Origin of the sequence: Sulfitobacter sediminilitoris (assembly GCF_010667575.1) — a bacterium.
GTDB lineage: Bacteria > Pseudomonadota > Alphaproteobacteria > Rhodobacterales > Rhodobacteraceae > Sulfitobacter > Sulfitobacter sediminilitoris.
In genome coordinates, this window is sequence record NZ_JAABNT010000002.1 from 343,774 (window position 1) to 543,376 (window position 199,603).

General features: G+C 58.5%; 189 protein-coding genes, 2 tRNA genes, 2 pseudogenes and 2 riboswitches (1 of these 195 cut by a window edge). Of the genes and pseudogenes, 107 read left to right on the forward strand and 86 right to left on the reverse strand.

Annotated features, from left to right (window positions below):
* From urtD to GV827_RS04535, 4 genes are all read left to right on the forward strand, one after another.
* On the forward strand, positions 1-568 hold the 3' portion of the coding sequence (gene urtD / locus GV827_RS04520; protein WP_164352508.1) for an urea ABC transporter ATP-binding protein UrtD. 173 nt of this gene lie to the left of the window's left edge; the window shows 568 of its 741 coding nt (coding positions 174-741); its start codon lies beyond the left edge, outside the window; it ends in the stop codon at positions 566-568.
* Complete coding sequence (gene urtE, locus GV827_RS04525) at positions 558-1,265, forward strand: urea ABC transporter ATP-binding subunit UrtE (protein ID WP_164352509.1); 708 nt, start codon at positions 558-560, stop codon at positions 1,263-1,265. The genes urtD and urtE overlap by 11 nt, the downstream gene beginning before the upstream one ends.
* Before the next feature lie 143 nt (positions 1,266-1,408).
* Positions 1,409-3,178, forward strand: coding sequence for a carboxyl transferase domain-containing protein (locus GV827_RS04530; RefSeq protein WP_164352510.1), 1,770 nt, complete (start codon positions 1,409-1,411; stop codon positions 3,176-3,178).
* A gap of 115 nt (positions 3,179-3,293) precedes the next feature.
* Positions 3,294-4,187, forward strand: a complete 894-nt coding sequence (locus GV827_RS04535) for a DMT family transporter (RefSeq protein WP_164352511.1) — start codon at positions 3,294-3,296, stop codon at positions 4,185-4,187.
* Between the two features lie 29 nt (positions 4,188-4,216).
* On the opposite strand, the gene GV827_RS04540 is transcribed toward GV827_RS04535, so the two are convergent.
* The 8 genes from GV827_RS04540 to GV827_RS04575 all read right to left on the reverse strand — a co-directional run bounded on the left by GV827_RS04540 (position 4,217) and on the right by GV827_RS04575 (position 12,514).
* Positions 4,217-5,086 (reverse strand): NAD(P)-dependent oxidoreductase, encoded by an 870-nt coding sequence (locus GV827_RS04540; protein WP_164352512.1) that lies wholly within the window; start codon positions 5,084-5,086, stop codon positions 4,217-4,219.
* Positions 5,087-5,107: 21 nt separating this feature from the next.
* Positions 5,108-6,067: a 2-hydroxyacid dehydrogenase gene (locus GV827_RS04545; protein ID WP_164352513.1), complete on the reverse strand. Its 960-nt coding sequence runs from the start codon at positions 6,065-6,067 to the stop codon at positions 5,108-5,110.
* Positions 6,064-6,258, reverse strand: a complete 195-nt coding sequence (locus GV827_RS04550) for a hypothetical protein (RefSeq protein WP_164352514.1) — start codon at positions 6,256-6,258, stop codon at positions 6,064-6,066. The genes GV827_RS04545 and GV827_RS04550 overlap by 4 nt, the downstream gene beginning before the upstream one ends.
* A 15-nt stretch (positions 6,259-6,273) precedes the next feature.
* Complete coding sequence (locus GV827_RS04555) at positions 6,274-7,593, reverse strand: amidase (protein WP_235930233.1); 1,320 nt, start codon at positions 7,591-7,593, stop codon at positions 6,274-6,276.
* 17 nt (positions 7,594-7,610) lie between these two features.
* A complete protein-coding gene (locus tag GV827_RS04560) occupies positions 7,611-8,978 on the reverse strand; it encodes a TRAP transporter large permease (RefSeq protein WP_164352516.1) in 1,368 nt (455 codons plus the stop codon).
* Between the two features lie 30 nt (positions 8,979-9,008).
* Positions 9,009-9,599 (reverse strand): TRAP transporter small permease subunit, encoded by a 591-nt coding sequence (locus tag GV827_RS04565; protein ID WP_164352517.1) that lies wholly within the window; start codon positions 9,597-9,599, stop codon positions 9,009-9,011.
* Positions 9,600-9,705: 106 nt separating this feature from the next.
* Entirely contained in the window at positions 9,706-10,800 is a 1,095-nt protein-coding gene (locus GV827_RS04570; RefSeq protein WP_164352518.1) for a TRAP transporter substrate-binding protein, read from the reverse strand.
* Between the two features lie 712 nt (positions 10,801-11,512).
* Positions 11,513-12,514 (reverse strand): aldo/keto reductase, encoded by a 1,002-nt coding sequence (locus GV827_RS04575; protein WP_164352519.1) that lies wholly within the window; start codon positions 12,512-12,514, stop codon positions 11,513-11,515.
* Between the two features lie 175 nt (positions 12,515-12,689).
* Here GV827_RS04575 and GV827_RS04580 point away from each other — a divergent pair, with 175 nt between their 5' ends.
* Complete coding sequence (locus GV827_RS04580) at positions 12,690-13,244, forward strand: hemerythrin domain-containing protein (RefSeq protein WP_164352700.1); 555 nt, start codon at positions 12,690-12,692, stop codon at positions 13,242-13,244.
* Between the two features lie 100 nt (positions 13,245-13,344).
* Here GV827_RS04580 and GV827_RS04585 read toward each other — a convergent pair whose 3' ends face one another.
* Positions 13,345-13,632 carry a hypothetical protein gene (locus tag GV827_RS04585; protein ID WP_164352520.1) on the reverse strand — a complete coding sequence of 96 codons (288 nt, stop codon included), beginning with the start codon at positions 13,630-13,632 and terminating at the stop codon, positions 13,345-13,347.
* Positions 13,633-13,755: 123 nt separating this feature from the next.
* On the opposite strand from GV827_RS04585, the pseudogene GV827_RS04590 reads away from it, so the two are divergent.
* Both GV827_RS04590 and GV827_RS04595 read left to right on the forward strand, forming a co-directional pair.
* Positions 13,756-14,344 (forward strand): annotated as a pseudogene (locus tag GV827_RS04590) (TRAP transporter large permease subunit).
* Between the two features lie 41 nt (positions 14,345-14,385).
* Positions 14,386-15,234 (forward strand): fumarylacetoacetate hydrolase family protein, encoded by an 849-nt coding sequence (locus tag GV827_RS04595; protein WP_164352521.1) that lies wholly within the window; start codon positions 14,386-14,388, stop codon positions 15,232-15,234.
* A 27-nt stretch (positions 15,235-15,261) separates the two neighbouring features.
* Here the strand turns inward: GV827_RS04595 and GV827_RS04600 are convergent, their stop codons facing one another.
* Positions 15,262-16,248 carry a quinone oxidoreductase family protein gene (locus GV827_RS04600; protein WP_164352522.1) on the reverse strand — a complete coding sequence of 329 codons (987 nt, stop codon included), beginning with the start codon at positions 16,246-16,248 and terminating at the stop codon, positions 15,262-15,264.
* 120 nt (positions 16,249-16,368) lie between these two features.
* Positions 16,369-16,444, reverse strand: a tRNA-Lys gene (locus tag GV827_RS04605).
* Between the two features lie 96 nt (positions 16,445-16,540).
* Between GV827_RS04605 and dapF the strand changes: the two genes are divergently transcribed.
* The 3 genes from dapF (at position 16,541) to GV827_RS04620 (ending at position 19,056) form a co-directional block, all read left to right on the forward strand.
* On the forward strand, positions 16,541-17,383 hold the full coding sequence (gene dapF, locus GV827_RS04610) for a diaminopimelate epimerase (RefSeq protein ID WP_164352702.1): 843 nt from the start codon (positions 16,541-16,543) through the stop codon (positions 17,381-17,383).
* On the forward strand, positions 17,380-18,633 hold the full coding sequence (mtaB, locus tag GV827_RS04615; protein ID WP_164352523.1) for a tRNA (N(6)-L-threonylcarbamoyladenosine(37)-C(2))-methylthiotransferase MtaB: 1,254 nt from the start codon (positions 17,380-17,382) through the stop codon (positions 18,631-18,633). Before dapF ends, mtaB begins: the two co-directional genes overlap by 4 nt.
* A gap of 63 nt (positions 18,634-18,696) precedes the next feature.
* The gene (locus GV827_RS04620) at positions 18,697-19,056 is read left to right on the forward strand and encodes a putative quinol monooxygenase (RefSeq protein WP_164352524.1); all 360 of its coding nucleotides are present in this window, start codon (positions 18,697-18,699) and stop codon (positions 19,054-19,056) included.
* Positions 19,057-19,124: 68 nt separating this feature from the next.
* Here GV827_RS04620 and GV827_RS04625 read toward each other — a convergent pair whose 3' ends face one another.
* From GV827_RS04625 to GV827_RS04645, 5 genes are all read right to left on the reverse strand, one after another.
* The gene (locus GV827_RS04625) at positions 19,125-19,922 is read right to left on the reverse strand and encodes a cytochrome c1 (RefSeq protein ID WP_164352704.1); all 798 of its coding nucleotides are present in this window, start codon (positions 19,920-19,922) and stop codon (positions 19,125-19,127) included.
* Between the two features lie 11 nt (positions 19,923-19,933).
* Complete coding sequence (gene petB, locus GV827_RS04630; protein WP_164352525.1) at positions 19,934-21,277, reverse strand: cytochrome b; 1,344 nt, start codon at positions 21,275-21,277, stop codon at positions 19,934-19,936.
* Positions 21,278-21,288: 11 nt separating this feature from the next.
* Positions 21,289-21,849: a ubiquinol-cytochrome c reductase iron-sulfur subunit gene (gene petA / locus GV827_RS04635; RefSeq protein WP_164352526.1), complete on the reverse strand. Its 561-nt coding sequence runs from the start codon at positions 21,847-21,849 to the stop codon at positions 21,289-21,291.
* 176 nt (positions 21,850-22,025) lie between these two features.
* Entirely contained in the window at positions 22,026-22,637 is a 612-nt protein-coding gene (locus tag GV827_RS04640) for a glutathione S-transferase (RefSeq protein ID WP_164352527.1), read from the reverse strand.
* A gap of 83 nt (positions 22,638-22,720) precedes the next feature.
* Entirely contained in the window at positions 22,721-23,347 is a 627-nt protein-coding gene (locus tag GV827_RS04645) for an FMN-binding negative transcriptional regulator (RefSeq protein ID WP_164352528.1), read from the reverse strand.
* A gap of 61 nt (positions 23,348-23,408) precedes the next feature.
* Positions 23,409-23,563, forward strand: a riboswitch (FMN riboswitch).
* 84 nt (positions 23,564-23,647) lie between these two features.
* Between GV827_RS04645 and GV827_RS04650 the strand changes: the two genes are divergently transcribed.
* Positions 23,648-24,097, forward strand: a complete 450-nt coding sequence (locus GV827_RS04650) for a 6,7-dimethyl-8-ribityllumazine synthase (protein ID WP_164352529.1) — start codon at positions 23,648-23,650, stop codon at positions 24,095-24,097.
* 126 nt (positions 24,098-24,223) lie between these two features.
* On the opposite strand, the gene GV827_RS04655 is transcribed toward GV827_RS04650, so the two are convergent.
* From GV827_RS04655 to GV827_RS04670, 4 genes are all read right to left on the reverse strand, one after another.
* A complete protein-coding gene (locus tag GV827_RS04655) occupies positions 24,224-24,916 on the reverse strand; it encodes a thiamine ABC transporter ATP-binding protein (protein ID WP_164352530.1) in 693 nt (230 codons plus the stop codon).
* The gene (locus GV827_RS04660; RefSeq protein ID WP_164352531.1) at positions 24,903-26,459 is read right to left on the reverse strand and encodes a thiamine/thiamine pyrophosphate ABC transporter permease ThiP; all 1,557 of its coding nucleotides are present in this window, start codon (positions 26,457-26,459) and stop codon (positions 24,903-24,905) included. Before GV827_RS04660 ends, GV827_RS04655 begins: the two co-directional genes overlap by 14 nt.
* Positions 26,435-27,415 (reverse strand): thiamine ABC transporter substrate binding subunit, encoded by a 981-nt coding sequence (gene thiB, locus GV827_RS04665; RefSeq protein WP_164352532.1) that lies wholly within the window; start codon positions 27,413-27,415, stop codon positions 26,435-26,437. The genes GV827_RS04660 and thiB overlap by 25 nt, the downstream gene beginning before the upstream one ends.
* 34 nt (positions 27,416-27,449) lie before the next feature.
* Positions 27,450-27,550, reverse strand: a riboswitch (TPP riboswitch).
* Positions 27,551-27,726: 176 nt separating this feature from the next.
* Complete coding sequence (locus GV827_RS04670; protein ID WP_164352706.1) at positions 27,727-29,280, reverse strand: phytoene desaturase family protein; 1,554 nt, start codon at positions 29,278-29,280, stop codon at positions 27,727-27,729.
* Between the two features lie 318 nt (positions 29,281-29,598).
* On the opposite strand from GV827_RS04670, the gene aroC reads away from it, so the two are divergent.
* From aroC to GV827_RS23560, 9 genes are all read left to right on the forward strand, one after another.
* Entirely contained in the window at positions 29,599-30,702 is a 1,104-nt protein-coding gene (gene aroC, locus GV827_RS04675; RefSeq protein ID WP_164352533.1) for a chorismate synthase, read from the forward strand.
* A 213-nt stretch (positions 30,703-30,915) separates the two neighbouring features.
* The gene (locus tag GV827_RS04680; RefSeq protein WP_164352534.1) at positions 30,916-31,404 is read left to right on the forward strand and encodes a peptidase associated/transthyretin-like domain-containing protein; all 489 of its coding nucleotides are present in this window, start codon (positions 30,916-30,918) and stop codon (positions 31,402-31,404) included.
* Between the two features lie 125 nt (positions 31,405-31,529).
* Positions 31,530-32,039: a ferric reductase-like transmembrane domain-containing protein gene (locus GV827_RS04685; protein WP_328823113.1), complete on the forward strand. Its 510-nt coding sequence runs from the start codon at positions 31,530-31,532 to the stop codon at positions 32,037-32,039.
* 107 nt (positions 32,040-32,146) lie between these two features.
* Positions 32,147-33,004: an alpha/beta fold hydrolase gene (locus GV827_RS04690; RefSeq protein ID WP_164352536.1), complete on the forward strand. Its 858-nt coding sequence runs from the start codon at positions 32,147-32,149 to the stop codon at positions 33,002-33,004.
* A gap of 51 nt (positions 33,005-33,055) precedes the next feature.
* Positions 33,056-34,030 (forward strand): DMT family transporter, encoded by a 975-nt coding sequence (locus tag GV827_RS04695; RefSeq protein WP_164352537.1) that lies wholly within the window; start codon positions 33,056-33,058, stop codon positions 34,028-34,030.
* Positions 34,031-34,039: 9 nt separating this feature from the next.
* On the forward strand, positions 34,040-34,633 hold the full coding sequence (cobO, locus tag GV827_RS04700; protein WP_164352538.1) for a cob(I)yrinic acid a,c-diamide adenosyltransferase: 594 nt from the start codon (positions 34,040-34,042) through the stop codon (positions 34,631-34,633).
* Positions 34,633-35,400 carry an SDR family NAD(P)-dependent oxidoreductase gene (locus tag GV827_RS04705; RefSeq protein WP_164352539.1) on the forward strand — a complete coding sequence of 256 codons (768 nt, stop codon included), beginning with the start codon at positions 34,633-34,635 and terminating at the stop codon, positions 35,398-35,400. Before cobO ends, GV827_RS04705 begins: the two co-directional genes overlap by 1 nt.
* Positions 35,401-35,713: 313 nt before the next feature.
* Positions 35,714-36,058, forward strand: coding sequence for a hypothetical protein (locus GV827_RS23555; protein WP_235930234.1), 345 nt, complete (start codon positions 35,714-35,716; stop codon positions 36,056-36,058).
* Positions 36,059-36,070: 12 nt separating this feature from the next.
* The gene (locus GV827_RS23560; protein ID WP_268895719.1) at positions 36,071-36,661 is read left to right on the forward strand and encodes a cyclase family protein; all 591 of its coding nucleotides are present in this window, start codon (positions 36,071-36,073) and stop codon (positions 36,659-36,661) included.
* A 47-nt stretch (positions 36,662-36,708) separates the two neighbouring features.
* Here GV827_RS23560 and GV827_RS04715 read toward each other — a convergent pair whose 3' ends face one another.
* The gene (locus GV827_RS04715) at positions 36,709-37,155 is read right to left on the reverse strand and encodes a hypothetical protein (RefSeq protein ID WP_204325711.1); all 447 of its coding nucleotides are present in this window, start codon (positions 37,153-37,155) and stop codon (positions 36,709-36,711) included.
* A gap of 104 nt (positions 37,156-37,259) precedes the next feature.
* Entirely contained in the window at positions 37,260-38,126 is an 867-nt protein-coding gene (locus GV827_RS04720; protein ID WP_164352540.1) for a branched-chain amino acid aminotransferase, read from the reverse strand.
* A gap of 160 nt (positions 38,127-38,286) precedes the next feature.
* Here GV827_RS04720 and GV827_RS04725 point away from each other — a divergent pair, with 160 nt between their 5' ends.
* The 5 genes from GV827_RS04725 (at position 38,287) to dxs (ending at position 42,678) form a co-directional block, all read left to right on the forward strand.
* Positions 38,287-38,799 carry a MarR family winged helix-turn-helix transcriptional regulator gene (locus tag GV827_RS04725; RefSeq protein WP_164352541.1) on the forward strand — a complete coding sequence of 171 codons (513 nt, stop codon included), beginning with the start codon at positions 38,287-38,289 and terminating at the stop codon, positions 38,797-38,799.
* Positions 38,796-39,497 carry a response regulator gene (locus tag GV827_RS04730; protein ID WP_164352542.1) on the forward strand — a complete coding sequence of 234 codons (702 nt, stop codon included), beginning with the start codon at positions 38,796-38,798 and terminating at the stop codon, positions 39,495-39,497. The genes GV827_RS04725 and GV827_RS04730 overlap by 4 nt, the downstream gene beginning before the upstream one ends.
* A 127-nt stretch (positions 39,498-39,624) precedes the next feature.
* Positions 39,625-39,867, forward strand: coding sequence for an exodeoxyribonuclease VII small subunit (locus GV827_RS04735; protein ID WP_164352543.1), 243 nt, complete (start codon positions 39,625-39,627; stop codon positions 39,865-39,867).
* A 5-nt stretch (positions 39,868-39,872) separates the two neighbouring features.
* Positions 39,873-40,739, forward strand: coding sequence for a polyprenyl synthetase family protein (locus GV827_RS04740; RefSeq protein WP_235930236.1), 867 nt, complete (start codon positions 39,873-39,875; stop codon positions 40,737-40,739).
* Positions 40,740-40,749: 10 nt separating this feature from the next.
* Complete coding sequence (gene dxs / locus GV827_RS04745; protein ID WP_164352544.1) at positions 40,750-42,678, forward strand: 1-deoxy-D-xylulose-5-phosphate synthase; 1,929 nt, start codon at positions 40,750-40,752, stop codon at positions 42,676-42,678.
* A gap of 24 nt (positions 42,679-42,702) precedes the next feature.
* On the opposite strand, the gene GV827_RS04750 is transcribed toward dxs, so the two are convergent.
* The 9 genes from GV827_RS04750 to GV827_RS04790 form a co-directional block, all read right to left on the reverse strand.
* Positions 42,703-43,434: an ion transporter gene (locus GV827_RS04750; RefSeq protein WP_164352712.1), complete on the reverse strand. Its 732-nt coding sequence runs from the start codon at positions 43,432-43,434 to the stop codon at positions 42,703-42,705.
* A gap of 123 nt (positions 43,435-43,557) precedes the next feature.
* Complete coding sequence (locus GV827_RS04755; protein WP_164352545.1) at positions 43,558-44,142, reverse strand: exopolysaccharide biosynthesis protein; 585 nt, start codon at positions 44,140-44,142, stop codon at positions 43,558-43,560.
* Positions 44,143-44,149: 7 nt separating this feature from the next.
* Entirely contained in the window at positions 44,150-45,010 is an 861-nt protein-coding gene (locus tag GV827_RS04760; protein WP_164352546.1) for an SDR family oxidoreductase, read from the reverse strand.
* Positions 45,011-45,052: 42 nt separating this feature from the next.
* Positions 45,053-46,303: a glycosyltransferase family 4 protein gene (locus GV827_RS04765; RefSeq protein WP_164352547.1), complete on the reverse strand. Its 1,251-nt coding sequence runs from the start codon at positions 46,301-46,303 to the stop codon at positions 45,053-45,055.
* 66 nt (positions 46,304-46,369) lie between these two features.
* The gene (locus GV827_RS04770; RefSeq protein ID WP_164352548.1) at positions 46,370-47,341 is read right to left on the reverse strand and encodes a sterol desaturase family protein; all 972 of its coding nucleotides are present in this window, start codon (positions 47,339-47,341) and stop codon (positions 46,370-46,372) included.
* A complete protein-coding gene (locus GV827_RS04775) occupies positions 47,338-47,769 on the reverse strand; it encodes a DUF1810 domain-containing protein (protein ID WP_164352549.1) in 432 nt (143 codons plus the stop codon). The genes GV827_RS04770 and GV827_RS04775 overlap by 4 nt, the downstream gene beginning before the upstream one ends.
* 5 nt (positions 47,770-47,774) lie before the next feature.
* Positions 47,775-48,530: a class II aldolase and adducin N-terminal domain-containing protein gene (locus tag GV827_RS04780; RefSeq protein ID WP_164352550.1), complete on the reverse strand. Its 756-nt coding sequence runs from the start codon at positions 48,528-48,530 to the stop codon at positions 47,775-47,777.
* A gap of 132 nt (positions 48,531-48,662) precedes the next feature.
* On the reverse strand, positions 48,663-49,004 hold the full coding sequence (locus GV827_RS04785; RefSeq protein ID WP_204325712.1) for a DUF2306 domain-containing protein: 342 nt from the start codon (positions 49,002-49,004) through the stop codon (positions 48,663-48,665).
* Positions 49,001-49,429 carry a VOC family protein gene (locus GV827_RS04790; RefSeq protein ID WP_164352551.1) on the reverse strand — a complete coding sequence of 143 codons (429 nt, stop codon included), beginning with the start codon at positions 49,427-49,429 and terminating at the stop codon, positions 49,001-49,003. The genes GV827_RS04785 and GV827_RS04790 overlap by 4 nt, the downstream gene beginning before the upstream one ends.
* Positions 49,430-49,477: 48 nt before the next feature.
* On the opposite strand from GV827_RS04790, the gene ade reads away from it, so the two are divergent.
* The 6 genes from ade to GV827_RS04820 all read left to right on the forward strand — a co-directional run bounded on the left by ade (position 49,478) and on the right by GV827_RS04820 (position 56,488).
* Complete coding sequence (gene ade / locus GV827_RS04795; protein WP_164352552.1) at positions 49,478-51,280, forward strand: adenine deaminase; 1,803 nt, start codon at positions 49,478-49,480, stop codon at positions 51,278-51,280.
* Positions 51,277-52,740, forward strand: coding sequence for an AMP nucleosidase (locus tag GV827_RS04800; protein ID WP_164352553.1), 1,464 nt, complete (start codon positions 51,277-51,279; stop codon positions 52,738-52,740). The genes ade and GV827_RS04800 overlap by 4 nt, the downstream gene beginning before the upstream one ends.
* Before the next feature lie 139 nt (positions 52,741-52,879).
* Entirely contained in the window at positions 52,880-53,170 is a 291-nt protein-coding gene (locus GV827_RS04805; RefSeq protein ID WP_164352554.1) for an HU family DNA-binding protein, read from the forward strand.
* A 134-nt stretch (positions 53,171-53,304) separates the two neighbouring features.
* Positions 53,305-54,447 carry a histidine kinase dimerization/phosphoacceptor domain -containing protein gene (locus GV827_RS04810; protein ID WP_164352555.1) on the forward strand — a complete coding sequence of 381 codons (1,143 nt, stop codon included), beginning with the start codon at positions 53,305-53,307 and terminating at the stop codon, positions 54,445-54,447.
* Between the two features lie 108 nt (positions 54,448-54,555).
* The gene (locus GV827_RS04815) at positions 54,556-55,428 is read left to right on the forward strand and encodes a DMT family transporter (protein WP_164352556.1); all 873 of its coding nucleotides are present in this window, start codon (positions 54,556-54,558) and stop codon (positions 55,426-55,428) included.
* Positions 55,429-55,492: 64 nt separating this feature from the next.
* On the forward strand, positions 55,493-56,488 hold the full coding sequence (locus tag GV827_RS04820; protein WP_164352557.1) for a GlxA family transcriptional regulator: 996 nt from the start codon (positions 55,493-55,495) through the stop codon (positions 56,486-56,488).
* Between the two features lie 116 nt (positions 56,489-56,604).
* On the opposite strand, the gene GV827_RS04825 is transcribed toward GV827_RS04820, so the two are convergent.
* From GV827_RS04825 to GV827_RS04845, 5 genes are all read right to left on the reverse strand, one after another.
* A complete protein-coding gene (locus GV827_RS04825; protein ID WP_164352558.1) occupies positions 56,605-57,909 on the reverse strand; it encodes a ferredoxin reductase family protein in 1,305 nt (434 codons plus the stop codon).
* A gap of 57 nt (positions 57,910-57,966) precedes the next feature.
* Complete coding sequence (locus GV827_RS04830) at positions 57,967-58,824, reverse strand: DMT family transporter (RefSeq protein WP_164352559.1); 858 nt, start codon at positions 58,822-58,824, stop codon at positions 57,967-57,969.
* A gap of 61 nt (positions 58,825-58,885) precedes the next feature.
* Positions 58,886-59,191 (reverse strand): DUF3775 domain-containing protein, encoded by a 306-nt coding sequence (locus GV827_RS04835; protein WP_164352560.1) that lies wholly within the window; start codon positions 59,189-59,191, stop codon positions 58,886-58,888.
* A gap of 99 nt (positions 59,192-59,290) precedes the next feature.
* The gene (locus GV827_RS04840) at positions 59,291-59,923 is read right to left on the reverse strand and encodes a class I SAM-dependent DNA methyltransferase (protein ID WP_164352561.1); all 633 of its coding nucleotides are present in this window, start codon (positions 59,921-59,923) and stop codon (positions 59,291-59,293) included.
* A 38-nt stretch (positions 59,924-59,961) separates the two neighbouring features.
* Positions 59,962-60,483, reverse strand: a complete 522-nt coding sequence (locus GV827_RS04845; protein WP_164352562.1) for a glutathione peroxidase — start codon at positions 60,481-60,483, stop codon at positions 59,962-59,964.
* A 133-nt stretch (positions 60,484-60,616) separates the two neighbouring features.
* Here GV827_RS04845 and msrB point away from each other — a divergent pair, with 133 nt between their 5' ends.
* The gene (gene msrB / locus GV827_RS04850) at positions 60,617-61,060 is read left to right on the forward strand and encodes a peptide-methionine (R)-S-oxide reductase MsrB (RefSeq protein WP_164352563.1); all 444 of its coding nucleotides are present in this window, start codon (positions 60,617-60,619) and stop codon (positions 61,058-61,060) included.
* Entirely contained in the window at positions 61,057-61,566 is a 510-nt protein-coding gene (gene msrA, locus GV827_RS04855) for a peptide-methionine (S)-S-oxide reductase MsrA (RefSeq protein WP_164352564.1), read from the forward strand. Before msrB ends, msrA begins: the two co-directional genes overlap by 4 nt.
* 104 nt (positions 61,567-61,670) lie before the next feature.
* On the opposite strand, the gene GV827_RS04860 is transcribed toward msrA, so the two are convergent.
* The 10 genes from GV827_RS04860 to GV827_RS04905 form a co-directional block, all read right to left on the reverse strand.
* The gene (locus GV827_RS04860; protein WP_164352565.1) at positions 61,671-63,677 is read right to left on the reverse strand and encodes a hydantoinase/oxoprolinase N-terminal domain-containing protein; all 2,007 of its coding nucleotides are present in this window, start codon (positions 63,675-63,677) and stop codon (positions 61,671-61,673) included.
* Positions 63,678-63,744: 67 nt separating this feature from the next.
* On the reverse strand, positions 63,745-64,773 hold the full coding sequence (queG, locus tag GV827_RS04865) for a tRNA epoxyqueuosine(34) reductase QueG (RefSeq protein WP_164352566.1): 1,029 nt from the start codon (positions 64,771-64,773) through the stop codon (positions 63,745-63,747).
* Between the two features lie 72 nt (positions 64,774-64,845).
* A complete protein-coding gene (gene fzlA, locus GV827_RS04870) occupies positions 64,846-65,511 on the reverse strand; it encodes an FtsZ-binding protein FzlA (RefSeq protein WP_164352567.1) in 666 nt (221 codons plus the stop codon).
* Between the two features lie 58 nt (positions 65,512-65,569).
* Positions 65,570-66,310 carry a monofunctional biosynthetic peptidoglycan transglycosylase gene (gene mtgA / locus GV827_RS04875; RefSeq protein WP_164352568.1) on the reverse strand — a complete coding sequence of 247 codons (741 nt, stop codon included), beginning with the start codon at positions 66,308-66,310 and terminating at the stop codon, positions 65,570-65,572.
* A 54-nt stretch (positions 66,311-66,364) separates the two neighbouring features.
* Positions 66,365-70,897 (reverse strand): glutamate synthase large subunit, encoded by a 4,533-nt coding sequence (gltB, locus tag GV827_RS04880; RefSeq protein ID WP_164352569.1) that lies wholly within the window; start codon positions 70,895-70,897, stop codon positions 66,365-66,367.
* Positions 70,894-71,322 carry a GFA family protein gene (locus GV827_RS04885; protein WP_164352570.1) on the reverse strand — a complete coding sequence of 143 codons (429 nt, stop codon included), beginning with the start codon at positions 71,320-71,322 and terminating at the stop codon, positions 70,894-70,896. Before GV827_RS04885 ends, gltB begins: the two co-directional genes overlap by 4 nt.
* Positions 71,309-71,755: a GFA family protein gene (locus tag GV827_RS04890; RefSeq protein ID WP_164352571.1), complete on the reverse strand. Its 447-nt coding sequence runs from the start codon at positions 71,753-71,755 to the stop codon at positions 71,309-71,311. Before GV827_RS04890 ends, GV827_RS04885 begins: the two co-directional genes overlap by 14 nt.
* A 125-nt stretch (positions 71,756-71,880) precedes the next feature.
* Positions 71,881-73,314 (reverse strand): NAD(P)-dependent oxidoreductase, encoded by a 1,434-nt coding sequence (locus GV827_RS04895; protein ID WP_164352572.1) that lies wholly within the window; start codon positions 73,312-73,314, stop codon positions 71,881-71,883.
* Between the two features lie 158 nt (positions 73,315-73,472).
* Positions 73,473-74,279: an undecaprenyl-diphosphate phosphatase gene (locus tag GV827_RS04900; RefSeq protein WP_164352573.1), complete on the reverse strand. Its 807-nt coding sequence runs from the start codon at positions 74,277-74,279 to the stop codon at positions 73,473-73,475.
* Positions 74,279-75,265 (reverse strand): complex I NDUFA9 subunit family protein, encoded by a 987-nt coding sequence (locus GV827_RS04905; RefSeq protein WP_164352574.1) that lies wholly within the window; start codon positions 75,263-75,265, stop codon positions 74,279-74,281. The genes GV827_RS04900 and GV827_RS04905 overlap by 1 nt, the downstream gene beginning before the upstream one ends.
* Positions 75,266-75,436: 171 nt before the next feature.
* Here GV827_RS04905 and GV827_RS04910 point away from each other — a divergent pair.
* Both GV827_RS04910 and GV827_RS24075 read left to right on the forward strand, forming a co-directional pair.
* Positions 75,437-75,522, forward strand: a tRNA-Leu gene (locus GV827_RS04910).
* A 586-nt stretch (positions 75,523-76,108) separates the two neighbouring features.
* Positions 76,109-76,255: pseudogene (locus GV827_RS24075) on the forward strand (phage integrase central domain-containing protein); the annotation flags it as partial.
* A 221-nt stretch (positions 76,256-76,476) separates the two neighbouring features.
* Here GV827_RS24075 and glpK read toward each other — a convergent pair.
* From glpK to leuC, 7 genes are all read right to left on the reverse strand, one after another.
* Entirely contained in the window at positions 76,477-77,964 is a 1,488-nt protein-coding gene (gene glpK / locus GV827_RS04915; protein WP_164352575.1) for a glycerol kinase GlpK, read from the reverse strand.
* Positions 77,965-78,016: 52 nt separating this feature from the next.
* Positions 78,017-79,588, reverse strand: a complete 1,572-nt coding sequence (glpD, locus tag GV827_RS04920) for a glycerol-3-phosphate dehydrogenase (protein WP_328823108.1) — start codon at positions 79,586-79,588, stop codon at positions 78,017-78,019.
* Positions 79,589-79,717: 129 nt separating this feature from the next.
* Positions 79,718-80,824 (reverse strand): 3-isopropylmalate dehydrogenase, encoded by a 1,107-nt coding sequence (gene leuB / locus GV827_RS04925; RefSeq protein WP_164352577.1) that lies wholly within the window; start codon positions 80,822-80,824, stop codon positions 79,718-79,720.
* Between the two features lie 66 nt (positions 80,825-80,890).
* Positions 80,891-81,880 (reverse strand): endonuclease/exonuclease/phosphatase family protein, encoded by a 990-nt coding sequence (locus GV827_RS04930; RefSeq protein ID WP_328823114.1) that lies wholly within the window; start codon positions 81,878-81,880, stop codon positions 80,891-80,893.
* On the reverse strand, positions 81,877-82,713 hold the full coding sequence (locus GV827_RS04935) for a hypothetical protein (RefSeq protein ID WP_235930237.1): 837 nt from the start codon (positions 82,711-82,713) through the stop codon (positions 81,877-81,879). Before GV827_RS04935 ends, GV827_RS04930 begins: the two co-directional genes overlap by 4 nt.
* A 319-nt stretch (positions 82,714-83,032) precedes the next feature.
* On the reverse strand, positions 83,033-83,638 hold the full coding sequence (gene leuD / locus GV827_RS04940) for a 3-isopropylmalate dehydratase small subunit (RefSeq protein WP_164352579.1): 606 nt from the start codon (positions 83,636-83,638) through the stop codon (positions 83,033-83,035).
* Positions 83,639-83,704: 66 nt separating this feature from the next.
* A complete protein-coding gene (leuC, locus tag GV827_RS04945; RefSeq protein ID WP_164352580.1) occupies positions 83,705-85,108 on the reverse strand; it encodes a 3-isopropylmalate dehydratase large subunit in 1,404 nt (467 codons plus the stop codon).
* A gap of 252 nt (positions 85,109-85,360) precedes the next feature.
* Between leuC and GV827_RS04950 the strand changes: the two genes are divergently transcribed.
* The 6 genes from GV827_RS04950 to GV827_RS04975 all read left to right on the forward strand — a co-directional run bounded on the left by GV827_RS04950 (position 85,361) and on the right by GV827_RS04975 (position 90,241).
* Positions 85,361-86,707, forward strand: a complete 1,347-nt coding sequence (locus GV827_RS04950; protein ID WP_164352581.1) for a mechanosensitive ion channel family protein — start codon at positions 85,361-85,363, stop codon at positions 86,705-86,707.
* Between the two features lie 56 nt (positions 86,708-86,763).
* The gene (locus tag GV827_RS04955; RefSeq protein WP_164352582.1) at positions 86,764-87,528 is read left to right on the forward strand and encodes a hypothetical protein; all 765 of its coding nucleotides are present in this window, start codon (positions 86,764-86,766) and stop codon (positions 87,526-87,528) included.
* Positions 87,529-87,546: 18 nt separating this feature from the next.
* Positions 87,547-88,218, forward strand: a complete 672-nt coding sequence (locus tag GV827_RS04960; protein WP_164352583.1) for an FAD-binding oxidoreductase — start codon at positions 87,547-87,549, stop codon at positions 88,216-88,218.
* A 156-nt stretch (positions 88,219-88,374) separates the two neighbouring features.
* Positions 88,375-88,743 (forward strand): ribosome silencing factor, encoded by a 369-nt coding sequence (rsfS, locus tag GV827_RS04965; protein WP_164352714.1) that lies wholly within the window; start codon positions 88,375-88,377, stop codon positions 88,741-88,743.
* Positions 88,744-88,763: 20 nt separating this feature from the next.
* Complete coding sequence (gene rlmH / locus GV827_RS04970) at positions 88,764-89,234, forward strand: 23S rRNA (pseudouridine(1915)-N(3))-methyltransferase RlmH (protein ID WP_164352584.1); 471 nt, start codon at positions 88,764-88,766, stop codon at positions 89,232-89,234.
* Positions 89,235-89,437: 203 nt separating this feature from the next.
* Positions 89,438-90,241, forward strand: coding sequence for a lysophospholipid acyltransferase family protein (locus GV827_RS04975; protein ID WP_204325714.1), 804 nt, complete (start codon positions 89,438-89,440; stop codon positions 90,239-90,241).
* 2 nt (positions 90,242-90,243) lie between these two features.
* Here GV827_RS04975 and GV827_RS04980 read toward each other — a convergent pair whose 3' ends face one another.
* Both GV827_RS04980 and GV827_RS04985 read right to left on the reverse strand, forming a co-directional pair.
* Complete coding sequence (locus GV827_RS04980; RefSeq protein WP_164352586.1) at positions 90,244-90,597, reverse strand: hypothetical protein; 354 nt, start codon at positions 90,595-90,597, stop codon at positions 90,244-90,246.
* A gap of 59 nt (positions 90,598-90,656) precedes the next feature.
* Positions 90,657-91,349 carry a DUF599 domain-containing protein gene (locus GV827_RS04985; RefSeq protein WP_164352587.1) on the reverse strand — a complete coding sequence of 231 codons (693 nt, stop codon included), beginning with the start codon at positions 91,347-91,349 and terminating at the stop codon, positions 90,657-90,659.
* Between the two features lie 90 nt (positions 91,350-91,439).
* Here GV827_RS04985 and GV827_RS04990 point away from each other — a divergent pair, with 90 nt between their 5' ends.
* The 7 genes from GV827_RS04990 to GV827_RS05020 all read left to right on the forward strand — a co-directional run bounded on the left by GV827_RS04990 (position 91,440) and on the right by GV827_RS05020 (position 98,713).
* On the forward strand, positions 91,440-92,888 hold the full coding sequence (locus GV827_RS04990) for an FAD-linked oxidase C-terminal domain-containing protein (RefSeq protein WP_164352588.1): 1,449 nt from the start codon (positions 91,440-91,442) through the stop codon (positions 92,886-92,888).
* A 75-nt stretch (positions 92,889-92,963) separates the two neighbouring features.
* The gene (locus GV827_RS04995) at positions 92,964-94,082 is read left to right on the forward strand and encodes an FAD-binding protein (RefSeq protein WP_164352589.1); all 1,119 of its coding nucleotides are present in this window, start codon (positions 92,964-92,966) and stop codon (positions 94,080-94,082) included.
* 197 nt (positions 94,083-94,279) lie between these two features.
* On the forward strand, positions 94,280-95,671 hold the full coding sequence (gene glcF, locus GV827_RS05000) for a glycolate oxidase subunit GlcF (RefSeq protein ID WP_164352590.1): 1,392 nt from the start codon (positions 94,280-94,282) through the stop codon (positions 95,669-95,671).
* A 96-nt stretch (positions 95,672-95,767) separates the two neighbouring features.
* The gene (locus GV827_RS05005) at positions 95,768-96,556 is read left to right on the forward strand and encodes a trypsin-like serine peptidase (protein WP_164352591.1); all 789 of its coding nucleotides are present in this window, start codon (positions 95,768-95,770) and stop codon (positions 96,554-96,556) included.
* 26 nt (positions 96,557-96,582) lie between these two features.
* Complete coding sequence (locus tag GV827_RS05010) at positions 96,583-97,383, forward strand: trypsin-like serine peptidase (protein ID WP_204325715.1); 801 nt, start codon at positions 96,583-96,585, stop codon at positions 97,381-97,383.
* A 129-nt stretch (positions 97,384-97,512) separates the two neighbouring features.
* A complete protein-coding gene (locus tag GV827_RS05015) occupies positions 97,513-97,983 on the forward strand; it encodes an Hsp20 family protein (protein WP_164352593.1) in 471 nt (156 codons plus the stop codon).
* A gap of 169 nt (positions 97,984-98,152) precedes the next feature.
* On the forward strand, positions 98,153-98,713 hold the full coding sequence (locus GV827_RS05020; RefSeq protein WP_235930238.1) for a hypothetical protein: 561 nt from the start codon (positions 98,153-98,155) through the stop codon (positions 98,711-98,713).
* Positions 98,714-98,748: 35 nt separating this feature from the next.
* Here GV827_RS05020 and GV827_RS05025 read toward each other — a convergent pair whose 3' ends face one another.
* Positions 98,749-100,674, reverse strand: coding sequence for a vWA domain-containing protein (locus tag GV827_RS05025; RefSeq protein ID WP_164352594.1), 1,926 nt, complete (start codon positions 100,672-100,674; stop codon positions 98,749-98,751).
* Complete coding sequence (locus GV827_RS05030; RefSeq protein WP_164352595.1) at positions 100,671-101,207, reverse strand: RNA polymerase sigma factor; 537 nt, start codon at positions 101,205-101,207, stop codon at positions 100,671-100,673. The genes GV827_RS05025 and GV827_RS05030 overlap by 4 nt, the downstream gene beginning before the upstream one ends.
* A 448-nt stretch (positions 101,208-101,655) precedes the next feature.
* On the opposite strand from GV827_RS05030, the gene GV827_RS23325 reads away from it, so the two are divergent.
* The gene (locus GV827_RS23325) at positions 101,656-102,309 is read left to right on the forward strand and encodes a hypothetical protein (protein WP_204325716.1); all 654 of its coding nucleotides are present in this window, start codon (positions 101,656-101,658) and stop codon (positions 102,307-102,309) included.
* 121 nt (positions 102,310-102,430) lie between these two features.
* Here GV827_RS23325 and GV827_RS05040 read toward each other — a convergent pair whose 3' ends face one another.
* The gene (locus tag GV827_RS05040; protein WP_164352596.1) at positions 102,431-103,903 is read right to left on the reverse strand and encodes an NAD-dependent succinate-semialdehyde dehydrogenase; all 1,473 of its coding nucleotides are present in this window, start codon (positions 103,901-103,903) and stop codon (positions 102,431-102,433) included.
* A 137-nt stretch (positions 103,904-104,040) separates the two neighbouring features.
* Between GV827_RS05040 and GV827_RS05045 the strand changes: the two genes are divergently transcribed.
* From GV827_RS05045 to GV827_RS05090, 9 genes are all read left to right on the forward strand, one after another.
* A complete protein-coding gene (locus GV827_RS05045; RefSeq protein WP_164352717.1) occupies positions 104,041-105,297 on the forward strand; it encodes an MFS transporter in 1,257 nt (418 codons plus the stop codon).
* A gap of 106 nt (positions 105,298-105,403) precedes the next feature.
* Positions 105,404-106,480: a coiled-coil domain-containing protein gene (locus tag GV827_RS05050; RefSeq protein ID WP_328823109.1), complete on the forward strand. Its 1,077-nt coding sequence runs from the start codon at positions 105,404-105,406 to the stop codon at positions 106,478-106,480.
* Positions 106,481-106,732, forward strand: a complete 252-nt coding sequence (locus tag GV827_RS05055) for a hypothetical protein (protein WP_164352597.1) — start codon at positions 106,481-106,483, stop codon at positions 106,730-106,732. It begins immediately after the preceding gene.
* Positions 106,733-107,000: 268 nt separating this feature from the next.
* On the forward strand, positions 107,001-108,125 hold the full coding sequence (locus GV827_RS05065) for a hypothetical protein (protein WP_164352599.1): 1,125 nt from the start codon (positions 107,001-107,003) through the stop codon (positions 108,123-108,125).
* 57 nt (positions 108,126-108,182) lie between these two features.
* Positions 108,183-110,120 carry an AAA family ATPase gene (locus GV827_RS05070; RefSeq protein ID WP_164352600.1) on the forward strand — a complete coding sequence of 646 codons (1,938 nt, stop codon included), beginning with the start codon at positions 108,183-108,185 and terminating at the stop codon, positions 110,118-110,120.
* 64 nt (positions 110,121-110,184) lie between these two features.
* Positions 110,185-110,928 carry a hypothetical protein gene (locus GV827_RS05075; RefSeq protein ID WP_164352601.1) on the forward strand — a complete coding sequence of 248 codons (744 nt, stop codon included), beginning with the start codon at positions 110,185-110,187 and terminating at the stop codon, positions 110,926-110,928.
* Between the two features lie 295 nt (positions 110,929-111,223).
* Positions 111,224-112,579: a DUF6638 family protein gene (locus GV827_RS05080; protein WP_164352602.1), complete on the forward strand. Its 1,356-nt coding sequence runs from the start codon at positions 111,224-111,226 to the stop codon at positions 112,577-112,579.
* Positions 112,580-112,846, forward strand: coding sequence for a hypothetical protein (locus GV827_RS05085; protein WP_164352603.1), 267 nt, complete (start codon positions 112,580-112,582; stop codon positions 112,844-112,846). It abuts the gene before it with no gap.
* Positions 112,847-112,855: 9 nt separating this feature from the next.
* Complete coding sequence (locus GV827_RS05090; RefSeq protein WP_164352604.1) at positions 112,856-113,488, forward strand: DUF1523 family protein; 633 nt, start codon at positions 112,856-112,858, stop codon at positions 113,486-113,488.
* Positions 113,489-113,518: 30 nt separating this feature from the next.
* Here the strand turns inward: GV827_RS05090 and GV827_RS05095 are convergent, their stop codons facing one another.
* A complete protein-coding gene (locus GV827_RS05095; RefSeq protein ID WP_164352605.1) occupies positions 113,519-115,096 on the reverse strand; it encodes a DUF5928 domain-containing protein in 1,578 nt (525 codons plus the stop codon).
* Between the two features lie 142 nt (positions 115,097-115,238).
* Between GV827_RS05095 and GV827_RS05100 the strand changes: the two genes are divergently transcribed.
* The 6 genes from GV827_RS05100 (at position 115,239) to GV827_RS05125 (ending at position 120,670) form a co-directional block, all read left to right on the forward strand.
* Positions 115,239-116,057: a sulfotransferase family protein gene (locus GV827_RS05100; protein ID WP_164352606.1), complete on the forward strand. Its 819-nt coding sequence runs from the start codon at positions 115,239-115,241 to the stop codon at positions 116,055-116,057.
* Positions 116,058-116,111: 54 nt separating this feature from the next.
* Positions 116,112-116,600, forward strand: coding sequence for an SsrA-binding protein SmpB (gene smpB / locus GV827_RS05105; protein ID WP_164352607.1), 489 nt, complete (start codon positions 116,112-116,114; stop codon positions 116,598-116,600).
* Positions 116,593-117,240 (forward strand): glutathione S-transferase family protein, encoded by a 648-nt coding sequence (locus GV827_RS05110; RefSeq protein ID WP_164352608.1) that lies wholly within the window; start codon positions 116,593-116,595, stop codon positions 117,238-117,240. Before smpB ends, GV827_RS05110 begins: the two co-directional genes overlap by 8 nt.
* Positions 117,241-117,322: 82 nt before the next feature.
* Entirely contained in the window at positions 117,323-118,177 is an 855-nt protein-coding gene (gene sseA, locus GV827_RS05115) for a 3-mercaptopyruvate sulfurtransferase (protein ID WP_164352609.1), read from the forward strand.
* Positions 118,177-119,361, forward strand: coding sequence for an amino acid aminotransferase (locus tag GV827_RS05120; protein WP_164352610.1), 1,185 nt, complete (start codon positions 118,177-118,179; stop codon positions 119,359-119,361). The genes sseA and GV827_RS05120 overlap by 1 nt, the downstream gene beginning before the upstream one ends.
* Before the next feature lie 127 nt (positions 119,362-119,488).
* Positions 119,489-120,670, forward strand: a complete 1,182-nt coding sequence (locus tag GV827_RS05125) for a saccharopine dehydrogenase family protein (protein WP_164352611.1) — start codon at positions 119,489-119,491, stop codon at positions 120,668-120,670.
* A gap of 149 nt (positions 120,671-120,819) precedes the next feature.
* Here GV827_RS05125 and GV827_RS05130 read toward each other — a convergent pair whose 3' ends face one another.
* On the reverse strand, positions 120,820-122,148 hold the full coding sequence (locus tag GV827_RS05130) for an ammonium transporter (protein ID WP_164352612.1): 1,329 nt from the start codon (positions 122,146-122,148) through the stop codon (positions 120,820-120,822).
* A gap of 15 nt (positions 122,149-122,163) precedes the next feature.
* On the reverse strand, positions 122,164-122,502 hold the full coding sequence (locus tag GV827_RS05135) for a P-II family nitrogen regulator (protein WP_164352613.1): 339 nt from the start codon (positions 122,500-122,502) through the stop codon (positions 122,164-122,166).
* A gap of 255 nt (positions 122,503-122,757) precedes the next feature.
* Between GV827_RS05135 and GV827_RS05140 the strand changes: the two genes are divergently transcribed.
* The 9 genes from GV827_RS05140 (at position 122,758) to GV827_RS05180 (ending at position 132,751) form a co-directional block, all read left to right on the forward strand.
* Entirely contained in the window at positions 122,758-124,977 is a 2,220-nt protein-coding gene (locus GV827_RS05140; protein ID WP_204325717.1) for a transglycosylase domain-containing protein, read from the forward strand.
* A 98-nt stretch (positions 124,978-125,075) separates the two neighbouring features.
* A complete protein-coding gene (locus GV827_RS05145; protein WP_164352614.1) occupies positions 125,076-125,912 on the forward strand; it encodes a PhzF family phenazine biosynthesis protein in 837 nt (278 codons plus the stop codon).
* Between the two features lie 99 nt (positions 125,913-126,011).
* Positions 126,012-127,748 (forward strand): type I secretion system permease/ATPase, encoded by a 1,737-nt coding sequence (locus tag GV827_RS05150; protein WP_164352615.1) that lies wholly within the window; start codon positions 126,012-126,014, stop codon positions 127,746-127,748.
* A 5-nt stretch (positions 127,749-127,753) separates the two neighbouring features.
* Positions 127,754-129,055, forward strand: coding sequence for an HlyD family type I secretion periplasmic adaptor subunit (locus tag GV827_RS05155; RefSeq protein WP_164352616.1), 1,302 nt, complete (start codon positions 127,754-127,756; stop codon positions 129,053-129,055).
* A gap of 71 nt (positions 129,056-129,126) precedes the next feature.
* Entirely contained in the window at positions 129,127-129,585 is a 459-nt protein-coding gene (locus GV827_RS05160) for a RidA family protein (protein ID WP_164352617.1), read from the forward strand.
* Positions 129,582-130,325, forward strand: a complete 744-nt coding sequence (locus GV827_RS05165; RefSeq protein WP_164352618.1) for a glycerophosphodiester phosphodiesterase family protein — start codon at positions 129,582-129,584, stop codon at positions 130,323-130,325. The genes GV827_RS05160 and GV827_RS05165 overlap by 4 nt, the downstream gene beginning before the upstream one ends.
* 67 nt (positions 130,326-130,392) lie before the next feature.
* The gene (locus GV827_RS05170; protein WP_164352721.1) at positions 130,393-131,580 is read left to right on the forward strand and encodes a GNAT family N-acetyltransferase; all 1,188 of its coding nucleotides are present in this window, start codon (positions 130,393-130,395) and stop codon (positions 131,578-131,580) included.
* Positions 131,577-131,885: a 4a-hydroxytetrahydrobiopterin dehydratase gene (locus GV827_RS05175; RefSeq protein WP_164352619.1), complete on the forward strand. Its 309-nt coding sequence runs from the start codon at positions 131,577-131,579 to the stop codon at positions 131,883-131,885. The genes GV827_RS05170 and GV827_RS05175 overlap by 4 nt, the downstream gene beginning before the upstream one ends.
* 32 nt (positions 131,886-131,917) lie before the next feature.
* Positions 131,918-132,751, forward strand: coding sequence for a mechanosensitive ion channel family protein (locus GV827_RS05180; protein ID WP_235930239.1), 834 nt, complete (start codon positions 131,918-131,920; stop codon positions 132,749-132,751).
* A gap of 92 nt (positions 132,752-132,843) precedes the next feature.
* On the opposite strand, the gene GV827_RS05185 is transcribed toward GV827_RS05180, so the two are convergent.
* Positions 132,844-133,332: a peroxiredoxin gene (locus tag GV827_RS05185; protein ID WP_164352621.1), complete on the reverse strand. Its 489-nt coding sequence runs from the start codon at positions 133,330-133,332 to the stop codon at positions 132,844-132,846.
* Positions 133,333-133,421: 89 nt separating this feature from the next.
* Here GV827_RS05185 and GV827_RS05190 point away from each other — a divergent pair, with 89 nt between their 5' ends.
* Both GV827_RS05190 and rsmD read left to right on the forward strand, forming a co-directional pair.
* Entirely contained in the window at positions 133,422-134,630 is a 1,209-nt protein-coding gene (locus GV827_RS05190) for an NAD(P)/FAD-dependent oxidoreductase (protein ID WP_164352622.1), read from the forward strand.
* Entirely contained in the window at positions 134,627-135,181 is a 555-nt protein-coding gene (gene rsmD / locus GV827_RS05195; protein ID WP_164352623.1) for a 16S rRNA (guanine(966)-N(2))-methyltransferase RsmD, read from the forward strand. The genes GV827_RS05190 and rsmD overlap by 4 nt, the downstream gene beginning before the upstream one ends.
* Before the next feature lies 1 nt (position 135,182).
* Here the strand turns inward: rsmD and GV827_RS05200 are convergent, their stop codons facing one another.
* Positions 135,183-136,394, reverse strand: coding sequence for an aminotransferase-like domain-containing protein (locus GV827_RS05200; protein WP_164352624.1), 1,212 nt, complete (start codon positions 136,392-136,394; stop codon positions 135,183-135,185).
* Positions 136,395-136,539: 145 nt separating this feature from the next.
* On the opposite strand from GV827_RS05200, the gene GV827_RS05205 reads away from it, so the two are divergent.
* Positions 136,540-136,743: a hypothetical protein gene (locus GV827_RS05205; protein ID WP_164352625.1), complete on the forward strand. Its 204-nt coding sequence runs from the start codon at positions 136,540-136,542 to the stop codon at positions 136,741-136,743.
* 19 nt (positions 136,744-136,762) lie between these two features.
* Here GV827_RS05205 and map read toward each other — a convergent pair whose 3' ends face one another.
* Entirely contained in the window at positions 136,763-137,578 is an 816-nt protein-coding gene (gene map, locus GV827_RS05210; protein WP_328823110.1) for a type I methionyl aminopeptidase, read from the reverse strand.
* Positions 137,579-137,610: 32 nt separating this feature from the next.
* Positions 137,611-138,324 (reverse strand): DNA/RNA nuclease SfsA, encoded by a 714-nt coding sequence (gene sfsA / locus GV827_RS05215; RefSeq protein ID WP_164352627.1) that lies wholly within the window; start codon positions 138,322-138,324, stop codon positions 137,611-137,613.
* Positions 138,325-138,370: 46 nt separating this feature from the next.
* Between sfsA and GV827_RS05220 the strand changes: the two genes are divergently transcribed.
* From GV827_RS05220 to GV827_RS05235, 4 genes are read left to right on the forward strand one after another with little or no spacing between them, the layout of a single operon-like run.
* Positions 138,371-139,090, forward strand: a complete 720-nt coding sequence (locus GV827_RS05220) for a competence/damage-inducible protein A (RefSeq protein WP_164352628.1) — start codon at positions 138,371-138,373, stop codon at positions 139,088-139,090.
* Positions 139,090-139,815 carry a GNAT family N-acetyltransferase gene (locus GV827_RS05225; RefSeq protein WP_164352629.1) on the forward strand — a complete coding sequence of 242 codons (726 nt, stop codon included), beginning with the start codon at positions 139,090-139,092 and terminating at the stop codon, positions 139,813-139,815. Before GV827_RS05220 ends, GV827_RS05225 begins: the two co-directional genes overlap by 1 nt.
* A gap of 26 nt (positions 139,816-139,841) precedes the next feature.
* A complete protein-coding gene (locus tag GV827_RS05230; protein WP_164352630.1) occupies positions 139,842-140,411 on the forward strand; it encodes a peroxidase-related enzyme in 570 nt (189 codons plus the stop codon).
* On the forward strand, positions 140,408-141,343 hold the full coding sequence (locus tag GV827_RS05235) for an OmpA family protein (RefSeq protein ID WP_164352631.1): 936 nt from the start codon (positions 140,408-140,410) through the stop codon (positions 141,341-141,343). The genes GV827_RS05230 and GV827_RS05235 overlap by 4 nt, the downstream gene beginning before the upstream one ends.
* 84 nt (positions 141,344-141,427) lie before the next feature.
* Here the strand turns inward: GV827_RS05235 and GV827_RS05240 are convergent, their stop codons facing one another.
* The 3 genes from GV827_RS05240 to GV827_RS05250 form a co-directional block, all read right to left on the reverse strand.
* Complete coding sequence (locus GV827_RS05240) at positions 141,428-142,333, reverse strand: LysR family transcriptional regulator (RefSeq protein ID WP_164352632.1); 906 nt, start codon at positions 142,331-142,333, stop codon at positions 141,428-141,430.
* 139 nt (positions 142,334-142,472) lie between these two features.
* Positions 142,473-143,414 carry a zinc transporter ZntB gene (locus GV827_RS05245; RefSeq protein ID WP_164352633.1) on the reverse strand — a complete coding sequence of 314 codons (942 nt, stop codon included), beginning with the start codon at positions 143,412-143,414 and terminating at the stop codon, positions 142,473-142,475.
* 44 nt (positions 143,415-143,458) lie between these two features.
* On the reverse strand, positions 143,459-145,486 hold the full coding sequence (locus GV827_RS05250; RefSeq protein ID WP_164352634.1) for an NADPH-dependent 2,4-dienoyl-CoA reductase: 2,028 nt from the start codon (positions 145,484-145,486) through the stop codon (positions 143,459-143,461).
* Positions 145,487-145,689: 203 nt separating this feature from the next.
* Between GV827_RS05250 and GV827_RS05255 the strand changes: the two genes are divergently transcribed.
* Positions 145,690-146,172 carry an RNA pyrophosphohydrolase gene (locus GV827_RS05255; RefSeq protein ID WP_164352635.1) on the forward strand — a complete coding sequence of 161 codons (483 nt, stop codon included), beginning with the start codon at positions 145,690-145,692 and terminating at the stop codon, positions 146,170-146,172.
* Entirely contained in the window at positions 146,172-146,648 is a 477-nt protein-coding gene (locus tag GV827_RS05260) for a hypothetical protein (RefSeq protein WP_164352636.1), read from the forward strand. Before GV827_RS05255 ends, GV827_RS05260 begins: the two co-directional genes overlap by 1 nt.
* Here GV827_RS05260 and GV827_RS05265 read toward each other — a convergent pair.
* From GV827_RS05265 to nth, 3 genes are read right to left on the reverse strand one after another with little or no spacing between them, the layout of a single operon-like run.
* Positions 146,645-147,235, reverse strand: a complete 591-nt coding sequence (locus GV827_RS05265) for a GNAT family N-acetyltransferase (RefSeq protein WP_164352637.1) — start codon at positions 147,233-147,235, stop codon at positions 146,645-146,647. The genes GV827_RS05260 and GV827_RS05265 overlap by 4 nt on opposite strands.
* A 3-nt stretch (positions 147,236-147,238) precedes the next feature.
* Positions 147,239-148,228 carry an adenosine kinase gene (locus GV827_RS05270; protein WP_164352638.1) on the reverse strand — a complete coding sequence of 330 codons (990 nt, stop codon included), beginning with the start codon at positions 148,226-148,228 and terminating at the stop codon, positions 147,239-147,241.
* A 24-nt stretch (positions 148,229-148,252) separates the two neighbouring features.
* Positions 148,253-148,900 carry an endonuclease III gene (gene nth, locus GV827_RS05275; protein ID WP_164352639.1) on the reverse strand — a complete coding sequence of 216 codons (648 nt, stop codon included), beginning with the start codon at positions 148,898-148,900 and terminating at the stop codon, positions 148,253-148,255.
* Between the two features lie 91 nt (positions 148,901-148,991).
* Here nth and GV827_RS05280 point away from each other — a divergent pair, with 91 nt between their 5' ends.
* The 3 genes from GV827_RS05280 (at position 148,992) to GV827_RS05290 (ending at position 151,297) form a co-directional block, all read left to right on the forward strand.
* The gene (locus GV827_RS05280) at positions 148,992-149,855 is read left to right on the forward strand and encodes a bifunctional helix-turn-helix domain-containing protein/methylated-DNA--[protein]-cysteine S-methyltransferase (protein ID WP_164352640.1); all 864 of its coding nucleotides are present in this window, start codon (positions 148,992-148,994) and stop codon (positions 149,853-149,855) included.
* A 122-nt stretch (positions 149,856-149,977) separates the two neighbouring features.
* Positions 149,978-150,649 (forward strand): OmpA family protein, encoded by a 672-nt coding sequence (locus tag GV827_RS05285; RefSeq protein ID WP_164352641.1) that lies wholly within the window; start codon positions 149,978-149,980, stop codon positions 150,647-150,649.
* 111 nt (positions 150,650-150,760) lie between these two features.
* Positions 150,761-151,297: an NADPH-dependent FMN reductase gene (locus tag GV827_RS05290; protein ID WP_164352642.1), complete on the forward strand. Its 537-nt coding sequence runs from the start codon at positions 150,761-150,763 to the stop codon at positions 151,295-151,297.
* Here the strand turns inward: GV827_RS05290 and GV827_RS05295 are convergent.
* A complete protein-coding gene (locus tag GV827_RS05295) occupies positions 151,294-151,695 on the reverse strand; it encodes a VOC family protein (RefSeq protein WP_164352643.1) in 402 nt (133 codons plus the stop codon). The genes GV827_RS05290 and GV827_RS05295 overlap by 4 nt on opposite strands.
* A gap of 68 nt (positions 151,696-151,763) precedes the next feature.
* On the opposite strand from GV827_RS05295, the gene GV827_RS05300 reads away from it, so the two are divergent.
* Positions 151,764-152,519 carry an FAS1-like dehydratase domain-containing protein gene (locus GV827_RS05300; protein WP_235930240.1) on the forward strand — a complete coding sequence of 252 codons (756 nt, stop codon included), beginning with the start codon at positions 151,764-151,766 and terminating at the stop codon, positions 152,517-152,519.
* Here GV827_RS05300 and GV827_RS05305 read toward each other — a convergent pair.
* Complete coding sequence (locus tag GV827_RS05305) at positions 152,516-153,553, reverse strand: NAD(P)/FAD-dependent oxidoreductase (RefSeq protein WP_164352645.1); 1,038 nt, start codon at positions 153,551-153,553, stop codon at positions 152,516-152,518. The two genes, GV827_RS05300 and GV827_RS05305, sit on opposite strands and share 4 nt — an antisense overlap.
* Positions 153,554-153,606: 53 nt before the next feature.
* Here GV827_RS05305 and mnmD point away from each other — a divergent pair, with 53 nt between their 5' ends.
* Both mnmD and GV827_RS05315 read left to right on the forward strand, forming a co-directional pair.
* Entirely contained in the window at positions 153,607-154,281 is a 675-nt protein-coding gene (gene mnmD / locus GV827_RS05310; RefSeq protein ID WP_164352646.1) for a tRNA (5-methylaminomethyl-2-thiouridine)(34)-methyltransferase MnmD, read from the forward strand.
* A complete protein-coding gene (locus GV827_RS05315; RefSeq protein WP_164352647.1) occupies positions 154,278-155,156 on the forward strand; it encodes a DMT family transporter in 879 nt (292 codons plus the stop codon). Before mnmD ends, GV827_RS05315 begins: the two co-directional genes overlap by 4 nt.
* Here the strand turns inward: GV827_RS05315 and GV827_RS05320 are convergent.
* Complete coding sequence (locus GV827_RS05320) at positions 155,112-157,076, reverse strand: lytic transglycosylase domain-containing protein (RefSeq protein ID WP_164352648.1); 1,965 nt, start codon at positions 157,074-157,076, stop codon at positions 155,112-155,114. The two genes, GV827_RS05315 and GV827_RS05320, sit on opposite strands and share 45 nt — an antisense overlap.
* A 135-nt stretch (positions 157,077-157,211) precedes the next feature.
* On the opposite strand from GV827_RS05320, the gene dapA reads away from it, so the two are divergent.
* Positions 157,212-158,087: a 4-hydroxy-tetrahydrodipicolinate synthase gene (dapA, locus tag GV827_RS05325; protein ID WP_164352649.1), complete on the forward strand. Its 876-nt coding sequence runs from the start codon at positions 157,212-157,214 to the stop codon at positions 158,085-158,087.
* 77 nt (positions 158,088-158,164) lie between these two features.
* On the opposite strand, the gene GV827_RS05330 is transcribed toward dapA, so the two are convergent.
* From GV827_RS05330 to pdxR, 7 genes are all read right to left on the reverse strand, one after another.
* Entirely contained in the window at positions 158,165-159,040 is an 876-nt protein-coding gene (locus GV827_RS05330; RefSeq protein WP_164352650.1) for a dimethyl sulfoxide reductase anchor subunit family protein, read from the reverse strand.
* A complete protein-coding gene (locus GV827_RS05335) occupies positions 159,040-159,789 on the reverse strand; it encodes a 4Fe-4S dicluster domain-containing protein (protein ID WP_164352651.1) in 750 nt (249 codons plus the stop codon). Before GV827_RS05335 ends, GV827_RS05330 begins: the two co-directional genes overlap by 1 nt.
* Positions 159,790-159,865: 76 nt before the next feature.
* Positions 159,866-162,679 carry a molybdopterin oxidoreductase family protein gene (locus tag GV827_RS05340; RefSeq protein ID WP_164352652.1) on the reverse strand — a complete coding sequence of 938 codons (2,814 nt, stop codon included), beginning with the start codon at positions 162,677-162,679 and terminating at the stop codon, positions 159,866-159,868.
* A gap of 21 nt (positions 162,680-162,700) precedes the next feature.
* Positions 162,701-163,459 carry a sulfite exporter TauE/SafE family protein gene (locus tag GV827_RS05345; RefSeq protein ID WP_164352653.1) on the reverse strand — a complete coding sequence of 253 codons (759 nt, stop codon included), beginning with the start codon at positions 163,457-163,459 and terminating at the stop codon, positions 162,701-162,703.
* Positions 163,452-164,459, reverse strand: a complete 1,008-nt coding sequence (gene pta, locus GV827_RS05350; protein WP_164352654.1) for a phosphate acetyltransferase — start codon at positions 164,457-164,459, stop codon at positions 163,452-163,454. Before pta ends, GV827_RS05345 begins: the two co-directional genes overlap by 8 nt.
* A gap of 38 nt (positions 164,460-164,497) precedes the next feature.
* Positions 164,498-166,279: a sulfoacetaldehyde acetyltransferase gene (gene xsc / locus GV827_RS05355; protein ID WP_164352655.1), complete on the reverse strand. Its 1,782-nt coding sequence runs from the start codon at positions 166,277-166,279 to the stop codon at positions 164,498-164,500.
* 104 nt (positions 166,280-166,383) lie between these two features.
* On the reverse strand, positions 166,384-167,847 hold the full coding sequence (pdxR, locus tag GV827_RS05360) for a MocR-like pyridoxine biosynthesis transcription factor PdxR (RefSeq protein WP_164352656.1): 1,464 nt from the start codon (positions 167,845-167,847) through the stop codon (positions 166,384-166,386).
* 469 nt (positions 167,848-168,316) lie between these two features.
* Here pdxR and GV827_RS05365 point away from each other — a divergent pair, with 469 nt between their 5' ends.
* Complete coding sequence (locus GV827_RS05365) at positions 168,317-168,619, forward strand: hypothetical protein (RefSeq protein WP_164352657.1); 303 nt, start codon at positions 168,317-168,319, stop codon at positions 168,617-168,619.
* Positions 168,620-168,656: 37 nt separating this feature from the next.
* On the opposite strand, the gene GV827_RS05370 is transcribed toward GV827_RS05365, so the two are convergent.
* A complete protein-coding gene (locus tag GV827_RS05370) occupies positions 168,657-168,920 on the reverse strand; it encodes a glycine zipper 2TM domain-containing protein (protein ID WP_164352658.1) in 264 nt (87 codons plus the stop codon).
* A gap of 157 nt (positions 168,921-169,077) precedes the next feature.
* Positions 169,078-170,469, reverse strand: a complete 1,392-nt coding sequence (locus tag GV827_RS05375) for an aminotransferase family protein (protein ID WP_164352659.1) — start codon at positions 170,467-170,469, stop codon at positions 169,078-169,080.
* A gap of 363 nt (positions 170,470-170,832) precedes the next feature.
* Here GV827_RS05375 and GV827_RS05380 point away from each other — a divergent pair, with 363 nt between their 5' ends.
* The 6 genes from GV827_RS05380 (at position 170,833) to GV827_RS05405 (ending at position 179,788) form a co-directional block, all read left to right on the forward strand.
* Positions 170,833-173,004, forward strand: coding sequence for a peptidoglycan-binding domain-containing protein (locus GV827_RS05380; protein WP_164352660.1), 2,172 nt, complete (start codon positions 170,833-170,835; stop codon positions 173,002-173,004).
* Positions 173,005-173,060: 56 nt separating this feature from the next.
* A complete protein-coding gene (locus GV827_RS05385) occupies positions 173,061-174,347 on the forward strand; it encodes an NAD(P)/FAD-dependent oxidoreductase (protein ID WP_164352661.1) in 1,287 nt (428 codons plus the stop codon).
* A gap of 108 nt (positions 174,348-174,455) precedes the next feature.
* On the forward strand, positions 174,456-176,228 hold the full coding sequence (locus GV827_RS05390) for a DUF4214 domain-containing protein (RefSeq protein ID WP_164352662.1): 1,773 nt from the start codon (positions 174,456-174,458) through the stop codon (positions 176,226-176,228).
* Between the two features lie 364 nt (positions 176,229-176,592).
* Entirely contained in the window at positions 176,593-177,594 is a 1,002-nt protein-coding gene (locus GV827_RS05395) for a taurine ABC transporter substrate-binding protein (protein ID WP_164352663.1), read from the forward strand.
* Positions 177,595-177,710: 116 nt separating this feature from the next.
* Positions 177,711-178,517 (forward strand): taurine ABC transporter ATP-binding protein, encoded by an 807-nt coding sequence (locus GV827_RS05400; RefSeq protein ID WP_164352664.1) that lies wholly within the window; start codon positions 177,711-177,713, stop codon positions 178,515-178,517.
* A 5-nt stretch (positions 178,518-178,522) separates the two neighbouring features.
* Positions 178,523-179,788 carry an ABC transporter permease gene (locus tag GV827_RS05405; protein ID WP_164352723.1) on the forward strand — a complete coding sequence of 422 codons (1,266 nt, stop codon included), beginning with the start codon at positions 178,523-178,525 and terminating at the stop codon, positions 179,786-179,788.
* A 147-nt stretch (positions 179,789-179,935) separates the two neighbouring features.
* Here GV827_RS05405 and GV827_RS05410 read toward each other — a convergent pair whose 3' ends face one another.
* Positions 179,936-182,026 carry a DEAD/DEAH box helicase gene (locus GV827_RS05410; RefSeq protein ID WP_164352724.1) on the reverse strand — a complete coding sequence of 697 codons (2,091 nt, stop codon included), beginning with the start codon at positions 182,024-182,026 and terminating at the stop codon, positions 179,936-179,938.
* A gap of 229 nt (positions 182,027-182,255) precedes the next feature.
* On the opposite strand from GV827_RS05410, the gene GV827_RS05415 reads away from it, so the two are divergent.
* The 5 genes from GV827_RS05415 (at position 182,256) to selD (ending at position 190,929) form a co-directional block, all read left to right on the forward strand.
* The gene (locus tag GV827_RS05415; RefSeq protein WP_164352665.1) at positions 182,256-182,780 is read left to right on the forward strand and encodes a MarR family winged helix-turn-helix transcriptional regulator; all 525 of its coding nucleotides are present in this window, start codon (positions 182,256-182,258) and stop codon (positions 182,778-182,780) included.
* 125 nt (positions 182,781-182,905) lie between these two features.
* Positions 182,906-183,628 carry an ImuA family protein gene (locus tag GV827_RS05420; RefSeq protein WP_164352666.1) on the forward strand — a complete coding sequence of 241 codons (723 nt, stop codon included), beginning with the start codon at positions 182,906-182,908 and terminating at the stop codon, positions 183,626-183,628.
* Positions 183,519-185,063: a Y-family DNA polymerase gene (locus tag GV827_RS05425; protein WP_235930242.1), complete on the forward strand. Its 1,545-nt coding sequence runs from the start codon at positions 183,519-183,521 to the stop codon at positions 185,061-185,063. The genes GV827_RS05420 and GV827_RS05425 overlap by 110 nt, the downstream gene beginning before the upstream one ends.
* 264 nt (positions 185,064-185,327) lie before the next feature.
* A complete protein-coding gene (locus tag GV827_RS05430) occupies positions 185,328-188,648 on the forward strand; it encodes an error-prone DNA polymerase (RefSeq protein WP_164352667.1) in 3,321 nt (1,106 codons plus the stop codon).
* A 127-nt stretch (positions 188,649-188,775) separates the two neighbouring features.
* On the forward strand, positions 188,776-190,929 hold the full coding sequence (selD, locus tag GV827_RS05435; protein WP_328823111.1) for a selenide, water dikinase SelD: 2,154 nt from the start codon (positions 188,776-188,778) through the stop codon (positions 190,927-190,929).
* Here the strand turns inward: selD and mnmH are convergent.
* Positions 190,883-191,968 carry a tRNA 2-selenouridine(34) synthase MnmH gene (gene mnmH / locus GV827_RS05440; protein ID WP_164352668.1) on the reverse strand — a complete coding sequence of 362 codons (1,086 nt, stop codon included), beginning with the start codon at positions 191,966-191,968 and terminating at the stop codon, positions 190,883-190,885. The genes selD and mnmH overlap by 47 nt on opposite strands.
* A gap of 299 nt (positions 191,969-192,267) precedes the next feature.
* Here mnmH and GV827_RS05445 point away from each other — a divergent pair, with 299 nt between their 5' ends.
* The 6 genes from GV827_RS05445 to GV827_RS05470 all read left to right on the forward strand — a co-directional run bounded on the left by GV827_RS05445 (position 192,268) and on the right by GV827_RS05470 (position 197,792).
* Positions 192,268-192,537 (forward strand): hypothetical protein, encoded by a 270-nt coding sequence (locus tag GV827_RS05445; protein ID WP_204325721.1) that lies wholly within the window; start codon positions 192,268-192,270, stop codon positions 192,535-192,537.
* Positions 192,538-192,561: 24 nt separating this feature from the next.
* Positions 192,562-193,665 carry a c-type cytochrome gene (locus GV827_RS23980; protein ID WP_408056265.1) on the forward strand — a complete coding sequence of 368 codons (1,104 nt, stop codon included), beginning with the start codon at positions 192,562-192,564 and terminating at the stop codon, positions 193,663-193,665.
* A gap of 388 nt (positions 193,666-194,053) precedes the next feature.
* The gene (locus tag GV827_RS05455; protein WP_164352671.1) at positions 194,054-195,226 is read left to right on the forward strand and encodes a tyrosine-type recombinase/integrase; all 1,173 of its coding nucleotides are present in this window, start codon (positions 194,054-194,056) and stop codon (positions 195,224-195,226) included.
* On the forward strand, positions 195,223-195,786 hold the full coding sequence (locus GV827_RS05460) for a hypothetical protein (protein ID WP_164352672.1): 564 nt from the start codon (positions 195,223-195,225) through the stop codon (positions 195,784-195,786). The genes GV827_RS05455 and GV827_RS05460 overlap by 4 nt, the downstream gene beginning before the upstream one ends.
* Before the next feature lie 114 nt (positions 195,787-195,900).
* A complete protein-coding gene (locus GV827_RS05465; RefSeq protein ID WP_204325722.1) occupies positions 195,901-196,203 on the forward strand; it encodes a helix-turn-helix domain-containing protein in 303 nt (100 codons plus the stop codon).
* A gap of 101 nt (positions 196,204-196,304) precedes the next feature.
* On the forward strand, positions 196,305-197,792 hold the full coding sequence (locus GV827_RS05470; RefSeq protein ID WP_164352673.1) for a DUF3631 domain-containing protein: 1,488 nt from the start codon (positions 196,305-196,307) through the stop codon (positions 197,790-197,792).
* A 258-nt stretch (positions 197,793-198,050) separates the two neighbouring features.
* On the opposite strand, the gene GV827_RS05475 is transcribed toward GV827_RS05470, so the two are convergent.
* Positions 198,051-199,055, reverse strand: a complete 1,005-nt coding sequence (locus GV827_RS05475) for an ornithine cyclodeaminase family protein (protein WP_164352674.1) — start codon at positions 199,053-199,055, stop codon at positions 198,051-198,053.
* Positions 199,056-199,603 lie beyond the last annotated feature (548 nt).

Consider the following 199,603-nt stretch of genomic DNA (forward strand, 5'->3'; position numbering starts at 1 on the left):
CGGGAGCGTGCTGTGGGGAGAGAAATCCGTGTCACTTCTTTCCATGTCCGAAAGCCGGATCGCGCAGGAAGGCATCGGTCGCAAGTTTCAGCGCCCCACGGTTTTCGAGGATCAGAGCGTTGCAGACAACCTCATGCTGGCGCTGAAAAAGGAGCGGGGTCCGCTTTCGGTGCTGGGCTTCCGTCCGTCCACGACAGACGGCGAGAAGGTCGTCGATCTGGCAGAGCAGATTGGTCTGGCCACAGCGCTGCACCGCAAATCGGGGGAGCTTTCGCACGGGCAGAAGCAATGGCTTGAGATCGGCATGTTGCTGGCGCAGGAACCGCGTCTGTTGCTGGTGGACGAACCGGCGGCGGGCATGACCCCGGCAGAGCGCGAACACACGACCGAACTGCTGGTCGAGGCGGCCAAGACCCGGGCGGTTGTTGTCGTTGAGCACGACATGGAATTCGTGCGCCGGCTGGGCTGCAAGGTCACAGTGCTGCACGAGGGGTCGGTGCTGGCCGAAGGCAGCCTTGACCATGTGACATCGGATGAAAAAGTGATCGAGGTATACCTTGGCCGATAACCTTCTCGATATCCGCGATCTGACGCTGCACTATGGCAGCAGTCAGATCCTCAATGGGATCAGCGTCACCGCGCAAACAGGCGAGGTGACCTGCGTGATGGGGACCAATGGCGTGGGCAAGACAAGCCTGCTCAAAGCGATTTCGGGCACGCATCCGATCAGCGGCGGGGACTACCTTTTGGATGCCCAGCCGATCACCCGTGCGCAGGCCCACACGCTGGCACAAAAAGGCGTGGCCTATGTGCCGCAAGGCCGCGAGATATTCCCGTTTCTGACCGTCAGGGAAAACCTTGAAACCGGATATGCCTGCCTGCCGCGGGATCAGCACTATCTGCCGGATGAGATCTTTGAGCTGTTTCCGATCCTTAAGGAATTCCTGTCCCGGCGCGGGGGCGACCTGTCAGGCGGTCAGCAACAGCAGCTTGCCATCGCACGCGCGCTGATCACCCGGCCCAAGTTGTTGCTGTTGGACGAACCCACCGAAGGCATTCAGCCGAACATCATCAAGCACATCGGCGAGGTCATCAAACGACTGCGCGACCGTGGCGATATGGCGATTGTCTTGGTGGAGCAGTTTTTGGATTTCGCCTATGGCCTGGGGGATCAGTTTGTCGTGCTTGAACGGGGCAGCTGTATCCTGCGCGGTGCGAAATCCGAAGTGTCCTTCGACAGGCTTCAACAAGCGGTCTCCTTGTAGCGGGTGACCCCTGTTTAGGATCGTGTCCGGTCAACCGTTTTGCGCGCCGGTCATCGCCAAATGTCTTCTCTGGATTGGCTGAGTTGCCTTCCTGACCGTCCCATGATCAGCATGTGCGAGCCGCGCTGCAAATGGGGGACCACGTGACAATCATCAAAGCTGAAAACGCGGCCATCGTGTCTCAGGTTCATGTCGAAGTCGGCGCGAGGGTTTCTGCCGGGACTGTCCTGATCGTGACTGAACTGATGAAAATGCATCACGATATCTGCGCCAAGGAAAGCGGTATCATCACGGCGATTCATGTGGCGCCCGGCGATGAATTGCGCGGCGACGAGCCCCTGCTGACGTTTGAACCTGCTGAAGTCGATGTGGCGGTGCTACAAGACGCCCACGACGTTCGGGCCGATTTTACCGAGTTCGAGGCACGCATGGCTTTGCTGTCGGACGAGGCGCGGCCCGAAGCGGTGGAAAAGCGCCACGCGCAGGGGATGCGCACAGCCCGCGAGAATATCGACGACCTGTTCGACACGGGATCGTTCACGGAATACGGCGCGCTGGCAGTTGCCGCGAAGCGGTCCAAGCGCGCGCTGCCCGAGCTACAAGAACGAACGCAGGGCGATGGCATCATCTGTGGCGTTGGCACAGTAGGCGGGCGTCCGGTTGCAGCGATGGCGGTGGATTACATGGTCCTTGCCGGCACGCAGGGTTTCAATCACCACCGTAAAATGGACCGGCTGATCGAAGTCGCGGGGCGCGACAACATGCCGATTGTGCTGTTTGCCGAAGGCGGCGGTGGCCGACCCAACGACTACGACGTCGGGCTGGTCATGGCTGCCTGGCTGAATGTCACTTCGTTTCAACATTTCGCGGCCCACAAGGGACCGAAGATCGGAATTGTCGCGGGTTACTGTTTTGCCGGAAACGCGGCCCTGTTCGGGGTCTGCGACGTGCGGATCGCCACGCGGCAAAGCTGGATTGGCATGGGTGGCCCCGCAATGATCGAAGGCGGTGGTCTGGGAGTTTTCGGCGCAAAGGACATCGGCCCGTCCGAGGTACAGGCAAGGAACGGTGTCATTGACCTGCTGACCGATGACGAGGCCAGCGCCGTTGCATCGGCAAAGACATTGCTGGCGCTTAACGCGCCTTGCGAAAAGATAGAGCCGGAAACCGATGCGCTGCGGTCCATCGTGCCGGTCGACCGTACACGCGCCTATGACATGCGTGAAGCGGTTGAGGCTGTGACGGACCCGGCGAGTTTTCTTGAGATGCGCCGCGATTTTGGCGTTGGCATGATCGCCGGTTTTGCCCGGATCAAGGGCCGCACCGTTGGCATTCTTGCCAATAATCCCCTGCATCTGGGCGGCGCGATCGATGCGGAAGCGGGAGACAAGAGCGCGCGCTTCCTCCAACTTTGCGATGCCTGGGGGGTGCCGGTGGTGACCCTGTGCGACACGCCGGGCTTTATGGTGGGTCCAAAGATCGAGGAAACCGGACAAGTAGCCCATGTCTCAAGGCTGTTTCTGGCCGGAGCGCATTTTGGCCAGCCGCTGGTGACCGTCATCCTGCGCAAGGCCTACGGTCTGGGCGCGATGGCGATGGCTGGCGGCGGGTTCAACAGGCCGCACTATTGCTGTGCATGGCCTACCGGAGAGGTCGGGGCGATGGGGTTGGAAGGGGCAGTAAAGCTGGGCTACCGCGACCGGCTTGCCGCCATCGCGGACCCCGCCGAACGGGAACGCGAGTACAACCGCCTCGTCGGTGAACTTTATGACCGTGGCAAGGCGCTGAACGCGGCGAGCATGCTGGAATTTGACGCGGTCATCGACCCGGCCAACACCCGCGAAGAAATCGACCGGGCACTATCGACTGCCGGACCAGCGGTGCCTTCTTTGCGCTACGTCGACGCCTGGTAACTGTGCCACGCCTTGGCGCCGACCCATTCTTGTCAGCCGTCAAATCTGGACCTACTACTGAGCCCTGTAAACCTCGGCATTCCTCTTCTGTTTGCCTTTATGAAGTGAAGCGCAAATGGCCGATACCCCCACCTCTCAGATCACGGGCTTCGCGGCGGCGTGGACGATTGTCTTTGTCTGGGCGTTCTGGCTGATCGTCAGCCGCATCGCCAGCGGCAGCGGGCTAACAATCTTTGACCTTGCCGCCTTGCGCTATGGTTTGGCCGCCTTGGTCGGCATTCCGCTTTCGCTTTACTACAAGCCGTGGCGGGGACTGCGATTGTCACAAATCGCGATCCTGTCGTTCATACTTGGACCAATCTACATCCTCTGCGTTTTCGCGGGCTTCCTGTTCGCGCCTGCGGCCCATGGCGGCATTTTCATGAACGGTGTGTTGCCACTGGTCAGCATCGTGATCGGCGTGTCGCTGTTTCGTGCGGAACCCACGTCGAGGCAAGTCTTTGGCTCGGTGCTCATCCTGATTTCGGCGGTGATACTGGCGTGGGACGGCAACACCTTCGGCAGCGAAGCGGCGTGGATCGGTGACCTGCTCTTTTTGGTCGGCGCGGTCTTCTTTTCGTTCTACATCATCCTGTCCGAACGCTGGCAACTTGGCGCCATGCAGATCATCTTTTGCGGGACGGTCGTGAACGCCGCGCTCTACCTGCCGATCTGGGCGCTATGGCTGCCTTCGGGACTTGCCGACGCGCCGCTTGGCCCGCTTATGCTGCAAGCGATCTACCAAGGCTTTGTGCCGAACCTGATGGGGCTTCTTTTCATCGCCCATGCCTCCCGCAAGATCGGCAACGCCAACACGTCAACCATTCTTGCCGCCGTGCCGGGCATGGGCGGCATTCTCGGGGCGCTGATCCTTGGCGAAAACCTGAGCCTGATCAGCATTCTGGCGCTGATCGCCCTGACCATCGGGTTGCTGATCGCTGTGCGCAAACGGCGCGTGTTACCAGCTTGATTTGCCCTCGTAGCAGGTAAGCGCGATGATCAGTAGGTTTCCAGGCGCTTGAACAGAGACGACGTATCCCACCGTCCGCCGCCCATCTTCTGCACGTCCTTATAGAACTGGTCCACCAGCGCCGTCACTGGCAGGCTGGCACCGTTCTCATTCGCCGTTTCCAGACAGATACCGAGGTCCTTGCGCATCCAGTCCACGGCAAAGCCATGTTCGAAATGATCGTCCAGCATCGTCTCATACCGGTTGGCCATCTGCCAGCTGCCTGCCGCACCCTGACTGATCACCTCAACCACGTCCCGGCCGTCAAGGCCCGCCTTGGTCGCGAAATGCAGCGCCTCTGACAGTCCCTGCACCAGTCCCGCAATCGCGATCTGGTTTGCCATCTTGGTCAGTTGGCCCGCCCCGCTTGCCCCGATCCGGCGCACCAGCTTAGCGTAGACGTTCATCACGGGCTCTGCGCGGTCATAATCGGTCTGATCGCCGCCACACATGATCGACAGTTGCCCGTTCTCGGCCCCTGCCTGACCACCAGATACCGGTGCATCGACAAAGCTGAGACCCTTGGCCTTGGAGGCCTCAAAAAGCTCCCGCGTCACCTTGGCCGAAACCGTAGTATGATCCACGAAAAGCGCCCCTTTGGACATGCCGGCGAAGGCACCGGTATCCCCCAGACAGACGGCGCGCAGATCGTCGTCGTTGCCCACGCAGGCCATGACCAGTTCCGCGCCCTTTGCGGCATCGGCCGGGGTCGCCGCACTTTGGCCGCCGTGCTCTTTTGCCCAGGCTTCCGCCTTGGCGGCGGTACGGTTGTAGACGGTGACCTCGTGCCCAGCGGCCTGCAGATGCCCCGCCATCGGGTAGCCCATGACACCCAGACCCAGAAATGCAACTTTTGTCATCGTGATCGTCCTTTCGGAAATTTACAGCAAATCGCCCGGCGTCTGCCCGGCAAAAAATGCGTCAAGATTATCGAGTGCGCGAAAGCCCATCGCATCGCGCGTCTTGCGCGTGGCGCTGCCGATGTGAGGCAGCATGAAGATATTCTCATGCGCGGCGAAGGCGGGATTGCCCCCCGGCTCAACCTGAAAACAATCCAACCCGGCAGCGGCCACGCGGCCCGTGGCCATCGCATCCAGCAAGGCGGCCTCATCCACCAGCGCACCGCGTGCGGTGTTCACCACGACCGCCCCTTCGGGCAGCAGGGCAAAGCGGTCAGCGTTCATCAGGTTGATCGTGTCCGGCGTGGCCGGGCAATGCAGCGAGAGGAAGTCCGCCACGCCCAGCAGGCTTTCGACACTGTCATGATAGATCGCCCCCTGCGCCTGATCTGCAGGCAATGCTGAGCGGTTATAGTAGTGAATTTCCATATCGAAGCCGCGCGCCTTTGCAGCAAAGGCACGACCCACCCGGCCCATCCCGATGATGCCAAGCCGTGCGCCCGTCACCTGTTTGCCGACCATGAACGCCGGTGACCAGCTGTCCCATGCGCCCGTTCGCACGATCCGGTCGCCCGCGACGGCGTGGCGTGCCGTCCCCAGCATCAGCAGCATGGCCAGTTCGGCGGTTGCGTCGGACAGAACATCAGGCGTGTTTGTCACAGCGATGCCACGCGCCTTGAGCGCAGGCAGATCGCAGTGATCCACGCCGACGGAATGATTTGCGACAATCTTCAGACGGTCAGAGAATTGCGCGACGACATCCGCGCTGAAGTGTTCAGAATGACACGGTATGATCGCGTCAAATTCGGCGCTTGCTGCAATCAGCTCTTCTGCGGTGCCGGGGGTGTCTTCGTGATTGATCACAACGTCATAATCGCGGGCCGCGCGTTCAAGCGTGGCGTCCGACAGGCGACGGGTAATCCAGAGGCGCGGCTTGGTCATTTCTTGCGGACGCATTCGTCCCAGAAATCATAGACCGCCATGCCGCAAACGATGATCGCGATGATCATGAAGGGAAAACCGCCCCAGAACCCGGCAAACCCGCTTGAGATACTTTGCGACAGGCCGCCAATAAAAACGCACAGGATCAAGGTCCCTATCAGACCGACGATCAGTTTCACTCCGTAAGACATTTCTTGTCCTTTCCTTTATTCTGACGCCTGAGCGAGCCGGGTTTGAAGCCAGCGCGCTGTGCGCAGCAGGCGGTCGTCCTTTTCCACGGGGCCGATCAGTTGGACACCAATCGGCAGATCGTTCTCGCCCACGAGCAAGGGCAGTGACACGCAGGGCAATCCGGCCAGTGTCCACAGTGTACAGAAAATTGGATCGCCCGTCCCATTGCCAAAGACCGGTGCCTCCCCCGCGGCGGAAGGGGCGATGATCGCATCGAATTCGACAAAGAAATCGGCGAAGAAGGCTTCAGCCGAGGCTTTGACCGCCAAGGCGTCTTCGTATTCTTCCAAACTGATCTGGCGGCCTCGTTCGATGACCGGTTTCAGCGTATCGCTGATCTGATCCCAATGGGTGTCGAACACTTCTGCCTGATGCTGGCAAATCTCGTATTCATGGATGCGGGCTTGCACAGCCACCAGGTTGGACAGCGTGTCGGCGGCAGGCAGGCGCGTCACCTGATCGCCCAGAATGTCTATCACCGCGTCCAGACCTTCACGCGCATCATCCGAAAGACGATCGTTAAACGGCAGGTCGAACAATGCCAGATCGGGGGTGACCGGTGCATCGGCCATCGCTCCGGCAGACATGTCAGGCCGGGGGCGCGCAAAGCTGACCGGGTCGCGCTGGTCATAGCCGCTGATGGCATCGGTCAGCAGGGCCACATCTGCCAAGGTGCGCCCAAAGCACCCGACCTGATCCAGAGACACAGATGTCTGCAACAGCCCCTTGCGAGAGATCACGCCACGGGTCGGCTTGAACCCGAAAGTGCCGCAGAATGAGGCCGGACGAATGACTGACCCGTTGGTCTGCGTGCCAATAGCCAGCGGCACATGGTGGGCAGCAACCGCAGCGGCGGACCCGCTGGATGACCCACCGGGGCTGTGCTCAGGGTTATGCGGATTGCGGGTTTCATTCGCGTGGACAAAGGCCAGTTCAGTCGTGACTGTCTTGCCCATGATCACAGCACCCGCTTCACGCAGGTGTTCCACCAGCCGCGCAACATGCTCTGTCTGGCGACCGGCAAAGATCGGTGTGCCCCGTTGCGTTGGCATTTTGGCGGTGTCGATGATGTCTTTCAGACCAACGGGGATGCCGTGCAATGATCCGATGGGCATGCCCGCCTTGCGGATACGGTCACATTCAGCGGCTTGCGCAAGCGCCGCTTCGGGGTCCAGAAACGCCCACGCCTCGATCGCTCCGTCAGTCTCTTCGATACGTGCCAGACAGGATTTCGTCAGTTCGACCGACGTCAACCGTCCCGAGGCCATGGCTGTCAGGGCCTCGGTCGCTGTCAAAGTGTAGGCGTCCTTGATCACGGGATGTAGGGCCCGAACAGGTAGTCAGGGAACCACAGCGCGATGCCTGGGAACTGGTACATCAACGCCATCGTCAGGATCACGATGCCGAGGTAGGGCATGATGCCCCGGAAAATCTGCATCAGTTCGATCTGATTTTTTAGAACACCCTTTAGATAATAGGCCGACATCGCCATTGGCGGCGTCAGGAAGGACGTCTGCAGGTTCAGGGCGACGAGCATCGCAAAGAAGTATGGGTTCACGCCGAACACATCGAGCAGGGGCAAGAAGATCGGCACAAAGATGATCAGGATTTCAGACCACTCCAGCGGCCAGCCCAGCAGGAAGATGATGATCTGTGCGAGGACCAGGAACTCCCACGGCTCAAGGTCCATGCCGCCAACCCAGTCCGCGATGATATCGTGACCACCGAGGTAGGAGAAGACAGAGGCAAAGGTCCATGAACCCACGAAGAGCCAGCAGACCATCGCGGTGGCCTTGGCGGTCAGGAACACGCTTTCCTTCAGCTTGGTCCATGTCATTGATCGGTAGAGCACGGCCAGAACCATGCCGCCCAGCGCACCCATTGCGGCCGCTTCGGCAGGTGTCGCAAGACCACCGAGGATGGAACCCAGAACAAGAGCAATCAGCACCGTCAGCGGTACAAAGCTGACCAAGAGGTCAAGATAGATCTCCTTGGGCGGAGGAACATCTTCCATCATCGGCTTTGGTGCCAGCGACGGGTTCGACCAAACGCGCAGGATCACGTAGACGATGTAGAGACCCGCCAGAAGCAAGCCGGGGAACACCGCCGCCGCGTAAAGGCGTAGGGGCGACAGATCAGCAATTGCCGCATAAACGATCAGCATGATTGACGGGGGGATCAGGATACCCAAGGTGCCGCCTGCGCAGATCACGCCCGACGCGAAACTCTTGTTATAGTTGGCATTGGCCATGGCCGGAAAGGCGAGCAGACCCATCAGGGTCACAACCGCGCCCACGATACCGGAGGCGGTTGAGAAAACAGCGCAGGTCAGCAGTGCTGCGATGGCAAGGCTGCCCGGCAGGTTGCGCGCCGCCATGTAGAGAGAGAAGAACAGCTTGTCCACGATATTGGCGCGTTCAACCACGTACCCCATGAACAGGAATAGCGGGATGGCGACCAGCGTTGGGTTCTCCATCACCGAATAGGTATTCTGGTTCAGCAGGTAGAAAATATTGTTGTTGAAGATATCGCTGAACTGCTCAATCGGGTGTCCTTGGTGGTAGGCGTAGTAGCCAAAGGCGACACCCATGGCGAGCAGGGTAAAGGCAATTGGAAAGCCCAGCAGAACCAGGACAATAAACAACCCAAGCATGACGAGGGCGACTTCAGGATTTGTCATCTTTTTATCTTTCGTGAAGCGCTGAGCGGCTTATTTCTTGGCAGGGGTGACGGCGCGGATCGCGTCAAGGTCTGCCTCGGTCAACAGGTCTTCGGTTTCTTTCACATCGGCAAGCCGTTCTGGCCAAACGCCGGTTCGGAAGGCGAACACACAACGGACAAGCTCCGCGATCCCTTGAATCACCAGCAGTGCGCCAGAGAGAGGGATGAGTGTTTTGAAGAAATAGATCTGGATGCTGGCCGGGCTATTAAAGCTGACTTCCTTGTAGCGCCAGCTGTCTGAGGCGATTTCCCACCCGTACCAGACTAGGGCAATAATGCCGGGGAAAAAGAACAGGAAGTAGAGCAGGAAGTCCAAGCTTGCCTGCACCTTGACCGGTAGCAGGCGATAGACGACGTCCGCGCGCACGTGCGTATCCTGGGCAAGGGCGTATGCGCCGCACATCAGGAACAATGCACCGTACATCTGGATCATCATGTCGAAGGCCCAGACGGTTGGTGAATTCAGTACGTAACGGACAAAGACCTCGTATGACACCGACAGTGTCAGGATCAGAATGCACCAGCCGAAGGCGCGCCCGACCCACAGGCTTAACCCTTCAATGGCGTGAACGAATTTCATATGACACTGGCCCCCCATGAAATATCACCGGGAGGTTTTGCCACTCCCTGATGCGTCAAATGTCCGGGCCCCGAAAGGCCCGGACATCTTTTTTAGTACTCTGAGATCAACCGAAGTAGTGGTTGTAGGCCAGCTTGTAGTCAGGCTGGTTCAGGTTGAGGTAGTTCATCACATCCTTGGCGTAGGCCTTCTGCGATTCCATCACCTTGGCAAAGAATGGATCGTCCTCTGCGATTCGGTTTGCCACGGCATCCCATGCAACCAGCTGTGCCTCCATCACGGAATCCGGGGTCCGGTGAACCGCAACGCCGTCCGCTTCCTGCAGTTTGATCAGGTCATCGGAATAACGCTTTGTGTTGCCCCAGTAGAAGCCAGAGTTTTCCGCCATGGACGCGTTCTTGATGATCGCCTGATGCTCAGGTGACAGGCTGTTGAACTTGTCTTTGTTGATCGTGACTTCAAAGAACTCCTGCGACTGGTGGTAGGATGCCAGCATGTAGTTCTTGGCCACATCCTGCATACCAAAGTCACGGTCGGATGTTGGGTTGTTGAATTCAGCCGCGTCGATCAGACCGGATTTCATTGCTGGCTGGATTTCACCGCCCGGCAGCTGAACAACTGACATGCCCATTTCCAGCATGACGTCAGCAGCCAGACCCACTGTCCGGTACTTCAGGCCCTTCATCTGGGATGCGTCTGTGATCTGCTCTTTGAACCAGCCCAGTGGCTGTGCAGGCATGGGCGAGTTGAAGAAGGACACAACGTTCAGACGCAGGCTGTCCATCAGTTCATTGAACAGTTCCATGCCGCCGCCGGCGTAAACCCAACCCAGCACTTCCTGGCTTGACCAGCCAAAGCAAGGACCGGTGCCGAAAAGCGAAGCGGCCTTGGATTTACCATACCAGTAGGCAGGCACGTAGTGAGCCGCGTCCAGAACACCGCGGTGAACCGCATCTTGCATCTGGCTTGTTTTGACAACCGCGTCCACCGACAGAACTTCGATGGTCAGCGAGCCGCCGGACATTTCATTGACGCGTGCCGCGAAGGACTGGGCGTTCTCCAAAAAGATACCGCCGCCCCAGGCCGCTTGCATCTTGAGCGTAACACCGTGGCTGTCCGCGAGCGCGGGTGTGGCCAGTGCTGCGGCACCGGCAACAGCCGAGCCGCGCAGAAATTTTCTGCGGTTAATAGAGTCTTTCATGTTTCCTCCCAAGGACTTCTATGCGGCCGATGCTTGTGATCGATCCACTTTTAAGTTTGGTGCTAAGGTGTGAACTTTTGTGCCGCGCATCACGAATATCGATCCAGCCAGCAGCGACTTGCCGTCACCCAACACGCGCCACAATTAGGTTCTACAGGGCTAGAGACAAGGACTTCTTTGACGTAAGGGCCTGCGCTGAGTGGCGCGACAGAAAGAGATACACGTTTTGCGTGTGGTCACGCGTCTGACGCTGCCTCTATTCTCTCACAAGATTGTGATAGGCATGTCTTTGTTTAATATAATGGTAGCGGTAACAGCTTTGGGCAACGGATTGTTTGCAATGCTCACCGAAACCTTCAGGCCCAACCTGTCGCCACCCGGTAAAAAAATTTTACCAAAGAGCGCCTCAAGGCCGAATATAGACACTTCGAAGCAGGGATTTCGCAAGATTCGATAACCTCGTCCGAATCACTTTTGAGAAGAGGAAACCGGATGGGATCCGGGTTGCGAAATCCGGGGTACCTTGCCGAACTCCTGCCCGGAAGACTTACGGCGATGCAATCATAGATGAGGAGTCTGCCCGCGCCAAAGCACTGAGCCGCGAGCTTGCGCGACTGCCGCTGATCGCATCGCAATCGGGGGCGATGCACCTGCGGATGTCTAGATCAGGCAGGTACACCAAAGCGGCCACGTGACTCAGGCCATCAGGGTTTTAGCAATACTTCTCCGGCCCGTTCCACTGTACGGCTGAGTAACGGTCACCATGTGCCCAACCGATTGGAAGAACGTCTTCGATTGCCTGCAGTTCGTCAGCAGTGAGCGTTCGATCCGCCGCTTCAAGCAGCTGCGCGAAGTGTGCGACAGACCGTGTGCCGGGGATCGGGATCACATGTTCGCCCTGCGCCATGACCCACGCGATCGCCAGCCCCGCCGTTGACATGCCCATGTCCGCAGCCAAGGCCTGAAACGGCGCAACGGCTGCGATGTTGGCGCTGTAGTTCGGTTCCATAAAGCGGGGGTTGTTCACCAGAAACGGCAAATCCTGCACTGCCGCATGGCTTAACGGGCTGTCCGTCAGCAAGGAGCGGCCGACCGGGGAAAAGGCCACCAGTGCTGTGCCCAGTTCTTCGCAGGTTTGCACCAGCCCCATTTCTGGCGACCGGGTAGAAAGGGAGTATTCAGATTGCACCGCGGCGACGGGATGGATCGCATGCGCGCACCTCAGCGATGTTGGTGCGATCTCGGAGAACCCGATCGTCTTGGTCTTGCCCGCCTTGACCAGACCGGCAAGGGTTTCGGTGACCTCTTCGATTGGCAGTGAGGGGTCACGGCGATGAACATAGTAAAGATCGACCGCCTCAACGCCCAAACGCCTTAGACTTCCTTCCAGCTCTGCCTGCAGATGTTCCTTGGAGTTATCAAAGATATTGCCGGGCCCATCTGGATTGCGTTTGATCGACCCCTTCGTGGCAATTTTGAATGCGTCTTTGGCCGCTGGGTTCGCTTTGAGATAGGTACCGATCACCGTTTCTGATGTGCCCATGCCGTAGACGTTCGCCGTGTCGATGTGCGTCACACCGGCATCCATCGCTGCATCCAGTATCGCATGGCTGTTTGCCTCGTTCGTGGGGCCGTAAAAATTGGAGAAGGACATCGCACCGATACCGATGGGATGCACAAGCGGGCCGTTCTGACCAAGGCGTCGGGTTTGCATACTTTAAATCCTGCGTGTTCTTTCATTACGTCTGGTCTGGCCCGCAGCATGGGCCGACCTATATGACTAGGCGAACATCTCAATCTAAGCACGGTTTGTCCACGCGGGTTTTGGGCAGGCACCGTCCAGCTTGTGAAAGCGTAGGGAACAAATGCCGCAAGAAACCTCTGGCGAAATGCTTAATCTTGATTTGCGCACAGGCTTGCCCGACGCCCTAACCGTTCTGCTGAAAGAATATCCGAGGGCAGGGTGGGAGGCGCACCCCGGCTTTGACGGGCTGATCCGTTTCTGGCTGGACCGCCACATGATGTTCCGTCGCATCCTAGAGCGTCTGACACTTCAAACGCAGGAAACCCTCGACAAACGGATGGACCTGGGCCAATTCCGGCAGCAGACAGGGCGGCTTGGATCTGCTTTCGTGCAGGAATTGCATGGTCATCACAGCATCGAGGACGCCCATTATTTCCCGGTTCTAAGTCAAAAGGACGCCCGGATCTCGCAGGCGTTTGAACTGCTTGACCACGATCACCATGCATTGGACGGACATCTGAACAATTTCGTGGAAACGGCGAATGCAGCCCTGCGCGCGGATGGTCACAAGGACAGCGCAATCGGTGCGTTCCATGAAAATCTTGCGGACCTCAACGCCATGCTGGACCGGCATCTGATCGATGAAGAGGAAATCATCGTGCCCGTCATCCTGAAATACGGCGCGGCAGGGTTGAGCTGAGGCAGTGCCAAGGCTCAAGCCCCTGTTTTCGAGGTTGCGGATGTCACTTCAGGTGCAAGGGCTGAAGTGACTTAGTCCCACTGTCACCACTGCTCCGCCCTCATGCCTCGTGCTCTGCACGCACAATCGCTGCACCTGCGGCCATGGATTGCATCTTGCCGAAGGCGACGTCGCGGCGCAGGTACTTCAAACCGCAGTCTGGCGCCACGACCACCTTGTCCGCATCGACATGTGGCAAGGCGCGGCGTATCCGCTGTGTAATCACGGATCTAAACTCTGCTGAATTCATCGGTGTGAACCGTATCGCAACTTTGCCCACCTGGCCGTTCCGCGCCTTGATCCTCGCGGGCTTTGCTGTCGCCGCGATTGAATTTGCGGCGCGTGTCATCTCTGCCCTGCGTCAAGCTGCCCGAGGTCGCCCATGAGCCCGGTTGAATTCGGCTCTATTGCGATTGTGGCCCTCGTTCTGCCGATCCTGATCGGACTGCCCATCGGCATCTGCATGCTGGCCATGTCTTTTGTTGGCGTGTCCTTTATCCGCAATGACACTGTGGCCACACGGATGATGACCCAAGTCGCGAACGACAGTCTTGAGGAATACCTTTTCGCCGTTGTGCCGCTGTATATCTTGATGGGGCTACAGGTCACGGTGTCAGGCGTTGGTCGCGACACATTTGACGTCTTTCAGAGACTTCTCAGGCGTGTGATGGTCGGACTTGGGGTTTCGATGGTCTTTGCGAATGCCGTCTTCGCCTCGATCACCGGCATCTCAATCGCCTCGGCAACGGTATTCAGCCGTATCGCTGTGCCTGAGATGCGCCGACATGGCTACACACGGCGCTTTGCGACAGGCGTTGTGGCCGCTGATCCCTCCATCGCTTTTGATGATTGTCTATGCTGTGCTGGCCGAACAATCGGTTGGCCGGATGTTCCTTGCGTGCGTCGGGCCGGGGTTGTTGCTGTCCCTTGTGTTCTCACTGACAATCCTGCTTCTGGCGCTCACGCGGCGCAGCTTCGTATTTGATACAGAGAAGGACGACGCGGATATCCTCGCTTTTGCCATGGCAGAGCTTGAGCGTTTCCTTTCCAGTCTGGGCTAGGTACCGATCCACATAAAACAAAGAAATGCGGAGACCCACAGATGCGACTAGTGACATTTCAACGTGCGGATAAGAGCCAATCCTACGGCACGGTCGAAGGCGACCTGATCCGCGATGCAGGGGCGGTTCTGGGCGGTACCTATCCCGATCTCCGCAGCGTCTTGGATGCGGGTGCGACGGCTGATTTGGACGGCAAAGGCGATACAATCAAGATGTCTGACGTGACTCTGCTGCCGCCAGTACCGAACCCCGAAAAAATTCTGTGCATCGGCCTGAACTACCTGCCGCATATTCTGGAGTCCGGGCGCGCGAAACCAGAATACCCGTCAATTTTCACGCGGTATCCGGCATCCGTTGTCGGACATGGCACGCCGATTGAGCGCCCCTTGGCAAGCCGTGAATTTGACTATGAGGGCGAATTGGCCCTCGTGATCGGGAAGGCCGGTCGTCACATCTCAGAAGACGATGCATGGGATCATATTCTGGGATATTCGTGTTTCAACGAAGGGTCGGTGCGCGACTACCAGAATCACACGACGCAATTCTGGCCGGGCAAAAGCTTTGAGCGTTCGGGTGCGATGGGGCCGTGGATTGTGACCTCAGACGAAGTCGGCGACATCACCGCACAGACCCTCACCACGCGGGTAAATGGAAACGTCGAACAGCACGCGCCAATCTCGGACCTCGCCATCGGCATCCCGGAGATCATCGCCTATGCATCGACGGTCCTGACGCTGAAGCCGGGAGATATCATTGTCACCGGAACGCCCGGTGGCGTTGGACGGTATCGCAAGCCGCAGCTGTTCCTTGAACCCGGCATGTCGGTTGAGGTTGAGATCAGCGGCGTCGGAACGCTGGTCAATGGTGTGATCGACGAACCCAGTGCCTGACCCCACAAGCACCGGGCCGGTCCCTCGTCAGAGCGTCAGAACCGTCGATCCGATCGTCTCGCGCGCTTCCAGCGCACGGTGGGCGTCTGCGACCTGCTCCAGCGGAAACCGCTGACCGATTTTGACTTTGACGTCACCGGAGACGACCTTGCCCAGGACATGGCGCGCCATGTCTTGGCAACGCTCCGGGTCAGCCGTGTAGGTAAAGAGCGTTGTCCGCGCGACCTTGAGCGATCCCTTTGCCGCCAGCGTCAGTAGACTGACAGGCGGTACCGGGCCAGAGGCGTTACCAAAAGACATCATGATGCCCAGCGGTTTGAGACAATCGAGCGAGGCATCAAACGTGTCCTTACCCACGCCGTCCATGACCACGTCTACACCCTTGCCGTTGGTGATCTCTGAAACGCGCTCCACAAAGTTTTCCGTCCGGTAATTGATCACATGCGCGGCCCCATGGGCGCGTGCCAGTTCGCATTTTTCATCGGTACTCGCAGTACCGATCAATTCGATCCCTTCGGATTTGGCCCACTGGCACGCCAAGAGGCCCACACCCCCTGCCGCTGCGTGGAACAGAACCTTTTCCCCCTTCGCAATCGGATAGGTTCGATGAAACAAGTATTCTACGGTCATGCCCTGCAGCATGATCGCCGCCCCTTCCTCGAAAGACAGCGCATCGGGCAGCGGACAGACCTGCGCGGCCGGCATCACACGAACATCGCAATATGCACCGGGTGGCATCGCGGCGTAGGCAACGCGGTCACCCACTGCCAGATGTGTGACGCCATCACCCACCGCCTCGACCGTGCCGGAAGCCTCCATGCCAAGAGCATGAGGCATCTCAAGCGGATACAGCCCGGTTCTTTGATAAACATCGATATAGTTCAGCCCGCAAACCGCATGCCGCACACGGACTTCTCCTGCGCCCGGTTCGCCAACTTCCTGCTGCCTGAGTTCAAGAACCTCGGGCCCACCGGGTTTCGAAATCACAACGGCGCGTGATGTTTGACTTGTCATGGCAGATGCTCCTGATCAGTGGATTTCCCTCAATCCTTTGTGGCAGGTGCTCGCAAAACGTCAAGCGCGTGCTCTGACGAACGATGAATGGTTCAGGACTAACCGGAGAGGAGGTTTCAGTGGTGAGCCGTGCAGGATTCGAACCTGCGACCCACTGATTAAAAGTCAGTTGCTCTACCAACTGAGCTAACGGCCCACGCTGGCTGTACTTAGAAAGGTGCGCCCAAGGGGTCAAGCCCATAAAACGTTAAATGATGGACGCATGCTGGATATGTCGCATGGGCCGGGTTATATGCCCGGAATGACCGGAGATTCCGCAGATAGCTTGCCCTTTATGAAGATGCATGGGCTGGGAAACGACTTTGTCGTGGTGGACGCACGTGTGCAGGATTGGGCAATCACACCAAAGGTGGCGAAGGGAATCGGTCATCGGCACTTTGGTGTGGGATTTGATCAGCTTGCCGTCATCTCAAATGGGACGGGCGATGCGCATCTGACGTTTTTCAACGCTGACGGTTCCACGTCAGCGGCCTGCGGAAATGCAACCCGCTGTATTGCGCGATTTCTGATGCAGGAAAGCGGCAAGACCAAGCTGCATCTTACGACAGATCGAGGCACCCTGCTGGCTGAGGATGTGGGCGACGGGCTAACGGCGGTCAACATGGGTCAGCCGCAGCTTGATTGGCAAGAGATCCCGCTTTCCCATGAGCTTGATACGCTTGAGTTGCCGATTGATGGTACGCCCACCGCGACCGGTATGGGAAATCCACATTGCACCTTCTTTGTTGAGAACGTTGGCGACGTCGATCTTGCGCAGTTTGGACCAGGGATTGAGCATCATGCCCTTTTTCCAGAGCGTACCAATGTGCAGATCGCCCAGATCATCGGACCTGACCATATCCGTATGCGTGTCTGGGAACGCGGTGTGGGGATTACCCTCGCATCTGGTTCTTCTTCCTGTGCAACGGCGGTTGCGGCGGTGCGGCGGGGGCTGACCAGCCACAAGGTCCAGATTGATCTGCACGGCGGCACCCTGCACGTGGACTGGCGCGATGACGGCGTTTGGATGATCGGGCCGACCGCGCATGTCTTTAGCGGGACGCTTACACCAGATTTCCTAGAGAGCATCTCATGAGCGCTCCAGTATTCTCAAACCACGGTTGCCGTCTGAATGCCTATGAGGTTGAGGCCATGAAAGACCTTGCGGGGCAAGCGGGTCTGGAGAATGCGGTCATCGTCAATACCTGTGCCGTGACAGCCGAAGCCGTGCGCAAGGCGCGGCAGGATATCCGCAAGCTGCGCAAGGCAAATCCGGATGCGCGGTTGATCGTAACAGGCTGTGCTGCACAAACGGAGCCGGATACCTTTGCCAAGATGGGTGAAGTGGACGCCGTCATTGGCAATACAGAGAAGATGCAGCCCGACACGTGGCGCGGTCTGGCCGCCGATTTCATCGGTGAGACAGAGGCCCTGCAGGTCGATGACATCATGTCGGTCACTGAAACTGCAGGACACCTGATTGACGGGTTCGGCACACGCAGCCGTGCGTATGTGCAGGTGCAGAACGGTTGCGATCATCGCTGCACGTTTTGCATCATTCCGTTCGGTCGCGGCAATTCACGGTCGGTTCCGGCAGGGGTTGTGGTCGACCAAATCAAACGGCTGGTGGACAAGGGGTTCAACGAGGTGGTGTTGACCGGCGTAGATCTTACCTCGTGGGGTGCGGACCTTCCCGCCGCCCCCAAGTTGGGCGATCTGGTCATGCGCATTCTCAGACTCGTACCGGACCTGCCGCGCCTGCGGATCAGTTCCATAGACAGCATCGAGGTTGATGAGAACCTAATGCAGGCAATCGCGACAGAGCCGCGGTTGATGCCGCATCTTCATCTGTCTCTGCAACACGGCGATGATATGATCCTCAAAAGGATGAAGCGACGTCATCTGCGTGATGATGCGATTGCTTTCTGTCACGAAGCCCGCCAGCTGCGGCCGGAAATGACCTTTGGTGCAGATATCATCGCGGGCTTCCCGACCGAGACGGAAGAGATGTTCGAGAATTCGCTAAAACTGGTGACGGATTGCGATCTTACGTGGCTGCACGTTTTCCCCTATTCGGCCCGTCCCGGGACGCCCGCCGCGCGCATGCCCGCCGTGAATGGCCGCTACATTAAGGAACGTGCCAGCTTATTGCGCGCTGCGGGTGAAGCTCAGGTGTCAAAGCATCTGGCAGCGCAGCTGGGCAAAGAACATCGTATCCTGATGGAAAACCCAACGATGGGACGGACAGAGCAATTTACCGAGACCGTATTCAGCTCTCCACAGATTGAGGGGCAGATCGTGACTGCCACCATTCGACACGTCCAAGGCGCGCAACTGGCTGCTTGACAGACATAGTTTGCGATCACAGCGATCTGAACTAGGCTATCCTTTTTGCCGGGAGGGCGGGATATGAGTGACGTGATTGAATGGGTGCTTGAGATGCGGGTGCAGGACGGACAGGCAGATAGCGTTCAGCCCTTGCTGGACGAAATGGTTGCCGCCACGCAGGCAGATGAACCGGGCGCATTGCACTACGAATACTTCATGCCCGAAGACCGCAGCACTTGCACGGTTCTGGAGCGCTATTCGGACAACGCTGCTGTGATGACCCATCTGGGCAATTTTGGCGCAAAATTTGCGGACAGGTTTCTCACTGCCTTCGCGCCGATACGTTTTACGGTCTACGGGCCGGCCAATGATGAAGTTCGGGCAGCGCTTGCCGGTTTCGGGGCCACGCATCAAGAGCGCGTGGCAGGCTTTCATCGTTAGAACCGCGCTACAAAAAAGCCCCCGCAGCGGAACTGCGGGGGCTAGAATGGTCTAGGAAGTGTAAGAGATCAGTTCTCTTCTTTCATCCGCCGCTTAACCGGCGCCCAGATACGTTTGTTCGTCAGGTACAGCAGCACCGCGAGGACGGTCAGGAAGATCACCCCGGCAAAACCGGCCTGCTTGCGCGCCATCATTTTGGGTTCAGCGGTCCACATCAGGAAGGCAGATACGTCTTCAGACAAGTGGTGCAGGTCGGTTGAGTGACCGTCAGCATACTCGACATCGTCGCCATACAACGGTGGTGCCATCGCGATCCAACCGCCCGGAAACGCCGTATTTTCATAGAACACAACGCCGGCCTGTTCTTTCTCTTCGCCGGTATATCCAACCAGCAAGGATGCGATGTACTCAGGGCCGCCGATACCTTTGAAAAACTGGTTGATACCCAGCCCGTACGGACCGTTGAAACCAGCGCGCTTTTTCGCCATCAAAGACAGGTCAGGCGCAGTTTCGAGGTTTGATTCAGGGAAGTGGTCGGTCGGAACCGCTTCGCGGAAATCATCCAGCTCGGCGTCATACACTTCGTACTGCTTGGAGTATTCGATGACTTGCTCTTCGGGCAGCATTGGTCCGCCCTCATCACCGAGGGTCCGAAGCGGGACGAACTTCAGGCCGTGACAGGCTGAACAAATCTCGGTGTAGACTTGAAGACCACGCTGAAGCTGGTTCACATCGTAGGTGCCAAAAGGACCCTCGAACGAGAAATCGAAATCTTCAATGTGGGTGTCCGTTGCCCCGGCAGCCAGAGCACCGGAGGTGCTCAGGCCAAACACCACAAGTGCGGAGGCGGTCAGTTTCTTGATCATGCTCATTTTCATTACTCCGCAGGCTCCACGATGGTTTTCGTGCCACCGACATTTTTGGCATAATGCGCTTTGTAGTCTTCCTCGATCGTCGCAGGCTGCGGAAGGGGCTTTTCAATCACTCCAAGCAGCGGCAGGATGACAAGGAAATACGCAAACCAGTAGGCCGACGCGATCAGCGAGAAGGTCGCATAGGGCTCTTCCGCAGGCATCGCACCCAGCCACATCAGGGCAAAGAAGTCGACGACCAGCAGTGCAAACCACCATTTGAACATCGGACGGTAGCGGCCCGAACGCACGTTTGAGGTATCCAGCCATGGCACAGCAGCCATGACCGCAATCGCACCGAACATCGCCAGAACACCAAAGAACTTAGCGTCGATGATGCCACCTGTCAGCGTCTCCGCGATGATCACCACCCACACATCAGATGTGAAGGCACGCAGGATTGCGTAGAACGGCAAGAAGTACCATTCGGGCACGATGTGCGCAGGCGTCGCTAGTGGGTTTGCTTCGATGTAGTTGTCAGGGTGACCCAGGTAGTTCGGCATAAAGCCGACAACCGCAAAGAACACAGCCAGAATAACCGCCAGCGCAAACAGATCTTTGATCACGAAATAGGGCCAGAAGGGCAGCGTGTCTTTTTCCGCTTCTTCCTTGGACCCGCGACGGACCTCAACACCTGTTGGGTTGTTGTTGCCTGTCGTGTGGAAGGCCCAGATGTGCAGGATCACAAGACCCGCAATCAGGAATGGGAACAGATAGTGCAGGCTGAAGAAGCGCGTCAGTGTGGCATTGTCCACCGCTGGTCCGCCCAACAGGAACGTCTGCAGCGTGTCACCGACAAACGGGATCGCGCCGAACAGGCCGGTGATCACGGTCGCACCCCAGAAGGACATCTGGCCCCATGGCAGCACGTAGCCCATAAAGGCCGTCGCCATCATCAGCAGGTAGATCAGCATTCCGATGATCCACGTGACCTCGCGCGGTGCCTTGTAGGAGCCGTAGTACAGACCACGGAAAATGTGCGCATATACCGCGATAAAGAACAGCGATGCCCCGTTTGCGTGCATGTAGCGCAGCATGTGGCCGCCGTTCACGTTCCGCATGATATGCTCAACAGAAGAGAACGCGAGGTCCACGTCAGGCGTGTAGTGCATCACCAGAACGATGCCGGTGATGATCTGCAGCGCCAGACAGAAAGTCAGAACGATACCCCAGATCCACATCCAGTTCAGGTTCTTGGGCGTGGGGATCATCAATGTGTCATACAACAGGCCAACAACGGGCAGGCGGCGGTGCAGCCACTTTTCTCCGTTTGAGGTTGGCTCGTAATGGTCGTGAGGAATTCCAGACATATCTTTCTCCCTTAACCCAGTTTGATCGTGGTTTCGTCCACGAATTCAGCGACAGGCACTGGCAGGTTGGTGGGCGCAGGCCCTTTGCGAATGCGGCCCGCCGTGTCGTAGTGCGAACCGTGGCAGGGGCAGAACCAGCCGCCGAAATCACCCGCGTCGCCCAAAGGAACGCAGCCAAGGTGCGTACATACGCCCATCATCACCAGCCATTCACCCGCCTCATCCAGCGTGCGGTTAGCGTCCAGCGCAGGCTCGGACCCGTTAATGTTTTCGTTCTGCGCGATAGGATCTGGCAGATCCGCCATATCGACGGCGCGCGCAGCTTCAATTTCTTCTTCGGTCCGACGGCGGATAAAAACAGGCTTACCCAACCATTTAACTGTCAGTTGAGAGCCCACTTCGAGGCTGCTGACGTCAACCCGGATCGACGACAGCGCAAGCACGTCTGCGGATGGGTTCATCTGATTGACGAGGGGCCAAACCGCAGCACCTACAGCCACTGCGCCAGTCCCAGCCGTCGCATAGTACAGGAAATCCCTACGGGTGCCTGCGTGATCTTCTGCGTTGGACACGTGTTTTCTCCAATCTTTAAGGACCCGACGGGCCACTGGAAATTTGGGCAGCGCAAATGCACAACCCGGTTAGGGGGCTATCTAGCTTGCCGACCCCGGTGCGTCTAGATGCCAAAGACGCGCAAACCGTCGCACTGTGGGGTTAAGATCATGGAAATCGGGGTAAACTGACGCAATTAGCCTGCCGGAGGCCGGGTAGCCTGCATGGATGGACGCGAATCGAAGTTTTCGAACCAAGCGGCCAGTGCATCGTTCCCTGCACGCCAACCGCGTGCATCATGGCGGAAATCAACGTATCCCAACGCGCAGGCCACAGCGATCTGGCCCATGTCGAGAGGACCGGACAGATGGCTCATCCAGCGAGTATTCAGAGCCGCACAGGCGCGGGCGATCTTGTCCCACTGCGCATCGGCCCATGCGTCCATGCGCTTGTCTTCCGGGCGCAAACGCGATTCGTAGGTAATCAGCAGGGCGGCATCCAGAATACCGTCTGCTGTAGCTTCAAGCGTCAGAATATCCCAATGCCCCGCGCCTTTGCCATAAAGGCTGCCGCCGGCACGGTCGTTCAGATAGGCGCAAATTACCCGACTATCATAAAGCGCCGGTCCCTCTGACCGCTCCAATGCGGGCACTTTCCCCAAAGGATTGCTGGGCAGCAGCCCCTCGGCCGGATCAAATGGCGTGGTGGCAAGGTTCTCCAGTGCGACATCGTCCAGCTGTCCGGTTTCATGCAGCAACACCATGACCTTGCGGACATAGGGCGAGGTCGGGGAGTAGGCGAGTTTCATGAGATTTCTCCAACTTATGTTCGGACAAAGTATCGCCTGCGTGCGGCACGGGCGCAATCACGGCTTTGTACCATTGCTCTTTATCAGTCGCGAGGGGATACGCCCTGCATCAACGCAGCCAGGATATCTGCCTCTGCGCCAAATCCATATGCCTTGGCGTGCTCTGCTGCACTTGCGCGCACGGCATCCGGCTTGTTCTGTCCCAGTTTCCACGTTCCATCGACGTCAGTGATCTGCATCCGGCAAGGCACGATCATCCGCATCATCTTGTCCATGACGCAATCAGACATCTTTGCGGTTTTCCAAGGCACCTTTGGCAGCAGCCGATCTTCATAGACAGCCGACTGCCGGTCCAGCAAATCGTGCAGTTCTTCGTGCGGACGCAACTCCAGCACACCGGTCAGATGCACGGCAATGTAATTCCATGTCGGCACCTGATCGATCACGCCATACCAGTCAGGAGAGATGTAACTGTCAGGCCCCGAAACCGCGATCTTGGCCTGCAGAGGTTCTTTCAATGCACGGGCAATGGGGTTGGAGCGGACCAGATGCAGTTCAGCGACCTGACCATCCTCGCTTAGCAAGAAGGGCACATGGCTCAGCATCGGGGCGTCAGGTCCATTGACCGACAACACGCCAAAGCCACGCTCTCTGGCAAAGCCAAGATTCTGCGCCGTCTCGGCATCATGATAGATCGGGTTGGGATGCATGAGCAGACTTCCTGTGACGATACGTCTGACTTGCACAGACCACATCTTCCCGGCAGGGTGCAAGCATTCTCAGGGCGGGGTGGAATTCCCCACCGGCGGTGGGAGGGCGCACCCTCAAGCCCGCGAGCGCAACGTGCCCCGTTTCGGGGCGCTTGGTCAGCAGACCCGGTCAAAGTCCGGGGCCGACGGTTAAAGTCCGGATGAAAGAGAATGCGCGCATTTTGCTGACGCCTTCGGTGCGTCGGTAGCTGCGTGTGATCGCCTTGGGTGGAGACGTGTCTGAACCTGAAGGAGATCAACATGACACATGGCAATTCAGCCCCCGCCCGTTTCGCATTCATAAAGGCACAGTGGCATGCAGATATCGTGGACCGCAGTCTGGATGGATTTCTGGAAACCATTCCTGCCAGCACTGTCGATGTATTTGACGTACCCGGCGCATTTGAACTGCCGCTTATGGCGCAGAAACTTGCAGCTACCGGTCGCTATGACGCGATTGTTTGCGCTGCCTTTGTCGTTGATGGCGGCATATACCGTCATGACTTTGTCGCCAGCGCTGTCGTTGATGGGCTGATGCGCGTGGGTCTTGATACAGGGATACCGGTCCTGTCTGTATCGCTGACCCCTCACCAGTATCAGGAGACCGATCATCACAACGCCATCTATCGGGACCATTTCGTGGTTAAGGGACGCGAAGCGGCCTTTGCTGCGCTCAAAATGGTTGAAACGCGCGCATTGATCGCCGCGTAAAACAGTTGCTTAGACAGAACAGGCCCAGCGGGTTCGAAAACGCTGGGCCACATCGACAGACGTGCCGCCCTTCTCAGGGCCGCTTCGGCATTGGCAATCTCAAGTGTCCGAAGCCCGTGGCAGGCCCTAGCCAAGGTACGCCTTTAGTTCCGGCGGTGGATTTTGCATCAAGGCCGCCGCTGGTTGTGGTGCCTCTGCGCGGCCTGATCCCACAAAGATCACCTCATCCGCAATGCGCCGCACATCTTCAGGCGCGTGGGTGACCATGATCAGCCCTGCGCCTGTCTCGGCCACCAGCTGCTGCACCAGTTGCAGCATCTCATTGCGCAGGGCTGGACCCAATGCCGCGAAGGGTTCATCCAGCAAAACCCAAGGGCGTGCTTGCACCAACACCCGCGCCAGCGCCGCACGGCTTTGCTGGCCACCGGACAAGGCATTCGGTTTCTTGGTCATCTGATCCCCAAGTCCGACACGAACCAGCGCCGCCTCCACTCGCGCCTTTTCCTCGCTGGTCAGTCGCAGATCGGGCTTGATGCCCAGCCCGACATTTTGCAGCACCGTCAGATGTGGAAAAAGATTATTGTCCTGAAAGAGCATCGTCATGGGCCGTGCGCCCGGATCTGCGTTGGTGATCTCCGTCTCACCACAGAACAACCGGCCGGCCGCCAGCGGCACGAACCCACAAAGAGCACCCAGCAGCGTTGATTTCCCGGCACCGGATGGCCCGATCACTGCGTACTTCCGACCATGTTTAAGAGTCATATCCGCAGCAAGGCGGAAATCGCCCTGCGTAATTTCAAGCCCCTCAAGCCTCAGCATGCCAGCGCCCACCCCTGTCACAAACCCAGAAGATGCCCAGCGCCATCACCAACAGCAAGAGCGCCGCACCCGCCGCCGCCTCCATCTGATATGCCCCCATCAGGCGGTACATCTGCAAAGGCAGCGTGGCCCGTTCCTGATCAGCAAAAAGAGTGATGACACCCAAATCCCCAACCGACAGCGCCCCGGTCAAGCCAGCAGCGAATCCGATCTGCGGTGCGAGGCGGGGCAAGATCACCCAGCGCCATAATGGCCAGCCCTTCAGGCGCAACGTTACACTTAGGCGGCCAAAATCCTGCAACGTGTCCCGCAGCCGCGGCACCATGATCCGCAAGCAGAAGGGCAGGGCCATCAGCGCATTGACCAGCGCCGTGACCGGCAGCGCCAGATCGGCAGGGTTCATCAGCGGATTGATCAGGATGAACCACCCCGTCCCGATCATCAGCGGCGATGCCGACAGTCCCAACAGGCCGATGGCCTCCGTCCCGCCTGTGCGCCCCGAAGCGATCCAACCCGCCATCGGCAAAGCCAGCGCAAGCAAGACCAGTACGCTTATTATGGCAACATATAATGACAGCCCCGCCGCCGCCCAGACCTGCGGTGGCATCACAGCCAGCCCCGCCATTCCGCGCAGCACAACAGCGCACAGCGGTAGCAACAGGAACGCAGCGGCAAGCGTGATTACAACGGTATCCTGCACCCGCTGCGCACCGCCCAGCGCATCCCAGCGTCGCAAGGGCCGATCCTGACCACCGCCCATCGATATCGATGGAATGATCGACAGCGCCAGCACCGCCGCAGCGCCTGCCAACACCAGCTGCGTCACTGACAAAAGCGCGGCACGACCCAGATCAAAGTCGAAACGGAACGCCTGATAAATAGCGAGCTCCACCGTTGTCGCCTTTGGCCCGCCACCCAGCGTCAGCGCAACCGCAAAGCTGGTCAGGCAGATCACGAAAATCAAAGCTGTTACTCCCGGCACAACCTGCCGCAATAGCGGCCATTCAAGGGTCCGGAACATGGCCCAAGGCGTAAGTCTGAGTTGAGCTGCCAGACGGAAGCGTTCAGCGGGCAGGGTTTGCCAGCCCTGCAGCAACAACCGCGTCGCAAGTGGCAGGTTGAAAAATACATGCGCCAGCACGACACCATGCAGGCCATATATCGATACGGGGGGCAGACCGACGGCCTCGAAAACCACGTTTAGCCAACCGCTCCTGCCAAACACCGTCAGCAATCCCAGCACGGCCACGATCACTGGGAGGATAAACGGAGCGCCCAGAAGCGTGACCAGTATTGCCCTGCCCCGAAACCGGCGCCGGGCAAAGGCGCGCGCGACCGGAACGGCCAGCACAACCGAAAACAGTGCCGACAGGACTGCTTGCCAGACAGTGAACCGGATCGCGGCCCAGTCAGAGCTCAGGAAACCTGCGCCCACCTCTGCCCGCGAGACCACTGCCAGCAACGCAGCAACGATCAGTGCCACGACCAAGGCCGCAGCGCCGATGCCAGACTTTACGCTTACTGAGAGAGCGCGCCGAGCCACTCGGCCAATGCCTCATCCCGGAGCGCCGGTACCTTGTCCGCGTCGATCAGGCGGGCGTTTTCAGGCTTCACCAGCGCCTCGAACCCTTGGGGCAGACCGCCCGAGGGCATCACCGCCGGATACATCCAGTTGGTCGTCGGCAGGATCGACTGCGCCGCATCAGACACCATGAAATGCATGAACTTTTCCGCAAGTTCCGGCTGGTCCGATCCCGCCAGGCGCCCCACCACTTCGATTTGCATGTAGTGGCCTTCGTCGAATATCGCCGCTGCCTTGCTTTCATCTTCTTCGGCGATGATGTGATACGCGGGCGAGGTCGTATAGCTCAGCACCATATCCGCTTCTCCTTCGAGGAAGAGACCGTAAGCCTCGGACCAACCCTTGGTGACGGTCACGACGTTATCTGCCAAGCCTTCCCAGATCGCCGTTGCCTCTGCCCCGTAAGCATCTTTGACCCACATCAGCAGGCCCAGCCCGGGCGTGGAAGAGCGCGGGTCCTGAATAACGATCTTCAGATCACTCTTGCCCAGCGCCTTGAAGTTCGCAGGCGGGGTCAGATCCGTATTATGAACAAAGGCGAAATAGCCCCAGTCGTAAGGCGCGAAGGTATTGTCGGTCCAGTCAATCGGCAGCGCATAGTCTGCGGTGACTGCGGTCTCGGTAAACAGATCCGTTTCCTTGGCTGCCGCGATCAGGCTGGTATCCAGACCAAGCACCAGATCAGCGTCAGACCGCGTGCCTTCCAGCTTTAATCGCGCCAGCAGCGCAGCGCCATCGCCGTTGCCGACGAATTTCAGGTCGCAGGCGCAGGTTTCCTCAAACGCCTTTTCGATCTGCGGACCGGGACCCCAGTCCGAGACGAAGCTGTCATAGGTGTAAACAACAAGTTCAGGTGTATCGGCCGCGGCTGCTGTCGCGGCGAGTGTGGTGGTAGCAGCAAGTGCAAGATACTTCATGGTATCCTCCAATTTGCGGCGTCGAGAGGTGTTGGAAGTATGCCCAGACCTTCCCTCCGCCGGTGTTAACCGGTTCAGGTTCAACGGGTCAGCTTGCGCAATCTCAGCCAGTGGATGGCCCCCCGAGGTGACGGAACAGGTAGTTCGGACGGTGCTGTAAGGCAAGGCAAAAGACGGCCCAAAGAGCAAAGTGGATCTCTCTGGCCCTATCTGCCGTTTCAAACGCGTCTGTGCCTTTACCCGAAATGGGTCCCATTTCACGGCAGAGGCCCATGCGATGCTCAGACGTTACTGCGCAGCAAGCAGCCTGATTATCCTCGAAATTGGCGCATGACCTTTGGATCAATGGTGCCTGCGCAAAGGAGCCCACCCCAAAGCGCGCCGGGGATTCCCGGACTTGCGACATCCTGACCCGCAAGGAAAAGACCCGGAACCGGTGTCCGGGCACGCAGGGCATCCGACACGACGCGTTCTGGAGTTACATCAAGCCCATAGAACGCGCCTTTGCGGTGGCCTGTAAAGCTGACGGTGGAAAGTGGTGTCGACAGTTCCCGATAGACCACCAGCTTTGCAAGATCGGGAAAATGTTTCTCGTATTCTGCCATCAGGGTTTTCTCCGTCCGACGCTTGAATTCGGCATAATCGTCGCCCCGTGCGCCTGCGGGCAGGTCGGCCCATTTTTCCACTGTCTTCCAATCAGCCCACACAAGGAACTGGCCCATATGCTTTTGCCGCTCTCCGGGGTCATGTGCCGGGTTCTTGAGGGAACCAAAGGACGCAACCATACATGGCGGGGGTCCGTCGGGCGCGTCTGTCCAGACGGCATCAACCTTGCCTTCGGGATAAATCCAATGGTTTGCTTTGGTGGCCCCAGCGGCTTCAACATCACCTTCAAAGCCAAGAAACAGGGTAAAGTGCGCGATGCTTGGGGGCAGAGCGCGGATTTCTTCAATCCAGTCGTCGTGGCCACAGTTTTCAGGCAAGAGCGTGTCAATCGTTTCCCGCGCACCGATATCCGACACGACAGCCTTCGTGTGGAATTCCGTTCCATCGTCAGTCCGGACGCCGACAACTGTGTCGCCTTCAAAGACCAGACCAGTCACACGGACACCAGCGCGGGCCTCGCCGCCATTTTTGGTGATCGTCGGAATGATGTGGTCCGCAAAGGCGGCGCTGCCTCCTACCGGATACCATGATCCGCTCGGCAGATAGGCCCCGGCAATCAAGGCATGTATCGCAAAGCTGGCTTTGCTTGGCCGCCCTCCGTGATCGCCCCATTGCGCAGCGAGCACAGCCGCAAGCGCCGGGTTGTCCGTGATGTCGTCAATGACCTCCCGCGTGGTGCGGGCGCACCACTTTTCAATCGCATGGCGGTTCCACCAGTCAAGCATGTCGCCTGCGATTTCAGGCATTGCCCGAGTTGGAAACACCTTGAGCATGGCATCCTGACCGTCGCGCAGCGCCTGGGTCCAGGCCTCGATAGCCTCGGCGTCATCTGGAAAACGGTCTTTGAGATCTCTCTCCTGCGCTTCAAAGGGCCGGGAAAGGGACAGCGGTTCAGCAGATCCGATATGCAAGTAATCGTAGACCGACCCCAAGGGTACAAATTCGATCGGCGTGTCGGACAGCCAGTCTATCAACCGGCGCACGCGGTCTTCAGGGGCCATTTCGCTGAGGTAATGTATCCCGACATCCCAAGAAAAACCCTCGCGGGAAAAGCTGTGCGTCAATCCGCCTAGCGTTTGGTGCTGCTCAAGCAGAAGCACCTTATGTCCGACTCTGCTTAACGCTGAAGCGGCTGCCATCCCCCCCATGCCTGAGCCGATGACTATGACGTCCCAACGATCTTTCTCTGAATCGGTCATTTCGTGACCCCCATTTGTACTTGCGGTTGCCAGCGCCACCTCTACCGACAGGATGTCTTGGCAGGCCTGCAAACTGGCACGGGGCGTTGTCTTGTGCCCTAAGGCTACAGTCACGGTCAGATCGAAAGTTGACTTAACTCAATCGGCACGCAGCCCGCCAAAACCTTGATCGCGCGGCAACGATGCGTGGTGCTTCGTTGTCTGAAAGGCCACCTATCCGACCGTCTCTGTCAAAGTGGCGTCGCTGGACCGGGACACTCTACACCTTGAGGCCCAGCGTTCACCTCGCTAATGCTCTCCCTTAACAGGAGCACGCCCATGTCCATGAACTCTTTCGGTCATCTTTTCCGCGTCACCACCTGGGGTGAAAGCCACGGGCCTGCCCTTGGGGCTACGGTCGATGGCTGCCCTCCGGGTGTGCCGATTGACGAGGGCATGATCCAGCACTGGCTCGACAAGCGCAAACCCGGGCAGAACAAATACACCACTCAGCGCCGCGAGCCCGATCAGGTGAAAATCCTGTCCGGCACCTTTGAGGGGGTGACCACAGGCACCCCCGTGCAGCTGATGATCGAAAACACCGATCAACGGTCCAAGGACTATGGCGATATCAAGGACAAGTTCCGTCCCGGTCACGCCGACATTACCTATTTCCAGAAATATGGCATCCGCGATTATCGTGGCGGCGGGCGGTCCTCGGCGCGGGAAACCGCTGCCCGCGTCGCCGCCGGTGGCCTTGCCCGCGAGGCGATCAAGGCCCTTGCGCCCAATCTTCAGATCACCGGCTATATGGTCCAGATGGGACCGCACCAGATCAACCGTGATGCCTTTGACTGGGACCAGATCAACGAAAACCCCTTCTGGGTGCCTGACGCGAAGGCTGCGACAGACTGGGCGGATTATCTGGATGGTCTGCGCAAATCCGGCTCCTCGGTTGGCGCAATTATCGAAGTCACCGCGCGCGGCGTACCCGCAGGCCTTGGCGCACCGGTCTATGGCAAGCTTGATACCGATTTGGCCGCCGCCATGATGAGCATCAATGCCGTCAAAGGTGTCGAGATCGGCGAAGGCATGTCAGCCGCCATGCTGACGGGCGAATTGAACGCTGACGAAATCTATATGGGTAACGATGGACAGCCTCGGTATTCGTCCAACCATGCGGGCGGTATTCTGGGTGGGATCAGCACAGGGCAGGATGTGGTCGTGCGTTTTGCCGTGAAACCGACCTCAAGCATCCTGACCACCCGCAAGACCATCACGAAATCGGGCGAAGAAACCGAGATCATCACCAAGGGCCGTCACGATCCCTGCGTGGGCATCCGTGCCGTCCCTGTCGGCGAGGCGATGATGGCCTGTGTGCTGCTGGACCATCTGCTGTTACACCGTGGTCAAGTGGGCGAAAACCAAGGCCGTATCGGTTAACCCGATCAGCCTGATCGATGCGAAGTCAAAAGGTTCTCAGGCCGGTTCTTATGCACGGTTTAGACCAGTCCATCACGCAGGCGTGAAGAGAAAATCGTCGCACATCGCGACTGCATCCCTCAATTCCTCAGGCAAAGCTGCTATGTTTCACGGACAGATCGAAATGTCTGCGGAACCCGGCAGGCTGATCGCAAGACGACCGGAGGATTTCAAATGACCCTTAAGTCAAAGACACGCCGCACCCTTCTTGCAACCGCTGGTGCATTTCTGGCGACAAGCGCCACGGGCCTATTCGTTCCGGCCCGCGCCAAGGGCCTTGCGCCAACGCCAACCATGCGGGGTGGGGCCAACAATTATCGTCCCGGCGCGCCCATCGTTGACCGCATCGGCGGCGGCGGTTTCTGGATGACGGGCACCGTGCGCCGCGCCGGCGATGGCGCACCACTTGCCGGGCAGCGTATCCAGATCTGGGCGCATACAACCGAGGGGCACGAACGCGATCCGCAAAGCCATGGTGCCACGCTGACCGACGCGAACGGCATTTTCCGCCTTGAGATGCCCCAGATCGTCCCTGCCTTTGGTCAGGCGCATGGGCATCTTGCCTACGAAGGGGAGGGGTTTCAGACGGTGTTCCTGCGCCCCGTCATGTCAAGCGCCAAAGATACCACCCTGAATGCGGATTTCGTCCTTCAGCCGGTCTGATATCTGTGGCCTCGCCAGCAAAGCGTCCTGTCAGCCAGCTTTTCATATGGGCTGCCCTGTGCATTACGGTTGTTCTGCCGATTGCGGCAGCAGCAACAAGTCCTCTGCTGGCGTGGCGCGATCCAGTGTATATCCTTGCGGGATTTGCAGGTGTCATTGCAATGACCCTTATCCTGCTCCAGCCATTGCTGGCTGGTGGGTATCTTCCTGGCCTTTCCGTTCCCCGTGGGCGGCGTGTGCATCGCTGGATTGGCACAAGTTTGGTTGTCGCGATTTTGGTCCATGTCTTGGGCCTGTGGATCACCAGCCCGCCGGACGTGATTGATGTCCTTCTCTTCAGATCCCCCACACCGTTTTCCGTTTGGGGCAACATTGCCATGTGGGCGGTATTCGCTGCCGCCTTTATGGCGGTGTTCCGCAAACGGTTACGCGTCAAACCACCGATATGGCGTGTTGGTCACACGATCCTGGCCGCATTGACCGTGGGGGGAAGTGTGGTGCATGCGATGTTGATCGAAGGGACAATGGAGACTGTATCGAAGGCAGCTCTTTGTCTTCTTGTCGTGTTAGCAACCGCGAAAGTGATCGTTGATCTGCGCGTTTGGGCTAGCTTCAAGCGCAGACGTGAAGGATAGAACGGCTATCCCCGGCCTTCGCGATCGCACCGCGCGAAACACCCCCGATCCACTTGAGATTTGTCTCTTATCTGCCAGACTCAACCTGTCAGGAAGGGGCAGCAGGCATGTACACGCACGTCAACGGAGCAAGATTGTACTTTGATGTGGACGGTGAAAGCCTAACACCCGATGGCCCGCAGATGCGCGAGAAACCGACGGTGATCATGGTCCACGGCGGACCGGGTGCAGATCACACCGTCTCAAAACCCTATTTCAGCCAACTGACAGATATCGCTCAGGTCATCTATTACGATCATCGCGGTAACGGACGCAGCGATTTCAGCGACGAAAGCAAATGGAACCTTGAGCAATGGGGCGCCGACCTCAAGGCATTATGCGATGCACTGGGCGTAGGAAAACCCATCGTGATCGGCACATCCTTCGGTGGTTTCGTCACCCTGTCCTACGCCACGCAGTTCCCGGACCATGCGGGTGGTCTGGTCTTGATCAGCACGGCGGCGAAGGTCGATTTCCCGACCGTTTTCCAAGCGTTCGAAAGACGTGGAGGCAAGGCCATCGGCGATATTGCCAAAACCTATTGGACAAACCCAACTGATGAAGGGCGCGCCTTGTACAGGGAGATGTGTGTGCCGTTCTACAGCTACAAAAAGAAAGAGTCTCAAGACTGGCTCTCGCGGATCCTGTGGCGCAACGAGACGGCCCTTCATTTCAACGGGCCGAACAATGAACATGGGCGCATGGATTTCCGTGCAGACCTTGGCAAGATAACCTGCCCGGCCTTGGTGATGGTGGGCGAGGAAGACCCGATCACGCTACCTGAATTCAGCGAGGTCATCGCAGAGGGATTAGGGTCAGATGATCTGGAATTCATCCGGTTTCAGAACTGTGGGCATGGGGTCGTTGGCGACAAACCAGACGAGGCGTTGGCCGCAATTCGGCGCTTTGTGAGCGGCGCACCCTAGGAACCAAGTCACACGCTTGCACTTTGCCGGACAGGGGCGCATGAAGCTTTCATGTCGAAATCCCTGACCCAGAACCGACCCGGACGCGCCATCGCATTAAAGATTGGCGCGGTCTTTTTGTTCATGGTGATGGCGGCGCTGATCAAGGCAGCATCGGGTCAGGTGCCCCCCGGCCAAGCGGTGTTTTTTCGTTCGCTCTTTGCGATTCCGATCATCATGGGCTGGCTCTGGCAACAGGGGCACCTGCATGACGGGCTGAAAGCGAACAATATCCTTGGCCATGTCTGGCGCGGCCTGTTTGGTACCTGTGCCATGGGATTGACCTTTGCAGGACTTGCGCTTTTGCCCCTGCCGGAGGTCACCGCCATCGGATACGCCACGCCGATGTTCACCGTGATCTTTGCGGCGATCTTTCTTGGCGAACGTGTGCGGCTCATTCGCCTTTCTGCTGTCGCACTTGGGCTGATCGGGGTGATGATCGTCATCGCGCCGCGCCTTTCGCTCGATGACAGCTACACACGCGCGGCCGCATTGGGTGCGCTGATGGTTCTGGTCGCGTCAATCCTGCGCGCCCTGGTCCAAATTCATGTCCGACGCCTTGTCCAGACCGACACAACCAGCGCCATCGTCTTCTATTTCTCGCTGACCGCGACAGTCGTTTCCCTGCTGACGCTCCCCCTCGGATGGCTCATTCCCCATGCGTCACTGGCCTGGACCAATCCCGGCCTCAACGTCATTGGCCTTGTCATCTGCGCGGGCCTTATCGGTGGCGTGGCGCAGATCATGGTGACATCGTCCTATCGTTTTGGCACCGCCTCGATGCTCGCGCCTTTCGACTATGCCTCGATGATTTTCGCCACGCTGATTGGCTGGCTTGTCTTCAGCGAAGTGCCGACACTGACCATTCTTGTCGGTGCAGCCCTTGTCATTGCTGGCGGTGTGCTCATTATCTGGCGCGAACGCCAGCTGGGGCTTGACCGCAGCAAATCGAAACCCAGCACTGCGCCTTCCGGCACGCCAAACTAAGGACGACCCATGTCAGACGATCACAAGCAAAAGATGCAGGAGCGCCAAGCCAAGCAGCGCGCCAAGGTGGCAGAGCTGCAGGACCCGGAAAAGGGCCTCGTGCTGATCCACACCGGCGCAGGTAAAGGTAAATCCTCAAGCGCGTTTGGCGTGATCGTCCGGGCACTTGGCTGGAAACAGAAGGTTGGCGTTGTCCAGTTTATCAAGGGCAAATGGAAAACCGGTGAGCGCCAGTTTTTCGACCGTCTGGGCGAGGTGACCTGGCATACAATGGGCGAGGGGTTCACTTGGGATACGCAGGACAAGGAACGCGATATCGCGGCCGCGCAGGCCGCCTTTGCCAAGGGCCGCGAGATGATGGAAAGCGGCGACTATGATCTGATCGTCATGGACGAGATCAACATCGCCATGCGCTATGACTACCTGTCGGTCGAAGATGTCATTGCCGGACTCGACGCACGTGACAAGCGCACCGCCGTCATCCTGACCGGACGCGATGCAAAGCCTGAGCTATGTGACTACGCCGATCTGGTGACCGAAATGACCGAGGTCAAGCATCCGTTCAAGGCGGGCATCAAGGCCCAGCGTGGGGTGGACTACTGATGGCCGATACACCAGCGAAAGTCGCCCTGATCACAGGCGCGGCACGGGGCATCGGCCTTGCGACTGCACATCTGATGGCCGCCGACGGCTGGCGGGTTGCGCTGCTGGACCGGGATGAGGATGCTCTGAAAGAGGCTGCAGCGCAATTTGATGGCGCCGCGCTTAGCCTGCTGCATGATGTTTCCGACCCGCAGGCCGCGCCGCAGGCCATCCGTGAATGCGTGACTCATTTCGGGCGGCTGGACGCGCTGGTCAACAACGCTGGCGTGGCTGATTTCGGACCCATCGAAGAAACTGACTTTGCCCGCTGGCGCCGCGTGATGGAAACCAATCTTGATGGCGTGTTCCTGATGTCTCAGGCCGCGATCCCGGCGCTCAAGGAAACCAAGGGGGCCATCGTCAACATCGCGTCGATCTCTGGCCTGCGGGCATCCACCCTGCGCGTGGCCTATGGCACGTCCAAGTCTGCCGTCATCCAGTTGACACAGCAACAAGCGGCAGAACTGGGCGAATATGGCATCCGCGCGAATGCGGTTTGCCCCGGTCCTGTGCGGACGAAACTGGCAATGGCCGTACATACCCAAGACATCATCGACGCATACCATGACGCCATCCCGCTGAACCGCTATGGATCAGAGCGAGAAATAGGTGAAGTCATCGCGTTTCTGTGCAGTCCAAAAGCCAGCTATGTCACGGGACAGATCATCGCCGCTGACGGCGGTTTCCAAAGCACTGGTGTCGGCCTTCCTGCACTTCGAACGCTCTAGGGCAATTCATTCAGGATCTGTGATCGAACTTTTTGTCATGTAAGCCCTCCGGGACATGGCCATTGTTACGGGTTCCAATTCACTACAACCGCGCCAAGATAGATCACCTGGGCGATGCGGTTTGCCGGAACAATTCTGTAAAAGCCTCGCTCAAATCATTTCATAGGAAACGCAAAATCTGCGTTCCAGCGGATGCAAATCACTCCGCTGACGGCGGGCTGGCCCTCTTTGGCGACAATGCACCGCCTGCATACTCAAGACTCGCGCAACACGAGAATCGTGGTAGCCTGACCTTCTTCAAGGGAGGATAACCATGAACAAGAACCACATTTTCGCTGCTGCCGTTGCGCTTGGCTTTGGCGCGAGTGCCGCCATGGCAGAGGATTGCGCACCGTCTAAATGGGGTGCGGAAGACACGATCGGCTCGGCCAATTTGGTGACGCCAGAACGCACGCTTGAGGCCGCTAAACTGATCAAACAGGGCAAATCCATGCCTCTGGGCATCACCATCGGGCCGGACACACCTGCCTTCCCGCCCCGATCACTCAGCCTGCAGGTGGTTCAGCCAAACCAGCAGGGCGGTCAGAAGCTGACGGGGTTCGGCTACGAGGGGAATTACAACGACGACGTCCTGCAAACCTGGATCGGCATCGGCTAGCAGCTTGACGGTCTGGGACATCTTGGTGAGCACGGGATGTATTACAACTGCCTGGACGAGAAAGAAATCAGCGTCATCACAGGTTTGACCAAGCTTGGAACCCACGACGTGCCGCCACTGGTGGGCCGGGGTGTGATCCTCGACATGGCTGCGCAGGCGGGCGTGGATGTGATGGAGGCCGGCCAAAGTTTTGGCTCGGCAGAGATCAAGGCAGCGGCAGAGGCGCAGGGCGTGGAGCTGCGCGAGGGTGACATCATCCTGTTCTACACCGGCTGGACCGATGTCACCTTCGTTGAGAATCCCGCGCTTTGGGGTCAGGCCGAACCCGGTCTCGACAATGAAGGCGCGGAATATCTGGCCTCGCTCAATCCTATGGCAGTCGGGGCCGATACCTGGGGACTTGAGGCCGTCCCGCCCAAGGAGGGCGACAAGGTGTTCTACGGCCATGTGACGTTCCTTAAGAAAAACGGCATCTACATCCTTGAGACGATGAACGTGGGTCCGCTGCTTGATGAAGGCGTAAACGAGTTCATGTTCGTGCTGGGCCAGAACCGTATCCAAGGCGCGGTTCAAGCGATGATCAATCCGGTGGCGTTGTACTAAACGCTGCCTCGATGCTCCCGATGCGAAACCGGGAGCATCACCCCGTCTTAAGGCGCCGTCTTCCAGTCACCGTTATTGTTCCACCAGCGGTGGGGGTTGTCGCTGTAATCCAATCCCCTACACAGGCTGCGTAACACCTCCTGCACGATGATGACTGGCTCATAATAGCTGTGCACTTCGTAGATCGCTTCGATCACCGCATCCAGAACGTTCTCATCCCGCGGCAGGAAGAACCGCATCTCGTTTACACCGGGCCTTCGCCGCAGCTCATCCTCAGCCCCGGCAGGCGTCCCCTCACGCGGGCGATAGTATTCCTGCCCACCCGGTGTGCGGTATCCGTTGCGATCAGTATTTCCCTGCACAAGCGGCGTGATGGCACAGATGGCGTCGAACACGCGGTCAATGTCTTCGGCCGGGGCCTGATAAGTGATCAGCCACATCGGCTGCATTTCGATGGGTCGGGTGTCGAAACCGGTCTGGATGATCTGTAACAAGGGGGGACTCCTCAATTCAATCTGAGGAGGAGATAACAAAAGCCTGCTGACAGCAGGGTGTCAGCAGGCTTGTTGATTATTCGATTTCTGAGAAGGGATGCGGGTTATGCCCGCACCAGCTTCTCGTAGCTTTCCGCGATATCCCGCGTCAGTGCGCCAACCTCAAAGTTGTAATCCCCGATTTGGCCCACCGGGGTCACTTCGGCGGCAGTGCCGGTCAGCCAGCATTGCTCAAAGCCTTCCAGTTCTTCGGGCATGATATGCCGCTCGTGTACTTTGACCTGCTTGTCATTCAGCATGCCAATCACCGTTTGCCGCGTGATCCCGTTCAGAAAGCAATCAGGATCGGGCGTGTGCACTTCGCCGTCTTTGACGAAAAAGATGTTCGCGCCAGTCGCTTCTGCCACGTAGCCGCGATAGTCGAACATCATCGCGTCGGAGCAGCCCTTGGCCTCTGCCGCGTGCTTGGACATGGTGCAGATCATGTAAAGACCCGCTGCCTTGGCATGGCTGGGAATTGTCTCGGGCGAGGGGCGCTTCCACTTGGAGATGTCCAGTTTCGCGCCCTTCATCTTGGCGTCACCGTAATACGCGCCCCATTCCCATGCGGCGATGGCCAAGCGCACAGGATTGCGGGCGGATGCCACGCCCATGTCCTCACCAGCCCCGCGCCAGGCGATGGCGCGGACATAGGCATCCTGCAAACCCGACGCGGCGAGCGTTGCGACCTTGGCTGCCTCAATCTCGTCCACGGTCCAAGGGATTTCGAAATCGATCATCTGCGCAGAGCGCTTGAGACGCTCGGAATGCTCGCGGCTTTTGAAGATCTTGCCGTTGTAGGCCCGCTCGCCCTCGAACACCGATGACGCGTAGTGCATCGCATGGGTCAGGATATGGACATTGGCGTCACGCCAGTCCACCAGCTTGCCATCCAGCCAGATCTGGCCATCCCGATCATCATATCCCGCCATCGTACACCCCTTTCGAGTACCAACTATTTTAAGAATGTTGCGCCGCTAGGTCCGGTTCGGACATTTCCTGTCGCAAAAGCTGCGATTCCCTAGCCTTTCACCCTTGGAGTGTCAACAAGGCTGACATAAACTGACGCTGAACGAGATGAAGAGGCACGCAATGTCTGACGGACGACAGACTTCCGCTGTCAGGGGCGATACGCTGCTCTTTCTGACGGATGAACAGCTGCGGCAAGGCAGCGAGGCGATGTTCTTTGCCTATCGGGGCTTTACCGCCGATCCTGACCGCATTCTTGCCGATCTGACCTATGGTCGGGCCCACCACCGGGCGATCCATTTCATCGGGCGCGCGCCGGGCACGACTGTGAACAACCTGCTGAATATTCTCGGTGTTACGAAACAGTCCCTCAATCGTGTGTTGCGCACTTTGATCTCTGATGGTCTGGTCGAAAGCAGGGTAGGGCGGAACGATAAAAGGGAGCGGCACTTGCATTTGACGGACGAAGGCCGTGCCTTGGAACAGAAACTGTCCGATGCCCAGCGCGCGCGCCTGCGTGCCGCGTTTCGCGAGGCCGGACCCGAAGCCGTCGCAGGTTTCCGCACCGTTCTTGAGGCGATGATGGATCCCGAAATGCGCGCCAGCTATGCAAAGCTCAGGGAGACCGGCCAGTGAGCGAGATGGACTCACACCTGCTGATCGTCGACGATGATGAGCGGATCCGCACCCTCTTGCAAAAATTCCTGATCCGCAACGGTTTCCTTGTCACAGCCGCACGCGATGCTGCCCACGCAAGGCGCATTCTGTCAGGCCTCGACTTTGACCTGATCGTGCTGGACGTGATGATGCCGGGCGAAGACGGGTTGGCCCTGACCGCGAGCTTGCGCGAGACCATGCAGACGCCAATCCTCTTGCTGACCGCCAAGGGCGAAACAGACAACCGGATCGAAGGGTTGGAAGCGGGGGCGGATGATTACCTCGCCAAACCGTTTGAACCCAAGGAGCTGCTTCTGAGGATCAATGCAATCCTGCGGCGGATGCCCGATACGAGTGCGGAAGACACCGCGCCCAAGGTCCTGTCGCTGGGTGCCATCCGGTACGACATGGAGCGGGGAGAGATGTGGCAGGGCGACGATCTGGTGCGCCTGACGGCCACAGAAATTCAACTTATGAAAATATTCGCTGCCCAAGTTGGAGAGCCGCTGAGCCGTGCGAAACTGGTCGAGGAGTTGGGCCGGGATCGGGGACAGGCGCAGGAACGCGCGGTGGACGTGCAGATCACCCGGCTGCGGCGCAAGATCGAGGAAAACCCGAAACAGCCACGCTACCTTCAGACTGTTCGCGGCGCTGGCTATATGTTGGAAACGGATTAGCAACAGCCGACCCGGGTCAGAGGCACGAAAGGTAAAGAGAGCCGGAAAAGAGATACAGCCGCACATCTGGAAGCCAGTGGCGATCCCCGTTATGGGTGGACAGTGAGTTTTGATGTGAGGCGCTGTGATGGCTGATACACCGATTGAAGAGATGAACTTTGAAACTGCCATGGCGGAGCTTGAAAAGGTTCTGGGCCAGTTGGAACGCGGCGATGTAGCACTGGATGAAAGCATCGCGCTTTATGAACGTGGTGCCGCGCTGAAGGCGCGCTGTGAGACCAAGCTGAAAGAAGCCGAAGAGAAGGTCGCCGCAATCACGCTGGACGGTGATGGCAACCCCGTTGGCACCAAACCTGTCGAAGGGTTGTAAGCACCTTGTTTCGCGAACGGCTGGAGAAAGCGCAGGCAGCGGTTGCTGCCCAGTTTGACCATGTGCTGGCGCAGATGGACGATGTCCCTGTCGTTCGGGCTATGGCTCATGCGACCCATGGGGGCAAACGTCTGCGGGGGTTTCTGGCGCTGGAAACCGCCCGGTTGCACGGAATAGAACCCGCTGCCGCGATCTGGCCTGCCACCGCGATCGAGACGCTGCACGCCTATTCACTGGTGCACGATGACATGCCTTGCATGGACGACGATGACCTCAGACGCGGGCTTCCCACCGTGCACCGCAAATGGGACGAGGCAACAGCCGTGCTTGCCGGTGATGCCCTGCAATCCCTCGCATTCGAGATGGTCACAGCACCGGAAGTGGGTCCGGGTGATGTGCGCGCGAAATTGGCCCGTACCCTTGCGATCGCCGCTGGCGCGCAGGGAATGGTTCTGGGCCAAGCGCTTGATATCGCAGCTGAAACAGCGACGGTGCCACTGACGCTTGAGGAAATCACCGCGCTACAGCAGGGCAAGACCGGTGCATTGATTGGGTGGTCTGCGATGGTGGGCCCCCGCATGGCGGGCGATGATACCGCACCTCTCGCGGCCTATGCCACGGCACTTGGCCTCGCCTTCCAGATTGCCGACGACATCCTTGATGTCGAAGGTGATGCGGACACCGTTGGCAAGGCCACCGGTAAGGACGCGGACGCAGGCAAGGCGACCTTCGTCTCCCTGCTTGGCCTCGACGGTGCCAAAAGCCGCGCGGCGGACCTCGTGCAATCTGCCTGCGATGCACTAAGTATTTACGGTAAAGATGGAGAAACACTTCGGGATGCCGCGCGTTTCGTCGTTGCACGAAAAAGCTGAGAGACTGAAAATGACCGACCGACCCAATACACCATTGCTGGACCGTGTGGCGCGTCCTGCCGACCTCAAGCAGTTTTCAGATGCAGAACTGATTAGGCTGGCACATGAGGTGCGCAACGAAACAGTATCGGCAGTTTCGGTCACCGGTGGGCATCTGGGCGCGGGTCTGGGCGTGGTCGAATTGACCGTGGCGCTGCACGCGGTATTTGACACGCCGCGTGACAAGATCATCTGGGATGTGGGCCACCAGTGCTACCCGCATAAAATCCTGACCGAACGTCGAGACCGTATTCGCACGCTGCGGCAAAAGGATGGTTTGTCTGGTTTCACCAAACGATCCGAATCTCCGTACGATCCCTTTGGCGCGGCGCATTCTTCTACTTCGATCTCGGCTGCATTGGGATTTGCCGTGGCCCGGGATCTGGGCGGCGTGCCCCCCGAGGGCGCGGGGGATGCGATTGCCGTCATCGGCGACGGTTCCATGTCGGCTGGCATGGCCTATGAGGCGATGAACAATGCAGGTCACCTTGGCAAGCGTCTGATCGTGATCCTGAATGACAATGAGATGTCGATCGCCCCGCCAGTGGGCGCGATGTCGAGCTATCTTAGCCGTCTATACGCAGAGGAGCCGTTTCAGGAGTTGAAAGCTGCCGCCAAGGGGGCTGTCAGCCTGTTGCCAGAACCCTTTCGCGAAGGGGCCAAGCGCGCCAAGGATATGCTGAAAGGGATGGCCGTTGGCGGAACCCTGTTTGAACAACTTGGGTTTTCCTATCTTGGTCCGATTGATGGCCATGACATGGATCAGCTTTTGCCGGTTCTGCGCACTGTGAAACAGCGCGCCACGGGACCAATCCTGATCCATGTTCTGACCAAAAAGGGCAAAGGCTATGGCCCCGCCGAGAAGGCGCGCGACAAGGGGCATGGTGTATCCAAGTTCAACGTGGTGACAGGCGAGCAAAAGAAAGCGCCGTCAAACGCGCCAAGCTATACGTCTGTCTTTGCGCAGAGCCTGCTTGAAGAGGCTGCAAGAGACGACAAGATATGCGCCATCACGGCCGCCATGCCAGATGGAACGGGCCTTAACCTCTTTGCCGAACGCTACCCGTCTCGCTGCTTTGATGTCGGCATCGCGGAACAGCATGGCGTCACCTTTAGTGCCGCCCTTGCCGCGGGCGGTATGAAACCGTTCTGCGCGATGTATTCGACCTTCTTGCAGCGCGGCTATGACCAAGTTGTGCATGACGTTGCAATTCAACGCTTGCCTGTGCGTTTCGCCATTGACCGTGCCGGTCTGGTGGGCGCTGACGGTGCCACCCACGCAGGTGCATTTGACGTGGCCTATCTGGCGAACCTGCCCGGTTTCGTCGTAATGGCCGCCGCTGACGAGGCAGAGTTAAAGCATATGGTTGCCACAGCCGCAGCTCATGACGATGGTCCCATCGCCTTTCGTTTTCCACGTGGCGAGGGCAAGGGCGTTGACATGCCCGAACGCGGCACACCGCTTGAGATTGGCAAGGGGCGCATCATTGCTGAAGGCTCACGCGTTGCAATCCTGTCCTTCGGCACCCGCCTGGCGGAGGTTGAAGCGGCGGCAGAAGCGCTCAGCGCAAAAGGCATCACGCCAACGATTGCAGACGCCCGGTTTGCCAAGCCGCTGGACCGGGATATGATCCTTGATCTGGCTGCAAATCATGAAGCGCTGATCACGATCGAAGAAGGGGCCGTGGGCGGCTTCGGCTCGCATGTGGCGCAGTTGCTGTCTGATGAAGGCGTATTCGATCATGGACTCAAGTATCGGTCCATGGTGCTGCCCGACATCTTTATTGATCAGGCATCACCGGCCGACATGTACGCCGTCGCTGGCATGAATGCTGAGCATATCGAGGCAAAGGTACTGGATGTTCTGGGCATCGCGCAGATCGGTCAGCAGACGGCGTAATCCGGCAGGATGTTCTGTCCGTTTTCAGCTTTCCTCGCGCTGCTCCAATAGGCGATCCAGACGCGCCTCAATCGCAGCCAGCCGTGTCGCGACGTCCTCACGGTAAGCGTCTGTGTCCGCATTGCTTTCTTCTGCATGCGCATCCTGCATTGAGTTCACGATCAGACCGACCAGCAGGTTCACGACAGCAAACGTCGTCACGATGATGAAGGGTACGAAAAACATCCACGCGTAGGGATGAATCTCCATCACCGGGCGAACGATGCCCATCGACCAGCTTTCCAGCGTCATGATCTGAAACAGGGAATAAAGTGAGCTGCCAAGCGTGCCAAACCAGTTGGGAAAGGTCTCTGCAAACAGCTTTGTCGCGATCACCGCCCCGATGTAGAACACCAATGCCATCAGCAAAAAGACCGAGGCCATGCCCGGTATCGCGGTCACAAACCCTTCGACCACGCGCCGTAAACGCGGTGCCGTGGACACAAGCCGCAAGACCCGCAAGATGCGCAGCGCACGCAGGGCGGACAGACCTTGTGTCGCGGGAACCAAAGATATCGCCACGATCACGAAATCGAAAATGTTCCAACCGTCGCGAAAGAACCGCAAACGGTAGACAAACATTTTCGCCAGCAATTCCAGAACAAAGATGCCCAGACAAATCGTGTCCAATGCAACCAGAACCGGCCCGATGGCACCCATAAGTGTTTTCGATGTCTCCATCCCCAGCAGGATCGCGTTGACCACGATAACGGTCATGATGAAATCGCTAAAGCGGGCCGTCTCGATAAGGGTCTTCAGTTTCTGCTGCACGGGTGTGATCCGGTTTGTGACTTTTGCGCCTATATGATCGCAGTCCTTCGGCGGCACAAGCGCAGCTGTTTAGATCAGAAAAACGAAGGTCGCGGCCATGCTGGCCCCGACAACGCCATATCCCGCAAGCACATAAATGCCGTCCCGCGTGATCAGGCCAAGCGACATCAAGGAAATCGTCCCCGCGCCAAATGACGTAAAGAAGGGCAGTATTTCCAGCAATGGCCAGGTCAGCGGAATGACAACGCAAATCAGCAGGGTAATCCATCGCATGGGCCCTGCGGTCAGGAACCGCAACCGTGCGTGCGAATGACGGTCCACCCACGCGCAGGGCTTTCGCATCCAGCCCACCGCCCCAAGAACCCGTTTCGACGATAGCTGAAACTGCAAAAGCTTTTGTGGCAGCCAAAGACGCCTGCGACCAAAGAGGGCCTGCATAGACAAGGTCACAATAAGAAGCGCCGCGATGGTCGGCGTTCCGGGAATGCCCGACAACGGGGATACCAGCAGCAAAGCGATCAGCAGGATAAACGGGGTGATCGCCCGGTCGCCAAACTCCTCTATGATGTCCGCGATAGACACGGTTTCCGCACGGGCGGCATGTGCCACGCCGTCCAGCAGATGGGTCAGTGTCTTGTCGTTCTCATCTGACATGGTTGCCTTAAGTTGTGGTATCTTTGTCCAGTATCGCGGCAAGCCCGGCCCGATAAGTGGCGTATTTGGGTTCCCAGCCCAACGCTTGCTTGATCCGGTCGTTCCGTACCTTCTTGCTTTCAGCATAGAAGCTGCGCGCCATCGGTGACATTTCGGCGCTCTCGAAATCGACCTTTTCCGGCAGTGGGGCGCCAAGCAGCTCCGCTGCATGGGTGATGACATCCTGCGGCGGCGCCGGGTCATCGTCACACAGATTATATATGGCACCGGGTGTCGGCTGCGCCATCGACAGATCAAGCGCCTGCGCAATATCTTCCACGTGTATCCTGCTAAAGAACTGTCCTTTCTTGATGATCCGCCGTGCGCTGCCATCGCGAACCTTGGCAAACGGACCACGGCCCGGACCGTAGATACCCGCCAATCTGAAGATGTGCAGTGGCAGGTCAGGAATAGCCTGCCAAGCAGCCTCAGCATCGATCCTTTTCTGCCCACGTTTGGTTGTGGCAGTCAGCGGCGTGTCTTCGTCCACCCAATCCCCCTGATGGTCGCCGTAAACTCCGGTTGTTGAAAGATATCCAACCCATTCCAGTCTGGGCGCAATCTGACTGACCTGATCCTTCAACGCGTTCAGAGCCGGATCACCTTCCGGCCCCGGCCCCGCAGAGATCAACAGGTGGGATGCCTGCTGCAGCTGCTCCGACACGTCTGTACCCGGCCAAAGCATCGGCTCAACCCCGGTTTCCGAGATGCCTTCCAGCTTTTCAGGGCTGCGGGTGGTTCCGATGATGCGCCAACCCTTGACGATCAACCTTTCGGCCAGCGCACGCGCACTGTACCCGTGTCCAAAAGAAAATAGCACCTTATCCATCTGCCTAAAGTGGACCTGCGCGTCCGATCCCACAAGAGGGTATCATGGCATCTTGATATGCTTTTCGGCAGAAACCAGCGCGTTGATCTGGGCGATGTGTTCAGGCAAGCACTTCGTCAGAAAGTCATACTCCTGAACGACATGCGCCCTTGCTGCCTGTCCCAGATCCGAGAAATCGTCAGGCTTCGCCAGGACATCTATAACCTGACGGGCCAGCGCCTCGCGATCGAAGAAATCCACCAACAGACCTGTTTGCCCATGAGTCACCGCCTCGCGCACCGGGGCGACGTCAGAGGCAACAATAGTTGCACCCATCGACATTGATTCAAGCAAGGACCACGACAGAACGAACGGCATCGTCAGATAAACGTGACAACGGCTGAGTTGGATAAGCTTCTGGTAGTCAGGATAGGGAATCCGGCCAAGGAAATGCAGACGGCTCCAGTCCAGTTGATCACCGACTTCCGCTTCCATTTCACCACGCAGCCCCCGCGGATCAGTGCTCTTGCCCCCGTAAGACACCTCGTTCCCACCAACAATCAGCACACGCGCATTGGGCCTTTCGCGCATGATCTGCGGTAGCGCCCGCATAAAGACATGGAAACCGCGCGCGCGTTCAAGGTTACGGGCTACATATGTCAGCACCTCATCATCGCGGGTCAGCGGATGGTCAAGCCGTCCCAGCTTGAGCTCCACATCAGGGTTGGGCCGCAGCTTGTCTGTACGAATGCCATCGTGGCAAACATACATCCGGTCATGAAAACTGGCTGGAAAGCGGTCGCGCTGCCAGATGGTCGGGCAATGACCCTGATCAACGGTTTCGATGTTCGCCAGTGGCACCGCATTCCGTGCATGCATCAAAAACGGTGCATGATCCGACACTGTTTCTTCGGGGTCGAACCCGACCAAACCACCTTCGATGTTATAATAATACTCAAAAAATCCGATGATCGGGACGTCGGGCCAGACTTGCTTGAAAAAGGTCAATTCGCCCCAGCCGATATGGCCGATCACGATATCGGGTTTGAACCCTTCTTCGCTTTCCATGCGCCGTGCCGCCATCGCCGCGCCAAAGCCGGCACCGGTCGCCTCTTCCCAGACCTTTGACAGACCATAGGCATCCTTGGCCGGCTTGCGGTGCGCCTTGTAAATCCGCGTTTCAACGCCTGCGAAATTGGGCGCGTCCTTTCTCTGGGTCAGGAAATAGATCCGATGCCCGCCTTGCGCAGCCAGCCATTGCACCAGCTCACGATACTGGCCGGGCATATTTTGATGCACAAACAGGATATTCATTAACAGAACCTTAGCTGACTGGTGTTAACGATTGGTTAACCAATCCGACAAACCCGGCGCGACGCGTCAACTGCGTTTACGTGCGGCCAGCCGCTCTCGCATGCGCGCCTTGCCCTCCGGGGTGCCATCGTGAAACGATCCAAACAGCTTGTCCCATGGGACATCAAGGTTGCCGTAATTCACCTCGAAATACCTGTGATGCAGCTGATGATGAAAATTTCCCAGATGCAGGCGCTTTGCGTTGCGAAACCACAGCCCTTCGAAACCCGTATGACTGGTGACGGCAAGGATACCGTAGAACATCAGATGGAAGATCAGGTGTACCGGATGGGTTGGCAGTATCAGATGGATCATCACGGTCCCAAAGTAGAACAGATGCTCTACCGGATGCATCGACAGGCCCGACCACGGCCCGATATCGGTATTGCGGTGGTGCAGCGCGTGAAAGCGGTAGAACATATTGGTGTGAAGCAACCGGTGTATCCAGTAGAAATAGAAACTCTCCCACACCGGGATCAGAAAAAAGAATGCCACGAACCAAATGGGTGTCGCATCAAATGTCGTCGACGGCGCATAACCATTGGCTAGCATCCACCAGAACAACGCCTCAAAGCCCGACCAGATTGTCACGCCGCTGGCCAGTGTCCAGAACATGTTGTCCTTTACCTGATCATCGAAACTGAACATCCGCCCTTTGCGCGGGAAAGGGCGCGGATCGTATTTCATCTGTGATCCCTGCAGGCGGTACTTGTGAAACCAAAGATGCAATCCGCCAGCGATCACAATCACAAGGACAAGATTGCGCAAGAGGATCAGGGAGACCCACGAAAACCCCCATTTCAGGGTCTGTTCCAGTGTCGGGCTAAAGACCGTGTAGCTTAGCCAGGCCAGCGCCAAAATGCCCATGTTGATCGTCAGAAAGAACCACCCGTCAGCATACCACCGAAGCGTTGCCAAGGGTCGGGGTGGCCACTGCCACAGCGGAGAAACCGCTATGGGAAGTTCAGGAACGTGATGCCACTCTGCGCGTCCTGTCATTTCGCCCCATCCAGTTCCTCTTCTGTCAACGCACAACGTTGGCCGTCAAAAAACGTCTCTAACAAATGGGTAAACACCTCAGGCTCTTTCGCTGCCCGCTCGAACAACGTAGCGCAAGAGCGCAGCTTCAGCGCATCAATCTTTCCCATGATGTCCTCAATAGCCTCGTCTGGATGCTCCAAAACCAAGGTGGCGCAATGCTTCAGCCGTCGGCCCAGCACCTCGTGCGCGTCATAATCGCGGGCCGCATCCAGATCCCGCAATCCATAGAACCGAGCCGTCTCGGACCGCCCCAAGCCGCGCAGCTGAGGGAAAATGAACCACATCCAGTGCGTTGTTTTCCGTCCCGCCGCCAACTCTGCACAGACTTGTTCATAAACACCCGCCTGCGCCGTTACGAAACGTGCCAGCCCTTCCGGTTCAGGCATAGCACCTACCGCGCATAATCGGACCCTTCTTCATCAAGGATCGCCTTGAGTTCCGCGAGGTGTCGCGCATCCTGTTCGGGATACTCCTCAAGCTCTCGTGCGGTTTTCTCTGCGATCTCATCCGAAATACGGCGTAAGGGCATGCCGGTTTGCAGCGCCTTGATGTAGGTTTCGGCCGCGCGTTCAAAGTAATAGAGCCGGTTAAAGGTATCCGCGACCGTATCGCCGATCACCATCACGCCATGGGATCCCATGACCATGACCTTCTGTTTCGGATCCGTCAGCAGTGCCGCACACCGATCTCCCTCATCCTCAAAAGCCAACCCGCCATAATCCTCGTCAATGACAACCCGGTTGAAGAACGTGCAGCAGTTCTGATCAATCGGCGGCAGACGACTGTCCTGCAGACAGGCCAGCACTGTGGCGTGGATCGAATGCACGTGCATCACGCAACGCGCATGTTTGCAGGCACGGTGAACGCCGCCGTGCAATCCCCATGCCGTGGGGTCAGGTGCGTTCGGGCCTTGCAGAGTTTCGGCATCATTTGCGTCGATAAGCAGCAGATCAGATGCCTTGATCCGGCTAAAGTGCGCCTGATTGGGGTTCATCAGGAACTGCGTGCCATCGTCATTCACCGCAAGGCTGAAATGGTTCGCGACCCCTTCGTGCATGTTCAGCCGTGCTGTCCAGCGAAACGCGGCTGCCAGATCGACACGTTCCTCCCAATGATCCATGTTCGGTTTCATCTGTGTGACGGTCATGTGCGGCTCCTTTTACTTCTTGCCAAGTCGACCACGGGCGACTTTTCCAGTCCAGTCTTATTGCGACACTGCGGTGGGACTGATCAGCCAAAAACCACCTGATGTATCGCCCGCCCGGGCAGCAGGGTAAACTCACCGGTCAGGACAAGCGCAAACCAAAAGAGGTTCAACATGATCTGCCTTTGCCGTTTTACGTTGCACCGCCGCACGGATCGCAATCCAGAGCGTCACAAGTGCAAAAATCGACACCATATGAATCGGGCTGAAGCGTCCCCAGACCTGCAGTTCGGAAATGTAAAAACTACTGATTGCAACATATCCAATGGCAGCGACCCAGATGCGACCAAGCCAAACGTGCATGGCGGTCCCCTTGGGCAGAACCAACTGCAGAATGCCAAGCGCCAAGGCGACCAGCGCGGTTATCGCGTGACTGGGGATTGGTGTCGCCTCTCGCCAAAGGAGCGGAAAATTCATGACGTGTCTTTCACACGGCTTGGCACCCAAGCAAACCCATTTTCACACAAGATATAGGCCTCGTGCAGCCCGTGGGGCTTGTCCGTCGGCTTCTGCAATATCGTCCCGCCCGCTGCTTCGGCCTTTGCGCAGGCCGCGGCCGGGTCAGTATCATACAACCTGATCTCGATCCCCGCCCCACGCGGTGGGGTCTCTGGCAGCAAACCCAGCAAGGGGTTGGAATGATACGTCCCGTCCGAGTGCAGCTGAAACACCTGATCACCGTAGGTCATGATCGCAAAATCTGCTGTCGGTTGAAAGGCTTTCATCCCGAAAACAGTCTCTAAAAAGGCAATCTGCCGTTCAACATCCCGGACCAGCAGGTTCAGTCCGATACCGCGCAGGGATGCGCCGAAATCCTCAGCCCCGACTGTGTCGTAATTCATCGTATCACTCTCGCTTGAACCTGTCTGAACCCTGTGCCACCTTTGGCCATGACGCAAGAACCTTTCCCCACATGGGCCGATCTGGCCCCGCAATTGGTCAATGTCGCTGCCGGGCGTGTACCTGCCGATATGATCATCACCGGCGGCATCTGGGTCAATGTGCACACCCGCGAAACCCTGCCAGATCACGACATCGCCATCGCCTCGGGCCGGATCGCTTTTGTCGGTCCGGATGCCAGCCATTGCAAAGGGCCGGACACGCAGATCATCGAGGCACGGGGCCGATACATGATCCCCGGTCTGTGTGACGGGCACATGCATATCGAAAGCGGCATGCTGACCCCCGCAGAGTTCGCTCGCGCCGTGATCCCGCATGGTACCACCTCCATGTTCACGGACCCGCATGAGATTGCCAATGTGCTGGGTCTCGAAGGCGTGCGGATGATGCATGACGAGGCGCTGATGCAGCCCATCAACATCTTCACACAGATGCCCTCCTGCGCGCCGTCTGCGCCGGGGATGGAGACCACCGGGTTCGAGATCACAGCCGAGGATGTGGCCGAGGCGATGACATGGCCCGGCATCATCGGTCTGGGCGAGATGATGAACTTTCCCGGTGTGTCGAACGCCGATCCGCAAATGCTGGCCGAGATTGCCGCCACCCAACGCGCGGGCAAAACGGTTGGTGGGCATTATGCCTCGCCTGACCTTGGTCCGGCCTTCGCGGCCTATGTGGCGGGTGGTCCTGCGGACGATCACGAAGGCACCTGCGAGGCGGATGCGATTGCCCGAATGCGGCAGGGGATGCGGTCGATGATCCGGCTTGGGTCAGCATGGTACGATGTCGAAAGCCAGATAACCGCGATTACCGAACGCGGCCTTGATCCGCGCAACATGATCCTATGCACCGATGATTGTCATTCCGGGACGCTGGTGAACGATGGCCATATGAACCGCGTCGTGCGTCATGCCATCGACTGTGGCTGCGACCCGTTGATCGCCCTCCAGATGGCGACAATCAACACCGCCACCCACTTTGGGCTTGAGAGGGACATCGGATCCCTGACGCCGGGACGCCGTGCAGATGTGATCCTGACCTCTGACCTCAAAACCCTGCCGATAGAGATTGTTATTGGGCGGGGCAAAATCATCGCCGAAGACGGAAAATGCGTGGTCGACTGCCCCCATTACGACTGGCCCGTCTCCGCGCGGCAGACCGTGAACATGGGCAAGGAACTGACTGGCGCTGACTTTCATATCGCAGCACCGCAAGGGGCGAATGCTGTCACCGCCAACGTCATTGGCGTGGTCGAAAATCAGGCCCCCACACGGGCGCTGAAATTCGAACTGCCGGTCACCGATGGCCGGGTGCAACCCACGGGTGATGTCGCGCACATTGCCCTTGTCGAACGGCACCGCGCCACTGGCGGGGTGGTCAACGCCTTTGTATCCGGTTTCGGTTACGAGGGTCCGATGGCGATGGCGTCGACCGTTGCCCATGACAGCCACCACATGATCGTGGTTGGGACCGACCCGGACCAGATGGCCCTTGCCGCAAACCGCCTGCGCGAGGTCGGCGGTGGCATCACGATCTTCCGGGACGGCGCAGAACTGGCACTTGTCGAACTTCCCATCGCCGGTCTGATGTCGGACAGTCCAGCAGCAGAGGTGGCCGCAAAGGCAGACCAGATGATGCAGGCGATGCGCGACTGCGGCTGCACTCTGAACAACGCTTATATGCAGCATTCCTTGCTGGCCCTTGTGGTCATCCCCGAATTGCGTATTTCGGACCTGGGCCTTGTCGATGTCCGCACATTTGAATTTATCCCCATATTAGAGCCTCATACATGACCAAGATCCTCACCCCGGACGCCCCGCCGCCCGAAGCGTTCACCGACGCGACTGCCGCTGTTGATCGGCTGACCTACCTTTACATGCAGGCGACGGGCTTCTTGCGGGATCAGTTTCAGACAGTGCTGGAGACGCCACCGCAAGCCACGCGCATCCGCGCGTTTTATCCTGAGGTCAGCTTTCGCACGTCCTCTTATGCCCAGGTCGACAGCCGTCTCAGCTTTGGACATGTTTCTTCTCCAGGCACGTTCTCGGCAACCATCACCCGGCCGGACCTGTTCCGGAACTACCTGATCCAGCAAATCGGCCTGCTGCTTGAGAACCATGACCAGCCCGTGATCATCGGCCCTTCAGATACGCCGATCCCCGTCCATTTCGCTGTCACCGGCGACAACGCTGCAAGCATTCCACAGGATGGCGCCGCCGATTTCACTCTGCGCGATATCTTTGACGTGCCGGACCTGTCGACAACCAATGACGACATTGTAAACGGCACCTATTCACCCCCGGATGGGGTCCGTCCGCTCGCACCTTTCACCGCCCAGCGCGTTGATTATTCGCTTGCCCGGCTGTCGCATTACACGGCAACGGATGCAGAGCACTTTCAGTGCCATGTGCTTTTTACCAACTATCAGTTCTACGTTACCGAATTCGAGGATTACGCCCGTACGCAGCTGGCCGACCCGGACAGCGGCTACACCTCGTTTGTGTCAACCGGCAACGTCGAGATCACGGATGGCCACACGCCGATCCCTCAGACGATAAAGATGCCGCAGATGCCGACGTATCACCTCAAGCGCGAGGACGGCTCGGGCATCACGTTGGTTAACATCGGTGTCGGTCCTTCAAATGCCAAGACGGCGACAGACCACATCGCCGTGCTGCGACCGCATGCTTGGATCATGGTGGGTCACTGCGCGGGCCTGCGCAATACGCAGCAATTGGGTGATTTTGTTCTGGCGCACGCCTACCTGCGGGAAGACCACGTGTTGGACGATGATCTGCCCGTCTGGACCCCAATCCCGGCGCTCGCAGAAATTCAGATCGCCCTTGAACGATCGGTCGCGCAGGTCACCCAGCTTGAAGGGTACGAGCTGAAGCGGATCATGCGAACCGGCACTGTCGCGACCATCGACAACCGCAACTGGGAACTGCGCGACCAATCCGGTCCGGTGCAGCGCCTTAGCCAGTCCCGGTCTATCGCACTTGATATGGAAAGCGCCACGATTGCCGCAAATGGCTACCGCTTCCGGGTGCCTTATGGCACGCTTTTATGTGTCTCTGACAAGCCGCTGCACGGCGAACTCAAGCTGCCCGGTATGGCCTCGGACTTCTATAAAACACAGGTTTCGAGGCATTTGATGATCGGAATTCGTGCAATGGAACTGTTGCGCAGCACGCCGCTGGAACGCATCCACAGCCGGAAATTGCGGTCATTTGACGAAACTGCCTTCCTCTGACGCCCCCAGAACTGCGAAAAATAGCGAAAAAACGCTGTTTTCTTGGTTTTTCGGCTCAATATTCGTTGTGTTCTTACACAACATACCGTTACTTTCTTGCCAGGAGGCCCAACATCGGGCGGTCTAAGGAGAAAAAACAATGGCCAACAAACCAATGACAAAGACTCAGCTCGTTGCAGCACTTGCAGAAGAGATGGGCTCTGACAAGAAATCCGCAGGCGCAGCTCTCGAAGCTGTCTGTAATCTGATTACACGCGAAGTGTCTGGCGGCGGTGCCGTGACGCTTCCTGGCGTCGGCAAAATCTACTGCCGCGAGCGTCCCGAGCGTATGGTTCGCAACCCCGCGACAGGCGAGCAGTTCAAGAAAGAGGCGGACAAGGTTGTGAAAATGACCATCGCCAAAGCACTGAAAGACAGCGTGAACGGCTAAGGCGAGAACCGGTCACAGACCTATAATGGGGCCGCCTTCGGGCGGTCCTTTTTTGTTTGAATGTGGTGGACATCATCAAGCAAAGAGTTATCTCTGGCTCAGGGACGCGATTTGGATTCTTTGGGGACGACAAAATGCGCGCTGATCTGCATCCTTTGAATGCCGAACGTCTGGATACACTTCATGGTTTCGATATTCTCGACACACCAGAAGAAGCGGAATTCAACGAGATTGTAGAACTTGCTTCGCAGATTTGCGGAACACCGATTTCTTTGATCAGTCTGGTGGACGAGGATCGTCAATGGTTCAAAGCGAGTGTCGGGTTTGAACGACCAGAAACGTCACTTGAAGAGTCCATCTGTTCTCACGCAATCCTGGACAACGACATTTTAGAGATCAACGATCTCAAGACAGACGACCGGACGGCTGACAATCCGTTGTGTGTCGGTGAGGAACAAGTGAGGTTCTACGCTGGCGCCCCTTTGATTGCATCCAACGGTTTGCCGATGGGTACTCTTTGCGTATTGGATACCAAGCCTCTCGAACTGAATGACTTCCAGCGTCAGGCGCTTAGGGTTTTGTCACGTCAGGTTATGAAACAGCTGGAGTTGCGCATCGCGCTCCGCAATCAGTCGATATTGCAGGCCGAAGCGGATCACCGGGTCAAGAATTCGCTTCAATCAATGTCTGCTATTGTCCGCATCTACACCCGCAAAATCACTGATCCGACAGCGCTTGAGGCTCTTGGTGCGATCCAACGGCGGATCGATGCGGTTGCGGAATTGCATCAGGAACTGCAGGGGACCGACGGGCGCGACACGATCGATGCAGCAACCTACCTTGAACGCGTGCTGAACCTACTGCAGGAAACCGCGCCAGAGAATGTCTCGTTCCGGTCGGATTTTGCTGCCATCGTCATGCGTTCAGATCAGGCGGCGAACCTTGCAATGATCATCAGCGAATTTGTTGCCAATTCGATCAAACATGCCTTTCCGAATGGTATGCCCGGCGAAATTTCCATTCGCCTCAGCGTGGTTGATCCCGGTCAATACAGATTGGAGTGTGGCGATAATGGCATCGGTCAGCAAACGACCAAAGAACCGACGACCCGAACCGAGGGTATCGGGCTGAGCCTTGTAAACGCCGCCGTTTCCAGCCTTGGCGGCAACAGTGAAGCCAGCCTTACCGGTGATGGCAGCAGTTTGATTCTTGATTTCGGAGAATCCTCTGTGGCTGAGCAGGACTTGAAATCCATGCCCCAGATGGTTGAAGGCTGATATTCTTCCACGCAAAGCATCCAGAATAACTCGCGCACCCGGAACACACTCTTGCCCTTCGACCTGATCTGATGAAAGGTCGCGCTGATCAAGGGTAAAGGTCAGACGATGGACATACGCGCAATTCTGATGGGCCTCGTCTTTGCCCTGATGTGGTCCTCCGCCTTCACTTCTGCCCGGATCATCGTGGCGGATATGTCGCCGCTCTTTGCGCTGTCGATCCGCTATCTGATTTCCGGTCTGCTGGGTGTCGGCATCGCCCTCGCACTGGGCCAAACGATGTGCCTGACGGCTGCACAGTGGCGCGCGACAGTCATTTTTGGGATCTTGCAAAACGCTGTTTATCTGGGTCTGAATTTTGTCGCGATGCAGACGGTGCAGGCATCGCTTGCCGCTATCATCGCTTCCACAATGCCCTTGCTGGTGGGATTTGCAGCTTGGGTGGTGCTGAGCGAAAAGCTGAAACCACTGGGGATCGCGGGGCTGGTCGCAGGGGTTATGGGCGTCGCCCTTATCATGGGCGCGCGGCTGGGCGGCAGCGGTGTCGACATGGTAGGTGTCGGGCTTTGCGTGATCGGAGTTATTGCCCTGACAGCGGCGACATTGCTGGTACGCGGCGCCACATCAGGTGGCAATTTCCTGATGATTGTGGGGCTGCAGATGCTGGTGGGCTGCGTAGCCCTTGCGCTTGCTACCCTCGCATTTGAGACACCACGCCTGAACCCAAGCTGGCCATTGCTTTTTGCATTTACCTACACATGCCTTGTTCCCGGCCTTGCCGCGACAATCATCTGGTTCTGGCTGGTCAACCGGATCGGCGCGACACGGGCAGCCACGTTCCATTTTCTTAATCCTTTCTTTGGCGTCGCAATTGCAGCGCTTCTTCTGTCTGAAGCGCTTGGTGGCCGCGACATTCTTGGCGTTGCCATCATCACCGCGGGCATCCTTGCTGTTCAGATCTCTCGCCAGTCCAAGGCCTGATCCCGACATTTGATGCCGCAGATCAACGGCCCAAGCATTACAGATCCGTGTCTAAACTGGCCACATGACGACGGACGAAACCACATCGACAAAGGCCTATGCATTTCTGCTGATCCCCGGCTTTTCAACGCTGGGTTTCTCCTGCGCGCTGGATTGCCTGTCCCTTGCCAATCATCATCCATCGGGCAGAAAATTCTACTCCTGGCGGCTGATTTCCGAGGATGGCGCACCTGTCACTGCCTATAATGGTGTGCGCGTCGAAGTAGATGCCGCGTTGCCGGAACTGGCCCGCAACGAAACGCTGGTGGTTTGCGCAGGCGAAAAGGCAGGCGCTGGAAGCACCAAGACCATTCTGAACTGGCTGCGCCGCGAAACACGCAAGGGTATGGACTACGGTGCGCTTTCATCGGGTACCTACACGCTCGCTCTGGCCGGTCTGATCGGGGGCAAACGGGTCACCACCCACTGGGAATACAAAACAGCGCTGGGTGAAATGCTTCCCGATGTGATCATGGAAGACACGATATATTCTATCGACGGACGTGTTTTTACGACCGCAGGTGGTGCCGCTTCGATGGATCTGATGCTTTACCGTGTCCGAGAGGATTACGGCACCGACATCGCCACATGGGTCGCCGACCAGATGGTGTATACCGTACCCCGTGCGCATTCGCAGGGCCAGCGCATGTCGCTACAATCCCGGCCAGAGGTGCGAAATGCCAAGCTGTTGCTGGCGATGCAGATTATGGAAAATAACCTTGAAGACCCGTTGCGACCGGATGAGATTTCAAGCGTTGTGAACCTGTCAACGCGACAGCTGGAGCGGCTGTTTGCCAAGTATCTCGCCACCTCGCCAAAACGGTACTACCTGCACCTGCGTCTTGAGAAAGCCCGCAATCTTCTGCGCCAGACAGACCTCAGCGTGACGGATGTCTGCGTTGCCTGCGGCTTTCAGTCCCTGTCGCATTTCTCAAAAAGCTACCGCGCCGCCTTTGGAAATCCGCCGGGGATGGAGGCGTCGGATGGCAAGGTACTGTGGTCAGATACGGGGAAACGCTAGCGCCTCACACCATTCCTCAGCGCAGTGCGAACGCCAGTAGCAACAGAACCAGAACCGCGTTCAAAGTCCAGATTGCGAGGGTAAAACGCTTTCGCAAACTCATCTGCTGAAGTCGACTAGCCATAATCAAAACGCTCCGACAAGATGTGGTCTGCCGGTGTGCCGCGATCAAGCAAATGATCCTCAACGATGTCCATCATGATGGCAGGGCCACACAGCACGAAGATCCAGTCGCGGCATTCTTCGTCCGAAAACACACGGTCTATCAGCGGTCCGTCAATAAAACCCGTCTCGCCGCACCAGTCTGCAGGCGGTTCAGATAGCACATAGGTCACGTCTTCGGCGTCCAGTTCGGCCCGATATGCGATCTGCTTGTCGGTTCGGTTGCCATAGATGACCTTTACCGCCCGTGGGTCACTCGTCAGGCGCAACTGCCGTAGAATGCCGAGCAGCGGCGCAAGGCCAACCCCACCGGCGATCAGGGCGACTCCCGGTTCGGTGCGGCCATCAACACACAAATGGCCATAAGGACCATCAAGATAGGCACGGGTGCCCGGTTTGATCTGGTCAAGGGTGCGCGTAAAATCACCAAGTTCCTTGATCATAAAAGACATCTGGGGTCCGGCCGCCGGGGCAGAAGAGATGGAAAAAGGGTTTTCCCTGATCGAGAAAGAACTGTGGCCAAGATTGAGCCAGACAAATTGCCCGGCTTTGTACGAAAGACCTGCGTGACCATCTGGCACTACCGTTACTTCCCATTGCTTTGGCGTCAATCGGGTGATGGTTTTGACCCGCCACGGCCGCGCTTTGTCCAGAATGGGTACCAGAAGGTAGACATACAGCAGCGATCCAACCGCGACGCCTGTCATGGCCAGCCAGAACCACATCATCACGGCTTGCCCACCGTACCGCCCTGCGTAAATGGTATGATGCAGCAAAAGCAGCGCAATCATCAGAGCGCCCACACCATGTATCAATCGCCAGGTCTCGTATTTGTAATCCAGTTGAGTGCGCCCAATCGCCAGCAAAACAAGACTGGGTAAAAGCAAATATGCCGCAATGCCGGTTACAAGATCGGAAAAGTCAGTCGTGATCGTAAGCTGGCGGGAAATATCCCACGGACGTTGACCACCGACTGGCGTTGCCTGGTAGAGCAACGGATGCAGCAAGGCAAAGACCAGCGCCGCCCGAGCCATGAACTGGTGAAACCGCATGGTAACATCCATGCCGATCCCGTTTGAAACGCTCTTGAACCTGCCAGACAAAACAAACTCGATCAGGATCATGGAAAACGCCAGAATGCCAAGCCCCGATGCAAATTCTTGCCAAAAGGACCGCGGCGGCCCGCCGACAATCCAGGACAGGATCAGCGGCAGTGTAACGGCGACCAAGTATACGGCAATGAAAACAAACTGCTTCATATGCACAGCCTGATCGACTTTGCCAAAGGGCGCAATTTTGGATTTCTTTTCATGTTGCTATCCTAGCACCAACAAAATCATGCCGACCAAAGCAATCGACGCCCAGCCCAGCCGCTCATACAAATCGCCCTCTCTCAGCAGGATGCTGCCTGCCAGTACGGTCAGGATCACGCTGACCTCTCGGGCGGGGGCGACATAGGCGACGGGCGTGAACGTCAGCGCATAAAGCACCAGGATATACGCCAGCGGGCTGAACATCGCGATTACGATCACTCCGGTCCGGTGATGCGCCCAATGTTGCCACATCAACGCCCGCCTGCGATGCGCCACCGGGGCCAGAACCACGACCCGCCCCAGATTTGATGCGTAATCCATCAGCAATGGCGGCACCAAAAGGACAGACACCGCGTAGGCGTCCCATACTGTATAGCTGGCAATGAACATGCCCGCGCCGACGCCGAACATCAGAGACGCCGACAGGTTGCGAACGCCCATTTTGAAACCGCCTGTCAGCATCAAGACGGCGAAGATGATGATCCCTGCGCCCAGCGCCATCTGAAAGGTCACGATCTCTCCGAGCACGAGCACGGCAAAGGTGGTGGACAAAAGCGGCCCCGTCGCCCGTGCCGTGGGATAGACCAGCGACAGGTCGTCTTTGCGGTACCCGGTTTGCAGCAGCAGAAAATACCCCAGATGCAGCGCGACCGTTCCCAACATGAACCCAATTTGCCAAGGTCCAAACACTGGCCGCTGCACCACGATGATCCATATGGCCAACGGCAGATAGATCAGCACCGAAATCACGGAAAACATCCAGATCAGTTCGGCCCCGCCGTTGATCCGTTTGACAAAGACATTCCATGTTGCGTGGCAAACCGCAGCCAAAAGGACAAGCGTCAGACCGGCAATCGACATCATCGGGCCTCAATATTGGTCCTCGGAACCGTCGCACCAGCTGCGGACACTCACAAGTCCTTCAATCCGCTTCTTCTTCGGCCATACCCAACAATTCAAGCCCGGCCTCCAGATGGTCCGGGAAGTGCGGCGTGCCGATCAGGTAGTCTGCCGTGGGCGTCATCGCCTCAGACCGCGCAGTCGCCAGCGCCTCTTGGACCTCTTCCGGAGCAAAGCTTTCCCGCCCGATCCACATGATCGCGATCAGGCTATAGCATTCTTCTTCGTTCAAGGTTTCCATAAACCCGCGCAACTCGTTCTCGGCCCGCTCAATCTCGTGGCCGTATTCAATGATTTGCCTGACCTTTCGGTTGGAAATATCCAGCATTGGCGCACCTCTCAGTTTGATATTCGACGTGCCACTGTCTCAGGGCAACGCGACCAAGGCCATGATCTGGATCAACGCGACCGAAATGAGGTTACTACGTTACCGCTTGGTGAAAACAGCGATGTGGGCCTTGTCGTCCTTATGCGCATCATCCGCGCCAGCCCCGTAGATATCCACGATCCGGTGTTCAAGATCTGCAATATTAGAGTCTAACGCGGCAAATTTGTCGGCAAAACCGCGTGCCTCGAAATGTGTTGCATTGATTGACAGCACGAATGTCGCGCCGGGTTGTGCGATCCGCAGCAACTCGTCCAGCGCCTGCGGCCCGACATGTCCGTGCGTGAATGTGCCCGAACTGACGATAGCCCCATAGGTTTCATCCGGAATATCCAGTTTTGCGGTAAGGTCGCCTTCGATCAGGTTGCGGTACAGCCCTTTGTCCCCCGCAACCGCAAGCATCTCTGGTGAGATGTCAAGCGCATCGATCTTGAGCAGGCCGCGCATCAGCATGTTCTGCGCAACCAAACCCGTCCCTGCCCCCACATCAAGCACGGGCCCCGGCCCCTGAAATATTTCCGAGAGCACAAGCGCCACAAGCTGCGGCAAGCGGTAATCCATGTCGCTGGCAAAGCTGTCGTCATAGCTTTGCGCCCAATCCGCATAGAGGCGCCGATTGTCTTCCGGCGTCTTTAACGCATAGGCCGCATCAAGGTCAGGCGCTTTTTCAGTCATGCACAGGCTCCTTCGAAACAGAGCCTATCCAGCGCTGCCTAGTCCAGCAATGCCTCGATGGCCTTGGTGATGCTGCGCGAGGTCGGCTTGGTCGTAGCACCCCATGTTCCAGCCACAGATCCATCTGGCCCTATCAGCACCTTGTTAAAATTCCACTTGGGCGAAAAACCTGTTTCAGCCTTCACAGCCTGATAAAAGGGGTGTGCATCAGACCCGCGCACCGGCGTGATATCTGTCATGGGCAAATCCAGACCGAAGGTAATCTCACAGAAATCCTTGACCGCCTCGGCGCTTTCCAGTTCTTGATTGAAATCGTCAGACGGCACGGCCAGCACGACCAAGCCGCGCGCACGATAGGTGTCGTACAGCTTTTGCAAACCGTCATACTGCCGCGTAAATCCGCATTGCGATGCGGTGTTCACAACCAGTACCGGTTTCCCGGCCCATTCGCTGAAATCCAGTGTGCCGCCATCGATGTTTGAAAAAGTGACGTTCTTCGGTGCCGCCATTGCGGTACTCCCCAAAATCAAAGTCAGTGCAACGACAATCCAACGCATCATCATTCTCCTCATATAGGTACTGTACGCACGAGATACGAGTTCAGTTCACATTCCCTTGCACACTCCGGACAAACCCTTTGAATTTCTGTCCGCTGCCCCATCTAATGTCAGAACCCAAACCACGGAGGATTCCATGGCCAAATACGAGAAAAGCGCAGAGGCGATTGCGGCCCTTTCGCCCGAAGAATATCACGTCACGCAGCAAAGCGGTACGGAGCGCCCCGGCACCGGCAAACTGCTGAGCAATAAAGAGCCCGGCATCTACGTCGATATCGTAAGCGGCGAGCCGCTGTTTGCCTCGGCTGACAAGTACGAATCCGGCTGCGGCTGGCCCAGTTTTACCAAGCCAATCGACAATGTCACCGAACACCATGACGCGTCCCTGGGTATGGTCCGCACCGAGGTCCGCAGCAAGCATGGCGACAGCCACCTTGGCCACGTCTTTCCGGACGGCCCGCCCGACCGCGGGGGACTACGCTATTGCATCAACTCAGCCTCGCTTCGTTTCGTACACCGCGACGACATGCAAGCCGAAGGATATGGCGATTACATTGACCAAGTGGAGGACGTCGCATGAACACGGAACGCGCAGTACTGGCAGGGGGATGTTTCTGGGGGATGCAGGATTTGATCCGCAAACGCCCCGGCGTGGTTTCAACCCGCGTAGGATATACCGGCGGGGACGTGCCCAATGCGACATATCGCAATCATGGCACCCATGCCGAAGGGATCGAGGTCATTTATGATCCCGCAAAAACCTCCTACCGCGAGATTCTGGAATTCTTCTTTCAGATCCATGACCCCACGACCCTGAACCGTCAGGGCAACGACCGGGGGATGAGCTATCGCTCTGCGATCTACTATGTGGGCGAGGATCAGAAAGCTGTCGCCGAGGACACCATTGCGGACGTTGAAGCCTCCGGCCTCTGGCCCGGCAAGGTGGTGACCGAAGTGGAACCCGTTGGTGATTTCTGGGAGGCAGAGCCCGAACATCAGGATTACCTCGAACGTATTCCCCACGGCTATACCTGCCACTTCGCGCGGCCTGACTGGGTCCTGCCGAAACGCGCCGCAGCGGAATAACAATTAGGGCGGGGGGCACCCCGCCTTATCTCTCAGGTGATTCAGGCCACCCTCAGCGCGTCTTCAGGATATTTTTGCGGGGCAAATCAGAACCGCAGCCAGCCCTATCCATGAGCTACCCGTGGTCGCCCTGCGGCTTCCACCGTGAGTGTCGCTTCAACAAATACCTTGCGGCCCTCAACTCCTGCCGTACGCAAATTCCGCTTTACCGAAATCTGAATGTCCTCTGCTCCTGCCGCCTGTGCGTCAGATAAGGCGGCATCATGCAAAACGGTCTCTAACAAGGACAATGCGCTCTCCTGATTTGCAAAATCCTGCGGCCCGTCGATCAGATGCACACGGTATTTCCCCTCGGACGGTGATGTGACTGTCCCGCTTTGGCGCATGGTCACGCGACCGACGACCGCACCGATCGCGTTCGCGACGCCGGCATATTCAGGCAATATCATCTCGCAGCCAAGCCGCTCTCCAACTGCCGGATAATAACTTGGCGCAGACGCGCCCAAGCCCACGACAGGCACGTTCAAACCAGTCTCTAACTTGACCAATCCACGATGACCCAGCATGCCACGGCGCATCAGTTCATGGCGTGCCAATACCTCCGGTTCCGTCTCAAATCCGCGTTCCTCTTCCGCAAAAGCAGTCTCTAACATGGCCAATGATGTCTGATGCGTGAGGCGATCAACAATCATTTGCGCTACGTCTTCCTCGGTGTTGGAGAGTACCGTTCCTGATCCGGTCCGCCGCCGTCCGAACAGCTGCAGCGCCTTGCGTGCGGCCCCTGCGTCCCATTCCATCACCCGGCCCAACACGTGGGATGCGTCAGACGGCGTTACACCTGCTACCTGAACCAATCCACGGTCTACCAGCCGCTTCAGCGCCCCGTGTTCCACCCGCGCCCGCAGCACATTGCCCATAGGATGGACTGCGGTGCCAATACGCTCCAGCAACGCCTCTTCCCGTGCTCCGATGCCTTCCCGGCCAAGATTGGGAACAGCACGCACAAACCGCCCGTCATGCTCACCCGGCGTGACCGACCGCAGTTGCGCATCAAGCGCGGCATGAACAACCTCTGGTGCCTCCACCGCGATCAATGACACGGGCAACAGACGCCTTGGTCCAAGTGTCACGCCACCCTGCAAGCCTTCAGAGACGAAATGCACCTCGCTGTCACCACCCAGACCAGTGGTGCGCATGGCAACAGCTTCGACCATCGTCCGATACGGCCCCACCCGCGCACCTGCGGGATCAATCGTCGGTTTGCCCGCCTTTAAGAGCGCCACGTCCGTCGTCGTGCCTCCGATGTCACTGACCAAAGCCAGATCCGCGCCGGTCATCCAGCGCGCGCCAACGATAGAAGCCGCAGGTCCGCTCAGGATCGTTTCAATGGGTCGCTCGCGTGCCTGAGCGGATGAGATAAGCGCCCCATCCCCGCGCACCACCATCAGCGGCGCCTCGATCCCCAGATCAAGCAGCGTATCCTCTGCCCGTCCGATTAATCTGTCGATCATTCCGATCAGCCGTGCGTTCAGTACAGCCGTCAGGGCCCGCTTGGGACCATTCAGCTTGGCCGAAAGCTGGTGAGAGGCTGAAACGGGACGGCCAGTTATCTCCGCGACCATCTGCGCGGCCCGCAGCTCGTGTGCGGGGTTCCGCGTTGCAAACTGGCTTGCGACAGTAAAGCCGCTTACCGCGTCCTTATGTGTCTCTAAAAAGGTCAATAAGGCTGTTTCATCCAGCGGGTTCGCCTCGGCCCCGGCATGGTTATGCCCGCCTTGCAGCACGATTGACGGGTCGCCTTTCAGCGCCTCCGCCAGCCCATGGGCCTCAAGATCCTTTTCGCGAAAACCAATATAGATCAGCCCGACCCGCCCGCCTTGACCTTCAACCAAGGCATTCGTGGCAAGCGTCGTTGAGAGCGACGCCATTGAAATTTCTGACGGATCGACACCTGCGTCTGCAAGCACTGCACGCACCGCGTTGCCAACACCAATCGCCAGATCATGCCGGGTGGTCAGCGACTTGGCCGACGCAATCACCGCTTCCTCATCCCTGAGCAACACCGCATCGGTGTATGTGCCGCCCGTATCGACGCCCAAAAGAACCGTCATCCCGGTCTCCCTCGATTTCTTTCAATCCGGTGTAAGCGGAAATCGGCGACGGTCCAGCCCGTTTGCGTCAGCCCGCGTCCAGCCGCGCCAACGCCCAGCGTGCGGCGTCTGCGACTGTTGGGTCCGGATCTTCAACCAATTCCTGTGCAACTTTGCGCAGTTTCGGCAATCCTGAATTGCCAATAGCGTAAAGCACATTCCTGACAAACCGGTCTCGTCCAATCCGCTTGATCGGGGATCCCGAGAAACGCGCTCGAAACGCCCTGTCATCCAAACCCGCAAGAACCGCCAGATCAGGGGCTTCCGCCTTTGCCCCGTGATACCGCATGTCGCTTGCCTGCACCGCGAACTTGTTCCAGGGGCATATCGCAAGGCAATCGTCACAGCCGTAAATCCGGTTGCCCATTTGCGCTCTCAGGTCAATGTCCACCGGCCCTTTATGCTCGATCGTCAGATAGGAAATGCACCGTCGCGCATCCAGTCTGTATGGCTGTGGGAAAGCGTCCGTCGGACAGATGTCCTGGCAGGCGGTACAAGACCCGCAATGGTCAACTTCGGCCGCATCCGGTTCAAGCTCCAGTGTCGTGAAAACAGACCCTAAAAAGGCCCAATTGCCCCAATCACGGCTGAGCAGGTTGGTATGCTTGCCCTGCCAGCCCAAGCCCGCCGCCTGACCAAGGGCTTTTTCGGGCACGGGCGCGGTATCGACAAATACCTTCACCTCGCAAGGTTCCTGCGCGATCAACCACCGTGCCAACCGCTTGAGCCGTTTCTTGACGATATCATGGTAGTCACGCCCCTGTGCATAGACCGAGATGGCCGCCTTCTCAGGGTCTTGCAGCACCGCCAGGGGATCGTGCTCAGGCGCATAGCTTTCCGCCAGCATGATCACCGAACGCGCCTCTGGCCAAAGCGCGGCAGGGTTTCCGCGCCACGTCATCCGGTCGGCCATCCAGCTCATTTGTCCGTGAAAACCGTCCCTGACAAAGGCCTCTAATCGTGCTGGCACGTCCGGCACGTCCCAAGGGCGACACACGCGGCATGCCACGAACCCCTCTGCCAAAGCCTCATCAACCAGCCTTGCTTTCAGATCCATGCTCTTTTGGGCCTTAAATAACACTGCACAGACGCGTTCCTGCGCACTTCGGCGCAGAGCATATGCAGCCGCTTAGAAATCCAGATCATTATAATGGCGGGGCGGCGGAAATCCCGGCACCTGATCAGCCAGCAACGCCCGGAAGGCGGGCCGCGATTTGATCTTGGCGTACCAATCCTTGACCACTTCGGACCGGTTCCAATCTACGTCAGAAATATAGTCCAACGACGACAAATGCGCGGCAGCAGCGAAATCTGCCAGCGTCATCTTGTCTCCGGCAAGCCAGCGCCGATGATCCAAGAGCCAGGCCATGTAATCCAGATGATACTTGATCGCCTTGGCACCTGCCTTGACATTGGTACTGTCGGGATAGCCCTGTTTCATCACCTTCTTGTTGACCCGTTCATAAAGAAGTTTTGACGTCACTTCGGAATGAAACTTGTCGTCAAACCAGTTCACCAGTCGCCGTACCTCAAGCCGCTCGGTAGGGTCAGAGGGCAGCAGAGACGGCTCCGGCCGCGTTTCCTCGATGTATTCGCAGATCGCCGCGCTTTCGGACATCATGATCCCGTCAAGCCGCAATACCGGCACCTTGCCCGCAGGGTTGCGGCGCATGAAATCGGCGTCCTGCTCCCAATATCGCTCTTCAACCAGCTCAACCTCAATCTTCTTCTCGGCAAGGCTCAACCGGACCTTGCGGCAGAATGGGGACAGGGGGACGTGAAACAGACGCGCCATCACTTGAGCCTTGATTGATTGAACATTTGTCCCTCAATGCCCGCTTACATCGCGCATTTCAACTCTCGAAACAGGCTGCCCGCCCGTCCTTGCTGATTGTCGCCGCCCCGTCGCGCACCTGTCGCGCACGCTTGCGCACATAATCGCTGGGCTGCGACGCCGAACGTTCCTTCGGCGCCGGAAGGATCGCTGCCAGCCGCGCGGCTTGGGTCGCCGTCAGGTCACTGGCCGGGACGCCGAAGTAGTGTTGTGCCGCCGCCTGAACCCCGAACACGCCGTCGTCGAATTCTGCGATATTCAGATAGACCTCTATGATCCGCCGCTTGGACCAAATCGCTTCGACCAATGGTGTCATTAGTGCCTCCATTGCTTTGCGCACCCAGACACGTCCGTGCCACAGATAGACGTTCTTGACCGTTTGCTGGCTGATCGTTGACGCACCACGCGTCCCGCCATCCTCGATCGCCAGCCGGATCGCGGCCATGTCGAACCCCCAATGCTGACAGAAATTCGCATCTTCGGCCGCCACCGCCGACCGCGCCATCACGGGTGCCACGTCTTCCAGATCAATCCAGGTTTGATCAACGCCGCCCAGACGGCGCCCTTCTGAAAACATATAAATTGTCGTGGGCGGATTAACCAATGCGCCCAATACAACGAGCGACACCATCACAAGAAAAACGATCGCAATGCTGCGCCAGAACCACCAGCGCAGCCAAAGCAACAGACCAACTCCCGGCAAGGTGCCAGGCTTGCGTGCCTTATCTTTCGTTTTCGTCTTTTTCGCTGCCCGCGCCATGCATCAGCTATAGGGCGCGGGCGTCCGTTTGTGAACGCCCGCGTTCATCGCAGGTTACTCAGCGGGCATCGCCGCCTCATCATGCGTCAGGGGCGCTGGAATATGTGGCAGCATTTCCTTGGGGCAGATTTGCAGGAAATTGTGCTTTTCCGTATCCCAATGCTGCAAGATTTCAGCTGCCTTGCGGCTGTTGGTTTCCGCCAAATGCCGTTCAAGCAGTTCTTCCAACTGACTCATCCAGTGATCGACAGTGACCGGGCAGGTAACCAGCGTCTCATGGTTCATCAACGCATGTGCCGCGCCATCCGGATCATAGAGGTAGGCCATGCCACCGGTCATACCCGCGCCAAAGTTTGCGCCGATCTCACCCAGGATCACGGCAACGCCGCCGGTCATATATTCACACCCGTTAGACCCGCAGCCTTCGATGACAACCTTGGCCCCCGAATTGCGAACGGCAAAGCGTTCCCCTGCACGGCCTGCCGCAAAGAGATAGCCATCCGTTGCGCCATATAGCACGGTGTTGCCGATGATCGTATTCTCCGCCGCAACGATCGGGCTTGCCATCGGAGGCCGCACCACGATCATGCCACCCGACAGGCCTTTGCCGACATAGTCGTTGGCATCGCCTGACACCTCAAGCTTTAGACCCGGCGCCGCGAACGCGCCCAAGGACTGACCCGCCGACCCGGTCAGCTTTACCGTCAGGTGATCCGGCTGCAACGAATTTCGCATGCCGAACTTCTTGACGATATGGCTACTGACGCGAGTACCCACGGTCCGGTGCGTGTTCTGGACCGCGTAAGACAGCTGCATCTTCTCGCCATCCTCAAGGAACCGCGCCGCATCGCGGACAATCTGCGCATCCAGTGTGTCAGGTACGACATTGCGAGGTTTGTCGCGGTCGTAGACATTATCATGCGCACCATCGACGGTGATCAGCAGTGGATTCAGGTCGAGATCGTCCAGATGAGCAGAACCACGGCTGACCTGCGTCAACAGATCGGCCCGGCCAATCACATCATCCAAAGACCGCGCGCCGATGGAGGCGAGGATTTCACGCACCTCGGTGGCGTAGAACGTGATCAGGTTCACGACCTTGTCCGCTGTCCCGGTAAACTTCGCCCGCAGGCTTTCATCCTGCGTACAAACGCCCACGGGGCAGGTGTTCGACTGGCACTGACGCACCATGATGCAACCCATTGCGATCAGGGCGGCGGTGCCAATGCCGTATTCCTCGGCACCCAGCATCGCGGCCATAACAATGTCACGGCCTGTGCGCAGACCACCGTCGGTGCGCAGTGTCACCCGGTCGCGCAGGTTGTTCATCGACAAAACCTGATGCGCTTCGGTCAGGCCCATCTCCCACGGCAGGCCAGCGTATTTGATGCTGGTCGCGGGCGATGCCCCGGTGCCACCGTTATGGCCCGAAATCAGGATCACATCCGCCTTGGCCTTGGCCACCCCAGCAGCAATCGTGCCGACGCCAGAAGACGCCACCAGCTTCACCGTCACCTTGCAACGCGGGTTGATCTGCTTGAGATCATAAATCAGCTGCGCAAGGTCCTCGATGGAGTAGATATCGTGGTGCGGTGGAGGTGAAATCAGCGTCACGCCCTTGGTCGAATGCCGCAGACGGGCGATCAGGTCGGTGACCTTCATACCTGGCAGCTGACCACCTTCACCAGGCTTGGCACCCTGTGCCACCTTGATCTCAAGCTCTTCGCACTGGTTCAGGTATTCGGCTGTCACACCAAAGCGCCCCGATGCCACCTGCTTGATCTTGGCCGACGGGTTGTCGCCATTCGGCTCCGGCACGAAATGCGCCGGATCTTCGCCGCCCTCGCCGCTGTCCGACTTTGCACCAATCCGGTTCATCGCAACATTCAAGGTCTTGTGCGCCTCGGGCGACAACGCGCCCAGCGACATCCCCGGTGTCACGAACCGCTTGCGGATCGACGTGATGCTTTCCACCTCTTCCAGCCCGATGGGCTCACCCAGCGGCTTGATGTCCAGCAGGTCGCGCAGATGAATCGGTGGGTTCGACTGCATCTTCTTTGAATACTGTTGCCACATCTTGTATGAGGCTCTGTTGCAGGCCATTTGCATCAAATGCATGCTTGATGCTTCCCAGGCGTGCGTCTCGCCCGATGTCCGCGCTTTGTAGAAACCGCCGATAGGCAGCACCACGCCATCACCCTGCCAACCCTTGGCATGAACTTCCTCAGCCTTGCGCTGAATGCCATGGATACCGATCCCGGAAATCCGCGACGTCATACCGGGGAAATATTCCGCGCACATTGCGCGCGACAGACCGACAGCCTCGAAGTTCAGTCCACCACGGTAGGAGGACACGACACTGATCCCCATCTTCGCCATGATTTTGAGCAGACCCTGATCAATCGCCTCGCGATAGCGCTGAACTGCCTGTGTTAAAGACATATCCAGCAAACCACGGTCGATCCGATCACTGAGTGAATCTTCGGCCAGATAGGCATTGACCACGGTCGCGCCACAGCCAATCAGAACCGCGAAATAATGCGGATCAACGCATTCCGCAGAACGCACGTTGAGCGATGTAAATGTGCGCAGACCCTTGCGTATCAGGTGGCTGTGCACCGCACTGGTGGCAAGGATCATCGGCATTGCCACTTTTTCGGCGTCGCTCAGGTGATCGGTCAGGATGATATGGCCCGCTCCCGAACGGACAGCATCCTCAGCTTCCGCCCGGATACGCTTCAGCCCTGCGCTCAGATTGCCCTCACCGGGTGCAAAGGTGCAGTCGATGGTGACCATATCGGCGTTGAAATGGTTGAACAGCGCCTCGAACTGCGCGTTTCCAACGAAAGGGCTGTCGAGCACAAGGATTTCCGTCTGCGACGAATCCTCATCCAGCACGTTCTTGAGGTTCCCGAACCGGGTCTTCAGGCTCATCACGCGATACTCACGAAGCGAGTCGATCGGTGGGTTTGTTACCTGAGAGAAGTTCTGCCGGAAAAAATGGCTCAGCGGACGGTATTGCTTGGACAGCACGGCAGACGGTGTGTCGTCACCCATCGACGCCAAAGTTTCCTTGGCGTCCTCGGCCATCGGTGCCAGAATCTGCTCAAGGTCCTCAATCGAATAACCAGCGGCTACCTGACGGCGGCGCAATTCGTTGCCGCTGAAGACCGGCTTTTCGGTGACTTCGTTCAGCGGCTCGTCCAGTTCCACGATTTTACCGACCCAGTCGCCAAACGGCAGTGCAGCAGCCAGCTTGTCTTTTATCTTGCGGTCGTGGAACAGCTTGCCCTTCTTCATATCGACCGCGATCATCTGGCCGGGGCCCAGCGCGCCCTTCTCAATGACGTTCGCCTCATCCAGTGGCACCATGCCAGTTTCGGATCCCGCAATCAGCATCCCGTCGCCGGTCACAACATAGCGCATCGGGCGCAAACCGTTCCGGTCCAGACCAGCACAGACCCAGCGCCCATCGGTCATCGCCAGAGCAGCGGGGCCATCCCAAGGCTCCATCACGGAGTTGCAGTAGGAATACATGTCGCGCCACGCCTGCGGCAGTTCTACCGCCTGCTTGGACCAGGATTCTGGCACCAGCATAGTCTTGGCCATCGGGGCTGAACGGCCCGCGCGCACCAGGACCTCGAAAACAGAGTCTAATGCAGCGGAATCCGACGAACCGGACGCCACGATAGGTTTGATATCCTCGGCCATATCGCCAAAGGCGCTGGATGCCATGCGGATCTCATGGGACTTCATCCAGTTCAGGTTGCCCTTGAGCGTGTTGATCTCACCGTTATGGGCCAGCATGCGGAATGGCTGGGCCAGCCACCACTGGGGGAAGGTGTTAGTCGAATAGCGCTGGTGGTAGATCGCAAAGCCGCTGACGAACCGTTCGTCCAGCAGGTCAGGATAGAACTCCGCCACTTGTTCGGCCAGCATCATACCCTTGTAGATGATTGACCGGCAGGACATCGACGCGATGTACATCTGCGGTACCTGGGCCGCGATGGCCGCCTTTTCGATACGGCGGCGGATCACGTAAAGCTCGCGCTCAAAGACATCCTCGTCCACACCCTTGGAGTTGGAAATCAGGATCTGCTCGATCTCGGGGCGTGTCGCGTTGGCCTTTTCACCCAGGCATTCAATATTCACCGGCACATGCCGCCAGCCGTAGATGTAATAGCCCATGCGCAAGACCTCGGTCTCTACGATTGTGCGGCAGGTTTCCTGTGCGGCAAAGTTGGTGCGGGGCAGGAATACCTGACCGACGGCAATCAGTTCGTCCTCGCGGGGGGTATGACCGGTGCGACGCACCTGATCATAGAAGAAGGGGACTGGAATTTGGACGTGAATACCAGCGCCATCGCCGGTCTTGCCATCGGCGTCCACAGCGCCGCGGTGCCATATCGCCTTGAGCGCTTTGATCCCGTTCTCTACCACAGCACGGCTGCGCGACCCGTCGATGTTGACCACAAGGCCCACGCCGCAAGAGGAATGCTCTTCCTGCGGATCATAAAGGCCCTTTTCAGCCATCATCGCCCGCTTGGCTTCTTCCCGTGCTACCCATGCGTCATCGTACTTGGTCATTGGGCTTCTCCCTCTCCCGGCGCAAAAAGCGCATATGTTTCTTCTCGCGTAAGCCGCTTGTGGTCCCCGGCAAATGCGTAGCCCTGTGGGCATTGGTCAGAAAAGTATTCCTCGACCAGCGTGCCGCCAGCGGCATTGTCAAATAGTCCCGCGGCCAAGTGGCGCGACCCGTCGTGCACCAGCCCGTACCAAAGCGTGGATCCGCAGGTTTCACAAAAGGCGCGCTGCGCCCATTCGGACGACCGGAACACCTTCACCGGTCCTTCGATCTTGATACTGTCCTGATCGACTTCCACCGTAACGAATGCCGCAGAGTTGTGCCGTCGGCACATCACGCAATTGCAGGCCCGAAGCTTGGGCTCATCCGCGGCGGTTGCAGTGACCTTGACCGCCCCGCAAAGGCATTGGCCCTCAAGATACTGCATTGGTCTTTTCCTCCACGAAGGGGTGCTTGGCCTCGTACTCAGCCTTGCTCACCCGTTGCACATCTCCTGCCAGCGCATAACCGTCAGGATGACGGTCGGCGTAAACGATCCGCACCAGCTTGGCCCCGCCGGCGTTGTCGAACAAACCCGGCGCCAGCTCAAAATATCCCGCATCCGGCCCTTCGGGATACCGGAACCAGACGGCCGAGCCGCAGGTATCGCACCAAGCGCGCTTGCCGATGGGCGACGACCGGTGCGTCTTGACCGGCCCCGTGATCTCGACCCGCTCCTGCGGCACCTCGATACCCATCTGAACCGACCCGCTCCACCGCGTGCACAAATCGCAGTGGCAGGCAGAGATATCGCCCAAGGGTCCGGTCACGGTGATCTTCACCGCGCCGCACAGGCAATGTCCCTTGATCTCTTCAGACATCTCTCACTTCCATTCGTTTGGGTCAGCATTGCTGACCAAGATCGAAGATCGCCTTTGACACAGGTATGCACGCTCTGTGTACGTGCGGTGTACCTTGTGTGACAATTTACGCTTCGTTCAGGATTTCACTCCGCCGCCATCATGCTTTCGCTGTCGAACCGCTCCAAAATCGCTTCGGCGCAGTCGCGTCCATCCTTGATCGCCCAAACCACCAAGGACGCGCCGCGCACGATGTCGCCCACGGCGTACACCCCGTCGAGCTCGGTTGCCCCGGTGACATAATCCGCCTTGATCGTGCCCCAGCGGTTCACGGGCAGATCAGCTTCACCCCAAAGGGTGGGCAGGTCCTCAGGCTCAAAGCCCAGCGCCATGATGACCAGATCGGCGTCCTCGACATAGTCGGCACCTTCAATCACCTCCGGTGCCTGACGGCCTGTCGCATCGGGCGCGCCAAGGCGCATCTTTTGCACCATCACACCGGTGACGGGATCGCCGACGAAACCTTTGGGCGCGGTCAGCCATTCAAACTGCACGCCTTCTTCTTCGGCGTTGGCCACTTCGCGCTGGCTCCCGGGCATGTTCGCCCGGTCACGGCGGTACAAACATTTCACGCTTTCCGCGCCCTGCCGGATTGAGGTGCGCACGCAGTCCATCGCGGTGTCACCACCGCCAATGACAACAACCCGTTTGCCTTCGGCATTCAGTCGCCCGCTGTCGAACTCTTCGACTGTGTCGCCAAAGCTCTTGCGATTGCTCGCTTTCAGGAAATCAATCGCGCGCTCCAGCCCGGGCACGCCAACGCCGGGAGCCTGAATTTCGCGGGATTTATAAACCCCCGTTGCGATGATCACAGCCTCATGTTTTGCACGGATATCGGCAAAACTGATGTCTTCACCAACGTTGCAGTTCAATTCGAACTTCACGCCACCTTGCTCAAGCTGTTCGTTGCGGCGCATGACCACATCCTTTTCCAGCTTGAAGCCCGGAATGCCGTAGGTCAGCAACCCGCCCGCGCGATCATAGCGGTCATAGATTGTCACCTGCACCCCCTGACGCCGCAGCACATCCGCCGCCGCTAGACCGCCGGGGCCCGCCCCGATGATGCCGACACTCTCGGTCCGTTCCTCGCGTGGCTTGATGGGCAGGACCCAGCCTTCTTCCCACGCGGTGTCTGTGATGTATTTTTCGACTGATCCGATGGTAACAGTCCCATGGCCCGACTGTTCAATCACGCAGTTGCCTTCACACAGACGGTCCTGCGGACAGATCCGGCCGCAGATTTCGGGGAAGGTGTTCGTCGCCTGGCTGATCTCGTACGCTTCTTGCAAGCGGCCCTCTGCGGTCAGACGCAGCCAGTCAGGAATGTTATTGTGCAGCGGACAATGGCTTTGGCAGTAGGGCACGCCACATTGGCTGCAGCGGCTTGCCTGTTCTTTAGCCTTGGCATCCGCATACTCGGCGTAAATCTCTTTGAAATCCGTCCGGCGCAAATCAGGCGGACGCTTCTCCGGCATGTCCCGGTCGATATTTACAAATTTAAGCATCGGCTGCTCTGCCATGGCGTCATCCTCCGGTCACACTTTCCAGATGCACCGAGTATATGAGGCTGAAGCGGAATAAAAGACAGCAATGATGACCTATATTGCGAATAGATACCGCGGAAAGGTCAAAGAGGCAGGGACTCTGACCATTTTTAAGTCCGAATCGGACCTATGTGTTAAAATCCAGCCAACAAAGCAATCAGCGCCACGCCGCCTACGACGATTCGCCACCAGCCAAACAGGGCATATCCATGTTTGCTGACATACCCCAGCAACCACTTGACGACGAGCACGGCCGAGATGAACGCCATTCCAAAGCCTATGGCGATCTCATTCAATGCAGTCGCGTCCAGGACGTCCCTGTTCTTGTATAGATCATAGGCGAACGCACCGGCCATCGTGGGCATCGACAGAAAGAACGAGAACTCAGCTGCAGCCCGTTTGCTGGACCCCAGCATCAGTGCGCCAACAATCGTCGCCCCTGAACGAGAGACCCCCGGGATCATCGCAAGACACTGAATGAAGCCAATCTTGAGCGCCATCGGCAAAGGGAATCGCATCGCATCGTCATGGCGCGGCTCAGGCGCGATCCTGTCGACTACCAAAAGAATGAAACCGCCCAAGATCAGCATCACGGCAATCAACATTGGCGTTTCGAAAAGCACCGTCTTGATAAAGTCATGCGCCAACACGCCGATCACGACAGCAGGCAAGAATGCAACCAGTACAGACAGAATAAATCGCCGCGCTACAGGATCATGCGGTGCTGCCCGGAAAACAGCCAGCAACCGTCCGGCATAAATCGTAAGAATTGCTAGAACCGCACCCAGCTGGATCACCACCTCGAACGTGCGGCCGGCGCTTTGGAATCCAAGGAAATGACCAGCCAGCAACAAATGCCCGGTGGACGACACCGGAATAAACTCCGTCAGACCTTCCAGGAGGCCCAGAAAGGCAGCAACCAAGGTTGTGGAGCCGTCCATCAGCCGTTGCGCAGGTTCTGTGCCGATTCCTTGATGGCGTCATACTGGCCAGACGGGCGGAAGCGCCACAGATAATCCGGCAGGACAGATTCCATGGCCACGGGGTGAATGCCCAGATCATCGAACCCCTTTGCGCCCTCAGACACCACATTGTCCTTGGCCAGGTTCTTGACCTGATCGCGGGTCAGCATGCCATTGGAGATCAGGCCAAAGGTCACGGCCTGCAGCATGTCAAAGCCAAACGCCATGATCCGTGCAATCCACATCGGCATGTTCAGGATCAACCGGCGTCGGTGAATGATGTGCAACATCCGCTGCATCAGACCACGGAAGGTATCCGTCTCAGGCCCGCCAAGCTCGTAAATCCCGGCGGGTGCAGCGCCCGTCACGCCCATCTCAGCCGCGCGGGCCACGTCATCCACATAGACAGGCTGAAACTTCGTATCGCCACCAACCACGGGCAGGACGGGGCTCATCCGGGTCATGCCCGCAAAGCGGTTAAAGAAATCATCTTCTGGGCCGAACACGATCGAGGGTCGCAGGATGACCGCGTCAGGCATGTACTTGAGCACACCCGCCTCGCCCTCACCCTTGGTGGCGGCATAGTCGCTTTCTGCATCCATATCCGCACCGATGGCAGAAATCTGAACCATCCGCTTTACGCCGTTCTCAGCCGCAAGCCGCGCGATCCGCGCCGGTCCTTCAGCCTGCACCGTGTCGAACTTGTTCTTGCCGCTCTCAATCAGGATACCCACGCAGTTCACAACCGCATCCGCACCCATCAGCGCGGACCGTACGGAATCATCATCACGAATGTTACACAGGATAGGTTCAACCTGTCCCACAGCGCCGTAGGGCTTTACGAACAGGGCTTCGTTCGGACGCCGCACCGCCACACGTACGCGCCAGCCCGCCTTGGCCATTCGCCGTGCAATGTAGCGCCCGACAAACCCGGATCCGCCGTAGATCGTAACAAGCTTGGACATGGTGAGGCTCCCGATAAGCATGAAGACAACGCGGGTGTACCGTTCCGCCCTGCATCGGACAAGCGACAAATCCGACGCGGCCGTCGTACGCCCCCAAAGAACTGGAGTTTTCCGCCAAATTGCAATTGACAGCGGCGCGTGTCCCGCTTAGATCACCGCCTCACGTGACCTGCCCAGGTGGCGGAATGGTAGACGCGCTAGCTTCAGGTGCTAGTACTGGCAACGGTGTGGAGGTTCGAGTCCTCTCCTGGGCACCAATTTTCCGGAACATAGATGATCATAAGAGCTCAAAATCATTGAGTTTTTTGTCGTTTTAGTGTATCAATCTGAACATTGAAGAACACTCGATACCCCCGAAAACCAGACCATTTGGGGTATCAAACGGGGGTCAATACCCCCAGCGCGAGGTTGATACCCCCAATGGCTCTGACAGACCTGAAGATCAAGAATACAGCGAGTCGCGATAAGTCATACAAGCTGGCTGGCGGCGGATTGATCCTGTTGGTGAAGCCGAACGGTTCAAAACGATGGCAATAGAAGTGTCGTCACTTCGGCAAGGAGCGCTTGCTCTCACACTGGGCGTACCCGGCTGTGACGCTGCAACACGCGCGGAGGAAGCGCGATGAAGCCGGGGAGTTGGTTGCGAAGGTGGTGATCCTGCCGTCGAGAAACGTCTGGCGCAGATCGAAGCTGAGACCCAAGCACGCAACACTTTCTTGCTTGTTGGCGAAGAGTTCATTCAACAGGCCTATGACCGAGAGCTGGCAGATGCGAGCGTTCGGAAGAAAATTCTGGCATTTGCATACACTAGCGGAAGCGCTTCACCACCGGTGAATCAATGAGATCACCTCGGCTAAAATTCTGCATCTCCTGAAGAAGGTTGAGCACAGCGGACGGCGCGAGACGGCAAAGAAGTTTCGTGGAACACTTTCAGCGGTCATTCGATTGGCGATTGTCACCTTGCGGGCGGAGAACGGTCCGACGCAAGCTGTGAAAGGCGCTTTGCTTCCTGAAAAAGTGACCAACCGCCCCGCCATCACAGACAAGAAGGTGTTCGGGCAATTTCTGCGCGATCTCGACGCTTACACGGGTGCAGGTGTGATCAAAGACGCGCTCTTGTTCCAAATCGTGACGATGACCCGACCTGGTGAGGTCCGAGGTGCAAAACAGGATGGGTTCGACTTGTATAACGCCACATGGACCACCTCCGACTACACCGACAAGGTCGCCTCCACCGCCCGCTTCCATACCGCATACCGCTTACTGCGTGTCTTATCGTCCATGTCGGGTGTAAAAGTCCGGTCCACTGCCCAGCTTTTCGCAAAACCAGCCATGTCCGGGTAAAGCCCCACGCGCTGTCCGGCGAGCCAGGCGGCGCCCATGACGGTGGTCTCCAATACTTCGGGGCGGTCTACTGGCGCGTCGATGATGTCTGACAGGAACTGCATGGTCCAGTCGCTGGCGCTCATCCCGCCATCGACACGCAAAGTGGCGTCTGCGCCATGGCCTTGCCAGTCTGCGCGCATGGCCTCCAGCAGGTCGCGGGTTTGGAAACCGACACTTTCAAGGGCGGCGCGTGCAAATTCGGCGGGGCCGGAACTGCGGGTGAGGCCGTAGACAGCACCACGACACTCCGCGTTCCAATAGGGGGCGCCAAGGCCAGTGAAGGCGGGAACGATGATGACGTCCTGCTGCGGGTCTGCCTTTTCAGCCAGATCAGCGGTTTCGGCGGCGTTCTGAATGATGCGCAGCCCGTCCCGCAGCCATTGTACGACGGCCCCGGCGACAAAGATTGACCCTTCCAGCGCATAAGTGGTCTTGCCGTCCATCTGATAGGCGATGGTCGTCAGCAGGCGGTTATGGGAGGTCACAGGCGTATCGCCGGTATTGAGAAGGGCAAAGCAACCGGTGCCATAGGTTGATTTCAACATGCCGGGTTCAAAACAGGCCTGCCCGATAGTCGCCGCCTGCTGGTCTCCGGCGACGCCCATGATCGGCAGGCTTGCGCCAAGGTGTTCCTGTGCCGTCATGCCAAAGTCCGCCGCGCAGTCCTTGACCTCTGGCAGCATCGCCATTGGAATATCGAAAAGATCGCAGATCGTGCTGCTCCAGCGGCCCTCGTGAATATCATAGAGCAGGGTGCGTGCAGCGTTGGTCGCGTCGGTGACATGGGCCGCGCCATTTGTCAGCTTCCAGATCAGGAAGCTGTCGACCGTGCCAAAAAGCAGTTCTCCCTTGGCGGCGCGGTCCCTCGCGCCCTCGACGTGATCGAGGATCCATTTCAACTTGGTGCCGGAAAAATACGGATCGGCCAGCAGGCCGGTTTTTGCGGTGATCATCTTGTCATGGCCGTCCTCGCGCAAGCTGCGGCAATAGTCTGCGGTGCGGCGGTCTTGCCAGACGATGGCGCGGTGGATGGCTTTGCCTGTCTTTGCGTCCCAAACGACGGTGGTTTCGCGCTGGTTCGTGATGCCGATGGCGGCGATATCGCCTGCGGTCAGACCTGCCTGCGCAATTGCGTCCCGGCAGGTGTCGATGGTGGTCTGCCAGAGGTCATCGGGATCATGTTCAACCCAGCCGCTTTTGGGGAAGTGCTGCTGAAACTCCTGCTGCGCGTTTGCTGTCACCTTGATGTCCCTGTCGAACACCAGCGCGCGCGAGGACGTGGTGCCCTGATCGATGGCAAGGATATGGCTCATGTCAGACCTTTCTTTTCTTAGGCGCAGTGGCCACTGCCGCGGGGCAGAAGTGTTAGGCCGCTGCCATCCAGTCGTCCAGCGTTTTTGCCTGATCCGGGGTCAGGCGCAGGCCCAGCTTGCTGCGCCGCCAAAGGACGTCATCCGCGGTGCGGGCATATTCACGTGCCATGAGCCAACGGACTTCGGCTTCGGTCAGGGTTGCGCCAAAGTCGATTCCAAGATCTTCCCTTGATTTGGCGTCGCCCAACACATCCCAGCTTTCCGTACCGTAGGCGCGGATCAGGCGTTTGGCCCATTTTGGATCAAGAAAGCCAAAGTCAGCCTGAAGTTTGGCGATCAGGGCATCGACCTCACTCACGCCGAAATCGCCGCCGGGCAGGGGGACTTCTGCTGTCCAGTGGCCCGGCATGTCGGGAAAGAAAGGCGCGACCTTGTCCATCGTGTCTTCGGCCAGCTTGCGGTAGGTCGTGATCTTGCCGCCAAAAATATTCAGGATGGGCGCACCACCGGCTGCCTCGACCTTCAGCGTGTAATCCCGTGTTGCTGCGGCAGCGGAGCTTGCGCCATCGTCATACAGCGGACGCACGCCGGAATAGGTCCAGACAACATCGGCATCCGTGAGTTGCCGCTTGAAGTAGGTATTGGCGAAGTTAAGCAAATAGCTCTGCTCTTCAGGAGTGCAGACAGGCTTCTGGTCAGGGTCTTCGTGATCTGCGTCGGTGGTGCCGATCAGGGTAAAGTCCGTCTCGTAGGGGATCGCGAATATGATCCGGCCGTCGGTGCCCTGAAAGAAGTAACATTTATCATGGTCATAAAGGCGGGGTGTCACGATGTGGCTGCCGCGAACCAGCCGCACGCCTTCGGTCGAATTCACGCGTACCTTACTCTGAATGATGTTGCCGACCCAAGGGCCACCAGCGTTGATCAGCATCTTGGCGTGGTGCGTTTGGGTTTCGCCTGAGGCCGTCTCAGTGACGATTTCCCACAGATCGCCTTCGCGTGCGGCTGACACAACCTTGGTGCGCAGCATGATGTCGGCGCCGCGCTCTTCGGCATCGCGGGCGTTCAGCACGACAAGGCGCGAATCCTCGACCCAGCAGTCGGAATATTCGAACGCTTTTTGGTATTGTGGTTGCAGTGGCGCGCCTTCGGCTGTGCCGTTGAGCGAGATCGTTTTGGCCCCGGGCAGGATCTTGCGGCCCCCGAGGTTGTCATACAGGAACAGGCCAAGCCGGATGAGCCACGCTGGTCGGCGGCCGCGTGTCCATGGCATTACGATGTTCAGAATGCGCGATGTCGGGGTGCCGCCCTCGAACCGCATCTCCTTGTGGTAAGGCAGAACAAAGCGCATGGGCCACGAGATATGCGGCATCGCCTTCAGCAGCGTTTCGCGTTCTTCCAGCGCGTGGCGCACAAGATTAATCTCGAAGTACTCCAGATACCGCAGACCACCGTGAAACAGCTTGGTCGAGGCTGAAGAGGTTGCCGAGGCAAGATCGTTCATTTCGGCCAGAGCGACGGACATGCCACGCCCTGCGGCATCCCGCGCGATGCCGCATCCGTTGATGCCACCCCCGATGATGAAAAGGTCATAGGGGTCTTGTCTCGTCGGTGCCTCTGCCACCTCGTCGCATCCTTGTGAAAAAGTATCTGTCCGAGACATAGGCCGTCATATGCAGACTGGCAAATAAGGTTATGGAATGAAAAAAGGCAGCCTGCAAAGGCTGCCTTTCTGTGTGCCGTTTGAAAAGGCTCAGAGGCTCGCGTCGAGTGCCGCCAGAATTGCATCACCCATTTCGGAGGTGCTGATCGGTGTGCCATCCTCTGGACCCATCAGATCAGCCGTGCGTGCGCCATCCGCCAACACCTTTTCTACCGCTTGCTCCAGTCGCGTCGCCTCATCCCCTTGATCGAACGAATAGCGCAGGGCCATCGCGAAGCTGAGGATGCAGGCAATCGGATTGGCCTTGCCCTGACCGGTAATGTCAGGGGCCGAACCATGCACGGGCTCATAGAGTGCCTTTGGCCGACCTTCGGCATTGGGTGCACCCAGCGACGCAGACGGCAGCATGCCCAGCGACCCGGTCAGCATTGCGGCGCAGTCAGACAGGATGTCGCCGAACAGGTTGTCGGTGAGAATAACGTCAAACTGCTTGGGCGCGCGGACAAGCTGCATGGCGCCGTTGTCGGCGTACATGTGGCTCAGCTCGACATCCGGGTAATCCTCGTCGTGTACCTTCTGGACGACCTCGCGCCACAGGATACCGCTTTCCATCACGTTGGCCTTTTCCATTGAACAGACCTTGTTGTTACGGCGGCGGGCCAGTTCGAAGGCGGAGCGTGCCACGCGGTCGATCTCGCTTTCGGTGTAGCGCTGGGTATTGATGCCCACACGTTCGTTGCCTTCTTCGAAGATGCCACGCGGCTCACCGAAATAGACGCCGGAGGTCAGTTCGCGCACGATCATGATGTCGAGGCCCGCGACGATGTCTTTTTTCAGCGATGAGAAATCGGCCAGTGCATCAAAGCACTGCGCCGGACGCAGGTTCGAAAACAGGTCCATCTCCTTGCGCAGGCGCAGCAGGCCGCGCTCTGGCTTTACCGAGAAGTCCAGATCATCGTACTTGGGCCCGCCCACAGCACCCAGCAGAACGGCATCCGCCTCAAGCGCTTTTGCCATCGTGTCATCATGCAATGGTGTGCCGTGGGCATCATAGGCTGCGCCGCCCACAAGGTCTTCTTCCACGTCGAACGCCAATCCGCGTTTTTCACCGAACCAGTCGATGACGCGCGTGACCTGGCCCATTACCTCGGGGCCAATGCCGTCACCGGGAAGGATAAGAAGGGTCGGGTTGGACATGGGTCGCTCCTTGAGATCAGATGTTTTGAGGGGCCTAGCGTGACGATGGGGAAGGGTCAAGAACGGCTAGCGCGTCACATCCACCCAAACCAGCGCATGGCGGCTGGCGGCAGGGTTGATCGGCATCACGCCTGCGTCGATGACCTTCCAGTCCGAAGACGGCAGGACATAGTCCACCCGCAACGGACCGGTCTGCTGCCACATGACTGTTTCAAGATCCGGCAGGGGGTCCTGAAGCATGGGGTGCGAGAGCAGCGTTGCCATGATCTGACCGCGCCCATCCCCGCCCTGTGGGTCAAGGTTTGCATCCCCTACTAACAAGAATTGCCCGTCAGGAGGGCCGCCAAAGCTGCCGTTCAGATAGTGTACCCAAAAGGCTGTTTCATCGTGATTGCGCTTGCCATTGCGGTCTTCGGCTCTGTCAAACACAGGTGGGGTCGCATGATAGGTCAGGATGCTGACCCGTCCAAAAACCGGATGCAGGATGGGGACAATCCAATGGCCATGAGACGAGAGACGTTGAACCTCAAGCGCCTCTTCGCTTGGAAACGGCTTGCCGGCCATTTCCGGCAGAAGGGCATTGGGCAGTTTGCGCCACAGCAGCTGTGAATGATCCTCAACCTCTGCCGTCAGAACGGGATACCGGGACATAATCGCCATGCTGCCCTGCCCAAAGAAGCGGCCATAGCCTTGCGCATCTCCGGGTCCGCCAAGTTGGTTGTCACCGTCCAGATCCAGGTCTGTTTGCAATCCGGCGTTAGGGGGAGCAGCAAAGAAATAGGGATAAGATTGGCCTTGCGCCTCCAGTGCAACTGCAAAGGCCTCAAGTGCGGTGTTTTCAAGATCAAAGTCGAAACCTTGCAAGGCGATCACATCCGGACCGGCCTTGCGGATTTCGGCGATCACCGCATTGATCTGGGGATCATTTGCGCGCGCGATATCCCGGAGCAGGAGGCCGGGACCTTTGCGGGACAGTTCTGTGTTGAAGGTTGCGACCCGGAGGGTTTCAGCGGCGCAGATCGTCCCGGCCAGAAGACTGATGCAAAAGGCGATCAGGCCGTTTGCATACTGCCTTCGGCTTCGGCCTCGGCGTTTGCATAGGTCCGGCGGCGCTTGTCTTCGATCATCTCTGCCACCCGTGCCATGGCGATGCCGCGCATGATCATGCTTGCGGGAAGAAAGGCCCATGCGGTTAGCGTCCAGATGATGGTTTGCAGGTTCTCAGTTGAAATCGGGTCTATCAGATCCGACCCTGCCTTGACCACCGCAGGGATGATGAAGGGCAACAGGAAGCCAAGGGTGATGTTAACGCGCGCGTCCCGCTGAAGGCGTTCAAGGACGTCACCACCGGCGGTAGGGTCGAAAAGTGGCAGGTTGACCCAGACGTTGAAAGCACCGCGCCGCGCAGGCCAACCCATCACACGCACAAGCACGAAAAACGCGACCATCGCAGCAAGTGATGACAGATAGGCGATACCAGCCGACGTGCGCACAATCGACACAATTTGACTGTCTGTATCAGCAGGAAGCATCACCACGACAAGGCGCACGGGGGAATAGGGGAAATCAACAGCGTTGCCGAGGATCGTCCCGATGGACGTCAGGGCGGTGGTTACAGTCGAGGGTTCCGTCAGCCCGCGCAGGATCGCACTCAGGCTGAGGACCGTAAGGAACAATGATGTAAAGCGGAGCCGATTGAAGGGCGGCGCATCGCGAAATTCCACGATGCTGGGGAAGTTCGAATTGTATTCGGTAAAGGTCAGAAACCCCGCAAGCAGGGCAACAAGGACGGTGATCTGGCTGGAGTCCGCAGCAATGCCGGGCAGCAAAAGTGCCGGCGTGGCTATCGATAGGGCCACCAGCAGACCACGCACGGCGGCGCCTGTCATCCGTCCAATCACATTTCTACCCTTCCAAACTGGCCAGCCGCGATACGTTGCCGCGAGCTTGTTCCAACTTGTTGCCCCCATGGGAAGTGGGAGCCTGCCTCATTCTTGCCCAATTTGTGCCTTCTTTCGCCTCAGTGCTCAAGTCACTGGTTAACGATCCTCAAAAGCTTGGGCGATTTCAGGGAAAGGGTGGTGCGTTCTTGCATCTATTTCTGGGCAGGAAAGAGGCAGATCGCAACATCTTGTGGGCACCGCGCGGGTGCCCACTAATCTTCAAGTGATATTCTCTTTGCGCTGGCGCGCTTTCGTTAACCAGTGCTTAAACCCAAGGGCGGCTCTGGCTGGCCTTTGCCTCGTAACTATCGATGGAGGCAGCCTTTTCCATTGTAAGACCGATGTCATCAAGACCGTTCATCAGGCAGTGCTTTTTGAACGGATCAACGTCGAAAGAGAACACTTCACCATCGGATGAGGTCACGGTCTGGGCCTCAAGGTCGATTGTCATACGGGCGTTGGCACCCTTTTCAGCGTCTTTCATCAGCACATCGACTTGCTCTTGTGGCAGCGCGATGGGCAGGATCCCGTTTTTGAAGCAGTTGTTGAAGAAGATATCCGCGAAGGACGGTGCAATGACGCAGCGAATACCAAAATCCTTGATGGCCCAAGGCGCATGTTCGCGCGACGAGCCGCAGCCGAAATTGTCGCCTGCGACAAGAATTTCAGCGTCGCGGTACTGCGGTTTGTTCAGCACGAAATCGGGGATCTCCTTGCCATCGTCGTCATAGCGCATCTCGTCAAAGAGGTTCACGCCGAGGCCAGACCGCTTGATGGTCTTAAGGAACTGCTTGGGGATGATCATATCGGTGTCGATATTGATCAGCGGCATGGGTGCCGCGATCCCGGTGAGTGTTTCGAATTTGTCCATTATTATGAACTCCTGAATTCGGGGCACCACGTGGTGTGGTGCTGGGTTGGTTGTTTGACGCGCGCCTTACATCAGCTCTCTGACGTCGGTCAGCTTGCCAGTGATTGCCGCTGCCGCTGCCATCGCAGGGGACATCAAGTGCGTGCGGCCACCGCGGCCCTGACGGCCCTCGAAGTTGCGGTTTGAGGTCGCGGCACAGCGCTCACCCGGCTGCAACTGGTCTGGGTTCATTGCCAGACACATGGAGCATCCTGCCAGACGCCATTCGAAACCGGCTTCCTTGAAGATGTCGGCAAGGCCTTCCTCTTCGGCCTGTGCGCGGACAAGACCCGAACCGGGAACGACCATGGCGCGTTTCACGGCGATCTTCTTGCCCTTGAGGATTTCTGCAGCGGCGCGCAGATCCTCGATCCGGCCATTGGTGCAGGAGCCGATAAATACGGTGTCGATCTCGACTTCCTTCAGCGGGGTGCCGGCGGTAAGGCCCATGTAATCAAGCGAGCGCTGGGCGGCGTCGACCTTGCCGCCCTTAAAGTCGGAGGCCGCAGGAACGGAAGCGGTGATCGGCAGCACATCTTCGGGCGAGGTGCCCCATGTGACGACCGGTGCAATGTCTTCGCCCTTGATCGTCAGCACTTTGTCCCAATGCGCGTCATCGTCTGAATAGAGTGTCTTCCACCATGCAAGCGCGGCTTCCCATTGTGCACCTTTCGGCGCGTGGGGGCGGCCCATGCAGTATTCGAACGTTTTTTCATCCGGCGCGATCAGGCCGGCGCGCGCGCCGCCTTCGATCGCCATGTTGCAGACGGTCATGCGGCCTTCCATCGACAGATCGCGGATCGCTTCGCCGCAGTATTCGATGACATAGCCGGTGCCGCCCGCTGTGCCGGTGGTCCCGATGACGCTGAGTGTGATGTCCTTGGCTGTGACACCGGGACGCAGCTTGCCCGTGATCTCGACCTTCATGTTCTTGGATTTCTTCTGGATCAGCGTTTGTGTGGCCAGAACGTGTTCAACCTCGGACGTGCCGATGCCGTGGGCCAGCGCGCCGAAGGCGCCGTGTGTGGCGGTATGTGAGTCGCCACAGACGACGGTCATGCCCGGCAGGGTCCAGCCCTGTTCGGGGCCGACGATGTGCACGATGCCCTGACGAACGTCTGACACAGGGTAGTAGTGGATGCCGAAATCCTTGGCGTTCTTGTCGAGTGCTTCGACCTGAATGCGGCTGTCTTCGGTCATGGTCGCGGCATTGGCGCGGTCCAGCGTGGTGGGCACGTTATGGTCCGGCACCGCAATCGTCTTGTCCGGCGCACGCACGGTGCGGTTTGTCATGCGCAAACCTTCAAAGGCCTGTGGCGAGGTGACTTCGTGCACCAGATGGCGGTCGATATAGAGAAGGCAGGTGCCATCGTCGGCCTCGTGCGCGACATGGGCATCCCAGATTTTATCATAGAGCGTTTTGGGGGACATGGGTCCTCTCCCGTATGTTGAATGGTCTAGAGAAAAGCATCAGAGGCCGCAGGTTGTGCGGCAGGCAGATTATAGGCGTGCCAGCACGGTGTGCGTGGCGCCAAAAAAGCGTTCGCGCAGACGCGCGCGGTCACTTGAGTCGAAAACCTTTTTCATGGGGGATGAGATAGCCGTCAAAGACCTGTCCCGCAAGGGTCAGAGGGTTGCGGGTCCAATTCAATCATGCGACGATTCTAAAAAACAGGAGCCGCGATGGACGAAGCCACGGACCCTTTTGCCGATTTTCTGGTCACCCTTGAGGGTTTCTGGGTCTCTGCTCTTTCCTTTATTTCAGGCGTTATCACTCCCGGCTGGCGACAGAACCAGGTCTTGATCCTGATCGTGTTGGCCATTGTGGCTTGGCTTTTGCACGGAAGCACCGGAAACCTGTTGCAGCGGTGGGTGCGGTCCCGCGATGGTTGGGAGAAATGGCAACTGCGCATGATCGTCCAGATCAAGCGGCAGCTGGGCCTGATCTGGTTCGCGGCGCTGGCCTGGGGCGTTTATTCCGTGATGCAGAACATCACCTGGCCGTCGCGGTCCTATCTGATCGGTTTGGCGGCGACGTTGGCGGCGGTCTGGGTTGGTATCGCATTTGCTACACGGCTGGTGCGCAATCGTCCGCTTAGGCGCATCGTGACATGGGCGCTTTGGATCTATGCCACGCTTTATTTGCTGAATGTGTCAGACGATGTAGCGGCTTTCCTTGATCGCATCGCCTTGGCGGTGGGCGATTTCCGCCTGTCGCTGTTGACGCTGATCACAGCGCTGGTGGTGATCGGCGTGCTGATGACCTTGGCACGGCTGGCAAGTCAGGCCACGGCCAGTACGATCCGCCGCAACGACGAGATCAGTCCCTCGATGCAGGTGCTTGCGGTCAAGGGCGTGCAACTGGCGCTGTATGGCTTTGCCTTCTTCATGGGGGTCAAGGCGGTCGGTATCGATTTGACGGGGCTTGCGGTGCTGTCGGGTGCCATCGGTGTTGGCCTTGGTTTCGGTTTGCAAAAGGTGGTGTCCAACCTTGTGTCGGGGGTGATCATCCTTTTGGACAAGTCGATCAAGCCGGGCGACGTGATCAGCCTTGGGGATACCTTTGGCTGGATACAGACGCTGGGCGCGCGCTATGCCTCTGTGGTGACGCGGGACGGTAAGGAATACCTGATCCCGAACGAGGACCTGATCACCGGGCAGGTGGTGAATTGGTCGCATTCCAACGATTTCGTCCGGCTTGATATCTATTTTGGCACTGCCTACAGCGATGACCCGCATCAGGTACGCAAACTGGCAATCGAGGCCGCGTCTGGCGTGGACCGCGTGCTGAGTTTCAAGCCGCCGGTGTGTCATATCGTGGGCTTTGGCGACAGCAGCGTGGATTATATTCTGCGGTTCTGGATCAAGGACCCAACCGGTGGACTGACCAATATTCGGGGGCATGTGTACCTTGCCCTGTGGGATGCGTTTCAGGAGCATAATATTTCCATTCCGTTCCCACAGCGCGAGGTTCTCATGTTGGAGGACAGCAAGCTGTCAGTGTCAAACAAAGGCGCGCAGGCAGAGTGACTTGCCTCGGCAGGGTGTCGGTCTAGGTCACGCCCAACAAGTTGGGGGCGCATGATGTGACTAATGAGGGACCGGCACTATTGATTCTTGGCAGCGGTCCGAATGTCCGGGCGGCCGAAGAGTGGCCGCGCGAATGGTTTGATCAGATCATCGTGATGAACAACGCGTGGCGTGTACGGCCCGATTGGGATGTACTGGTATATCCAGAGGATTTTCCGCCTAAAAAAAGACCGCCGGAATTGAATGAAACCCAGAGAATTGTCGAGGCGGATGAGTTTGTACCGGCGCAGAACCTGTATGGCGGTTTCGTCCATGCGGGTGCGACCATGGCCTATACCACGGCCTATTGGGCGCTGGCCGCGCTTAAGCCACGAGTGATGGCATTCATGGGGTGCGACATGGTCTATCCCAAAACCGGAAACACGCATTTCTACGGCACCGGCGCGCCCGATCCGTTGAGAGAGGATATTTCGCTGCGGGATTTGGGGGCAAAATCCGCACGGCTGGCGCTGATTGCCGCAGAACAAGGGTGCGCTTGCCTGAACCTGTCGCAGGACGATTCCTCATTGCTGTTTACAAGGGCTGCGCCAGAGAATGTCCTGAACTGGAATAGGATCCCTTTCCTAGACCATGAGCGATATCAGGCTTTGCGGGCAGTGGAGGATGCGCTTGGCTACGATACGCCCGACGGGCGGTATCAGAACAGCGCGGATGCCGTGGACATCAGCGCGCTGGACCGGATTGATGCCGGATGGCGTGCGCTCTTGTCGCAAGCGGACAAAGCAGACCAAGGGGAACCGGTGCCTTTGCGACGGCGTTAGACCGCCAAAGGAGACATCATGACCGATTCAATCGTACTCAAGGACGTCAAACCGCTGACGCATGATACCAACCGATATATCTTCAGCCGACCGGAAGGCCTGGAATTCACCCCTGGACAGGCGGCTGAGCTTGCAATCGACGCAGAAGGTTGGCGCGACGAAGGCCGTCCGTTCACGTTTACCTCGCAACCTGATGACAATGATCTTGAGTTCGTCATCAAAAGCTATCCGGATCATGACGGCGTGACCGAGCAGTTGGCAGAGCTCAAAGCCGGGGCAACGGCCAAGCTGGATGGGCCATTTGGTGCCATTAAGGACGAAGGGCCGGGCGTGTTTCTGGCTGCTGGGGCAGGCATCACGCCCTTTATTCCGATTCTGCGAACTCGTGCCCGTGAAGGCGATATCAAAGGTTGCACGCTGATCTTCTCGAACAAGACTGAGCATGACATCATTATGCGTGGCGAGTGGGAGGCGACCCAAGGTCTGAAAACCGTCTTTACCGTCACGGACGAAGAAAGTGACACGCTCGAAACAGGCAAGGTCGACAAATCATTTCTGCAAAAGCATGTGAGCAACTTTGATCAGAAGTTCTATCTGTGCGGTCCCGGTGGGTTCGTCGATGATGTCCGGGATGCGCTGAAAGAGCTTGGTGCACAAAAAGACAACATTATCACAGAAGACGGCTGGTAATAGCCGCACGCGCCGCCTTGTCATTGAAATGTCATACCGGGATGGTTATTCTGAGGTCATCCCGGCGCCGGGGCAAGGCGGCGCGCTGCATAGGAGGACATTGTCCTGGCAATCCAAACTGACGCACGTGAAACTGCGAAACCTGAGACAGCGCTGATAGCGGCTGCTTCGGACACAGCCACAAGTGACGCACTACTGGCAAGTATCCTGAAATCCCTGACAGACGACAAAGCCGAAGACATCGTGCAGATTGATCTGCGCGGCAAGACCGAGATTGGTGACTATATGGTCATTTGCTCTGGTCGGTCGACGCGGCAGGTGTCTTCGATCTCGGAAAAGCTGGCGCAGAACATCAAGGATGAATTTGGCCGGACGCCAAAGATCGAAGGCAAAGACATCGGCGATTGGGTCCTGATCGACACGGGCGACGTGATCGTTCACGTCTTCCGGCCTGAGGTGCGCGAGTTCTATCAGTTGGAGAAGATGTGGATGGACGGGGGCGAAACCTCTCAATCCACGAACTGACCCGGCTCTGACGACGCTTTATGCGCGTACATATCTGTGCGGTTGGCCGATTGCGGGCCAGCCCCGAAAAAGACCTTATCGACGATTATCTGACCCGGTTTGACCGGACAGGGCGGGCGCTGGGCCTTGGCCCCGTTCAAGTAATCGAGGTCGAAGACAAGAAGGGTGGCGGCATGGCGGCAGAGGCCGCTTTGCTGGAGAAAGCGCTCCCATCGGGGGCGCTTTTGTGCGTTCTGGATGAACGGGGGAAGGTTGAAACCTCACCAGATTTCGCATCACGCTTGGGGGGCTGGCGCGAGATGGGGCGCAGCGATATCGCCTTTGTCATCGGTGGGGCGGACGGGATCGACAAGTCTTTGCGCGGCCGTGCCGATCACGCGCTTTCCTTTGGCAAGATGGTCTGGCCGCATATGCTGGTGCGGGTGATGCTGGCCGAACAATTATACCGTGCGGCGTCTATTCTTGCGGGTGGTCCCTATCACCGAACCTGAGGACTATTTACCGTCTTTCCCCTGCGTCATCGTTTTTCGTTGATGTTAACCTTCAAAGCATAGATAGAAGCCGAATCGCGTGGGGCACCTATCCCAGTCGACCAGTTTGGCGCATGTCATGAAGCTGAATTGAGACCGTTCCCGCGACTGTTTTTCATGGCTCAATGCCTCTCGATAGGGGCAGCAGTAAATGTAAGGCTTCCATGTTAAACGGTCCGCGCATCAGCGCTCAGGGGAGCCATGCGCTTGACCCGCTTCCGATCCGATTGGTTAAACGCAGCGTATTGTTGTTGTTCGGTCCGATCTATTTCCTCTTCGTGGCCTTTGTACCGCTGTTGTGCGCGCGCCGTCCGGGCTTTCGGGGTTGGTACTGGCGACTGGTCAAAAGGGCCTGTTCGCGGCTTTTGTGGTTGTTGAGCATCCGTGTCGATATGTCAGAGGCCGCCAAGCAAGAGCTGAGCGATGATACGGGCAGTGTTATCGTCATCAATCACCGCAGCCATCTGGATGGGTTCACGTTGATGGATGCGGTGCCGGATCAGAAATGGTTCACCTTCGCGGCAAAGAAGGAACTGTGTGACGCCAAATTGCTCAGCACCGGTTTCAAAGGCGCGGGGCTGGTGGAAATCGACCGCCGCAGTGGCAAGGTCGCGATGGATACGCTCAGCGAAGCGGTTAGAGAGATGCCAAAGCGCCGGTCTGTGGTTCTGTTTCCCGAAGGGACGCGCACTAAGACAGAGAGCCTTGGCGCGTTCAAGGCAGGGGCGGTTTTGGTGGCGCGGGAGACGGGCCGAACGATCCGGCCCATCGTTATCCTCAATTCCGACCGCCTGCTGCCAAAAGGCAAGTTCTTTCCCTACAGCGGTATGGTTCGGATTGAAGTTCTGCCGCCATTCATTTGCAACCCAGAGGTATCCGCGGACGAGGATGTCGATCGCCTGCGGCGTGAAATGATGGCAGTGTTCGACAAAGGTGCGTCTGAGGGCAAAGCGCCACAGCCGAGTTAGTCTTACTTGAGCTTTACCATTTTGATCTCACCACCCCAGCCGGTGATGTTATCACGAGCCTGAATGCCGACTTCGCTGATATCGTCGGGTATCTGCACGCTGGACAATGATCGCGTGAACGGCTGTTCGTTCACATGCGGATGGGCCAGCTTGCGATGCCCAAGCTCATTCCCGGCGCTATCGATAATACGCCATCCGTCTGCATAGTGGTCCCAGCCGGTGTCGTCATGAGACAGAGTGACGTCAAAACGCCATGCACCGCCCGACTTTTCCACGTTGACGGCGTTGATGACAGGGGGGTCGGCAAATGCCGGGGCGGAAATTACCGCAGTTGCTAAGAAAATTCGTTTGAACATTGGGCTCACCTTCAAAGGGTTTAACGCCATTAATACTTTGGGGTATATAAAATACTGTACTATTTTTCCAAGAGGATGGAACGCGATTGTGAAGCGAATTCCCGCCGCCAGATCACGATCACTGTCAAAAGCGCACCAGCTATCAGCAAGAGCGGCCCGCCCAACCATGCAACGGTGGCCAGCGCGAAATAGACAGCGCGTAAACCACGGTTGAAACTGCGGGCTGCGGTCACATTCACTTCGCCGGCCTTGCGTGCCATCGAAGGGGCTTTGGGGTCGGTCGGGTCGTTGGGGACAGCTGCCATAATGACCGAACAATAGCCGAATAGGCGGTTGGACCAGACAAATTTCAGGAACGCGTTGGTCAGAAAGAACACAATCACCAGCAGTTTGATCTCCCACACAATGGGGGGATGGCTGACCAGAGTGAGGTCTTCGGCCACATCGACAAGGTTGTCGGCATTGCCAATGAGCGCAAGTGTTCCACCAAGGGCGATCATGCTGGTTGACGCGAAAAACGATGTACCCTGCCGCAGGGTGGCGATGGTCTGTGCGTCAAAGATGCGTGGATCGCGCGTGATCATCTGCTGCATCCATTCGCGACGATAGCCAGCCATGATGCGGGATACGGAAGGTTTGGCGAACCTCTCGGTTTCAATCCGCCAGCCGATCAAGAGCCAGACAGTAAAAAGGACCGCCAGTGCGACGACATCGAGGGGTGAAAACAGATCAAGGCTGAAGGAGAAGTTCATGCTATTCTTTTACGTGTCGGCAAAGATTGTTGCCAGTGGGGAAAATTGGTAATATAAGTTTACCAAATTGGTTGCCAGAGGAGGCGCGCCATGGAAATGCCAACACCGAATAAAGCCATCATTGCCCGCAAAGAGCGTGTTGTGTCGCGGCTATTGGACGTGCTTCCGGTGGATGCGGTCATTCATCACGAGCGTGAAACACGCGCTTATGAGTGCGACGCGCTGACGGCCTATAAGTGTCCGCCAATGGTCGCTGTCTTGCCGTCCTCGACCAAGGAAGTCGCGGATGTGCTGCGGATTTGTCATCAGGAAGGTGTCCCGGTGGTCCCGCGTGGATCGGGAACATCACTGGCCGGTGGCGCATTGCCGACGGCTGATTGCGTGATACTTGGCGTTGCCCGCATGAATGACGTGATTGAAACGGATTACGACAACCGGCTCATCCGGGTGCAGACAGGGCGGACCAATCTGTCAGTGACCGGCGCGGTCGAGGCGGACGGCTTTTTCTACGCGCCGGACCCGTCTTCGCAATTGGCCTGCGCTATTGCTGGTAACATCGCGATGAATTCGGGTGGGGCGCACTGTCTGAAGTATGGTGTGACGACCAACAACCTGATGGGCGTCACCATGGTGATGATGGATGGCGAAATCGTGGAGATTGGTGGCGGCCATCTGGATGCGGGCGGGCTGGACCTGCTGGGGCTGATCTGCGGCTCCGAAGGGCAGCTGGGTGTGGTGACGGAGGCAACGTTGCGCATTCTGCCCAAACCCGAAGGCGCGCGGCCCGTTCTGATGGGATTTGACGACAACGAAGTGGCGGGTGCCTGCGTATCCGACATCATCAAGGCGGGTGTTCTGCCCGTTGCGATCGAGTTCATGGATCGCCCTTGTATCGAAGCGACGGAGGCCTTTGCCAAGGCAGGTTATCCAATGTGCGAGGCGTTGCTGATCGTTGAGGTCGAAGGGTCGGATGCCGAGATTGACCATCAGCTGGGGCTGATCATGGAGATTGCGCGCAGGCATAATCCGGTGGAGTTGCGCGAAAGCAAGTCCGCCGAGGAATCTGCGAAGATCTGGTTGGGACGCAAGTCCGCCTTTGGCGCGATGGGTCAGATCAATGATTACATGTGTCTTGATGGGACAATTCCGGTGTCTTCGCTGCCGATGGTGCTGCGGCGGATCGGTGAGATGTCAGAGGAGTTTGGCCTGAAAGTCGGGAATGTGTTCCACGCAGGCGACGGGAACATGCATCCGCTGATCCTGTTCGATGCAAACAAGCCCGGCGACTTGGAGCTGTGTGAAGAGTTCGGGGCGGAAATTCTGAAGCTGTGCGTTGAAGCGGGCGGCTGTCTGACCGGGGAGCATGGCGTGGGGATCGAGAAGCGTGATCTGATGCATGTGCAATATGCGGCGGATGATCTGGAGGCGCAGATGGCGGTGAAAGATGTGTTTGATCCGCAATGGTTGCTGAACCCAGCCAAGGTGTTCCCGTTGGATGCCTCGGATGCGCGACGTTCTGTGGCAATGGCGGCAGAATAAGACCGCAACAGGATTTCCCGCTGCGATGATCGGGGGCTTTGCCCCCGGACCCCCAAAGGATTTAGGGCCAAGAAGATGACAATTAAGACTGAGCAAGACCTTGCGGCCTTTGTCGCGGATGCGAAGGCGCCTTTGTCGGTGCGCGGTGGGGGAACCCGTGGCATGGCCGGCGAAGGCGAGATCCTGTCAGTCGCCGCTATGAAAGGCATCACGCTTTATGAGCCGGGCGCGCTGACCATGGTGGCGCAAGCGGGCACGCAGGTGGCAGAGATCGAGAAGGCGCTGGCCAAGGAAAACCAGCGGTTGGCATTTGAGCCGGTGGATCATCGCGGCATCATCGGAAGCAAGGGTGAACCAACGATCGGCGGCATATTTGCCGCGAATGTAAGTGGGCCACGGCGCATTTCTGTTGGGGCGGCGCGGGATTTTCTGCTGGGCGTACGATTTGTGGATGGGCAAGGGGCAATCGTCAAGAACGGTGGCCGGGTGATGAAGAACGTCACTGGCTATGATCTGGTCAAGCTGATGGCGGGCTCTTTCGGCACATTGGGTGTGTTGAGCGAGGTTTCGTTCAAGGTTTTGCCACGCCCCGAAACACAGGCCAGTCTTGTACTGCATGGGTTGGATGATGCGGCGGCCGTCACGGCGATGAGCCGGGCGATGGGCAGTCCCTTTGAAGTGAGCGGTGCGGCGCATGATCCGGCCGTTGGTCAAACCGTCCTTCGGATCGAAGGGTTTGAGGCAAGCGTGGCCTACCGTATCGCCGCGCTCAAAGCGGTGTTGGCAGGAGTGGTGTCAGAGATGTCAGTGCTTGATGCTCCAGGCTCCGTCGCGTTCTGGGATGCACAGCGAGATGTTGCGGCGTTTCACGGGGCAGACGGGGATATCTGGCGCGTGTCCTGCAAACCATCAGACGGGCCAGCCCTGGCTGAGAAAGCAGGGGCGCTGGCCCATCTCTATGACTGGGCTGGCGGTCTGATTTGGCTTCGGATGGACGATGGAACAGATCTGCGCGCACGGCTGGGGGCATTTGACGGTCATGCAACCTTGATCCGGGGGTCTGCAGAAACACGTCGGCGCTTGGGTGTGTTTCATCCCGAAGCAGCGGGTTTGGCCAAACTCACAGCCGGATTGCGCGCGCAATTTGACCCGAAAGGGATTTTCAATCCAAGGCTGATGGAAGCGGCAGAATGATATTTGCCTCTCTTTGTGCGGTACTTTTGGCCGCTGGGCCATTCGCTTTTTGGCGGCCGGCACCCATCAAGCCAAGGGTGGGCTGCCAACGTCGCATGACGCGAATGACGGTGCAGTGGTTTGGTTTGGCATCGGCAAACTTGGTTCGGGGATAGGGCTGCACGCAGCCTGCCAACTTCAGGATTTTCGGAGATTTCATGCAGACGACATTTACCCAAGAGCAGCTAACCGACCCGGCGATTCAGCGCAGCAACGAGATTCTGCGGTCCTGCGTGCATTGCGGGTTTTGTACTGCGACATGCCCCACCTACCAGGTTTTGGGGGATGAACTGGACAGCCCGCGAGGGCGGATCTACCTGATCAAGGATATGCTGGAGAATGACCGCGATCCGGATGAGAAGACGGTCAAGCATATTGACCGCTGTCTAAGCTGTCTGGCGTGTATGACGACTTGCCCCTCGGGCGTACACTACATGCATCTTGTCGATCACGCGCGCGAGTACATTGACCAAAGGTACAAGCGGCCCTTCACGGACAGGGCGCTGCGTTGGATTCTGGCGCGCATTTTGCCCTATCCGATGCGGTTTCGCGTGGCGTTGCTGGGGGCCAAGATCGGACGGCCGTTCGCCCGCCTGATGCCTGATGCGCGGCTGCGGGCGATGTTGGAGATGGCACCCAAGACGATCCCGCCGGTGAGCCGGAACGACGATCCCCAAAGCTTTGCGCCGGAAGGCCCGCGCACCATGCGCGTCGCGCTGATGACCGGCTGTGCCCAGAAGGCGCTGAATACCGATATCAATGATGCGACCATTCGCCTGCTGACGCGGATGGGGTGCGAGGTTGTGGTCGCTGAGGGCGCGGGGTGCTGTGGGGCGCTCACGCATCACATGGGCAAGACCGCGGAAAGCCATGCGACAGCGGCCAAGAACATCAGGGCTTGGGTTAAGGAAATGGATGGTGACGGGCTGGACGCCATCGTGATCAACACATCCGGTTGCGGCACAACGGTAAAAGACTATGGCCATATGTTCCGCAACGAAAGTCTGGCAACGGATGCGGAACGTGTTTCTGCGATTGCGAAAGATGTGTCCGAAGTCCTCATCGCGCTGGCAGATAAGGCGCCAGCAGAGGAGGCACCTCGTCCGGCCAAGGATATGATTGCCGGGACAGACCGCCACATTCGGCACGAGCCGGTACCCGAAGGATTGGTCGTTGCGTACCATGCGGCCTGTTCATTGCAGCATGGCCAGCAGATCAAAACGTACCCGAAAGACTTGCTGAAAAAGGCAGGGTTCACGGTGGTGGAGCCTTCGGACCCGCATCTGTGCTGCGGATCGGCTGGCACATATAACCTGATGCAGCCAGAAATATCCAAGCAATTGAAAGAGCGGAAGGTGCGCACGCTGGAGGCCAAGAACCCCGATGTGATCGCGGCCGGCAACATCGGGTGCATGATGCAAATCGGGTCGGGTGCGTCCGTACCGATTGTGCATACAGTAGAGCTTTTGGACTGGGCGTCAGGTGGACCAACGCCACCAGCGCTCTGCGGCGACAATTTGCCGAAATCGGACATTCCGATCCTAAGATGACACATTTGCCCTAATTTTGCCGCAAGTCTTCGGTAGTTCCTGCGGGGTAACTTACTGCGGGATGTAATTGTGCGGCGCTGGATGGCCCTCTCTTTAATGATTCTGGTGATCGGATCGGCCGGGTTGGCGCAGGATGCGCGGCTCAAACGACTGACATCAGGTGTAGATGCTGATGCCTGGGAGGCTGTTGGCAGGCTTGATATTGGTGGAACCGGTTTTTGCACCGGCGCGCTGATTGCACCTAGGTTGGTTCTGACGGCGGCGCATTGTCTGTATGACCGGGATACCAAGCAACGTATCGACCACGGGAATGTCCAGTTTTTGGCTGGCTGGCGGAACGGTCGCGCAGGCGCATATCGCGATATTCGTCGGGCGGTTGTACATCCGGATTTCATCTATGATGGCGATGTATCGTCAGACCGTGTGCGCAATGACCTGGCGTTGTTGGAATTGCAGCAACCCATTCGAAACACGACGATCGAACCCTTCTCCACAGCAGCGCGTCCGCGTCCGGGCGATTCGGTGGGTGTTGTTAGCTATGCCAAGGACCGGTCAGAAGCACCCTCATTGCAGGAAGTCTGCAAGGTCATTGCCCAGCAGGAAGGGGTACTCGTGACCTCTTGTTCAGTTGATTTTGGGTCAAGCGGTGCGCCGATCTTTATCTTTGCGGACGGCGTCGCCCAGATTGTTTCGGTGGTGTCGGCGAAGGCGGAGGTTGATGGCCAGGGGGTATCCTTGGGTACATCTTTGGGTGCCACGCTGGCTGTTCTCCAAGCCGAGTTGGTAGCAGGAAAAGGGGTCTTCGAGAGTGAAGGCCCCCGCCGCAAACGGGTTTTCGTTGGTCAGGCGAACAGCGGTACCGGAGCGAAATTTGTCAAACCGTGATTGGTCGCGTTCTCATATCCGGCGCTGTGATAGCGTTTGCCTTGATGCTGTCTGGCGCGCAGGCCCAAGCACAATCAACCAGTCTGCGGAAGCTGAATACCGAGAATGAGGCGAAGGCCTGGCAATCAGTGGGGCGGCTGGACAACGCACGGGGTGCCTATTGCACTGGCACGTTGATCGCACCTGACTTGGTGCTGACGGCAGCGCATTGCGTTTATCATCGCGAGGCGGGGACGCTGGTCGCCCCGGCTGACCTGATGTTTCAGGCTGGACTAACCCACGGCACGCCCGCCGCAAGGCGTGTTGTGGCGCAGATTGAAGCGCATACAGGCTATGATCCGAAACGCGGCTATGATCTGGAAAACGTGCGTTATGATCTGGCGCTGGTTCGGTTGGAAGCGCCGATTCCGTCGCATGAACTTGATCCGTTTGCAGTTTTTGCGGGACAATTGCCGAATGGCCCTGTCAGCGTCGTATCGTACGGGCGCGGTCGGTCGGATCAGCTGTCGCGCCAGAACGAATGCCAGGTGCTGGCACGCCTTGAACGCGTTGTCGCACTTGATTGTGATGTGATATTTGGCTCAAGCGGCGCGCCGGTCTTTACCCACCTAAACGGACGCGGGCAAATTGCCGCCGTGATCTCTGGTGGTGGAACCTATGCCGGTCATGAAGTTGCCTTTGCCATGATCCTGCCTGCGCTGGTGGCCGACCTCAAGCGTCAGATGCGAGCAAACAAACCAAGGCCGAAAGCGAAAGTGCGTCGCTTGGGTGTTGGTAGCAACAAATCGTCGACAGGCGCAAAGTTCGTCACTGCCAAGGGGTCTTGAAACCCCGCACCATCCTCCCCACATCAGCGATACCGAGGTGCCTATGATTGGGCCTTGGGACTGAAAAACAAGGTCTGTCCCGTTGTGGAAGGCCTGAAACTTTGATCGCTCACTTATGAGGATGAAAACATGCGTACTTTTGACTTTGCACCGCTTTACCGTTCCAGCGTTGGTTTTGACCAGATCGCCAACATGATGGACCGGGTACTAAGCACTGATGGTACAACACCAAGTTATCCCCCTTACAACATCGAAAAGCTGGATAACGATTCCTATCGTATTTCCATCGCGGTTGCCGGGTTCTCCGATGCGGACCTTTCGGTTGAAGTTCGGGACAAGTCCCTGATCGTTTCCGCCCGCAAGGCCGAGGAAGAAGAGGGCAAGACATATCTGCATCGCGGCATTGCGACCCGTGCGTTCGAGCGTCGGTTCCATCTGGCCGATCACGTTCAGGTCACCGGTGCGGCCCATGTCGACGGCATGCTGCACATCGAGCTGCAGCGTCAGGTGCCCGAAGCCCTGAAGCCACGGCAAATTGAGATCAAGTCCGACGTCAAGGCGATTGAGAAAGACGTCGTGGACGCGAAATCCGTCAACTAAGACGGATAGAAGGTCTGAAACTGTCCCCAAGACTGACCTTCGTGAGCCCGGTGCGAGAGCGCCGGGCTTTTCTTTTGCGGAAATAACTTTGCTGCGAGCCTACTTTGCGGCGCTGGTCGGACGACTGCGCTTGGCGTAGCCTATGTTCCAAGCAAAACGCGGGACAGAAATGATCAGACAAGCGAGTGCAATTGCGATGCTATTGAGTGCGGCCGGGCCTGTCGGCGCGGTGGTGCTGGACGGTGAAATCCTGCGCCAAAGCGGCACCGGTCAGTTTGTGAAGCTGGACCCTGAGGATGTCTTTGCCGTCGGCGAGGACACCTTTGACACTGATCACCTTTATGCCTTCGACGAGGACCAGAATATCGTTCTGGACCGCGCGATCCGCGTCGACATCGGCGGAGAGATGGGGGTCATTCCCGGCGGGACGACGGTGGCCAGCCATTATGTGTTTTTCGACAGCGTGCGGGGCAGGCACTACGGATATGTTTATTTCGACGCGCCCATCCTTGGGGTGGCGGCGTTTCAGGATACGATGGCGGCGACGGATTTTCTGGCGAACAACGAGGTTGTTTATCTATCGACCGAGTTGCGAGGACTGGAAGAAGGCGATCAGGTCTGGATCGATGACGAGGACCCGCACAAACTCTGGGTCTATTGGGCTGGATCGTCTCCCGGCGACTACATCCGTGTGTTCACAGAATGGTCGCCGGGTGGTCACATGATGTGAAGGGGCCGCAGGTGTCACTTCTGCGGCCCTGTCTTTCAATTGGCTGAAAGGCTCTCTGCCAAACGCATCAGTTGGATTGCCTCTGCGCGATAGCCGAAAGGATCCGCGCCCTTGGTTTCAGTGGCCAATGCGATGGCGTCGGCATAGGTCCATTCACCTGTGTAGGTGCCGCCGCGAAGAAGCTGCCCGAAGCCCGCGATGGCAGTGGCAAAGGAGGCGCTGCCGCTCACCTCTGTCGCGACAGGCTCTTCGATCAGGGTGCTCGTTTCCGCGCCGGGTGCCTTGTAGCGCAGGCGGAGAAAGGCAAGCTCATCACTGTCGCCGCTTGCCGGGGCTACGGTGCCATAGCGTAGATCGTCATTCAGGATTGCGGAGGAACCTACCGGGGTGACCTCATAGATCGCGGTCACCTGGTGGCCTGCGCCGATGTCCCCGGCGTCAACCTTGTCGTTGTTGAAGTCTTCGCGCTTGAGCGCACGGGTTTCGTACCCGATCAGGCGATACTCCGCGACGGTGGCGGGGTTAAATTCGACCTGTATCTTCACGTCATCGGCAATCGGGAAAAGCGCGCCGCTCAACTGATCGACCAGCACCTTTTGCGCCTCTGTCAGCGTGTCGATATAGGCGGCCTGACCGTTCCCGTTCTGTGCCAGCGCCTGCATGGTCGCATCGTCAAGATTGCCCCGGCCAAAGCCCAGAACGCTGAGGTAGGTGCCGCTTTCACGTTTTTCCGCGATGTAGGCCTCAAGCGCGTCCGGATCACTCAGGCCGACGTTGAAATCCCCGTCAGTGGCAAGGATGACGCGGCTTATCTCACCTTCGGCTGCCATCTGAGCAGCGGTGGCGTAGGCCTGTTGCAGGCCCGCCTGACCTGCGGTCGATCCGCCCGCGCTCAGGTTCTCGAGGGCATTCAGAATTGTACTCCGCTCAGAGGCAGGTGTCGGGGCAAGCACCTGGCCCGCGCTGCCCGCATAGGTCACGATGGCCACCTCATCTTCGGGACGCAGCTGGCCCAGCATCAATCTGAAGCTTTGCTTCAGAAGCGGCAGCTTGTTCGGCGCTTCCATCGAACCTGAGGTGTCGATCAGGAAGACAAGGTTCAGGGGCGGCCTGTCGTCGATCTCAACCGCTGTCCCCTCGATCCCGATTTGCAAAATCTGGGTATCGGGGTTCCACGGTGCTGGCGACACAGAGACCGTCGGTTGAAAAGCCGCATCGCCGTCAGGGGCGATGTAGTCATAGGTGAAATAGTTGATCATCTCTTCCACACGGACGGCATCGCGCGGCGGCAATTGTCCTTGAGAAAGAGAGCTGCGGATCACCGCGTAAGAGGCCGTATCGACGTCGATCGAAAACGTGGAAACGGGGTTCTCGGACGTGACCTTTACGGGGTTCGTCTCTGCGTTGGCAAAAGTTTCCGTATCGGATTCAAACACGATGGCGGGTGGTTCTGCCACGATAAAGCTGGTCGCGGGGTCGCTGCTCATCACGCGGCCCGCAGGAGCGGGGGCGATGGCCATGCTGTCTGCTGCCATCTCAGGTTCGACCAACGGTGCGAGCATTTCTTCTTGTGCTGCACCACTTGTCGCGGCCTTGCTCCGCGTCTGTGCATCGGAGGCTTCCGTAAGAACCGCTGGCTTTGCAGGGGGCAGAGGGGCCTCGGCGCGGTTCTGGGGCATCAGCCGGTCACCCAATGGGGACAACATGGCGATATAGATCGCAACAAGGGCGGTGGTTGCGGTGAGGGCACCGCGTGAGGACATGATTTTCAACACTTTCCGTACTCCTGACATGAGGCCCTTTTCCGGGCGGTCAGAAGTAGGACGTGTGTGCCCCCAGAATTCTTGGAGATTATCGAAATTTTTTCGCGCAAGCGCGATGTTCTCGGCCTTGCGGTCGGGGTCGGGGCGGGGCGTTGCCGCATCCATCATTTGCTTCAGATCGTCGAGGTCGTCGCTCATGGCGTCTCCTCCTGCTGGCGCAGGGCTGCGAGGTGTTTCTTGGCTTCGGATATGCGCCAGCTGATCGTGCCTTCAGATACATTCAGGATCTCGCCGGCCTCACGATGCGTAATGTCATCAAGAACCAGGGCGAGGGTATCACGAAGGTCGTCAGGCAGTGATCGCATGGCTTGACTCAGCCAATCGAGGGCCTCGGCGGTGTCGTCATCCGCTGCGCGTCGGTTAAGTTCCCAAGCGCCCCAGCCTTTGGCCGCATTTGCATGGGTCGCAGCGCGGCGGCGTCGGTCATGGGCGGCATTGACGCAGACCCGATAGACCCATGTGGTAAAACTGGCCTCTGCCCTGAAACCGCGCAGCTTGCCGGGGAGGGCGGCGCAAATGTCCTGGCACAGGTCTTCTGCTTCGGTCCGGGAACCGGTCAGGCGAAAACATAGACGAAACAGACGGTCATACTGCCTTTCAATAAGCGTGGCGAAGGCGGCGGTGTCCCCATCTGAAGCGGCACGGGCCAGCGTGTTGTCATCGGTTTTCATCAGCATCACAAGAGTATGACGCGGCTGGCAGGTCAATCCTTGGCAAGACCGGTGAGAAAGATTTTCGCGGCTGAAAATGCTTCCCGATTTCCGGCGAATCCTTGCTAAAGCAGGGCTGCATTTTGGCGAAGATTCGCCTGAGTGTTCCGGATTTAAGTGAACAATGAAGTCAGTTTCTTTGCATTGATCATGTCAGATGGACAGCGCCGTGGCCGGGCCAGAGATAATGCGTGCGATGCCACGCAATCGGTTGAGCGATGAGGTTCTCATTTAAACGAAGCAAATTCAAGTGGTTAGCAGATATACCCCTCGCGTCGTGTCAGAGTAATCAGCAAGTATCATGCCTCATTCCTGCCATTTTTCCATCGTGTCAGAGCCAGAAATTGATACGCTTTAACAAAATTCGATGTGGGCGCCGCTCGCTCGGGGTCTCTTTTTTGATAACAGGATGGAAACGCAAATGGTGACGCTGAAATTATTGAGCGCTTTGGCAACGACCTCTGTTATGGTCCTCGCTCTCTCTGGACCGGTAAGCGCCGGAGGAGGATCCTACGGTGGCGATGTCTCGAACGGTGACGTCTCGAAGGGGGATGACGGGAAAGATACCGGCGACAAAGGGACGGATAAAGGCGACACCGATACTGATACCGACACAGATACCGATACTGATAGCGACACAGACACAGATACTGACACGGACACAGACACCGACACGGACACAGATACCGACACAGATACCGACACGGATACTGATACTAGTACCGACACGGATACTGATAACGGCAATCAAAGCACGGCGACCGCGCCGAGGGACGGTCCGGTAGGCGAACGGAATATCAAGTCCGCGATAAGCAAAAAATGCTTCATGCCGAACCCCGCGCTGCTGACCTCGCAAGGGTCGCATGTCGGAAACATCACCCGCATCAAGTGTCTGAAGAACGGCCAAGTCGAATATCGCGTTCACCTCGTATATCCGTTCAACTGCGATGCGCGTAAGATGACGCTGCGGGCACAGGGGCGTCCGAAAGAAGGAACGACTGTCCGGCTGCAACTGAACGACAAGCAGATTCACGATCTGATCGAAAAGAATGCCCGCAAATAAACCGACCGGGTTTGGGGAGTAGACCCAAAAAGGTTTTCACGTGGGTGTCCGGCGGTGGGGGGCTGCCGCCGGAAGTATGCAGCAGGGCCGGCACACGGGGGCGTGCCGGCCCAATTTTTTTTTACACGCTCATGCAGACGTATTTCATCTCGAGGTAATCCTCGATCCCGTGGTGCGATCCTTCGCGGCCCAGGCCGGACTGCTTGACGCCACCAAAGGGGGCAACCTCGGTTGAGATAATGCCGGTGTTGACGCCGACGATCCCGTATTCCAGCGCTTCTGCCACCTTGTACACGCGGCTCAGATCCTTGGCGTAGAAGTAGGAGGCAAGGCCAAAGATCGTGTCGTTGGCCATGGCGATGACGTCGTCCTCGTTCTCGAACTTGAAGAGCGGGGCCAAGGGGCCAAAGGTTTCTTCTTTGGACACGGCCATGTCCTGCGTGACGCCTGTCATGATTGTCGGAGCAAGGAAGTTTCCGCCCATCTTTTCTTCAGCTGAGCCCAGGATGATTTCGGCGCCTTTGGACGTCGCATCCTCGATGTGTTCCTTAACCTTTTCAGAGGCATCGGAGTTGATCAGCGGCCCCAGTTCAACACCCTCTTCAAAGCCGTCGCCGACTTTCATCTTGGATACGCGGTCCTTCAGCTTCTGGGCGAAGGCGTCATAGACACCAGCCTGCACGTAGATGCGGTTTGCGCAGACGCAGGTCTGACCGTTGTTGCGGAATTTGCACAGGATCGCACCCTCGACCGCCGCGTCCAGATCGGCATCGTCGAATACGATGAACGGCGCGTTGCCGCCCAGTTCCATAGAGCATTTCATCACCTGATCCGCAGCCTGTTTCAGCAGGATGCGACCGACTTCGGTTGAGCCGGTGAAGGTCAGCTTGCGCACGGCGGGGTTCTCGCAGAATTCCTTGCCCACGGCAGAGGAGGAGGACGACGGCAGCACGTTGAAGACGCCAGCGGGGATGCCCGCGCGTTCAGCCAGAACACCCATCACGATCGCAGACAGCGGGGTTTCCGCCGCGGGGCGTGCCACGAAGGAGCAGCCAGCGGCCAGCGCGGGCGCTGCCTTGCGGGTGATCATCGCGTTTGGGAAATTCCAGGGCGTAATAGATGCCGCGACGCCGATGGGCTGCTTGAGCACCATAATGCGTTTGTCGCGCTGGTGGCCCGGGATCATCTCACCGTAGATACGCTTGGCCTCTTCACCGAAGAATTCGATAAAGCCCGCGCCATAGGCGATCTCGCCCTTGGCCTCGGCCAGCGGCTTGCCCTGTTCGGCGGTTAGGATCGCGCCAAGGTCGTCCTGGTTCTCCATCATCAGGTCGAACCACTTGCGCAGCACGCCCGCACGCTCTTTGCCGGTCCACTTGGCCCATTCCTTTTGGGCCTTCTCGGCATGGCTAATGGCATCCGCCACCTGTGCGCGGCTCAGGTTGGCCACCTTCGCCACGACATCGCCCCGAGCGGGGTTCAGCACGTCAAAAGTCCCATCATCGCCGTCGACCCATGCGCCGTTGATATAGGCGCGGGTTTCAAGCAGGCTGGGGTCTTTTAGAATGGATTTCAGATCGGTTGATTTGGACATGATGTGCCCCTTTCGCTTTTCATTTACGCTGTCCAAACCAAGTATAGAGGGGATTGTCCAGTTCCCTTGTATCTTGTCCGAAATTGATCGTGAGAATCTATGCGCCCGACAGCCCGCCATATGAGTTATCGTCAGCCATGACGTCGAATGCTCCTTCAGAGCGTGCGATGGCGCGGAACGTCCGGCTCTATCCGTGGTTCAAGTTCGCGCAATCATTGCTATTCTGGCAGGCCGTCTGGTTCTTGTATTTCCAGCAGACGCTCTCTCCTGCGGCGGCCATCGCCATGTATGCGGTCTATGATGTCTCTGTCACCGTGCTTGAGGTGCCTTTGGGCCTTTTGTCGGACAAGATCGGGCGCAAGCGGACCTTGATTGCGGCGGGGCTGTCGGGCGCTGCCGGATCGATGCTTATTGCGCTGGGCGATTCGTTCCTCATTTTCGCGCTGGGCCAGGCTGTTATCGGTGCCGGGGCGGCGTTTGCCTCCGGCACGGACAGTGCGACCCTCTATGAATCATTGGCCGCCGCAGGGCGCGAAGACGAGGTCGAGGCCGAAGAAACGCGTGCGCTGCAACATTCGCTCTGGGGTTTCGCGATATCCGCCGCAGTTGGAGGGGCGGTCGCGCTTTGGTCATTTGAGGCGACGTTCTGGGCGGCTGCGGTTGCGATGCTTGTGTCCGCCGTGATTGCATTATCACTGACAGAGCCGCCTCATCAAATGGAGTCTGACATCCCCACCGAAACGCGCGCCGCGTTACGGGCCGCGCTCAATCAGCCGGTTCTGCGATGGATCTTTGTATTGGCGGTTGCGATGTACGGCTTCAGTCATCTGCCTTTCGTATTCGGTCAGCCCTTCATCGCGGCGGCCTTGTCCGAAGTTGGGCTGAGTGCCGAGGCGACGTTGGTCAGTGGCGGCGTGTCCTCTGTGATGATGGGACTGTCGGTTGTCGCGTCGCTTTTTGCGCTGCGTCTGCGGGGACGGATCGGCCTGACGCGGATGCTGCTTCTGGCGTTCGGGATGCAGATCTGTTTGATCCTGGTCCTGACGATCACACAAAGCTGGATTGCGATCGCTGTCCTGTTTCTGCGCATCGTGCCGGATGCCCTGTCACAGCCTTTCAAGATGGGGCGGATCCAGCCTCTCTTGCGTGATGAAGTGCGCGCAACCTATGTGTCGATGCAGAGTCTGGCAGGCAAACTGGCCTTTTCGATCTCCTTGTTGATAGCGGCCGGATCAGCTTCGGACGTGGCAGAGATGCCGCATGCAGATATTCAGATGATCCTTGGCTGGTACGTCGCGGCGGGGCTCGTAATTTGGACAGGTCTAGCGCTGACTGCGCGACGTGCGGGTGTCGATGTAAAATCTCAACCGGCTGTATCAGGCGCGGGGTCTTAGCCCTTTCCAAGCTCGCGAGGTTTTGCCAAACTCAGGCTTGTGGGGATGTAAAGGATAGTAACATTCCCTATATTAAGATTAACATATTGAAAAACAGGGGAACGCAGTGGCGAATTTGGATGCACAGGTGAGGGAATCTCAGGAACAGGTGGCAGAGGCGCAAAACAAGATCGCCGAACTGACCAGCCGAATTGAGACAGCACGCGCCAAGCTGAAGGCGGGCGACGATGTTGAGATCGATATCGAGAACGCCACGCTGGAAGATGTGCATGCCCATACAGAGGTAATGAACGCCAATATCGCCGAGTTGATCATGGGGCTGGATGATGTGACCGCCGGGTTCAGCCGCGATTTCGATGAGATGCGCAACAAGACAGGCTGGGAAACCTTTGTCGGCATCTTTAGCGGGGCCAAGTCTGACAGCATGCGGCAGGAGCGGGTGCGCTCTGCTTCGATCGATGACAAATTGCAGGACCTGATATCAAAGTCAGACACGATCGTTTCGCTGCTTGAAGGGCAGTTGACCATGCTGGAAGAGCAGAAGGTAAAGGTCGAGGGAAACCTGACCGAAACGCTGGACGAGCGGGAGATGACTGTTTCCGAATTGGAAACAATTCGGTCTGACATTCAGGGGATGGACCCGGAGATTATCAAGCTGGAAAACGCGATTGCATCCGAGACAGACGCGGCCAAGCGCACCAAGCTTGAGACGGAGTTGGCTGCCGCCAACACCAAATACAACGCGCTGGTGCAGGAGGAGCAGGTCAAGCTGGCCAAGTCCCAGACGCTGGAGCGCTATATCGAGAAGGGCAAGACCTGGATCGATTCACTTCAGAACCAGGCGGCGACACAGATGGTTCTGATCAACAAGCTTCAAACTGACACCAAGCAGCGTGTTGTCCTCTATGATGCGCTGACTAAATCACTCAAGACCGCGCAGCAGCAGGATGTCGCACACCGGATCAACGAGATCGGTGTGAAGACGGACCAGGAGGCGCAGTCGGCCATGGCGGGGATCGGTGCCGCCACCAATACGCGCATGGCAGAGATGATGGAGAAACACGAGGATCACATGGTATTCGCGCGTGAGGTGCTGGAGGCGAAAGCCAAGGCGGACGAACGGTTCGCGCGCAGGTTCGCCAAGATCGTCGAGAAACACGACAGCAATGCCTACGGAGCCTGAATGAAACTTCTCGAGACACGATATGCCCCTTTGATGACCGCCGGCTGGATGATTGGCGTGCCCCTTGTTCTGGCCTTTTTCGCGGGTGCCGGTGCCGGGACGGTTTTCGATCCGCTGGCGGCTTTTGCCGGGACGGTTTTTTCGATCTTCGGCGGCGCCAGCCTGATCCTTGGGGCGGCACTGCTGCTTTGGACGCTCTGGTCGGCGTGGCGCGCGGGGGAATTGACCGCTTCGAAAGAGTTGAATGGCTGAGCACCGCTCATCGTGCCCCGGCCTTTCGCCGGGACCTTTTCGCGGGTGCCGCGATGGGTGAGCGGCCATCAAAAGCGTCACCTGCCGGGCAGCGGCGCATGTTCATCATCGCTGTATTCTGCCTGTCCACGCTTGCGCACAGCTATCATCTGGCGGGTCGCTGGCTTCATAACGTGTTCGGTCTTCTGCTGGTTTTGCTTTTCGGCGTGGCGGGGTTGGTCAGGGGCGGGCTGGGCAGAGATTTAGGGCCTGACAGGAACCGTTCCGAATGAGCGGTCTGACATGTGACCACGTCGGCCTGTCCGACACCTATTCGTCGCGCCGGTATTTCCGAAAGTTCGAGACGATCATGCAGCACATGCTGCATGTCGCCGGTGTGCTGCGTGCCGAAGGCAAGCTGGACGACGATGAGGTCGACATCTTGACCCGCTATGCCGTCAAGCTGACGCATACCTTCCGGGCGCTTGGCTTCAAGTACCTGCTGGCCGGGCGCGAGACAGGGCGATTCTTCGGCTCGCTCACTATGGACAGCCGGGACAGCGGGTTTCCGGTGGCCGAAGAGATCATGACCATGGCGAACGACGCGCAGCAGGCGGCGGCGCATCTCGATGGGATGGTCAGTGTAGAGGCGCTGAAGGACCAGATGGTGCAGACCATTTTGGGGGAGCGTCAGATACCGACCAAGCTGCAATTCACCCTGTCACAACGGCTTTATTATGAGGAGCTGGTGAAGGGCGATCTGTTCTGGATGCAGAACGATCCGCAGTCGCAATGGCTGGGCAATCTTGCCGGGGGGCGGCGGCAGTTCCGGCTGCATTGGGCCACCTATGACAGTCAGGTGAACCTGCCGGTGATCTACCTGATGGAGCTGGAGGACAGTGGTCGCATCGGCCTGCCCAAGGACCAGCGGCGATGGCCAGAAGTTCAGGCGCATCTGAGCGCACAGGCGCTGGGCGGTCTGAAGCTGTTGACGATTGCCAAGGGGTTCGACGAGGATTTTGACGATCTGCACCCCAAGCGTCTGCGACGGTTTCATGTGGGGCCGATGTATAGTCACGCCTACACGCAGCAGGCCGGACCATTGCGCGATGTCCTGTCCGAAGCGAAGGCACCGGAAGGGCAGGACTGGGCACTGGTCTGGACCGAAGAGGAATTGATCAGCGACAGGGTGATCGAAGAAAAGGCCGGTTGGTTCTCAACCGTGGAGCGTCAGATCTTTGCGCTTGATCCTTTCGCAGCGGCGAATGGCGAGGATTTGGGCGCCACACGACAGGAGCGCAGCATCATTCTGCCGCAACGACCGTTTCAGGTGTTGGAAGAGAAAAAGCCGGCCGGATTTGCGTCGGTGCGGAAATTCGTGGTCAGCCAGACGGGCCGTGTGCTGCAATATTAGAGGTCTTGCCTTTGGCGGGAAAATTTTTGAGCCGGAAAGAGATAGGAGACATCACGCATGAGCCAGACTTCGGACGCGATGGAACTGCGTGAGGAAGATATCGCCAAACATGTCGCGATAGCGCAGGCACTGCTGGAAGGGTTTGATCACGCGCCGCGCATTGGAACGGCGCGGGATGAGGACGCACCTGCCGAGCGGTCTTCGGGGATCGGGACGCGGCGGCGGTTTCGGTCCACGACACCGGGATTGGTCACGCAGCGGCGGGTGCCGGTGGGGGCGGTGCAGCTTATCGCACGGGTCGAGGCCTCGGACGGAGACGATGCGCTGATGTCGCCGTTGCAGGCGACGGTGCTTCACGCACTGCGGCGGGCCATCGCGATTGCCTTGGCGGTGGCAGAGAACGTGGCAGAAGTCTCTGGTCTGGCGGATTTGAAGCGCGCGAACCTGGAGGGAGCCTTGCCCGCGGCGCGAAAGACGGAGTTCAGCGAGTTGCTGGCAGCGGAGGCGCTGGTCACCCTCTACGTCTTCGGAAATGCGACGGCCTATCTGCTGTCCGCACATCTGCCGGAGGCGGCGGTCGAAGTGGGCGATGCGGACGAGGTGCTGACGGACAACGGACAGACGGCCTTGCACGGCGCGCTGTGGGAGCTGGATCAGGACATCGCCGCCCATGCGGGCGACGATGCGCGGTTGGTCGCGACGGTATCGGCCTTTGCCGAAGCCTTGATGGAGAAGGTGGCGCTTCGGGCGCAGACCATGCCGCGTTTGGAGTCTTTCAAGGCGGCGGCGTGGCGGGTGGAGGCGGATGATTTCACCGTGCGGGGGTTTTCTCCGGCGTCGAAGGCGAAATCGACCACCCTGACCATGACCTTCAAGAAGCCGAACGAGGTCGTGGGGAACCATATCGCCAAGTATCAGGCGATAAAGCTCGCCAAGATGCTGATGTGCTATGACTTTGACCGGCGGCTCAATCCCTTTGTCGATCTGGGCGGGTTCATCTTTACCTTCATGGGGGATGGCATGCCGGGGACGGGAAAGACCTTGCTCATCCAGATGATGGCGGGGCTGATCAACGAGTACTGCCAGAATGCGGGCTATCCGTTCCGGTATCAGAACCTGAGCACGGACAATATCGACAGTTACCAGGGCAAGTCGGGGCAGAACGCGAAGGCGTTTATCAACAATATCATCGACCCTTCTGTGATTGGGTTCGGGACGATTGATGACATTGATCAGCTGGCGGGCAAGCGGGGCGACCGGCAGTCTTCGGCGGGGCAGTTGGAGATCACGGCTGTGCTGATGGAGAGTTTTGCGGGGGCGAATACCGTGGTGCGGGGAAATTGCACCTTCGGGATGTTCTCGAACTACCCGGAGAACGTGGATGATGCGTTGCGGCAGCGGGCGGGGGCGCGGTTCCTTGTGGACGGGCCGCAGACGCGGGAGGATTATGTGGATATCCTCTACCTGCTGATGGGCAAGAACCACGATATTCCGCTGGGGGATCACAATGTCTTTGAGGCGCAGGAGATCAAGCGGGCGGTGGCGGCGTCGTTTGAGTCGCACTCGCGACCCCATGAGGAGGGGTTGTTGCGCGTCTATGAGGCGGTGAAGGGCGAGATCGGCGAGTTGGATACGATCAACAAGCTGGGGACGTACCTGAAGGGGATTCAGGAGGCGGATGAGCGGTTCACGGGGCGGGCGATCAAGAACATCACGGACGCGGTGAAGGTGCGGGCGATGGATTTTGAATTGCCGGATGAGTGGATGGAGAAGCCGGAGCTGTTCCTCTTCAAGGGGTACGAGGAGAAGAAGGCGATGATCGCGGAGATGCGCCAGCCGATTACCGTGGAGATGGTGGTGCAGGAGATCAACCGCTACGCAGATTCGGAGTTCCGCTATGCGGACAAGTCGGATGAGGTGGCGATTGAGAATGCCGTGCGGGAAATGGGGCGGATGGAAGAGGCTAAGAAGCGGTTTTTGGGGGGTGAGCGGTGAGTAAGAAACGCTCCAGTGGAGCGTTTCCACCGCGAACGGGCGGAGCCCTGGGAGGAGTTGGACCGTGAGGAAAGAACCGAACGGGTCATACCTTTCTCGGCTGCTCTGGAGCGTAGTTTGTTTGTTTGTGGCTGTCGTTCTGGTCCATAGCGTGAAGATTTGCCCAAACGGCGAAGACTGTGAGACAGTTCTTGATGCTTTCAAGGGTCTTCCGCTCAATGCGATGGGTGACACGCTTGCAGGTATCTTTAGTCCGCTTGCGTTCATTGCAGCCATTGCTGCGCTGCTTCTTCAATCGAAGGAATTGGCTGAAAGCCGGAAGGAAGCGGCTAAGAGCGCTCTGGCTTTGCAGGGGCAAGCATCGATTCTCGAAAAACGGGAAAGAGGTGAAGAATTCGAAGAACTATTAATCGCTATTTCGAATGCCAGCGACCTTGCAGAAGTTGGGTGGCGTTTTGAGGATCAAGGTGATGTGCCAACAGCCTTTGGTAGAAATATGGAGGTAAACCTACACTTTAGGGGAGACGAATATGCGTCGAATGACGAATTGATTGTTGCGTTGAGTAGGCATATTCACGAGGTTGTTTCGAACCTAGAGGACTTCTTTGAAAGGTTCCACTTGCCGGAGAACCCGCGCGTATGGAGTGGGTACAAACCAAGCAAAATACTCGGATACTGCGACCGTATCCAAGCTATCCTCGAGGGTCTTTCACCGGCTAAGCGGCAGAGGTTCCGCAACTTAGAGCTTGAGCAACTTACTGCCTCGCTAAATTCACTCTGCAACAACGAGGAATGGTGGAGAGGGTGACAGGTTTCAAGCGCAATGGGCAAATGGTTCTTGTTTGCATGCTAAGAAAGCGGTGCCCGGACCGTAAGCATCCAACTCGCCCGCAGACTAGAGCCACCACCTCAGCCGGGCCGCGCCCGACCTGGAGGGCGCTTGTCCGGCCTCTGAGCAGCGGTGGCACGTCAAAGCATCCACGTCGCGCAGGCTTCTTGCGACATCGCCAACGCGCCCTCCGGGGGGAGGTCGGGCGCGGCCCGGCTGGGAGCCGGGCGGGATATCCGGGCTGGGTGCGCTTTACTTTCGGAGGCTTGGGTTGATGCAAAGACTGATCCGCCACGGCCTCATGTTCGGCAACCTCTTCCACGTTGCCTCCCCCGCGCTTGCCCAACGCTACAACCGCGCGCTCAACCATCTCACCGGCAAGACGACCAAACTCACCGATTTCCACATCGACATCTCCGGCTATTCCCCTGAGGTGGGGGATGAGTTGCAAGACCACCTCTACCTCAACCACGCGGGCGTGAACCGGCAGTTCATCCTGCTCTCGGTCGAGCAGCGGCACTGCCCGCTGCTGAACACCAAGTTCTCCACCTCGCGCGGCATTCTGCGGCAGTTCATCGATGCCAATGAGGCGCAGCTTTTTGCGTTGACGGCGCGGGATGCGGTGGCGGGGGAGTTGGTCAATTCGGTCTATGACATCTCCACACCGCAGCGGCTGTTCGATATCCGGCGGGTCGAGGTGGAGGCGGATACCGTGGGGGGCACGGTGCGGGATGCGGAGAAGCTGGGCGAGATGGTGGCGCGGTTCAAGACAGAGCCGGATGGGTGGTATGACGATGTGCTGATTGCGCAGATGATCGAGCTGGCGGGCAAGACCGGGGATGTGGTGCGCAATCCGGTCAGGCTGAGGCAGATGGGGTTCGATCAGCGGAATTACTGGACGGCGCATTTCGGGGGGCTGTACCTGTTTCAGGATGTTGAGCATCCGGCGGTAATCGCGCCTGCGGGGGCGGGGCATTTGGGCGACTTGCCGATCAAGTACGTGTTCGACGGCAGTCAGCGGAACCAGATCGCGAAGTTTTTCGAGTACAACGATCTGGTGGAGACCATCGTGGAGGGCCGCCAGGATCACGCGGCGGCGATCCTGAAGCAGAAGATGGATTTCATTCTGGTCGATGCTGTTGCCGATCAGGGCGTTGACCTGACCGGCGTGACACGCGCGGACATGCGCAGGCTGGCACGGCGGTATCACGATATGCTGCCGGAGGAGTTTCATGCCTTGGGCGCCTTGGTGCGCTGGGCAGAGAACGGGGGGAAATGGCCCCGGATTTCCTCGGACCATCCGGCGTATTTCTATACGCTCCGTGCAGCGGATACGAAGGACGCGGCGCTGGTCAACATGCTGCTGGCGGAACTCGCACCCAAGGACGCGCGGCAGATGTTCATCTGCCACAAGGAGTTGTTCTATCGCACCTACGCGGGCTGGCCGGAGCAAAAGAAGGCTTTCGTTGTGGATTTCCTTCTGGCCGAGTATCAGGTGGACAAGGCGGGCGCGCGCGAGACGCTCTTTGGCCATGACGCGCCGATGGCGGAGCCTGTGCCGCGCAAACCGGACCCGGTGCCCGACATGATCGCACGGGTCGGACCTTGGGGCGCTGTGAGGGGAAGATAGATGCTGGGATTTGTCCGACTGATCGTGATGCTTTTCGTGGCGCTGACGGTGATCTATGTCAGCCTGTCGTTTTACTCGCGCTCAATCCGGCGCTCAAAACTGAAGAAGAAGTGGCACGAGGGCAAGCAGCTTGTGGACCGCGATACCTTTGTGCAGCGCGGACTTGAACGCTACGATGGGTCAATCCGGCGCAAGCTGATCCTGATGGTCTACGTGATACCGCTGGTGGTGATCGGGGTGATCATCTATCTGACCAATCATAGCTAGGATATTGAGATGTTTCGGGTAATCAAATGGACCTTCTGGATCACCTTCTGGGTCATTCTGGGCGCATTTCTGCACTATACGCTGCCGCAAAAGGACGTGGTGCGCATCGTCAACACCTACGAGGAACGGCAGGACCTTGGCGATTGGACACGGATTTTCTGGTCTGATCCCGATGACCAGTCGGTGGCCCTGTCGAACCGCGATGTGCAATTCATTCAGGCGGTGCGCCCTGATGGCTCTCCGATGGTGTACCGGAATGAAGACACCGGCTGGGGCTGGCCGCCCTATTTCAAGCTGGATACGGCGAACCTGTACACAGAAGCGAATGATGCGGTTTCAACCAAGGCGGCGCCGGAATGGTACATCGTCAAGCACTACGGCTGGCGCAATTTCTACCTGTCGATCTTTCCCAATGCGATTTCGATCAAGCAGGTTGACGGGCCGGATGCCTCGAAAGGGATACCTTTCCTCAACATCTTTGTCCTGACGTTGATTGCTGCTTTCTTCTGGGCGATCTACGTGCGCTGGCGGCGGTTCCGACAGTCGCGGATTGATCCGACGCTAGAGGCGATCGAGGATGATCTGGCGGAAAAGGGCGGCGCGGTACGGCGGTGGTTCGGCACGTGGAAGAGTAAGTCCTGAGGCTGTACAAAGATCGGCCTCTGACCGTTGTCAGTCAGCGAATAGGTAATCGGTCGACGCGATTTCAAGCGCCTTCTCAGGTGGTACCGCAAGGAACTGTGACAATGCGTCGGCATTCGTCTCTGCGTCCGCGATTTCGCGCATCCGGGTCATGTTCTCGAACTGGGCATCGCGAATGTGGTCGCTTTCATGCATCATATCGTCGCGGATCGTGGGCAGTAGCCGCTCCAGAGTCTCGGTCGAAGTCTGGTCGCCCGCAAGCCCCACGCGCATGGCATGACCCACAAGGTAGTCATCGCTGAACTGGCACTCGATCTCCATGATGCGGGTGGTTGAGCGATCCGAGGCAAAGTCGTTCAGCAGATCAAGGTTGGCCGGGTCCATGCAGATGATCAGCTTGTCGGTCTCGAAATAGTCGAACAGCATCCGCATCAGCGCGCGGCGGTGGCGATGGCGCTTTTCCAGCGTGTTCTGGATGCCGCCCAGATCGGGCAGGGGCGTGTCTTCTTCGTTGAAGAGGTATTCGATGGCGGGCACGTTGGTGACCTGCCGGATGCGTTCCAGCACCCGTTTGGCAACGTGCCATTTCTTGCAAACCACGATCAGAAGTTCGCGTTCGCGCCCAAGGGTCGACTCGGTCTCCCAGAACCGGGTGGCAAAGCGGCGTCCGATCCGGCCACGACCTGACAAGAACTGAAACAGGCTGCGCCCTTCGTTGCTGATCTGGAACTGCACGCCTTGAGCGACATAAAGCAGACCCAAACGTCGCTTGAGGTCCTGTGCCTCCGGGCTGATCTTGCGGGCAAAGAGATAATCCTGGCTGAGCAGCATTTCGTAGTGATCGTTGTAGAACGTCACCGGCATGCCGTAATCCGTGAACATCAGGAAGGTCAGCGTGCGCGACCGTATCTCTGCTTCTGGGACCAGATGCCGGACGAGGGTCTGAAAAAATGTCTCATCCGGGATCCATGTGGTGCGGAAGAAACGGGTGACATCGCGGCGTTTCTTGATGAATTCCAGCAACCACTCGATCGTTTGCCGCCGCAGGCACCACCATTGCGACCCGATCATGATCTGCAGATCTTCGGGGATCGCGCGTTTCAGGCCCAGTCGTTTCTGGACCTCAAACATAAAATAGAACAGCTTCTTGCGCTCGCGCTCATTGACGAAGTGGCGATAGACAAGGCGCTCTTCTTTCCAGCCGGTTTTGATCCAGTCGCTGTCAAAGTAGTCAAAGCTTTCGATAAAATCTGCGTCGTTCTCATCAAGGAACTTGTGGGTGTATTCGGCCGATTTGATCGCCATGCAGTCGCCCGACAGCATGTAGAAATGGGTTGCGCGGGGAAAATCATCGACGGCGGATTTCACCGCGTTGATTGTGGCCTGAACCAAAGACCATTCGCCCCAGCCGCACTTGATCCGCTTTTTGGCAAAGGTGACGTTGGGGTTGTCCTTCAGCGCCTCTTTGATCTCGGCGAAATGGGCTGCGCTTGCCGAGGCGTCGAAGTGGATCGACATGTAGTCACCCACAGCGGTGAGGCGTTCCGCCTGCCGGATCACGGCATCGGGGTCTTTGTGGCAGAGCAAAATGTAGGCAATTTTTGCCATTTTCGAAACGGACTGCACTTTTGCTTTTGATTGTTTACGTTGATAAAGGTGAAGACAGATTGAATAAACACCATTAATTTGCTTTTTTAAGCCAAGATCGAACTGTTGCCAAAAACAGTCATATGAGCAGAGGGCGCGCAGTATGGGGTTTCCCGGAACCTGGATGACACAGAGCGAGAGCGTGGTGTACCGCGTGGTGCCAAAATGCGCATGCTCGACCATCGGGCAGATCATGTTCTACTCCGACCATGGCACGTTCTTTGACGGCGACATCCATGATGCCCAGTCGGGTATGCACAAATGGGCGCTTGAGCAGTCTCAGGCACCGATCACGGCCAATGTGACCAACCACGCGTCCTATGCCTTTACCTGTGTTCGGAACCCCTACACGCGCATTCTGTCGTCATTTTTTGACAAGATCTGTGGCATCCAGCGCAACGGCAAACGCTACCGTGGCAATCTGGTGCCGCTTTTGATTCAGAAATACGGGATTGAGGTGGGCGGCAACGACGGCAAGCAGGAGTTCGACCAGATTGAGAGCTTTCGACGCTTCCTGCTGTTCGCGCGCGACACCATCCGCTGGCGGCGGCCGATGGACCCGGACATTCACTGGTCCGCGATGTCAGGGCACGTAAGCACCTTTATCGCGAACGGTGGGACATATGACAAAATCGTCTGGACAGAGCAGTTCAACGAAGGAATGCAGGACGTCCTGAACGCGATCAAGACACCCCAAACCGTGAAACTGGAAGAAATCCCGCGCTTTAACGAAAGCGAGGGGCATGGACCCAAGCGCGCGCACCCGGTCGAGGATTACTTTGACGATCTGTCGATGCATCTGGTGCGCGAGATCTACAAGCGCGACTTTGAGCTTTTCAAGTACGACTTTGACAATCCGGGCAACAAGATGCCCATCGGAGAGATTGATCTGGATGAGGTCCACGCGAAGCTGGGGGATTAGGGGGCGGCGCACCGCACCTTGCACAGGCGCCTGCTGCCCTCTACATCCCTTTGCATGGCACAGGTCAAATCATCCACCAAATCCGACCCGAACTACAAGGTCATCGCCGAGAACAAGCGCGCGCGCTTTGACTACGCGATCGAGGAAGATGTGGAATGCGGCATCATGCTTGAAGGGTCCGAGGTCAAATCCTTGCGGATGGGTGGCGCCAACATCGCGGAAAGCTATGCGGCGGTCGAAGACGGTGAGCTATGGCTCGTGAACTCCTACATTGCGCCCTACAAGCAGGCCAAGACATTCGGGCACGAGGAACGGCGGCGGCGCAAGTTGCTGGTCAGCCGCAAACAGCTCAGTGACATGTGGACTGCGACGCAGCGCAAGGGCATGACGCTGGTGCCGCTGGTGATGTATTTCAATCATCGCGGCATGGCCAAGATCAAGATTGGCATCGCCAAGGGCAAGAAGGCCCATGACAAGCGCGAAACACAGGCCAAGCGCGACTGGTCCCGGCAGAAGTCCCGTCTGTTGAAAGACCATGGCTGAGGCGCTGCGCCTTATCGGTTTCAAACATTCGGTCTATACTTGGGTCGTGCGGTTGGCGCTGCATGAGATGGGGATGGCTGCGGAATACGTTGAAGCTGATCCTTTTGCTGAACCGCCCGACAAAGTGCTGTCTGAACATACGCCGCTGCGACGGGTGCCGGTGCTGCAACACTGCGACTTTCGACTGACCGAGACAGCGGCGATCCTGCGGTACCTTGACGCGCTCAGCGCGCGGCCCTCACTCCAACCAAGCAAGCCGAAGGCACTCGCGCAAATGGCGCAGGTCATCGGGCTTGTCGATTCGGATGTCTATCCTGTCATGATCAGGCAGGTTTTTTCTGCTGGATTTTACGCTCCTGCGGTGACGGGTGCGGTGCGTGACGATAGCGCCGTTGTGACGGGTATTGCGCGTGCTGGGCCGGTCTTGTCTGTGCTGGAACAAGTCGCCAGCGATGGACGGCAGTTGAACGGGCATGTCATGTCCTTGGCCGATCTGCATCTGGCACCGATGATGTCCTATTTTGTACGCGTGCCCGAAGGAAATGCGATGCTTGCCAGTTTTCCAGCGTTAAGCGCGTGGTGGGGGTGGATGTCTGCCCAGGACAGCTTGCGAATGACCGACCCCCTCAAGAACTTCTGATGGCATCAGGCTGCCGCCTACTCTTGCCAGCATGACGCTGCGGCGATAGGCAAAGAAAACCCTGCCTTGAAAGGAATCCCGTATGGCTGATGATCCCAAAACACTTGTGTCGACGGCATGGTTGGCCAAACATCTGAAAGATCCGGACCTACGGCTTTTGGATGCATCCTGGTACCTGCCGGACGCGGGCCGGGACGCAAAGGCCGAATACGAAGTCGCCCATATACCCGGTGCGCGGTTCTTTGACATCGACGAGATTTCTGACGCACGGTCCGACCTGCCGCATATGGCGCCCCCGGTGGAAAAATTCATGTCCCGCATGCGTGCGATGGGTGTGGGCGACGGGCATCAGGTGGTGGTTTATGACGGTGCCGGATTGCTGTCCGCCGCACGGGTCTGGTGGTTATTCAAGCTGATGGGGCAGGAAAACGTTGCGGTACTGGACGGTGGCTTGCCGAAATGGATGGCCGAAGGAAATGAAACCGAAGACATGCCACCCATCCCGCGTGATCGGCACATGACGGTGCGGCTGCAAAATCAGCTGGTGCGCGATGTTACGCAGGTGGCCCATGCGTCCAAGCTGGGCGATCCGCAAATCGTCGATGCGCGCTCGGCCGGACGTTTCCGCGGCGATGAGCCGGAGCCGCGGGAGGGGTTGCGCGCAGGTCATATTCCCGGGTCGCTCAACGTGCCTTACACGGAGCTGTTGAACGACGACAAGACCATGAAATCGCCGGACGAAACCCGCGCCATATTCGAGGCGGCAGGCATGGATCTGGACAAGCCCGTGATCACGACATGTGGATCAGGTGTGACGGCGGCCATTCTGGCGCTGGCGCTTGAACGGATGGGGCACAAGGACTGGTCGCTTTATGATGGATCGTGGGCGGAATGGGGGATGTTCCCAACCGTGCCCGTCGCAACAGGAGACGCATGATGTTTGAAACGCTGAAAGAACAGCCCGCCGACAAAATCCTGATGCTGATGCAGATGTACCGCGAAGACCCGCGTGACACCAAGATCGATCTTGGTGTTGGCGTCTACAAGGACGCCACCGGGCTGACGCCTGTCATGCGTGCCGTCAAGGCAGCAGAGCAAAAGATCTGGGAAGATCAAAATACCAAGGTGTATACCGGTCTGGCCGGTGATCCGGCCTTTGCCGATGCGATGATCGAGTTGGTGCTGGGCGATGCGGTCCCACGTGACACCGTTGCAGCGGCAGCCACCCCCGGCGGCACGGGTGCGGTGCGGCAGGCCTTCGAGATGATCCAGATGGCAAAGCCCGACGCGCGGGTTTTCGTGTCCGATCCAACCTGGCCAAACCACCTGTCGATTCTGAAGTATCTCGGCATTGAGGTCGTTCCCTACCGCTATTTTGACAATGAGACCCGCGGCGTCGATTTCGACGGGATGATGGAGGACCTCAAGCAGGCACACGCCGGTGACGTGATCCTGCTGCACGGCTGCTGCCACAACCCCACGGGTGCGAACCTGAACAGTACGGAATGGGATGGGGTCATCAAGCTGCTGCTGGAAACTGGGGCCACGCCAATGATCGACATCGCTTATCAAGGCTTTGGTGATGGGCTGGACGCCGATGCAGCGGCCACGCGCAAGATCGCGGCATCAGTGCCCGAATGCCTGATCGCGGCGAGCTGTTCAAAGAATTTCGGCATCTATCGCGAGCGCACGGGGCTTCTGATGGCAATCGCCTCGGACCCGGCGCGGCACGATCTGAACCAGAGCACGCTGGCTTTCCTTAACCGCCAGAACTACAGCTTCCCGCCCGATCACGGCGCACGGATCGTGACCACTATCCTGAACGATGACGCGCTCAAGGCAGATTGGATGGCAGAGCTGGAAGAGGTCCGCAACGCCATGCTGGGCCTACGCACACAACTGGCGGAAGAGCTTCAGCGCTTGTCCGGTTCGGACCGCTTCGGGTTCCTCGCTCAGCACCGCGGCATGTTCTCGCGTCTGGGCACGACACCGGAAAAGGTGGAGGCGCTGCGCAAGGAACACGGTATCTATATGATCGGAGACAGCCGGATGAACATCGCCGGTTTGAATGAGTTGACGGTGCCGATACTGGCCAAGGCAATCATGGACGTGGGTGTCTGACCCACTTCCTCTTGTCCTTTGACGCAACGTCTTTCACGTCGGCTTGAGGGAATCGCTTAGGCGGTGACTGGAGCATTGCTGTACACGGCTATGTGCAGGGTGGAACGACAAGCGAAAGGACAGAACAATGAGCGCACGCGATATCGACATTACCATCTACGGGGCGACCGGGTTTACCGGTTCGCTCGTGGCGGAATACCTGGCGGGCATCGGGGCAGGAGACGCAGACTTCAAGCTCGCCTTCGCAGGACGTAACGGCGACAAGCTGCGCGCGTTGGCAGAGGCCAATGGCTGCGCTGATCGGGTGACGCTGATTGAGGCTGATGCATCGGATCGCGCGGCGCTTGATGCGCTGGCGGCGCGCAGCAAGGTGGTGATCGCCATGGCGGGGCCTTATGCGCAATACGGGTCCGAGTTGCTGGCTGCCTGCGTAGAGGCGGGTACGGATTACGTCGATCTTTGCGGAGAGCCGCAGTGGATGCGCGCCAAGATCGAGGAGCATCAGGCGCGTGCGCAGGAGACCGGCGCACGGATCGTCTTCTCCTGCGGGTTCGACTCCATTCCCTCCGATCTGGGTGTTTTTCAATTGCAAAGCCTTGCGAAAGACAAGTTCGGCGGTGCCTTTTCCCGCGTGAAGGGCCGGGTGGAGCGCATTCAGGGCGGCCCGTCTGGTGGGACGGTGGCAAGTCTTGTCGGCTCCACCAAGGCCGCGGCGGCGGACCCGGCAGTGCGCGACGTAATGCTCAGCCCCTTTGGCCTGACACCGGGTTTTCAGGGCCCGAAACAGCCGCATGGACAGGCGCCGGTCGAGGACGAGGACATCGGCACCTGGGCCGCGCCCTTTGTCATGGCGGTGATCAACGTGAAGAACGTGCATCGCACCAACGTGCTTGCCGGACTGCCCTATGGCGAAGACTTCGTCTACGACGAGATGATGGTCACCGGACCGGGTGAAAAGGGCGCCGAAATGGCAAAGCAGATCGCGTCGATGGGGCCAGGCGGCGGCATGGGCGAATCGAAGCTCAAGCCGGGAGATGGGCCGTCGAAAGAAGAGCGCGAAAACGGGTTCTTCACCATCGCGCTGCACGGGTCTGGGCTGGACGGCCATACCGGGACGGTGCGTGTGTCTGGGGACAAGGACCCCGGCTATGGCTGCACGTCCATGATGATCAGCCAGTCGGCATTGTGCCTGCTGCGGGACGGGGTAGAGGCCAAGGGCGGTATCTGGACGCCGGGGGCTGTGATGGGCGACAAGCTGATTTCGCGACTTCGGGATAACGGTGTGCTTACGTTCGAGGCTGAGGTCTGAATCCGCGACACGCTCCGCGCCTGTGCCTTCGAAAAATGGTCAGGCCTCTGCCCAAGTTCAGGACAGAGACCACAAGCTTTCATTCAAGTCCAAACAGAAAAGGCCCGGAGCAATCGCTCCGGGCCTTTTGCGTTGTCTAGAGGGGTAACTTAGCCCTTTGAGAAGTCAGGGTATGCTTCCATGCCCAGCTCGCTTGTATCCAAACCGTTGATCTCTGCCTCTTCGCTGACACGGATACCCATGACCGCCTTGAGGATGAACCAGACCACGCCGGATACGACGAAGACAAAGATGCCGACGACTACGATGGAGTAGAGCTGTGTGCCGAGGCTTGCGTCGCCATTGGTCAGGACGACCGCGATGGTGCCCCAGATGCCTGCAAAAAGGTGAACAGGGATCGCGCCAACCACGTCGTCGATCTTGAGCTTGTCAAGGAATGGCACTGCGAAGACCACGATCACACCACCGATACCGCCGATCAGCGTCGCCATACCAAGGCTTGGCGTCAGAGGCTCAGCTGTGATGGATACCAGACCAGCCAGAGCGCCGTTCAGGATCATTGTCAGGTCAGGCTTGCGGTACAACAGCTGCGTCAGGATCAGCGCCACAACAGCACCACCAGCAGCCGCTGCGTTGGTGTTGGAGAAGATCCGGCTGACGTCAGCAATGTCACCCACGGAACCCATCGCCAACTGAGAGCCGCCGTTGAAGCCGAACCAGCCCATCCACAGGATGAATGTACCGAGTGTCGCCAGCGCAAGGTTGGAGCCAGGCATCGGGTGGACACGACCATCCTTGTACTTGCCGATACGTGGTCCAAGGATCAGCGCACCTGCCAGAGCGGCCCAGCCACCCACGGAGTGCACAACAGTGGAGCCCGCAAAGTCGAGGAAGCCCATTTCGTCAAGGAAACCACCGCCCCACTTCCAGGATGCCTGCAGCGGATAGATGACGCCTGTCAGGATGATCACGAAAACAAGGAAGGGCCACAGTTTGATCCGCTCGGCCAAAGCACCCGATACGATGGAGGCGGTGGCCGCACAGAACATTAACTGAAAGAAGAAGTCAGAACCGGTGGAGGCGTATTCGCCATCATCGGCGCTGGCGAGGTCAATGCCCACCGCTTCAAGCACGCCCGGGCCAAAGACACCGGACAGCACGCCTTCGACGGACCATGTGCCCAGCGGGTACATCAGGTTATAACCGAAGGCCCAGTAGGCGATGGTGGCGAGCGAAAACAGCGCCACGTTCTTGGTCATCTGCATGGTCACGTTCTTGGAACGCACCAGCCCGCCTTCGAGCATGGCAAAACCCGCGGCCATCCAGAAAACAAGGAAACCACCGATCAGGAACAGCAGCGTGTTCATGATCCAAACCATTTCAGCAGTGACCGCCGCGGCCTCTGCATCCTGCGCCAGTGCCAGCGATGGCAGCATTGTGGCTGCACCGGCGACTGGAATGAGATAAGTCTTTTTCATCATTTTGTCCTTTAGTTAGATGGCGTCGTCGCCGGTTTCGCCGGTACGCACCCGCACCGCCTGTTCCACGTCGAGCACGAAGATCTTGCCGTCGCCGATCTTGCCGGTTTGTGCAGTGCGCGAGATGACTTCGACCATCTGGTCGGCCACGGCATCTGCCACGACCAGTTCCAGCTTCACCTTGGGGACGAAGTTCACGACGTATTCAGCGCCGCGATAGATTTCGGTGTGACCTGACTGTGCGCCAAAGCCCTTGATTTCCGTGACCATCAAGCCGCGGACACCCGCGTCAGTCAGTGCTTCGCGCACTTCCTCAAGCTTGAATGGTTTGATTGTTGCAATGATGAGTTTCACCTTTGGATCCCTCTTCCGATTGGCAGGCAGGCCCTGCGTTATGCAGATGCAGAAACTGGTATTTCCGGCCCAGTTGGAAGGTTTCCGGGTTAAATTCGAGGGCGATTTCAGGCGCAAATGATAAAAAATTGTGCAATAAAGAACTTATGCCTAAAAAATAGACATTCGATTGATCCATATTCCGCTTAGCAACAGCTAAACAAACCTTAACTTTACCGGTAAGCTGCCGGAAAAAGAGCAGCTACCAGGCGGATTATGACTGATTCATCCAAGCGCAAGCGCCCGCTGGTGGCGGACAAAAGGTACCCGTCCAAGGGAAAACCGACTGCGAAAAAGCCAGCCAAGAAATCGGTTAAGAACGCCGCGCCGGTGAAACGCAAGGCGCGCAAGCCACAGCGCCCAAAGCGCGGAGGGATCATCGGCTTTTTCACCGGGATCATCTCTTGGGTTCTGCGCCTGATCTGGAAAATCACATGGCGCTTAACCGCCGCTGTGGTCCTCGTTCTGGCCGTGATTGTTGGATACCTCTACACCACTTTGCCACCGCTGGAGGCACTATTGGACGGCCGTGCGCGGGGATCGGTGACATTGCTGGACAGAGACGGAGAGGTCTTTGCGTGGCGCGGCGATCAGTTTGGCGGTGTGGTGACGGCTGATTCCGTCTCACCTCATCTCAAGAACGCGGTCATCGCGACAGAGGACAAGCGGTTCTACCGACATTTCGGGGTCAGCCCCCGAGGCATCGCCTCGGCGGTGCGCATCAACCTTAGCGAGGGGCGCGGCCCGTTGCAGGGGCACGGCGGTTCGACGATCACACAGCAGGTTGCGAAACTGATCTGTCTGGGCGAACCCTACGACCCCTCAGCAGGAATGACCGAGAAGGAATACGAGGCCAGTTGCCGGCGCACGTCGATCCGGCGCAAGGTAAAAGAGGCGTTGTTCTCCGTGGCAATGGAGCTGAAGTATTCCAAGGACGATATCCTGTCGATCTATCTGAACCGCGCCTACATGGGGGGCGGGGCTTTCGGTGCGGAGGCAGCGGCACAGCGGTTCTTTGGCAAGCCGGCGGCGGCTGTGACACCTGCAGAAGGGGCAATGCTGGCCGGGCTACTGACGGCACCAACAACGCTGTCGCCCACAAACAACCTTGACCGCTCACAGAACCGCGCCGCGACAGTAATCCGTCTGATGCGCGAACAAGGCTATCTGTCACAAAAGGAAGCGGATTTCGCGCAGGCCAACCCCGCAGAGCTGTCGCAGGCAGCCGAGGCGCGAGCGGGTGGCTATTTTGCGGACTGGGTGATGTCGACAGGGCCGGAATTCTTTACCCGCAACACGACAGAGGACGTTCGGATCAAGACAACGCTGGATCAGCGCATACAGAAAGCAGCCGAGGAAGGGTTGCAATGGGTCTTTGAAAACAAGGTGCGCGAGGGCTCGCAGGCACAGGCCGCGATTGTGGTGATGTCTGCGGATGGCGCGGTACGTGGCATGGTCGGTGGTCGCAAGACCAAGGTGGCTGGAGCGTTCAACCGAGCAACGCAGGCGCTGCGGCAGACGGGATCGGCGTTCAAACCCTTTGTATACGCCGCAGCACTCGATTTGGGGTACTCGCCTAACGACCTGATCGTGGATGAACCTTACTGTCTGAACATACCCGGCTCTGGCGAATGGTGCCCGCGTAACTACACCAACAAGCATTACGGCGCGGTCACCTTGACCAAGGCGCTGGAAAACTCTCTGAACATCCCTGCGGTGAAAATCTCTGAAAGCGTGGGCCGGGAACTGGTCAGTCGCGTGGCGACTGAATTTGGCATTCGCAGTGATCTGGCCGCAGGTCCTGCCCTGGCGCTGGGCGCATCTGAAAGCACGTTGATCGAAATGACTGGGGCCTACGCCGGTATCTTGAACGGCGGGTCGTCCGTCACGCCCTACGGGTTGATTGAATTGACGCTTCTGGGCGACGATGAACCGCTGATGGGCACGGGTGGCGGTATTGGCGAACGCGTCATACAGGAGGATGCAGCCCGGCAATTGGTCTACATGATGGAAAAGGTGATCTCGGAAGGAACTGGCTCTAGGGCGCAGTTTGGCGGGCGTGAACTTGCTGGTAAGACCGGCACCACATCGGCGGCAAAGGACGCATGGTTCATCGGGTTTTCGGCGGACTATGTGACAGGCGTGTGGATGGGATACGACGACAACACACCGCTGACTGGCGTCACCGGTGGTGGCCTGCCCACCGATATATGGCGCGAAACGATGAGCCGGGTACACGAAGGTTTGCCGCTGAACCCGCTTCCGATGCAGTCACCCGATCCTGCCAGCGGTCTTGGCGAAGTCCAGCGCGGATCTGATCAGATCCCGGTTGGCAACAACAGTGGTGGCACGATCATTGATCAGGTGCTCCGCGATATTTTTGGCAACAGCGGACAGGGCAGTTCAGCACCAGCGCCGAATGCAGGTGACCGCTAGCCCCATTCGGAAGCGTGATTGAGGCATCTACATTTCTTCATTTCCCGCCCTTTTCAAACTGTGTCAGGCTTGACCCCGAACGCAAAGCGAGGCCTGACATGACACCCATCCGAATTTCATCCTTTTCTCAAGGCGACACCGGTGGCAATCCGGCTGGCGTGGTGATCACCGATACCCTGCCGCCAGCGTCCGAGATGCAAGAGATCGCTGCTGATCTGGGCTATTCTGAAACTGCCTTTGCCGCGCCTGATGGTGATAGATGGCGCGTGCGCTACTATGCCCCAGTGGGCGAGGTGGCGTTCTGTGGTCACGCGACGATTGCCCTTGGCGCGGCACTCGGCGCACAGGAAGGGGCCGGGCGGTTTGATCTGGATTTGCGCGATGACCAGATCAGCGTTGAAGCAATGCAGCGCGACGGGCGTTGGCATGCAGCGTTGCAGTCGCCTCAGACCTGGTCCGAGCCGATGGCGGATGATCTGCTGTACGCGCTTCTTGATGCTTTTGATTTGTCGGAAGACGATCTTGACCCGGCCTTGCGCCCGACCCTGGCGTTTGGTGGTGTGCGGCATGGTATTCTGACACTCAAGGACCGAACGCGGCTCGCGCAGATGGCCTATCCTTTCGAGTCGATGCGCCAACTGATGGCCCTGCATGATCTGGTGACAGTCAGCTTGATCTACATCGATACACCCCGCGCGTTCGTGGCGCGGAATGCATTTGCAAGCGGTGGCGTGGTTGAGGACCCGGCCACGGGGGCTGCAGCGGCGGCGTTGGCCGGGGCATTGGTGGATGCGGACTGGAATGGACTGCGTGCGGGCGGCACCTTCACCATCGCACAGGGCGAGGACATGGGTATGCCTTCGTCCCTGACGGTCGAGGCGACGGGCAAGCCGGGGGCATCGGTCAGGGTCAGCGGCGCAGTACGTCGGATGTAACTGCGGCAATTCAATCTTAAAGAAACTCTGCTCTTACTCCCCACCCAAGGGGATCGGCCATCGGAACGCGCATGTCCCTGACTGAGCAGGAAACAGGTCATGCGCGCAGAACACGCAAGACGGGGCAAGCAAGAGTTGCGCGGCATCCGCCGGCGCAATCGGCGGCTCTATTGGTTTGTCGCGCTGTTCAGCCTGTTTGCGAACCTGCTGATGCTGACAGGGCCGATGTATATGTTGCAGGTCTACGACCGCGTTCTCGCGTCGGGCTCGACCGAAACCCTGGTCGCGCTGTCTTTGCTGATGGTGTTTCTCTACATTATGATGGGCGCGCTGGATTTTTCCCGCGCACGGATCATGACGCGTGTAGCGCTGTGTTTTGCACAGGATTTGCATGGCAGGGTGTTTGATGCTGTGATGCGCAAGGCTGCGGTCCTGCCCGACAAAGGCACTGACAGTGGATTGCGCGATCTGAGAAATATTCAGCGTCTGATCGGTGCGCCTGTTCTGATTGCGCTGATGGACTTGCCATGGACGCCCATCCTTATTGGCACCATTTTCGTATTTCACCCCTACCTTGGGGCGCTGGCCCTTGTCGGGGCGCTGATCCTTGTCATGATCACAATGTGCAACCAGTTGCTGTCGCATCGCGCACAGCAGGCGGCGGGCGGCTTCCACCACATGGCCGAAACAGAGGCGGTTCAATACCGGGCGCAGGCAGAAACGATACGCGCGATGGGTATGTGCCCGGCTGCATTTCATCGCTGGAAGCACTCTCAGGATCAGGCGGAGGCGTCTGATCTGTCCGCGATGAACGTCACCGGGGCGTTTTCCAGCCTGACCAAAACACTGCGGCTCTTACTGCAATCGGCAATGTTGGGGCTGGGGGCGTGGCTGGTGATTGCAGGAAAGATGACACCGGGTGGCATGATCGCGGGGTCCATCTTGCTGGGCCGTGCGCTGTCCCCTGTTGAAGCGGTGCTCAACCAATGGCCGGTGGCCCAGCAAGGCCTGCAAAGCTGGTCAGACCTTGCCACGCTTCTGGGGGAAGTGCCGCCAGAGGAACGACTTCTTACCTTGCCAACGCCCGCGGCACGCATGGTGGTCAACAGCGTGACTGTTGTGCCACCCGGAGATCGGAAGGCCACGCTTAAATCACTGAGTTTCCGGATCGAGCCGGGTCAGGCCATTGGCGTGATCGGCCCGTCGGGGTCAGGCAAATCCACGCTTGCGCGGGCACTTGTCGGCGTGTGGCCTGCAGCGGGGGGAGATATCAGGCTGGACGGTGCGGCTCTTGACCATTTCTCGGCAGAGGTTCTGGGTCAGCACATCGGCTATCTCCCTCAGCAGGTGTATCTATTTGATGGCACGGTTGCAGAGAATATCGCACGTCTTGCGCCGCCTCCGGATGAATCAAAGGTCATTGAGGCGGCAAAAATGGCGGGCGCGCACGAGATGATCTTGATGCTGCCCAAAGCGTACGACACACGCATCACCGCCGATCGACCGCAGTTTTCAGGCGGGCAACTGCAGCGCATCGGGCTGGCAAGGGCGCTTTATGGTGATCCTGTTGTGGTCGTGCTGGATGAACCGAACGCGCATCTGGACAATGCAGGCTCTGCCGCACTTAACTGTGCTATCCGGCAGATCAAGGCGCGGCGTCGGTCAGTGCTGATCATGGCGCACCGGCCTGCGGCAATTCAGGAATGCGATATGATCCTGATGCTGGACAGCGGCATGCGTATGGCATTCGGTCCCAAGGATGAGGTCCTGTCAGGCATGGTCAAAAACGCCAGATCCATTCAGGCGGTCCCAGCCGCCGCTGCAGGGATGAGGTGAGACGGGTGACCAACCGCGCCTCTCCCTCCTTGCCGTACGTCATCATGGGCTTTGCAACGATTGGTGTTCTGATGCTTGGCGTTGGGCTGTGGGCCGGCACTGCTTTGCTTTCTGGCGCGCTGGTCAACACCGGCATCGTTGAATTCGATCAGACAAGGCATGTTGTGCAGCATTCGCAAGGGGGCGTGGTTGCTGATGTGCTGGTCGCAGAGGGGGATGTGGTACGGGCAGGCGACGTCCTGATCCGTCTGGATACCCGGTTTTCACGCGCAGAATTGGCCTATGCCCAAGAGCAACTTTTTGAACTTTTGGCACAGCAAGCGCGGCTCCGGTCGGAATATATGGATCGTGAAGATGTGGTCTTTGCGACGGGGCTGATGGCCCAGGCCGCTGATGATGCCGGTTTGCGCGGGCTGCTTGAGGGTCAGCGCCGATTGTTTCGTGCCGGGCGCGAAACCGTCCGCAGCCAGACCCTTCAGCTGCGTCAACGGCAACAGCAGGTAACAGCGCGGATCATAGGCGTGGACGCGCAAATCGCCGCACTCGAGACGCAGATGACCCTGATCCAAACGGCGCTCACTAATCAGCAATCCCTCTTGGCACGCGGTCTAACACAAGCGACAGCCGTTTTGCAGCTGGAGCGCGAGAAAGCATCGCTCCAAGGCCGTCTGGGAGAACTGATTGCGGCCAAGGCGCAGGCGGGCGTGCAGATGACCGAGATTGAAAGTGATATCCTTCAGCGTGCAGCGCGACACCGGGAAAAGGCCATTGCGATGACCCGTGAGCTTGAACAATCGATCCGCAAATTTCGGAACGACATAGACAGACTTGATTCCGAGATCGAAAGGGCCGAGGTGCGTGCACCAGTATCCGGCATTATCTTTGGCGTGCAGGGCGTCACAGCCCAAGCCGTGCTGCAACCAGCAGCCGCTATCCTGACAATTGTGCCAAAGGGCAGGGCAGGCGTCGTGCTGACACATGTCTCACCGCGCGATATTGATCTGGTGGCGGTTGGGCAGCAGGTAAGGCTGCGGCTTTCCGCGCTGGACCAGCGCCTGACGCCAGAGATCTTTGGCCATGTGACGCGAATTTCTGCAGATATGATAACGGATCAGCGGTCAGGCGCAGTGCATTTCGAAGTTGAGGTCAGCCTGGCTGCGACTGAGCTTGAGAAGTTGCCAAACGGTATGGTGCTGATCCCCGGCATGCCGGTCGAGACCTTTATCCAAACTGGTTCGCGGACACCTTTGGTGTATCTGATCAAACCGATGACCGATTATTTTGCACGCGCTTTTCGCGAAAGCTGAACGCGGCCTCTTTTCGTTATGGTTCAACACCGCTAGCGTCCCGGCAAATCATTTGTCAAAGGATCAGCGTCATGAGCATCACCGAAAGACTGTCAGAACTGGGTGTCACCTTGCCCGATGCGCCTGCCCCAGCGGCCAATTATGTCCCGTTCGTGCAGGTGGGAAATACCGTCTATGTATCGGGTCAGATATCCAACGGACCGGATGGGCTGATTACCGGTAAACTTGGGGCTGACATGGAGGTCGAAGCCGGAGCAGCTGCGGCCAAGACCTGCGCAATCAGCTTGTTGGCGCAGGTAAAAGCAGCCTGCGGCGGCGATATTGAGCGGTTGCAGCGTGTGGTCAAGCTGACCGGGTTCGTCAATTCCACGCAGGATTTCACCGATCAACCGAAAGTCATCAATGGCTGTTCGGACTTTCTGGTCGAGGCGCTGGGCGACAAAGGGCGACACGCCCGGTCTGCGGTTTCGGCACCATCCTTGCCCTTGGGTGTCGCTGTTGAGATCGAAGGCATTTTTGAGATCAAATGACGCTTCCTGCTGCGTTCTATAATGTTCCATTGGCGCATCGCGCCTTGCATGACCGCTATGATGGTCGGCCTGAAAACAGCCGCGCGGCGATCCGTGCGGCGATCAAGGCCGGCTATGGTATCGAGATCGATGTGCAATTGAGCGCCGATGGCGCCGCGATGGTCTTTCATGATTACGCGTTGGAACGGTTGACGGGGCAGAAAGGCGCTGTGCGTCTGCGCTCTGCTGACGAGTTGTCTCATCTAAACCTGCTTGGCGGGGATGAGGGGATCCCTGATTTGCCCGAAGTCCTTGATCTGATAGCCGGGCAGGTTCCATTGGTGATTGAGTTGAAGGATCAGGATGGGGGAATGGGCTCTGATATCGGCGCGCTTGAGCGGTCGGTCGCGGGCAGCCTGCAGGCTTATGCCGGGCCCGTTGCGGTAATGTCCTTTAACCCACATTCCGTCGCAAAAATGGCTGATCTTCTTCCGGATATACCCCGCGGGATTGTCACCAGCGCGTACCGGTACGAAGACTGGCCACTGCCCAAGACCACCTGTGACCGGTTGCGGGATATTCCTGACTATGACCGCGTTGGCGCCGGTTTCATTTCGCATGAGGTAGATGATCTGACGCGCCCCCGTGTGGCTGAACTGAAAGATCGTGGCGCGATGATCTGCTGTTGGACCGTGCGCAGTGCCGCGCAAGAGGCAGAGGCGCGTAAAGTCGCACATAATATCACCTTTGAGGGGTACTGAGCGGCGCACCGTCCTTGATCCCGTGAAGGGACGCCACACATAGTCCATCATGCAATCAGAGCAGAATATGAGCGCGCAGGAGATCGAAATCAGGCTGGTCCCAAGCTTGGCCGAAATTGGTCAAGCCGATTGGGATGCCTGTGCCTGCCCAGAAGCAGCGGAGGGGGGACCACCGGTTGACCCTTTCACCACCTATCGCTTTCTGTCCGCGCTCGAAGAAAGCGGCAGCGTTGGTCCTGGCACCGGCTGGCAGCCGCAGCATCTGGCGGCCTATGTTGAAGGTCAGATCATCGCAGTCGCGCCGCTTTATGCCAAGATGCACAGTCAAGGCGAATACATCTTTGACCACAACTGGGCGCATGCTTTTGAGCGGGCGGGCGGACAATACTACCCCAAGTTACAGATTGCCGTGCCGCATACACCTGCGACAGGTCGGCGGTTGTTAACCCGGCCTGGCTTCGAAGAGGTTGGCAAACGCGCCCTGATACAAGGTGCTATCCAGGTCACAGAGAACAACAACCTGTCATCTGTCCACGTGACATTCTGCACTCAGCAAGAAGCAGAGTTTGCCGAAGAAATGGGCCTGATGGTACGCAAAAGCCAACAGTTTCATTGGAAAAATGACAGCTACGCCGACTTTGATGGCTTTCTGGCGAGCCTTAATTCGCGCAAGCGCAAGAACATCCGCAAAGAACGGACGCAGGCCCAAGGGTTCGGTGGTACGATCCAGACCTTTACCGGGGATCAGTTGCAGCCAGAACACTGGGATGCGTTTTGGCATTTCTATCAAGACACCGGCGCGCGCAAATGGGGCTCTCCCTACCTCACCCGCCAGTTCTTTGACATCGCCCAAGAGACCCTGCGCGACGATATCGCACTGGTCTTGGCTGAACGCGATGGCCGATGGATTGCCGGTGCGCTGAACTTTATCGGGGCTGACGCGTTATATGGCCGGTACTGGGGCTGTATCGAGCATCATCCCTGTCTGCATTTTGAACTGTGCTACTACCGCGCCATCGACTTTGCCATTGCAAATGGGCTGAGCACGGTAGAGGCGGGCGCACAGGGCGAACACAAGCTGGCGCGCGGTTATCTGCCAACGCCGACGTGGTCGCTCCATTGGATGCGAGACGAGGGATTTGCACGGGCGGTCGGTGACTATCTGGAAGCCGAACGGGACGCCGTTGACCATGAAATTGAAATACTGACAGAATATGGGCCGTTCAAACGTGCCCAGATTGAGGAACGGGAATGACAGAGAAGCTAAGCGATAAGACCCGGAACACGGTGCTCCAGCCATTGTTTGACACAGGCTGGGAACTGACAGAGGGGCGCGATGCGATAAAAAAGACGTTTGTATTTGCCGATTTCGTCGAAGCCTTTGGGTGGATGACGCAAGCTGCGATCTGGGCTGAAAAGTGGGGTCATCATCCAGAGTGGGACAATGTCTATAAAACCGTCAACGTCACACTCACGACGCACGACGTCGACGGATTGAGCGCGCTTGACGCGAAACTGGCGCGCAAGATGGACGGACTCGCGGAGCGGATGCAAGACTGATGGACGAAGTAGAAAATACCGTTACAAGCATCATGACGACTGAGATTTGGCAGGGCAAAACCCTTGCTGATCTGCTGACAATTGAATTTCTTGCCAGTGCGGCGGGCTCGCTCTTGGGCGCTGTCGCCATTTTGCTCTTGGGCTGGATCGTGTCGGCTTGGCTGCAAAAACGGGTCGCGAACCTGGGTCGGAAGAACAAGCACCTTGATGAGATGTTGTTCGACTTTCTGGCCTCCATTGTCCGCTATGTGGTGCTGGGTTTCACGCTGTTGTTTGTGCTCAACACCTTTGGGGTGCGGACGACTTCCGTTGTGGCCGTCATCGGTGCGGCAGGTCTGGCGATTGGTCTGGCTTTGCAGGGCACGCTGTCGAATGTGGCGGCGGGCGTCATGCTTATCCTGTTCCGACCGATCAAGACAGGCGACTTTGTTGAGGTTGCGGGCCAGATGGGCACCGTCAAGAACATCAATCTGAACTTCACCGAATTGGCAGATCTCAGCAATGTTCAGGTAATCGTGCCAAACTCGGAAGTATGGGGAAACATCATCACGAACTATTCCACGAATGACCGTCGCCGTGCCGAATGGACCTTCGGTGTTGGATACGGCGCGAACCTCAAGGACGCTGAAACGATCATTCGCGAAACGATCATGGCGGATGAGAGGGCTCAGACCGAACCAGAGCCTTTCATTCAGGTCACGAACCTTGGCGGAAGCTCTGTCGATTTTCTAGTGCGGGTCTGGTGCAACGCTTCTGACTATTTCGCCTTCAAGGCCGATATGACCCGCAAGGTCAAAGAGGCTCTGGACGAAGGTGGGGTGGATATCCCATTCCCGACCAGAACAATCATCACCCAGTCAGATTAAGTGTGCCGGGCCGCGTAAAGGGCATTCAGAATGCAAAAGGGACGCCAGCTTGGGCGTCCCTTCTTCTTTTGAAGACGGGCCAGCGTGCGGGCTTACATGTTCGCCAGCAGGGCCTCGCCGCCCGAAACATCGCAGACGCCCGGTCCTTCTTCTGGCTGGAACAGGGTCACCTTGCCGTCCTCAACCAGCATCGCGTACCGCTTGGACCGTGCGACCAACCCGGCAGGTGCCGCGTCAAAATCCATGCCCAAAGCCTTGGTGAATTCCGACTGCGCGTCGGCCAGCATCGTGATGCCTGCCTCGCTTGCGCCAGTTGCCTCGCCCCATGCCTTCATCACAAAGGGGTCGTTACAGGAGACGCAGATGATCTCGTCCACGCCTTTGGCGTCGAACTGATCTTTGGTGCGCACAAAGCTGGGCACATGCGCGGAGTGGCAGGTCGGCGTGAATGCGCCCGGGACGGCAAAGATGACGACCTTGCGGCCTTTGACCTTGTCCGACATTTTGACTGGCGCTGGTCCATCCGCGCCCAATTGTACAAGCGTTGCGTCGGGCAGGGTGTCGCCTTGAGAGATTGTCATCTGTATTGCCTTTCATGTGATTGCGTTTGCCGCTTGGCAACATATAGGTTTCAGCGCAGGGCGCGACCAGTCATTCGGAGAGAGAAATCATGGGCCATGTGATTGTGATCGGTGCCGGGCAGGCGGGATCATCTTGTGTAGCGAAGCTGCGGAACAGTGGATTTGAGGGAAAGATCACCCTGATCGGATCAGAACCTGTACCCCCTTACCAGCGTCCCCCGCTCAGCAAAGCGTATCTCATGGGCGAGATGGCGTTTGAGCGTCTGTTCCTTCGGCCCGAAGCCTTTTACGGCGAGAATGATATCGATCTGCGTCTGGGTCAGACCGTTCAGGCCATTGATACGGCCAACCAAACGGTCAGCGTCGGCGATGAGATATTGACCTATGATGATCTTGTGTTGACCACCGGATCCGAACCGAACCGCCTGCCATCTGCGATTGGCGGCGATCTGGACGGCGTGCATGTGGTTCGTGATCTGGCAGACGTAGACGCCATGGCGCCGCGCTTTGTCGAAGGGGCAAAGGTTTTGATCGTCGGCGGGGGCTACATTGGGTTGGAAGCTGCGTCTGTTGCGGCGAAACTCGGGCTCAAGGTGACGCTGGTCGAGATGGCGGACCGCATCCTGCAACGCGTGGCCTGCCCGGAGACCAGTGATTTCTTCCGGCAACTGCACCGCGATCACGGTGTCGATATTCGTGAAGGTGTCGGGCTGGAACGCCTGACCGGAGAGGGCGCGGTCAGTGGCGCGCAGCTAACGGATGGCAGCGAACTGGACGTGGATTTCGTAATCGTCGGCGTGGGCATCAGGCCGGGAATTGCGCTGGCTGAAGCGGCGGGGCTTGAGATAGACAATGGCATCAAGGTGGATGCCCAAGGCCGGACCTCGGCGCCGCATGTCTGGGCCGCGGGCGATTGCACGTCCTTTCCCTATCGTGGCGGGCGCACCCGTCTGGAATCCGTCCCAAACGCCATTGATCAGGCGGAATGCGTGGCTGAAAACATCATGGACGCGCATAAGGACTATGTGGCGAAGCCGTGGTTCTGGTCGGACCAATATGACGTTAAACTTCAGATTGCCGGTCTGAATACCGGGTACGACCGGGTGGTGACCCGCCGTGCTGACGCAGATAGCGTATCATTCTGGTATTACTGCGGGGACGCGTTGCTGGCGGTGGATGCGATGAACGACCCGCGTGGCTACATGGTCGGAAAACGCCTGATCGAAAGCGGGAAATCGCCCGCGCCAGAAGTGATCGCTGATCCAGACACTGATCTGAAGGCGCTGTTGCGCGCGTGAGGATCATTGCGGGCAGATTTCGCGGTACGGCATTGGCGAATGTGGGCAAGGGGGACGCCGGTGCCCATCTACGCCCCACCTCGGACCGCGTCCGCGAAAGCCTGTTTTCGATGCTGACGCATCATGACATCATTACCGGCGCACGTGTTCTGGACCTTTTCGCGGGAACCGGGGCATTGGGGCTTGAGGCGCTCTCGCGCGGGGCGCGTGAGGTCTGTTTTGTTGAGAACGGACGCGTTGGTCAGCGGCTGATCTCCGAGAACATCGCCAAACTGCGCGTTGAAGACGAGGTGACGCTGATGCGCAATGACGCAACGCGTCTGGGACCCTGGCCCAATGCGCCCTTTGATCTGGTATTCCTTGATCCGCCCTACGGCAAAGGGATGGGACAGAAGGCGCTGGCGGCGGCACGGACAGGCGGATGGCTCGCACCCGGCGCGATGATTGTCTGGGAAGAAAGCGCCCCGATGCAGCCCCCCGAAGGTTTCAGCAGGATCGACACACGCGAATACGGCGATACGCATGTGACCCTGCTTGAAGTAACAGGCTAGATCAGCCGGCAGCGCGTATCGCCTGACCCAGTCGTTTCATCCCCTCGGCAATCTTTGCGTCATCGGCAAGCGAGAAACTCAGCCGCAATGTGTTCGCTCCGGACCTGTCAGCAAAAAACGCCTGACCGGGCACAAAGGCAACGCGCTGTGTCTCAAGTGAACTGCGCAGCAGCGCACCCCCATCCATGTGCTTGGGCAGGGTGACCCAGATAAACATGCCGCCTTCCGGTCTGGTCCAGTTCACGCCCTCAGGCATATGTTCTTGCAATGCCGCAAGCATCGCATCGCGGCGGCTGGCATAGGTCTGACGCAGTTTGGCGGTGTGATCCTCAAAAAGCGCGCGTGCGACGGTGTTGATGGCCATCTGGTTAATGGTCGAAGAATGCAAATCGGCGGCCTGTTTCATCAGCACCAGTTGCGAGATTACCGACGCGGCACCACAAACCCAACCAACCCGCAAGCCCGGGGCCAGGGTTTTGGAAAAGCTGCCACAATACAATGTGCGGCACTCTTCGATACTGCCCTTGCGGGCGATCTCAAGCGCCAGCATGGGCGGGATCGGCTCACCGTCATAGCGCAAGGACTGATAGGCGGAATCCTCGATTACCGCGATGTCCATCTCGTCCGCCAGATCGAGGATATTCTCGCGCTGGCGCAGGTCCAGCGTCTCACCCGTTGGGTTGGCGAAATCGACGGAGGCATAGGCAAACTTGACGCGTCCGCCATGTTCGGCGGCAGTCTGGGCATAGTCTTCGGCCGACCGGTTGCCGCCGGGGCTCAGACGATCATAGTTCGGCTCGTAGGCGTTGAACGCGCCCAAGGCACCCATATAGGTCGGCCAATTCACCAGTGCCGTATCGCCGGGCGACAACATCAGCTTGCCGAGATAATCAAGCGCCTGCTGGGAACCCGAAGTGATCAAAACGTTATCGCGGCTGCAGGGCACACCCAGCGTCGCCATCTGTCCAACGATCCAGTCGCGCAGGGGGCCATACCCTTCGGAAACGGAATACTGCAGCGCGGAACTGCTGTTGACCGGTGACAGGGCATCCGCAAGCGCGGCCTGAAACGCCTTGACAGGGAACAGCGCAGGGTCAGGAATGCCGCCTGCGAAAGAAATAATATCCGGCTGATCAAGCAGTTTCAGCAGCTCACGGATTTCGCTCGCCTTCATGCGGCTCATGCGCGTGGCAAAGATGTCGTGCCAATTCATGTCAGAATCCCTTCCCTAATTTTGGGAAGTCACCACAAATTTGAAATTATGGCAACAATTATTACCTATCTACGCAACTTTCTTCTGATCTGGTCGATCTTGATTGAGGGTTTGGACTTTACCCGGTGCCATGTAGGATGAGAACATGACGGACGCGACCTATCTCAGTGGCCAGTATTTCCGGCCCAAGGCCAAGACGCAGCCTTTGCGCCTGCCCGCGCCGCAGCCTTTGGCAGCGCCGGTGTTTATCCATGACTGCGTCACCCCTGTCGCGGGCGAGACGCTTTTGTCATTGTTGATGAAAAGAATGATGCACGACGCGGGCAGGCGGGATGACGACCCCGCTTGAGGCCCGTTTTAGAGCCTAATCACACCTTGTAGGTCGGGTGAAATCTGCCCGCTGGCGAAAGCGTGAAAATCTCGCATCCGTCTTCTGTTACCCCGACGGAATGCTCGAACTGGGCTGACAGCGATTTATCGCGTGTTACCGCGGTCCAGTCGTCGGCCAGCGTTTTGGTCTCTGCCCGGCCAAGGTTCACCATCGGCTCAATGGTAAAGAACATCCCCGGCTCCAACACGGCACCGGTGCCCGGCTTGCCGTAGTGCAGAACATTCGGCGGCGCATGAAAGACCCGGCCCAACCCATGACCGCAGAAATCGGTCACAACGGACATACGGTGACTTTCAACAAAGGTCTGGATGGTGTGGCCAATATCGCCAAAGGTGTTCCCCGGTTTCACGGCCTCGATCCCACGCATCAGGGAATCGTGTGTTACCTGAATGAGGCGCTCAGCCTTGCGGGACAGCTTGCCTGCGACGTACATCCGCGATGTATCGCCAAACCAGCCGTCCACAATCACCGTCACGTCGATGTTCAGGATGTCGCCATCCTTGAGCTTCTTGTCGCTTGGGATGCCATGGCAAACCACGTGGTTTACCGAGATGCAGCTGGCGTGCTTGTATCCCTTGTAACCGATGGTCGCAGATTTTGCGCCCGCCGCATTCACCTTTTCCTCGATGATGCGGTCAATTTCGCCGGTGGTCTGGCCGGGAAAGACATGATCCGCGATTTCATCGAGAATGGTCGCGGCAAGCTTGCCAGCGGCGTGCATACCAGCGAAGTCGCTGGGATCGTAAATGCGTATGCCATCCTTGGTCTGACGGCCTCGGTGCAGCTCGTTCACCGGTCTCTCCATTCTTTCTGCCTTGTGCCTTCCTACCGCGCTGGGCGGCCAAGGACCAGAGGTTCGGCAATCGTGACCCCCTGGGGCGTGATATGGGTGCCGATGCACAGCGTTTCCACCCCTGCCTGTGTCGCGGCTTCATGCGCGGCAGCATATGTGGGATCAATATCGGCTGCCAATGTGACATGTGTACAATCCGTCCGTTGCACAAGATACAGCAGGACGGCCCGGTGCCCTGCGCGCGCCACCTCTGCCAAGTCCCCCATATGTTTGGCGCCACGGGCGGTCACGCTATCGGGAAATTCCGCCAGCTTTGCTTCGCGGCATAAGGTGACGGATTTAACCTCGACGTAGGCGTCTGGCAGGTCCGTCGCGCTGAGCAGGAAATCAACGCGCGAATTTGTCCCGTATTTCACCTCGGGCTTCACGGTGGTGTACTCTGCCAACGCGGCAATCTCGCGTGCTTCCAGCGCCGTCCGAACCGCCTTGTTGGGCAGGCTGGTATCGACCCCTGTGAAATGACCGTTTTCATGATCGACCAAGCGCCAGCCATATTTCAGCTTTTTCTTGGGATCGTCATTCGGCTCCAGCCAGATTTTCGTGCCCGGTTCCGCCAGCCCCATCATGGATCCGGGGTTGGCGCAATGGGCCACCACTTCGCGGCCATCTTCCAGTGTGCAATCCGCCAGAAACCGTTTGTAACGGCGGATCAGACGGGCGGGGACAAGATCAGTTTGAAAGCGCATGGGGAGCGGCCTATACCGTTGCGAAAGTCCGCTCAAGGAGATTGCCGTGTCCAACCCTACCGCCGCCATGATCGTGATCGGGGACGAGATCCTCTCTGGCCGCACACGCGACAGCAACATGCACTATCTGGCGGGTCAGCTGACCGAAGCGGGCATCGACCTAAAAGAGGTGCGCGTGGTGGGGGATGAACGGGGCACGATCATTGCAGCGGTACAGGCCATGTCGCAGGCCTATGATTACGTGTTCACCAGCGGGGGGATCGGCCCCACCCATGATGATATCACGGCAGATTGCATTGCCGCTTCGTTCGATGCGTCCATCGACGTACGTGACGATGCCCGCGCGATCCTGGCCGAGCATTATGCCAAATCAGGCACTGAGTTGAACACCGCGCGGCTGCGCATGGCGCGGATACCGGAGGGGGCAGACCTGATTGACAATCCGGTGTCGGCGGCACCGGGGTTCCGGCTTGAGAACGTGCATGTCATGGCCGGGGTTCCTTCGGTGTTTCAGGCCATGGTCGCATCGGTGCTGCCCACGCTGACAGGCGGCGCGCCGCTGATCAGCAAGACCTTGCGCATCGAACGCGGGGAGGGCGATATCGCAGGACCGCTGGGCGCGCTGGCCGAGGAATATCCGCTGCTGTCCATGGGGTCTTATCCCTTCCAGAAAGACGGGAAATACGGGGCCCATATCGTCATACGTGGCAACGTCGAAGAGGACATCGACGCCGCGCTCGTCAAACTTCAGGCGGCCTTCGCTTGATGCCCTCGTTGCCCGATCTCTTTGCCGCGTCAGAGGCCACATGGCCTGCCGCACGGTTCTGGGAACAGGATGGGTTTACCCTGCGCGACGGACAAGGGGGCGGGCAGCGCGTGTCAGCGACGACGGCCAACGGTCCGGTCACGGCAGAACAGATCACCGCAGCCGAAGAGGCGATGCGGGCCATCGGGCAAAAGCCGATCTTCTGCGAACGCGGCACGACGCCGGAACTGGACGCGGCCCTGGCCGAGCGTGGCTACGTGATCAAGGATCCGACGACGGTCTATGTTTCGCCCATTGAAAAGTTGACCGACAAGCCGATCCCCCGTGTCACCGCCTTCACGATCTGGGAACCCCTTGCGATCATGAAGGAAATCTGGGCCACGGATGGTATCGGCCCGGCGCGGCTTGCTGTCATGAACCGTGCCGAACACAAAACGGCGGTTCTAGCCCGATGGAATGAAAAGCCTGGAGGCGTGGCTTTTGTCGCGGTGCATGACAAGATCTGCATGGTGCATGGCCTCGTCGTCCTGCCGCACCAGCGCAGGCAGGGCGTGGCAGAGTGGATGATGCGCCGTTCGGCAATTTGGGGACAGGCGCAGGGCGCGACGCATATTGCCGTACTCTGCGTGGATGCAAATGCCGGCGCAAATGCCTTTTACCGTGCGCTGGGCTTTGCTGCCGTGGGCGGATACCATTACCGGGTGCTGCCCGACCAAAGACCTTGATGAAGACCCAAACAAAGGAACGACCGATGTCAGACGACATGCCCACAGCCCTTGATCTGCCCATGGCAGATCCGCTGCCCGAAGCAACGCAGAAGTATTTTGACATCTGTCAGGACAAGCTGGGCATGATCCCGAATGTGTTGCGCGCCTATGCCTTCGATGTCGAGAAGCTCAACGCCTTCACGGCTATGTACAATGATCTGATGTTGGGCGACAGCAACCTCAGCAAGCTGGAGCGCGAGATGATCGCGGTGGCAGTGTCCTCGGTGAACAAGTGTTTCTACTGCCTCGTTGCGCATGGTGCGGCGGTGCGCGCGCTTTCTGGCGATCCGGCATTGGGCGAGGCGTTGGTGATGAACTACAAGGTTGCCAAGGTCACTGACAAGCAGCGTGCGATGCTGGATTTCGCCGTGCAACTGACCAAGGAAAGCGCCAGCGTCGAAGAGAAAGACCGGCAGGCCTTGCGCGATGTGGGGTTCAGCGACCGTGATATCTGGGACATCGCCTCTGTCGCCGGGTTCTTTAACATGACCAATCGTGTGGCCAGCGGCACCGATATGCGCCCCAATCCCGAATATCACGCACAGGCGAGATGATCCGCGCCGCAGCCGTATCCTTATTTGTTCTGGCAAGCCCGGCCTTTGCGCTGGATTTCACATTGCCCGCGACGGCCCGGCAAACAGTAGAGCGGAACACCTCGCCCGATACTTACGCGGCCCCGGTCGACATCTTTGCCAATGGCGCCGTTCCTACGATGATCGTCGAGGGCGATGTGCAGCGCAGCGCCTGGCGGCTTGATTCGCCGGGCCTGACACCCTTTCAGGTCATGCGCCCACTGCGTGCCCAACTGGTTGAGGCCGGGTACGAGGTGGTACTGGATTGCGCGGCGAAGCGTTGTGGCGGTTTCGATTTCCGCTTTGCGACCGAAACCTTGCCGGGGCCAAACATGTACGTGAACATCCGTGCTTTTCATTTCGTCACAGGCGCACGCATGGTTGAGGGTGAGGTCAGCGAGGTCGTCACTGTGCTGGCAAGCACCTCTGCCACATCGGCCTATGTTCAGATCATCCATGCCGGCGCGATAGGTGAAAGCGGAGCGACGGTCGAGACAACAGCGGACCTGCCGGTCGCCACCGAAACAGGTGCTGAAGAAGATTTCGCAACCCGATTGTTGCGGCGCGGTCATGCGGTTCTTTCTGATCTGGATTTTGATGTTGGCAGTACGGAACTTGGTGCCGGGCCATTCGATACGCTGATCCAGCTTGCCGCTTTCCTTGAGGCGCAGCCGACCATGCGAATAGCCCTTGTTGGCCATACCGACACCGTTGGCGGGTTGGAGCCGAACATCAGCATATCCCGCGCCCGTGCGCGATCTGTACGGCAACGCCTTGTCGACCGGTACGACGTGTCCGCTGATCGGATGGACGCCGAAGGAATGGGCTATCTTGCCCCTATCGCCAGTAATCTTGAGGCAGCGGGACGCGATGCGAACCGCCGGGTCGAGGTGGTCTTGCTGGGCAGCGAATAGAATCTGGACGAAACCAACAAAAAAGCCTCCGAATACCGCAAGCGGCACCGGAGGCTGAGTTTCACCGAGGGGAAGTGGTGTTCGTTACCAGTCGCTTGGGCCTTTGTCGGCAAAGGCGTGGACCAGAAAATCAATGAATGCGCGGACCTTGGGCTGTGTGAAACGGCCGGGCGGATACACCGCGTAGATGCCCTGGGTTTCCATTGGCAGATCGGGGATCGCATCCTCGACCAGCCCTTTTTCCATCGCGTCAGAATAAAGGAAGCTGGGAAGATATGCGATGCCAAGCCCAGAGATGGCGGCGTTCAGCAGGGACTGACCGTCGTTCACGGAAAGCCATCCCGCAGTGCGGACCTGACGCTTTTCACCCGAAGGTGCGGTCAACTTCCAGACATTGCCGCTGGATTGGTTGGAATAATGCAAAAGCTTGTGATCGTTCAGATCGTCGATTTTTTCGGGCCGCCCGTATTGCTCGAAATATTTGGGCGACGCGATCATCCGCTTTGTTGTTTCTGTCAGTTTGCGGGCGCGCAGGGTGCTGTCTTCCAGTTCACCAATCCGCACGGCCATGTCGAACCCCTCCGAGATCAGTTCGACGTAGCGGTTGTTCAGGACCATGTTGACCGTGATGTCGGGAAAATCGCTCAGGAACTCTGACAGCGCCGGAGACAGGTGGTTGACCCCAAAGTCGGTCGCGACCGAGATGCGCAACATTCCTGACGGTGCTGATTGCATGGACGTGACCAGCGCATCCGCTTCGCCAGCGTCATTCAGAACGCGACGGGCGCGGTCATAGTAGGCCAGTCCGATCTCTGTCGGTGACACTCTCCGGGTTGTCCGGTTCAAGAGGCGCGCACCAAGGCGGGCCTCAAGTGAAGAAACATGTTTTGAGACGGCAGATTTTGAAATCCCCATCTTTTTGGCGGCATCGGTAAAGCCCCCTTGATCCACCACTGTGGCGAAAGCTTCCATTTCGGTAAGACGGTCCATACCCGCTCCTTCACATCACTGCTCGTTGAGGGAGAGGTATGAAGGACAATTCAGGCAGGAACTTGGCAGGGGTGGGACAGTTGCGTGGTATTTCCCGGATCGTTGAAATTGCGGAAACAGGAGAACGCTGTGTTTCCTGTTACAACCAGCGCCTGAATCTAAAAAGCAGGAGCAGCAGGACCGCGAGCACTGCCATGCTGATGCATAGGATTGTGAAGGCCGCAGGGTTTTGCATGCCCGGCATACCCGCGATGTTGACACCGAACAGACCGGTTAGAAACCCAAGCGGCAGGAAAACAGCCGCTGCCAGCGACAGGATAAAGGAGTGGCGCGCCTGACTGCGGGCGACGTGCATATCGTGTTCGTCCTGTACGGTCACCAGTCTGTCACGCAGCGCATCAAGCTCTTCAACGGCAAGGGTGGTGCGGTTCGCCAACTCCCGAAGCTTGAGCCCATCAGGTTCTGGAATAATCGGCAAATCAATCGCCGCCAGTTTCGTGAGCGCCGCGCGTTGCGGTTCAAGGTAGCGGCGCAACCGGATGACCTGCCGCCGTGTTACCGCCAGTTCCGTTGGGATCGGCGTCGCATCGTCCTCCAGGTCGTCCTCAAAGAATTCAGTCAGCTTGCTGATGGTTGCGACCTCTTCCTGCACCCGCAGGGTCAGGCGCGTCACCAAAGCTTCGACAAAGGCGGCCGTGGTTGGCGGCGCATTGCCTTCGGTCATTTCCTGACGAATGTCCTCCAGCGCGAATAGTTTGCGCAGCCGGACCGTGATGACCACGTCATCATCCACCCACATGCGCACCGAAACCATCTGGTCAGCGTCTTGTCCCTCGTTTAGATTGATGCCGCGCAGATTCAGGATCAGCCCGTCTTCAAAACGGTCGCACCGGGGCCGTGTCTCTGGTTGTAGCAATGCGCCGCCCGGAATTTCTGGCAGGTTGGCGCTTATCCAGTCCGCCAGTCCCGGTTCTGAAAGGTCAAGGTGCCACCAGCGATAGGTTCCTTTGCCGGTCAATGCCGTGTCAGATGGCACGCTTATCGTGCCATCGGGAAAAATATCAAAGACGCAGATCGCCATGATTCATCTTGCGCGCTAGATGGGCATCGCGCAACGAAAACGCATCAAAGGATTGCAGCCAGCCGTGTGCCTTGGTCGATGGCGCGTTTTGCGTCCAGTTCTGCGGCTACATCCGCTCCGCCGATCACATGGCAGGTCTTGCCTTTCGCCTCGAGCGCGTCGGCAATGCTGCGGTCTGACAATTGCCCAGCGCAAAGCACGATGGTGTCCGCTTCGATCAATGTCGGGTTCTCACGCGCCTCGCCAAAGCTGATGTGCAGCCCGTCCTTGTCGATTTTCTCGTAGTTGACGCCCGCAATCATCTCGACCCCTTTCATGGTCAGGGACGCCCGGTGAATCCATCCGGTCGTTTTTCCCAGCCCTTTGCCCACCTTCGAGGTTTTTCGCTGCAGCATGGTGACTTGCCGGGCTGGCTTGTGTGGCTGTGGCCCTTCCGGTGCCAGACCCGCACGGTGCTCTGCCGGATCAGCGACGCCCCATTCCTTCATCCACTCAGGCAGGTTCAGCGTCGTGCTCTCTCCATCGTGAACCAGATGCTCGGACACATCGAAACCGATGCCACCCGCCCCGATCACGGCAACCTTTTGTCCTACCTCCGCCGTGCCGTTCAGCACGTCGATATAGCTGACGACGTTGCCTGCGTTCTGGCCGGGGATCTGCGGATCGCGAGGGATAACGCCCGTTGCGATGATCACCTCGTCAAAATCATCAAGGTCATTGGCCGAGACTTCGGTGTTCAGCTTTACCGTCACGCCCATCTCATCAACCATGGTGCGGTACCAGTCGACAAAGCCCCAGAATTCTTCCTTGCCTGCAACCTGCTTGGCCAGGTTCAACTGACCGCCGATCTCTGATGCGCGGTCAAAGACAGTTACCTTGTGCCCGCGCTCTGCTGCGGCAAGGGCTGAGGACAGACCCGCAGGTCCGGCACCGACCACCGCGATTGTCTTCGGCGCCTCGGTAGGCTCCAGTTTTAGCTCGGTCTCATAGCACGCGCGCGGATTGACAAGGCAGCTTGAGATCTTGCCGCCAAAGGTATGATCAAGGCAGGCCTGATTGCATGCGATGCAAGGCGCGATCTGCTTGGTTTTCCCGTCCATCGCCTTTTTCACGAAATCCGGGTCGGCCAGCATCGGTCGCGCAAGGCTCACCATATCGGCGCAACCGTCTGCCAGCACCTCCTCGGCGACTTCGGGTGTGTTGATCCGGTTTGAGGTGATCAGCGGGATCGATACTTGCCCCATCAGCTTTTTCGTCACCCATGCAAAAGCTGCGCGGGGCACCGAGGTCGCAATCGTTGGAATGCGTGCCTCGTGCCAGCCGATACCGGTATTGATGATCGTGGCCCCCGCCTTTTCGATCTCCTTGGCCAGCTGCGCGACTTCTTCGTAGGTTGACCCGTTTGGCACCAGGTCGATCATCGACAGGCGGTAGATGATGATGAAATCCTCGCCGACCGTCTCGCGCACGCGCTTGACGATCTCTATGGGCAGGCGCATCCGGTTTTCATAGGACCCGCCCCAGCGGTCCGTGCGTTTGTTGGTATGGGTGACAAGGAACTGGTTGATGAAGTACCCTTCCGAGCCCATCACCTCGACCCCGTCATAGCCGGCTGCCTTGGCGCGGCCCGCGCAGGCGGCGATGTCAGCGATCTGCTTTTCGATCCCTTCCTCATCCAGTTCCTTGGGTGCGAACATCGATATCGGGGATTTGATCGGAGACGGTGCCACACAGTCCGGCGTGAACGCATATCGCCCGGCATGCAGGATCTGCATCGCGATCTTGCCGCCCGCGTCATGCACGGCCTTGGTGATGACGGAGTGGTTCTTGACGTCCTCCTCCGACACCATCATCGCGGCACCATGTGCGACCGACCCTTCCGGGTTCGGGCCAATGCCCCCTGTGACCATCAGGCCAACCTCACCACGCGCACGCGCGGCGTAAAATTCGGCAACCCGGTTCCAGTCTTTCGTCTCTTCCAGGCCGGTGTGCATAGACCCCATCAGCACGCGGTTTTTCAGTGTTGTGAAACCCAGATCGAGGGGGGCAAGCATATGAGGATAGTCGGACATGTGGAAACCTTTCCGGGCTTTGGCATCGTTGCTGGGGACAACAGCGGAAATGCTGGGACGAGTCACGCACAACGCGGCGTCATAACGATGCTATTGGATATCACGCGCGGATGAGTGACAAGGGTCCGTACTGCTGGCTTTTGAGCCCAGGACAACCATGTTACCCCTAACGCCATGCCGAACAGCAAGGAGAACGCTGCGCGATGAGCCCCGAAGAAATTGAAAAACTGCCCTATCGCCCCTGCGCCGGTGTCATGTTGATGAACGCGTCGGGTCATGTCTTTGTCGGCCAGCGCAAGGACCGCTATACCGAAGCATGGCAAATGCCGCAGGGGGGCATCGACGAGGGTGAGGCACCGCAGGATGCCGCACTGCGAGAGCTGGAAGAGGAAACCGGGGTCAGCCGTGATCTGGTGACGGTGATTGCCGAAACCGAAGATTGGGTGCCGTATGAATTGCCCCATGATCTGGTACCGCAACTGTGGAAGGGTAAATTCCGCGGGCAAGAGCAAAAGTGGTTCCTGATGCGCTATCACGGGACCGACGATCAGGTGGACATCTTTACCGAACATCAGGAATTTTCGTCGTGGAAATGGATGCCTGTTTCAGAGGTTTTGGACAGTATCGTTCCGTTCAAGCGCGGGGTTTACGAGGCGGTTCTTTCAGCGTTCAGGAAACACTTCTGATGCGGGCTTTGCTTCTTGTCCTGATGTGCGTGCTGCCTGTTCCGGCGCTTGCGCTGTCTTGTCTTGCCCCTTCGGTTGAGCGCAGCTTTGCGCAATTCGACGCAGCAGAAGAGACCTATGTCGTGGTCCACGGCCGCCTGACACTGGATGAAAAGAAACTGCCAAAGAATCTGGGTCTGGATCGGAAACCACCCCGACTGACGATCCTGCCGGGCAGGCTCAGGGGATCGTCCCTGACGAAAGCGGGCTTTGTTTTACCCTTCGACCAGGAACTGTCGCTTGAGGTGTCCTGCATTGGTCCATGGTGCGGCAGTGCGCGCAACGGCGAAGACGCTCTGGCCTTTGTCCGCAAAGATGCAGATGGCTATGCGCTTGCAATCAGCCCTTGCGGCGGGGCGGTCTTTGGCAACCCCAAACCGGAAATGCTGAAACAGGTGCGCACCTGCCTGCGCACCGGGACATGCACCGCAGACTAGCGGATCACTGGAAGGTGGGGGGCGACATCTTCTGGCAGCAAATTTTGCAAACGTGGGTCATCGTCAATCTCGACCTGCCGTTTGTACGGCACAAAGCCACTACGGACGTAGAAGGACAGCGCCTGCTGGCTATCGATTGTGCAGGTATGGACATGAAAGCGGCTGATCGGTTTCGCCCATGCCAGCGCAATCGCCTTGTTCATCAGATACCGTCCCGCGCCGGTTCCGATCAGCTTTGAGGTGAGGCCGAAATAGGCCAATTCACATGCCCCGTCTTCGCAAAAATCCAGCTCAAGCAGGGCTTCGTCCTGCCCGTTCAGGCTGAGCGTGTATATGTCGACATTCGGGTCAGATATGATCTGTGCAAGCTTGGCATCGTCGATCTTGCGTCGCCCGTACCACAGCCAGTCAGCGCCGACGCGATCAAATATATCGCGGTACCATGCGACATCCGGGGCGACCTTCCGAAATGCCACGCCGTCAGGCAGGGGCACGTCGCGTGTGTCTGCCCGTTCCAGCATTTCCAGATGGGTGACGATCATCGCCACCTTGCCCGCAGGCACTTCATAAAGACCGTCCGAAATCATTGCTCAGACCAGACCGGCAGCTTTGAATTCCGCCAACATGTCCTTTTGCGGGCGCGGCCCGATGTGGCTGATCACTTCCGCCGCGCAAAGGTTGCCCATCTTGCCGCAGGTCTCAAGATCATGCCCTTTCGACAGGCCATAGAGGAAACCCGCTGCAAACTGATCGCCTGCACCGGTGGCATCGACCGGGACGACCTTCTTGACCGGTACATCGACCCGTTCGCCTTCGCGCACAAGGGTCACGCCATCACCAGACCGGGTGCATACGACGATAGGGCATATCTCGGTGGTCTTGGCGATTGCTTCCTCGATGTCATCGGTCTCGAACAGGGACCGCAACTCAGCCTCGTTGCCGATCACGTAGTCCAAGTCGTGTTTGATCAACGACATGAAATCATCGCGGTGTCTTTCCACGCAGAACGGGTCCGAGATTGCGATGCCCGCCTTGCCACCCCCCGCCTTGGTCGCGCGCGCAGCCTCGCGAAAGGCGGTTTTGCCGGCGTCATGATCAAAGAGATAGCCTTCGAGGAACATCAGCTTGGCATTGCCTGAAACTTCATCCGGTACGTCCTTGAGGGTCAGGCCCGTGGAAATGCCGAGATAGGTATTCATCGACCGCTCACCGTCCGGAGTGACAAAGATCATGCTGCGCGATGTGGGCACCTCGCCATCCGGCACCGGGGGATTGACGAAATCTATACCGTGGTCCGCCATCGCACTGGCATAGAACCTGCCAAGTGTGTCGTCGCGCACGCGCCCGATGAATGCGGTTTCCAACCCCAATGCCCCGGCACCCGCAATCGTATTGGCTACCGAACCGCCCGGCGTCTGCACCCTTTCACGCATCGCGCCATAGAGGATCTCTGCGCGCTCTTGCGCGACAAGCTGCATGATCCCTTTTTCGATATCCATATTGGCAAGAAAGTTATCATCAATCTGGCTGATCACATCGACAACGGCATTTCCGATGCCGACAAGTTCATAGGTTTTCATGGAAGCTTTTCCTCGGGTCGGCGGTTAAAGTGTTGTCTTGTCCTCAAAGGGACAAAGGTCCTTGATGATACAAGTCGGGCACATCGGCTTGCGTGCTTTGCAATGATAGCGCCCGTGCAGGATCATCCAGTGATGGGCGTGCAGTTGAAAGTCCGCCGGGATATTGTCTTCAATCGCGCGTTCAACGGCCTCGACCGTTTTGCCCGGCGCGATGCCGGTGCGATTGCCAAGACGAAAGATATGCGTATCCACCGCCTGTGCCGGCATGTGCCACCACATGTTCAGCACGACATTAGCGGTCTTGCGTCCTACGCCGGGCAGGGATTGCAGCGCGGCGCGTGAATTCGGGACCACGCCGTCATATTCATCGACAAGGATCTGGCTCAGCTTCATCACGTTTTTGGCCTTCTGCCGGAACAGGCCAATCGTCTTGATATGTTCGATCAAACCATCAAGGCCAAGGTCCAGCATCTTCTGCGGCGTATCAGCAATTTTGAAAAGCGCCCGTGTCGCCTTGTTCACGCCCGCGTCCGTGGCTTGCGCCGACAGGGCCACCGCGACAACCAATGTATAGACGTTCACGTGCTCCAGTTCCCCTTTGGGTTCCGGGTCTGCCTCGTGAAAGCGGGTGAAAATCTTGCGGATCGTATGATAATCGAGCTGTTTTGCCATGCCGGAGGGTATGCGCGATGGCGCGAGCGGGGGCAAGCGGTTGCGCATGTTTCGGGTCGCAAGATGCAGCGCTTGGGCCTAGATTGAGGGCATGAACCAGACCACGCAAATCCCCGCGCTCGACGATGGCTACCACTACAAGGTGATGCGCCGCGCCATTGATGTGCTCGATCAGGCCGAAGACCAGCTTTCACTGGATCAGGTCGCGGCGCAGATGGGCATGTCGTCTGCGCATTTCCAACGATTGTTTTCCCGCTGGGTCGGCGTGTCGCCCAAACGCTACCAGCAATATCTCAAGCTGGGTCAGGCCAAGGAAATGCTCCGCGACCGTGCCACCACCCTCGAAGCCGCGCATGAGGTCGGGCTGTCCGGCACCGGCCGCCTGCACGATCTGTTCCTGCGCTGGGAGGCCATGAGCCCGGGTGAGTTTGCGCGACAGGGGGAGGGGCTGACGATCTATTGGGGTTGGTTTGACAGCCCGTTCGGCCTCGCCCTCGTGATGGGAACAGAGAAAGGGATCTGTGGCCTCGCCTTCGCTGCCGAAATGGGGGAAGAGGCGGCAATGCAGGATCTGACACGACGCTGGCCCAAGGCGGTGTTTGTCGAGGATCCGATGATGTTGCGCCCTTGGGTGCTGACCGCCTTTGGTGCGCAGGATGGGGCGCTGGACAAGGCACCCCTCTTTCTCATCGGGGCCCCGTTCCAGATCAAGGTCTGGGAGGCTTTGCTTCAGGTGCCATCGGGCTATGTGACGACCTATTCCGATATCGCGGCCTCGATCGGCAATCCCAAGGCTGTGCGTGCCGTGGGCACCGCAGTCGGGCGCAATCCTGTTTCGTGGCTGATCCCGTGCCATCGTGCGCTGCGCAAATCGGGTGCGCTGGGTGGATATCACTGGGGCTTGCCCGTCAAACGCGTGATGCTGGCGTTTGAGGCCGCCCGCGCCGAAGCCTGAAATGATGCGCGGGATACCGCCGATCTGAATTTCCCCGTGATTATCCTGCCTTGCCGCCCCATATATACTCCACGATCCAAAGCGCCCTGCCCGAACGGGGCCTGAACATGAAGGCAGTAGATATGATTTCTTCCAAAATTTCCGTGGCCGCCCTTCTGGCCGGCGCAATGACGCTGGGTGCTTGTACCGATCCGGGTATGATTGGTGCGCAACCGGGTGATCCGAACCAGAAAACCAAGAGTGGCGCTTTGATCGGTGCGGCTTCGGGTGCCGTAATCGGGGCGCTCAGCAAAGGGGATGGGAACCGCGGTGACGGTGCGCTTGTGGGCGCGGTCCTTGGCGGTGCGCTGGGTGCTGGCATCGGCTATTCGCTGGACAAGCAAGAGGCCGAGCTGCGCCAGCAGATGGGCAGCGACGTAACCATCACCAATACCGGTGACCGTCTGATTGTGACGCTTCCCAATAACCTGCTCTTTGCAACGGACAGCACCGCGCTGACGCCGACCTTGCAGGGCGATCTGCGCGCACTGGCACAAAACGTGCAGATTTATCAGAACTCAACGTTGCAGATTGTCGGCCATACCGACAGTGACGGTGATGCCAGCTATAACCAGACGCTGTCAGAAGGCCGTGCACGGTCGGTTGCAAACACGCTTATTGCCAATGGTGTGCCGCCGCAGCGTATCCAGACCTTTGGGCGCGGTGAAAGCCAGCCGGTGGCCAGCAACCTGACGCCAGCCGGTAAAGCGCAGAACCGCCGTGTCGAGATCGTGATCCTGCCCAACGCGGCCTGATCCAGACCTCTGCATCAACGCACAAAGCCCCTGCATTTCGCGGGGGCTTCTTGCTTTTTGGGCCAAGCGGACAAGGTATAGAGCAACGGAAATTCAAACGGAGGATAAGTCATGGCTTCCCCCAAACTTGTTGGCCTTTCAGGGTCATTGCGCAATGAGGCGACCAACACTAAGCTTCTGCGCGAGGCGGCGCGGCTTTTTGGTGACAACGATTACACGCAATTGGACATCAACTTTCCGCTTTATGACGCGGACGATGAGGCCGAACATGGCGTGCCGGCAGCGGTGCAGAAAGCCGCCGATCAGATTGCGGCCGCAGATGCAGTGATCATTTCAACGCCCGAGTACAACAAGGGGCCGTCCGGGGCGCTCAAGAACGCGCTGGACTGGATCAGCCGCGCCGAGGGCAGCCCATGGAATGGCAAGCCTGTCGCCGTGATGTCCGCCGCAGCGGGCCGCGCGGGCGGGGAGCGCGCACAGATGATTTTGCGCGGGTTCATGGTGCCGTTCCGTCCGCGTATCCTGCAAGGGCCGGAAATTCATCTGGCCGACAGCAGCAACCAGTTTGACGAGAACGGTCATCTGACCGGAGAGATATACGTCAAGGAGCTGACGCAACTGATGAAATCGCTACGCGATATGATCTAACGCCTGACTGCGATCTCGATCAGGTTCTGATCGGGGTCGCGCACGTAGATTGATGTCAACGGAAAGCGCGCACCTGTGCGGGAAACCGGTCCTTTTTCAATCGCGACACCCATTTTCGACAAATGCGCCATCCACTCCGACAGGGGCGTCTCAGTCAGAAAACACAGATCGGCGCTCCCGGCTGTTGCTTGGGCAGCCTTTGGCTCAAATTCTGCCCCGGCCTGATGCAGATTGATCTTGGCAGCGCCGAATTTCAGGGCCCAACGGGTTTCCCCATCTGCCGTATCAAACTGCTTTGCCTGCATTCCCAAAACCTCTTTGTAAAAGGCTACGGTCGCTGGGATGCTGGCGACAGTCAGCACCAGATGATCCAAGGCAATGACTTGCGGTTGCGGCATGGGGTCCTCTTGGCCTAAGCAAACGCATGAACACTGCACAGAGCACTCAGACAAGTCAAAGCGATGTGATGGATCCTGCTCGCGCAAACGCCTTTCGCGTCGCACTGGGTCAGCCCGGCAACATCGCCGAAGGCGCGGCGCTGCCACCTTTCTTTCACCAACTCTACTTCTGGACGCCGGAACCACCGGCCCAATTGGGCCGCGACGGCCATCCCAAGGTGGGTGGGCTGATCCCTGACATGGGGCTGCCCCGACGCATGTGGGCTGCAGGACGGCTGGCGTTTCACGCACCACTGCGTGCCGGAACGCCTGCAACGCGCAGCACCGTCTGCGAAAGACACGCCCGCAAGGAAGGCCGGTCCGGGCCCCTTGGCTTTGTCACCCTGCGCCACGAGGTGCATCAGTCAGGCGTGCAGTGTTTGACGGAGTGGCAGGATCTGGTCTACCGCGAAGATCCGTCACGCGATGCCATCAAACCCGAGGCCCCGGTCGCACGCATAGATGAGACGCATTCAGAAGAGGTCAGCTTTTCCTCAACCCTGCTGTTTCGCTATTCAGCGCTGACGTTCAACGGGCACCGCATCCACTACGACCTCGATTATGCGCGTGACATCGAAGGCTATGGCGGGCTTGTGGTGCATGGCCCGTTGCTGGCGCAGCTGTTGATGCTGATGGCTGAAAAACACCTTGGCCCGCTCGAGACCTTCCAGTTTCGCGCCAACGCACCGCTGATGCATTTCGAGACAGCAACGCTCTGTCTAAAGGATCGTGACCTTTGGGTGCGTGGACCGGATGGCCGGCAATGCATGGCGGCAAGTGTCTAAAGGTTGTCCTCGACCCTGAACCCTTGCGGGATATGGTCTATACCTTCCAACGCCAGATCGGCCATCACCTGCGCTACTTTCGGGGCCATGCCGAAACCGATCTTGAAGCCGCCGTTGGCGATGAAATGACCGGGTCTGTCCGGCCATGCCCCCAGCATTGGCGCCCGGCTGCGCGATCTTGGGCGCACACCTGCCCAACGGTCGATGACGTCTGCCTCGGCCAATACAGGCACTGCGGTGCGGGCGGCGTCGATGACAGCGTCCAATTGTGCATCCGTTGTGCTGGCTGAGGTATAGTCACGCTCTGACGTTGACCCGATGGCGACCGTGCCGTCGCCATGGGGGATGACATGCACGCCACCTGCAAAAATCTGCGGCGCACCGCTGGCATCATGGCGCAACAACGCGGCCTGTCCCTTGACCCCGGCTCCAACACTGCGGGTGTGGCGGGCGGTCATCTCTTCCAGCCCGGCAACGCCGGTTGCCCAGACGGTTGGCACATGTGCCTCTGCCTCCGGCGTGACATTGATCCCTTTAGATGCCAGCGCCCTGACCAGCGCGTCGCATCCCTTTCGTGGATGGACCAAGGCGCTGAGGCTGTCGCGGATCAAAAAGCCGGTCGGGCTTAGCGGTTCCCAATCCGCGCCTGTCGCCTTGACCACTTCCCAAATAGCATGATCCTGCCAAAGCGCCTGTGCTGTCTCTGCCCGCTGCCGCGCCAGAGACAATGCGTGATCGTCCTGAACAGGTTGCAGCCGACCCTTCCGGGCATACCCTGACGTGCCGCCCCCCGCACTCTCGACCTCGTTCCAGAAGTCCTGCGCCATCAGCAGACTGTCGAGCTGAAAGGCCTTCTTGGCGTTCCAGTTCTCGGGCACATGCGGTGCCAATGCGCCGACGATGCCGCCGCTGCTGCCCGCTGCCGGACCGTGGGGGTCTACCACCATCACCCGCGCGCCGCGTTGCGCGGCGACCCATGCGATGGACAGTCCAAAGATACCCGCCCCGCGAACCACAAGATCGACGCTTGCCAAGGCTTTCTCCTTCGCGCATTGCTTGCACCAAACCTTCCATACGCGGTAGCGGGATGCAGAACCAGTCAGATCAGATCCTGTGGCGCGAAGGCGATGTGCCCGTCTCCTCTCGCTTTGACGATCCGTTCTTCAGCCTTGAAAACGGCGTTGGCGAAACGCGGCATGTATTTCTTGACGGAAACGACCTGCCCGCGCGCTTTCGCCCCGGTTTCCAGGTTGCCGAACTTGGCTTTGGAACGGGGCTGAACCTTCTGGTCGTTTGGGACGCTTGGGTGCAATCGGGGCAGAGCGGCAACCTGAACTTTACCAGTTTCGAGGCATTCCCGATGAGCGCCGACGACATGGCCCGCGCGCATCGGGCGTTTCCGGCGTTTGACGGGCGGCGCGATCTGCTGACTGCGGCATGGACGGGGCAAGGGCGGCGGATCGATCTGCCCGGATTGTCAGCCGAGATCGTCATCGGCGATGCGCGGCAGACGCTGCCACGTTGGACCGGGTCGGCGGACGCCTGGTTCCTGGATGGGTTCTCTCCTGCCAAGAACCCCGAGCTTTGGTCGGATGATCTCTTGGCCGAAGTTGGCAGGCACTGCGTCTCCGGAGGCACTGCCGCCACCTATACCGCTGCCGGGTTCGTCCGCCGGTCCCTTGCAGACGCGGGCTTCGTGGTTGAGCGGGTCGCAGGCTACGGACGCAAAAGGCATATGACACGTGCCCGGATGCCCTCATGAGCCAAAGCAATAACATCCCCCTTGGTATCGGCCTGATGGTCGCTACGACCTTTGTTTTCGCGGTGCAGGACGGGCTGTCGCGCCATCTTGCGGCGGAATACAACGTGCTGATGGTCGTGATGATCCGCTATTGGTTCTTTGCCGCCTTCGTCATCACCATCGCCCGGCGCAAGGCCGGTGGCATTCGCGTCGCCGCACAGACATCCCAACCCATCATTCAGGCGGTGCGCGGTCTTTTGCTGGCATCGGAAATCTGCGTGATGGTCGTTGCCTTCACCATCCTCGGCCTTGTCGAAAGCCATGCTGTCTTTACGTGCTATCCGCTGCTGGTGGCGGCGCTGTCCGGCCCGGTGCTGGGCGAGCGTGTGGGTTGGCGACGGTGGTCTGCGATTGGCGTGGGGTTCATCGGTGTGCTGATCATCCTGCAACCGGGTATGAGCGTCTTTGACCCCGCCGCTGCTATCCCCTTGCTGGCCGCTGCGATGTTCGCGATTTACGGCTTGCTGACGCGCTACGTTGCGCGCGCCGATACCACCGCGACCAGCTTTTTCTGGACCGGGACCGTCGGCGCTGTTGCGATGACAATCGTTGGCCTGTGGTTCTGGGAGCCGATGACGCCGACAGACTGGTTGTTCATGGGGTGTCTGTGCATCACAGGCGTCACGGGGCATTGGCTGTTGATCAAATGCTACGAGGTCGCGGAGGCCAGCGCGGTGCAGCCCTTTGCCTATCTGCAATTGGTCTTTGCCGCGATCATCGGGATCAGCTTATTTGCAGAAACGGTCCGCCTGAATGTCGCCATTGGCGCCGCCATCATCGTGGCGGCGGGGCTATTCACCTTCTGGCGCGAACGGCTTCAGCGTGTCGCCAATTAGTTCCTGCGAGAACGGAATCGGTAGGGGCTTCTTGCCCAGACGCGCCCGGTAGACGGGCAGGCTTTCTGTGACGCGCATGATGTAGTTTTGCGTTTCGCGGAATGGCACCATTTCGACCCAGTCCACAATGTCGATGTCGCCCTTTCGCGGATCACCATAATCGCTGATCCAGCGAGGCGGGCGCGCGGGGCCTGCATTGTAGGCGGCTGACACCATCACGACGTTGCCATCGAACCGGCCCGCCATCTGGCTGAGGTATTCCGCCCCAAGCCGCGCATTGTAATCCGGATCAGCGGTCAGCCTGTCGGTGGTGTGCAGCGCAATGATCCCCAGATCAGTTGCCACATCCCGTGCGGTGGCGGGCATGATCTGCATCAGGCCACGCGCGCCCACGGGGCTTTGCACTACCGGATCAAATTCGCTTTCCCGCCGTGCAATGGCCAGTGTCATTTCGGGGGCCATCGGCAGCTTGCGCCCTGCCAGCGGATGCAAGGCGTAATAGGGTGCAGCAATGGTCAGCCCCCGTCGTGCAGCGCGTTTGCCGATCATGACAGCGGCGTGGGGCTGTTCAATATCGATGGCAGCCTGTCCCAGCAGGGCAAGATCTTCGGGCACAAGTTGATCAGCAAGGTGTGACCAGAACCGTTCGGCAAGGCTCAGTTCCCCTGACGCCTGCAACAGCAACCCGGCTTCGAAAAGCGGATCGTTGACCAGCGGTGAGGTGCGCCAATCTACATCCGGCGCAGCCCCGGTCAAAGACATGTCGAAAGGCAAACCAGCGCGTTCCGCGGCCAGAAGGCCGTAAAATGACGTCTGGAACTGGGCCCCCATCGCATAGGCCTTTTGCGCCTCGTCCGGCTTGCCCAACGCCTCAAGCGCGCGCCCCTGCCAGTATCCTGCGCGACCTTGCGAGATTGGGGATTGAACCGCGTTGTCGTGATTCAGGAAGTGCTGATAGGCAGCTTCGGGATCATCCAAGAACCGCAACGCGATGTATCCCGATAGCCACTCCAGATCAGCGTAATGCGATCCGCTTTCAAGAAAGTGTTGCGAGGCCATCAGGTAAGCCTTTTGCGGATCGCCTGAGCGCATCTCTCCGCGGGCGAGGGCGCGGCGGCGGTTGGCCCATGCTTCGGGGCGTCCAAGGGCGTCAGCACTGATAGAGCGCTCCAGCAGCAGCGCCTTGGCGTCGTCCACCAGGCCCGCGCGAATGCGCCACTCAAACCGATCATGTTGCAGGCCCGCGCTTGCGGCCTGCGCGGGAGCCAAGCCGTTGATCATCGCATTCACACCGCCTGACCGCCGCTGCAACGCGATCCGCGTCTCAGCAAGCGCCTTTTCTTCTTTGCTGACCAGATCGTACATTTGGCGGGCCGCTTCGTGTTCTTGCTCCCATAGCATGGCGTCCAGCCGCGCCTGATGGTGCGGTTTCAGCAAATCCTCGTGCGCAGCCAAATACACGTCCTGCGTTTCGGCATCCATCGGCATGGTCCGCCATGCGAGAACAAGATCAGCCTTGGCTTCGCCGACCTGATCCGCCCGGACGAGGGCTGCCGCATGGCCCAGTACGCCACGCGGTGTTTGGGGCGGCATTTCTGCAAAAAAAGACAGGATCGCGGCATCGTCTTCCTCGATCACCGCATCTTCGGTTTGCTTGCGCAGATAGGCTTCTCCAGGCCAGTCGCGGCGACGGTCCAGAAAGGCACGTGCTTCGGCATAGGTGCCCCGCCCCGCACGCAAACGATGCCATTCGATCACATCGGCGGCAACCTGCCCGTCGCGCGCCGCAATCCGGGCGGCCCCGTCCCAACTGCCTGCCCGCATCGCCTCCAACGCCCAGCCCAAGGGGCGGGGGCGTTCGGCGGATGCGCTCAGCGCGGACATAAAAACAACTGCTAAAACGGCCAGAATCCGTGTCATCGCTTGCAATTCCTGTGACCTTGGGGCTAGAGCCTTGCAACATATCGCATGGGACAGCGCAATCAAATCACAAGCCTGTCTCTTCATCGTCCCCGACCGGTATTCCGCCGGCCAGCACAATAAAGGAGCGTGCACATGTTCAAAGGCTCACTGCCTGCCCTCGTCACGCCGTTTCGCAACGGCGAGCTGGATCTGGAGACGCTGAAAAAACTCGTCGAATGGCACATCGGAGAAGGCTCAAACGGGCTGGTTCCGGTTGGCACCACGGGCGAATCTCCTACCCTGTCGCACCGCGAGCATGAGATCGTCGTGGAAGAGGTCGTCAAGGCTGCCGCTGGCCGTATTCCGGTGATCGCGGGCGCCGGTTCCAACAATACGGTCGAATCGATCCGGTTGGCCCGGCATGCGGAATCTGTCGGCGCGGACGCGATCCTCGTGGTCACACCCTATTACAACAAGCCCACGCAGCGCGGTCTGATCGCCCATTTTACGGCCATTCACGATGCCTGCGAATTGCCGATCATCATCTACAACATTCCACCCCGTTCCGTGATCGACATGACCCCGGCGACAATGGGTGAACTTGCCAAGCTGCCGCGCATTGTCGGCGTCAAGGATGCCACCGGCGATCTGGCCCGCGTGTCGATGCAGCGCATGACTTGCGGCAAGGATTTCGTACAGCTGTCAGGAGAAGATCCGACGGCACATGGCTTTAACGCGCAAGGCGGGGTCGGCTGTATTTCCGTGACCGCAAACGTGGCCCCCAAGCCGCTGGCCGAGATGCAGGCCCATTGTGCGGCTGGCGATTACGCAAAGGCGCTTGAAATTCAGGACCGTCTGATGCCGCTGCACAAGGCCATCTTTACCGAGCCGGGCCTTGTTGGCGTGAAATACGCGATGTCGAAGCTCGACCTGTGTTCGGATGAGGTGCGCCTGCCGTTGACCGGCCTGTCGGATGAGACGAAAGCGCTGGTTGATGACGCGCTGCGCCATGCAGGGTTGCTGAACTGATCCGGACAGCCCTTTAAAACCCTAATACACGCTTAACGGGTAACCCGCGGGTTACCCGTTTTCTGTTTGTGGGGTCTTTAGCGTTTGCCGTAGTAAAGGCCGACGACATGCTCGGCTTCGGCAAAGAACAGCCAGCGCGACGTCAGCACGCCTGCCACGTGGGCCACGACAGCGATCAGTGCAAGGAAGTGGTTGAAGGGCAGCAACAGCAGCACCACGGGCGCGATGATCATCAGCCCCAGCGCAATGATGCGCAGTTTTTGCGCATGCTTGCGCCCCACCACATGCACGAATTCGCGCAGCAGGTAATTGGTCCCGGTGTGTGGGGGTTCAAACGCCCGGACCGTGCCGATATTTCCCAGCTGCGTTGCGCTGGCCATATCGGTGCCGGAATTTTCCAGCGCCTTGTCCCCCATCAGCCAGGTGGCGATCTGAATGGCACCTGCGATGACCAACAGCACGACGGCCCAAGTGATCTGGCCCGCCATCAGTGCGCCGCCAGCGATGCTGAGCGACAGGAAATAGGCCGGTGTCAGGGGCAGCTGGTTCCAGCGCGGAATCGTCTTGAGCTGCGCGTATATCATCGAGGTCGTGAAAACCGTTGCTAGTGAGAAAAGTGCGCCAATGATCCCCAGCAACGTCCACCTTTGGTCAAAAAACACCAGTCCCGCGCCGTAAAGTGCCATCAGAACAAGCGCTACGACCGCACACCAGCCTTCGCGGCTCAGCCAGCTTGTGCGCCATTGGGTGAAAGCCTTGAGCGCCCGTTCAGGGTGACCGAGGTGGAAGGTAGACGAGATCAGACCGCCCACCGCAAGGATGTAGGCGATGGTGAAAAAGGCAAAGGCGGTCCAGCCCGTAACCGCCGGAAAGCCGAAACCCAGCCAGAACAGAAGACCAAACCCAAGACCCGAGAAGGTAGAGAAGAAGATGACAGAAGGTGCCGGATGCATCAGATTTTCTCCAGAGCTTTGTCGAGCCAGCCAAGGAAACCCTTGGGCTCTGCGTCTACTACCGGTTCAAGGAAGGGGGCCAGCACATCGAATTCCGGCAAGGCGTCCTTGGGGCGCGGGGGCAGGTATTTGTTCACAGGCTTGGTGCCTTGTTCCGGCATCAGGTCAACACCGCCACGTTCGGCGACCAGTTGGCTGACGTCACTGTCAGGATCGCCCAGATCGCCAAAATGCCGCGCGCCTGCCGGGCAGGTGCGCACGCAGGCGGGCTGGCGGTCTTCTTCGGGCAGGTTTTCATTGTAAATACGGTCCACGCAGAGGGTGCATTTCTTCATCACGCCTTCAAGCTGGTCCATCTCGCGTGCGCCATAGGGACAGGCCCATGCGCAGAGGCCACAGCCGATGCAGTCGCTTTCGTTGACCAGCACGATGCCATCCTCGACCCGCTTGTAGCTGGCACCGGTCGGGCAGACCGTGACGCAGGGCGCATCCTCGCAATGCAGGCAGGACTTGGGGAAGTGGATGAGCTGCGCCTCGCCTTGCGCGGGCTGCACCTCGTAGCTGTGGACGCGGTTGAGGAAGGTGCCCGAGGGCTCCGCCCCGTAGGGATCGGTGTCTGACAACGGCGCGCCGTAGTTCTCGGTGTTCCAGCCTTTGCAGGAGATCACGCAGGCGTGGCAACCGACACAGGTGTCAAGGTCGATGACAAGGCCGAGTTTCTTTTCGGTGCTTGCGGGAAGAGACGTCATGGGTGGCGCTCCTTGCTGGTGTTGACTGGGGCTCTGCCCCAGACCCCGGAATTGTAATGGAAAGATGAAGCGAGCGTCATTCGCCTACCTTCCATGCGAGTTTGTCCGGGCCCTGGCCAACGGGGGATTTGATGGGCGGATATTCGGGGCGGGATTCCCTGGGCGCCTGCGCCTTTTCGATGCGGACCTTGAGGTCGAACCAGGCGGCCTGTCCAGTGATCGGGTCGGAGTTGGCCCAGCGCAAACCGTCGCCCTTTGGCGGCAGCAACTCGTGGATCAGGTGATTAAGCAGGAAGCCCCTGGTGGCCTCGGGTGCGTCCTTGTCGAGCGCCCAGGCCCCCTTGCGTTTGCCGATGGCGTTCCAGGTCCAGACGGTGTTTTCGTTCAGCGCGGCCATTTCCATGACGGGTACCGTGATTTCGCCATGCGGCGAGGACACGCGCGCCCAGTCGCCGTCCTTGAGATCATTCTCGCGCATCAGCTTGGTCGGCAGATAGAGCGGGTTATGGCCGTGGAGCTGGCGCAGCCATGCGTTCTGGGAGCCCCAGGAGTGATACATCGCCATCGGGCGCTGGGTGAGCGCGGTGATGGTATAGCCTTCGTTGCCCTGCTGGTCTGTTTCATACCAGATCGGCAAGGGCGACATCGTGTCCTTGATCCGCTGGCGCAGATGGTCGGGCGGCTGCCGCTCGCCATGGCCTTCGGCGGCAAGCTGGAACTTGCGCATCGGCTCTACGTAAAGGGAAAAGAGATAGGGTTGCGGGCTGTCGTAGAGACCCATGTCCACGGCCCATGACTGATAGGCGGTGTTCCACGGCTTGTAGTAGTTTGACCCGTCGGGGATGTGTTCGACGAAGAAGCCGCCGTTCTTGATGTAGCTGTCAATCTGCGCGGCGTTCACGCCGCCGCGCCCCGATTGCAGGCCCTTGTCGCCCATGCGCCAACCTGCCAGCGGCCCAATTCCGGGGCGGCGTTCGTGGTTGATGATGTAATCGGCGTAATCGGCGTATTTCTGGCTGCCGTCCTCGTTTGTAAAGCCCGGCAGGCCCAGCCGCGCGCCCAGATCGCAGAGCGCGGACTGGAAGCCTTTGACGTTGCGGTCTGGCTCCACCACCGGCCAGCGGATGGCATCCGCTACCGCGTCCGCCTCGCAGATGGGGCGGTCGAGGAGAGAGATACAGTCGTGGCGTTCAAGGTAGGTGGTATCTGGCAGGATCAGGTCGGCGTAGGCCACCATCTCGGATGAATAGGCGTCGGAATAAATGATGTGCGGGATGACGTAATCGCCGTTCTCATCCTTGTCCGTCAGCATCTCCATCACGCCGCCGGTATTCATGGAGGAGTTCCACGACATGTTCGCCATGTACATGAACAGCGTGTCGATCTTGTAGGGATCGCCCGCATGGGCGTTCGAGATCACCATGTGCATCAGCCCGTGGGCCGACATGGGGTTTTCCCAGGTGTAGGCCTTGTCGATGCGGGCAGGCGTGCCGTCTTCCTTGAGCGCCAGGTCCTCGGGTCCGTGGACAAAGCCCAAGTGAGGGCCGTTCAGTGGTGCGCCGGGCGTGAGTCCCACGTGCGGTTTAGGGTGCGCGGTCGCGGGCTTTGGGTAGGGCGGTTTGAAGCGGAAGCCGCCGGGAACCTCGACCGTGCCCAGCAGGATTTGCAGCGTGTGCAGGGCGCGGCAGGTCTGAAAGCCGTTGGCATGGGCCGAGATGCCGCGCATGGCGTGGAACGACACCGGGCGGCCGGTCATAGTCTTGTGTTTCTCGCCGCGGAAGTCGGTCCATTCGTGGTCAAGTTCGAAAGCTTCCTCGAATGCGACGCGGGCCAGTTCCGCCGCGATCGCGCGAATGCGCTTGGCGGGGATACCGCAGCGTTCCGCGACCGCCTCGGGCGCATAGTCGTCCGAAAGGTACATCTCGGCCATGCGGTGGAAGACGGGGCGATGCGTCACGCCCTTGGCGCGGTGGGTGGCGGAGAGGTCGGGCTTCACGCCGGGCTGATCGTAGGGCGTCAGCTTGCCGGTTTCACGGTCGATCACCAACTGCTTGCCATCCTTGTCGCGCATATAGAGGCCGTATTCGGGCGACTTGGGATCTTCGTTCAGCAGCACCGGCGCGTCGGTGTATTGGGCGAGGTAATTCAGGTCGATCTTGCCCGCCTTCATCAGGCAATGGATCATCGACAGGATGAACAGACCATCGGTGCCCGGTGTGATGCCAACCCAATCATCGGCCACGGCGTTATAGCCGGTGCGGATGGGGTTCACCCCGATCACCCGTGCGCCGCGCCCCTTGATCTTGCCAATCCCCATCTTGATCGGGTTGCTGTCATGATCCTCGGCCACGCCGAAGAGCATGAACAGCTTTGTGTGATCCCAATCCGGCTGGCCGAACTCCCAGAACGCGCCGCCTATCGTGTAAATGCCTGCGGCGGCCATGTTGACCGAGCAAAAGCCGCCGTGGGCTGCATAGTTGGGCGTGCCGAAATTTTGCGCCCAGAAGGACGTGAAAGACTGTGACTGGTCGCGACCGGTGAAGAACGCGAGTTTCTCGGGGTTTTCTTCCCGGATCGGCTTGAGCCACTTGCAGGTGATGTCATAGGCCTCGTCCCAGCTGATCTCTTCAAACTCGCCTGATCCACGTGGGCCGACGCGCTTCAACGGCGCCTTTAGCCGGGAGGGCGCGTTGTGTTGCATGATCCCCGCAGACCCTTTGGCGCAGAGGACGCCTTGGTTGACCGGGTGATCGCGGTTGCCCTCGATATAGGCGACCTTGCCGTCCTTGAGGTGCACATTGATCCCGCAGCGACAGGCGCACATGTAACAGGTTGTCTTGCGGACCTCATCAGAGACCTTGGGCGACAGGTTCAGCTTGGGCTGGTTCATGCGGTTCGGTCCTTTTTCAGTTCAAATGAGGCTGCGCAGCAGCGAGAGTGCTGCAAGCCCGATCAGGAGACACAGGCAGAAAGGTTTGTAGTAAGGTTCCCACCGGGGATTGAAGAGCTTGGTACCCAGCCATACGCCAATAATGGTTATTGGCACCAGCATGATGGCACTCTGCGCCGCAGCGAGGGTCATCACGCCGAATGAGAACAAGTACACCAGCGACCCGAGTGATCCGATAAAGAGGTAGAGCACAAGTGTCCCACGCATGGAACGCGCTGTGTCGTTCTGGCTGAGCACGTAGAGGGCGACGACCATGCCGCCCACATGAGCGACCCCGGACACGATACCGGCCACGAAGCCCGCGACCAGTGTACCCGCACGGTTGGCCAGCGCCGGGATGCTGATCTTGAGCAGTTGCAGGGCGGCAAGCACCAGAATGACGCTCAGCGAGATCCGGCTGGACGCTGCCACCGGCAGGCTGACGGTCATCCACAGGCCAAGCGGCCAGCCCACCCAGTTGCCGATCACCAGCAACGCCGCGCGTCGCCTGTCCGCGTCGCGCCAGCCGCCGCGCGCCATCAAAAGGCTCGCAGCCATTTCCTGAAACCACAGGATCGGGATCAGCAGGATAGGCGCGATGAAGCTGGCAGCAGAGGCCATAACGAGAGCCGAGAGTGCAAAGCCCGAAAACCCGCGGACCAGTCCGGCGGCGAACAGGATTGCCACCAAAAGTGCGGTATCGGCTGGTGCGACAGGCAAAAGCGACCATAGATCAGCCATCACTCGCGTTCGCTTGAAGAACGGTCACTGCGATCATGTTCAGAACGTCTTCCGCGTCGCAGCCGCGCGACAGGTCATTGGCGGGTTTGTTGAGCCCCTGTAGTACCGGGCCAATTGCCTCGGCCCCACCGATGCGCTGGGCGATTTTATAGCCGATGTTGCCCGCGTCGAGGTTGGGGAAGATCATGACGTTGGCATGGCCTGCAACAGCAGAACCGGGCGCTTTGGACGCCCCGACAGAGGGGACAAAAGCCGCGTCGAACTGCATCTCACCATCAGAGGCGAGGTCGGGATGGGTATCCTTCAGGATACGGGCAGCTTCGGCCACTTTGGTGACGCTGGGATGTTTTGCACTGCCCATGGTCGAAAAGCTCAGCAGCGCCACCTTGGGCACCTCGCCCAGCAGTTTCTGGTGGGATGCAGCAGAGGCGGCTGCGATGGCGGCGAGTTCATTTGCATCTGGATCGATGACCAGACCGCAATCGCCAAATGTCAGCGTCCTGCGGCCCGAAGCGTGCCCTTCTGGCAATGCCATCAGGAAAAAGCTGGAAACCAGCGGCGCATCCTTGGCCTTGCCGATCACCTGCAAGGCGGCGCGGACTGTATCGGAGGTGGTGTGAACGGCACCGCCGACTGTACCATCGGCGTGGCCATTGCGGATCATCATAGCGGCAAAGACCAGCACATCGCGCGCCTGTTCCGCAGCGTAGTCTTCGCGGATGCCCTTGTGTTTGCGCAGATCAAAATATCTCTGTGCGACTTCGGCCGTTAAAGCGGATGTCGCCGGGTCTTGAATGGCAATGTCATCGCTGGTGGACGCACCGGCCTTGGCAAGAAGATCTTGTACCTCTGCCTGAGGGCCCACCAGTGTGATCCGGGCAACTCCCGCGCGCGTTGCCTCAAGTGCGCCGGCCACGATCCGGGGATCGTGGCCTTCGCTGAGAACGATGTGGGCGGGCCTTGACGCGGCGCGAGCGCGAAGCTCCTGCAATATGGTCATGGCACGTCCTTTTTATGTGGGTGCTGGGATGGCACCGATCAGGCGACCTGCTGAGGACGCATGTCGTCCTTGCTGATGCCTGCCACGGCGACGGGCTTTTTCATCGCGTCGCGGCGGAAAGGCTCACCCAGTTCCTGGTTGATCATGGCCTCGATCAGCGTGGTCTTGCCATGCTTCATCTGGTCCTCAATCGCTTTGTTCAGCGCAGCGGTCAGCTCGTCCATGGTGCGGGCGACAACGCCTTCCAGCCCGCAGGCCTTGGCGATACCGGCATAGGAGACTTCCTCGTCCAGCTCGGTGCCGACGAAGTTGTCGTCGAACCACAGGGTGGAGTTCCGCTTTTCCGCGCCCCACTGGTAGTTGCGGAAGACGATCTGCGTCACGGCGGGCCAGTCGCCACGGCCGATGGCCGTCAGTTCGTTGACCGCGATGCCGAACGCACCGTCACCGGCGAAACCGACAACCGGCACATCCGGGCAGCCGATCTTGGCACCGACGATGGCGGGCAGGCCATAGCCGCAGGGGCCGAAGAGGCCTGGGGCCAGATATTTGCGGCCCGCGTCGAAGTCAGGATAGGCGTTGCCGATGGCGCAGTTGTTGCCGATGTCGGAGCTGATGATCGCTTCGCGCGGCAGCGCGGACTGGATCGCGCGCCATGCCATACGGGGGGACATCCAGTCGGGCTTGGCCTGACGGGCACGCTCGTTCCAGGTGGTGCCGGGATCGTCCTGCTCATGTGTGAGAGACGTGAGTTCCTGCGCCCATGCGGACTTCTTCTGCGCGATTTTGGCTTTGCGCTCTGCGCGGCCTGCATCGCCTGCGTCGTCGGCCAGTTGGTTCAGGATGCCCTTGGCCACCTTCGCCGCGTCACCCACGATGCCCACGGTGACCTTCTTGGTCAGGCCGATGCGGTCGGGGTTGATGTCGATCTGGATGATCTTCGCATCTGCGGGCCAGTACTCCATGCCGTAGCCGGGCAGAGTGGAGAACGGGTTGAGGCGGGTGCCGAGGCACAGCACCACGTCGGCGTCCTTGATCAGTTCCATGGCAGCTTTTGAGCCGTTGTAGCCCAGCGGGCCAGCGAACAGAGGGTGCGATCCGGGGAATGCGTCATTGTGCTGGTAACCAACACAAACCGGCGCATCCAGACGCTCGGCCAGCGCCTTGGAGGCTTCGATACCGCCGTCGGACAGAACCACGCCTGCACCATTGAGGATAACAGGGTTCTTCGCTTCGCTGAGCAGCTTGGCCGCTGCGGCAACAGAGTTTTCACCGCCGGGGGACCGCTCGAATTCGATCGGATCAGGGATTTCGACGTCGATGACCTGTGTCCAGAAATCGCGCGGAATGTTGATCTGGGCCGGACCGGACAGGCGCTTGGCTTGGCTGATCACGCGGGTCAGTACCTCGGCCACGCGTGTCGGGTCACGTACTTCTTCCTGATAGGCGACCATGTCTTCGAACAGTTTCATCTGCTCGACTTCCTGAAAACCACCCTGCCCGATGGTCTTGTTCGCGGCTTGCGGTGTGACCAGCAACAGCGGCGTGTGGTTCCAGTAGGCCGTTTTCACGGCGGTCACGAAGTTGGTGATGCCGGGGCCGTTCTGTGCGATCATCATCGACATCTTGCCGGTGGCGCGGGTGAAGCCGTCTGACATGAAGCCGCCGGACCCTTCATGGGCGCAGTCCCAGAACTTGATCCCCGCATCGGGGAAAATATCGGAAATCGGCATCATAGCAGAGCCGATGATGCCAAAAGCATTGTCGATGCCGTGGCGCTGGAGGACTTTGACGAATGCCTCTTCGGTCGTCATTTTCATAGCAGACTATCCTTGATTAAGCAGGGTGTGAGCGAATCTTGCCGCAAAGTACTGTGGTGGCAGTTTTCGGGTAGGGCCAATGGAGATAGCAGAATAAGGCCAGATCATACTGTCAGGGCCATTTCGTGGGCGATAATGTCAACGCCTTCCCTGATCCGGGATGTGGGGATCGAAGAATAGGCGAGGCGGTAGTAGTTCGACGGCTGATGCGTGCCTGCAAAAAAGGCCCGTCCGGGCTCAATCAGCACGCCCTTGGATTGAAGCTTGCGCGCCAAATCATCGGTGTTGATGTGATCAGGTGCGCGCATCCAGAATGATGACCCGCCGTAATACCCACGCCCGGAGATTCGCAAGGCGTGCGCGGCAAGCGCCTCTTCCATCACCTTGCGGCGTTCCTGGAGCGCGGTGCCCATCCGCCGTATCAGCGCGTCGTAGTGCCCCAATGACAGGAAATAGGCGGCGGTGCGCTGGATGTGTCCGGGCGGGTGGCGCAGAACGGAGGCGCGCAGTGCCCGAGCCTCGCGGATAAAGGGTTCGGAGCCGACGAGATAGCCAAGCCGCAGACCGGGGAACAGCGACTTGGAAAAGCTACCGACGTAGATCACCCGCCCATCCGCATCGAGCGATTTCAGCGCGGGCGACGGGGATTTGAGAAAGGACATCTCGAACTCGTAGTCGTCTTCGACGATCAGCGCGTCCATTTCGCGGGCGCGGTCCAGCAGGGCCCGGCGTCGGTCCATCGGCATTGTCGCGTTGGTGGGGCATTGATGGCTGGGCGTTGTGAAAATCACGTCCGTATCGGGTGGGATGGCATCTGGCGGCAGGCCGTCATGGTCAACGCGCACAGGGGTTACGTGGCAGCGGGATTGGGACAGGATGTCCCGGAGCGCTGGGTAGCAGGGGTCTTCCAATGCTGCGCGTCGACGCTGTGTCAGCAGCACTTGAGTGGTCAGCCAGAGGGCATTTTGTGCGCCGAGCGTGATGAGTATCTGTTCGGGCCGCGCGGTGATGCCGCGCCGGGGCAATGTATGGCGGGCGATGAATTCGATCAACTGGGGGTCGTCCTGATCAAAGTAATCTGTGGTCAGGGAATTGAAGTCGCGCTGCCCCAGCGCCTGCAGGGCGCACAGTCGCCAGTTGGTATGATCAAAGAGTGTTGGATCGGCCTGACCATAGATAAAAGGGTAGCGGAATTTGGCCCAATCCTGTGGTTTGGACATGGCCGCGCCACCGCTGAATTTCTGACCGATGGCGCGGGTCCAGTCCACCGCATCCTGACCTTCGGGTGTGATGGCAAATGTGGGTGGGGCCGGTGCATTTTCCGATACGAAGTAGCCGGAGCGCCCCTTGGAGGTGAGATAATCGTTGGCCAGGAGTTCCGTGTAGGCGATTGTGACTGTGATCCTGCTGACGCCGAGATGCGTGGCAAGTTTTCGCGTGGATGGGAGTTTTTCACCTTGCTGAAACCGACCCGACAGGATGCCTTGCGCGATCATCTGCTGAATCTGCTGCTGGAGCGTGCCTTGCGCCTCGGGATGCAGAAAGAAGGTTTCGACAGGAAGGGTCATACAAGCAGTATACTCTGGACCTAAATGTCTGGCAATCTGGTATGATGCGACCGCGAATTTCTCCGTGTGCAATCAAAACCTTAAGCAGAGATTTGCGTAAAGTAAATGATAAATGAGACTCAAGGTTTCAATTTTGAATATGTAAGCGCTTACATGGTACGCCATCTTGCGTCGTGAGTCGAGCCATAACGGCCATATTTGTTTTGACCTGCCTTTGCAGTGCCGCCTTGAAGGCACTTAGTCCTGAGTGACGCGCTGGGTTCTGGGCGCTAAGACATGTACAGGCCCAACAGCGGACCAGCGCTTTGACCTGAGGGCTTCGCGCAAGACAGCGCCATGCCTGAGTTCGCGGTCAGCTCCCGCAGATACGCTAGGTGATTGTCAGCAGATGAGCTGTGACGAAAAGGCCTGTATTAACATTTGTTTGGCTATGTTAATGACCAGTAATAAAGATTAAAGGCGCCTATTGATGAAGCATGATATCCCTCAACGCCGTGACCCATTCAGGATGTTGCAGACTGCTCTGGCGCAGGACTGGCAGTCAATCGAGACAATTCCGCTGAAAGGCGAGGGCGAGTTTCTGGTTTTGACAATCTCTGGCCTGATCCGGTTGGCGCGAAACAGAAAGCATTACAGAAAGCACCGTGAGGCTGATGGTTACGGACCGCAGCGCACGACGGTCTGCGCCGTGGACACCGGGAACTACCTTGGGGCTATCGCATGGAAGTGGCCCGACACTTCACAAGGTTCGGAAATAAAAACCCCCGCATAAAGCAGGGGCTTTTGAATATCGTTCTATGCTTTTCTGCTTATGGGCAAGCGGCTGTGTAGCGGCTGCCATCTGGACGCTGGTATACACATGCGCCGCTCGCGGTGCGGCCGATATAGCTGCCTAAAGCGGCGCCTGCCGCACCGCCAACGAGTGCGCCAACAACCTTGTCGTCATCACCAGAAACAGCTGCACCAGCAGCGGCACCGATGGCAGCACCGGCAAGAGTGCTGGTTTGTTGGTCAGCAGGGGCGCAGGCACCCAGCGCGGCGATCAGGGGAAGGGAAAGCATCAGCTTTTTCATGTCAGTCTCCAATATTCCATTGAAGAGATAACACCGCATTTTGGGCCTCGTTCCATGACATTTGTCAAATAGGCGGGCTTTGGCCGACCAGATACGACAAAAAGAAAAAAACCGCCGAGGTTCACCCGGCGGTTTAGCTCTTCTGCTTTGGTCGGAGTTACCCGAAAACGCGGCCCAATGCCTCATCAACGGAGGCCACGATCTGATTGATGTCGTCTTTGGTCGCGATCAAAGCGGGTGAGAAGCAAAGCGTATTGTTCTTGCCCGGCAAGGAACGGTTGGTCGCGCCAATGATCGTGCCTTGTTGCATGCAATCACCAACAACGGCCTGAACCATCTTTTCAGCCACAGGTGCGCGGCTGTCGTGATCTTCGACCAGTTCACAGCCAAGGAAAAGGCCCTTGCCGCGCACCTGACCGATGACCTTGTGCTTGTCCGCCAACGCGTTCAGCTGGTCCAACATGTAGTGGCCCATGTTGGTGGTGTTTTCGAGCAGGTTTTCCTCTTCGATGATCGCCATGTTCTCAATCCCTGCGGTGGGGCCTGCGGTGCAGCCTCCAAAGGTCGAGATATCGCGGAAGTAGTTCATCGGATCAGTGTGATCATCCTTGAACATGTTGAACACTTCTTCGGTGGTCACAAGGCAAGCGATGGCGGCATAGCCCGATGCAACGCCCTTGGCCATGGTCACCATGTCAGGCTTGATACCATAATGCTGATAGCCGAACCACGTGCCGGTGCGGCCCACCCCGCAGACGACCTCGTCGATGTGCAGCAGGATATCGTACTTTTTGCAAATTTCCTGCACGCGATCCCAGTAGCCGTCGGGTGGGACGATCACGCCGCCGCCTGCCGTGACTGGCTCAAGGCAGAGCGCACCGACCGTATCGGGACCTTCGGCGAGGATGACTTTTTCGATCTGGTCGGCGGCCCAGACACCATAGTTCTCGGACGGTGCGCCGTCCTGTTCAAAAGCGCGGTACTCAAGGCAGTGCGGGACGCGGACGAACCCTTCGGTAAAGGGGCCGTATTGCGCGTTGCGCTCGTCCTGACCACCGGCAGAAAGGCAAGAGATCGTGGTTCCGTGGTAGTCGCGGTCGCGGTAGAGAACCTTGTGCTTTTTGCCGCCGTAGCGCTTGTGCGCGATCTGACGGACCATCTTGAAGCCCTTCTCGTTGGCTTCGGAACCGGAGTTGCAGTAGTAGACGCGGCTCATACCGGGCATCTTGTCGATCAGCATCTCGGCGAAATTGGAACCTGGGATGGAACCTGCGGAGCCTGCGAAATAGTTCAGTTTGATCAACTGGTCGCGCACGGCATTGGCGATACGTTCGCGGCCGTAGCCGACGTTGACGGTCCAGACACCGCCAGATACGGCGTCGATGTGTTCCTTGCCCTTCTGATCCCAGACGCGCATGCCCTTCCCCTCGACAATAATTCGGGGATCCGTTGTTTCATAGGGTTTGTGCTGGCTGAGGTGGTGCCAGATGTGCGCGCGGTCTGCCTCGACAACGCGGGAGATGTCATTTTCGTTGAAATTGCCGTCCATGGTGAGGAACCTTTCCGTAACGCGGGATGCGTGAAATCAGGGCATAGCAGGCCCTGTGATAGCTACTGTTTGCTGGTTAATCGCAGAATCAAGTAGGGCCAATATTGATCGAACCGTAGCGCCAGATTTTTGCTGTGTCTAATCCGCATTCAAACAGGCTTGCCGTGCGACAGCAGCGTGAGGTCACATGAAAGCCGACAAGAATTCCTTGCCAGAAGCGAAGTGGCGGCTTTAGACTTTGGCAGCGCCGGTTATTTTTCGGCGTATTCCGCCCAGTCACATAATTTTTCAGACTTCGGGCCGGGTATTGAATCGATTTGTTTCGAGAACCTTTCTCAAGGTTCCCTGTTTGGGGAAATGATTATGGCTGGCAAGATCAAGGCGTCGGTGGGGCGCAAGGGCAAAAACCTGCCCGAAGATGTCAAGACTGTACAAAACCTGCTTAACGGATTTGCCTCGAAGTTTGGGCTGCCCAAGCTCAAGACGGACGGCGTGCCGGATGCCAAGCTGGAGCAGGCCATCGGAAAGTTTCAGCAAGAGGTCTGCGAGATGCGGGCGGATTACCGTGTCGATCCGGGACGCAACGCGATGAAGAAGCTGGTCGCTGGGCCGGCCAAAGCGGAGGCGGAGCGGAAGGCGAAAGAAAAGGCGTTCTACGAGACCATCAGAAAGGAGATGGACAGGGCCCGGGCCGAGATCGAGGCTTCTGCGGCGCAGATGCTCAAGAAAGCGGGGCTGCCCGTCAACCTCGCGCACGATTTCGCGATGTCGGCGACTGCGCCGCCCTTCAACCATGTGTTCATTTGGGCGTCGAACCTGAAACCGGGAGACCTGACGCCCGAGCAGATCAAGCAGAATGCGAACGCATCGGTAAAGGACGCGAAACGCACGATCGAAACTTTTGTCGCGGATGCTGTTCGAAAGCGGGACGAGGTGCGCGCCAAGATCGCGGAAGAGCGGGACAGACTCCTCAAGGCCGTGCGCGAAGAGGTGCGGAAGAAAGCCAAGGAATTCGGGATGCCGGTCGACAAGATCGAGCAGACCTATGCGGAAGTGGAAAAGACCGTCGAGGCATCCATCAAGAAGATTTTTCCGGGCGAGAAGGACATTTTCGACTACACGCCGAAAGATATTGCAAAGCTCGGCCAGCAGGTTCTCAAGGAAGGCTCAAACCATGTCAAATTGGTGATCGGCAACGCGGTGAAGGTACGGCAGATGGTTCTCAAGACCATCGCGTCGCAGCGCAATTCCACGCTGAACAAGCTGAAGAAAGTCGCCGAGGCGCAGGCCAAGAAGGCGGGGCTGCCGCTGAAGTCGGTCGAGATGCTCTATGGTAAGTACGAGAAGATCGCCAAGGAGCAGTTCGACAAGTTCACGGAAGATGAAACCGAGCTGTTCGGAATGGACGTGAAGGACGTTACCGATTTTGCCAGCAAGGTGATGGGTGAGGTCGAAGGCGGGATGAAGGCCATTGCCGACGAGGCGGCCAAGAAGCGGTCGAGTGTCGAGAAGGACCTGATCAAACAGATCAAGGCCAAAGCCAATGCGATGAAGCTGGCGGCCAATCAGGTGGACGAGATCATCGGGGATATCGGCAACTTTGCCGAAGACCAATGGGACTGGCTGATGGGCCGCAGTTCGGGTGGGGACGTCAAGGACATTGGCAAGTTGGCGGGCGATGTGGCGAAAGAAGCGGCATCGCATATGTCAGACCTGCTGAAGGAAGCAGAAGAGCGCCAGCGCGAGGGTGAATCCGGTGAGGATGCCAAAACGCCGATTTTGTTGCGCGGGTCGGAAGAAGGGATCAAGCAGGGCGGGTTCAGCTTCAAGGTGTCAGGAAAAAGCCCTGATCCAAAGTCCAAGGTTTTGTTGATTGTCGGCAAACCAAGTTTGCAGCTCGACATTACAAAGGGCTTCAGCAAGGCGCAGATGGTCGAGTTGTTCAAGCTGATTGATCAGGGGAACCTGTGGAGCAGCACGATTGATTTTTATGCAATCGAGACAACGGACGGGAAACCCGACAAGCGGACGAAATCCAAGACACTCAGCCTGCGTGCGCCAGTGGCGCCCTTTAAGGGAACCGTGTCCCTGAAAGGTCTGGGGGCCGACAAGGGCATGATATATACCGGCAACGGGAAGGGGCGGTACCTTTATACGACCCCGATCAACGGTTGGTATTTCCTCAAGTACGGTCCGAACTTTGAGCGTGATCCAAAGATGCGCGGATTTGACTGCATCACCTACGTGGGCAGCGCCAACAAGACCATGGCCGGAATGAGTGGGCGCGGCGACGGACTGGCGAGCCACCTGGGCGCGAAAAAGGTCAACATGGAAGGCGTCAGCAAGGAAGACATCGTCGAATTTTTCAAAGGTGACGGCAAAAGCGGGACGTATATCGCGTGGTGGAAGACCCATTGCATCGCTGTGGTCAACGGGGTGGTCCATGAGTTTTCCCAATCCAAGGGCGGTTTCAACAGCAAGGCGGCGGCCTCCTATGGCTGGCCCAAGACCGGAAACTACGCACGCAAGCTTTGAGTTCTTGACCGCGCATCGCATCGAAGAGAGCATCCTGCTGAACTGAGGTGTTTGTGATGCAGCAATCCGATGCTTTCTGGAACGTGACGGCCCCAGCCGGGGAAAAGGGACAATCGCTCAAGGGTGATCTGACCTGCGACGTTGCCATTGTGGGCGGTGGCTTTACCGGGTTGCGTGCGGCCCTGATGCTGGCCGAAGCCAGAACAGACGTCGCGCTGTTCGAGGCGGGGGATATTGCCAATGGTGCTTCCGGGCGGAGCGGCGGGCAGGTCAACCCCATGCTGCCGGTATCGAAACCCGATGATCTGCGTGCGGCTGTCGGGCCCAAATATTTTGAAGCATTGGCAGAGGCCGCGCTGCGGTCTGCGGATGACCTGTTCGAGTTGGTCGAGCGGTATCAGATCCGGTGTGAAGCCCGGCAGAAAGGGTGGCTGAGGGCGGACCATTGCGAGGCTGCCCGCAAGGTCAGCCAGGAGAATGCAAAACTCTGGAACAAGCTGGGCGCGACATTCGAGTTTGTCGGGCGGGATGACGTCACGCGGATGACGGGCGCGCGAGGCTACGGCTCGGGGACTGTGAACACACGCGGCGGGGCGGTACAACCGTTGGCGCTGACGCGGGGATTGGACCGGGTGGCACAGGCGGCGGGTGCAAAGGTCTTTAGCCACGCGCCGGTTCGCAAGCTGAGCCGCGAGGGACGTCAATGGATTTTGGCGGTCAACGGTCACCGCGTGGCGGCACGAACGGTTATCATCGCGACGAATGGATATGCGGATGATCTGGTGCCGGGGCTGAAGCGTACCCTGCTGCCGCTGACGTCGATCCAGATCGCGACGGAACCATTGGATGCGGATCGGTTGGAGCCGCTCTGCCCGGCAGGACATACAATATCCGACACCCGCCGTCTTATCATGTACTGCCGTCGCGAACCGGGGGGGCAGTTTATCTATGGGGGCATGGGCTACCGAACGCCGACAGGCGGGGTTGGCGGATGGTCATGGCTGCTGAAGGATGCCCCGCGCATTTTCCCCTCCCTCAAGGGGGTGAAATGGGCGTATCGTTGGGGCGGAACTGTGGCGCTGACACCTGACCGTGTGCCTCATCTGCTTGAGCCCGAGCCGGGGCTGATTTGCGGGTTGGGCTATAATGGACGCGGTGTTGCGATGAGCCTCGTGATGGGGCGCGAGATGGCGCGCCGTGCCTTGGGCGCTGCGATTGAGGAGTTGCCGTTTCCGCTTGCCCCGATGAAACCTTATGCGTTTCGCGAGCCACAGGTGTTGGGCGCGGGGCTTGCGATGCGCTACTGGCGGATATTGGATCAGCGCGAGGCCAGACGGGGCTGATATTCCCTCTGTGCGGCCCGGCCAGGTTGTAAATTTTTTTGACGCAAAGGGAGTCGCTGGCGCGTAGTGGTGCCAACTTGTACAAAAATCTATTTCAAGGACACTGCCATGTTCCCCGAAGATTCTCCGCTTCTCGCCGCCTTGGCCTCATACGGGTCTGACGAGAGACTTTACACCAGCACCGTCACCTTCCGGTTCATGCCTGCTGGATCGGAGATTGACGATGGCGATCCGAACACGCCAAACGAGGTTTCAGTGGGCTGGTCCGAGCCAAATATGCAGTACGTGAGGGGTACATTCGACTATATTTCCAGCGTGGTAGACCTGACCTTTGCCGAGACGACGTCGAGCGATGCGACGATATCGTTCTACGAGGTAGCGGAGTTCAGTGACGATACTGCCGGATATGTTACTTTCATCTCGGAGGGGATTTCCATCGCCGTGATTGGCAGCCAGTTCACCGGGCCGGTTGCCTTTGACAATGACTACACAACAATCATCCACGAGATTGGCCATGCCATCGGGTTGAGCCATCCGCACGACGGTCCGGCGGTCCTGCCAGGGGTTACCAGTCAGGATGACAAGGGTGATCTGAACCTGAATACCGAGTTCACGACGCGGATGTCCTACATTCCGGGAGAATCGCCCTCAAATCCGGGCGTGGATATCTGGGGCGAGGCGAACACCTTCGGGGCCATCGACATCGCAGCGCTGCAATTGCTCTACGGGGCGAACACGCAGACCGGGCTTGGTGACACGGTCTATGGCGACACCCGCGACCTAGTCACGATCTGGGACAACGGCGGCTTTGACCGGATCGACTTTTCCTCTGCGACCGAGGATGCAGTCATCGACCTTCGGGCGGCGACGTTGCAGTTCGAGGTCGGCGGTGGTGGCTATCTCTCCTACATCTCGAGCCGGAACGGAACGGTGGCGGATGGCGGCTATGCCATTGCCTACGGCGTCGAGATCGAGAACGCCATGGGCGGTGCCGGTGCGGATATGCTTATGGGCAATGCACTTGCCAATACATTTGTCGGCGGCGGTGGCAATGACGTGATCGACGGTGGGGACGGCCGGGATACAGGTGCGTATTCCGGCAACCAGTCAAGCTATACACTTACCCTCAGCGCGCAGACCACGACCCTGGCGGACCGCAGGGGCACGGATGGTACCGATACACTGGTCAACATGGAGTTGCTGACGTTCGGTGATGCTGCTGTCGCACCCTTCGACCTGACAGTTTTTGCCGGGACGACAGGGCTGTCTGAAACGCAGATGGAAAGTTTCATCGAGCTATACATCGCGTACTTCAATCGCGCGCCGGATGCCGTGGGGCTGAATTTCTGGGGCACTGCTTTTGCCAGTGGGACAACGCTTGAACAGATGGCCACCCTGTTCACCGATCAGGACGAGACCCGCGCGACCTATGGTCCCGAACTCAGCAATGCGGACTTTGCGACAGCTGTTTACGGCAACGTTCTGGGTCGGGTGGCCGATCAGGCGGGTTTTGACTTCTGGGTTGGTGTGCTGGACAGCGGCGCACGGACAAGGGATCAGTTCATTCTGTCGGTGCTGGAAGGGGCCAAGGCGGCACCGTTTGAGGGTGCGCCAGCGGACTTTGTCGCGCAGCAGATCGCCGACCGGCAGTATCTGAGCACCAAGACCGATATCGGTGCCTATTACGCAGTGATCCGGGGCATGTCTGACGTAACGAATGCGACCGCGGCGATGAATGCGTTTGACGGGTCGGCTGCTGGCATCAACGCGGCCGTGGCGGCGATAGACGGGTATTTTCAGGCAGCGCAGGATGGTGACACGGGCCAGTTCCTGATGCCGCTTGTCGGGGTTCTGGACGATCCCTTTGCAGGGATGGTCTGAGGACGTCTAATATCGAGGCGGTGTCAGTCCAGATTTTGCCGGTTTCGGCAAACTGGACTCATCAGTCTGGCCCAATTGGCAGTTTATTCTTTGGGCAAGTCACCCTCCTGTTGTGCCAAGCGGCCATCATTGGGGCAGTCGGTTGGCGCGTGCCCTGTCAAAGTACGGAATTCATTGCCCTTGGGAGAAAGAACGGACATGGTGATTTCGGACTTAAGTCAAAGTGCTCAAGAAACGAGATTCAAAGTTTCATTTGAGTAACGGTGGCTCGAACCAGACCCAAGACAAATCGACCAAAGGGTCGATGCAACGAAAAGAATACCGAACGCTAAGGTTCGGATAAATGATCAAAAGGGAGAACACTATGATCAAGAAGACAGCAACAGGATTTGTGGCAGGTGCCGTGATGGCGATGACCGGTCAGGCCGCGTTTGCCGACGGACACGGTGAGATCACCGTCGCATATTTCCTCGAATGGCCCATGCCTTTCCTTGCCGCAAAGGCAAACGGCGAATACGAAGAAGCGCTGGGCAAGAAGATCAACTGGGTGTCTTTTGAGACCGGTACAGCGATGTCTGCCGCGATGGCATCGGGTGACGTTCAGATCTCAGTTTCACAGGGTGTGCCACCCTTCGTTGTTGCCGCCTCGGGTGGTCAGGATATTCAGGTTGTCGACGTTGCGGTAAGCTATTCCGACAACGACAACTGCGTGGTCCGTGCCGATCTTGAGATTGACAAGGACAGCGCCGGTGAACTGGCAGGCAAGAAAGTAGCCGTGCCACTGGGCACTGCTGCGCACTACGGCTTCCTGCGCCAGATGGACCACTTTGGTGTCCCACTCGACAGCCTGCAGATTGTTGACATGGCACCCCCAGAAGGTGCTGCCGCCCTCAGCCAGGGTGCAGTAGATTTCGCCTGCGGCTACGGCGGCGGTCTGGGCCGGATGAAAGAGTACGGCAACGTGCTGCTGACCGGCGACGAGAAAGAAGAGCTGGGCATCTTGGTGTTTGACGTCACTTCCGCACCTGCGGCCTATGTGGCCGAGAACGGCGACGAGCTGGCGAAGTTCCTTGCCGTGACAGCCAAAGCAAACGCACAGTGGAACGGTGGTGGCCAAGACGATATGCTGCCCGTGATCGCGGAAGAGTCCGGTATGGACCTTGATGCTGCGAAGGCGTCGATCTCGACCATGAAGTTCCCAAGCGTCGATGATCAGCTGTCACAGGCATGGCTCGGTGGTAACGCCGCCACCTTTATGAAGGGCGTCGCGGACGTATTCGTTGAAGCGGGCTCTATTGATGGTGCGCTGGACAGCTATGAGGGCGCGGTGAACACCGGACCGCTCGCAGCTGCCAAGGGCATGTAAGACACCATAGGATGCGGCCCTTCGGGGCCGCATCCTACTTTACGATACTGAAACAGATCGAGGTGGGGCAAACCCCATCCATTGGCTTCAACGCCGAAGCCGGAAAGCCAGGGACAATGACCGGATTAACCATCGACAATATTTCCATGCGCTTTGACCTGCCCGATGGCGGGCATGTTCAGGCGCTCAAGAACGTGTCGCTTGACCTTAAGGCGGGCGAATTGCTGAGCGTGCTGGGGCCGTCAGGCTGTGGCAAGACAACGCTGTTGAACATCGTGGCGGGCTTTCTGGCGCCGACCGATGGCAAGATGATCCTGAACGGACACGAAATTACCGGGCCGGACGCAGAACGCGGCATGGTGTTTCAGCAAGGTGCGCTGTTCGAGTGGATGAGCGTGCGCGAGAACGTCGGCTTTGGCCCGTCGATGAAGGGGATGCCGAAGGCCGACAAGGCCAAAACGGTGAACCACCTGCTGGATGTCGTGGGCTTGCAGGATTTCAAGGAAAAGGCGGTTTACGAATTGTCGGGCGGGATGCAGCAGCGTGTGGCGCTGGCCCGCTGTCTGGCGAATGACCCCGACGTGATCCTGATGGATGAACCGCTGGGCGCGTTGGATGCGCTGACACGGGAGAAGATGCAAAGCCTTGTGCTGAAGCTGTGGAAAGAGACCGGCAAAACGATCATCCTGATCACGCACTCGGTTGAGGAGGCGCTGTTGCTGGGCGAACGGCTGATCGTGATGGCGCCGCGCCCCGGGCGCATTCACAAGGAATACCGCCTGCCCTTTGCAGAGCTGGGCGTGAACGCGGACCTGCGGGAGGTCAAGAAGCACCCTGAATTTGGGCCGCGACGTGAGGAGATCCTCAACATGATCTGGGACATGGAAGAAGAGATCATGGGCACCAAGGAGGACGCGGCATGACCGGTATCTTTTTCCTCCTGATCTATGTCGCGATATTCGCAGGCAGTGCCTTTCTGGTGACCAAGGTGCTGGCGAAAGGCATTCGGGATTACACCTCTCTGAAGACAGTTACCTTTGGCGACGAAAGTGCTGTGCGGCCCAACCGGGCGGCGGGCGTCATTTCCATTTTCACGATCTTCCTGATGTGGGGGATTTTCACGGGCTCCAACCTGTTGCCCTCCTTCCTGCATGCGCCGGGACCCTTCTTGGGTGAGACAAGCTTTACCTACACAGCGCAGGTCGAGGGGCAGGCACCCGATGATGCTGAGGTCACGGTGATCGTGCATCCCCGTGGTGAGCCAGCCGAGGTACCAGAGGTCGATCCCGGTGACGGTTTTGCCAAGAATGACGCGGTTGCGATTGCGCAGTGGCGGACGGGTTTGATCACGGTCGATAAGAATGATGAGCTGACCAAGAAAGATGGCGCGCAAGTGATCGCGATCAACGGGCAGAAGATTGCGCCGGGGCAGACAGTCCGCACAGCTGATGGTTCGGTGACGCTTTCTGACAAAGGTACACCAAACTTTGAGCCCTCAAAGGGTTGGCAGATGGAACCGCTGTATCTGCCAGCACCTGAGGAGGTCTGGACCCGGTCGGTGCAGATCGCGAAAGACGGTTTCCGAAACTTCACGCTCTTGGAACATCTTGGATATTCTCTGTTCCGGGTTGTGGTTGGATTCGTGTTGGGGGCCATCGTGGGCATTCCGCTGGGCTATGCCATGGGTCTGTCGAATTGGTTCAGGGGGTGGTTTGATCCGATTGTGGAATTCATGCGTCCGGTGCCACCGCTGGCGTTGATCCCGCTGGTGATCATTTGGGCGGGTATCGGCGAGGCGGGCAAGATCATCCTGCTGTTCCTTGCCGCCTTGTGGATCATGGCGATTGCGGCGCGTTCTGGGGTTTCCGGCGTGAAAATCTCGAAGGTGCATGCGGCCTATTCGTTGGGCGCGTCGAAGTGGCAGATCATGCGCTACGTGATCATCCCCAATTCCCTGCCGGAAATCTTTACCGGTGCGCGGGTTGCGATGGGTGTCTGCTGGGGCACCGTGGTCGCGGCAGAACTGGTCGCAGCCGAGCAGGGGGCGGGGATGATGATCATGACCGCGTCCAAGTTCCAGAACACGGACATCGTGATCATGGGTATCATTCTGATTGGCGTGATTGGTTTCGGCATCGACATGCTGATGCGCGCAGCCGAGCGGTTCCTGGTGCCTTGGAAGGGCAAGGGCTGATATCCAGACCTGCCAGTTTCTTCAAAGGGATCAGATCAGAATTTTGAAGACTCTGGGCTATTAAAGAAAACGCCGGAGAAGTTTCTCCGGCGTTTTTTCTGGCGCTGATGTTGCGATTTCTTGGCAGCTAACGGGAAGACGCGCGCGTTACTTTCCGCGTTTTGGCGTCGCGCCACCGCTCTTGCCGCCCTGTTTGCCGATTTTGTTGGGCGGCGTGAAGCGTTTGGACGGATCAGCGGCGCGCTTGTAGCTTTTGCCACCCTCTGCCTTGTCTTCACGTGGCTTGAACGGCTTTCCGCCCTTGGGTTTGCTCCCCTTGCCACCGTGCGGGGCATCGGCCTTGGGGCCCTCTTTCTTCCAGACTGCCTTGGCCTTTGGCTTTGAGTCGCCGTCAGCTTTTGGTTTCGGCTTGGCCCCCGGCTTCATCGGGCTGCGCTCTGTCTTGTGGGACTTTGGCGGACGTTCGCCCTTGGGCTTGCGGGGGGTGTCGAACTTTGGTTTCTCCGAGCGCGCAGCGGGTGCGGCAGCTTCTTCCGGCGCACTGCGTTGTTTGCGCGGCGCAGAGGATGCGTCGGGATCGTAATTGGACTTGCGATACGGCTTGCCACCCGGTTTGGGGCCGCGTGCGCCCGGGCCTTTTCCGCCGGGCCTGGGGCCGCGCGGCAGGTCAGGGGCCTTGTCGAGTTGAGTCACGACAGCGCCGTCGTCGACTTTCATGTCCGGGCCAAGGGCGTTCTTGAACTTCTGCGCGGAACTTTCAAGAATTTCGACAAAGCTGTGATCTTGCTGCACGCGGATCGCGCCGATGTCGTCTTTGGTCAGATCGCCGCGCTTGCACAGCATTGGCAGCAAAGTACGCGGCTCTGCCCCGTCATTGCGGCCGGTTGAGACGGAAAACCAGACAGTTGGACCAAAGCTGGGGCGGGGGCGGTCGTCCTTGGTTCCGGGATCAGTGAGGTCCTCGGGGGCCGACGCGCGGGCGCGATAAAGATTGACGAAAGCAGCGGCAAGCTGTTCGGCGGAGAATTCTTCAGTGAGTTTGGCAACAAAGGCTTCGGCGTCTTCCGGTACTGGGTCAGACCAGGCTGGATCGCTAAGCAGTCGTTCTTCGTCTGCGGCATTCACCTCGGCGGCGGAAGGTGCCGAAGCCCATTCCGCCTTGAGCTTGGCCCAGCCCAATAGGCGGTTGGCCTTGGTCTTTAACTTTGGCGGCACGATAAGCGCGGACACACCTTTGCGACCCGCGCGGCCCGTGCGGCCAGAGCGGTGCAGGAGGGTGTCGGCATTGGTCGGCAGATCGGCGTGGATCACCAGTTCGAGGTTCGGCAGGTCAATGCCACGGGCAGCAACATCCGTCGCGATGCAGACGCGGGCGCGGCCATCGCGCAGGGCTTGCAGGGCATTGGTGCGCTCGGATTGCGTGAGTTCGCCAGACAGGGCCACAACAGAGAAGCCGCGATTGGTGAACTTTGTCGTCAGACGCGCGACAGCGGCACGGGTGTTGCAGAAAACGATGGCATTCTTGGCTTCATAGAACCGCAGCACGTTGATGATGGCGTTTTCGGTGTCGCGCGGGTGGACGTTCAGCGCGCGGTATTCGATGTCGGTGTGCTGCTTTGCCTCGCCTACGGTGGCGATGCGCTGGGCGTCGCGCTGATAGGACTGGGCCAGCTTGGCGATGGCCGCAGGGACAGTGGCCGAGAACATCAGTGTACGGCGGTCTTCGGGGGCCTCGGAAAGGATGAACTCCAATTCATCGCGGAAACCAAGGTCAAGCATCTCATCCGCTTCATCCAGCACCACGGCACGCAGATCGCCAAGGTCAATGTTGCCGCGCTTGATGTGATCGCACAGACGGCCCGGTGTGGCGACAACCACATGCGCTCCACGGTCAAGCGCACGGCGTTCGGTGCGTTGATCCATCCCGCCGACGCAGGTGGTGACGATGGCCCCGGCCTGACCATAGAGCCAGCCAAGTTCGCGGCTGACCTGCATGGCCAGTTCGCGGGTGGGTGCGATAATCAGTGCCAGCGGCGCGCCGGCGGGGCCGAAATGCGTGTCCTCGCCCAGCAGGGTAGGTGCGATGGCAAGGCCGAAGCCCACGGTTTTGCCTGATCCGGTCTGGGCCGAGACCAGCAGATCGGCCTCAGTCAGTGCGGGGTCGGTTACGGCCTCCTGCACGGGGGTCAGTGTGTCATAGCCTTGGGCGGCAAGCGCATCTGCGATTGTCTTAATCACGATCATGTCCTGTTCTGGAACGGCTTGGCCCATCATAGACCAAGAGCCTTTGGCGGGGCCAAGGCGTAAGTTTCGGCCGTCGGTAAGCCTTTGGTGCACAAATGTACATGGTTTTGTTTGCCTACGATTCATGCGTGCGGGCGTTCCGCTGCTTGGTCCTAGCCATTCGCCTGCGCAGTTTCTTGGATTTTCCTCATCAGATGATGTAGCCTGAGACACGGAGGGTACCATGAGCAGAGACTTGAAAGACGCCTTTGGCGGGCGCGCCCCTCTAGGTAAACACCCGGCTGCAGCGACGATTGAAGATGTCATCACCTTCCAATTGCATATTTTGGTCGCCATCGGGGAGCGTGCGGGTCAGCATTGGTCGGAACGGATGTTTGACCTGAGCCTGAACGAGTGGCGGTTGTTGGCGCTTGTGAAGGCGCGTGGACCCTGCCGGGCCAGTGACCTTGCCGATCTGTTGTTGATGGACAAGAGCCAGACCAGCCGCGTGATCAAATCGCTGCAGAAAAAGGATCTTATCCAGAATATGGCTGATCCGACCGATGGCCGGGCTGTGGTTTTGAAGATCAGTCAGAAAGGCAACGCGCTTTACAAAGATGTTTTTGCCGAGGTGATGAACAGTAATGAACGGATTCTGGCCGCTTTGAGCGTTGAAGAAGTGGAGGCGTTTGAAAAGACGCTGAAAAAGCTGATCGGACATTCGCAGGATCTGCTTGAGGTGCGTCTGGGCCGCAAGATCGTGCGTTAGGCGCATCCGAGCGGTGGGTGGCCAGCGGCGGAAATTTCTCCGGCTTCTGTAATGTCAGACTGGAAGTTTGCAGGGCGCTGCGCTATCTTCACAAAAAGAACAAAACATGAACAATGGAGGGATGCATGCCAACCGATTCTCCCAATGCGCAGGTGATTTCCCTGTCGTCCAAACGTCTGGTCACGGATGTGCCTGCCCCCAACGGCGGCGATGCGGTGCTGCGCGATGTGCTGTCGGGCGGCCCTTTCGACGGGGCGGTCACGGGTTTCGTGTTGTCCTGTCTGCCCGACAGCGAAGCGCCTGTTCTGTGGGTCAGTTGCCGCATGTCGCGGCGCGAGAACGGGCGGCTTTATGGTCCGGCCCTGCGCCAGTTCGGCTTCAAAGGGCATGTGCTGCGGGTCGAGGTGAGCCATCCGCGCGACGTGTTTTGGGCGATGGAAGAAGGTGCTGCCTGTGCCGGGCTTTCGGCGGTCGTGGGCGAGATTCACGGCGCGCCGGAGGTGCTGAGCTTTACCGCGACCAAGCGACTGGCGCTGCGGTCAGAGGCATCGGAGGTGCCGGTCTGGCTGATCCGGTCTGGCGATCACGGCGCGCTGAGTGCGGCGCGCGAGCGCTGGCGGGTATCGTCGCTGCCGTCGGAGGTACATCCGTGGAACCGGGCAGCGCCGGGTCATCCGCTGTGGGAGGCCGATTTGTTCCGCGCACGCGGCCGTGCGCCGGGCGTTTGGGATGCACGTCATGAGCCCGCAGCCAGATGGGCAAAGGATCGTCTCCGCCTTCTTTCCCGATCTGGCGATGGACCGGTGGCGCAGGATCACAGCCCAGCAACGGAGCTTGCCCGGGGATGACGTCCCTGTGGTGCTGTCTGAACAGGGCACGCATGGGCCGGTGATTTATGCGCTGAGCGCCGAGGCGCGGCGGCGGGGGATCGTTGAGGGCACGCGGGTGGTCGACGTGCAGGCAATCCACCTGGATTTGCACGTGGAGCGGTCGGACGCCGAGGGCGACCGGAAGCTGCTCGATCGCGTAGCGATTTGGGCGCGGCGCTGGTGCCCGTGGACCGTACGGGATGGTATGGATGGGGTAACGATGGATATCACCGGTGCGGCGCATCTGTTCGGCGGCGAGGCACGGATGCTGCGGGACATGGGCGCAAGGTTCAAGATGCAGGGATTGAGTGCGCGGCTGGCGGTGGCGCCCACGCGCGGGGCAGCGCAGATGCTGGCGCGTCATGGCGGCGGCGGGGTGATCTGCGGACCCGATGATCTGGCGGTGGCGGTGGCGCCCTTGCCGGTGGCAGCGCTCAGGATCAACGCGGATACGGTGCGGTTGTTGCAGCGGCTGGGGCTGAAGACGCTGGGCGCGCTGATGGAGGTGCCGCGTGTGGCGCTGATGCGGCGGTTCGACCGGGTGGCCGAAGAGTTCAATCCGCTGGTGTTGCTCGACCGTGCGCTGGGGCGGACGGCGGACCCGCTCAATGCGCCGGAGGATGCGGTGCGCTGGCTGGCACGGGTGCGGCTGGCCGAGCCGGTGATCGACCCGGTGCCGCATCTGGATGCGTTGGCGGCGGACCTGTGTCGGCAGATGGCCAAGGCAGAGCTGGGTGCGCGGCGGTTGCGGTTGACGATCTACCGCGTGGATGGCGAATGGCGCTCGCGCGAGGTGGCTTTGGCCTCTGCCAGCCGGGAGGCGGCGCATCTGGTGCGGCTGATGGCGGGCAAGCTGGAAGGGATCGACCCGGGCTTCGGGTTCGATCTTTTGACGCTGGAGGCATTGAGGGTGGAGCCGCTGGCGCTGCATCAGGATCATCTGGATGGCGCGCGGGATGCCGGGAAGGATGTGGCGGCGCTCTTGGACCGGCTGACGGCGAAGCTGGGGCCCGAAAAGGTGACATGGTCGGCGTGGTGTCAGAGCCATGTGCCCGAAAGGGTCGAGGGGCGTATGGCGACTTTGGCAGGAGCGCCGGAGGCTGTGATTGAGGTCGCACGAGAGCGACCCTTGCGCCTTTTGGAGCCGACCGAAGAGATTGTCGTTCTCTATGCCGTGCCCGAAGGGCCGCCAGCGCGGTTTCGCTGGCGACGGGTGTCCTATCTGACGGCGCGCTACGAGGGGCCGGAGCGGGTGTCGCCTGAGTGGTGGCGGGACCGGCCGGGGACCCGGCTCAGAGATTACTACAAAGTCGAGGTGGGGGACGGGCGACGGTTCTGGATCTATCGCGAGGGGATATTGGGGGACGGACGCGGGGGCGATCCGCGCTGGTTTGTACAAGGGATTTTTGCGTGACGACGCCCCGCCCGCGGTCCCGTCTAGAGAGAGATAGAGGTACGAATAAGAGGTTTTGAAAAGTCGATGTCCTTGGGTTGGTGTGCTGCCCTATCAACCGTTCCGCCCGTGGGCACCACGGGCATCGCCCTCCCTCCTCCAAGGAGGGCGTTCGAGACGTTCCAATCCGAAATCACCTTTGTTTTGTGCCGCCGCCGTTCGCCGCATGATCGTTCCAAACGCCCTCCAGGGAGGGCGATACCCTTAACGCACTGATGATACTCCATGCCACAACAGGAAGGACATAAACGCCGCACGCTGGAAGGGGATGACCCCTTCAGGCAGCACCCCCCCAGCCCCTTCGTGGAGCTGGGGCTGGCAAGCTGTTTTTCCTTTCTCCGCGCGGCTTCGGATGCGGTGGACCTGACGGCGACGGCGAACCTGCTGGGCTATGACGTCATGGGCATTGCCGATCACAACACGCTGGCGGGCGTGGTGCGGGTGCATACGGAGGCGAAGAAGGCCAAGGTGCGGCCGCTGATCGGCTGCCGTCTGGTGCTGATGTGCGGCGCAGAAATCCTCGCCTATCCGCGCGACCGCGACGCCTATGCGCGGCTGTCGACGCTGCTGAGCAAGGGGAAGATGACCGATATTGACGGCGGCTGGCAGGAGAAGGGCGAGACGCATCTGACGCTGGAGATGCTGGCCGAACAGGCGCAGGGTCTGGAACTGATCGTTATGCCGCCCGAGGCGCTCGACGTCTTCGAGGCGGGGTTGCCGCGCCTGACAAAGGCGTTGCCGGGGATGCGCTATGTGGGCGCGGCGTATCTCTATCGTGGGGATGACGTGGCGCGTATCGCGCGGCTGGACCGGATTGCGCAGGCGCATGGGCTGGGCATTCTGGCGACCAACAACGTGCTTTATCACCGGCCCCACCGGCGGCCCTTGCAGGATGTGATGACCTGTATCCGCGAGGGTAAGACGATTGAGACGGCGGGTTTCCTGTTGGAACCCAATGCCGAGCGCTACCTGAAATCACCGCAGGAGATGTGCCGCCTGTTTGCCGACTGGCCTCATGCGATCCGGGCGACGCGGGCGGTGGCGGATGCCTGCCGGTTCAGCCTCGATGATCTGAAGTACGAATACCCGCACGAGATCGAGGCGGAGGGGCGCACAGCACAGGAGGAGTTGGAGCGGCTCACGTGGGAGGGGGCGGCACGACGGTATCCGCAGGGCGTCTCGGACCGGATCATGGGGATTATTGAGAAGGAATTCGCGCTTATTCGGAGCAAGAAGATTGCGCGGTATTTCCTGACGATCAACGACATCGTGCGCTTTGCACGCGAGGAGGCGGATCCGCCGATCCTGTGTCAGGGGCGCGGGTCTGCCGCCAATTCCGCCGTTTGTTTCTGTCTGGGTGTCACGAGTGTCGATCCGGAAGAGCATGACGTGCTGTTCGAACGCTTCCTGAGCGAGGAACGCGACGAGCCGCCCGATATCGACGTGGATTTCGAACACGAGCGGCGCGAGGAGGTGATCCAGTACATGTACGCCAAGTACGGGCGCGCACGCGCAGGGCTTTGTGCGACCGTGATCCACTATCGCCCGCGGTCGGCTATCCGCGAGGTGGGCAAGGCGATGGGGCTGTCAGAGGACGTCACCAGCAAACTGGCAGGCACCGTCTGGGGCAGTTTCGAGGCGAACGTGGGCGACAAGCGTGTGCAGGAGGCAGGTATGGATCTGAACGATCCCTACCTGCGCAAGGTGCTGCATCTGGCGCGGGAGATGACGGGTATGCCACGGCACCTGTCCCAGCACGTGGGTGGTTTCATCCTGACCGAGCGGCCTCTGACCGAGATGGTGCCGATTGGGAATGGGGCCATGCCGGAGCGCAGCTTTATCGAGTGGGACAAGGATGACATCGACGCGCTGGGGATCTTCAAGGTGGATATTCTGGCGCTGGGCATGCTGACCTGCATTGCCAAGGGGTTCGACCTGCTGCGCGCGCATTACCAGGAGGACTACGAGTTGGCGACAGTGCCGAACGAGGACCCGGCGACCTATGACATGCTCTGCGCGGGGGATTCGCTTGGCGTCTTTCAGGTGGAAAGCCGGGCGCAGATGGCGATGCTGCCCAAGCTGCGCCCGCGTACCTTTTACGATCTGGTGATCGAGGTGGCGATTGTGCGGCCGGGGCCCATTCAGGGGGATATGGTGCATCCCTTCCTGCGGCGACGGCAGGGGATCGAGGGGGTGTCCTACCCTGCACCGGGGCCGGAGCATCCGCAGGATGAGCTACTGCGCATTCTGGGGCGGACTCTGGGCGTGCCGATCTTTCAGGAGCAGGCGATGAAGATCGCGATTGATGCGGCCAAGTTTTCACCCGCCGAGGCGAACGAGTTGCGCAAGGCCATGGCCACCTTCCGCTCGCGCGGGACGATCGAGACCTTGCAACAGAAGATGGTCGGGCGGATGACTGAGCGCGGCTATGACGCGGAGTTCGCCCAGCGGTGCTTTGACCAGATCAAGGGGTTCGGAGAGTATGGCTTTCCCGAGAGCCATGCGGCGTCTTTTGCCAAGCTGGTGTACGTGTCGTCATGGATGAAATGCCACTACCCGGCGGCCTTTGCCTGTGCGTTGCTGAATTCACAGCCGATGGGGTTCTACGCGCCGGCGCAGATCGTGCGGGATGCGCGCGAACACGGGGTTGAGGTGCGTGACGTGGATGTGAACCTGTCGGAATGGGATTGCACGTTGGAGCCTTGTGCGGAGGGGTTTGCGCTGCGCCTTGGGTTCCGGCAGGTGGACGGGATGCGCGAGGAGGCGGGGCGGCGCATTGTCGCCGTGCGGGAGGCGCCGTTCGAGGACGTGGCGGGGCTGAAGGAAGTTGCGAAGCTGGACCGGGGTACGGTGCGCAGACTGGCAGCGGCGGATGCGATGCGGTCCATGGGGCTCGACCGGCGGGCAGCCCTTTGGCAGGCGCAGGGGCTGAAGGATGCGCCTGCCCTGCCGATTTTCGAGGCGGCCGAGGCGCGTGACGAGGGGGCGGAGCCGCAGGTCAGCCTGCCCGCGATGCCACAGGCCGAACACGTAGTAGCGGATTACCAGACGCTGCGGCTGTCGCTGAAGGCGCATCCGATGAGTTTTTTCCGATCTGCACTGCGCAAGCAAGGCTTTGCGCGCACCGATGCATTGCCGGGGATGAACCACGGGCAACGTGTGTCACTGGCGGGGCTGGTGTTGGTGCGGCAGAAACCCGGTTCGGCCAAGGGTGTCTGTTTCATCACGCTGGAGGATGAGGCGGGGGTGGCGAACCTTGTAATCTGGCCCAAGCTGTTCGAGCATTTCCGACCTGTCATCATGTCGGCGCGGCTGATGGTTGTGCATGGCCGTGTGCAAAGCGACGGGCGCGTCATTCACGTGGTAGCGGACCGGCTGGAGGACCGTACAACGCGGCTCGATACCCTGTCTGAGGAGCGGGTGCCGGCCACCTACGCGCGGGGGGACGAGGTGACGCATCCCATTCCGAGCCAGGTGGGTGCAGGCAGCGGGCGGCGACATCCGCGTGACGTGCGGGTGATCCCGAAGTCGCGGGATTTTCATTAGCCGTGTGTTTGGGATAGCTATATCGCAAAGCAGCGGGTCAGCCCGCATTTCGTTATGTCAGGCAGGGCTCTGCCCCTGAAGCCACAGGGTCCAAGGCCAAAAAGAGAGAAATATTTTGCTGAACACAGTGCCTTTGACGCGTGACCTGGTGTTCGTGGGCGGCGGGCATGCCCATGCGCTTGTCCTGCGGTCGTGGGGCATGGACCCGCTGCCCGGTGCGCGCCTTACGGTGATCAATCCGGGGCCGACGGCACCATATACAGGGATGCTGCCGGGACATGTCGCAGGCCACTACGGGCGAGACGATCTTGAGATTGATCTGGTCCGCCTGTGCCGCCATGCCGGTGCACGGTTCATTCAGGACAAGGCGATCGGTATTGACCGCTCGCGCCGCGAGGTGATCCTCGAAGGGCGCGGGCCGGTTGCGTATGACGTTGCATCGATTGATGTCGGGATCACGGCACAAATGGATCTGCCGGGTTTCGATGCGCATGGCATCGGGGCAAAGCCGCTGGATGTCTACGCGGCACGGTGGCGGGCATTTTTGGAGCAAGTAGAGCGCAACGAGGCGTCCCCTGAAGTGGCCGTGATCGGTGGTGGTGTCGCAGGATGTGAACTGGCGATGGCGATGGCCTTTCGGCTGCGCAAAATCGGGGCGCCGCCCAAAGTCACCGTCATCGAGGCTGGACCACGAATTTCCGGCGTCGGGTCAAAGGCACGGCAGACGATGCTGGCGGCGATGGCCGCGCTGGGCATTGAGGTCAGGACGGATGCGCGGGTGACTGAGGTGCGTGCCGATCAGGTTTTGTTGGCAGGACAGGAGCCAGTCAGGGCGGCACTTTGTGTGGGCGCAGCGGGTGCGTTTCCGCACGGTTGGATTTCCCGGACAGATCTGCCGCTCGAAGACGGGTTCATCGTGGTCGGGCCTGATCTGGGCGTCAAAGGCGATGATGCTTTGTTTGCTGTCGGGGATTGTGCGGTCATGCCCCATGCACCGCGTCCTAAGGCAGGCGTTTTTGCCGTGCGTGCCGCACCCATTTTGCAGCACAATTTGCGGGCCGCGCTCACCGGCGGCGCACGCAAAAACTGGCGACCTCAGAAAGATTATCTGAAGCTGATTTCTTTGGGTGAACAGTCAGCCATGGCCGAAAAGTTCGGCTTGACGTTGACGGGGTCTTTCATGTGGCGCTGGAAATATCGGATCGACCGGGCCTTCATGGATCGGTTGAGCGATCTGCCGATAATGGCTGGCCCCAAGCCGCCCGATACTGCGGCACTTGGGGTGCGCGACATTTTGGCGGCCAAGCCGCTCTGCGGCGGGTGCGGGGCCAAGGTTGGCAGCGGCGTGCTGTCAGCTGCGCTTGAAGGAAGCGCCCCTATGGCGGGGGAGGTCATTACCGGAGCAGGTGATGACGCGGCGGTGCTGCGCCAGCCCGGCGGCGGGTTTCAGGTGATCAGCACCGACCATCTGCGCGCTTTGGTCGAAGACCCGGTTCAGATGACACGGATTGCGGCGGTGCATGCCCTTGGGGATGTCTGGGCCATGGGTGCGCGGCCGCAAGTGGCGCTTGCGTCAATCGTGTTGCCGCAAATGTCGGCAGAATTGCAGGCGCGCACATTGGCTGAGATCATGCAGACGACGCGAGAGGTGCTGGAGGCGGCAGGCGCGCAACTGGTCGGCGGGCATACGACAATGGGCGCTGAGCTGACCATCGGATTTACGGTAACAGGCAGGCGGGAAGAGATGCCGCTGACTGTCGCCGGGGCGCAGGCGGGTGATGTCCTGATCCTGACGCGCCCCATTGGGTCCGGCGTGATACTGGCAGCGGACATGGAAGGGCGCGCGGACGGTCGGGACGTTGCAGCAGCGCTCGAGATCATGGGTAAAACGCAGGATCGTGAGGCCGCTATCTTGGGCAAAGTTGCGCATGCGATGACGGATGTGACAGGCTTTGGCCTTGCCGGGCATGTCAGGCCGATCTGTGCCGCGTCTGATCTGGATGCGATTTTGTGGCGGGACGCAATTCCTGTTTATGCTGGCGCACGTGCCTTATCCGATGCTGGCATTTCCTCAAGCCTCATGCCGTCAAACCGGGCCGATGCATCGATGCAGGGTGGCGAGGATCTATTGCTGTATGATCCGCAAACGGCAGGGGGATTATTGGCAGCGGTGCCGGCAAGCGACCGTGACACCGTGATTGCCGCGCTTGAGGCCGAAGGCTGTCAGGGACATGTTATTGGTCAGCTGTCGAAAGGGACTGGACAACTGACGCTTGGCTGAATGCCCTGGTCAAGCGCTTGGCCGTTTGGATAAGCGTTGCCGGTTCAAGATCGGGCAACGACAGATGTTCAGCGACGTTTGACTGGCGCGCGGCTGACTTGGCATAGCGCGGGTCATAATGCTCTGCGATCAGTCCCCGGGCCAGAACTTCCCAGTTACCGGTTTGCGCTTCAGCGTGCCATTGGGCGATCTGCTGGGCTGAGTGGTATGCGCGGAGATGGTCGATGAGCAGACCAAGACGATCTTGGTCCTGAGTGAGATCGCTGTAGGCGCAGCACAGGAACCGGCTGCGCGCCTCAAGTGGGGCGGATATCCGGACGCGGGGCGCTTTGCTCATGCTCTCCCAAAGGGACGGTGGGATCAACCGTTCGCCGATCTTGCTGCTTTCGGCTTCAACAAATGTTACCTGTGCAGGGTCGAGTGGCACAAGCGCAGCCGCCAGATGGCTTTCGAACATCTTTTGTGAGGGCTGTTGGGTGGCGATCCCGCCGAAAAGGGACCCTCGATGCGCAGCAAGCCCTTCGAGATCAAGCATTTGGGCACCAGTATCTGCGAGGTGGTGCAGCAAAGCTGTCTTGGCCGTTCCGGTGCCGCCTTCGATAAGAACAAAGCGGTGCGGCAGGGACGCGTCATAGAGTGTTTTGACAATCTCGCGGCGATAACTCTGATAGCCGCCCTTCAGCAGTTGCACGCGCCAGCCGACCTGATCGAGGATTGTCGAGAATGCACCCGAACGCTGCCCCCCTCGCCAGCAGTAGACCAGCGGTTGCCAGCTGCCATCTTTTTTGGCAAGTGCAGTTTCAAGGTGATGTGCCGTATTTTGCGCAACCAAAGCGCCACCGATTTTTCGGGCGTTGAATGGGCTGTCTTGTGTGTAGATCGTGCCGACCTTGGCGCGTTCGGCATCGCTGAGCACAGGCAGGTTGATGGCACCGGGTAAATGGTCCTCGGCGTATTCGGCCGGGGCACGGACGTCGATGATGGTGTCGACGCTGAGCGTGCGCAGATCGTCGAGGGATGTGAGGGTAAAGGGTGTCATCGGGTGCCTTTGCGCATGAACCCTATGTATAGGCTTTGCGCCAGAGGTCCAGCGGGGACCATACTGGCAAGGGTAAGATAGTTTTGCCTCTGAGGCGGAAAATACTGCTTTGAAACAAAAAGTCGAAATGCTGGTGCAGAGCCGTCATTGCCTCTTTCGTCAGACAGGCTTGCCCCTTATCGGTCAGGCTTCACCCGGCGGTGCCAAAGTCGGTCGTTCAGGCGGAGCGCAGCGGAAGGCAGCTTAGAAACCCAAGCGCCGACACCGAGGCTGCGAGGATTTGCAATTGCAGCATTTCGATGAACGGAACGAGCTGCCATCTGTGGAAGCCGTCGCCGCAGGCGCGGGTCAGCGTTTCCTATTTTGAGGCGGGGGCTTCGGCGTTAACTCAAGCCAACATTCGCGCAACCTTCGCGTCATGGTTGAGGGCATTGATTTGCGTCCCCACCGGCGAAAAAGTGACAAAGAAGAGAGATGCGAGAGATCATTTTGGAGGAAACATCATGATGAAACGCTGCTTTGCCGCTATACTTTGCACGTCCATGCTGTTTGCGCCTTTGACGGCGTAAGACAACATGAACAAACTCACCAACATGCAAAAAACGGAAGCCACGTTCACTTTCGTCGAGCAGGAGGGGGATCGCGACCGCGTGGCTGATGAGGTAAAGGACTTTGCGCCATCGATCACCTTCGACATCCCTAACGGGCCATGCTTTTCATCGGATGGGCTCCTCTACATTGCCGAGCGGAACCGGGTGCTTGCTTTCCCAGCGGCCGAATTTTTCTTTAAGGGCCCTGATCCGCCTGAGGGCGTTGTCGTAGCGCAAGGTGAATTGGTTCCGCCAGAGGAAGAAAGTTTTGATCACACCGCACGGGTTTGCGACATTGGCCCCGATGGCAAACTCTACATCTCGCTCGGGCAGCCGCACAACGTGCAGCCAGAGGAAAAACTGGAGATGTACGACGAAATCGGTATTGGCGGGATCATCCGCCTCAACACTGATGGTTCGGGCCGCGAAGTGTATACTCGCGGTGTGCGCAACTCAGTTGGCCAGGACTTTAACCCGGCAACTGGCGAGCTGTGGTGGACCGACAACCAGGTCGACGGCATGGGCGACGACATCCCGCCAGGTGAGTTGAACCGTCAGACCGCGGCTGGTCAGCATTTCGGCTTTCCGTGGACAACAGCCGGGTCGAAATTCCGCAATATGCAAATGTGCCGCACCTGCCACGGGATTGATGGCTTTGCGACGATGCCAATCGCGCCTCATATCGGAGGCGAGCCGGAGGCATATCTTGAAGCCCAACTCATGGCCTTCAAGACAGGCCAGCGCGAACACGAGATGATGACCGTCGTCACGGCTGGCCTTGATGCGCAACAGATTTCCGACGTAGCGGCTTGGTATGGCGCACACGAGGCGACGGCGATCTTGCCAGAGGGCGTAAAGGCCGAGGACGCGCCTCAGGCCTGTGTCTCTTGTCATGGTGCCGACGGCATCTCGGAATTGCTCGATGCGCCAAACCTTGCGGGGGAGACGAATATCTACCTCGACACGCAACTCAAAGCATTCAAGCGCGGCAACCGACAGCACGAGATCACGTCCGAAGTTGCAGCCGAACTGTCTGATGAGGAAATCCGGGAGATTGCAGACTGGTATGCTGCCGTGAGCCTTGAGATCGTTCCTCCTCAAGAGTAAGCGCAGATCAATACCCGAGCGGTTCATTCGCCTGTGCCGCGAAGGTCCGGAAAATCCCGCAATTCTGACGCCCGTTCATTTCGCAGCAAAAGGGGGCTTTCGGCGCCGATTCCCAGGGCAGAGGCACATTCCCCGACGGGAAAGGCGGAACTAGCTGGTGCTTGTCGCATACAATCACGCAGACATCGGCACGGCGATTAACCGCGCCGGGTGCTGGGAAGTCAATTTGTAGAAATTGGTGGAGCATAGCTCCACCAAATATGCTTTCTTCTAGTTTCAGATCGTATATATTATCCTATATAAGACAATAGTTTAGTATTTGTCTTTTCCGATACGTACCTCACTATTCCTATGGTTTCCGGGACATTCATGGTATAAAAAATGGTATATGAGAACAGGAAAACTATCAGTTGCCAAGTTGCGGCAGATTGCCGAACCGGGCAGGTATGGCGATGGAGGATGCCTTTACCTAGTCGTGGCGCCGGGTGGGACAAAGCAATGGGTGGCTCGCCTTACTATTCATGGCCGTCAAACTGATCTGGGACTTGGTGGTATCTCGAATGTAACGCTTGCGGAAGCCCGGGAAGAAACTGCCCGGCTGAGAAAGATCGCACGCAACGGGGGCGACCCACGAACCGAGAGAAGTCGTGAGAAGCTAACTTTCTCAGAGGCTGCGCGTCATGTCTATGACCAGCTGCGCCCTACATGGAAGAACAAAAAGCATGCGGAGACATGGCTAGCGACTTTGGAGAACTATGCCTTTCCAAGTCTTGGACGTCGCCCGATTGAGACAATATCAACTGCGGATTGCCTTAAAGTTCTCTCACCTATCTGGACCGAGAAACACGAGACCGCTAAGCGCCTGAGACAGAGGATCGCCACTATCTTCGACTGGGCGAAGGGGGCCGGGCACTATCCATTCGAGAACCCCATCAATGGCATAGAGAAGGCATTGCCGACGGTTAAGAAGTCCGTAGCCCACATGCCAGCCCTTCCTTGGCGGGACCTTCCTGCTTTTATCTGTGACCTTCAATTGCGCGAAGGAGTCTCAGCACGATTGCTTGAGTTCGTCATCCTTACTGCTGCGCGTTCCGGAGAAGCTCGTGGAGCGAAGTGGTCGGAGATTGATGGTGATAGTTGGGTGGTCCCCGCCGACCGTATGAAGCGTGGTGTCGAACATCGCGTCCCCCTCTCATCACAGGCAGTTGACGTCTTGAGTCAGATCAAGGGCCTTGATGCCGATCTGGTCTTCCCGTCCCCAGTTACAACGAAGGGCATAAGACCAATGAGCGACGCCGTTCTCATGGCACTTCTGCGTCGCATGGGACATCACAGCATCACGGCACATGGTTTCCGGAGCACGTTCCGGGATTGGGCGACGGACGTCGCTCGTGCAAATAGAGAGGTTGCAGAAGCCGCACTTTCCCATGCTACTGGGAACGCCATTGAACGCGCCTATGCTCGCTCTGATCTCTTCGAGCGGCGTCGTGAGCTGATGGATGCTTGGGGACGTTTCTGCTTGGGTGGTGCGGGCGATGTTGTAGCGTTGGTGCGTGGATGAAACCTTCACGAGCAATCAATCAGGCTAAGGCTGCCTTTGAGCTACCTCTAGGGGAGCCGAAGGTTGGATCAGATGCAGTGAACTTGCGCCACCTCTGGCACGCGCTCGAACTTGTCTCCAGCATGGGTGACAACGCTGCGATACAGACATTGCATCAAGCACTGAAGAGTGGCCAACTTGTGGCCCATGCGCATTCGAATGGTGCCAAAATTCCATCTCGAACGTGGCTGAAGGCTCCATCAGCGCAAAGCAATGGCTCGCCTCCGGGATGGTTGACCGGCGTCATCTACTTTCACCACGACCTAGAGAACTTCAAAGGGGAACTGCCGGTGGTAGCGCTCAAGGAGGCAGAAAGTTGGCTTTCAACTTTCAGCCCAAAAGCTGGCCCCGGTCGGCCCTCGAAACGAGCCGTTGCGGCAAAAGCGTACAAGAAGCTCTATCCGAACGGCCACACTGCTGCCAACGCAACTTGGAAACAGGTGGCACTGAGTGTTGAGGAAGTTCTGGGGTCACAGGTGAGCATTAGGACAATCCAACGCGGGCTTGGGTTAGCAAGTTAGGCCAAATCCTCAGGACAAAATGCAGTCAGAGTTTTGGCCTTTTTGTCCGCCTGTCGCGTTCCTTAGTCATATACTAGCACAGTGATACCCCCCAGTGTCAGGAGTATCACAGCGATGCCAAACAACTTACCAGAAGGCGACCTGCTAGAAGGCGACCTAGCCGAAAATAGTCCCCTAAATAACGACAGGCCATGGTGGCGCGACTACGAATACATGCGCCCGACTTATGCTGCGCGTTACCTTGGTATTTCGCAGAGTAAACTTGCGAAACTCCGCATGCAGAATTGCCCGACAACGGGACCGCCCTTTTCGAAGATCGCGGGTATGGTCGTCTATCGAAGGCCTGACCTCGATCGCTGGGTTGAAGAAAATCAAGTCGTCGATCACCGCGATTCACGCACCCCCGCCACCAAATAAGAAATCCCCGCCGCTGGATCGACGCGACGGGGAGGTGGTTTCAAGTTACAAGACCACCTTACCACGCACGCTCGACCCCGGCTATCCCAAAGGAATGCATTATGGAAAATGATACCGGAATCGTCGGTGTTGATGGCACTGAAGCAGAGATCACTAAGTTGGCTGAACTCAGCCAAACCGACTATGAAGTGGAACGTAAAGACGCTGCAAAACGGTTGGGTATGCGCACCACGGTTTTGGACAAGGAAGTGAAGAAAGCACAACAAAGCAATGCTCTTGTCGGTCAAGGTGACGCAGAAACGGGATTGGAAGAACTTGAGCCTTGGCCCGACCCAGTTGACGGTGCAACACTTGCGTTAGAAATCCGTGGTAGGCTGCTGGCGCATGTTGTTTTCTCTGCCGATGCTGATGCAGATTGTGCCACTTTCTGGATCATTGGGACATACCTGATGGAGACTTGGCGGCTCTGGCCTCGGCTGTTGATCACCAGCCCGACCAAAGCCTGCGGTAAATCGACTCTTCTGGAGGTGCTTGATGCGATGGTGCATCGGGGCTTCATCACGTCGAATGCATCTCCTGCAGCTATCTTCCGGTCGATTGAAGGATGGTCCCCGACACTTCTGCTCGACGAAGCTGACACTTGGATGAAGCAAAATGAGGAGCTGGCGGGTATCCTGAATTCGGGCCACACGCGTCGCACGGCCCGGGTCATGCGCGTACAAGAGGTCAACGGGGAATACCGTACCATAGCCTTCTCAACTTGGTGTCCCTTGGCGATTGCAGGTATTGGCAGCCAGCGCGATACGCTGGTGAGCCGCAGTATCGTGATTAATCTACGGCGCAAATTGCCCGATGAAACCGTGGAACGGATGCCACTCGACTTACACGCTGAACTCCTGCACTTGCGTCGAAAACTTGCTCGGTGGGCGAAGGACAATTCAAAGAAGATTAGCTCGATGACAATCGAACCGCCGACCTGCGGCAATGATCGCATGCAAGACAATTTCACGCCTTTGTGGCGCATCGCCCATGCATTGGGTGGAAATTGGCCGAGCTGGATCAAGGCTGCCTATGCTGCGCAAGCAAAAGCACAGGAGAATTCTGATGATCCTGCCGGTGTCATGTTGCTACAGGACATTGCAGAAGTATTCGCGGCAAAGAAAACGAGGCACGACCGGATTGCGTCGTCTGAACTCGTCCACGAACTGACACAGTTGGAGGATCGCCCGTGGGCTGAATGGCGGCAAGGAAAACCGCTTACTGCCAATAACATAGCGAAATTGCTGAAGCCCTTTGGAGTCACGCCGAAGGTAACCAAACTGAACGGAAACTCGGTACGTGCGTACGATCGAAATGAGGTGGAAGCTGCCGCAGCCCGTTACGTCAAGTTGAAGTGTAACTCCGTAACCATTGAGCAAAATCAAGAGGTTATGGAAAGTTCAAAGTGTAATCTGGAGCAACGTGTTACAGCACTGAAACCGGCCAACCCATTGAAAGAAAAGGAAGGTTACACGGTTACACCTGTTGGTCAGGAGAGCCAAGTTTTTCACGATGGTGATGATCCTTATGATCCTGATGCATGGCGTTAGGTTTAGTTACCTTCGAGAACAAAATCCGAGTTAGGGGGCGCAATTTGCCGCCGAGTACGAAAACCCTAGCCCGGGGGCACCTCCCCTACCTGACGTCAGCCACCCATATGTCGTACATGCGATGAAGCGCGAACGATCAGCATCCTCAACCACTTCAGCCAAAAGGCTTTGGAGGCTGGGTCTTGCCTTTCGGGCAAGACCCAGCCGTATCCGCACCATGTCCAAAACCACGGCACTGCTGCACCAATATCAGACGTCTTAAGCCTTGATGCTCGTGGCACGGCGAACCGCAAGTGTTGCTGCAGCATAGTCGCCAAGTGAAATACCTCTGAAGGCAAAAACGGCCGGGCGATCAACCCGGTCGTTGTCTGTTTGATTCGAAACCAGTTCCGTAAGATCGCCAGTGATCAGATCGTATGGAAGCATCGGCTTTTCGCTTTCAAGCTCCTGTTTTCGATCATCGACAATGACTGTCTTAAACGCTGCCATGCTGTCTGGAAGCCAAGGAATACAGGCATCCGTTATCGCAGCAAATGCATTTTTCTTCAGCCACCTCGCATCAAGGAAAGGTTTGATTGAATAATCCAAGGTTACTGACGTTACTATCAGGTCCGCCTTCCGCAGAGCGTCTTTCGCATCAGTGCATGCCTCTGCATCTAGACCCATCTCCCGCGCTTTGCGGCAGAGTTTGTCAACATTGCTCTGGCCACGCCCGAATACGCAAATACTCTTGAGAGGAAACATTTCCGAAAAAGCCGCAAGATGTGCGTGTGCCTGCACACCAGCGCCCACAAAGGCTACTGTCTCAGCGTAAGGATCGGCAAGGCGGCGCGCCGCCACCGCAGAAAGTGCTGCCGTTCTGACAGCCGTGATCCAGTTGGCTCCCAAGACAGCGCGCAAAACGCCTGTCTGCGCGTCCATCACCATGATGGCACCGTTGATTGCAGGGAGTCCCTTGGCCGGATTGTCCGGGCATACAGTGACCTGTTTGACGACGATAAACCCATCTTCGCCCACGGCCAAAGTGGACATTGCATAGCGCCCATCACCGGGCAAAATTGCTGTTTTTGGTGAAGTGTGAAGCCGTCCATCCGCCTTCGCGATCAGCGCGGACTCGATAGCATCCGCAACTTCGGATGGTTGGATGTTCAGTGCTTCCAAGTCCTGATCAGACAGGAAGAGCAGTGGTTCTTCGGAAGCCATAACATCACCCTTTTTCGTAACACTTTGCTTTTTGCTCGTCTGTCCCAATCGTTGATACAACAAATTTGGGCGACGCGGCGACAGTAATAGAATGACCCAAGCACAGCCAGAACGTGGCTCTGCCGCTGATCCGGCCTGTAGGCGTCATGTGTCTTGGCAGCGTTCAGGGCTGCTTAGGGGTGCGAATGGAGCTGAGCCGGTGGTCTGAGACGGCATGAGATATGGGGGCAGTATGGGCTTTGGATAGGAACCCTACCCCCCGGGGGTATCCCCCACCTGATGTGAGCAGCCGTCTGTCATACGTGCGATGCAACACGAACGGACAGCATAATGTCACGTCTCACTTGAAGCACGACAGCATCACTGATGGCGTAGGCCTTGGCACGTTCTAAGGCCAACTCATAACGGTCATCTGAGTAAAACACTCAAATGACCGGGATTAGCCAGAGCGGACAAAGGCGCGCGAATTCACGCAGCACGATTTTTATTCGCGGAATGTGCTTTAATCCCTAAATGGCACGCCCCCTGTGCCGTCCAGACGCAGGTCATTGGGCGAAGCCCACGTCTCTGGATCACAAATCAAACGCGCCACCGCTTCCGCGGCGGCT

Excerpts from the sequence above, each read along its gene's own strand:
- xsc (WP_164352655.1), bottom strand. The coding sequence starts at position 166,279 with ATGAAAATGACGACCGAAGAGGCATTCGTCAAAGTCCTCCAGCGCCAC.
- GV827_RS05470 (WP_164352673.1), top strand. The coding sequence starts at position 196,305 with ATGGAAAATGATACCGGAATCGTCGGTGTTGATGGCACTGAAGCAGAG.
- GV827_RS04585 (WP_164352520.1), bottom strand. The coding sequence starts at position 13,632 with ATGACACGCGCCGCAAATTCAATCGCGGCGACAGCAAAGCCCGCGAGG.
- GV827_RS04725 (WP_164352541.1), top strand. The coding sequence starts at position 38,287 with ATGTCTGACGGACGACAGACTTCCGCTGTCAGGGGCGATACGCTGCTC.
- GV827_RS05200 (WP_164352624.1), bottom strand. The coding sequence starts at position 136,394 with ATGAATTGGCACGACATCTTTGCCACGCGCATGAGCCGCATGAAGGCG.
- GV827_RS05190 (WP_164352622.1), top strand. The coding sequence starts at position 133,422 with ATGGGCCATGTGATTGTGATCGGTGCCGGGCAGGCGGGATCATCTTGT.
- GV827_RS05055 (WP_164352597.1), top strand. The coding sequence starts at position 106,481 with ATGAAACTTCTCGAGACACGATATGCCCCTTTGATGACCGCCGGCTGG.
- GV827_RS05175 (WP_164352619.1), top strand. The coding sequence starts at position 131,577 with ATGACAGAGAAGCTAAGCGATAAGACCCGGAACACGGTGCTCCAGCCA.
- GV827_RS05090 (WP_164352604.1), top strand. The coding sequence starts at position 112,856 with ATGTTTCGGGTAATCAAATGGACCTTCTGGATCACCTTCTGGGTCATT.
- GV827_RS04765 (WP_164352547.1), bottom strand. The coding sequence starts at position 46,303 with ATGAATATCCTGTTTGTGCATCAAAATATGCCCGGCCAGTATCGTGAG.
- fzlA (WP_164352567.1), bottom strand. The coding sequence starts at position 65,511 with ATGGCGCGTCTGTTTCACGTCCCCCTGTCCCCATTCTGCCGCAAGGTC.
- GV827_RS04830 (WP_164352559.1), bottom strand. The coding sequence starts at position 58,824 with ATGTCGATTGCCGGTCTGACGCTTGTCCTTTTGGCTGCGGTTTGCCAC.
- GV827_RS04595 (WP_164352521.1), top strand. The coding sequence starts at position 14,386 with ATGCGACTAGTGACATTTCAACGTGCGGATAAGAGCCAATCCTACGGC.
- GV827_RS04545 (WP_164352513.1), bottom strand. The coding sequence starts at position 6,067 with ATGACCAAGCCGCGCCTCTGGATTACCCGTCGCCTGTCGGACGCCACG.
- rlmH (WP_164352584.1), top strand. The coding sequence starts at position 88,764 with ATGCGCGTACATATCTGTGCGGTTGGCCGATTGCGGGCCAGCCCCGAA.
- GV827_RS05235 (WP_164352631.1), top strand. The coding sequence starts at position 140,408 with ATGATCCGCGCCGCAGCCGTATCCTTATTTGTTCTGGCAAGCCCGGCC.
- aroC (WP_164352533.1), top strand. The coding sequence starts at position 29,599 with ATGTCCATGAACTCTTTCGGTCATCTTTTCCGCGTCACCACCTGGGGT.
- GV827_RS04845 (WP_164352562.1), bottom strand. The coding sequence starts at position 60,483 with ATGATGCGTTGGATTGTCGTTGCACTGACTTTGATTTTGGGGAGTACC.
- GV827_RS05465 (WP_204325722.1), top strand. The coding sequence starts at position 195,901 with ATGCCAAACAACTTACCAGAAGGCGACCTGCTAGAAGGCGACCTAGCC.
- GV827_RS04640 (WP_164352527.1), bottom strand. The coding sequence starts at position 22,637 with ATGAAACTCGCCTACTCCCCGACCTCGCCCTATGTCCGCAAGGTCATG.
- GV827_RS04935 (WP_235930237.1), bottom strand. The coding sequence starts at position 82,713 with ATGACAGGCGCCGCCGTGCGTGGTCTGCTGGTGGCCCTATCGATAGCC.
- GV827_RS05085 (WP_164352603.1), top strand. The coding sequence starts at position 112,580 with ATGCTGGGATTTGTCCGACTGATCGTGATGCTTTTCGTGGCGCTGACG.
- mtgA (WP_164352568.1), bottom strand. The coding sequence starts at position 66,310 with ATGGCGCGGGCAGCGAAAAAGACGAAAACGAAAGATAAGGCACGCAAG.
- GV827_RS04580 (WP_164352700.1), top strand. The coding sequence starts at position 12,690 with ATGCTTAATCTTGATTTGCGCACAGGCTTGCCCGACGCCCTAACCGTT.
- GV827_RS05150 (WP_164352615.1), top strand. The coding sequence starts at position 126,012 with ATGCGCGCAGAACACGCAAGACGGGGCAAGCAAGAGTTGCGCGGCATC.
- mnmH (WP_164352668.1), bottom strand. The coding sequence starts at position 191,968 with ATGACACCCTTTACCCTCACATCCCTCGACGATCTGCGCACGCTCAGC.
- GV827_RS04705 (WP_164352539.1), top strand. The coding sequence starts at position 34,633 with ATGGCCGATACACCAGCGAAAGTCGCCCTGATCACAGGCGCGGCACGG.
- GV827_RS05030 (WP_164352595.1), bottom strand. The coding sequence starts at position 101,207 with ATGAAAACCGATGACAACACGCTGGCCCGTGCCGCTTCAGATGGGGAC.
- GV827_RS05380 (WP_164352660.1), top strand. The coding sequence starts at position 170,833 with ATGGCTGGCAAGATCAAGGCGTCGGTGGGGCGCAAGGGCAAAAACCTG.
- GV827_RS04820 (WP_164352557.1), top strand. The coding sequence starts at position 55,493 with ATGACGACGGACGAAACCACATCGACAAAGGCCTATGCATTTCTGCTG.
- GV827_RS04535 (WP_164352511.1), top strand. The coding sequence starts at position 3,294 with ATGGCCGATACCCCCACCTCTCAGATCACGGGCTTCGCGGCGGCGTGG.
- mtaB (WP_164352523.1), top strand. The coding sequence starts at position 17,380 with ATGAGCGCTCCAGTATTCTCAAACCACGGTTGCCGTCTGAATGCCTAT.
- GV827_RS04750 (WP_164352712.1), bottom strand. The coding sequence starts at position 43,434 with ATGACCGTTATCGTGGTCAACGCGATCCTGCTGGGGATGGAGACATCG.
- GV827_RS04885 (WP_164352570.1), bottom strand. The coding sequence starts at position 71,322 with ATGCAGTATCTTGAGGGCCAATGCCTTTGCGGGGCGGTCAAGGTCACT.
- GV827_RS04560 (WP_164352516.1), bottom strand. The coding sequence starts at position 8,978 with ATGACAAATCCTGAAGTCGCCCTCGTCATGCTTGGGTTGTTTATTGTC.
- GV827_RS05415 (WP_164352665.1), top strand. The coding sequence starts at position 182,256 with ATGAGCAGAGACTTGAAAGACGCCTTTGGCGGGCGCGCCCCTCTAGGT.
- GV827_RS05165 (WP_164352618.1), top strand. The coding sequence starts at position 129,582 with ATGACGCTTCCTGCTGCGTTCTATAATGTTCCATTGGCGCATCGCGCC.
- GV827_RS04570 (WP_164352518.1), bottom strand. The coding sequence starts at position 10,800 with ATGAAAGACTCTATTAACCGCAGAAAATTTCTGCGCGGCTCGGCTGTT.
- GV827_RS05330 (WP_164352650.1), bottom strand. The coding sequence starts at position 159,040 with ATGCATCCGGCACCTTCTGTCATCTTCTTCTCTACCTTCTCGGGTCTT.
- GV827_RS05300 (WP_235930240.1), top strand. The coding sequence starts at position 151,764 with ATGGATCCTGCTCGCGCAAACGCCTTTCGCGTCGCACTGGGTCAGCCC.
- GV827_RS05260 (WP_164352636.1), top strand. The coding sequence starts at position 146,172 with ATGCGGGCTTTGCTTCTTGTCCTGATGTGCGTGCTGCCTGTTCCGGCG.
- GV827_RS04890 (WP_164352571.1), bottom strand. The coding sequence starts at position 71,755 with ATGTCTGAAGAGATCAAGGGACATTGCCTGTGCGGCGCGGTGAAGATC.
- GV827_RS05295 (WP_164352643.1), bottom strand. The coding sequence starts at position 151,695 with ATGCCGCAACCGCAAGTCATTGCCTTGGATCATCTGGTGCTGACTGTC.
- GV827_RS05345 (WP_164352653.1), bottom strand. The coding sequence starts at position 163,459 with ATGGCTGATCTATGGTCGCTTTTGCCTGTCGCACCAGCCGATACCGCA.
- GV827_RS05250 (WP_164352634.1), bottom strand. The coding sequence starts at position 145,486 with ATGTCCGACTATCCTCATATGCTTGCCCCCCTCGATCTGGGTTTCACA.
- gltB (WP_164352569.1), bottom strand. The coding sequence starts at position 70,897 with ATGACCAAGTACGATGACGCATGGGTAGCACGGGAAGAAGCCAAGCGG.
- GV827_RS23325 (WP_204325716.1), top strand. The coding sequence starts at position 101,656 with ATGGAAACGCAAATGGTGACGCTGAAATTATTGAGCGCTTTGGCAACG.
- leuD (WP_164352579.1), bottom strand. The coding sequence starts at position 83,638 with ATGGACAAATTCGAAACACTCACCGGGATCGCGGCACCCATGCCGCTG.
- GV827_RS05185 (WP_164352621.1), bottom strand. The coding sequence starts at position 133,332 with ATGACAATCTCTCAAGGCGACACCCTGCCCGACGCAACGCTTGTACAA.
- GV827_RS04540 (WP_164352512.1), bottom strand. The coding sequence starts at position 5,086 with ATGACAAAAGTTGCATTTCTGGGTCTGGGTGTCATGGGCTACCCGATG.
- GV827_RS05460 (WP_164352672.1), top strand. The coding sequence starts at position 195,223 with ATGAAACCTTCACGAGCAATCAATCAGGCTAAGGCTGCCTTTGAGCTA.
- GV827_RS05140 (WP_204325717.1), top strand. The coding sequence starts at position 122,758 with ATGACTGATTCATCCAAGCGCAAGCGCCCGCTGGTGGCGGACAAAAGG.
- GV827_RS05420 (WP_164352666.1), top strand. The coding sequence starts at position 182,906 with ATGCCAACCGATTCTCCCAATGCGCAGGTGATTTCCCTGTCGTCCAAA.
- GV827_RS04840 (WP_164352561.1), bottom strand. The coding sequence starts at position 59,923 with ATGACTGAAAAAGCGCCTGACCTTGATGCGGCCTATGCGTTAAAGACG.
- queG (WP_164352566.1), bottom strand. The coding sequence starts at position 64,773 with ATGGATCTGAAAGCAAGGCTGGTTGATGAGGCTTTGGCAGAGGGGTTC.
- dapF (WP_164352702.1), top strand. The coding sequence starts at position 16,541 with ATGCCCGGAATGACCGGAGATTCCGCAGATAGCTTGCCCTTTATGAAG.
- GV827_RS04775 (WP_164352549.1), bottom strand. The coding sequence starts at position 47,769 with ATGCCTGAACCGGAAGGGCTGGCACGTTTCGTAACGGCGCAGGCGGGT.
- GV827_RS05180 (WP_235930239.1), top strand. The coding sequence starts at position 131,918 with ATGACGACTGAGATTTGGCAGGGCAAAACCCTTGCTGATCTGCTGACA.
- GV827_RS05335 (WP_164352651.1), bottom strand. The coding sequence starts at position 159,789 with ATGACGTCTCTTCCCGCAAGCACCGAAAAGAAACTCGGCCTTGTCATC.
- cobO (WP_164352538.1), top strand. The coding sequence starts at position 34,040 with ATGTCAGACGATCACAAGCAAAAGATGCAGGAGCGCCAAGCCAAGCAG.
- GV827_RS04785 (WP_204325712.1), bottom strand. The coding sequence starts at position 49,004 with ATGAATTTTCCGCTCCTTTGGCGAGAGGCGACACCAATCCCCAGTCAC.
- GV827_RS04900 (WP_164352573.1), bottom strand. The coding sequence starts at position 74,279 with ATGGACGGCTCCACAACCTTGGTTGCTGCCTTTCTGGGCCTCCTGGAA.
- glcF (WP_164352590.1), top strand. The coding sequence starts at position 94,280 with ATGCAGACGACATTTACCCAAGAGCAGCTAACCGACCCGGCGATTCAG.
- GV827_RS04620 (WP_164352524.1), top strand. The coding sequence starts at position 18,697 with ATGAGTGACGTGATTGAATGGGTGCTTGAGATGCGGGTGCAGGACGGA.
- GV827_RS05285 (WP_164352641.1), top strand. The coding sequence starts at position 149,978 with ATGATTTCTTCCAAAATTTCCGTGGCCGCCCTTCTGGCCGGCGCAATG.
- dapA (WP_164352649.1), top strand. The coding sequence starts at position 157,212 with ATGTTCAAAGGCTCACTGCCTGCCCTCGTCACGCCGTTTCGCAACGGC.
- GV827_RS05280 (WP_164352640.1), top strand. The coding sequence starts at position 148,992 with ATGAACCAGACCACGCAAATCCCCGCGCTCGACGATGGCTACCACTAC.
- GV827_RS05125 (WP_164352611.1), top strand. The coding sequence starts at position 119,489 with ATGAGCGCACGCGATATCGACATTACCATCTACGGGGCGACCGGGTTT.
- dxs (WP_164352544.1), top strand. The coding sequence starts at position 40,750 with ATGACCGACCGACCCAATACACCATTGCTGGACCGTGTGGCGCGTCCT.
- pta (WP_164352654.1), bottom strand. The coding sequence starts at position 164,459 with ATGACCATATTGCAGGAGCTTCGCGCTCGCGCCGCGTCAAGGCCCGCC.
- GV827_RS05265 (WP_164352637.1), bottom strand. The coding sequence starts at position 147,235 with ATGATTTCGGACGGTCTTTATGAAGTGCCTGCGGGCAAGGTGGCGATG.
- GV827_RS05290 (WP_164352642.1), top strand. The coding sequence starts at position 150,761 with ATGGCTTCCCCCAAACTTGTTGGCCTTTCAGGGTCATTGCGCAATGAG.
- msrB (WP_164352563.1), top strand. The coding sequence starts at position 60,617 with ATGGCCAAATACGAGAAAAGCGCAGAGGCGATTGCGGCCCTTTCGCCC.
- GV827_RS04810 (WP_164352555.1), top strand. The coding sequence starts at position 53,305 with ATGCGCGCTGATCTGCATCCTTTGAATGCCGAACGTCTGGATACACTT.
- GV827_RS04760 (WP_164352546.1), bottom strand. The coding sequence starts at position 45,010 with ATGGATAAGGTGCTATTTTCTTTTGGACACGGGTACAGTGCGCGTGCG.
- GV827_RS05340 (WP_164352652.1), bottom strand. The coding sequence starts at position 162,679 with ATGAACCAGCCCAAGCTGAACCTGTCGCCCAAGGTCTCTGATGAGGTC.
- GV827_RS05370 (WP_164352658.1), bottom strand. The coding sequence starts at position 168,920 with ATGAAAAAGCTGATGCTTTCCCTTCCCCTGATCGCCGCGCTGGGTGCC.
- GV827_RS04790 (WP_164352551.1), bottom strand. The coding sequence starts at position 49,429 with ATGAATTACGACACAGTCGGGGCTGAGGATTTCGGCGCATCCCTGCGC.
- GV827_RS04670 (WP_164352706.1), bottom strand. The coding sequence starts at position 29,280 with ATGACCGATTCAGAGAAAGATCGTTGGGACGTCATAGTCATCGGCTCA.
- GV827_RS04950 (WP_164352581.1), top strand. The coding sequence starts at position 85,361 with ATGGACGAAGCCACGGACCCTTTTGCCGATTTTCTGGTCACCCTTGAG.
- GV827_RS05070 (WP_164352600.1), top strand. The coding sequence starts at position 108,183 with ATGAGCCAGACTTCGGACGCGATGGAACTGCGTGAGGAAGATATCGCC.
- GV827_RS23555 (WP_235930234.1), top strand. The coding sequence starts at position 35,714 with ATGAACAAGAACCACATTTTCGCTGCTGCCGTTGCGCTTGGCTTTGGC.
- GV827_RS04815 (WP_164352556.1), top strand. The coding sequence starts at position 54,556 with ATGGACATACGCGCAATTCTGATGGGCCTCGTCTTTGCCCTGATGTGG.
- GV827_RS05130 (WP_164352612.1), bottom strand. The coding sequence starts at position 122,148 with ATGAAAAAGACTTATCTCATTCCAGTCGCCGGTGCAGCCACAATGCTG.
- GV827_RS04905 (WP_164352574.1), bottom strand. The coding sequence starts at position 75,265 with ATGTCCAAGCTTGTTACGATCTACGGCGGATCCGGGTTTGTCGGGCGC.
- GV827_RS04650 (WP_164352529.1), top strand. The coding sequence starts at position 23,648 with ATGACACATGGCAATTCAGCCCCCGCCCGTTTCGCATTCATAAAGGCA.
- GV827_RS04655 (WP_164352530.1), bottom strand. The coding sequence starts at position 24,916 with ATGCTGAGGCTTGAGGGGCTTGAAATTACGCAGGGCGATTTCCGCCTT.
- GV827_RS05015 (WP_164352593.1), top strand. The coding sequence starts at position 97,513 with ATGCGTACTTTTGACTTTGCACCGCTTTACCGTTCCAGCGTTGGTTTT.
- sfsA (WP_164352627.1), bottom strand. The coding sequence starts at position 138,324 with ATGCGCTTTCAAACTGATCTTGTCCCCGCCCGTCTGATCCGCCGTTAC.
- GV827_RS04625 (WP_164352704.1), bottom strand. The coding sequence starts at position 19,922 with ATGATCAAGAAACTGACCGCCTCCGCACTTGTGGTGTTTGGCCTGAGC.
- GV827_RS05230 (WP_164352630.1), top strand. The coding sequence starts at position 139,842 with ATGTCAGACGACATGCCCACAGCCCTTGATCTGCCCATGGCAGATCCG.
- GV827_RS23980 (WP_408056265.1), top strand. The coding sequence starts at position 192,562 with ATGCAAAAAACGGAAGCCACGTTCACTTTCGTCGAGCAGGAGGGGGAT.
- GV827_RS05255 (WP_164352635.1), top strand. The coding sequence starts at position 145,690 with ATGAGCCCCGAAGAAATTGAAAAACTGCCCTATCGCCCCTGCGCCGGT.
- GV827_RS04800 (WP_164352553.1), top strand. The coding sequence starts at position 51,277 with ATGACCAAGATCCTCACCCCGGACGCCCCGCCGCCCGAAGCGTTCACC.
- GV827_RS05025 (WP_164352594.1), bottom strand. The coding sequence starts at position 100,674 with ATGAGCGACGACCTCGACGATCTGAAGCAAATGATGGATGCGGCAACG.
- sseA (WP_164352609.1), top strand. The coding sequence starts at position 117,323 with ATGGCTGATGATCCCAAAACACTTGTGTCGACGGCATGGTTGGCCAAA.
- GV827_RS05120 (WP_164352610.1), top strand. The coding sequence starts at position 118,177 with ATGTTTGAAACGCTGAAAGAACAGCCCGCCGACAAAATCCTGATGCTG.
- GV827_RS05315 (WP_164352647.1), top strand. The coding sequence starts at position 154,278 with ATGAGCCAAAGCAATAACATCCCCCTTGGTATCGGCCTGATGGTCGCT.
- GV827_RS05145 (WP_164352614.1), top strand. The coding sequence starts at position 125,076 with ATGACACCCATCCGAATTTCATCCTTTTCTCAAGGCGACACCGGTGGC.
- GV827_RS05270 (WP_164352638.1), bottom strand. The coding sequence starts at position 148,228 with ATGAAAACCTATGAACTTGTCGGCATCGGAAATGCCGTTGTCGATGTG.
- GV827_RS05045 (WP_164352717.1), top strand. The coding sequence starts at position 104,041 with ATGACGTCGAATGCTCCTTCAGAGCGTGCGATGGCGCGGAACGTCCGG.
- glpK (WP_164352575.1), bottom strand. The coding sequence starts at position 77,964 with ATGAGCCATATCCTTGCCATCGATCAGGGCACCACGTCCTCGCGCGCG.
- GV827_RS04995 (WP_164352589.1), top strand. The coding sequence starts at position 92,964 with ATGACAATTAAGACTGAGCAAGACCTTGCGGCCTTTGTCGCGGATGCG.
- GV827_RS04645 (WP_164352528.1), bottom strand. The coding sequence starts at position 23,347 with ATGCATCCCAACCCGATCTATCATGATGCCGAGACGGCGCAGAATCTT.
- GV827_RS05320 (WP_164352648.1), bottom strand. The coding sequence starts at position 157,076 with ATGACACGGATTCTGGCCGTTTTAGCAGTTGTTTTTATGTCCGCGCTG.
- nth (WP_164352639.1), bottom strand. The coding sequence starts at position 148,900 with ATGGCAAAACAGCTCGATTATCATACGATCCGCAAGATTTTCACCCGC.
- GV827_RS04550 (WP_164352514.1), bottom strand. The coding sequence starts at position 6,258 with ATGTCTTACGGAGTGAAACTGATCGTCGGTCTGATAGGGACCTTGATC.
- ade (WP_164352552.1), top strand. The coding sequence starts at position 49,478 with ATGACGCAAGAACCTTTCCCCACATGGGCCGATCTGGCCCCGCAATTG.
- GV827_RS04895 (WP_164352572.1), bottom strand. The coding sequence starts at position 73,314 with ATGGCAGAGCAGCCGATGCTTAAATTTGTAAATATCGACCGGGACATG.
- petB (WP_164352525.1), bottom strand. The coding sequence starts at position 21,277 with ATGTCTGGAATTCCTCACGACCATTACGAGCCAACCTCAAACGGAGAA.
- GV827_RS05110 (WP_164352608.1), top strand. The coding sequence starts at position 116,593 with ATGGCTGAGGCGCTGCGCCTTATCGGTTTCAAACATTCGGTCTATACT.
- GV827_RS04860 (WP_164352565.1), bottom strand. The coding sequence starts at position 63,677 with ATGACGGTTCTTTTGGGCGTCGATACGGGCGGCACATACACCGATGCG.
- GV827_RS05385 (WP_164352661.1), top strand. The coding sequence starts at position 173,061 with ATGCAGCAATCCGATGCTTTCTGGAACGTGACGGCCCCAGCCGGGGAA.
- leuC (WP_164352580.1), bottom strand. The coding sequence starts at position 85,108 with ATGTCCCCCAAAACGCTCTATGATAAAATCTGGGATGCCCATGTCGCG.
- GV827_RS05245 (WP_164352633.1), bottom strand. The coding sequence starts at position 143,414 with ATGGCGATCTGCGTCTTTGATATTTTTCCCGATGGCACGATAAGCGTG.
- GV827_RS05375 (WP_164352659.1), bottom strand. The coding sequence starts at position 170,469 with ATGGACGGCAATTTCAACGAAAATGACATCTCCCGCGTTGTCGAGGCA.
- GV827_RS04690 (WP_164352536.1), top strand. The coding sequence starts at position 32,147 with ATGTACACGCACGTCAACGGAGCAAGATTGTACTTTGATGTGGACGGT.
- GV827_RS04960 (WP_164352583.1), top strand. The coding sequence starts at position 87,547 with ATGACCGATTCAATCGTACTCAAGGACGTCAAACCGCTGACGCATGAT.
- GV827_RS04600 (WP_164352522.1), bottom strand. The coding sequence starts at position 16,248 with ATGACAAGTCAAACATCACGCGCCGTTGTGATTTCGAAACCCGGTGGG.
- GV827_RS04780 (WP_164352550.1), bottom strand. The coding sequence starts at position 48,530 with ATGACCGTCACACAGATGAAACCGAACATGGATCATTGGGAGGAACGT.
- GV827_RS05080 (WP_164352602.1), top strand. The coding sequence starts at position 111,224 with ATGCAAAGACTGATCCGCCACGGCCTCATGTTCGGCAACCTCTTCCAC.
- GV827_RS04565 (WP_164352517.1), bottom strand. The coding sequence starts at position 9,599 with ATGAAATTCGTTCACGCCATTGAAGGGTTAAGCCTGTGGGTCGGGCGC.
- GV827_RS05040 (WP_164352596.1), bottom strand. The coding sequence starts at position 103,903 with ATGTCCAAATCAACCGATCTGAAATCCATTCTAAAAGACCCCAGCCTG.
- GV827_RS05160 (WP_164352617.1), top strand. The coding sequence starts at position 129,127 with ATGAGCATCACCGAAAGACTGTCAGAACTGGGTGTCACCTTGCCCGAT.
- GV827_RS05240 (WP_164352632.1), bottom strand. The coding sequence starts at position 142,333 with ATGGACCGTCTTACCGAAATGGAAGCTTTCGCCACAGTGGTGGATCAA.
- GV827_RS05395 (WP_164352663.1), top strand. The coding sequence starts at position 176,593 with ATGATCAAGAAGACAGCAACAGGATTTGTGGCAGGTGCCGTGATGGCG.
- GV827_RS04805 (WP_164352554.1), top strand. The coding sequence starts at position 52,880 with ATGGCCAACAAACCAATGACAAAGACTCAGCTCGTTGCAGCACTTGCA.
- GV827_RS04680 (WP_164352534.1), top strand. The coding sequence starts at position 30,916 with ATGACCCTTAAGTCAAAGACACGCCGCACCCTTCTTGCAACCGCTGGT.
- thiB (WP_164352532.1), bottom strand. The coding sequence starts at position 27,415 with ATGAAGTATCTTGCACTTGCTGCTACCACCACACTCGCCGCGACAGCA.
- GV827_RS05430 (WP_164352667.1), top strand. The coding sequence starts at position 185,328 with ATGCCACAACAGGAAGGACATAAACGCCGCACGCTGGAAGGGGATGAC.
- GV827_RS05390 (WP_164352662.1), top strand. The coding sequence starts at position 174,456 with ATGTTCCCCGAAGATTCTCCGCTTCTCGCCGCCTTGGCCTCATACGGG.
- GV827_RS04575 (WP_164352519.1), bottom strand. The coding sequence starts at position 12,514 with ATGCAAACCCGACGCCTTGGTCAGAACGGCCCGCTTGTGCATCCCATC.
- GV827_RS04985 (WP_164352587.1), bottom strand. The coding sequence starts at position 91,349 with ATGAACTTCTCCTTCAGCCTTGATCTGTTTTCACCCCTCGATGTCGTC.
- GV827_RS04720 (WP_164352540.1), bottom strand. The coding sequence starts at position 38,126 with ATGGCGGGATATGATGATCGGGATGGCCAGATCTGGCTGGATGGCAAG.
- GV827_RS04980 (WP_164352586.1), bottom strand. The coding sequence starts at position 90,597 with ATGTTCAAACGAATTTTCTTAGCAACTGCGGTAATTTCCGCCCCGGCA.
- GV827_RS05065 (WP_164352599.1), top strand. The coding sequence starts at position 107,001 with ATGAGCGGTCTGACATGTGACCACGTCGGCCTGTCCGACACCTATTCG.
- GV827_RS05225 (WP_164352629.1), top strand. The coding sequence starts at position 139,090 with ATGCCCTCGTTGCCCGATCTCTTTGCCGCGTCAGAGGCCACATGGCCT.
- GV827_RS05425 (WP_235930242.1), top strand. The coding sequence starts at position 183,519 with ATGAGCCCGCAGCCAGATGGGCAAAGGATCGTCTCCGCCTTCTTTCCC.
- GV827_RS05170 (WP_164352721.1), top strand. The coding sequence starts at position 130,393 with ATGAGCGCGCAGGAGATCGAAATCAGGCTGGTCCCAAGCTTGGCCGAA.
- GV827_RS04835 (WP_164352560.1), bottom strand. The coding sequence starts at position 59,191 with ATGCTGGATATTTCCAACCGAAAGGTCAGGCAAATCATTGAATACGGC.
- msrA (WP_164352564.1), top strand. The coding sequence starts at position 61,057 with ATGAACACGGAACGCGCAGTACTGGCAGGGGGATGTTTCTGGGGGATG.
- GV827_RS05020 (WP_235930238.1), top strand. The coding sequence starts at position 98,153 with ATGATCAGACAAGCGAGTGCAATTGCGATGCTATTGAGTGCGGCCGGG.
- GV827_RS04975 (WP_204325714.1), top strand. The coding sequence starts at position 89,438 with ATGTTAAACGGTCCGCGCATCAGCGCTCAGGGGAGCCATGCGCTTGAC.
- GV827_RS05455 (WP_164352671.1), top strand. The coding sequence starts at position 194,054 with ATGAGAACAGGAAAACTATCAGTTGCCAAGTTGCGGCAGATTGCCGAA.
- GV827_RS04825 (WP_164352558.1), bottom strand. The coding sequence starts at position 57,909 with ATGAAGCAGTTTGTTTTCATTGCCGTATACTTGGTCGCCGTTACACTG.
- GV827_RS04755 (WP_164352545.1), bottom strand. The coding sequence starts at position 44,142 with ATGTCAGATGAGAACGACAAGACACTGACCCATCTGCTGGACGGCGTG.
- GV827_RS05365 (WP_164352657.1), top strand. The coding sequence starts at position 168,317 with ATGAAGCATGATATCCCTCAACGCCGTGACCCATTCAGGATGTTGCAG.
- smpB (WP_164352607.1), top strand. The coding sequence starts at position 116,112 with ATGGCACAGGTCAAATCATCCACCAAATCCGACCCGAACTACAAGGTC.
- GV827_RS04770 (WP_164352548.1), bottom strand. The coding sequence starts at position 47,341 with ATGACAGGACGCGCAGAGTGGCATCACGTTCCTGAACTTCCCATAGCG.
- GV827_RS05205 (WP_164352625.1), top strand. The coding sequence starts at position 136,540 with ATGACGGACGCGACCTATCTCAGTGGCCAGTATTTCCGGCCCAAGGCC.
- GV827_RS05095 (WP_164352605.1), bottom strand. The coding sequence starts at position 115,096 with ATGGCAAAAATTGCCTACATTTTGCTCTGCCACAAAGACCCCGATGCC.
- GV827_RS04735 (WP_164352543.1), top strand. The coding sequence starts at position 39,625 with ATGGCTGATACACCGATTGAAGAGATGAACTTTGAAACTGCCATGGCG.
- GV827_RS05400 (WP_164352664.1), top strand. The coding sequence starts at position 177,711 with ATGACCGGATTAACCATCGACAATATTTCCATGCGCTTTGACCTGCCC.
- GV827_RS04695 (WP_164352537.1), top strand. The coding sequence starts at position 33,056 with ATGTCGAAATCCCTGACCCAGAACCGACCCGGACGCGCCATCGCATTA.
- pdxR (WP_164352656.1), bottom strand. The coding sequence starts at position 167,847 with ATGACCCTTCCTGTCGAAACCTTCTTTCTGCATCCCGAGGCGCAAGGC.
- leuB (WP_164352577.1), bottom strand. The coding sequence starts at position 80,824 with ATGTCCAACCCGACCCTTCTTATCCTTCCCGGTGACGGCATTGGCCCC.
- GV827_RS05005 (WP_164352591.1), top strand. The coding sequence starts at position 95,768 with ATGATTCTGGTGATCGGATCGGCCGGGTTGGCGCAGGATGCGCGGCTC.
- GV827_RS05100 (WP_164352606.1), top strand. The coding sequence starts at position 115,239 with ATGGGGTTTCCCGGAACCTGGATGACACAGAGCGAGAGCGTGGTGTAC.
- GV827_RS04990 (WP_164352588.1), top strand. The coding sequence starts at position 91,440 with ATGGAAATGCCAACACCGAATAAAGCCATCATTGCCCGCAAAGAGCGT.
- GV827_RS05445 (WP_204325721.1), top strand. The coding sequence starts at position 192,268 with ATGAACGGAACGAGCTGCCATCTGTGGAAGCCGTCGCCGCAGGCGCGG.
- mnmD (WP_164352646.1), top strand. The coding sequence starts at position 153,607 with ATGCAGAACCAGTCAGATCAGATCCTGTGGCGCGAAGGCGATGTGCCC.